Origin of the sequence: Psychrobacter sp. W2-37-MNA-CIBAN-0211, assembly GCF_040309405.1 — a bacterium.
GTDB lineage: Bacteria > Pseudomonadota > Gammaproteobacteria > Pseudomonadales > Moraxellaceae > Psychrobacter > Psychrobacter glaciei.
The window spans coordinates 461371-687525 of record NZ_JBEOOU010000001.1; the positions used below are offsets into that span (position 1 = coordinate 461371).

The 226155-nt window shown below is 43.7% G+C and carries 181 protein-coding genes and 1 pseudogene (1 of these 182 only partly in view); 85 read left to right on the top strand and 97 right to left on the bottom strand.

From position 1 onward, the window contains the following. The 4 genes from murB to AAEY72_RS01955 form a co-directional block, all read left to right on the top strand. Positions 1 to 656 carry the 3' portion of a UDP-N-acetylmuramate dehydrogenase gene (murB, locus tag AAEY72_RS01940; protein ID WP_352309250.1) on the top strand. 493 nt of this gene lie to the left of the window's left edge, so 656 of the gene's 1149 nt are visible here — the last part of the coding sequence; the start codon falls outside the window, past its left edge; its stop codon occupies positions 654 to 656. Between the two features lie 34 nt (positions 657 to 690). Continuing rightward, positions 691 to 1419 carry a YdcF family protein gene (locus AAEY72_RS01945; RefSeq protein ID WP_227500947.1) on the top strand — a complete coding sequence of 243 codons (729 nt, stop codon included), beginning with the start codon at positions 691 to 693 and terminating at the stop codon, positions 1417 to 1419. Between the two features lie 150 nt (positions 1420 to 1569). Beyond that, positions 1570 to 1866: a cbb3-type cytochrome oxidase assembly protein CcoS gene (gene ccoS, locus AAEY72_RS01950; protein WP_352309251.1), complete on the top strand. Its 297-nt coding sequence runs from the start codon at positions 1570 to 1572 to the stop codon at positions 1864 to 1866. A gap of 102 nt (positions 1867 to 1968) precedes the next feature. Beyond that, a complete protein-coding gene (locus AAEY72_RS01955) occupies positions 1969 to 2922 on the top strand; it encodes a sulfite exporter TauE/SafE family protein (protein ID WP_352309253.1) in 954 nt (317 codons plus the stop codon). A 104-nt stretch (positions 2923 to 3026) separates the two neighbouring features. Here AAEY72_RS01955 and AAEY72_RS01960 read toward each other — a convergent pair whose 3' ends face one another. Together AAEY72_RS01960 and AAEY72_RS01965 are read right to left on the bottom strand one after the other, a co-directional pair. Next, the gene (locus AAEY72_RS01960; RefSeq protein WP_240215712.1) at positions 3027 to 4181 is read right to left on the bottom strand and encodes a DEAD/DEAH box helicase; all 1155 of its coding nucleotides are present in this window, start codon (positions 4179 to 4181) and stop codon (positions 3027 to 3029) included. A gap of 260 nt (positions 4182 to 4441) precedes the next feature. Beyond that, the gene (locus AAEY72_RS01965; protein ID WP_010198374.1) at positions 4442 to 4657 is read right to left on the bottom strand and encodes a cold-shock protein; all 216 of its coding nucleotides are present in this window, start codon (positions 4655 to 4657) and stop codon (positions 4442 to 4444) included. Positions 4658 to 5185: 528 nt separating this feature from the next. On the opposite strand from AAEY72_RS01965, the gene aroQ reads away from it, so the two are divergent. Both aroQ and AAEY72_RS01975 read left to right on the top strand, forming a co-directional pair. Continuing rightward, positions 5186 to 5722, top strand: a complete 537-nt coding sequence (gene aroQ / locus AAEY72_RS01970) for a type II 3-dehydroquinate dehydratase (RefSeq protein ID WP_352309254.1) — start codon at positions 5186 to 5188, stop codon at positions 5720 to 5722. Between the two features lie 177 nt (positions 5723 to 5899). Then, the gene (locus AAEY72_RS01975; protein ID WP_352309255.1) at positions 5900 to 7207 is read left to right on the top strand and encodes an ABC1 kinase family protein; all 1308 of its coding nucleotides are present in this window, start codon (positions 5900 to 5902) and stop codon (positions 7205 to 7207) included. Between the two features lie 28 nt (positions 7208 to 7235). On the opposite strand, the gene AAEY72_RS01980 is transcribed toward AAEY72_RS01975, so the two are convergent. Further along, positions 7236 to 8066: an ion transporter gene (locus AAEY72_RS01980; RefSeq protein ID WP_010198359.1), complete on the bottom strand. Its 831-nt coding sequence runs from the start codon at positions 8064 to 8066 to the stop codon at positions 7236 to 7238. A gap of 359 nt (positions 8067 to 8425) precedes the next feature. Here AAEY72_RS01980 and AAEY72_RS01985 point away from each other — a divergent pair, with 359 nt between their 5' ends. After that, a complete protein-coding gene (locus AAEY72_RS01985; RefSeq protein WP_010198357.1) occupies positions 8426 to 9175 on the top strand; it encodes a YebC/PmpR family DNA-binding transcriptional regulator in 750 nt (249 codons plus the stop codon). A gap of 101 nt (positions 9176 to 9276) precedes the next feature. Here the strand turns inward: AAEY72_RS01985 and AAEY72_RS01990 are convergent, their stop codons facing one another. From AAEY72_RS01990 to AAEY72_RS02000, 3 genes are all read right to left on the bottom strand, one after another. Then, the gene (locus tag AAEY72_RS01990) at positions 9277 to 12270 is read right to left on the bottom strand and encodes a LysM peptidoglycan-binding domain-containing protein (RefSeq protein WP_194618641.1); all 2994 of its coding nucleotides are present in this window, start codon (positions 12268 to 12270) and stop codon (positions 9277 to 9279) included. Positions 12271 to 12537: 267 nt separating this feature from the next. Continuing rightward, positions 12538 to 13032, bottom strand: a complete 495-nt coding sequence (locus tag AAEY72_RS01995) for a hypothetical protein (protein WP_189581670.1) — start codon at positions 13030 to 13032, stop codon at positions 12538 to 12540. 377 nt (positions 13033 to 13409) lie between these two features. Further along, a complete protein-coding gene (locus tag AAEY72_RS02000) occupies positions 13410 to 14720 on the bottom strand; it encodes a CNNM domain-containing protein (RefSeq protein ID WP_194619584.1) in 1311 nt (436 codons plus the stop codon). A gap of 581 nt (positions 14721 to 15301) precedes the next feature. Here AAEY72_RS02000 and yajC point away from each other — a divergent pair. The 7 genes from yajC to AAEY72_RS02035 all read left to right on the top strand — a co-directional run bounded on the left by yajC (position 15302) and on the right by AAEY72_RS02035 (position 22904). Next, positions 15302 to 15628, top strand: coding sequence for a preprotein translocase subunit YajC (yajC, locus tag AAEY72_RS02005; RefSeq protein ID WP_189581667.1), 327 nt, complete (start codon positions 15302 to 15304; stop codon positions 15626 to 15628). 253 nt (positions 15629 to 15881) lie between these two features. Next, entirely contained in the window at positions 15882 to 17759 is a 1878-nt protein-coding gene (secD, locus tag AAEY72_RS02010) for a protein translocase subunit SecD (RefSeq protein WP_352309256.1), read from the top strand. A gap of 9 nt (positions 17760 to 17768) precedes the next feature. After that, positions 17769 to 19028 carry a protein translocase subunit SecF gene (secF, locus tag AAEY72_RS02015; protein WP_010198347.1) on the top strand — a complete coding sequence of 420 codons (1260 nt, stop codon included), beginning with the start codon at positions 17769 to 17771 and terminating at the stop codon, positions 19026 to 19028. Positions 19029 to 19487: 459 nt separating this feature from the next. Beyond that, the gene (locus AAEY72_RS02020) at positions 19488 to 20909 is read left to right on the top strand and encodes an MATE family efflux transporter (protein WP_352309257.1); all 1422 of its coding nucleotides are present in this window, start codon (positions 19488 to 19490) and stop codon (positions 20907 to 20909) included. A gap of 110 nt (positions 20910 to 21019) precedes the next feature. Then, on the top strand, positions 21020 to 21751 hold the full coding sequence (locus AAEY72_RS02025; RefSeq protein WP_240215706.1) for an AzlC family ABC transporter permease: 732 nt from the start codon (positions 21020 to 21022) through the stop codon (positions 21749 to 21751). Then, complete coding sequence (locus AAEY72_RS02030) at positions 21741 to 22097, top strand: AzlD domain-containing protein (RefSeq protein WP_352309258.1); 357 nt, start codon at positions 21741 to 21743, stop codon at positions 22095 to 22097. The genes AAEY72_RS02025 and AAEY72_RS02030 overlap by 11 nt, the downstream gene beginning before the upstream one ends. Before the next feature lie 273 nt (positions 22098 to 22370). Next, positions 22371 to 22904 carry a DUF2058 domain-containing protein gene (locus tag AAEY72_RS02035; protein ID WP_189581649.1) on the top strand — a complete coding sequence of 178 codons (534 nt, stop codon included), beginning with the start codon at positions 22371 to 22373 and terminating at the stop codon, positions 22902 to 22904. 154 nt (positions 22905 to 23058) lie between these two features. Here the strand turns inward: AAEY72_RS02035 and purF are convergent, their stop codons facing one another. The 11 genes from purF to AAEY72_RS02090 all read right to left on the bottom strand — a co-directional run bounded on the left by purF (position 23059) and on the right by AAEY72_RS02090 (position 34588). Further along, on the bottom strand, positions 23059 to 24594 hold the full coding sequence (purF, locus tag AAEY72_RS02040) for an amidophosphoribosyltransferase (protein ID WP_194618648.1): 1536 nt from the start codon (positions 24592 to 24594) through the stop codon (positions 23059 to 23061). 414 nt (positions 24595 to 25008) lie between these two features. Continuing rightward, positions 25009 to 25506, bottom strand: a complete 498-nt coding sequence (locus AAEY72_RS02045) for a CvpA family protein (RefSeq protein ID WP_352309259.1) — start codon at positions 25504 to 25506, stop codon at positions 25009 to 25011. 27 nt (positions 25507 to 25533) lie between these two features. Next, positions 25534 to 26568: a quinone-dependent dihydroorotate dehydrogenase gene (locus AAEY72_RS02050; RefSeq protein WP_189581643.1), complete on the bottom strand. Its 1035-nt coding sequence runs from the start codon at positions 26566 to 26568 to the stop codon at positions 25534 to 25536. 178 nt (positions 26569 to 26746) lie between these two features. Continuing rightward, positions 26747 to 27175 (bottom strand): DUF4870 family protein, encoded by a 429-nt coding sequence (locus AAEY72_RS02055; RefSeq protein ID WP_352309261.1) that lies wholly within the window; start codon positions 27173 to 27175, stop codon positions 26747 to 26749. Positions 27176 to 27520: 345 nt separating this feature from the next. After that, the gene (locus AAEY72_RS02060; RefSeq protein WP_240215704.1) at positions 27521 to 28069 is read right to left on the bottom strand and encodes a type II secretion system protein M; all 549 of its coding nucleotides are present in this window, start codon (positions 28067 to 28069) and stop codon (positions 27521 to 27523) included. Positions 28070 to 28171: 102 nt separating this feature from the next. Continuing rightward, a complete protein-coding gene (gene gspL, locus AAEY72_RS02065) occupies positions 28172 to 29476 on the bottom strand; it encodes a type II secretion system protein GspL (protein WP_352309262.1) in 1305 nt (434 codons plus the stop codon). Positions 29477 to 29802: 326 nt separating this feature from the next. Then, entirely contained in the window at positions 29803 to 30261 is a 459-nt protein-coding gene (gene sixA, locus AAEY72_RS02070; RefSeq protein WP_352309263.1) for a phosphohistidine phosphatase SixA, read from the bottom strand. A 108-nt stretch (positions 30262 to 30369) separates the two neighbouring features. After that, a complete protein-coding gene (locus AAEY72_RS02075) occupies positions 30370 to 31683 on the bottom strand; it encodes an NAD(P)H-dependent glycerol-3-phosphate dehydrogenase (RefSeq protein WP_352309264.1) in 1314 nt (437 codons plus the stop codon). Positions 31684 to 31797: 114 nt separating this feature from the next. After that, entirely contained in the window at positions 31798 to 32472 is a 675-nt protein-coding gene (locus AAEY72_RS02080) for a nitroreductase family protein (RefSeq protein WP_352309265.1), read from the bottom strand. Positions 32473 to 32617: 145 nt separating this feature from the next. Further along, positions 32618 to 33724, bottom strand: coding sequence for a cell division protein ZapE (gene zapE, locus AAEY72_RS02085; RefSeq protein WP_352309266.1), 1107 nt, complete (start codon positions 33722 to 33724; stop codon positions 32618 to 32620). Between the two features lie 207 nt (positions 33725 to 33931). Next, positions 33932 to 34588, bottom strand: coding sequence for an alpha/beta hydrolase (locus AAEY72_RS02090; RefSeq protein WP_352309267.1), 657 nt, complete (start codon positions 34586 to 34588; stop codon positions 33932 to 33934). Between the two features lie 346 nt (positions 34589 to 34934). Between AAEY72_RS02090 and AAEY72_RS02095 the strand changes: the two genes are divergently transcribed. From AAEY72_RS02095 to xseB, 3 genes are all read left to right on the top strand, one after another. After that, complete coding sequence (locus AAEY72_RS02095; protein ID WP_194618661.1) at positions 34935 to 35303, top strand: hypothetical protein; 369 nt, start codon at positions 34935 to 34937, stop codon at positions 35301 to 35303. 323 nt (positions 35304 to 35626) lie between these two features. Then, positions 35627 to 37159 carry an exodeoxyribonuclease VII large subunit gene (gene xseA / locus AAEY72_RS02100; protein WP_352309268.1) on the top strand — a complete coding sequence of 511 codons (1533 nt, stop codon included), beginning with the start codon at positions 35627 to 35629 and terminating at the stop codon, positions 37157 to 37159. A gap of 64 nt (positions 37160 to 37223) precedes the next feature. Further along, positions 37224 to 37469, top strand: coding sequence for an exodeoxyribonuclease VII small subunit (gene xseB / locus AAEY72_RS02105; RefSeq protein WP_352309269.1), 246 nt, complete (start codon positions 37224 to 37226; stop codon positions 37467 to 37469). 7 nt (positions 37470 to 37476) lie between these two features. Here the strand turns inward: xseB and pncB are convergent, their stop codons facing one another. From pncB to AAEY72_RS02125, 4 genes are all read right to left on the bottom strand, one after another. Then, positions 37477 to 38694 (bottom strand): nicotinate phosphoribosyltransferase, encoded by a 1218-nt coding sequence (gene pncB / locus AAEY72_RS02110; protein ID WP_352309270.1) that lies wholly within the window; start codon positions 38692 to 38694, stop codon positions 37477 to 37479. Between the two features lie 277 nt (positions 38695 to 38971). Next, positions 38972 to 39910 carry an ATP-binding cassette domain-containing protein gene (locus tag AAEY72_RS02115; RefSeq protein WP_352309271.1) on the bottom strand — a complete coding sequence of 313 codons (939 nt, stop codon included), beginning with the start codon at positions 39908 to 39910 and terminating at the stop codon, positions 38972 to 38974. 18 nt (positions 39911 to 39928) lie between these two features. After that, on the bottom strand, positions 39929 to 41881 hold the full coding sequence (locus AAEY72_RS02120; RefSeq protein WP_352309272.1) for a glycine betaine ABC transporter substrate-binding protein: 1953 nt from the start codon (positions 41879 to 41881) through the stop codon (positions 39929 to 39931). Between the two features lie 348 nt (positions 41882 to 42229). Beyond that, a complete protein-coding gene (locus AAEY72_RS02125; protein WP_352309273.1) occupies positions 42230 to 43693 on the bottom strand; it encodes a coniferyl aldehyde dehydrogenase in 1464 nt (487 codons plus the stop codon). 473 nt (positions 43694 to 44166) lie between these two features. Between AAEY72_RS02125 and lipB the strand changes: the two genes are divergently transcribed. The 3 genes from lipB to AAEY72_RS02140 all read left to right on the top strand — a co-directional run bounded on the left by lipB (position 44167) and on the right by AAEY72_RS02140 (position 46407). Next, on the top strand, positions 44167 to 45042 hold the full coding sequence (gene lipB / locus AAEY72_RS02130) for a lipoyl(octanoyl) transferase LipB (protein ID WP_352309274.1): 876 nt from the start codon (positions 44167 to 44169) through the stop codon (positions 45040 to 45042). 207 nt (positions 45043 to 45249) lie between these two features. Continuing rightward, on the top strand, positions 45250 to 45780 hold the full coding sequence (locus tag AAEY72_RS02135) for an inorganic diphosphatase (protein WP_110923013.1): 531 nt from the start codon (positions 45250 to 45252) through the stop codon (positions 45778 to 45780). A gap of 162 nt (positions 45781 to 45942) precedes the next feature. Further along, the gene (locus AAEY72_RS02140) at positions 45943 to 46407 is read left to right on the top strand and encodes a hypothetical protein (RefSeq protein WP_189581596.1); all 465 of its coding nucleotides are present in this window, start codon (positions 45943 to 45945) and stop codon (positions 46405 to 46407) included. Positions 46408 to 46494: 87 nt separating this feature from the next. On the opposite strand, the gene AAEY72_RS02145 is transcribed toward AAEY72_RS02140, so the two are convergent. The 5 genes from AAEY72_RS02145 to AAEY72_RS02165 all read right to left on the bottom strand — a co-directional run bounded on the left by AAEY72_RS02145 (position 46495) and on the right by AAEY72_RS02165 (position 51894). Next, positions 46495 to 47310 (bottom strand): sulfite exporter TauE/SafE family protein, encoded by an 816-nt coding sequence (locus AAEY72_RS02145; RefSeq protein ID WP_352309275.1) that lies wholly within the window; start codon positions 47308 to 47310, stop codon positions 46495 to 46497. Positions 47311 to 47544: 234 nt separating this feature from the next. Continuing rightward, on the bottom strand, positions 47545 to 48048 hold the full coding sequence (locus AAEY72_RS02150) for a flavin reductase (RefSeq protein WP_352309378.1): 504 nt from the start codon (positions 48046 to 48048) through the stop codon (positions 47545 to 47547). A 153-nt stretch (positions 48049 to 48201) separates the two neighbouring features. After that, the gene (locus AAEY72_RS02155; RefSeq protein WP_352309276.1) at positions 48202 to 49230 is read right to left on the bottom strand and encodes a methionine synthase; all 1029 of its coding nucleotides are present in this window, start codon (positions 49228 to 49230) and stop codon (positions 48202 to 48204) included. Positions 49231 to 49458: 228 nt separating this feature from the next. Beyond that, a complete protein-coding gene (locus AAEY72_RS02160) occupies positions 49459 to 50511 on the bottom strand; it encodes a DUF1852 domain-containing protein (RefSeq protein WP_352309277.1) in 1053 nt (350 codons plus the stop codon). 495 nt (positions 50512 to 51006) lie between these two features. Further along, the gene (locus AAEY72_RS02165; RefSeq protein ID WP_352309278.1) at positions 51007 to 51894 is read right to left on the bottom strand and encodes an SDR family NAD(P)-dependent oxidoreductase; all 888 of its coding nucleotides are present in this window, start codon (positions 51892 to 51894) and stop codon (positions 51007 to 51009) included. Positions 51895 to 52388: 494 nt separating this feature from the next. Here AAEY72_RS02165 and AAEY72_RS02170 point away from each other — a divergent pair, with 494 nt between their 5' ends. Next, a complete protein-coding gene (locus AAEY72_RS02170; RefSeq protein ID WP_352309279.1) occupies positions 52389 to 52778 on the top strand; it encodes a DUF1622 domain-containing protein in 390 nt (129 codons plus the stop codon). A 32-nt stretch (positions 52779 to 52810) separates the two neighbouring features. On the opposite strand, the gene dusB is transcribed toward AAEY72_RS02170, so the two are convergent. The 3 genes from dusB to AAEY72_RS02185 form a co-directional block, all read right to left on the bottom strand. Continuing rightward, a complete protein-coding gene (dusB, locus tag AAEY72_RS02175; protein ID WP_352309280.1) occupies positions 52811 to 53848 on the bottom strand; it encodes a tRNA dihydrouridine synthase DusB in 1038 nt (345 codons plus the stop codon). A 134-nt stretch (positions 53849 to 53982) separates the two neighbouring features. Beyond that, positions 53983 to 56028 carry a BCCT family transporter gene (locus AAEY72_RS02180; protein WP_189581574.1) on the bottom strand — a complete coding sequence of 682 codons (2046 nt, stop codon included), beginning with the start codon at positions 56026 to 56028 and terminating at the stop codon, positions 53983 to 53985. A 253-nt stretch (positions 56029 to 56281) separates the two neighbouring features. Then, a complete protein-coding gene (locus AAEY72_RS02185) occupies positions 56282 to 56725 on the bottom strand; it encodes an HIT family protein (protein ID WP_352309281.1) in 444 nt (147 codons plus the stop codon). A gap of 349 nt (positions 56726 to 57074) precedes the next feature. Here AAEY72_RS02185 and AAEY72_RS02190 point away from each other — a divergent pair, with 349 nt between their 5' ends. The 3 genes from AAEY72_RS02190 to AAEY72_RS02200 all read left to right on the top strand — a co-directional run bounded on the left by AAEY72_RS02190 (position 57075) and on the right by AAEY72_RS02200 (position 61394). Further along, complete coding sequence (locus tag AAEY72_RS02190; RefSeq protein WP_352309282.1) at positions 57075 to 57851, top strand: hypothetical protein; 777 nt, start codon at positions 57075 to 57077, stop codon at positions 57849 to 57851. Positions 57852 to 58031: 180 nt separating this feature from the next. Beyond that, positions 58032 to 59918, top strand: a complete 1887-nt coding sequence (ilvD, locus tag AAEY72_RS02195) for a dihydroxy-acid dehydratase (RefSeq protein WP_352309283.1) — start codon at positions 58032 to 58034, stop codon at positions 59916 to 59918. A 228-nt stretch (positions 59919 to 60146) separates the two neighbouring features. Continuing rightward, positions 60147 to 61394, top strand: a complete 1248-nt coding sequence (locus AAEY72_RS02200) for a cation:proton antiporter (RefSeq protein ID WP_352309284.1) — start codon at positions 60147 to 60149, stop codon at positions 61392 to 61394. A gap of 13 nt (positions 61395 to 61407) precedes the next feature. Here the strand turns inward: AAEY72_RS02200 and AAEY72_RS02205 are convergent, their stop codons facing one another. From AAEY72_RS02205 to AAEY72_RS02220, 4 genes are all read right to left on the bottom strand, one after another. After that, positions 61408 to 62823, bottom strand: a complete 1416-nt coding sequence (locus tag AAEY72_RS02205; RefSeq protein WP_352309285.1) for a serine hydrolase domain-containing protein — start codon at positions 62821 to 62823, stop codon at positions 61408 to 61410. Positions 62824 to 62993: 170 nt separating this feature from the next. Next, positions 62994 to 63518 (bottom strand): protein tyrosine phosphatase family protein, encoded by a 525-nt coding sequence (locus tag AAEY72_RS02210; RefSeq protein ID WP_352309286.1) that lies wholly within the window; start codon positions 63516 to 63518, stop codon positions 62994 to 62996. Positions 63519 to 63598: 80 nt separating this feature from the next. Then, positions 63599 to 64513 carry a MaoC family dehydratase gene (locus AAEY72_RS02215; protein WP_352309287.1) on the bottom strand — a complete coding sequence of 305 codons (915 nt, stop codon included), beginning with the start codon at positions 64511 to 64513 and terminating at the stop codon, positions 63599 to 63601. 391 nt (positions 64514 to 64904) lie between these two features. Next, entirely contained in the window at positions 64905 to 66305 is a 1401-nt protein-coding gene (locus AAEY72_RS02220; RefSeq protein ID WP_352309288.1) for a 3-oxoacyl-ACP reductase, read from the bottom strand. Between the two features lie 649 nt (positions 66306 to 66954). On the opposite strand from AAEY72_RS02220, the gene AAEY72_RS02225 reads away from it, so the two are divergent. Both AAEY72_RS02225 and ppk2 read left to right on the top strand, forming a co-directional pair. Then, positions 66955 to 68529, top strand: coding sequence for an acetyl-CoA C-acetyltransferase (locus AAEY72_RS02225; protein ID WP_352309289.1), 1575 nt, complete (start codon positions 66955 to 66957; stop codon positions 68527 to 68529). Between the two features lie 236 nt (positions 68530 to 68765). Continuing rightward, positions 68766 to 69779, top strand: coding sequence for a polyphosphate kinase 2 (ppk2, locus tag AAEY72_RS02230; RefSeq protein ID WP_228293107.1), 1014 nt, complete (start codon positions 68766 to 68768; stop codon positions 69777 to 69779). A 156-nt stretch (positions 69780 to 69935) separates the two neighbouring features. On the opposite strand, the gene AAEY72_RS02235 is transcribed toward ppk2, so the two are convergent. From AAEY72_RS02235 to rsmG, 10 genes are all read right to left on the bottom strand, one after another. Further along, entirely contained in the window at positions 69936 to 70283 is a 348-nt protein-coding gene (locus tag AAEY72_RS02235; RefSeq protein ID WP_010198204.1) for a PilZ domain-containing protein, read from the bottom strand. Between the two features lie 156 nt (positions 70284 to 70439). Then, entirely contained in the window at positions 70440 to 71576 is a 1137-nt protein-coding gene (locus AAEY72_RS02240; RefSeq protein ID WP_352309290.1) for a DNA polymerase III delta subunit-related protein, read from the bottom strand. 137 nt (positions 71577 to 71713) lie between these two features. After that, positions 71714 to 72529 (bottom strand): 3-deoxy-manno-octulosonate cytidylyltransferase, encoded by an 816-nt coding sequence (gene kdsB, locus AAEY72_RS02245; RefSeq protein WP_352309291.1) that lies wholly within the window; start codon positions 72527 to 72529, stop codon positions 71714 to 71716. Between the two features lie 35 nt (positions 72530 to 72564). Then, a complete protein-coding gene (lpxK, locus tag AAEY72_RS02250) occupies positions 72565 to 73677 on the bottom strand; it encodes a tetraacyldisaccharide 4'-kinase (RefSeq protein WP_352309292.1) in 1113 nt (370 codons plus the stop codon). A gap of 75 nt (positions 73678 to 73752) precedes the next feature. After that, positions 73753 to 75540: a lipid A export permease/ATP-binding protein MsbA gene (gene msbA, locus AAEY72_RS02255; protein WP_352309293.1), complete on the bottom strand. Its 1788-nt coding sequence runs from the start codon at positions 75538 to 75540 to the stop codon at positions 73753 to 73755. 138 nt (positions 75541 to 75678) lie between these two features. Further along, entirely contained in the window at positions 75679 to 76110 is a 432-nt protein-coding gene (locus AAEY72_RS02260; RefSeq protein WP_010198193.1) for an ExbD/TolR family protein, read from the bottom strand. Positions 76111 to 76196: 86 nt separating this feature from the next. Further along, entirely contained in the window at positions 76197 to 76931 is a 735-nt protein-coding gene (locus tag AAEY72_RS02265) for a MotA/TolQ/ExbB proton channel family protein (protein WP_010198190.1), read from the bottom strand. A 78-nt stretch (positions 76932 to 77009) separates the two neighbouring features. Further along, the gene (locus tag AAEY72_RS02270) at positions 77010 to 78155 is read right to left on the bottom strand and encodes a ParB/RepB/Spo0J family partition protein (protein ID WP_352309294.1); all 1146 of its coding nucleotides are present in this window, start codon (positions 78153 to 78155) and stop codon (positions 77010 to 77012) included. Positions 78156 to 78418: 263 nt separating this feature from the next. After that, on the bottom strand, positions 78419 to 79192 hold the full coding sequence (locus tag AAEY72_RS02275) for a ParA family protein (RefSeq protein WP_189581528.1): 774 nt from the start codon (positions 79190 to 79192) through the stop codon (positions 78419 to 78421). Positions 79193 to 79456: 264 nt separating this feature from the next. Continuing rightward, on the bottom strand, positions 79457 to 80173 hold the full coding sequence (gene rsmG / locus AAEY72_RS02280) for a 16S rRNA (guanine(527)-N(7))-methyltransferase RsmG (protein WP_352309295.1): 717 nt from the start codon (positions 80171 to 80173) through the stop codon (positions 79457 to 79459). A 449-nt stretch (positions 80174 to 80622) separates the two neighbouring features. On the opposite strand from rsmG, the gene AAEY72_RS02285 reads away from it, so the two are divergent. The 3 genes from AAEY72_RS02285 (at position 80623) to AAEY72_RS02295 (ending at position 85469) form a co-directional block, all read left to right on the top strand. Then, a complete protein-coding gene (locus AAEY72_RS02285) occupies positions 80623 to 83391 on the top strand; it encodes an AAA family ATPase (protein WP_502945340.1) in 2769 nt (922 codons plus the stop codon). 210 nt (positions 83392 to 83601) lie between these two features. After that, positions 83602 to 84741, top strand: coding sequence for a helix-turn-helix transcriptional regulator (locus AAEY72_RS02290; protein WP_352309297.1), 1140 nt, complete (start codon positions 83602 to 83604; stop codon positions 84739 to 84741). 80 nt (positions 84742 to 84821) lie between these two features. Next, complete coding sequence (locus AAEY72_RS02295; protein ID WP_010198180.1) at positions 84822 to 85469, top strand: TerD family protein; 648 nt, start codon at positions 84822 to 84824, stop codon at positions 85467 to 85469. Positions 85470 to 85586: 117 nt separating this feature from the next. Here AAEY72_RS02295 and AAEY72_RS02300 read toward each other — a convergent pair whose 3' ends face one another. Further along, positions 85587 to 86570: an ion transporter gene (locus AAEY72_RS02300; RefSeq protein ID WP_194618711.1), complete on the bottom strand. Its 984-nt coding sequence runs from the start codon at positions 86568 to 86570 to the stop codon at positions 85587 to 85589. A gap of 809 nt (positions 86571 to 87379) precedes the next feature. On the opposite strand from AAEY72_RS02300, the gene AAEY72_RS02305 reads away from it, so the two are divergent. Then, on the top strand, positions 87380 to 88009 hold the full coding sequence (locus AAEY72_RS02305) for an OmpW/AlkL family protein (RefSeq protein WP_010198177.1): 630 nt from the start codon (positions 87380 to 87382) through the stop codon (positions 88007 to 88009). 195 nt (positions 88010 to 88204) lie between these two features. Here the strand turns inward: AAEY72_RS02305 and AAEY72_RS02310 are convergent, their stop codons facing one another. Both AAEY72_RS02310 and aceE read right to left on the bottom strand, forming a co-directional pair. Next, complete coding sequence (locus AAEY72_RS02310) at positions 88205 to 89953, bottom strand: 2-oxo acid dehydrogenase subunit E2 (protein ID WP_352309298.1); 1749 nt, start codon at positions 89951 to 89953, stop codon at positions 88205 to 88207. A gap of 25 nt (positions 89954 to 89978) precedes the next feature. Then, positions 89979 to 92792, bottom strand: coding sequence for a pyruvate dehydrogenase (acetyl-transferring), homodimeric type (aceE, locus tag AAEY72_RS02315; protein WP_010198169.1), 2814 nt, complete (start codon positions 92790 to 92792; stop codon positions 89979 to 89981). Between the two features lie 691 nt (positions 92793 to 93483). Between aceE and AAEY72_RS02320 the strand changes: the two genes are divergently transcribed. The 5 genes from AAEY72_RS02320 (at position 93484) to AAEY72_RS02340 (ending at position 104375) form a co-directional block, all read left to right on the top strand. Continuing rightward, complete coding sequence (locus tag AAEY72_RS02320; RefSeq protein ID WP_352309299.1) at positions 93484 to 95124, top strand: hypothetical protein; 1641 nt, start codon at positions 93484 to 93486, stop codon at positions 95122 to 95124. Positions 95125 to 95404: 280 nt separating this feature from the next. Beyond that, positions 95405 to 95869, top strand: a complete 465-nt coding sequence (locus AAEY72_RS02325) for a hypothetical protein (protein WP_352309300.1) — start codon at positions 95405 to 95407, stop codon at positions 95867 to 95869. Between the two features lie 77 nt (positions 95870 to 95946). Further along, positions 95947 to 98016: a DUF7933 domain-containing protein gene (locus AAEY72_RS02330; RefSeq protein WP_352309301.1), complete on the top strand. Its 2070-nt coding sequence runs from the start codon at positions 95947 to 95949 to the stop codon at positions 98014 to 98016. Positions 98017 to 98165: 149 nt separating this feature from the next. Beyond that, positions 98166 to 103499 carry a hypothetical protein gene (locus tag AAEY72_RS02335; protein WP_352309302.1) on the top strand — a complete coding sequence of 1778 codons (5334 nt, stop codon included), beginning with the start codon at positions 98166 to 98168 and terminating at the stop codon, positions 103497 to 103499. 102 nt (positions 103500 to 103601) lie between these two features. Continuing rightward, positions 103602 to 104375: a hypothetical protein gene (locus tag AAEY72_RS02340; protein WP_352309303.1), complete on the top strand. Its 774-nt coding sequence runs from the start codon at positions 103602 to 103604 to the stop codon at positions 104373 to 104375. 113 nt (positions 104376 to 104488) lie between these two features. On the opposite strand, the gene AAEY72_RS02345 is transcribed toward AAEY72_RS02340, so the two are convergent. From AAEY72_RS02345 to glpK, 5 genes are all read right to left on the bottom strand, one after another. After that, positions 104489 to 105181 (bottom strand): TetR/AcrR family transcriptional regulator, encoded by a 693-nt coding sequence (locus tag AAEY72_RS02345; protein WP_010198157.1) that lies wholly within the window; start codon positions 105179 to 105181, stop codon positions 104489 to 104491. A 215-nt stretch (positions 105182 to 105396) separates the two neighbouring features. After that, the gene (locus AAEY72_RS02350; protein WP_240215665.1) at positions 105397 to 106425 is read right to left on the bottom strand and encodes an endonuclease/exonuclease/phosphatase family protein; all 1029 of its coding nucleotides are present in this window, start codon (positions 106423 to 106425) and stop codon (positions 105397 to 105399) included. A gap of 241 nt (positions 106426 to 106666) precedes the next feature. Then, positions 106667 to 107998, bottom strand: coding sequence for a hypothetical protein (locus tag AAEY72_RS02355; RefSeq protein WP_352309304.1), 1332 nt, complete (start codon positions 107996 to 107998; stop codon positions 106667 to 106669). 172 nt (positions 107999 to 108170) lie between these two features. Continuing rightward, positions 108171 to 108683 (bottom strand): hypothetical protein, encoded by a 513-nt coding sequence (locus AAEY72_RS02360; protein ID WP_194618730.1) that lies wholly within the window; start codon positions 108681 to 108683, stop codon positions 108171 to 108173. Positions 108684 to 108946: 263 nt separating this feature from the next. Then, a complete protein-coding gene (gene glpK, locus AAEY72_RS02365) occupies positions 108947 to 110548 on the bottom strand; it encodes a glycerol kinase GlpK (protein ID WP_352309306.1) in 1602 nt (533 codons plus the stop codon). Between the two features lie 594 nt (positions 110549 to 111142). On the opposite strand from glpK, the gene AAEY72_RS02370 reads away from it, so the two are divergent. From AAEY72_RS02370 to AAEY72_RS02390, 5 genes are all read left to right on the top strand, one after another. Beyond that, positions 111143 to 112867, top strand: a complete 1725-nt coding sequence (locus AAEY72_RS02370) for a TolC family protein (RefSeq protein WP_352309307.1) — start codon at positions 111143 to 111145, stop codon at positions 112865 to 112867. Positions 112868 to 112997: 130 nt separating this feature from the next. After that, entirely contained in the window at positions 112998 to 113861 is an 864-nt protein-coding gene (locus AAEY72_RS02375) for a YihY/virulence factor BrkB family protein (protein WP_352309308.1), read from the top strand. An 85-nt stretch (positions 113862 to 113946) separates the two neighbouring features. Beyond that, entirely contained in the window at positions 113947 to 115146 is a 1200-nt protein-coding gene (locus tag AAEY72_RS02380; protein WP_352309309.1) for an HlyD family secretion protein, read from the top strand. A gap of 3 nt (positions 115147 to 115149) precedes the next feature. Further along, positions 115150 to 116460, top strand: a complete 1311-nt coding sequence (locus AAEY72_RS02385) for an ABC transporter permease (RefSeq protein WP_352309310.1) — start codon at positions 115150 to 115152, stop codon at positions 116458 to 116460. Continuing rightward, a complete protein-coding gene (locus AAEY72_RS02390) occupies positions 116460 to 117674 on the top strand; it encodes an ABC transporter permease (RefSeq protein ID WP_352309311.1) in 1215 nt (404 codons plus the stop codon). The genes AAEY72_RS02385 and AAEY72_RS02390 overlap by 1 nt, the downstream gene beginning before the upstream one ends. A gap of 150 nt (positions 117675 to 117824) precedes the next feature. Here the strand turns inward: AAEY72_RS02390 and AAEY72_RS02395 are convergent, their stop codons facing one another. The 3 genes from AAEY72_RS02395 to AAEY72_RS02405 form a co-directional block, all read right to left on the bottom strand. Beyond that, entirely contained in the window at positions 117825 to 118397 is a 573-nt protein-coding gene (locus tag AAEY72_RS02395; protein WP_352309312.1) for a methylated-DNA--[protein]-cysteine S-methyltransferase, read from the bottom strand. Positions 118398 to 118462: 65 nt separating this feature from the next. Continuing rightward, entirely contained in the window at positions 118463 to 119437 is a 975-nt protein-coding gene (gene ftsY, locus AAEY72_RS02400; RefSeq protein ID WP_227500944.1) for a signal recognition particle-docking protein FtsY, read from the bottom strand. Between the two features lie 779 nt (positions 119438 to 120216). Then, entirely contained in the window at positions 120217 to 120411 is a 195-nt protein-coding gene (locus AAEY72_RS02405) for a hypothetical protein (RefSeq protein ID WP_352309313.1), read from the bottom strand. 3 nt (positions 120412 to 120414) lie between these two features. Here AAEY72_RS02405 and AAEY72_RS02410 point away from each other — a divergent pair, with 3 nt between their 5' ends. After that, on the top strand, positions 120415 to 121965 hold the full coding sequence (locus AAEY72_RS02410) for a M16 family metallopeptidase (RefSeq protein WP_352309314.1): 1551 nt from the start codon (positions 120415 to 120417) through the stop codon (positions 121963 to 121965). 222 nt (positions 121966 to 122187) lie between these two features. After that, positions 122188 to 123612 carry a M16 family metallopeptidase gene (locus tag AAEY72_RS02415; RefSeq protein WP_352309315.1) on the top strand — a complete coding sequence of 475 codons (1425 nt, stop codon included), beginning with the start codon at positions 122188 to 122190 and terminating at the stop codon, positions 123610 to 123612. 176 nt (positions 123613 to 123788) lie between these two features. On the opposite strand, the gene AAEY72_RS02420 is transcribed toward AAEY72_RS02415, so the two are convergent. Then, the gene (locus AAEY72_RS02420) at positions 123789 to 124337 is read right to left on the bottom strand and encodes a hypothetical protein (RefSeq protein WP_201592567.1); all 549 of its coding nucleotides are present in this window, start codon (positions 124335 to 124337) and stop codon (positions 123789 to 123791) included. Between the two features lie 128 nt (positions 124338 to 124465). Further along, complete coding sequence (locus AAEY72_RS02425; RefSeq protein WP_201592569.1) at positions 124466 to 125446, bottom strand: D-Ala-D-Ala carboxypeptidase family metallohydrolase; 981 nt, start codon at positions 125444 to 125446, stop codon at positions 124466 to 124468. Between the two features lie 262 nt (positions 125447 to 125708). Here AAEY72_RS02425 and rodA point away from each other — a divergent pair, with 262 nt between their 5' ends. Next, positions 125709 to 126851, top strand: coding sequence for a rod shape-determining protein RodA (rodA, locus tag AAEY72_RS02430; RefSeq protein ID WP_201592572.1), 1143 nt, complete (start codon positions 125709 to 125711; stop codon positions 126849 to 126851). A 1077-nt stretch (positions 126852 to 127928) separates the two neighbouring features. Next, positions 127929 to 128270 (top strand): annotated as a pseudogene (locus AAEY72_RS16655) (septal ring lytic transglycosylase RlpA family protein); the annotation flags it as partial. 110 nt (positions 128271 to 128380) lie between these two features. Here AAEY72_RS16655 and radA read toward each other — a convergent pair. The 11 genes from radA to AAEY72_RS02490 all read right to left on the bottom strand — a co-directional run bounded on the left by radA (position 128381) and on the right by AAEY72_RS02490 (position 139716). Beyond that, the gene (radA, locus tag AAEY72_RS02440; RefSeq protein ID WP_189581451.1) at positions 128381 to 129826 is read right to left on the bottom strand and encodes a DNA repair protein RadA; all 1446 of its coding nucleotides are present in this window, start codon (positions 129824 to 129826) and stop codon (positions 128381 to 128383) included. A 382-nt stretch (positions 129827 to 130208) separates the two neighbouring features. Beyond that, on the bottom strand, positions 130209 to 130919 hold the full coding sequence (gene lptB / locus AAEY72_RS02445; RefSeq protein WP_352309379.1) for an LPS export ABC transporter ATP-binding protein: 711 nt from the start codon (positions 130917 to 130919) through the stop codon (positions 130209 to 130211). Positions 130920 to 131055: 136 nt separating this feature from the next. Beyond that, a complete protein-coding gene (lptA, locus tag AAEY72_RS02450) occupies positions 131056 to 131538 on the bottom strand; it encodes a lipopolysaccharide transport periplasmic protein LptA (protein WP_413191387.1) in 483 nt (160 codons plus the stop codon). 221 nt (positions 131539 to 131759) lie between these two features. Next, positions 131760 to 132347: an LPS export ABC transporter periplasmic protein LptC gene (lptC, locus tag AAEY72_RS02455; protein ID WP_010198114.1), complete on the bottom strand. Its 588-nt coding sequence runs from the start codon at positions 132345 to 132347 to the stop codon at positions 131760 to 131762. Then, positions 132344 to 132910, bottom strand: a complete 567-nt coding sequence (locus AAEY72_RS02460; RefSeq protein WP_352309316.1) for a KdsC family phosphatase — start codon at positions 132908 to 132910, stop codon at positions 132344 to 132346. The genes lptC and AAEY72_RS02460 overlap by 4 nt, the downstream gene beginning before the upstream one ends. Before the next feature lie 150 nt (positions 132911 to 133060). Further along, positions 133061 to 134053 carry a KpsF/GutQ family sugar-phosphate isomerase gene (locus tag AAEY72_RS02465; protein WP_010198112.1) on the bottom strand — a complete coding sequence of 331 codons (993 nt, stop codon included), beginning with the start codon at positions 134051 to 134053 and terminating at the stop codon, positions 133061 to 133063. Between the two features lie 262 nt (positions 134054 to 134315). Further along, positions 134316 to 134843, bottom strand: coding sequence for an RNA chaperone Hfq (gene hfq / locus AAEY72_RS02470; protein ID WP_352309317.1), 528 nt, complete (start codon positions 134841 to 134843; stop codon positions 134316 to 134318). A gap of 454 nt (positions 134844 to 135297) precedes the next feature. Continuing rightward, the gene (gene miaA / locus AAEY72_RS02475) at positions 135298 to 136488 is read right to left on the bottom strand and encodes a tRNA (adenosine(37)-N6)-dimethylallyltransferase MiaA (RefSeq protein ID WP_352309319.1); all 1191 of its coding nucleotides are present in this window, start codon (positions 136486 to 136488) and stop codon (positions 135298 to 135300) included. 50 nt (positions 136489 to 136538) lie between these two features. Then, the gene (gene mutL / locus AAEY72_RS02480) at positions 136539 to 138413 is read right to left on the bottom strand and encodes a DNA mismatch repair endonuclease MutL (protein ID WP_352309320.1); all 1875 of its coding nucleotides are present in this window, start codon (positions 138411 to 138413) and stop codon (positions 136539 to 136541) included. Positions 138414 to 138500: 87 nt separating this feature from the next. Next, positions 138501 to 139100 (bottom strand): tRNA (adenosine(37)-N6)-threonylcarbamoyltransferase complex ATPase subunit type 1 TsaE, encoded by a 600-nt coding sequence (gene tsaE, locus AAEY72_RS02485; RefSeq protein WP_352309322.1) that lies wholly within the window; start codon positions 139098 to 139100, stop codon positions 138501 to 138503. Continuing rightward, entirely contained in the window at positions 139093 to 139716 is a 624-nt protein-coding gene (locus tag AAEY72_RS02490) for a 6-pyruvoyl trahydropterin synthase family protein (protein WP_352309323.1), read from the bottom strand. Before AAEY72_RS02490 ends, tsaE begins: the two co-directional genes overlap by 8 nt. Positions 139717 to 140151: 435 nt before the next feature. On the opposite strand from AAEY72_RS02490, the gene AAEY72_RS02495 reads away from it, so the two are divergent. Further along, the gene (locus tag AAEY72_RS02495) at positions 140152 to 140274 is read left to right on the top strand and encodes a hypothetical protein (protein WP_264623036.1); all 123 of its coding nucleotides are present in this window, start codon (positions 140152 to 140154) and stop codon (positions 140272 to 140274) included. A 261-nt stretch (positions 140275 to 140535) separates the two neighbouring features. On the opposite strand, the gene AAEY72_RS02500 is transcribed toward AAEY72_RS02495, so the two are convergent. The 3 genes from AAEY72_RS02500 to AAEY72_RS02510 form a co-directional block, all read right to left on the bottom strand. Then, the gene (locus AAEY72_RS02500; protein WP_352309324.1) at positions 140536 to 140868 is read right to left on the bottom strand and encodes a YnfA family protein; all 333 of its coding nucleotides are present in this window, start codon (positions 140866 to 140868) and stop codon (positions 140536 to 140538) included. Positions 140869 to 140874: 6 nt separating this feature from the next. Further along, the gene (locus tag AAEY72_RS02505) at positions 140875 to 141696 is read right to left on the bottom strand and encodes a PhzF family phenazine biosynthesis protein (RefSeq protein ID WP_352309325.1); all 822 of its coding nucleotides are present in this window, start codon (positions 141694 to 141696) and stop codon (positions 140875 to 140877) included. 87 nt (positions 141697 to 141783) lie between these two features. Next, complete coding sequence (locus AAEY72_RS02510) at positions 141784 to 142809, bottom strand: zinc-binding alcohol dehydrogenase family protein (RefSeq protein ID WP_352309380.1); 1026 nt, start codon at positions 142807 to 142809, stop codon at positions 141784 to 141786. A 100-nt stretch (positions 142810 to 142909) separates the two neighbouring features. On the opposite strand from AAEY72_RS02510, the gene AAEY72_RS02515 reads away from it, so the two are divergent. From AAEY72_RS02515 to yfaE, 12 genes are all read left to right on the top strand, one after another. Then, complete coding sequence (locus AAEY72_RS02515) at positions 142910 to 143815, top strand: LysR family transcriptional regulator (RefSeq protein ID WP_352309326.1); 906 nt, start codon at positions 142910 to 142912, stop codon at positions 143813 to 143815. A gap of 137 nt (positions 143816 to 143952) precedes the next feature. After that, positions 143953 to 144879, top strand: a complete 927-nt coding sequence (locus AAEY72_RS02520) for a bestrophin family protein (RefSeq protein ID WP_352309327.1) — start codon at positions 143953 to 143955, stop codon at positions 144877 to 144879. 129 nt (positions 144880 to 145008) lie between these two features. Further along, complete coding sequence (gene tenA / locus AAEY72_RS02525; RefSeq protein ID WP_352309328.1) at positions 145009 to 145656, top strand: thiaminase II; 648 nt, start codon at positions 145009 to 145011, stop codon at positions 145654 to 145656. 176 nt (positions 145657 to 145832) lie between these two features. Then, positions 145833 to 146531 (top strand): class I SAM-dependent DNA methyltransferase, encoded by a 699-nt coding sequence (locus AAEY72_RS02530; RefSeq protein WP_352309329.1) that lies wholly within the window; start codon positions 145833 to 145835, stop codon positions 146529 to 146531. A 334-nt stretch (positions 146532 to 146865) separates the two neighbouring features. Then, positions 146866 to 147186 (top strand): YbeD family protein, encoded by a 321-nt coding sequence (locus AAEY72_RS02535; protein ID WP_352309382.1) that lies wholly within the window; start codon positions 146866 to 146868, stop codon positions 147184 to 147186. Positions 147187 to 147698: 512 nt separating this feature from the next. Further along, complete coding sequence (gene nrdA / locus AAEY72_RS02540) at positions 147699 to 149975, top strand: class 1a ribonucleoside-diphosphate reductase subunit alpha (RefSeq protein WP_352309330.1); 2277 nt, start codon at positions 147699 to 147701, stop codon at positions 149973 to 149975. A gap of 137 nt (positions 149976 to 150112) precedes the next feature. After that, positions 150113 to 151360 (top strand): AAA family ATPase, encoded by a 1248-nt coding sequence (locus tag AAEY72_RS02545; protein ID WP_352309331.1) that lies wholly within the window; start codon positions 150113 to 150115, stop codon positions 151358 to 151360. 322 nt (positions 151361 to 151682) lie between these two features. After that, positions 151683 to 151985 (top strand): type II toxin-antitoxin system Phd/YefM family antitoxin, encoded by a 303-nt coding sequence (locus AAEY72_RS02550; RefSeq protein ID WP_352309332.1) that lies wholly within the window; start codon positions 151683 to 151685, stop codon positions 151983 to 151985. Next, positions 151975 to 152262: a type II toxin-antitoxin system RelE family toxin gene (locus AAEY72_RS02555; RefSeq protein WP_352309333.1), complete on the top strand. Its 288-nt coding sequence runs from the start codon at positions 151975 to 151977 to the stop codon at positions 152260 to 152262. The genes AAEY72_RS02550 and AAEY72_RS02555 overlap by 11 nt, the downstream gene beginning before the upstream one ends. A 94-nt stretch (positions 152263 to 152356) precedes the next feature. Next, on the top strand, positions 152357 to 152740 hold the full coding sequence (locus tag AAEY72_RS02560) for a hypothetical protein (RefSeq protein WP_352309334.1): 384 nt from the start codon (positions 152357 to 152359) through the stop codon (positions 152738 to 152740). A gap of 72 nt (positions 152741 to 152812) precedes the next feature. Next, positions 152813 to 153946, top strand: coding sequence for a class Ia ribonucleoside-diphosphate reductase subunit beta (gene nrdB / locus AAEY72_RS02565; RefSeq protein WP_352309335.1), 1134 nt, complete (start codon positions 152813 to 152815; stop codon positions 153944 to 153946). Positions 153947 to 154143: 197 nt separating this feature from the next. Then, the gene (yfaE, locus tag AAEY72_RS02570) at positions 154144 to 154410 is read left to right on the top strand and encodes a class I ribonucleotide reductase maintenance protein YfaE (RefSeq protein WP_010198781.1); all 267 of its coding nucleotides are present in this window, start codon (positions 154144 to 154146) and stop codon (positions 154408 to 154410) included. A 120-nt stretch (positions 154411 to 154530) separates the two neighbouring features. Here yfaE and AAEY72_RS02575 read toward each other — a convergent pair whose 3' ends face one another. After that, complete coding sequence (locus AAEY72_RS02575) at positions 154531 to 155871, bottom strand: S1C family serine protease (RefSeq protein ID WP_352309336.1); 1341 nt, start codon at positions 155869 to 155871, stop codon at positions 154531 to 154533. A 335-nt stretch (positions 155872 to 156206) separates the two neighbouring features. Here AAEY72_RS02575 and AAEY72_RS02580 point away from each other — a divergent pair, with 335 nt between their 5' ends. Then, positions 156207 to 157028, top strand: a complete 822-nt coding sequence (locus AAEY72_RS02580; protein WP_352309337.1) for a Nif3-like dinuclear metal center hexameric protein — start codon at positions 156207 to 156209, stop codon at positions 157026 to 157028. 1010 nt (positions 157029 to 158038) lie between these two features. Continuing rightward, complete coding sequence (locus tag AAEY72_RS02585; protein WP_189581371.1) at positions 158039 to 159247, top strand: transglycosylase SLT domain-containing protein; 1209 nt, start codon at positions 158039 to 158041, stop codon at positions 159245 to 159247. 199 nt (positions 159248 to 159446) lie between these two features. Here the strand turns inward: AAEY72_RS02585 and sthA are convergent, their stop codons facing one another. The 3 genes from sthA to ppsR all read right to left on the bottom strand — a co-directional run bounded on the left by sthA (position 159447) and on the right by ppsR (position 162590). Then, positions 159447 to 161090 (bottom strand): Si-specific NAD(P)(+) transhydrogenase, encoded by a 1644-nt coding sequence (gene sthA, locus AAEY72_RS02590; protein WP_227669838.1) that lies wholly within the window; start codon positions 161088 to 161090, stop codon positions 159447 to 159449. Positions 161091 to 161168: 78 nt separating this feature from the next. Next, positions 161169 to 161576 carry a DUF4377 domain-containing protein gene (locus AAEY72_RS02595; protein WP_010198794.1) on the bottom strand — a complete coding sequence of 136 codons (408 nt, stop codon included), beginning with the start codon at positions 161574 to 161576 and terminating at the stop codon, positions 161169 to 161171. Between the two features lie 117 nt (positions 161577 to 161693). Next, complete coding sequence (ppsR, locus tag AAEY72_RS02600) at positions 161694 to 162590, bottom strand: posphoenolpyruvate synthetase regulatory kinase/phosphorylase PpsR (protein WP_227669839.1); 897 nt, start codon at positions 162588 to 162590, stop codon at positions 161694 to 161696. 564 nt (positions 162591 to 163154) lie between these two features. On the opposite strand from ppsR, the gene ppsA reads away from it, so the two are divergent. The 5 genes from ppsA (at position 163155) to rplI (ending at position 168144) form a co-directional block, all read left to right on the top strand. After that, complete coding sequence (gene ppsA / locus AAEY72_RS02605; protein WP_189581369.1) at positions 163155 to 165539, top strand: phosphoenolpyruvate synthase; 2385 nt, start codon at positions 163155 to 163157, stop codon at positions 165537 to 165539. A gap of 127 nt (positions 165540 to 165666) precedes the next feature. Beyond that, a complete protein-coding gene (locus AAEY72_RS02610; RefSeq protein ID WP_352309339.1) occupies positions 165667 to 166656 on the top strand; it encodes an RDD family protein in 990 nt (329 codons plus the stop codon). Between the two features lie 303 nt (positions 166657 to 166959). Then, positions 166960 to 167364 carry a 30S ribosomal protein S6 gene (gene rpsF / locus AAEY72_RS02615; protein ID WP_010198801.1) on the top strand — a complete coding sequence of 135 codons (405 nt, stop codon included), beginning with the start codon at positions 166960 to 166962 and terminating at the stop codon, positions 167362 to 167364. A 16-nt stretch (positions 167365 to 167380) separates the two neighbouring features. Further along, the gene (rpsR, locus tag AAEY72_RS02620) at positions 167381 to 167611 is read left to right on the top strand and encodes a 30S ribosomal protein S18 (protein WP_010198808.1); all 231 of its coding nucleotides are present in this window, start codon (positions 167381 to 167383) and stop codon (positions 167609 to 167611) included. A 20-nt stretch (positions 167612 to 167631) separates the two neighbouring features. Further along, positions 167632 to 168144 (top strand): 50S ribosomal protein L9, encoded by a 513-nt coding sequence (gene rplI, locus AAEY72_RS02625; protein ID WP_352309340.1) that lies wholly within the window; start codon positions 167632 to 167634, stop codon positions 168142 to 168144. Positions 168145 to 168243: 99 nt separating this feature from the next. On the opposite strand, the gene AAEY72_RS02630 is transcribed toward rplI, so the two are convergent. Continuing rightward, positions 168244 to 169623: an aminotransferase-like domain-containing protein gene (locus AAEY72_RS02630; protein ID WP_352309341.1), complete on the bottom strand. Its 1380-nt coding sequence runs from the start codon at positions 169621 to 169623 to the stop codon at positions 168244 to 168246. A gap of 291 nt (positions 169624 to 169914) precedes the next feature. On the opposite strand from AAEY72_RS02630, the gene AAEY72_RS02635 reads away from it, so the two are divergent. Then, positions 169915 to 170778 carry a DMT family transporter gene (locus tag AAEY72_RS02635; protein WP_352309342.1) on the top strand — a complete coding sequence of 288 codons (864 nt, stop codon included), beginning with the start codon at positions 169915 to 169917 and terminating at the stop codon, positions 170776 to 170778. A 246-nt stretch (positions 170779 to 171024) separates the two neighbouring features. Next, the gene (locus AAEY72_RS02640) at positions 171025 to 171249 is read left to right on the top strand and encodes a hypothetical protein (protein WP_201593412.1); all 225 of its coding nucleotides are present in this window, start codon (positions 171025 to 171027) and stop codon (positions 171247 to 171249) included. A gap of 64 nt (positions 171250 to 171313) precedes the next feature. On the opposite strand, the gene AAEY72_RS02645 is transcribed toward AAEY72_RS02640, so the two are convergent. Next, on the bottom strand, positions 171314 to 172183 hold the full coding sequence (locus AAEY72_RS02645; protein ID WP_352309343.1) for a LysR family transcriptional regulator: 870 nt from the start codon (positions 172181 to 172183) through the stop codon (positions 171314 to 171316). A gap of 107 nt (positions 172184 to 172290) precedes the next feature. Here AAEY72_RS02645 and AAEY72_RS02650 point away from each other — a divergent pair, with 107 nt between their 5' ends. Continuing rightward, positions 172291 to 172791, top strand: a complete 501-nt coding sequence (locus AAEY72_RS02650) for a lactoylglutathione lyase family protein (protein WP_352309344.1) — start codon at positions 172291 to 172293, stop codon at positions 172789 to 172791. Positions 172792 to 173152: 361 nt separating this feature from the next. On the opposite strand, the gene AAEY72_RS02655 is transcribed toward AAEY72_RS02650, so the two are convergent. From AAEY72_RS02655 to AAEY72_RS02690, 8 genes are all read right to left on the bottom strand, one after another. After that, positions 173153 to 174808 (bottom strand): BCCT family transporter, encoded by a 1656-nt coding sequence (locus tag AAEY72_RS02655; RefSeq protein WP_201593414.1) that lies wholly within the window; start codon positions 174806 to 174808, stop codon positions 173153 to 173155. A gap of 233 nt (positions 174809 to 175041) precedes the next feature. Then, positions 175042 to 176685, bottom strand: a complete 1644-nt coding sequence (locus AAEY72_RS02660; RefSeq protein ID WP_189581353.1) for a BCCT family transporter — start codon at positions 176683 to 176685, stop codon at positions 175042 to 175044. A 167-nt stretch (positions 176686 to 176852) separates the two neighbouring features. Further along, positions 176853 to 178118 (bottom strand): PQQ-dependent sugar dehydrogenase, encoded by a 1266-nt coding sequence (locus tag AAEY72_RS02665; protein ID WP_352309345.1) that lies wholly within the window; start codon positions 178116 to 178118, stop codon positions 176853 to 176855. Between the two features lie 459 nt (positions 178119 to 178577). Then, entirely contained in the window at positions 178578 to 181175 is a 2598-nt protein-coding gene (clpB, locus tag AAEY72_RS02670; protein ID WP_352309346.1) for an ATP-dependent chaperone ClpB, read from the bottom strand. 330 nt (positions 181176 to 181505) lie between these two features. Continuing rightward, positions 181506 to 182075: a L,D-transpeptidase family protein gene (locus tag AAEY72_RS02675; RefSeq protein ID WP_352309347.1), complete on the bottom strand. Its 570-nt coding sequence runs from the start codon at positions 182073 to 182075 to the stop codon at positions 181506 to 181508. A 395-nt stretch (positions 182076 to 182470) separates the two neighbouring features. After that, positions 182471 to 183265: an SDR family NAD(P)-dependent oxidoreductase gene (locus tag AAEY72_RS02680; RefSeq protein ID WP_352309348.1), complete on the bottom strand. Its 795-nt coding sequence runs from the start codon at positions 183263 to 183265 to the stop codon at positions 182471 to 182473. Between the two features lie 307 nt (positions 183266 to 183572). Continuing rightward, a complete protein-coding gene (locus AAEY72_RS02685; RefSeq protein WP_352309349.1) occupies positions 183573 to 185288 on the bottom strand; it encodes an AMP-binding protein in 1716 nt (571 codons plus the stop codon). A 177-nt stretch (positions 185289 to 185465) separates the two neighbouring features. Continuing rightward, on the bottom strand, positions 185466 to 186584 hold the full coding sequence (locus AAEY72_RS02690; RefSeq protein WP_352309350.1) for a DNA topoisomerase IB: 1119 nt from the start codon (positions 186582 to 186584) through the stop codon (positions 185466 to 185468). A gap of 181 nt (positions 186585 to 186765) precedes the next feature. On the opposite strand from AAEY72_RS02690, the gene AAEY72_RS02695 reads away from it, so the two are divergent. Next, positions 186766 to 187218, top strand: a complete 453-nt coding sequence (locus AAEY72_RS02695) for a GNAT family N-acetyltransferase (RefSeq protein WP_352309351.1) — start codon at positions 186766 to 186768, stop codon at positions 187216 to 187218. A 146-nt stretch (positions 187219 to 187364) separates the two neighbouring features. Here the strand turns inward: AAEY72_RS02695 and ppnP are convergent, their stop codons facing one another. The 4 genes from ppnP to AAEY72_RS02715 all read right to left on the bottom strand — a co-directional run bounded on the left by ppnP (position 187365) and on the right by AAEY72_RS02715 (position 190283). Continuing rightward, positions 187365 to 187649, bottom strand: coding sequence for a pyrimidine/purine nucleoside phosphorylase (gene ppnP / locus AAEY72_RS02700; protein ID WP_240215622.1), 285 nt, complete (start codon positions 187647 to 187649; stop codon positions 187365 to 187367). 44 nt (positions 187650 to 187693) lie between these two features. After that, positions 187694 to 188789 (bottom strand): peptide chain release factor 2 gene (gene prfB / locus AAEY72_RS02705; RefSeq protein ID WP_352309352.1). Its coding sequence is split into 2 segments (ribosomal slippage): positions 187694 to 188716 and positions 188718 to 188789, totalling 1095 coding nucleotides; the frame shifts between segments, so codons are not numbered across the junction. 116 nt (positions 188790 to 188905) lie between these two features. Further along, complete coding sequence (locus AAEY72_RS02710; protein ID WP_352309353.1) at positions 188906 to 189616, bottom strand: HAD family hydrolase; 711 nt, start codon at positions 189614 to 189616, stop codon at positions 188906 to 188908. A gap of 130 nt (positions 189617 to 189746) precedes the next feature. Continuing rightward, positions 189747 to 190283, bottom strand: a complete 537-nt coding sequence (locus tag AAEY72_RS02715; RefSeq protein ID WP_201593460.1) for a gamma carbonic anhydrase family protein — start codon at positions 190281 to 190283, stop codon at positions 189747 to 189749. Positions 190284 to 190755: 472 nt separating this feature from the next. Here AAEY72_RS02715 and carA point away from each other — a divergent pair, with 472 nt between their 5' ends. The 9 genes from carA (at position 190756) to AAEY72_RS02760 (ending at position 202922) form a co-directional block, all read left to right on the top strand. After that, complete coding sequence (gene carA / locus AAEY72_RS02720) at positions 190756 to 191988, top strand: glutamine-hydrolyzing carbamoyl-phosphate synthase small subunit (protein WP_352309354.1); 1233 nt, start codon at positions 190756 to 190758, stop codon at positions 191986 to 191988. Continuing rightward, positions 191985 to 192665, top strand: a complete 681-nt coding sequence (locus AAEY72_RS02725; protein ID WP_352309356.1) for a hypothetical protein — start codon at positions 191985 to 191987, stop codon at positions 192663 to 192665. Before carA ends, AAEY72_RS02725 begins: the two co-directional genes overlap by 4 nt. A gap of 127 nt (positions 192666 to 192792) precedes the next feature. Next, positions 192793 to 196071 (top strand): carbamoyl-phosphate synthase large subunit, encoded by a 3279-nt coding sequence (gene carB, locus AAEY72_RS02730; RefSeq protein WP_352309357.1) that lies wholly within the window; start codon positions 192793 to 192795, stop codon positions 196069 to 196071. Positions 196072 to 196423: 352 nt separating this feature from the next. Continuing rightward, the gene (gene greA / locus AAEY72_RS02735; protein ID WP_189581294.1) at positions 196424 to 196900 is read left to right on the top strand and encodes a transcription elongation factor GreA; all 477 of its coding nucleotides are present in this window, start codon (positions 196424 to 196426) and stop codon (positions 196898 to 196900) included. A 511-nt stretch (positions 196901 to 197411) separates the two neighbouring features. Next, a complete protein-coding gene (locus AAEY72_RS02740; RefSeq protein WP_352309358.1) occupies positions 197412 to 198326 on the top strand; it encodes a hypothetical protein in 915 nt (304 codons plus the stop codon). 351 nt (positions 198327 to 198677) lie between these two features. Further along, on the top strand, positions 198678 to 199142 hold the full coding sequence (locus tag AAEY72_RS02745; RefSeq protein ID WP_352309359.1) for a hypothetical protein: 465 nt from the start codon (positions 198678 to 198680) through the stop codon (positions 199140 to 199142). 122 nt (positions 199143 to 199264) lie between these two features. Continuing rightward, entirely contained in the window at positions 199265 to 200533 is a 1269-nt protein-coding gene (locus AAEY72_RS02750) for a putative DNA modification/repair radical SAM protein (RefSeq protein ID WP_352309360.1), read from the top strand. A gap of 42 nt (positions 200534 to 200575) precedes the next feature. Beyond that, positions 200576 to 201448 carry a TIGR03915 family putative DNA repair protein gene (locus AAEY72_RS02755; protein ID WP_352309361.1) on the top strand — a complete coding sequence of 291 codons (873 nt, stop codon included), beginning with the start codon at positions 200576 to 200578 and terminating at the stop codon, positions 201446 to 201448. A 151-nt stretch (positions 201449 to 201599) separates the two neighbouring features. Then, positions 201600 to 202922 carry a glycosyltransferase gene (locus AAEY72_RS02760; RefSeq protein ID WP_240215612.1) on the top strand — a complete coding sequence of 441 codons (1323 nt, stop codon included), beginning with the start codon at positions 201600 to 201602 and terminating at the stop codon, positions 202920 to 202922. A 331-nt stretch (positions 202923 to 203253) separates the two neighbouring features. Here the strand turns inward: AAEY72_RS02760 and AAEY72_RS02765 are convergent, their stop codons facing one another. After that, complete coding sequence (locus tag AAEY72_RS02765) at positions 203254 to 203997, bottom strand: cupin domain-containing protein (protein WP_352309362.1); 744 nt, start codon at positions 203995 to 203997, stop codon at positions 203254 to 203256. Then, positions 203972 to 204712, bottom strand: coding sequence for a gamma-glutamyl-gamma-aminobutyrate hydrolase family protein (locus AAEY72_RS02770; RefSeq protein WP_352309363.1), 741 nt, complete (start codon positions 204710 to 204712; stop codon positions 203972 to 203974). The genes AAEY72_RS02765 and AAEY72_RS02770 overlap by 26 nt, the downstream gene beginning before the upstream one ends. A 464-nt stretch (positions 204713 to 205176) precedes the next feature. Here AAEY72_RS02770 and AAEY72_RS02775 point away from each other — a divergent pair, with 464 nt between their 5' ends. The 6 genes from AAEY72_RS02775 (at position 205177) to AAEY72_RS02800 (ending at position 213218) form a co-directional block, all read left to right on the top strand. After that, positions 205177 to 206520, top strand: coding sequence for a glutamine synthetase family protein (locus tag AAEY72_RS02775; RefSeq protein ID WP_010198663.1), 1344 nt, complete (start codon positions 205177 to 205179; stop codon positions 206518 to 206520). Between the two features lies 1 nt (position 206521). Next, a complete protein-coding gene (locus AAEY72_RS02780) occupies positions 206522 to 207898 on the top strand; it encodes an NAD(P)/FAD-dependent oxidoreductase (protein ID WP_352309364.1) in 1377 nt (458 codons plus the stop codon). A 199-nt stretch (positions 207899 to 208097) separates the two neighbouring features. Further along, positions 208098 to 209591, top strand: coding sequence for a Na+/H+ antiporter NhaC family protein (locus tag AAEY72_RS02785; protein ID WP_010198659.1), 1494 nt, complete (start codon positions 208098 to 208100; stop codon positions 209589 to 209591). A gap of 120 nt (positions 209592 to 209711) precedes the next feature. Further along, complete coding sequence (gene aguB, locus AAEY72_RS02790; protein ID WP_194618831.1) at positions 209712 to 210581, top strand: N-carbamoylputrescine amidase; 870 nt, start codon at positions 209712 to 209714, stop codon at positions 210579 to 210581. 52 nt (positions 210582 to 210633) lie between these two features. Continuing rightward, positions 210634 to 211761, top strand: a complete 1128-nt coding sequence (gene aguA, locus AAEY72_RS02795; RefSeq protein ID WP_194618833.1) for an agmatine deiminase — start codon at positions 210634 to 210636, stop codon at positions 211759 to 211761. 83 nt (positions 211762 to 211844) lie between these two features. Then, positions 211845 to 213218: an NAD-dependent succinate-semialdehyde dehydrogenase gene (locus AAEY72_RS02800; protein WP_352309365.1), complete on the top strand. Its 1374-nt coding sequence runs from the start codon at positions 211845 to 211847 to the stop codon at positions 213216 to 213218. Positions 213219 to 213313: 95 nt separating this feature from the next. On the opposite strand, the gene AAEY72_RS02805 is transcribed toward AAEY72_RS02800, so the two are convergent. The 3 genes from AAEY72_RS02805 to AAEY72_RS02815 all read right to left on the bottom strand — a co-directional run bounded on the left by AAEY72_RS02805 (position 213314) and on the right by AAEY72_RS02815 (position 218032). Continuing rightward, positions 213314 to 214756: an APC family permease gene (locus AAEY72_RS02805; RefSeq protein ID WP_010198643.1), complete on the bottom strand. Its 1443-nt coding sequence runs from the start codon at positions 214754 to 214756 to the stop codon at positions 213314 to 213316. 359 nt (positions 214757 to 215115) lie between these two features. Then, a complete protein-coding gene (gene gabT / locus AAEY72_RS02810; protein ID WP_189581264.1) occupies positions 215116 to 216378 on the bottom strand; it encodes a 4-aminobutyrate--2-oxoglutarate transaminase in 1263 nt (420 codons plus the stop codon). Positions 216379 to 216565: 187 nt separating this feature from the next. Beyond that, a complete protein-coding gene (locus AAEY72_RS02815; protein ID WP_010198637.1) occupies positions 216566 to 218032 on the bottom strand; it encodes an NAD-dependent succinate-semialdehyde dehydrogenase in 1467 nt (488 codons plus the stop codon). Positions 218033 to 218361: 329 nt separating this feature from the next. Here AAEY72_RS02815 and AAEY72_RS02820 point away from each other — a divergent pair, with 329 nt between their 5' ends. Beyond that, positions 218362 to 219132: an IclR family transcriptional regulator gene (locus AAEY72_RS02820; protein ID WP_352309366.1), complete on the top strand. Its 771-nt coding sequence runs from the start codon at positions 218362 to 218364 to the stop codon at positions 219130 to 219132. A 68-nt stretch (positions 219133 to 219200) separates the two neighbouring features. Here AAEY72_RS02820 and AAEY72_RS02825 read toward each other — a convergent pair whose 3' ends face one another. Together AAEY72_RS02825 and AAEY72_RS02830 are read right to left on the bottom strand one after the other, a co-directional pair. Beyond that, complete coding sequence (locus AAEY72_RS02825; RefSeq protein ID WP_352309367.1) at positions 219201 to 220409, bottom strand: CaiB/BaiF CoA transferase family protein; 1209 nt, start codon at positions 220407 to 220409, stop codon at positions 219201 to 219203. Positions 220410 to 220605: 196 nt separating this feature from the next. Beyond that, a complete protein-coding gene (locus AAEY72_RS02830; protein ID WP_010198628.1) occupies positions 220606 to 221790 on the bottom strand; it encodes an acyl-CoA dehydrogenase in 1185 nt (394 codons plus the stop codon). Between the two features lie 402 nt (positions 221791 to 222192). Between AAEY72_RS02830 and AAEY72_RS02835 the strand changes: the two genes are divergently transcribed. Continuing rightward, positions 222193 to 222966 carry an IclR family transcriptional regulator gene (locus AAEY72_RS02835; protein WP_352309368.1) on the top strand — a complete coding sequence of 258 codons (774 nt, stop codon included), beginning with the start codon at positions 222193 to 222195 and terminating at the stop codon, positions 222964 to 222966. 166 nt (positions 222967 to 223132) lie between these two features. Here AAEY72_RS02835 and AAEY72_RS02840 read toward each other — a convergent pair whose 3' ends face one another. Beyond that, the gene (locus AAEY72_RS02840; protein ID WP_352309369.1) at positions 223133 to 223846 is read right to left on the bottom strand and encodes a DarT1-associated NADAR antitoxin family protein; all 714 of its coding nucleotides are present in this window, start codon (positions 223844 to 223846) and stop codon (positions 223133 to 223135) included. A gap of 218 nt (positions 223847 to 224064) precedes the next feature. After that, positions 224065 to 226155: VWA domain-containing protein (locus AAEY72_RS02845; RefSeq protein ID WP_352309370.1), on the bottom strand; the 2091-nt coding region annotated here is incomplete at its 5' end.

The following is a 226155-nucleotide window of genomic DNA, read 5'->3' on the forward strand; positions in this document are numbered from 1 at the left end:
ACGTCCGTGCTTATCATTTACCAACTCAAACGTGGCATCGTCTATCGCTAACAGACTGCCAATTTGGTTATCGCGATAGTATTTTTAAGCACACGCCTAATACATGGTTGATCAGCCGCGTTGGCTTTAGATTGCATACCGATGCCAGTAGAATCCTAGCTAATTATGGCGATGTGTACACAGTGGCGCAGCGCTATGCTGAACAGCAACATCGTGAGCAACCCACTCCCGCTGACGTCATGCAAGCCATCATCGATATTCGTCAGCAAAAACTCCCTGATCCTAAGCAGCTGCCTAATTGTGGCAGTTTTTTTCAGAATCCTATTATTCCTCAAGCACAGTTTACTGCCCTACAACAGACTTATCCTGCTATCGTTGGCTACCCTATGCCCGAGGCAATGGTAAAGGTTGCTGCTGGTTGGTTGATTGAACAGGCTGGTTTAAAAGGTGGCGGTATCGCCCCTATTGTCACCCATCAGCAGCAAGCACTGGTGCTGACCAATCACACCCCTTATCGAGCAACCCAAGATGATGTCGCGACAGCTCAGCGCTATATCGCTGCTACCGTATATGAAAAATTTGCCATTCAGTTATCGCGTGAGCCTGTTTGGATAAATGCAGACGGCTCCATTGGGTATGATGAGCATGTGGTCTAAGCGGCTATTATCTAAGCGATTATGGCGATACTATTTGCGATCAGCCGAACGTATGGTGAAGCTGTTTCGCATCATTAACGTCACCTTTTTGCTCGGCTCAACCTCTGTCATTTTAGTGCTCATTAGCTTATTCACCCCGCTATTTTCGCAAGCGGTCGTTTATGTATTTATGCTTTTGCCATTGCCCAGCATGCCATCGGTCGCAAAGAGTTCTCCACCTACCGCTTATGTGGTGCTGGGTGGTGGTCTAACCAACGATCACAATAACCAAATTATCCTCAATAACTACAGTCTCAATCGTGCTCGTACCGCTGCCACTGCTTATCATGATTTACCCTTGCCTATTGTTCTCAGTGGTGCCGAAGCACCTTGGCTCGGTCAATGGCTCATCGAGCATGGCATTGATGGTCTGATAAGCGAAAACGCCAGTATGAATACGTGCGAAAATGCCCGCTTTACGGCTAAGCGCATTCCGCTACATCATGTTTATCTCATTACTGATGGCTACCATATGGCACGTGCCCGCAGACAATTTGCTCTAAATGGTATCAATAGCACGCCCATCGAGGCACCATTACCTGTCAGGCGTGATTGGATGAAACCAGCACAAAACCTGAGTCACTCACGGCGCGCCGTTTACGAAATCGCGGCCTACTTGCGAGATGTGATACGTCCGCAGATAGACTGTCGCCATGCGAATGACGTGACGTCCGAACAGCTATTGACACCCAGAGGTAATGCCGCAAAAACGCCTGTGCAATAACGTCAGTAATTGGTTCATGCCATGGTTGATTTCCGTGCCTTATATTTATTTTCCAATGATTCGCTCCATCACTTTTACCTCTACAAGTCATCCATTACACTGATGACAAGTGTATTATAATGTCAGAAACTGCTATTCAAGAGGTTTGCCATGCTCAGTATATTTTTATTAATTCCACTAAGTTTAATGCTGTTTGTGGTCGCCATCTGGGCAGTGCGTTATGCGGTCAAATCAAACCAATTTGAAGACTTAGACAATGCTTCACAACGCATTATATTAGATGATCGTCAAGAACGTCGACAAACCATGCAAGCTCATGAGCCGTCAGCACTAAGTACGCAAATTGACAGTACCATCCCGGTGGATGATGCTGTCAATGACCAATCAGCTCATACTGATATCACGGCGATTGCGCCTGCTGATATTGATAACACACCCAAAACATAGCTTTAAAAACATTTTGCCTTTGCACGCCTTGCTGTTCATTTTTTTTCAGTGACCAACTATAAAAGTAGGCTCACCTTTCGCCATTTTTAGGAGAAGTACCCCATGACCACAGCTTTACTCGTTGCGGCATTACTAATGGGATTTTTTGGTTCACCGCATTGCTTGGGTATGTGCGGGGGTCTGGTGACAGCGTTTGGTCTATCGATGAAAGACGTTAGCCCCGCCAAACGCCGCGCTCTTGTAGCCACTTATCATTTAGGGCGTCTTAGCAGCTACGCGCTATTGGGTTTAGTCGCAGGTCTGATTGGTACGACAGTATTAGAGCCATTGATGCGAGGCAATAATATGCCGCGTATCTTATTAGGTCTTGTGCTGGTTTTTGTTGGTGTGACCATGCTTGGCGCGCCATTTTTGACCAAACTTGAGCGCTATGGCATGCGTTTTTGGCAGTATCTCAGTCCACTGCGTCAAAAAGTGTTTCCTTTAAACACCTTTCCACGAGCATTAGCCGCTGGTCTGTTGTGGGGGTTTTTGCCTTGCGGTTTGGTTTACGGTGCTCTACTGATTGCAGTGGTTGCCCATGACCCATTAAGCGGTGCAGCATTGATGTTCGTCTTTGGTCTGGGCACAGTACCAATGCTGGTTGCGACACACGAAACCGTTGGCTGGCTACGCGACAAGATTGGACGCTTTCGTCTACGCCAGATTAATGGCGCACTGATGATAGTGTCAGGTATGGCCGTCATTGTCGTGCCCTTAGTCATGGCAAATATGCATGGTGGGCATGATATGTCCAATATGCATGGCGATCATATGCAAATGAATGATTCACAAATGATGGACATGCCCATGGATGGATCGATGAATCATGGCAGCCATTCTGCGACGACGACTGATGCAGATACCAATGCCCATCATGATATGAGCCAAATGAATCATGATATGACACCCCCTATGGATGACACCATGAATCATAGCATGCACGATATGGACAGTATGACCAGCGAAGCAGACATGCAAAATCATCATGAAGCGATGATAGAATCTGCTGAATAAAGAATCAAAAGTCATAATCAAAAAAAGCCCTTAACATCAATCATGACGTTAAAGGCTTTTTTCATTCATACAAAGCTATCAAGATAAAGCCTAAGTTAGGTCAACTACTCCTGCCATTGCTCAAGCGTAAACTTGGTATCTAAGTGCTTCTCTAATGCAGGCAAGTTAAAAGCATCATCTTCGCTAACGAAACTAATACTGATACCAGTCTGTCCAGCACGGCCCGTACGACCAATGCGGTGTACGTAGTCATCTGGCTGATCAGGTAAGGTATAATTGACCACGTGGCTAATATCATCCACATGAATACCACGCCCTGCGACATCGGTGGCGACCAAGATAGAAGCATGACCATCTTTAAAACGCTGCAAGTATTTTTCGCGTTTTTGCTGAATGACATCGCCTGACAACATCACAATTTTATGTCCTTGACGCAACTTGTGATAGAGACGCTTCACTTGGTCTTTGCGATTGGCAAAGACAATGACTTTATCGACAGCGGCATCACTGATAATACGCTGCAAAGCTTCTAATTTTTGATCTTCTGTTAATAGATAAAAGTGTTGATCGACCAATTCACTGGTTTTATGCTCAGGCTCAATTTCGACAAATTGCGGCTCATGTAACCAACGATACGCTAAGTTCATCACATCTTGGTTGAAAGTGGCAGAGAATAATAAACTTTGGCGATCGGTGTTAGAAGGCATCCGACCGACCAAGCGCTTGATATCTGGAATAAAACCCATATCCAGCATGCGATCTGCTTCATCTAGTACCAGCACTTCTACTCGATCCAAATAGACCATGCCTTTATTGGCCAGATCAATCAGACGACCAGGTGTCGCCACTAAAATATCAACATATTGACGGTCAAGCTCGTGCTGCTGGGTTTCATAATTTGTGCCACCCATAATACAAACACTGTGTAGCGAAGTATATTTGGTCAGAGCAATACAATCGTCAAATATCTGCTGTGCAAGCTCACGGGTCGGTGCCATGACCACTGCACGTGGTTCACCTAAATAGCGCTCTTCATCATTGGTAAAAGGACGCTTGAGTAATGCTTCCATAATAGTTAACAAAAACGTTGCCGTCTTACCAGTACCAGTTTGTGCCTGTCCGATAGCATCTTGATTTGCCAAGGTGTGCGGTAATATCTGCGCTTGAATAGGGGTCAATTCAGTAAAACCTAAATCACTTACCGCGCGTAAGGTCGGTGCAGAGAGTGGTAAATCAGTAAACGTTGTGAAGTTACTCAAAAAATCATCCTTTTGTATGAATTGCTTGTATTTTTCAATCAGTGACAAGCTTATGCTAAGCCTTAGCCTCGCTGTATATCGCTACCAATAACGATAAAAATCATGCATTGGTAAGCATAAAAAAAGCCAAACCCGATGCCTACCCTCACCCATAATGATGAATTAAAATCAACATAGGTAAGATAAGACGGGCTTGACTCAGTAGTATATCAGTAGTTTATCCAGACATTGCAACTAAACTGCGCTAATGACTGTCTCGACTACTCTTCTGTTTTTCTGACTTCTTCAGCTTGAAGGCCTTTATCACCTTCGACAACGCTGAATTCAACTTTTTCGCCATCTTTTAGAGAGCGATAACCATCACCTTGGATCGCACGAAAATGGACAAAAATATCTTCTCCGCTATCACGTTGAATGAAACCAAAGCCTTTTGAGTCATTAAACCACTTTACGATACCTTGCTCACGAGCTGACATAATTTACTTCCTAAAAAAGTCGCTTAGCCCCAAATTCCTTTGCAACATTGCATATAAACGGGGTCTAAGATTGTGAAATCAGAATTAAACCTTACTACGTTAAACACTATCGTCTGAATATATACTTAGCTGAACCCTGTAGATTGCAGTGTTTCGCCATTACCTTTTACTAATACCAAAATAGCTTTTATATTCCCTATAACTTACGTTAGACAGCTTATATATAAGCTCGCGTTGATGATATTAGAGTACTAGTAACAAATTCGTAATATAGATTGCTTAAAAAATATCATAGCACGGGTTTTTAGCAACATAAAGACTTTTAGTATGGTTTTTAAAACTTAGATTGATTTTTCATGTAATTTTTTTATAACCTTACTGGCAAGCTGTTATCATAATGAAATAAGATTGGTTTTAGCGCGTCATTTCTTGATTTTTTAACCCTACTACTGATCTTGATTTTTTAACCCTACTACTGATTAATAACTTATCAATTATCCATACCATCCAATATCGATAGAGAGCATTATGACGACCTCTTCTCAGTCAGCAGTGACATTAGAACCTGCTAGTCAATCAACAGAAATAATGTTAACCCATAAATTATTATTGGTTAATGGGATCAATCTCAATTTACTGGGCAAGCGTGAGCCGGATATTTATGGTCATATGACGCTGGCTGATATTGAGCAGCACTTAATTGACCGCGCGGCCAATTATGGTGTTAAGCTGATTTGCATACAATCAAATCACGAAGGTAAGCTCGTTGATGATATTCAGCATCACGGATTGCTGGCAGATAGAGCGGCACAAGTAGACGCCATCATTATCAATCCTGCTGCATTCACTCACACTTCGGTTGCCCTACGCGATGCATTATTGGCCACACAAAAACCCTTTATCGAGGTGCATCTGTCTAATGTGCACGCCCGTGAAGCCTTTCGGCAGCATTCTTATTTAAGCGATATTGCAACAGGCGTCATTTGTGGCTTAGGACATAGGGGCTATCAGATGGCATTGGATTATTGGCTGACTAATATGTATGCGATAAACCTGACCGATTAATGCTTTATAGTGGATATTTATAGTAAAGTTGCTCAAATATATTGAGAAAGTCATACAGAAAGAAAAAACTCATTCGCGCAAGACAACCTTATCTTTAGCACACGAGTCAAACAGCAATTGCTTACTCAAAATAATAAAATTATGGTTTGATAAATAAACCCCTGCATGGTGATATGAATGGCAAAATCGTCCGGAAAACGCTTTATGAAACTGGCTGGTATGACAGCCAGTATTGCTGGAAAAGCAGCTAAAAACTCATTAAGGCACCTCTCAAGTGACGAAGAAAAACGTCTGCAGGCACGCTCAGAATTGATGCAAGATGTGGGTATTCAAATAGCCGAAACGCTTGGTGAGATGAAAGGTGCGGTGATGAAAGTGGGACAAATCGCCTCACAGTATAAAGACGTGTTTCCCCCTGAAGTGGCGACCGCTTTAGAGAAGTTGCAAAAAGATGCACCGCCCATGCCCTATGCGCAAATACGGGCACAAATCGAACGTGAGCTCGAAGCCCCTGTCGATCAGCTATTTACCATGTTTGAAGAAACACCATTTGCCGCGGCTTCCATTGGACAAGTGCACAAGGCTATTTTACCTTCTGGGCAAAAAGTCGTCGTCAAAGTACAGTACCCCGACGTGGATGAAAACTGTGATAGCGATCTCAAGCAAGTCCGCATGGCACTGAAAATCGCTGGCGTTCTAAACATGAGCAAGCAATTACAAGAGCAACTCTTTAACGAGATTCGCCAAAGCTTGCACGATGAATTGGACTACGTCAAAGAAGCCCACAACCTACAGGTCTTTGGTGCTTTTCATGCTGAGGACGAAGGGCTTATTATCCCTAAAGTCGTCAATAGCCATTCTACTAGGCGAATTTTAACATTGACGGAAGAGATGGGTGAAACGTTGACAGTCGCCGCAACGTGGGATAATGAGATTAAACAGAAAATCGCGGAACGTCTATTTCATTTTACTGCCGGCCAACTGTTTGGCTTATACCGCATGCACTGTGATCCCCACCCCGGTAACTTTGCGTTTCGTCATGACGGCAGTGTCGTGGCTTACGACTTTGGCGGCATTCGCAGCTATAGCCATAGTGAGGTTCAATTGTTTCGCCGCTTTGCGCAGCATGCTGTCAAAGGTGATGTCACCGCACTCGAGCAAGACTTAATCGCTCTTGATATTCGCCGTGAGGATGACAAAAATGTGCCAGGTGAATTCTATGAAAAGTGGCTGGCTATTGGGATGAAGCCGCTCTCCATTTCACCTTATCAAGAAGGGGCTTTTGATTTTGGCAGCAGCCAAGTTCATCACGAAGCAATCAGCCAAATGCGCACCTCATTAAAATACTTTGGGCAATTTCAACCTTCAGCCACGACGATGATGCTGGATCGCACCGTATCAGGACAATATTGGAACTTGGTCAATTTGTGTGTCGAGATCGATCTGTCACCGCTGGTCGCTCAATATATAACCAATTACAATTAGTTGACCTAATTAGAAAAACGAGTGTGCATTACACGTGCAATGCATGGCCGCAGCGATCACAAAAAGTGGCACTAACTGCATGCCCAAATTTTCCGCAATTCGGACAAGTGATCGGATTAAGTTGTGGGCGCATATTCCGAGCCAGCTCAGAGGTAAAAATACCCGTTGGTACCGCAATGATCGAATAACCCGTAATCATGACCATGCTAGCAATTGCTTGACCTAACGGTGTTTTAGGTGACATATCACCATAACCGACCGTGGTCATGGTAACGACCGCCCAATAGATAGAAAGCGGAATACTGGTAAAGCCGTTTTCGGGACCTTCTACCACATAAATAATCGAGCCAAAAATCGTTACCAATAAAACCAGTGATAAGAAAAACACGGTGATTTTTTGCTGACTGGTTCTAAGTGCAGAGGCCAAGAAGCCCGCTTGTTGCATATAGGCTTTAAGCTTAAGTACGCGAAATATACGCAAAATACGTAAAATACGTATGACCAATAAGTACTGTACGCCCACGAACAATAGACTTAAATAACTGGGTAAAACGGATAATAAATCTACTATCCCAAAAAAACTAAAGGCATAACGAAAACGATTGGGTGCTGAAAACCAGCGTAACGCATACTCAATGGTAAATAAAATGGTAAAAAACCATTCCGCATAAAAAAACAGCGTACCATATTGCAAACGCATATATAACACACTATCCAGCATCACAACACCAACACTGGTCAAAATCGCTATCAATAATACGACATCGAAAAGCTTACCCATACGGGTATCTGTGCCTTCGACAATGATATGAATGCGGTTACGCAAGTGAGTAATAGCTTCGTTATTTGGTTGCTTCATAGAGTCAATAGAGTCACAAGATCAATGGTTTTAAAAAACCGAACGATTTAGGCTAGCAGGAACAAGCTAAGATTGGTCAAAATGCGCAAAAGTGGTTTATAATACGCGACAGCTTATGAGTACCAATAGCTATTATCAGGTTTGATAGACAGTTATATAGGTAGCCATAATACAAAGAATAATAGTGTAGCAAAAAAGCACTGCGAACGACATACAAATTGTTAACTTGTAAGTAAGCCAATTACCTTAGAAAAACAGGTCAATCATATAATAAAAATAGCTCGTTAAGTGTCAAAAACCATCATTTATACTCTTTTTATTCACACCATAAATACCACGTAAAAATTTAAGGATGTCATATGGCAGGCCATTCAAAATGGGCAAATATTAAACACCGTAAAGCCCGTCAAGATGCGGTAAAAGGTAAAGTATTTACCAAGATTATTCGTGAAATTGTTTCTGCTGCCAAGCAAGGTGACCCCGACCCTGACAAAAACCCACGCTTGCGTGCCGTTATTGAAAAAGCATTATCGGTCAATATGACCCGCGACACGATCAACCGTGCTGTCGATCGCGGTACGGGCGGCGGTGATAACGAAAACATGGAAGAAGTCAGCTACGAAGGCTATGGCGTTGGCGGTGTGGCGGTGCTGGTCGAAACCATGACTGACAACCTCAACCGTACCGTCAGCGAAGTACGCCACGCGTTTACCAAACATGAGGGTAATCTTGGCACCTCAGGCTCAGTTGCCTATCTGTTTACTAAGCGCGGTGAAATCACTTTTAATGATACAAGCTTAGAAGACGAAGTGATGTTGGTCGCCCTAGATGCTGGTGCGCTTGATATCGAAAATGATGGTGACAGCTTGCTGGTCATCACCGAATGGGAAACTTTCGGTCAAGTCAAAGATGCACTTAATGCTGCAGGTCTCATCTCTGACAATGCGGAAGTGACCATGTCACCCTCAACCACTGCTGAGATAGACAATGTGGATGATGCCGAAAAAGTTATGAAAATGATTGATATGCTAGAAGACATCGATGACGTACAAGAAGTTTATAGCAATGTGAATTTCTCTGCTGACGTCATGGCACAACTTGAGCAATAGTTTTATCCCTGAACCATTTATGCTCATTGTCCCATTCTAAAATAGACAAAAAAAATCTGCTCTTATATAGAGCAGATTTTTTAGTTAAAGCTTCTTTAAAATCAACGGTTGGGGACGGTCAAACGCTGACCGCGCTGTAGCATCGTGTCGGCTTTTATTTTATTCATATCAGCCAGCTCTTGCGTTGATACGCCATATTTACGAGCCAAACCAATCAAGCTATCCCCTGAACCAACCGTATAGCTGACTGTTACTTTAGGCACTTTGATGGTTTGTCCACGTTGTAGCTGAGCATTGGTCGCAAGATCATTGGTCGCCGCCAAATCTTCGACTGAAACGCCAAACTGACGCGCCAGCGCGATTAAACCATCACCTGATTTCACTTTATAGCTCTCAGTGTCGCCCAGTTTTTTGCCATTACTACTTACTGTACCAGCCGTAGTACTGGCAGAACTGCTGCTGCTTTGATTGCTGCTAGTAGCAGGAGCGCTACCGCTAGCAGGAATGGTAATGGTGCGACCCAATATCAAATTGGAGTTGGTTTTTAAATTATTGGCTGCTGCCAAATCACCCAAACCGATATTGTAACGTTGAGCGACACCCGTTAAGGTATCCCCTGATTTCACTTTATAACTGACCGACTTATCATTCAACTGACGATCAACCAACTCTTTAGACGCTGGGACTTTAATTGTTTGACCGCGTTGTAGACGTGCCTTAGCATCAAAACTGCTATTGACCGCAGCCAACTCTGCCGCACTGACCCCCACACTGTTCGCAATGCCAATCAAGGTATCACCTGATTTTACTTTATAGTTGGTCGTTGATACTGAAGAGCTTGCGCGGCTAGTCGAACTACTGGCACTAGTGCTATTACTAGTAGAATTAAACTCAACGCTGGCCGGTACTTTCAGTGTCTGACCCACATACAATGAATCAGTCGTACCAATGTTATTAAGGCTCGCCAAGGTTTCAGTTGAGATGTTAAATTGGCGTGCTAAGGCAATTAGCCCATCACCTGCTTTCACTTTATAATTTTTGGTCGCAGTCGACGACTTACTTGGTTTAGTCGATGGCGCAGCAGGTGTACTTGCTGGAGCGGTCACCTTACCTGGTATCAACCACAGCTTTTGACCTCTAAGTAAGTCAGCACGGCTGCTTAGGTTGTTGTAACTTGCTAACTGTGTCACAGACAAACCAAAGCGGTTGGCCGTACCAATTAGGGTGTCGCCACCTTGTACCACATAACTCTCAGGCTGGCTTGCGACGGTGGCGCTACTGCTGCTTAATGGCTCAATAGTTTTGGCACTATACAAGTATAACGTACTGCCAGACAATAGCTTAGCGCTGGCATCTATTTGGTTCCATTCAGCGATATCGCGCCAGCTTACATCAGCACGACTGGCGATATTTGATAAAGTATCGCCACGTTTTACGGTATAAGTGGTACGTGTGCCTTGTGGTTTTGGCTTACTGACTGATGTCTTTGGAAAACTCAGCTTTTTCTCTTCACCGCGTGCTTCTAAAATAGACTGCTGTGTCTGTACTGCGGAAAGGTTGATATTACCATCCGCATTGATGACGTTGGTCTCAGCGGTATTGCTTCGAATTTGATTGGCAATAAAGTCACGCTCTTCTTTGCTTAGCGGCGGCTCTTGGACGATAGTGTTGTTTTGGGTAATCTGTGCAGAAGTAGTCGGTAAACTGTTGCTGCTTTTGAGCTCTGCATTGATTTTGTTAGTTTCTGCCGTAGTCAAAGGCGGCTCAGTACGCACAGCATTGTTGCTATAGACAGAGCTGCTCGTCGGCGTGACTGATGGTGAAATATAACTGGTCGTTTGCTGAGGCACACTGGCACTCGCCGCATAATCCGCAAGCGCACTGCCTGTAGAAGGCAATGACGTTCCGGTATAGGGCTTGCTATTGTAGCTTGGTGTCGTTGGTGCGTTAGGATTCGTGTTGCTGGTAGCGATGACATTGCTACTACCGTTGCCTCTTAACGAGCTTAATTTTGCGTCAGTATTGAGACTCACATCATTCGGAATGATAATACGCTGCGGGCCTGAAGAATCAACACGGGCTGACGTCAGTGCGGTATTCAGCCTTTCTAGTTCATCATAACTAACGCCTGTCACTTGTGACACTTCGGCTAAGCTAACGCCATAGTTCACTGGCACACTACGGAAATGCTGGCGGTTGGCGATAGCGGGCAGATAAACGCCATATTGCTCAGGTTTTGCCACAATTTCAGCCACTGCCAAAAAGCGCGGTACATAGTTCATGGTCTCAGTCGGTAATCTGAGTGACCAATAGTCAGTTGGTAAACCGCGAGCCGCATTGGCATCGATTGCTTTTTGCACACGACCAGGGCCAGCATTATAAGCGGCTAATGCCAGCTCCCAACTACCAAATTGATTGTGTAGAGCTGTTAAAAAGTCATAAGCAGCGCGCGTTGATTCGATGACATCACGGCGGCCATCATAACTACTGCTTTGATTGAGACCATAAATACGACCCGTACTCGGAATGAACTGCCATAGACCTGCGGCAGCAGCACTACTGGTACCACTTGGATCATAGGAGCTCTCAATCACGGGCAGTAACGCAAGTTCAGTGGGAATATTACGACGCTCAGCTTCTCGCACGGTATGGTATAGATAGCGACTGGCACGCGCCGTTAAGCGATTTAGATAGTCCTGTCTGCTGGTAAACCAACCCTTCTGCCCTTCGATACGCTGATTATAAACAGGCTGACCACCATTCATGCGATAGCCCGCACGTAGGCGATTCCATAAGTCCCCGTATTGTTGAATAGCAAGCTTATTGCCTTCAACCATCGTCATATCGGTCGCTTCTAGCAAATCCGCAAGCTCATCTAAGCTTTCAGCATCCAAAAATGCCGTTGAATAATCAGCATTAGTGCTTGGGTTAGCGACTTGATTGGTAGGACGTTTGGTAACCACAGCTGAGCTGTTGGTCATGCCCTTATTTTTTACCGCTGACGTATTACTACAAGCACTGATAAGTAAAGTCGTTACCGCAAGCGTCAATGGTAAGGCAATAAATGAGCGAGAGTTTGAGAGCACAGTAGACATGGTATTGGAAGTTTCCTAACGACAAGAATTGATAAGGTAATATTGATGGCTAGTATAGTATGCAATGTTAAGCAAAGACTAGCCTAATATAAAAGATAATAATCAGCCGATACTCTAAAAGTTACGACGACATGCATAAAAATTGCACGTTCGAACTAGTAGCTAATATAACTTTGAGTAATTATCATCTTTTTTATAGCTCAGCGCTGAACATGCACGCTAAGCCATAACTACTGGTTATAAGCACTAACTATAAGTACTAAATTCTTAATTAATAGCCACTTGTGATACAGCGCGTAGCAGAACTGCATTGCCAGTAGACAACGTCAAAGTCACTCGCGAGGTAGTGACAAACGACACATTGCGACCGTCTTTTACCCAGCTTTCATTGGTCGTAACATTAGCTTTGGCCTGATTACCAGTGATGACAACGTTATCTACAGAAATATCGTAACGATAATTGGACGTGTCATTCCAACTGTTTTGCAGTAGTTTCAAGTAGGCATCTTTGTCTAAGCTGGTAGACTTACCTTTTCTTGACAATGAAATCAGCGCATCGTCAGAGACAAGACCGGCGACTTGATTGATGCTTTTATTATTCGCTGATGACTTCATGGCTGCTGCATAGCTTTGTACCAAATCTTCGGTCATGGTCGCGGCTTGCGCAGTGATGCTTACGGTGCTTGCCACAGCAACCACTGCTGTTGCGCCAGCACTTTTTAGCAGTAGAGCCAACAGCCCTTTTCCCCATAGTCGTTTCATGATAATCCTTAACGATACCGTTTTCGTTGTTGTCGTTGGCATTAATTGACGTTTAGCACCTGTTTACTATTTAATGATAGATGGCTATAGTCAGTTCAATATAAAAAGATATGATAAATATAACGCCCCGCTGGACGCTAACCTTTTATTAACGCGTTTGCTTAAAACTTTTAACAGCATACTTTGTTAGTGATTTTAGCCTATCACTCAATTCTCACAGCCATGTGACACCCTGTGTAATTCTTGCGAATATCACTTTACTATGAACGCCTTACACCTTTATTACCCTACAGCACTTATTGCTCTAAAGCACTGACCATACGTCAACTGCACTGTCATGACTCAGAAGCCCAATGTATGGCGCATCAATGACAACGCTATAACTTACTCTCTGTATTACTGTCTTCATACTGCTCATCATCGCTCAGTTTCATGCCCAAACGCTCTACGCGTCTGTCCATCATTTGCCGTGCTAACGCCTGCATGTCTTCAACGCGATCTATCTCATCCACAATTTCAAGACCCAATAACGTTTCAAACACGTCTTCTAAGGTGACCAAGCCTTTTACTTCACCGTACTCACCCACGGTAATGGCGATATGAATACGATTTTTTAGCATGAGCTCCAATAAATCAAACAACTTCATCTTTGAAAATACAAAGGTGATATCGCGTTTGAATTGAGTCAGCGGCTTATGCATCGCATGATTGACTTTCGCCAACAACATATCTGTTTTTAAGACAAAACCCGTAATATTGTCCAAGTCGCCATCATAAATTGGCAATCGTGAAAAAGTCAGTTTAGGACGATCAACCAGCAATTCAGCCACGGTTTTGTTTTCTTCAAACGCCAGCATCACCGAGCGCGGCGTCATGATATCTTCGACTTTAATAGCACCAAATGCGAGTAAATTGCGAATAATTCGAGATTCTAGTGGGTCGATTTGCCCAGACTCTTCACCAATACTAGCAAGCGCGGCAAACTCACGACGGCTAAATGCTTGTGGTTCTTTGCCACGTACCAGCAGTTTCGTTAGCCGCTCCGAAATCCAAATAAGCGGATAAAGCAGTAAAATGATACCGCGCACAAAGTAAGCGACCATGCCACTTAACTGACGCCAATATACCGTTCCAAGTGTCTTTGGGATAATTTCAGATAAAAACAAAATAGCCAACGTCATAATGGCAGAAAATAGCCCAAACCAAGCACTACCAAACACGATCGTAGCCTGAGCACCCGCTCCGATAGAACCTAACGTATGAGCCACTGTATTCAAGGTCAAAATAGCGGCCAACGACTGATCGATATTATCGACCTTTAATCGTCTTAGCATATTTGCTTTTTTTGGATTGCGTTCTTGAACATCCGCAATATAGGATGGTGTCATGCTCAGCAAAACAGATTCAGCCAGAGAGCAAATAAATGAGATACCAATAGCGATCAGCACAAACAATATGAGCAGCAGTACACTGGCAGCAGTCGGTTCTGCTACTAGACTTTCTGTTACTACGCCCCCCGCTGCAAAAGCGGAATGAGGCAATAAGAACATCAGCATTGCTAGTAGTGCCGACAGCCTAGAGACTGATTTAGTAAGACTAAGACGCTGTAAATAGCGCATCGTCGGGGGAGGTTCAGCAGAGACGTCTTTACGACAAGCGCGTGGACGACACAAACGAGGTATAAACATAAAAGTGGTGGACAAGTTAGGTAACCTAAACATAAAAGAGAAAAAAGGAATCGAAAAAGATAATTAGCAGACTACATCAGACAGCAAACCATCTATGATAAAAAACTGGATCGTGCTAAATGGTCAAGTAATGCTGCTCTCATACCTTCTATTAGATACAATTATAGCCTAATAGTAGAGCGCACTAAATACAGGCAATCATTGTCTTTTGATAGTAGCACTGATGATGTGAATGCACAATAAGTCGCTATTTGTTTTTAAGCGGATAGTTTTAATGTAACTGGGTGCTTAAAATGGATATTTTTAATAGTATTGTCTTGACCATACTTATTATGTTGCATAATTCTGATGGTGTTGAGGCATAGTTTGCATGAATTTAACCCTTAGATATTCCAAGTCAGTCTCCACTTCACAACACCCTATTTTATACACCAAAGAGATTGTAGGGATAAATATTGACTGCTAGTATGCCAGTACGTTAAGAAAAACATCCTCAGCCTATGATTAACAGTTACCAAGTCTAGGATTTTTTGTTACTATGCGTTTAATTTATTATTATCTATGACTCACTGAGAGAGATTATGTTGTTATTTATCCAAGCGGCCCATGCTGCCGAAACTGCCGGTGCTGCATCACTATTTGGTCAAATCTTATTACCTGTTGCTTTTTTTGCAATTTTTTACTTCTTAGTGATCCGTCCTCAATCTAAGCGCACGAAAGAACATCGTGCTATGGTCAATGCGTTGACAGTCGGTAGTGAAATCATCTTTGCTGGTGGACTAATGGGTCGTATCAAAGCATTAGAAGGCGATTATGCAGTCGTTAGCTTAAACAATAATACAGATATCAAAGTACAGCGTGCTTCTGTTATTTCAGTATTGCCAGCTGGCACTATCGAAAGCGTCTAATTATTGTCAATGGCTTTGATAATAATTAATGAATAGTTGTCATAGCTATAAAAGCAACCGCTATAAAAGTGACCGTATCTGATTTACGGTCACTTTTCGCTTTACCTTTTTACGTTTTATTATCATCGCGGATGATCGCAATGGTGCATCATGACGGCTGCTAAATAAGCACTCAACCATTGCTCTCACTAACTTCCCATATGCTAACTTGTGGCCTGCGTCGCCAATAGTTTATCAACTTAAAGAAGTGATTATGCAATATCCCGCTTGGAAATACTTACTTATTACCGTCGTGCTAATCATTGCCGGTCTGTATGCTGCTCCTAACCTCTATCCTGATGAACCTGCGGTACAGATTACTAGTGCAGCAGCAGGTACGCAGCTGTCTGATGGTATCTTGACCCAGTCTCAAAGCTTACTCGAAGACGCTGGTTTGAACAATCATGACGGCACCTTTGAGGGCAACAGCGCGCTGGTACGTCTTGATAACCCGGTCGATCAGCTCAAAGCACAGGAAGTACTGCGTCAGAACTTGGGCGAGGACTATGTGGTCGCGCTCAACTTAGCGCAGACAACCCCGCAATGGCTACGTGATATCGGTGCTAGACCGATGAAGCTCGGTCTTGATTTACGTGGTGGTGTGCGTTTTGTGCTAGAAGTTGACATGGATAAGGCTCTCGATCAACGCCTGACCAGTGCCAGCCGTGATGTACGCCATGATCTGCGGGCTGAACGTATTGCGATCAAAGGCATCAAAACTGAAAACCAAGGCATCGTGCTACATTTCGCCGATACAGACACCCGTAATCGTGCACAAAATGTCTTGCAAGGCTCGATGAGCAATACTTTTAGTTTACAGTCTTCTATTGATGACCAAGGCCCTGCCCTGATTTTGGTGTACAACGATGCAACGCTAGACGAAATCAATAGCTATGCGGTTAATCAAAACTTAACAACCCTACGCAATCGTATTGCTGAACTTGGCGTCACGGAGGCCTTGGTACAATCACAAGGCGCGAGTCGTATCGTCGTTGAATTACCTGGTGTACAAGATACCGCGGAAGCAAAACGAGTCCTTGGACGCACAGCGAACCTTGAGTTCCGTATGGTGGCTGAGGACAGTGAAAACTACACGGGTGGCATTCCTCCTGCTGGTACCGAAGCATTCCCGTTTGAGACGCTTGATGGTCCACCGGTATTGCTAGAGCGTCAATCTATCGTCACAGGTGATAAAGTCACTAACGCACAGACGGGTATTGATGAGAGCGGCTCACCTGAAGTAAGTATTACGCTGGATAGTGCTGGCGGTAAGCTGATGCAAAACGCCACACGTACTGCTGTTGGCAAGCAAATGGCCGTCTTATTCATTGAAAATAAGCAAAGAATCACTTACGAAGAAGACCCAGCGACTGGCGAAACGGTCGAAGTACGTACGCCTTATGCTGAAACCAAAGTCATCAATCGCGCCAATATCCAAGCCGTACTAGGCTCCTCTTTCCGCATTACTGGTCTTGATAGTAGTGCAGAAGCAGCAGAACTTGCACTACTCCTACGTTCAGGCGCATTAGCCGCACCGATGTACTTTGTAGAAGAACGCACCATTGGTCCTTCGCTGGGTCAAGAAAATATCGATAAAGGTCTCTTCTCTACGCAAGTTGGTTACTTGTTAGTCTTTGCGTTCATGATTATTTTCTATCGTCTGTTTGGGGTTATTGCCAACGTGGCACTAGCAATTAACGTCATTATCATCATCGCTATTATGTCAATTTTAGGCTCATCACTGACCCTACCCGGTATTGCCGGTATCGTCTTAACCATCGGTATGGCGGTCGATGCCAACGTGCTGATTTTTGAGCGGATACGTGAGGAGCTGGCAAATGGCGTCCGGCCAAAATCTGCCATTGTGGCGGGTTTTGATCGCGCCTTTAGTAGTATCTTCGATGCCAACATCACTACCTTATTGGTCGCCTTTATATTATTTGCGATTGGTACAGGTCCGATTAAAGGCTTTGCGATCACCTTAGCGATTGGTATTGTCAGCTCGCTATTTACCGCGATTTTGGTAACGCGTGCGCTGGTACAAATTGCTTACGGTAAACGTAAATCTATCAAACGTCTGAGCATCGGTTAGGAGAAACATATGGCGATCGATAAGAATAATCCTCTAGAACAGCAAAATAATCCAGATCGAAATGGCTCAAACGGCGATTCAAACAGTAACAGTACGCGCCGCCGTAACAAACCGCGTCGTGATGGTAAAGGTAGTAATACTAAAACCAACAATCCTACGACGGCGAAATCAGACAAAAGCAAAACGCGTCGTGGCGGTCAAAATGCTCAAGAATTGACAACACAGACAAGTACGCCTGTCGACCAGACTCAATTGATGAGTGATGCCGCTGAGGATGCTGCTGCACAAGCTGAAGGCGGTATCAAAGCCGTTGGTAATCAACGTATCATTCCCTTTATGAAGATAGAAAAGCCGATGGCTATTTTATCGTTACTCATGGTGATTGGTAGTATTATCGCGATTGCCGTTAATGGTCTAAATCTAGGTCTAGACTTTACCGGTGGTGTTTCAGCAGATGTACGTTATGAGCAGCCTGCTGAGCAAGTAGAAGTGGTCAAAGCCTTGGCTGATAATGGCTTTGATGATGCTGTCGTACAATATCTTGGCACACGTCAAGAGTTACTGGTACGTTTGCCACCTCAGTCTGACAATATTGACGGACTCAATGCCAGTCTTAGTGCCGCGTTAGCATTGCCTAATAACACGGTTGAAATCAGTAATGTGAATATCATTGGTAGCCAAGTAGGTAATGAAGTCTACTTAAACTCTGTTATGTCACTGGTTTTAGCCTTGGTCTGTATGCTTGGTTATGTCGCGCTACGTTTCCAGTTCAAGCTGTCTCTGGGTGCGGTGCTTTCCCTCTTCCACGACGCTATCGTGACCATTGGTGTCTTTGCCCTATTTGGCTTTCCGTTTGACTTAACTGTTTTGGCGGCTATCTTAGCCTTGATCGGTTATTCATTGAACGATACAATCGTTGTCTATGACCGTATTCGTGAAAACTTCCGCCGCGTCCGTGGTATTACACCTCGTCAAACGATTGATTTGTCATTAACAGAAACGTTACGCCGTACCATCATGACTATCTCAACTGTGTTACTGGTTGTTTTAGCCATGCTGTTCTTGGGCGGTGATGGTCTCTATTGGTTCTCGGTTGCGCTATTCATTGGTTTGCTGGCTGGTACTTATTCGTCAACGTATATCGCAAGCTCGATTCCACTACGTATGGGGCTATCTCGTGATGATTTCGTGGTCAAGGTTAAGCCTGAATTTGAAGAAGAAATCGTCACTTTTAATGACCCAAAAATGTTTGAACAAGACAATATTTAAAGCAACTTAGTTAGAGTCCGTTGAGTATTCAAATGTGGAACTGGCAGTGGCTATTTTTTAGACAATACGCAGTGAAATTTTTGACGCCTAGTCGTTCTAGGTTAGACAATTTCGCCATGTATTGGCAAAAAATAGCTTTGCCCTGAAAGGCTGATGCTAAAATCACCCCAAACGTTGTTGTAAACCTAGCTAAGGTCTCGACACTATCGTCGGTTTACGCCTGATTTGATAAAACGTTTGATGCGATTTTAGCGATCAGCAGTTCTAATATTTGAATATTCAATAGACCCTAAGTTAACCTTTAAATAAAAGAGTATTCAAACAAGCTCATAATCCGTTTTTCACTGTACGGAAGTGAGCTACAAATAAAAGCACCTGACTCATAACTAATTGAGTGTTGGGTGCTTTTATCTTTATATACTGCTACAACCATAGCCATTAAGTATAAACGAGCCACCAATGCCAACTGTTACGCCATCACGATCCATACCACCGATTGATACTCGTTATAGGCGTATTATCGCCATCGCATTACCGGTATTGTTGGCCAATTTGGCAATGCCACTTCAGAGCGTAATTGATACTGCCATTGTCGGTAACATGAATGACACCGCTAAGCTTGCTGGTATGGGGTTGGCCATACAGTTATTGTCTTTATTACTCGTCAGTTTTAACTTCTTACAGTACGCTTCATCTGGACTATCAGCTCAAGCGTTGGGACAATCAGTCAGCCATGCTGATAGTGCTAAAAACACGACGACAAAACAGTCAAGTCTGCTTGCTTCACCACTGCTGTCTATTTTGCAACGTGCTTTATTATTAGCATTCATCATCGGCACACTATTACTGCTGGCAAAGCCATGGTTGATTGATTTTGGCTTAAGAGTCTTATCTGCCAACCCTAACAGTGGCCTTGCTGCCAAAACTTATTTGGACGTACGTTTTTGGGGCGTCATCGCTGAGCTAATGAATTTTGCATTTATCGGCTGGTTTGCGGGTCAAGGTAAGACACGTTACATGCTCTACCAACAATGCTTTATCGCATTACTTAATATCATTCTCACTCTATTCTTTGTCTACGGACTACAAATGGGGTTGGTCGGTGTGGCGCTAGGTACTACTATTGCCTTTTGGTCTGGCGTGTTACTGGCCTTATGGTTGAGCCGTCAACATCTGCAGATATCTTGGACGGCGCTGTTTACAGCTGATCCTAAGCATTTTGCGAAAGAAAAAATGCTTAGGCTATTTTCGCTTAATAAAGATATCTTTATCCGCACGTTGATTTTAACGTTAAGCTTTGCTTGGATCACTCGTCTATCTGCGCAAAGTGGTGATGTAATTTTGGCTGCTAATGCTATTTTATTGCAAGTATTGAGCATTTCAGCCTTCGCCCTTGATGGCGTAGCAGTATCCGCTGAGACCTTGAGCGGTCAAGCATCAGGACGACTTGATTGGCCACGGTTTCGTATTATCGTCAAACGTACTGGCGTAGTCAGCTATGGGCTTGCCATCATGCTAAGTGCCCTATGGTGGCTTGCCATGCCAACTTATTTGCAGCTTATGACCAATATTGAACCAGTCTTTGCCCTTGCCTATGACTACCATCTTTATGCAGTGCTATTACCGCTGGTCGGCGTTGGCGCTTATTGGTTAGACGGCATATTCTTTGGCTTAACGGCGGGTAATGTCATTCGTAACGCCGCCCTTATATTGGCAGTGGTCTTTTTCCCACTGAGTTGGCTACTCTATCAGCAGTGGGATATGACTGGTATCTGGCTTAGCGTCTGGTGTTTGTTGCTGCTAAGACTTATTATTCTTAGCGGATTTTTATACCGTGCATATCGAACCGGTAGCTATGAAAAATTACAGCCCAATGTTTAGCGTCGACTGCCTAAAGATTTATTTACCTAAAAAATAGGACTTTCTTAGTCTTATCAAATAAAGACCGACCATCAATTATAAAAATACAGTCAGAAAAATCAGGATGTCATGTGACTACTCATTCAAATGAACTAAATCATCAACAAGCGGCTCACTATGATTGGACAGAAGGCTTTAAGAAGAGCCTGCCAGTCGCGATGGGCTATCTGCCTGCGGGCATCGCCTTTGGTGTGCTGGCGCAAGTTGCTGGCATCCCTGTGTGGGCGACGATTATGCTCAGTATTGTCTTGTATGCTGGCGCGGCGCAATACGCCTGTTTGCCCATGCTAAGTGCCGGTCTACCGATTGGTAATATTGCGACAAATATTGCCGCTATTAACTTGCGTCACGTATTTTATGGCATGCCATTGCTACAGTACTTACCGAAACAAAAATTGGCCAAAACATACTGCTTATTTGCCCTGACTGATGAGACTTTTTCGGTCATGACCAGTTTACCCAATGAATCGAGACAAGCCCTGATCCTACCTATTAGTTTGTTTAATCAAAGCTGGTGGGTGCTAGCGAGTACGCTTGGTGTGATGATAGGTAGCACGCTCAGTGACTTGATACCACATTTGGATTTTGCCTTAGTATGTCTATTTGTCATTTTAGCTTATGAGCAATTTCAGAGTATCAAGCGCTATTTTCCAATCGGTATTGCCGTAATTGCTTTAGCCGTTGCCTCCTTATTTACTAGCAATTGGCTGTTATTGGTTGCGATTAGCATTTGTATGCTGATGATTTTGGCACGCGGGTTTTGGACCAAACGCAGCCTAACAGGAGGAAGTCATGACCAGTAGTTATCTAATTTTTGCTACCTTTGCCATGGCTGCTGTCACTTTTATCACTCGTGCCCTTCCCGCCTTGATACCCAAAAATCTGCTGGATACGCCATGGTTACATCGCCTAAATGAAAGCTTGCCGTTATCCGTGATGATACTGCTTGTTTTGACCAGCCTCTCTTACCAAGATTTATCAGCGCGCACTGGCCTGCAAAGTGCAGAGCTGCATTTACTAATGGCACAAATCGGCGCTTTACTTCTGGTATTATTGGTCTATCATTTGAGCCGTCAATTATTGGTCAGCATGGTTGTCGGCATTGCTGCGATTAATGGTTTGCTTTGGTTGTTTACCCAACTGACTTAGTCACTAATAACTACTTATAGTCAGGTCAATATAAAAAAGAGACAGCGTGACTGGTATAAATTTTTTGCAGCTTCTGCCTGCGTAGACACAGTAAGCAAGAAAAATTTGTGCCAGTCACGCATCATAATGTCGTGTACCTATTTTACTTAGTATCGACTATGTTATGTTTCATACAGCAATGCGCACTTTTACTGTCTGCAATGAATTAACGGCACACTGCCGCAAAATTTGCTACTATTTAGTTTTTATTTTTATCATCTAGGTAATAAAATTATGGCCAAGAATGCCCTACAAGCTCAACTTTTAAAAGCGGGATTGGTTGATAGCAAAAAAGCCAAAAAGATAAGTAAGCAATCTGAACATGCAAAGCGCACTGGTGATGTGTCCAATGTGGAAGCTAAAAAAGCGTTGGCAGCAGCCCAAGCGAAAAAGCTGGAGAAGGATCAGAAGCTCAATCAAGAAAAACAGCAGCTTTTAGAAGAGAAAATGCTAAAGGCCAATATCGTCCAAATGATTAGACAGCATCAAATCACCGATACACAGGGTGAGGTCAATTATCAATTCGTTGATCATGCTAAAGTCAAAAAAATCTCTATTACGCAAAAATTATATGATCAAATTGTGGCGGGTCATGTGGTCATTGCACGCTTGGAAGAAAGCTATGCCCTGCTTCCTCGCCCTTTAGCCGATCGTATAGATACAAAATTGGAAGGCTTTATGGTGGTGTCTAACGATACCTCAGACAATGCGTTAGCGGATGACGATCCTTATGCCGCCTATGTGATTCCAGATGATTTAATGTGGTAATCCTACCAATAAAGCGCTATATATATTCCCAAGATCACCTCTTACCATAAATAGCGGTTTTTCAAAGAATATCTCTTATTTTAAGCAATAAAAAAGGCTGGATTCTATCAAGAATCCAGCCTTTTTATATACAGAAATTTAAGTATTTAGAGGCTTAAAGCTCTTCTACACCCATCATATCTACGGGTGTATCAGCCACTATTTGTACGCCTTTTTTGCCAGTCTTAGCGGTATCACTGCGCTGCTCTTGCAGATGCTCAAGATAGGCTTCATTGATTTGCCCAGTAATATAGCAACCATTAAATACCGCACAGTCAAACCCTTCGACTTTGCTGTGTTTGGTGTCTTTTACCGCTTCGATCAAATCGTCTAAGTCTTGGAAAATCAAGCGATCAGCACCAATGATTTTACGCACTTCTTCAACGCTATGCCCTGAAGCAATAAGCTCGCTGCGCACTGGCATATCGATGCCATACACGTTTGGATATTTTACGGGTGGCGCTGCACTGGCAAAGAATACTTTACGTGCACCTGCATCACGCGCCATTTGGATGATTTCATGGCAAGTAGTGCCGCGAACGATTGAATCATCGACCAGTAAAACGTTTTTACCTTTAAATTCTAACGGTACAGCGCTAAGTTTTTGACGTACTGATTTTTTGCGTTGCTGCTGGCCTGGCATAATAAAGGTACGACCGATATAACGGTTTTTCATAAACCCTTCACGGTACTTGATATTCATCTTAAGCGCCAGCTCCATCGCTGAGGTACGCGAAGTATCCGGAATAGGAATGACCACATCGATGTCGTGATCTTCACCCCATTCTGCAAGAATTTTATCACCAAGCTTCTCACCCATACGCAGACGCGATTTATAGACTGAGATATTGTCCATAATAGAATCTGGACGAGCAAAATAGACGTATTCAAAAATACAAGGCGTATACTCTTGCTGCTCAACGCACTGATACGTATGCAGCTGATGGTCTAAATCAATAAAAATGGCTTCACCAGGTCTAACATCACGAATGATGGTAAAGCCAGAGCCAGTCAATGCAACTGATTCTGAGGCAACCATATATTCTGTGCCGCCATTGGCTGCCAAACGCTCACCAAAGATGAGCGGACGAATACCGTTTGGATCACGAAAAGCAAGCAAGCCATGACCAGTAATCAAGGCAACGACACCATAAGCGCCTTCGCAGCGGCTGTAGACCGCTTTTACCGCTTCAAAAATATCATCAGCCGTTGGGTGTGTTTTGCCCAAATTCTGCATCTCATGCGCAAGTACGTTTAACAATACTTCTGAATCTGAGTCTGTATTCAGATGACGACGGTCTTCTTTGTACAAGGCTTTAGCCAAGCTTTCAGCATTGGTTAAATTACCATTATGTGCCAGCGTAATACCATAGGGTGAGTTGACATAAAACGGCTGAGCTTCTGCACTGCTTGAGCTGCCTGCCGTCGGATAGCGCACATGACCGATACCAAATTTACCAACCAGCTTCATCATGTGGCGATTCATAAAAACGTCACGTACCATGCCGTTTTCTTTACGCAAATAAAGCCGACCATCTTGCAAAGTCACGATACCTGCCGCGTCTTGCCCACGATGCTGTAGCATTGTTAAGCCATCATAAAGAATCTGATTAACTGGCTCATGAGCTGCAACTCCAATGACTCCACACATAGTTATATCCTATTTTGAACCACACATTAGTAAAACAATAACGACATAATCTTGACAGTGTTTTATAAAAAACAACTATCTAACCCTTGCCGCTGACCTGATGATGTTGCTTAAGCTTAAAATATTGATGATAACTTCCTTGCTGATGTATAGTCGGCAAAGTCATCAATCATTCATAAATCGAAATTTATGAACCCTAAATGCTGTCAAATAACTTTTTATCAAGGATGAATTACAAAGACTCAGTCATGATTTTTGGCATCGCATTGTTTAAAAAATAATGCTTTAAAAACACAAGCTTTAAAATGACAGTCTTTGAAATTTTAATTGGTAATATCAAAATATATGTAAGTTTGGCATGTTAGAAACGCAGGCCTTAGGAACAAAGAATAAGTCCAAGGCAAGTTCTAAGCATTAAGACTGGTTGACTTGATCCCAAGCCATACCGAGCACATCTGAGACCAAAGCTTTGCCCATCGGTGCATAAGGCAGTAGTTCAGGCGCGAGCACCGAGGTTTGCCATTGCGGCATTTGTACCAATAGTGGTGCGCTAACACTAAGAACAACCAACACCATCAATACATTTTTGGCTGCCCCAAGGACACCACCTGCCATTTTGTCCACTACGCCCAAACGCAAGGTTTTTAGCATGCCTGAGAATACAAAAGCCACTAGATGCATAATCGCTAATATAACAATCACAACGATTAAAAAGGCCATTGCCATTTGTAAGACAGGAGCTTGTACAACACCTGATAACTGCGGAGCAACTGAGCCTGCTAAGCGCGTGGCAGCAATGAGAGCAATAAACCAGCCTACCAGACCTACTGCCGTCTTAATGAGTCCTACCTGAAAGCCACGCCATAAGCCAATCAAGACCACAATAGCAATCACGATGTCTAGACCACTCATATATAACGCCTCATTTTTAGTGGTTGTCTAACCTTCCATGGCATCGTAATAGCCACCAATCGCTTGAAGGCACGACTGTACCAGCCCAGGACCTCGATAAATCAGCCCAGTATAAAGCTGTACCATATCGGCACCTGCTTCAATCTTTTTAACCGCTTTGGCACCGCTATCAATACCACCCACGCCAATCAAAGCCACTTTACCATCCAGCTGATCAGAGAATTGTTGTAAAATTTGGGTGCTAATGTGGCTCACTGGACGACCAGATAGGCCACCGGCTTGGTCACCATCTTGCAAGTCTTCGACACCGACGCGGCTCAATGTAGTATTGGTAGCTATCAAACCATCAATCTCAAAATCTAACAACTGCTGTGCAATATAATCCACTTGTAGCGGCTCTAAATCAGGGGCTACTTTTAAGACCAATGGCACATAAAAGCCATACTCTGTTGCCAATTGATTATGACGATTTTTAATCGTATCAAGTAGCTGAGTCAACGCTTCACCACTCTGCAAATCACGTAAGTTTTTGGTATTTGGCGATGAGATATTGACAGTAATATAGGAAGCGTGTGGATAAACTCGCTCTAAGCAATAGACGTAATCATCAGCGGCTTGTTCCACTGGCGTACTGGCATTTTTACCGATATTGATGCCGATATTACCTTTGTATTTGCAGCGCTTGACGTTTTCAATCAGATAATCAACGCCCTGATTGTTAAAACCCATACGATTGATAATAGCATCGGCTTGCTTGATTCTAAATAGTCGTGGCTTATCATTGCCAATCTGCGGCTTTGGCGTGACCGTGCCCACTTCTATAAAGCCAAAGCCAAGCTCGGACAGTGCGTCGATATAATCGCCGTTTTTATCCAACCCTGCTGCAAGACCGACTGGATTATCGAATTGTAATCCCATACAGTCTGTGGGTTGCATCGACTGACCATATACCAAACCTAAAGCACGCGCTTTATGAGCTTTATCTAATAAAGATAAAGTCATCTCATGGGCGTGTTCAGGATCCATCTTAAATAAAAAAGGGCGAAGTAAGGCATAAGACATAGTAACGACAGACCCTGCTCGAAAAGCAATGATGAATGAGAAAAACGAAAGAGGTTAAGCGCAGCGATTATATCAGCTTAACAGAAATAAGACCAAAGTTTCATACAGCAAATTTCTATTCCAAAAAGTCAATAAGCGCTGCTAAACACCGTATCAAACTGATATGAGATTGCCCATATTATGGCACAGGTCGCCCATCTGTTAAGGCAATCCAACCTCGTATAATACGATAAAGATGCCAAATAAAGGTCAGTCCCATAATAATAAAACCAACACTGACCAATAAAAATGAACCGATGGCTATATTGCTGCTATCAGCAAGCATGCTGACACCAAAACCGCCTAAAGCAAACGTGATGATAAGAATGCCTATGATAAACCAGACGATACTGTACCAAAATGTCTTAATTTGCCAATCAAAATGCGTGGCGAGCCATGAGCCGTCCGCATCGTGGCGCTTAGCATAATTCATGATAATCGGCACAATCCACAATAGACCAGCCGTAAAATAACTGATCACATACAATAGATAGGTGATGTGATTATAAGTGGTCAAAGAACGGCGTTTACTGTCACTAATGTTGCCGCTTATATTATCGTTTATCATGTGTCTTGATCCTTAACAGGTCATATTATAATCAGACGTCTTAATTTTCACATTAGTCTGTTGACGCAGATGCTTATCCATTCAAGCTCAGAAAAACATTTTATAGAAATACTTTATAGAAAACGCCTATCACTAAAGCGTGCCACAAAACTTTAATTGTGTCGGATAGGATATTTTTCAATGAAGTTCAATTCAAAATATGAAGCAGTAACAGTGGGTGAAAGTAATGTTAATAAAACACGGTTTACGCTGTGACTTTTCTTATGCAGAAAATCCTAAGCGTATCATCGGTTCAATATAATTTGGATATAAAGAAGTCTGATTTACATAGAATTGACTACGATTTTAAGAAGTGACAGTCGCTTGCACCTCAATGGCTTTGGTGGTCACGTCCTGTTGCATCGAGAGTTGAGTAAATTGCCAACCTTGCTGTTTGAGTTTACCAAGTGCCGCACTCACAACCGCCTGACTGGCATTGGTAAAGCTCAGTTGAATTGCATCGCCAGCCGCGACTACTTGCGCATCTGTAATACCCGAAGTATTTAACAGCGCGCTGACAGTACTGGCAGGTGGCATAGCGGCTGCCCCATCTACAGTATTGACCGTATTACTATCAATATTACCCGCTTGCGCGCGCAGCCAAAAATAGTCAGCAACCTGCTCTTGATACTCACTTTTGCTATCGCTTGCAGCTTGATGAACCGTATAACCGCCGTAGCCACCCACAAATAACAGCAGAAAAGCAGACAATATGGCCAATGCTAATTGATCGCGTGGAGACAATGCCTGCCAGCGTGATGATAGGACATTTTGATAACTATTCACCCGCTCTGAAAAAGCGCTTGCTTTAGGTGCGGTGGTGCTACGTTTGGCACGGCGCTGTAATCGTTTCATTCTCTAACCTTTATTGCCAATAGTTTGCGATCAAGTGACTACTATAATGCTTATTGTCATCAAAAATATATCAGTCATGAGAAGTTGAAGTTCTCAGCGAGCTTAAGATGCTGCTACCTTATCTGCACCAATGCTTTCTGGCGTAGTACCTTCTTCATTTATACTCACAGTAATTTGCCCACTAAACTGCCCTTGCTCATTACTATTTACCCGTTCTAACTTGGCTGTTAATCCTTGGGTGAACAGGGTATTGGCAAATTTATCAAGGCTATCTCGGTCAGGCGCAATCAAGGTAAAACTGAGCGCGGACGGTTGCATAACCAGAGACTGTGCCTTTAAGGAGGATTGCTTAATCAGTGGTGATATGCGTGATAGCACGGCTATATGTGGGGATGCTTGACCATTGGTACTCAGTTTTGGCGCCATTTGCGTGGTTAAATTGGTTCGGGGGTTTAGACGTTCATCAGGAAACCAAGACTGATATTGATTAGTAATCGCTGTTTTTGTTGCCGCAGTCGCTTGATTATATTGATAAAACTGCACCCCATCTGTCGCTATTTGCAGCACTAGGGCTGACAACGCTACCATCATTGCTACACGTAGGTAAGGCGATAATTGCGAATCGGTTGATTTGATAAAGAAATTAAGCGCATGACGTTCAGGGCTATCAATCGGCTTTGGCGTACTGGTTAACATACTCAATAGCAGCTGATGATCTGCGATAAGCGCGGCTGTTTGTGCCGAAAAATCGGTGGTCGTTACTGGGTTTTGCAAATCGATACTAGGATCAGATCTTGTAGCATCAAGGTCTGAAAAATTTGTATTATCAAAAGCTTCAATGCTTGGCACCACCATCACTTCACTCAACTGCGGAAAGCGCTCAAAAATCAACGGTAAATAGCTGACCGCCATCCCTTGATATAATGATTGGCGTAGCAGCATTGTCTGGTCATCTTGATATAGAGTGATTTGCTGCCCCGCGCCTTCTTCTGGCACTGGTAATAATAAAAAGTCAGGCAGTAATGCCGCGATACTCATACCGACAAGTTTGGCACTTTGCTGCCATGCCTCAATATCACTCTGCGCGAGCGCATATAAATACTGGCTATCAGCAAGACTGGTTTGCCGTATTGCCAATTGCTCAACAGGGGTTAAGGACGTCTCTTCAAATAGATACTGCTTACCGGTATTACCCAATTGCTTTAGCTGAGCACCATTAAGCTCGGTATCCACTTGTAATACGTGGCTTGACGGAAAGTACAAACAGACTGTTTTATGGCTATTGGATTTATAGCTGCTATAAATATCATGCAACTGTTGCCAGCCAGCAACTGACTGCCATTGTTGTACGTCTTCATGCCAGACAGCTAGCGGACTGTGCTGCGCTCTTAACCAAACATGTAACACTAAGTGTGTCCTTAATTATCAAAGCCGTAAAATAACAAACTTATACGTTCTGTAAGCGCCCATGACCATGTTTATGTTTAAAACATCTCAATATTTTTAAACAAGGTCATGATGAATAATATCACTAGGGCGTGTCCTCATTTTAAAAATGGTCATAAAAATGAGATAAATTGCAGTCAAATGAGGAAAATATCGCAAATAATATCGAGATATTAATCAGCTATTTGACGATATTTGGCAAAATTTAGCCATTTTTAGCCCATTTAGATAAAATCGCTTGAATTGAGGACACGCCCTAATACCAAATAGTCGATTGAAAAGTGATATCAATACGGTTGCTCAGGTACAAAACGATCGACCTCAGTTGCCATTCCAGACATGATGAAATCCATCTCAAACACTCGTGCTTCTGCCAAAGAAAACGACTCCGGATAATCACCCGTTAGTAAGCCAGCGAGATTGGCGACGATAGACATATGACACACCACCACGAGACACTGCGCCTCAATCTTTGCTATATCGGTCAACGCACTATGGGCATCGTCAGAAGGTGTAATATTATCTTGTACTGTCGCTGGTATTGTAGGCACACGCGCTTGCAGCTCTGCTAACGTTTGCTGCGCCCTATCATAAGGACTCACGATAAAACGATCGGGCTTATAATTGGTCGTGATATATTCTGCAGTTTGCGCGGCTTGCTGCTGCCCAAAATTGGTCAGCTGACGAGCGCTATCTGGACGCGTTTCGTCTTCTGCTTGACCGTGACGCACTAGTATAATTTTCATAACTTTCCTTGTCTATAGCTTGCCTTTTTATCAGTTGCCTTTCTATAACCTGCTTTGCCACTGCCTGACCTTACACATTTTCAGCAATACACATTTCTAGCAATCATTTTACTTAGAGTCGCTGTCTTTACCGCTACTCTCGTTTTTAGAAGTACTATTGGCAGCTTTCATTTGCGCAGTAAGGGCAGCATTGCTATGGTCGTGAGCCATCACGAACTCGACGTCACTACGAAATCCCGCTTCCATCAAATGAAGCGCCACACCTAATGCGGCTTTATCTTCATAAATAACTGCATAAAGCGCATGGGTAATCGGCATATAAATACCGTCTTTGGTCGCTTTTTCGTGGACTTGCTGGATAGTATTAACGCCTTCAGCAGTCTGACCCAGCTTTTTGACGGCGGCATCAATACTCATGCCACGACCAAGCATATTACCGATGCGGTAGTTACGGCTTAATTCTGAGCTACAGGTTGCGTATAAGTCACCAACACCTGATAACCCTAAAAACGTCAGTGGATTGGCACCGGCTTCGACACCAAAACGACTCATCTCTGCCAGCGCGCGAGTTAATATCATGGCTTTGGTGTTCTCACCTACTTCGTAGGCAGCAGCCATACCCATCGCAATAGCATAGATGTTTTTGAGCGCCCCGCCCAGCTCAACACCGCGAATATCATCGCTGGCGAACACTCTAAAGAAGGCACTATGCAGTGCTGCTTGTACAGCATGACGTAGTGGTTCAGACTCACTCGCAATCACTGTAGCAGACGGCATATTTTTCATAATTTCTATAGCAAGATTGGGCCCTGACATAACGCCAAAATTCACTTCAGGCAACACCTCTTTGATAATATCACTCATCATGGCAAAAGTGTCTTTTTCCATGCCTTTCGTTAGCGACACAATAGACTGCCCACTGATAAAGGGAGCGATGTTTTTCAGCGTTTCACGAAAAGCCAAGCCTGGCACTGCAATAAAGATAATGTCGGTATCTTTGACTGCTGACGCTAGATCATGACTGTACTTCAGGCGGTCATCAAGCTTGTGACCGGGCAGGTATTTCTTGTTCATCTGCGTTTTTTGCATCGCCTTGACGGTACGCTTGTTACGAACCCACAGCGTGGTATCACAACCATTACGCGCGGCTAGGTTCGCCATCGCTGTACCAAAACTACCACCGCCCAAAAATGCCAAACGCAGCTTGGTAGGATTATTATGAATCTCTGCCATGTTTTTTGCCACCGCAGACTCTACCGCACTAGGATCTAGCTTCTTACGGCCAATACCAGATTTACTAGCTCGTCCAATGATACCCGACAACAGACTGTTTTGTTTGTCAGCTGTTTTATTACTCTCGTTGCTACTATTTTCATTGGTATCTTTGTTGGCATTGGTATTGCTGTCATTAGCGCTTGTCATATGCATTTATCCGTATTGACTGACTTATTATTAATAATATCTTTAGTGGACAGCTACTGAGACCAGTTATGTTTAATAAGTAACCAATCTTAGCTCGGTAGCACTCAAATATGTTTATGGCTCAAAGCGGACCAGCGGCTCGATATCAATAGCTTTGCGTGTGGGTTCGTCTTTAGGGCTGGTGCCAGTATAAACAAAAGCCGTGACATAATCATCTGCACTTACGCCAAAATATGCTTTTATAGCAGGTTCGTTACACAGTAAGCCTGTGCGCCATACTGTGCTAAAGCCTTGCGCTTTTAAAGCCAGAATAAGATTTTGAACCGCAGCGCCTGCACTTAACATTTGCTCAAAATGCGGTACTTTTTTGTGTTCTTGCATTTGAGTAACCACGGTAATCACAACTGGTGCACGCAGCGGCATCGTCTGCGTTTTTTGCACTGTTTTCTCAGAGAGCACCTCGCCCTCTTCTGTCGCCTTTGCTTTTGCTGCTTCGACAAGGGCACGCCCTAAATCATGACGAGCATCGCCCGCAGTCACGATAAAACGCCATGGACGCAGTTTTTTGTGGTCAGGCGCGGTCGCGGCACACCCAATCGCTTCTTCAATCTGAGCGCGCGTTGGTGCAGGAAGATCTAAGTTACCCACGCTACGTCTTGAATTGATCCAGTGAATCAGCTCGTCGCTAGTAAATGGCGTACTCTCAGTCATTAGTGCTTTAATCGATATTTTTTCATTTTTCTTTACTTGATTGTCTTTTGTAGAATTAGTTTCGTCAGACTTATTCATTATTCACCCTTATTTATTATTGATATTGACTGCTACTGTTTATGTCAGCAGATTATCCCGTTATAAATATGATTAGACAATCGTAAAACCGTAAACGAAACATCAAGCAGCCTTTACCCTCTCACTTTAAATAGTGATCATACCATCAAGCCGCATCTGCATTTTCGACACGGTGCTCCATTTTTAAATAATCTTCTGATTGCATCTCAAGCAAGCGCGAACGCGTCCGTTCAATCTCAAACGCCAGTTTTTCGCCTTGATACAGCTCAAGAATTGATTGCTCTGCTCGAATCAGTAATTTTACGCGGCGATCGTAAAACTCATCGACCAGATAAACAAAACGCCGTGTCGGATCACGCAGGTCATCATCCAATGATGGTACTGAATCGACTAAGACCGTACTAAACTGTTTCGCGAGTTCAATAAAATCAGCAGCCGAACGTGGCTCCATACATAAATGACGGAAGTCGCAAAATAAAACATCTTCAGTACGAGCATTAATCTTAATTTGACGACCATTAATAGTAATCGGCTCATTACTGATTTTTTGATTATTAGATAAACTGGCAAAACGGTTGGCCAACCAATGGTGGTTGGCTTTGGTCATGGGCGATTCATACAGCTCTGCTTGCTGCAACACGCGCAAACGATAATCGATACCGGAGTCAATATTCATCACGGCGGTATGGTGCTCAACTTCAGCGATCGCGGGCATAAAACGATCGCGGTGTAAACCGTCTTTATAGAGTCCTGCTGGCTCAATATTTGAGGTAGCGACCAATGTAATACCACGATTGAATAGCATGGTAAAGAGATCGCCCAAAATCATCGCATCAGAGACGTTAGAGACAAAGAATTCATCAAAGCAGATAATGACTGCTTCTTTATAAATGATGTCAGCCACTTTCTCTAGTGGGTTACTTTCGCCTTGTATGGCGTTTAGCTCACGATGAACGCGCTGCATAAAATGATGGAAATGAAGGCGCATCTTGCGATCAATCGTCAAAGAATCATAAAACATGTCCATCATCCATGTCTTACCACGTCCAACACCGCCCCACATATACAGACCTTTTGGGGCAGCCGGCTTAGATTTTAAAAAACTAAAAATGCCTTTTTTTTGTTCCACGCGACTGGTGAGCTGGTGATGTAGCTCATCAAGATAGCTCATGGCCTGATATTGCTGCTCATCTCGAGTAAACTCATCGGTACTGACGGCTTGCTCGTAACGTTGCAATGGAGATAAACTCATAATACGACTCATCATTTAAAAAGGTAAATATTAGGGCGTGTTTGATCCTTCGACCATGACACTAACTATTTTCAGGCAATTCGACATTAGAAACAGTAGGGCAATATTTCTAAGCGCCTATTTTCAACAAAGAAGCGGCATAAAAGAGTGCTGTTCCTACGGACTGATACTATCTCAGGTGGTGAAACTTATGAGGTGACTTGATCTTCAATGCTCATCAAAACTATGCTGTTGCAACAGCTTTTTTAACTCAGACAAGCGACCGTGAAAAAAATGTCCAGCACCGTCCACGACACTGACTGCTAGACCTAAGCGTTCTGCAAATTTCTGCATATTATCAGGGTCAATGACTGTATCAGCATTACCATAGATCTCAAAAGTTTTGTCAGCTGGCAAGCTTAAGTCACTGGTATTGTTTTTTTCTACTGAGGGAGCAATCAGCGCGATTTTAGAAACTTCAAAATCACTCAAGCCCCACACATGCGGTGCTTCTATGACTTGCTCAGCCGCACGCGCAATCACGTAACCACCAAAAGAAAAGCCGCCAAGCCATAACTTACGTGCATTGGTTTGTTCTGCAATCCATTGTAGCACGGTCATTGCATCCACCACCTCACCTTCCGCATAATCATGCTCGCCAGTCGACTGACCGACACCGCGAAAGTTAAAACGGACCACGTGCATACCATTATCACGCGCAAAACGGTACATTGTGGTGACCACTTTATTGTTCATCGTGCCATCAAACAGTGGGTTGGGATGACAAAGCAGCGCCACCGTGTCGGTATTCGGATCGTTAGGATTGTCTTGTTGCCATAGCGCGTCAACTTCGAGCACGCCAGCAGGAGCAGGAATTAATGGCATAAAATTACTTAATAATTGAAAATGAATACCTCAATTATCCTCGATATGATTTTTATTTCAAGTGATTTGCTGTGTACGCCTCAGGTTTGTGGCAGGTGCACATGGTTTTATCATAAATAATAGCTTGGAACACTTAGGGCGTGTCATCAATTAGCACATGGATACATTTAGTGGTCTTAAAATGGCTAAATTGCAGCATGTAATACAAGCGCAATACCGAACACAATAACTGCCTAGACACCCCAGACTGCAATAGGTTAGATTTAGTCTGTCTTTTAATAAACAAAATACTTGCCCTACTTGTCTTTAGTTTTTATGATTAATTTATAGAAAAGAGGAATAATTTATGAATACTGTTAATAAAACTGCCACCATCACTGCTACTTTGGCGACTGCGCTTGTTTTGAGTGCTTGCCAGAGCACGCCTTCCTCACCAGTCATTCAACGTGCCAATTCCATTTACGAGACTACTGGGATAGCGGATAGCAAAGTAAAAGCTCAGCAAAATGCGCTTGATAGCGCGAAGGATACTTGTCGCAGCAAACAAGTGATCATCGTTGATGACAAAGTTGCTTATAATGGTATTTTAGATGAGCGCACGGGTCGTATGGTCGGACAAGCGAGTGCGGTTATTGGTTCTATCTTTGGCACTGGCTCACCCAATTTGTCACGCGATGATGATTATGAGTATACGATCAACTTCCGATGCCAATAAAAGAACCATTATCAACTGACAAAGCTAAAGCATTCTACTAAATTTTTAAGCTGACTGAATAAGCTGATAAACACGTGAGTAGCCCTAGCTTTGCCTTGTACTCAATAAAAATAACGGTATTTGGTGTAAAATATAATAGGGTTTGGCCAGTAAGTCAGCGATGAAAATAATATATTGATCGCTGACTTACTGGCTTTACTTTTTGTAGCTACACTTTTAAGGTAAACTACCCTGTTTAATCTTCTACACCCCCTATTCAGTTTCTTAGTTTTCAGAATCCTTGTTTTTAGAATCTTTGTTTTCAAAACCCTTGGTCTACTATTATGCGCAAACCCAATCTTTCAAATACCAAACCAGCAAAAGTGTTAGCGCCTGCCAAAGATTTAGCGACGCTAGAAGCCGAACTGGCTGAGCAGGAAGATCATTTAGAAGATACGGTCTTGCGTTTGAGTGACTATTTATCAGCGGTTGAGATGGTCATCAAACAAACCTTTGACCACCGCGTATGGGTGAAGGCTGAAATTCGTAATCTGTCTAGCAAAGGCGGGCATTATTACTTTGAGTTGGCTGAAAAAGATGAGGAAGGCAAAGTAGTCGCCAGCTGCCGTGGCAATCTCTGGCGCTTTAAAGCTGCACGCGTATTGGCAAAGTTTGAGCGGGCAACCGGCATGCCTCTTGAGCGCGACTTGACCGTGTTACTCAAAGTATCCGCAGGTTTTCACGCACAATATGGCTTCTCTATTACGATTGAAGACATTGATCCTAGCTATACCTTAGGGGATTTGGCACGGCAATATGCGGAGATGGCCGATCGCTTGACTGGTGAAGGCTTATTGCAGCTTAATCAACAGTTACCTGTGCCCTTTGATATCGAGCATGTCCTAGTGATTGCTCCCGAAAAGGCCGCAGGTTTAGGTGATTTTCAAGCCGATGCGGATCGCTTAGCGAGTACAGGCGCTTGTCAATTTCACTACCATCACGCGACCTTTCAAGGCAATCATGCCCCAAGCGAGATTCGCCAAGCCATCGTCAGTGCCCAGCAACAATTCCAAGATACTTATCAGCGTCTGCCTGACTTATTAGTGATTATTCGTGGTGGCGGCGCGGTGGGAGATTTGGCTTACCTCAATGATTACGAGCTTGCCGCATTGGTCGCTGAACAGCCTGTCCCCGTCTGGGTTGGTATTGGTCACGAGCGCGATAAAGTGATTTTAGATGAAGTGGCGCACAGCAGCTTTGACACGCCATCCAAAGTGATCGCGGCGATTAGTAGCCATTTAGCGCAACTGGTCACGCAGACTTTGCATTATCAAACACAAATTAAACAAGCCGCTCAGCGTCAACTCAATATCGCGGAGCAACAAACGGCGCGACAATTGAGCCAAATGCAGTCGCGTACCATCGGTCAGCTAACCGCGCTGCAAAAAGACAGCGACTATGCGTGGCGTAGTATTCAGCAGAGTGCGCAGCGGCAAGTAAAGCAAACGGCGAGACTGACAACTGCGTTACACACACAGACGCAAACCCTTGCATATCAGCAATTAGCCAGCGCCCATAACTACAGTGGTATCTATCAAAAAACCATTATGCAGAGCGCTCAGCAGCAAGTGATACAAGCACAACGTGATAGCGCCCATCTTCGTGATATCGTACTTTTGCACCGACCGTCTCGCGTGCTCAAGCAAGGCTATGCGATGCTGACTGATGATAAAGACAAACAGATATTGACCAGCAGTACGCAACTCTCTCCTGAGCAAACTATTCATATCGTCTTAAAAGACGGCAAGGCTAAAGCTCAGATTGTTGATGTTAATACTGAGAAAAAAACGACAAAAACCTCAGACATCCCCAGTTAACCACCTAATAATATCTAACGATTACTCATCTACTTACTTCTACTTTAAAAATTAGGAAATACTTATGGTAACCCATACTCGCAAACGTAAAAAAGCCGCCCCGAAAACCTTTAAGGCGGCCTACGATATTCTAAAAACCAATGCGGCTGAATTGCAGCAACAAGATGAGCCTGATATCGATAATTTGATGACAACGGTGGAAGAGTCGATTGCCGCTTACCGTGTTTGTGAGACGCGTATCAATGCGGTACAGCAAGCGTTAGATGCAGCCTTTGCCGAAGAAGATAAAACAGAGCATAGCGACAGCTAAGCCATTTCTATTCGGGTTCATCAACTTCGAAGACTTGGCGCAAATAGGCAAGATACGTATCATTATTGATCATGGTTTTGCCTGGGCTATCAGACAGTTTAGCAACAGGTTGTCCATTACATTCAACCAATTTAAGTACGATATTAATCGGGGTGATGCCCATGTCATTGGTGAGATTGGTGCCAATGCCAAAGCTGGTTCTGATGCGCTCTTTGAAGTATTGATGCAACTCCCATGCCTTTTCAAGCGTCAAGCCATCACTAAAGGTTAGAATCTTTGTCTTAGGGTCTATCTTTAGCTTTTGATAATGAGCGATGGCTTTATCACCCCAAACATACGGATCGCCGCTGTCATGGCGCAGACCGTCGAAAAGCTTGGCAAAATACAGATCAAAATCACGCAGGAATGCGTCCATGCCAACGACATCGGTCAACGCAATACCCAAATCCCCACGATATTCATGCACCCAAGATTCGAGTGCTGCTTTTTGTGAGTCACGCAAGCGTACATCTAATGCCTGAAAAGCTTGCATAAACTCATGCGCCATCGTCCCTATTGGTGTCATCCCAAGCTGCTTTGCCAAATACACGTTAGAGGTGCCGCTAACAATTTTTGGCTCAGCTTTGTGCAGGGTTTCTACCACATGCGCTTGCCAGCTTTTGCTAAAGCGTCGACGTGTGCCAAAGTCTGCAACGATGAAAGGTGGCTTATCTGTACGTTGTTGCTTTGCATACTGATGCAACAGCGCAACCTTGTCATCCAAGCGCCTTTGCCCCTCTTCTATCACGCTAGGGTTGGATAAGGCATTGAAATAAAGCTCGTTGACAATGGCCAGCACGAATACTTCAAAGAACATCGCCTGAATCATTGGCCCTTCGATATCGATCAACAAGCGCCCTTTGCTGTCTGTACTGACGGTAATAAAACGGCGCTTAAGTTTAAACAACTCTAAATAATCCACAAAATCAGAACGGATAAAACGTAATCCACGCAGATAATCCAATTCATCTTCTAAGAAGCGCAATTCACACAGCATATCTAATTGCTGCTCTAACGACTCTTTAATATCGGCTAGTGGATAAACCGCTTCACTATTATTGCGGCAGCGAAATCGATAGACACCGTGGGTCTGCGGGAACTGGTGTAACATGGCTTGTAGCATGGTAAATTTGTACAAATCGTTATCAAGTAACGAGGTAATAATAGGTGCAGAAGTGACCGTCATGTTACAACCTTAAACGCAAAAGTAAAAAATCTATATTGCCCAATAGCTAAGCGATACTGACTAAAAGATATCTTGGGGCTTCTAATAATAAATGCTCATGAGCCTTTAAAAGACCGTTCAGTATAACGATATTTGTTGTTTTTTGCAGGCGTGACTACCCCTAGCAGCAAAAATCATACGATAATCAAAAACGTCTATAAAAACTGCTGCTTAGCTTGGTATAAAAATAAGTATAACAAAGACGTTCAGAGCAACCTCAACGTGAATAAATCCATTATTAGGCTTTAGCACGCATAAATTGAGCGACATAGTCATCGGCAGGATTGTCTCTTAATTCACTAGGCGTGCCCGTTTGCACCAAGCGACCACCATTTAAAATACTAATACGCTGACCCACTTTGACCGCTTCATCGATATCATGAGTAATAAAGACAATGGTCTTATTGAGACGGTCTTGTAGCTCAAGCAGCTGATCCTGTAGTTGGGCGCGGATAAGTGGATCAAGTGCAGAGAACGCTTCATCCATCAGCAAAATCGGATTGTCAGTCGCTAAGGCTCGCGCCAGCCCTACGCGCTGCTGCATACCACCTGACAGCTCATCAGGGTAGCTGTGCTCTAGATTGGGTAGCCCTACCTCGTTAAGCCAATGACGCGCGACTTCATGACGTGCTTCCACGCTCATCTTGCGGACACGTAAGCCATAAGCCACATTTTGTATGACTGTCATATGCGGCATCAAGCCAAAATGCTGGAACACCATGCTGACGGTATTCTGACGATATTGCTGTAACGCCTTATCATCCAATTCCAGAATATTAATAGAGTCGCTTGAGTTGGTATTGTTTATCCCGTCTGTATTAGCGGTTACTGGTGCAGCAGCAGTCGATGCCTTTTCTTTTGCTATGCCTTGTGCTTTTGATGACAGGGTTTTAGAGTTAATAGTGGTGTCGACCCATATCTTGCCGCTGGTCGGATCAATTAAACGGTTAAGATGACGTATCAAGGTCGATTTACCTGAGCCTGAGAGTCCCATGATGCAATGCAGCTCCCCCGCTTTAATCGCCAAATTAACATCATAAAGCCCGACTGAATAGCCAGTCTGCTTTTTGACAGCGATACTATCCATACCATCTGCTAGTAGTTTCAACGCTGATTGTGCTTGCGACTCATTAGCATTATAAATTTTGCTGATATTCTCTAACTGGATATGATTCATAGCTATTCTCATTATTGTTTAACCGATAGGACGTTTGCCAGCTTCAATGGTTTTTTGCCGCGCGCGTTTTCCTTGACCAAAGGCTTGGCTAATACGGTCAATGATAATCGCGACAATGACAATTGCCGTACCCGCCTGTAGTCCTTGACCGATATTGAGCGTCTGAATAGATTGCAAGACGTCTTCTCCCAGACCCGGCGCACCAATCATAGACGCCAGTACGACCATGGCAAGCGACATCATCACTGCCTGATTGATCCCCGCCATAATACTGGGCAACGCTTGTGGTAATTTGATCCAAATGAGTAGCTGAAAGTGGGTGCTACCGAACGAGCGCCCCGCTTCGATCATTTCGTGATTGACTTGCGTGATTCCCAATGTCGTCAAACGAATAAGCGGTGGCAAGGCATAAATAATCGTGGCAAATAATGCTGGCACTTTACCAATACCGAATAACATGAGCACGGGGATTAAATAGACAAAGCTTGGCATGGTTTGCATCACATCCAATATCGGCGTGACAATTTTTCGCAGCAGACGGCTACCCGACATAGCAATACCGATGGGAATCCCGATAACCACTGTTACCAAAACGGAGACGATCAATAACGCTAAAGTATCGATTAAAGCGCCCCACAGTCCAAACGCGCCGATTAAAAAAAGTCCTGCCCCGCAAGCAATGGCAAACCATACTTTGCGCACCCCGAACCATGCCAATACGGTCACCAGACCAATAATTAACCATGCTGGAATTACCGTTAATAGGCGCTCAATAGGCAACAACAAATAGGTCAAAGTGACGCTACTGATACTCCGAAACACATCACCATAATCTCTAACCACAGTCGCTAAGGCTTTATTAAGGGGCGTCTCAAGGGACCATGACGGAAAGCTGGAGGTTAGTGCTAGGAAGGCGTTACTTGAGGTGGCGTCATTCAATGGTGTATTGACACTGCTATTGCCTGTGCCATCGTTCGTTAAATTAATACCTAAATTGGCAGCAAGATTTTCAGCGACGTCTTTGGGTAGCCACGCTTGCCAAACGTTTGGATTGGCACGTAAAAACTCAAGCGCCTGTTCATCACCACTGCGCTTGCTTTCACTCATCTCTAAAATCGCACTGTTTAGTTGGTCCGGCGTGAACTGAACTTTTTCAAAGGCGCTTGCCAATTCAGGATTATTATCGATAAAAGGCGTCGATGCAGCAATTTTAAGCGGGGACACAGGAAAGCCAGAGACACAATCCAAGGTGCCATCAGCCAGCAATAAGTCTTGCCAACACTCATCCTTATGGGCAGGGAATGCTAGCGGTGCAAAGTCATATTTGGCGATGAGCCCCGTTGGCTGCCAATAGTAAAATAGTAGCGGTTTTTTTTGTTCAAATGCGGAGGCAATCTCAGCATCGAGTGCTGCACCCGTACCCGGATGGGCATTATTAAAAACAGCATCTAAGCCAGTATTTTTGAGCAGTCGGGTGTTAAAAATCTCACACGCCCAGCCTGACGGACAGTTCATAAACCGTGATTTACTAGGATCTTCTGGATCTTTGAATAGCTCTGCGTACTTAGGCAAATCCTGATAACGGCGCAGTCCCGGATTGTCATCCATGACGTATTGCGGCACGTACCAACCTTGGGTAGCACCGCCCTGCAGCGTATCGCCAATGACCGCAACTTTGTTGTCATTGATGGCCTGCTCCATAATCGGTGAGCGCCCAATCCATTGTTCGCCGATGATTTGGATATCGTTTTGCGACAATGCGGTCTCGAGTGCAGGTCCTGCCCCAGGTACTTCTTCGATCGTGCAGTCGTAACCACTCTCAGCAATATATTTGAGTATCCCAGTCGTAAACTGACCACTCTCCCAAGTAAGCGCGCCAAATTTGATCGGTGATGCGCAAGCGGCTGACGCTGAGACCGGTAGTAACAATACGCTCATACACAGTAAACTTAACGCAATCCATTGGCGCATGGGATGTCCTATATGTCGTTATTAAAATGAGTTATTTCGATGTCAAAGTTAGGTATCAATATCAAGTTATGAAGCACTTGGCTGATAGCGAATGTAGAATCAATCTTTATTTCTCATTAGAAATATAAACTTACCATAACTAACGTCTAGTAATATTAAGAAATGTAGCAACATATAAGAATAATTATAAATAACTATTGGCTAGGTTCAGCTTTTCTTTTATGTATAAAAAATATTATAAAGCCAGCAAAAATAAATACTATAATCATCAAAAAAAAATTTTGGACAAAAAAAATAGCACCTACTTGCGTAGATGCTATCGTTATTAAACAGGTAATCTCATCACACTTACTTCATCATAAATGCCATGGCTTTGTTAAATAACCCACCATATGGTGGCAATAGTAAATTCATACCGTTGAGCTTGTTTTGGACAAAGACCGGTTTCATGTGACTTAAACGCTCAAAGCCAGCTTTGCCATGGTACGCGCCTGTCCCTGAGTGCCCAACCCCACCAAATGGTAAGTCGTGCTGCACCACATGCAAGATAACTTCATTAATAGCCAAGCCGCCTGATACCGTGTTGTCACGAACTTTTTCTATGTCGCTGTTACGCTCCCCAAACACATAAAGCGCTAATGGACGCGGACGAGCATTGACGAAATCGATCGCATCATCGAGCGTATCATAGTGCATTAACGGCAGAATCGGTGCAAACAGCTCGTTTTGCATCACATCACTATCGGGTGCAGGCTCACTGATAATAACTGGTGGCATCAACCGCGTTTCGATATCATAGTCTGCGTCAGTTATCTTATGAATGTTTTCGCTAGAGACGCCATCTAGATAACCTTTGATACGCTTAAACTGCTCACCATTGATAATACGCGAGTAATCTGGGTTCTCGCTGATGTTCGGATAATGATTTTGCATCCACTCTTTTGCTAAGCCAATGAACGCTTCGTGATCTTTGCGCTGGATTAGGACATAGTCAGGGGCAATACAAGTTTGACCGGCATTCAGCGTTTTACCCATCATCACGCGATTGACAGCCGCTTCTAGATTGGCACCGTCCAATACGATAACGGGTGACTTACCACCAAGCTCCAACGTGACCGGGGTCAAATTAGGCGCAGCAGCAGCCATGACCTTTTTGCCTACTTCAGTAGAACCAGTATACAATAGATGATCGAAAGGCAGCTTACTGAAAGCGGCAGCGATCTCTACTTCACCCAGTACAACACAAACCATATCTGGCGAAAAGTAATGAGCGATGAGATCTGCAAACACTTGCGCGAACTGCGGTGCTGACTCACTCATCTTAACCATGATTCGATTGCCTGCTGTGAGCGCATCGATGATTGGCCCGACGGCTAAGAACAATGGATAGTTCCATGGCACCATGATACCAACCACACCTAACGGCTGCGGCTGAATCTCGTTATGAGCTGGCATGTATAATGCTGAAATAGAAGCGCGACGTGTTTTCATCCATTTTTTGCCATGCTTTTTGGCATGGCTGATACCCGTAAAACTGGGAACAAGCTCCGCAAATTGGGTTTCAGACTCGCTGCGATAGCCAAAATCTGCGCTAATCGCTTGAGCAAGGTTATGTTGGTTATCGCTAAGCATCATCTCTAAGTTGTCTAATTGAGTCTCCCGCGTCGCCCAATCATTTATTGGTTGAGCACGGCTCAATGCTTGCAATCTAGAGAACTGCGCTTGCATCTCATCGATAGTAGTCATAATACTAAGCGCTTTATCGGTACTGGTATGCGCCTGATTAGTGGTGTTCTGATTATTGTCTGTCATATATCTTCCTTGTCATAAGCGTTAGAGTCAGTACGCTGTATTTGATTGATAACTCTATATTTGTCTTTAAGCGCTAGCGGAAATAGCCGCACGCGCGCATATCATTATAAGAACTAACAAGATTCCATTCGTTGCTGTTTAATGTAGCGCATTGACTAAGCAATGAACAGTGTCTTTGATTGACTGCTGGGTTTGTATAAAATACGTGTCGGTCACAGGGACAATAGCTGCACTGAATCATCATTTAAAGGATATATCGCCTTTTATAGTCTCTTTAATTATATTCTCTTTAATTATAGTCTCTTTAATATTTAGGCTTTATGGTAGGTATCGATTAAAATTGTAGGTATCTATTAAAATTTGGGCGGCAATCACAAAAACTGCTACACTCAGCATTGGGGCGTGTTGAACTTTCGCCACCAGTCAAAATTCGCCAATACTTTACACCAGACAACAATAAGACAGTCACGCTTATGCAAAATGTCACGCAGCAGACTCACAATACCTCTCCTCACGACACCCTTCTTACAAAATCGCTGTCGGCCGCCGATTATGTCTCTACCCATGATGCTATGCTAGCGCGTACCTTGGAGCGTATCGCACTCAAAAAAGAGCAAGGCTTACGCACGCCTGATGAGCTATGGATTGTCGATCATAATGACGTTTACACGCTTGGGCAAGCAGGTAAAGAAGAGCATATCCTGCAACGAACTGACACCCCGATTATCAAGACGGATCGCGGTGGACAGGTGACCTGGCATGGTCATGGACAGCTGGTGGTATACTGGCTATTTGATCTGGACAGTATAGGCTGGAGTGTACGCAATCTTGTATCGCATGCAGAGCAAGCGATTGAGGACGTGGTAAATGACTGTCTACAGAACTCATCGTCATCTATCAGCGATAATATCAGCGCCCACGCTCGCCGTGATGCGCCCGGTGTTTATTTATATGCAGATACTGATACTGATACTGATACTGATACTGATACTGATACTGATACTGACAATGATGCGCAAGTCCAAAATACTTCTTTGGATGACAAAATCATGCTTGGCAAGATAGCCTCATTGGGTTTTAAGATTAAGCATGGTTTTAGCTATCATGGCATTGCACTCAATATCAATTGTGATTTATCGGCTTTTAACGCCATCAATCCTTGCGGCTACGCTGGCATGCAAATGCTACGCTTGGCTGATTTTTTGACCATACAAAAAGAGCCAGAGGCGCAAACAGCTCAGCACATGCATAATTCTTTGAGCTATGAGCAAGTGACCCAAAAGCTTATTGATAATATTGCCAAACGTCATGCTGGACTGATTGAGCTACGAGCAATTGCACCCAAGTGATTTTCTGAGGCCATTTTGCATAATCTTTTTTTGCATAATATCTTGCCCGCTTAGACTTAAGCATTATGAGAAAATTCAGACCAAACTTGCTATAATTGCATGCAGCACAAATCGGGCACAGTAATAATCTTACTGCTTGTCCAGCTCAATCCTTTGACTATCATTGATTATTCAAACACTTAAAACAAAAGAAAATTGGAGCATTTTATGGCAGATTTTAACAAAATTTTGGACGCCGGCGACGTAGATGGCGGCATTATCAACGTAGTAGTAGAAATCCCTGCTGGTAGCAGCCATAAAATTGAGTGGAATCGCGAATTGGCCGTATTTGAGCTTGATCGTATTGATCCACAGATTTTTGCTAAACCTTGTAACTATGGCTTTATCCCGCAAACGCTAGACGAAGATGGCGATGAGCTAGATGTGTTATTGCTTACTGAGCAGCCATTACCAACAGGTATTTTCTTAAAAGCCAAAGTAATCGGCGTCATGAAGTTTGTTGATGATGGCGAAGTGGATGACAAAATCGTTGTCGTACCTGCTGATGACCGTGACACAGGCAATGCTTACAACAGCCTAGCGGATCTACCAAAGCAGCTAATCAACCAGTTAGAGTACCACTTCAGCCATTACAAAGACCTGAAAAAACCAGGTAGCACAGTGGTTGAATCTTGGGATGATGTTGCAGAAGCTAAAGAAGTGATCAAAAAGTCTATTCAACGCTGGAAAGATCTATAATTTATCGAAGATTGGCAGAAGTGCTGATAAAGATAACTATTAAAATACCGCAGTCATTATTATGATTGCGGTATTTTTTTGCTTGAATCTTGCTGATAGAAAATGGTTATAATGAACCACCGTACGACCTATTCACACTCTCATGTTGTAATAAGGACAATCATGTTTAATCCTGATCCTAGCGCAAAACCAGTCAATACAAAGTTGCCAAAAGCGATCATCATGATGATTGAAAAAAACAATTTGGTGATGGCGATCAAAACATTGGCAGCCGATGAAAACATCAGTATGGATGAAGCAAAGAGTAGAATCGATGCTTATGAGACGGCATTAAAGGTAAAACAACAGCAGAAATTAAATACTATTGCCAATAAGCAAGGTATTCCTAATCAGGCGATCAGTTTTGATAGAGAGCAAGCAGAGGAAGAACCAGATCGTTTAATAAAAAACCGTGTGAAAACCACTCAAACAGATCAAGGATTCAAAAGCCTACAGCGAGGTGTCGACAGCCAGTTGAATGATTTGGGCTATAAAAAACCGCTTTTACCGTATTGGGCAAAGCGGTTGTTAATCATTATCTTCATCATGACAGGATTGTTCTGGATATTGTGGCAAGTATTTGGCTAAATAAAAAATATTGGATTGTCATACCTTCCATAGAATTTTGTATTAATGCATGGCAGCTGCTTAACTATTTTTCTTTATAAGCGGCACTTAGAGCAAGCCTTTATAAAGGAAATAAAACCCTACCACGGTTAATAAAATGGCAAAGCATTTCTTTAATAGTTGCGGTGATAGTATATGCGCGACTTTCGCGCCTACTTTTGCGGTAAAAAAGCTCATGATACTAATGCCTAAAAAGGCATAAATATGGACAAAGCCAATAGTGTTAGGCACATCAACTTGCTGCTGCATGCCAAAAATCATAAAGCCTAACGCACCAGCAATGGCAATCGGTAAACCACACGCTGCTGAGGTGCCGACGGCTTTTTGCATGACCACGCCATAACGCGTGAGATAAGGGACGGTTAAGCTGCCACCGCCGATACCAAAAATGGCAGAAGCGACACCGATAACTCCGCCTGCTGCTAATTGCTTAGGCTTAGACGGCAGTTCTGGATTAACATCATTAGAATGACTAGCGACCTGCTTTTTACCACCAAAAAACATCTTATAGGCGACCCAAAGCAAAAATACGCCAACAATAAGCTGGAGATATAGCCCAGATATTTGCCCTGCAATCCCCGCACCCAAAAAGCAACCAATCGCTAGACCTGGTGCGAGATTTTTAAAGACCGGCCACATGACCGCGCCCTTTTTATTATGCGCCATGAGCGAGCTAATAGAGGTGACAATAATGGTCGCTAATGATGTCCCTAACGCCAAATGCATGATATTGTCAGGACTGTAGCCCATTTGGGTAAAGACGATAAATAATAGTGGTACGATGATGGTGCCACCGCCCACGCCAAATAGCCCTGCAGCAAATCCTGCTAGCGCACCAATTATTAAAAAAATGAGTATTTCCACGGGATAGTTACTTCTCGGTTAAAGGATAGTTTTATAGTCGATGCTAAATAGAATGGATACGTTATCTGACAACGTAAAACTGATACAAATTTTTCTAGCTTGCTGTGCCTACGCCGACAGAGGCTACAAAAAATTCATTACAGTTTTACTGTATTTTCTTTATATTGAGCTGACTTTTATATTGAGCTGACTATAGTTAGATGACCATTAAATAATCAATGTCAGAAAGTCAGCTTAAGCAATTTCTATTTGACCCACTTGATGATAGGCACGATTAAAATACACCAAACTTTCATCAGTGCCACCTTGTGATACGGCTTGCTTGATGGCAACCACACGACACATAAACACGCTATGCGTGCCGACTTCTTGAATATCTTGAATTTCACAATCAAAACTGACCAGCGCATCCTCTAAAACAGGCGCACCTGTCGCTAATTGCGTCCAAACGCCCTGTTTAAATCGTTCTTCCGAACTTAATTTGGAGGCAAAGGCATTAGATATTGGCTCATGATGTGCGCCTAATACATTGACACTCAACGTTTTGTTTTCAAGGAAGTGGGCATGTGAGCGAGAGGTCTGATTCATACAAACCAACAAGGTAGGCGGTGTGTCTGTGACGCTACATACCGCAGATGCCGTAAACCCATGAATACCAGAGCTACCTTTTGTGGTAACCACATTAACGGCAGTCGTCAATAGCGACATGGCATCTCTAAAGTCGGTGGCTTCAATCATATCTTTACTCATCGCTGAACTCCTAAATTTGGCTATGACTTATTTCTAAATGGCATTAAGACTACTTGATGGCCTACCCACAGTATTTCAATCAAACCGAATAAACAAACTTGATTAGACCTATCCCACCTATTGATAAGTGCGAGCCAGTAACTAAGCGCTCAGCTCTTGACGAATGATTGCCGCGCCCTCACTCAACGCTTTTAACTTGCCTTGCGCTACTTGGCGAGGCAAAGGTGCCATGCCGCAGTTGGTCGAAGGATAGAGCTTGTCTGCATCGACGAATTGTAGAACTTTGCGTAGGGTATCTGCCACTTCTTCAGGGGTTTCAATAGTATTGGTTGCCACATCGATAGCACCGACCATTACTTTTTTACCGCGAATCAATTCAATCAAATCCATCGGCACGTGCGAGTTTTGGCACTCAAGCGAGACGATATCAATGCTTGACTGCTGCAATTTTGGAAACGCTTGCTCATATTGACGCCACTCTGAACCCAGTGTCTTTTTCCAATCATTATTGGCTTTGATACCATAGCCGTAGCAAATATGCACCGCTGTTTCGCACTTTAGACCTTCGATAGCGCGCTCTAACGTGGCGATACCCCAGTCATTGACGTCATCAAAGAACACATTAAACGCAGGCTCATCAAACTGGATAATATCCACGCCAGCCGCCTCAAGCTCTCTCGCCTCTTGATTCAGAATTTTGGCAAATTCCCAAGCCAATTTTTCACGGCTTTTATAATGACCATCATACAGTGTATCAATCATCGTCATAGGCCCTGGCAGCGCCCATTTGATTGGCTGATCGGTTTGCGCCCGTAAAAACTTAGCGTCGTCTACAAACACTGGCTTTTGACGGCTCACCGCCCCAACGACTGACGGCACACTGGCCTCATAACGATCACGAATCTTAACGGTTTTACGATTCTCAAAATCGACGCCATCCAAATGCTCAATAAAAGTAGTCACAAAATGCTGACGGGTCTGCTCGCCATCACTGAAGATATCAATCCCAGCATGCTGCTGTTCTTGCAATGTCAAACGTAAGGCATCTTGTTTGGCTTCAAGCAGTTGCTCCCCTTCTAATGCCCAAGGTGACCAAATTTTTTCAGGTTCTGCGAGCCAAGACGGTTTTGGTAAGCTACCCGCTGTCGATGTCGGTAATAATAGTTTCATAATTTTTAATCTTCTATAATGTTTATTTTTTTATTTTGGTGTCCAGTGAGGTTATGCTAGGGCGTGTCCTCATTTTAAAAATGAGGATAAAAGTGAGGTAAATGGCAGCCAAACAAGGAAAATAGCGCAGATAATATCGAGATATTACCTAGCTAGTTGACGATGTTTGGCAAGATTTAACCACTTTTAGCCCATTTAGATCGCTATCGGTTGAATTGAGGACACGCCCTAGGCAGCTTGTTTATCATCAGCGCGTTTTTGCACCGCTTCTTTTTGAAAAGTCTCGTTTGTCACCACATAGTTTGCCGCCCACTCATCAAGGATAGCTTGATACGGTGTGATGAATTCATCTTCCGTAAACTTACCTTGCGTCACTGCCATCTGACTGCGCTCTTCGCGGTCATAGACAATTTGCGTCAGTGAGTAATCTTGGTACTTTAAGCTTGGTTGATACACTTGAGCAGCGGTCGAGTTGGCATTGTAAATTTCAGGTCGATAAATCTTTTGAAAAGTCTCCATGGTACTGATGGCACTGATTAGCTCAAGGTCAGTGTAATCACCCAACAAGTCACCCGCGAAATAAAATGCTAAAGGCGCCACACTACCAGCAGGCATAAAATAGCGCACTGCTAAGCCCATTTTGGAAAAGTACTCATCAGTTAATGACCCCTTGTTCAGAGAGCCGCCATCTTGTCTGTATTCAGCCCCCAATACAGGATGCTGATTGCCAGTACGCTGATAGGTTTTACTGCTTGACACACTCAGACAAATCACTGGTTGTTTATCAAAGTTGGCTTGGTAGGCCTCTGAGTTCAATAAATGTTGAAACAGTTTGCCATGTAAATCGCCAAACTCTTCTGGCGGCGCGGATTTTGGATGGTTTACAAAGTGTTCTGGTAACACAATACTAAAGTCATAATCGCGCACATAAGAGGAGAAGCTATTGCCAATCATACCGTCAATACGCTTGTTTTCCTTATGATCCACAATCGTTGTTTTTAAGGTCTCAATGACTGGGAAGGTATGACCATTGCCTTCGATATCCAAGTCGGCAGAAATGATATCAACTTCAACAGAATAGCGGTCGGCGGTCGGATTATCCCAATGTGCTAGATCGTTAAAACGATTGTTTATCATGGTTAAAGTCTTGCGCAAATTCTCTTGACGACTCTCGCCACGTGCCAAATTTGCAAAATTCGTCGTCAGACGGGTGCTGTCTGCAGGTTGATAGTTTTCATCAAAACGAATGCTTGAGATGGAATATGTAAATTGTTTATTCATGGTAATCCCCTACCCTAATCTCATTAACTAAGATAAAAATGAATTTCTGTATGGGGTGAATCATACCTAAAACATTACATGAATAAAAACGATACTATTTAAATATAACATGAATAAAATTCATGTTAATAATTCTAGAAGCATGAAATAAATTTGGATAGCGGAGGTTTTGATGGCTTAATCAGTAAAAAATTAAGCCTATCAAATCATTTAAATATATCAACTACGAGTGTCTAAAACGTGACTTGATGTATGTGTAGAAGCGATTTAAATTGACTAGAGTAAAGAAATAAATATACTGAATTTAAAGCTCCATAAGCTGTAATAAAAAGCATGTGGCGACAAATAATGATTTTATCTCATCTTAATAGTAGGAAGCATCAACATAGAGATGCTAAAAAATACCCCTACTTTGTCTACTATTATTTTCAAGACATTAAAAAAGGATACCGCAGTATCCTTTTCATATTATTCAGAGCTAATAAAAGTTCTATTCTAGTGATGCTCACCAGGAAGAATTCTGGCAAAGGCACGCTGAGCAAGGTTTGGTTTTTTATCGGTAGTCAGTCCTGCACGGGTACTTGGGAAAATACGATAACCCATCGATTGAATACCAACGTTGATTGCTGGTGCTAACGAATAAGTCGCCGACGCAAATTTACCCATGTTGCTGGCAATACTATTTGGTTTATGAACAATCGCTTTTGCGACCATCATCGCCGCTTCATCCGGCATCAGCGCAGGCATGTAACGATATAGCTTGGTTGGCTCAATCATCGGTGTGCGTACCAATGGCATAAAGATATTGGTAATCGTGACATTATCGCCTTTCACTTCAGCAGCCAAGCAGCGACTAAAGGCATCCAGTGCCGATTTTGAGGCGACATAGGCGGCAAAACGCGGACTGTTTGCGAGTACGCCAATAGATGAGATATTAACAATTTGACCGGCTTGGCGTTCAATCATCGTCGGCAAAAATCCGAGAACTATTTTGACAGCGCCAAAGTAATTGATATCCATGGTACGCTCAAAATCATGGAAACGATCAATAGATTCGTGCACCGAACGTCGAATTGAACGACCAGCGTTATTGACCAATACATCAACATGACCAAAATCAGCCAAAATTTGCTCGCTGACTTTTTCAATCTCATCCATATTGGTCAAGTCACAAGGATAATAACTGGCCTTACCGCCAAGTTCCTCAATATTTTCTTTTACTATTTTTAACTTCTCTTCGGTACGTGCTAATAAAATGACATGAGCGCCGCATTCACTAAGCAAAAAGGCTGTACGTTCACCGATACCGCTTGAAGCACCAGTAATGATGATATATTTGTCTTTAACCGCTTTGCTAATTGCCTTTTTTGAGGGAGTAGCCATAAAAAATCCTTTTTGTTTATTATATTCCCAATAGTGTGCAGCTCTAGAATACCAAAATTACATTGTAATTACTCGAAAAAGTACCAGTAAAATTTGATAAAAATAATTTTGCGAATTACTAAAGCTTGTCCTCATTTTGAAAATGGTGATAAAAATGAGATAAATGGCAGCCAAACAAGGAAATTAGCGTAGATAATATCGAGATATCCATCAGCTATAGTCAGTGAAAATTAATATCGATACATCACGTACTGCTGACATCAATTTTGCTTGCTGTGCCTGCGCAGACAGAGGCTACAAAAAATTGATATCAGCAATACCGACGTGTTTTTAGGATACTTTGACTATGTTTAGCTATTTTTAACCCATTTAGGCGTTTTCGTTTAGATTGAGTACACTCCCCAGTAAAAGGGCTGCAAATTTAACATCCCATTTTTCCCAGCTTTTTGGCTATAATTGTTTTTGCAATTTACGCATCATAAGGAGAACACACCTTGGTAGAAATACTGGCTCATTATATTGATTTCATTGCCAAAATCGTTGAAGTCATTGGTGTCCTTATTATGTTCTTTGGGCTGCTTTATGCTTTTTATAGAGGCGTTCGTTCAACAGGTCGTTTCACCCATGGCACCTATGTCGAGATTAGACAGACGGTTGGCAAGTCCATTTTGTTAGGGCTTGAAGTGCTCATTGCTGCTGACATTATGGCTACAGTCGTTACAGAGCCTACGCTGCGTAGTGTTTTGGTACTGGGGTTTATTGTGCTCATTCGAACTTTTTTAAGCTTATCTTTACAAGTCGAGCTAGAAGGTCGCTTTCCTTGGCAACACCCCAAGTCTGTGCCTGAAAAGACATCAAAGACTGAGCATGCTGATGAGTTGTAATCAGTGATTCATAGCCAATAGCTATTTATACCTTACTCATGAGCCTGTAAAAAAGCCTCGACCACACGAAACTGCCCAACGGTGCTCTCTTCGCCATACATTGCTTGACGAAAAGCATTAGAGTTTGGAATGCCCGTCGTATACCAAGCAATGTGCTTACGGGCGATTCGGCAGCCGGAGTATTCACCATAAAAGTCATATAGCTCTTGTAAATGCGCCAGTACAATTTCTTTGATTTCGCCAACATTTGGTGCATCAAGACGCTCACCAGTACGCAAAAAATGCTCAATATCGCGAAATATCCACGGCTGACCTTGTGCCGCTCGTCCAATCATTACGGCATCACAACCCGTCAAGTCATAAACACGCTGCGCTTTTTGCGCACTATCGATATCACCATTGGCAATGACCGGAATGCTAATGCTTTCTTTGACTTCCCGTATCAGCTCATAACGCGCTTCACCCGTATACATATCCTCACGCGTACGCCCATGAATGGCAATGGCGGCAATGCCTGCTTGCTCTGCTCGCTTTGCAACGCGCAAAATGTTTTCACGCCCATTTTCATAGCCCAATCGTGTTTTTAAGGTGACGGGCGCATCGACAGCATTTACCGCAGCATCCAGCAAACGTGCCACCAAATCTTCGTCTTGAAGCAAGGCAGAACCGGCCAGCTTGCGACAGACTTTTTTGGCGGGACAGCCCATATTAATATCGATGATTTGTGCGCCATTATCGATCTGATAGCGAGCCGCTTCCGCCAGTTTGTTTGGCTCCGCCCCCGCTATCTGTGCAGAGATAGGTGCGATCTCATTATCGAAATTGGCACGGTATAGCGATTTTTTGCGTGCATAAAGCGCGGTATCAGCGATAATCATCTCACTGACGGCATGACCTGCGCCAAATGACTTACACAAACGGCGAAACGGGTTGTCTGTGACTCCTGCCATTGGTGCAACTATCAGACGGTTTTCAATCGTCAAGCCGCCGATATTCAGCGGCTGCAATAAGGGATGATCGCTTACAATCTGCGTTTGCGGAGTCTCAGAGACTGAAATATCTATAGACATAAATAACGGCTTACTTATTAATAAAAACAGGTCAATGAAATCAAGCCGTTATTCTAAGGGTTCATACGCATATTGCAAGCGATTCACTCGAATAACTTGCACCCATAAACATCAGTTTTTAAGCGCCAAACCAACTATTTATCAAACACGCTGCCCTGCTCCAACGTAATGTCATCATCGTGCTCTTGCATACGCCACGGCAAACTGTCCGGTGACACATTTAGGAAGTGCAAATATTTCTCAAACTGATCAATGATATCGTTGATGACGGACTCTGTCTCATAGCCATACAAATCATAGGTCTGACCACCACGGCGCAGATAAACCTCAGCACGATGATGATGTTCTTGTGGCAACTCACCTGCTGTACTTTCAGTATGGTAATCCGGCGCATCATGTTCAGATAGGCGCACTTCATACCAAAACTCGACATCATCACCGCGATGCAGCTCAAGCACGGCACGATTATTGACCGCATCATAATTGACATCAGTCGTCCAGCCTGTCTCTGCAAATTTGGCTGACACCTCTACCATTGAGGGCATAATCACCTCTTTGATATAGTTTAAAACCTTATCACGGGTTGGTTGATCAGTGATGTAATCGATACGATCGCGCCATGCTGATGGCTTAAGCAGGTGCGGCGGTAGTTTGCTGTCATTACCCAAGCTCTGGTTACGATGTCCTTCGATACGTAGCGCACGCCACATGCCAAACATCGATATCAATATAATAATCGCGAAAGGTAAGGCACTAACGATAGAAGCCGTTTGGAGTGCTGTTAGGCCACCGGCAAGCAATAACGCAGCTGCCACCGCCCCTTCGGTCACTACCCAAAACGTACGCTGCCACCATGGCGTATCACTTCGACCACCTGCTGCTAATGAATCAATCACCAATGAACCTGAATCTGACGACGTCACAAAAAAGGTAATGATTAATAGTATGGTTAATGAAGACACAAACTCAGTGAAAGGCAGGTTTTCTAGCAGTTTAAACAAGGCAATCGCTTGGTTGTTTTGTACCTCAGTAATTAACGAGGTATAACCATCTACCATAATCATGTGCAATGCGGTATCACCAAATACGGCAAACCAAAAGAAAGTGAAGAACGTTGGCACTAGCATGACACCAAGTACAAACTCACGAATGGTACGACCACGGCTAATTTTGGCAATAAACAAACCAACAAAAGGTGCCCATGCGATTGTCCAAGCAAAAATAAACAACGTCCAACTACCGATCCAATCGCTGTTTTCATACGCTTGCAAGCTAAAAGTACGCTCGACAATATTACCCAAATAGCTGCCCGTATTTTCCATAAAGGCATTTAGAATAAAGACCGTTGGCCCTACGACAAACACAAAAATCATCAGCGCAGTCGCCAGTACCATATTCAATATAGACAGCCGCTTGACGCCTTTATCCATACCTGCCAGCACTGAGACCAGTGCAGCAGCGGTAATCAATGCAATAGCAATGACCTGTACGGTAGTATTAACTGGAATGAGATCCGGTAACAGATAGTTGAGGCCAGCGTTAATTTGCGATACTGACAACCCTAAGCTGGTGGCGATACCAAACAACGTACCTACAATTGCAAACACATCGACAGTATGACCAATAGGACCGTAAATCTTGTCGCCAATTAAAGGATATAACGTGGAGCGCATCGACAACGGTAAACCATGACGAAAAGAGAAATACGCCAGCGATAGCCCTACCACTCCGTAAATAGCCCAAATATGAAAACCCCAGTGAAAATAAGCAATCTGCATCGCTTCTTTTGCCGCCTCAATGGTCTGCGGATCAGACAATGGCGGGCTGGCAAAATGCATGACTGGCTCGGCCACACCAAAGAACAATAAGGCAATGCCGTAACCTGCCGAAAACAGCATGGCAAACCATTCAAGGAATTTATATTCAGCCTCAGCATGATCAGGCCCAAGCTTGATAGTGCCATAAGATGAAAATGCCAGTGCGATAATAAACATTAAAAACAGCGCGACTGCCAACATATAAAACCAACCAAAGGTATTGGTGGTGAATGTCAAAACAGTACTAAATAGTGCGCCCGCCGCTTCAGGATTTGCAGCAGTGCCAACCACCAATAAAATCATGATGACAGCAGCCGGTACAAACACTGGCAGTAAGATAGTAGAGCGAGGTAATTTACTCATAAAAAGTGATATCCTCAAATTAATACAGCTTTATTTTATGAAAAGGTTATTCGTAGAAGCAATATGAAACAGATGTGCCTAACAAAATATAATTTGTATCACACTCTTTGCCTGAACCCCAGATAAGCCCTTATCTTGTAACATTACTTTAAAGATTGTTACATGACTATTACCAAGCAACAAAAAAGGCCGCTTGCTAGCGACCTTTTTATCTATCTTGGGAATCTCAAAACTTCTTCGTTAAAGACATATATTATTGAGCAGCAATCACTGCCGCAAGTTGCTTGGCAATTTCCGCCAGTTTTTCATGATCTGCTTGCGTCACTGCATGGCGACCCAACTCATGAATGCTCGATGGAATCAGGTGCACATGATAATGAAACACCGTTTGACCTGCTTGTGATCCATTCAACTGCATCTGAATAACGCCCTCACGCTCAAACACTTGGCGCTGCGCTTGCATGACCTTTTTGGATGTCATTAGTATTGCAGCGGCATAATCAGGTTCAAGATCAGCCAAATCAACCGCTTTTTGCTTAGGGATGACCAATACATGCCCTTCTGCTTGCGGCATGATATCCATAAAAGCGAGGGTTTTATCATCTTCATAAACCTTGTGGTACGGGATATCACCGTTTAGCATTTTGGCAAAAATGTTGTTATCGTCATAATCAGCTTGTTGTTTAACTTCAGTCATTATCATTCCTTTTGGTTATTTTATGATTTTGAATAGTGAATATGCCATCTGCAACATAGTGGACGAAATGCGGGTTAAGTACAAGCAGCAGATATAGTCAAAATACCCCAAAAACGCGACGATACTGCTGATATTAATTTTTTGTCGCCTCTGTCTGCACAGGCACAGCAAGCAAGCAAGAAAAATTGATATCAGCAGTGCGTCATGCATCGATATTACTTTTCACTGACTATAAGTGAAAAAATCAAATTTATTTTTGTACTGACAGACCATTCAAACACGCTAATTTATTGGCGAGCATCCCCTATTAAATGTTATATTAACCCCCTATTTTGCTAACGCTGGAGTTATGAATTTGACTGCCTTGCCGACTCAATTATCAGACAATACCACCACATCGCATGACACAGATGCGCCTACATCTGCGAACGATGAACAAGTTGCTGTTGTCAGTAGCGATCAAAGTGACACTCAAAATAATAACCTCCTAAAGATAAATCCAAATACGATTGTCTTGGCAGAGGCTTTAACAGATACCACCATTAGCTGGCGTATTCATAATTGCAAAATTAGCAAAAAGACGGTCACGCAAGACTTGCCATTGCCGTTCTTATATCACTATGATAGCTTGGATGACGCTATTAAACAGACGCATCCGCTGACACCTACCTTACTCGCTCAATTTAACACACCCATGACTGCTGCTGAGGCCGCGACTCTCTTAGATATTTCTAATGATTTATTGTCCAGTCCTTGGCATGTCAAAGTAATTGGCTCGTTGGTGGTCTTTAGTGAGGCACTGCAGTTAGCCGTACGTCTACATTGGACCAATACGGGCAAAGAGACGCAGCAAATATATACCAAGGATGCAGAAGACGCGATGACGGCCGCTTTTAAAGACTGGCAGTTTTTTGGTCGCGTTGATGTTCTATATAAAAACGACAAGCAAACTTTAATGAGTATCGATGAGCAAGGCAACACTGAAGAGCCACTACTGACTATTGAAGCTAGCGCTGACTATCAACAACTACTAGCCTCTCATGCATTAACTATCATTGCCAAATTAGAAGCGGATAAAGCCGAGCTACCATGGTTTGACACGGCAATTTTAGAACGCCTTGAGTAGTGTTTTAACCACAACTCCTTTATGATTGTCTATGCATTATTTTCAGTTATTCATAGCTAATGGTATGGTAACGAATTAGTATTATTCACTAGTACTCACTCTGCATAAAAAGCACACTATCCGCATCAAAGCTGATGCTGCACACGTTAATAAATCTCGCTTATTTGTAAGGAATATCACATGGATTATCGCTCAAAAACCTCTACTGGTGGTCGTAATATGGCAGGTGCACGTGCCCTATGGCGTGCAACAGGTATGACTGATGGCGATTTTGGCAAGCCAATTATTGCCATTGCCAACTCCTTCACCCAGTTTGTACCTGGTCATGTGCATCTAAAAGACTTGGGGCAAATGGTCGCTCGCGAGATTGAGCAAGCAGGCGGCGTGGCAAAAGAGTTCAATACTATTGCCGTTGATGACGGTATTGCGATGGGTCATAGCGGTATGTTGTATTCACTGCCGAGTCGCGACTTGATTGCGGATTCTGTTGAATACATGGTCAATGCTCACTGCGCAGATGCCTTGGTATGTATCTCTAACTGCGACAAAATCACTCCGGGTATGTTGATGGCTGCCATGCGCCTTAATATACCTGTGGTGTTTATTTCAGGTGGCCCGATGGAAGCGGGCAAAATTCTAGCCAGTACGGTTGGTAAAAGTCACAATAATGAAGACAGGAACGGCAGTGCGGTTCGTAAGCTTGATCTTGTCGATGCCATGATGGATGCCGCTGATGACAGCATTAGTGATGAAGATGTCGCCGCGATTGAAGCCTCAGCTTGCCCAACTTGTGGCTCATGCTCTGGTATGTTCACTGCAAACTCGATGAACTGTTTGACCGAAGCGTTAGGCTTGGCATTGCCAGGTAATGGCTCACTACTGGCAACTCACTCGCTACGTCGTGAGCTGTTCTTAGAAGCGGGTCGCACCATTGTCTCGCTTGCCAAGCGCCGTTATGAGCAAGATGATGATTCCGTATTGCCGCGCTCAATCGCCAGCAAAGCCGCGTTCGAAAATGCGATGACCTTGGATATCGCCATGGGCGGTTCGACCAATACTATTTTGCATCTGTTAGCTGCTGCTAATGAAGCAGAAATTGACTTTAAAATGCATGATATTGACCGCCTAAGCCGCGGTGTGCCTTGTCTTGCAAAAGTCGCTCCTGCCTCACAAAAATACCATATGGAAGATGTGCATCGTGCTGGCGGTGTCTTTGCGTTGTTAGCCGAGCTTGATCGTGCAGGGTTACTGAAAACTGACTTGCCGACTATTCATAGTGCGACGATGAAAGAAGCGATTGATAAATGGGATATTATGAATCCTGACAATCTTGAGGCACGCGCACGCTATATAGCAGCACCTGGTGGCGTACGCACCACTGAAGCCTTCTCACAATCAAAAGAATGGTCAAACCTTGACGTCAACCGTGAGTCAGGCTGTATCCGCAGTGCCCAACATGCCTATTCAGCAGATGGCGGCCTTGCGGTACTGTACGGTAATATCGCTGAGCGTGGCTGTGTGGTCAAGACCGCTGGTGTCGATGACAGTATTTTAGTGTTTACTGGTCGCGCGCGCCTATTTGAATCACAAGATGATGCCGTCGCTGCGGTATTGGCTGACGATATCGTTGCAGGCGATGTGGTCATCATTCGATACGAAGGTCCAAAAGGTGGCCCTGGTATGCAAGAAATGCTCTATCCAACGACTTATCTTAAGTCTAAAGGCTTGGGTAAAGAGTGTGCGCTACTGACTGACGGTCGTTTCTCTGGTGGAACATCAGGCCTTTCGATCGGTCATGCCAGCCCTGAAGCAGCTGAAGGCGGTGCAATTGGTCTGGTTGAAGAAGGCGATACTATCCATATTGACATCCCTAACCGTACTATCAATATGCAGGTAAGCGATGCAGAATTGGCCGCTCGCCGTGAAATCATGGAAGCTCGTGGCCGCGATGCATGGAAACCCGTCAGTCGTGAGCGCCATGTTTCTCCTGCCCTACGTGCTTATGCGGCAATGACCACCAGTGCCGATACTGGCGCGGTACGTGATGTGAGTCAAGTTGAGCGTTAAGCCAAAAATTTTAGTAGCCTGTTTTTAAGACATATTTATTAGCATTATCCTAAGCCTGCGCGATGCAGGCTTTTTTTTCACCAAAAAACAACGTAGCAGACGTTTCAATAACGTTTTTTTGCGGTAATAAAAAAATTTTAACGTCATGATAAGGCTTGGTGATGGCGACTCTGTTTATCATTCATACAGGTCGTTTTAGATCAAGATAATTGGGACGTATTGAACGTTATGATTGAAAACTACAACTTATTTTTATTGGTCTGCGGCATCGCCTTTTTATTAGGGGCGCTGTTTCCTATTATTTTTAAGCGGACACCCATCTCTTTACCTATGCTACAGGTCAGCTTTGGCCTGCTCATGGGGTATTCGTGGACGACATTGTCATTCTTGAACCCACTTGATAACGGTTTAATCGTCGAAAAATTAACTGAAATTGTGATATTGGTTTCTTTGGTTGGTGCCGGTATTAAGATTGATACTGAGCTGTCTTGGAAACTATGGCGCCCTACCGTACGCTTGTTACTTATCACCATGCCGATTGGCATCTTTGCTATGGCAGTGTTGGGGTATTATGCATTTGGTCTAAGTATGGGCGCGGCAATATTGCTAGGCGCTGTATTGGCACCCACCGATCCCGTGCTGGCCTCTAGTATTCAAGTGGGGCCACCAAATACGGGCGGTGAAGATACGCCGCGCTTTACCTTGACCTCAGAGGCCGGATTGAATGATGGATTGGCATTTCCATTCGTTTATTTGGCCATTAAAATAGCAGAGGCTTTTAGCGAAGGGCAGCGTTTTACGGGTGAGATGCTCTGGTCGTGGTTTACTCATGATGTGCTGTGGAAAATTGGCGCAGGCTTGGTGGTTGGTATTGTTGTCGGTAAACTATTGGCAAAATTGGTGTTTTCAAAGCACAGTCACGAAACGACCATTTCTCAAGGTTATGTGGTCATTGCCCTAACACTAGTGGCATATGGGTCAGCAGAATTTATACATAGTTATGGTTTTATTGCTGTATTTGTCGCGGCTTTTGCCTTCCGGCGTTCAGAGCATAAACACAGTTATCACCACAAGCTCCATGATTTTGCAGAACAGTCAGAAGGTTTGCTCATGTCGCTAGTGCTGGTTGCTTTCGGTATGTTTCTTGGTCAAGGATTGCAGTCAGGTGTTGAGCTGACATGGCGCGTTTACATTGTTAGCTTCACTTTTTTATTGTTGATACGACCCATCGGTGGGTTTATTGCGTTGTCAGGTCTGAACCTCCCACACGCCGAAAAGTATGCTATTTCTGCATTGGGGATTCGTGGTATTGGCACATTATATTATTTGTCTTACGCGCTCAATCAAGGTTTTTTCGGCAAGGAAGATGCGCTCAAATTATGGGTCGTCTGTTCGATTGTGATTTTGGCTTCAATTTTTATCCATGGTCTTAGCGCCACAAGACTTCTCAAAATAGCGCCCAATAAATCACATTAACCTTAGGGTCTATCTAGCGCTGTGAAAGCTTCGAATCGACTAAGCTAAGCACGGCTTCCGTTAGAGCAAACTGACGCACATCATTGAGCATCGTGGTATCAAAGTTATGAATAAAAGCAAAGGACAATTGCTGTTCAGGGTCACACCAAGCCACTGAACCGTTATAACCCATATGCCCAAATCCTTGCTGGTTTGCCTTTAGCATCTCATTGTCTACATTTTGGCAAATGCTAAACAGTCGATGATAACCCAAGCGCCAATCCATATTCGCTGGCATGACGGCATCTAGTCCTGTGACTTGCGGTGTCGATAGTTGCTCGAAAGTGGCACTATCAATAAGCGTGCGGCCCTGCCATTTCCCTCCATTAGCCAACATCGCATAGATGGTGGCCAGTGCCTGCGCTGAGGCAACACCATTGGCTGCTGGAATGGCTGCCTGTAGTGTCTCGCGCTGGTAATAGTCGATAGGTTGTTTATTGGCGGGTATGAGTGCCGATTTATAATTTCTTAGATTAAGCTTGCTCGTATTGAAATATAAACCATTAATACGAGCGGTGTCTAATGTAGGTAGGTTGTTTTTCTCATCATCCTGACTTGTGTTTGCCATTTCTTTATTTGCTAATGTTTGCTGCTGCCAACACCCATAACTGGGCAGATTTGCATAAGTTTGTAGCGTCTCTGGTGAGTCTGCTTTTATCGTAGGTTTATGACGCCTATTACCTAGCTGTGAGCTGTCCTCATTTGACCCAGCAAAGTTTTTGGCCAGCATCGCCACTTGATCGACTTTGCTAGCGGGCACGCCGAAATAACAACTGTCGGCTATACCCAATGGTTCAGTCAGATAATGACGCAGCGCCTCAGCCAATGACATCTCAGTGACGGCTTCTATGAGGCCGCCTAATACCCAGCCATAAACTAAAGCACTGTAAGCGCTGTCATATAACTCCGCGTCTTCAGGTGCAGTGACTGACATTGCGGCAATTTTGCTGAGCATCAATTGCCAATCGAGCAACGCTTCGCTGTCCGCGTCAACACTCTGAATAGAAAACAAATTGGCTTGATGCGACATAACATTGCGTAGCGTAACAGCACTTTTATGCTGGGCAGCAAAGGCTGGCCAATAGCTGGCAATCGGCTCTTCATAAGCAAGCAACTGCTGCGAAACCAACACATGCACTAGCGTTGCCAATACGCCTTTACCAGTAGAAAAGTTAATCGCCAAGGTATCAGGCTGCCATGACATGTCCGGACGAGCCATGCCCACGCACGCCTCAGCGATACATTTACCGTCCTGATAAACAACCACAGCACCGCCAGCGGGCGCGTCGTCAAGCTGTAAATCAGACAATAATTGCTGCATGCGTTTCTGAAACTCGCCATCGATTTGCTTATCAAGATTCTGGTTGGTTTTTTTATTGTTGTCAGTCATGGTTTTCCTGCTCCATTTTTTATAATTGCTAAGTGTCAAAAAAACGCCAAAGTCTTAAAAATCCCTCAGTGCCTTAATATTGAGCATCTATTTGCTCATAAAAAAGGCCACCTATTGGTCGCCTTTTTGTTACTCAGTGCTGCTCAATAATACTTTATCACCTTAATGTCTTAGCGCGGTACTAGCAAACGCTTATAAACTTCGTCTTCAAGCTTCGTCAAGCCATGGCTGCGACCACGCTCCATGGCAGTGTCCATCTTACGACCACGAAGCCATCCTGCACGCAGAGCAATGGCTGCCCCTACTCGATTGCCAGAGCCACAATGCATGGCTATTTTTTTGCCATGATGTTGGCGTAAAATATTATCAAATGCCAATATTTTAAGCTGCTTTAAGTCTGCAACGCCGTTGATAGGCAGATGCTCATAATACATGCCAGCTTGCGCGACTGCTGCGGCTTCATCAAAGCTCAACTCGTCGTCGGGCTGTAAGTTAATAACCAGCTCGACCCCAGCTTCGGCCAAAGCCGCTACTTTTTCCTCATCGAGCGCACCGCACACAATGGTGTTTGCATCAGGACGAAAGTAAGGGTCAAACATAGTGGTGAGATCGATACCATTATCTAGAACGTTATTGTCAGTAACTGCTGGGCTATTAGGTTGATCTGTATTTATTGCTGCTGTATGTGAAGTCATAATTATAAATTTGTTCGTTAGATTGGGCTATTGAGATAAAAGCTGTTTAGGTCACTGATAGTCATTTTACCAACGGTTCATTAATGGTTATTGTGCAATTTAACGACACCAGCCAAATGCGGCTTGTCATTTTTAGAGCTATATAAACCAAATTCACAAGTCTCGTCTGCATTGTCAAGCTGCGCTACTGGCTCAGCGATAAGCTCTACTTCAGCGGGTAAAAAGATAGGCAATTTAAATGACACGTCAACCGTACAAGCATCAGGTAGCTCGTCCATCATGGCAAGGCACTTGGCCTTTGACCACATACCATGAGCGATCGCTTTAGGAAAGCCAAACGCGCGCGCGGATAGCGGATGCAAATGGATAAGATTAAAGTCACCTGAAACAAAGGCATAACGACGACCGATATCTTCTGGCACTTCAAAGATGCTGTGCACACCGTCTGCGTTCACTTCTGGCTTCACCGTTACTGGACGCGGGGTACTTTTTTTATCTTTGCTGCTGTCTGATTTTTTACTACGGGACAGATACGTTGACGTCCCTTCCCAAATGACTTCGTCCTCTGACTTGATCGTCGTCACGAAGTCAAACTGTTGACCTTGTGCATGGTCACGCAAGTTATCAAAGGCGACCGACATAGCGACAGTCTCACGCTCACCAATAGGACGATACTGAGTCACGCTATTATCCACGTGGACCAGACCTAGCATAGCAAACGGAAATGGCTCTTTGACCATCATGTTCATTTGCAGCGACTGTGACAGCACTGAAAAATAAGTAATGGGCACTTTACCATTATCAGAAAAACCGCAAATCTTACGATAATCGTTTAGATTGCCCTGATCAATGTGCAGGTCATCCACATAATAGGTCGCTTGCGGCAGTTGATCTTTACTGATTTTGTCACTATTGCCAATAGGCAATAGGCTTTTCACAATATTGGCGTAAGTCGTATGCGCTTTTGGCAACGCATCATAATGTTTGTCTGACATAATAAATCCTAAGTGTGGCTCAAGCTGATTTTTTAATGCATATTAAAATGCTATGAAGTCGTTGATTAAGCCTATTATTGAACGATGTTTTTTATAAGTACTGGAGTTATAAGTATTGGAGCCTGTCATCAATTAGCACATTGATACATTAATACATTGATAGCCAGTCTCATAGCTATTCTCATGAACAGTATAGGCACTTATCACTACGAAAAACAATTTGGCTTATGGTTCCTGTGTTTTTATCATAAAAAAGCCACCCTTGGGCAGCTTTATTACAATTTATCAGCAATTTTTTCGTAAGCATATGTGAGGTAAATAAAAAGTAATACGTTATATCATATATTTACTGTAAGCAACTTTATCACTTATACCCACAAATAAACTAGGGCTAGGCACCCAGCAAGCTTTGACCACAAACGCGTACAATGTTGCCATTTAGACCGCCAGAAGCAGGAGATGCAAACCATGCGATAGTTTCAGCAACGTCAACTGGTAAGCCGCCTTGGCTCATTGAGTTCATACGGCGACCCGCTTCACGAATAGCAAATGGGATGGCTTCTGTCATTTGAGTTTCGATAAATCCTGGGGCAACAGCATTGATAGTCATGCCTTTTGCATTGTCTTCTAGTTGCTTAGCAGTGGCATCAACCAAACCAATCACACCTGCTTTCGAAGTCGCGTAGTTGGTCTGACCCATGTTACCAGCGATACCTGAAATTGATGAGACGCAAACGATGCGCGCATTGTCTTTTAGGACATCATTATCAAGTAAATAGCGGTTCAGCTTAGCGATACTACCTAAGTTGATATTGATGACCATGTCCCACTTTTTCTCATCCATTTTTGCCAAGGTCTTATCACGCGTCACGCCAGCATTATGGATGATTGAATCTAGACCGCCACGATTTTGCGCCGCTTCTGCGATTTCTTTGCCTGCATCAGCACTGGTGATGTCAACGGTCAATACAGAACCACTGATTTCGCTAGCGACTTTTTGCAAGTCAGCTTGCTGCTGCGGGACATCAAGACAGATAACATGAGCGCCTTCACGAGCCAATACACGCGCGATGGCTTCGCCAATACCGCGGCTTGCACCAGTGACTAGCATGGTCTTGCCGCCTAGAGGCTGTGTCCAATCGACATCAACGTTATCGCCTGTGCTGACACGTACCACTTGTCCCGACACATAAGCTGAGCGAGCTGACGTGAAAAAGCGCAAGGTTGAGTCTAAGTTTTGCTCTGCGCCTTCTTCAACGTAGATAAGTTGTGCGGTAACGCCGCGCTTAAACTCTTTACCAACCGACTTTACAAAGCCTTCAAGCGCACGTTGTGCCAATGCTGCTTCGATGTCAGTCAAGTTTTCTGGCGTACGGCCAACGATGATTACTCGACCTGATTGTTCTACGCGGCGAGCCACCGTATGGAAAAACTCATAAACTTCTTTGAGCTGATCGGCGTTGCTGATATTACTGGCATCAAAAAGCAATACTTTAAACTTATCATCGCCGCCCGTGTTGGCTTTAGCTTCAACACCCGCATCAGAAAGCGCATCTTTGATGTCATCACTGCTGTTTACATACACATCAGCATGTACATCTGACAAGATACGTGCAACAGAAGCACTCACACTTTTATCATCGCCATTAGCACGACCAACCAAGACGCTACCGCGTACCAAAGGCTGGCCACTATCAAAACGGTCAAGCTCTACTGGCATAGGCAAGCCTAAATTTTTTGCCACTTTTTTACCAATAGAAGACTGAACAAAATCACCATAACGGTCTGACATAATATAATTCCTATAACGAAAGGTTAAGATAAGAGTAAATGAAAAATGAAATTTGTCTTTTATAATCACTCATACAAACACCAACAAGTATAAAGACTCATTAGCATCATGATTATTTATATTTAGTAAATGGGTACAAAACTGCCTTAACTATACACTCACATGGTAAACAAGTCCAAAAGCCAAAAATGTCTATAACAATCTGTAAACAAGCCAGTATACAAGACAGTCTCTTTTTTTAGATTTAAAAATCGCCATGTTGTGCTAAAATCAGACCTATAAGTTATGGCAAATGCATTTATCGATAACAATATATTATCAAACGTGCCGTTATGCAATGCTAATAATCAATACTAGCCAGTCTACGAAAGTTATCATTCTAAGAAATATCATGGCTGCTTTTATAGCTATCAGTGGACTGAGAGATTACTGAGCTTAAATAAGTGTCACATAGTTTGCTAAAGACATACAGTAAGGCAGCAAAAACGTCTTATGATACACAGCTAGATGGCATAATAAATGATAACATTTGCTCACTGCATTAAATCATTAAGTAATACCTGCAAGCAACTTAAGCAATACATTTTAATTAGTAACCCTTTTTAAGGGCTACCTTCTTTTTTTCTGCCAATATTTTAAGGATAATATTATGAGTAATAAAAATAATCACCCTGAGAGTCCTGTTGTTGAAAGCACTGTTGTAAAGTCTACCGATAACAAATCAAGCAGTACCAAATCAGATAGCACTAAGCCAACAGATAGTGCTAAGCCAGAGAGCAACAAGAAAGAAGCGACGGCTAAGAAAACCAACAGCACCGACACTAAGGCAAGTGCCGCTAAAGACACTACCAGCAAAAAAGCCGCTGATGATAAAGTCGATACTCCTGCTGCCAAAAAGACCGCTACCTCTGCTAAAAAATCAAGCGCTACGAAGCTTGCTTCTGGTCTAAACCGCGTCGCAATTTTAGGTGGTAACCGTATCCCATTTGCACGCTCAAATGGCTCATATGCAGACGTCAGCAACACAGATATGCTAACCGCTGCATTGAATGGCTTGGTTGAGCGCTTTAATTTGCAAGACGAAAAAATCGGTGAAGTCGTCGCTGGTGCCGTTATGAAACTAAGCCGCGATATCAACCTAACTCGTGAAGCCACACTGAACACCGATCTGAACCCACATACCCCAACTTATGACATCTCACAAGCTTGCGGTACTGGCTTGCAAGCGACCTTTGCTTCTGCTAACAAAATCGCCCTTGGTCTTATCGATTCAGCCATTACTGGTGGCGTAGATACTACATCTGATGCCCCTATCGCAGTTGGCGATGGACTACGTAAAGTCCTTATCAAATTGGGTGCTGCTAAAGACAACAAACAACGTCTAAAAGCATTAATGGGCTTAAATCCAAAAGACTTACTCGATGCACCAAAAAATGGTGAGCCACGTACTGGTTTATCGATGGGTGATCATCAAGCCATCACTGCACTTGAATGGAATATCAGCCGTGAAGCACAAGATGAGCTTGCTTTTAATAGCCATCAAAACCTAGCGCGCGCTTATGATGAAGGTTTCTTTGATGACCTAATCACTCCATATAAAGGTCTAACGCGCGACAATAACTTGCGTCCGGATACCACTTTAGAAAAACTGGGTAAACTAAAGCCAGTATTTGGCAGAAAGAATGCTAACCCGACGATGACGGCTGCTAACTCTACGCCGCTAACTGATGGTGCTTCTTGTGTACTACTGGGTACGGATGAATGGGCAAAAGAGCATGGTCTGAAGCCATTGGCTTATATCGTCCATCAAGAAACAGCTGCTGTGGATTTCATCGGTAAATCTGGCACGACAGAAGGCTTATTAATGGCACCTGCATATGCCGTACCGCGTATGCTTGAGCGTGCTGGTCTAACGTTGCAAGATTTTGATTTCTACGAAATTCATGAAGCTTTTGCTTCACAAGTGTTATCAACATTAACTGCTTGGGAAGATGAGAAGTTCTGTGAAGAGCGTCTAGGTCTTGACGCGCCACTAGGCTCTATCGACCGTAGCAAGCTCAATGTGAATGGTTCATCACTTGCGGCAGGGCATCCTTTCGCTGCCACTGGTGGTCGTATCTTAGCAACGGCTGCTAAATTACTGGATCAAAAAGGCTCAGGACGTGTACTTATCTCTATCTGCGCCGCAGGTGGTCAAGGCGTGACTTGCATCCTAGAGAAGTAAATTTCTAGCTGAGGTAACTCGGCAATAAATAGCTGAAAGTTTTAAAACACCCTTTAATCAATGGATTAGAGGGTGTTTTTTTATGCCTATCTTCTGTCCATCAATAATTGTAAATTTGGTCAGAAACCGTCAGACAACACAATAATGAAACGTAGCCAATGCATAGCACTGCTAGCAGATATGATAAAGTAAGAACAATCAATAATAACCATGACATCATTTATCTGGAGCTTGATATGAGCAAAATACCCTCAGCGATTGAACCCAATTCATTGACCGCGCAAGAGCGTAATGAGCTCACCTCATCTGAGCAGGCCAATTTTATTGGTCGCATGGATAAGGAAGTCTTTGATGATGAGCTGCGCCGTAAGATGCATCAAGACTTGATTGATACCTATGACGAAGAGCTTGAGAACGAAATCGATGATTACATGCGAGACTTTCGGTTTGATGGTCGGGAAATGAGCGAGCAAGAAAGATTAGATCGCCGTATGTATTTTCAAGAGTTAGTGCGACTGCAGCGAGAACTTATCAAGTTACAAGACTGGGTAGTGGCTCGTGGTGAGCGTATTGTGGTGATATTTGAGGGTCGTGATTCTGCAGGTAAAGGTGGTGCCATCAAGCGTATCACTCAGCGCTTAAACCCGCGCGTTTGTAGGGTCGCTGCCCTGCCTGCACCAACGGAACGTGAGCAATCACAATGGTATTTTCAGCGTTATGTGGCGCACTTGCCAGCCGCTGGTGAGATTGTACTTTTTGATCGTAGTTGGTATAACCGTGTCGGTGTCGAGCGCGTCATGGGGTTTTGTACAGATGCGCAGTATGAAGAGTTTTTTCAGTCGGTGCCCGAATTTGAGCGCATGCTAGTACGCTCTGGTATTCGCTTGGTCAAATACTGGTTTTCGATTACTGATGATGAGCAGCATTCACGCTTTATGAGCCGCATTCATGATCCTCTTAAACAGTGGAAGCTTTCAGCGATGGATCTGCAATCACGGCGGCGTTGGGAGGACTATACCAAGGCAAAAGAGACCATGTTTGAGCGTACTCATATCCCTGAAGCACCGTGGTGGGTGGTCGAAGGTAATAATAAGAAGCGCGCGAGGCTAAATTGTGTTGCGCATCTACTGGAGCAAATTCCTTATAAAGAAGTGCCACGCGATGAGGTAGAGTTACCCGAGCGCAAGCGTGATGATGAATACTATCGTGAGCCGATTCCAGACGATATGTATGTGCCGCCGCGTTACTAAAACACACTCCTGCTTTGTTTAGCCTCACTTAGCCCAGTCACATTTTGCTTAAAAAAACACCACCTTATACATATATAAGGTGGTGTTTTTTATCTTACTATCTATCTTGAAACCCATCGTTATTTCAGTAGATAAGCGCACGGATAGACAGACACGCTACATGGTATAAGTAGACTGCAAACTGTCTATTTTACCAGCCAATAAGCGCTCGACTTCATTTTTGATTCTTTGCCCTGCGATATCAGTACCAATCTGCACCGCAAAACCTGCAGGACGGCCGCTTTGGGCTTTATAGTTAATCCACACCACCTTACCATTCATCGGTAAGCGCTCGCTAGAGTTGGGTAAAGTCACCGCAATAAACACCTCATCGCCTAGCTTTTGCACGCGATCAGAGGAAATAAACAAGGCACCATTATTTACAAAGGATAAATAGCTGGCGTATAACGTTTCGATATCTTCCATATGACAGGTTAAAATCCCGCCACGCCCTGGCATTGCCATAGTCAGCTTCCTTTATAAATGAGTTTTGAGGTATTTTATAAATGATAAATCATAGCTAGACCAACGCATTAATAAATCATCAAATAATAAGTGAGCATCTTAATCTTGGTCTTAATTTTCTTAGTCCTGCTGCACTTAATTTCTACAGTGAATTGACTATAGATAGGCCAATTCTTGCATTAGCTTATCATAGGCGAATTTTTCTTGCACATTTTGTTGTAGGGCAATTTTGGTCTGCTGTAGGCTAGTCGCAAAACCTTCTAAACCACTGTCAGTAGGTTGATAAGCGTCTAATGCTACTGAGAGACTGATGTCTTTTTGCAGTTCGCTCAGTCCTAAGCAAACACGGCGCATATCAAGCAGCATCAGCTCAGACAGCTGGATAAACTCTATGATACTAATCTGGGTTTGCCAATAATCGCTGGCTGCTATGCTACTTCGTTTGCCACTACGTAACGCTTGCCACGTCGTCAGCCACAATGCACGCTTACTATACCAAGGTGCCTGCGCCAGCGCTATCGCCGCTAAAGGCGCACCATTTGCCAGTTGGATAAGTTGCTCAATTGCCGCTGTACCGACCGCTTCACGATTGACCGTAGATCCAAGCGCCTGCGTCACATATTCAACGGCAGTAGCAGGCTCAATGGTCTGAAGTGGCAGCTGTTGAACCCGACTTTTAATGGTCGGTAAAAGCTGCGCTGGCGTATCGCTGAGTAAAAATAAATGAACTTGTGCTTGCGGCTCTTCCAAAGTCTTAAGCAGCGCGTTGGCAGCAGCAACTGTCATTTTTTCGGCATGATCTAACACGCAGATGCGCATACCTTGCCCACCTTGGTAAATAAAAGGCTGCAACGCACGAATATCATCAACTTTTATTTTAAGAGCACTATTGCTAGCGGCTTTGGCAGATTTTTTGTCTTTAGCACTACTACTGGCAGTTTCTTTATTATTCGTATTTTCCACACTGACTGGCATGCTGACAATAGGAAGCACTTGTAAGCTTGGATGCGTACCGGATCTGAGCCATTGGCAGCTTTCACACTCGGCGCAAGCACCAAATGGATGAGTATCACGCTGACGACACAACAACCAAGCGACCAAACGCCATACAAAAGCACGCTTGCCCATACCTTGCATCCCTGCTGCGAGCATTGCATGAGGCAAAGACTGTTGCGACGTTGATACTCGCTTGGTCAACTGCGACCACAGAGTTTTCTGCCACGGCAGTAACGGTGCAAAATAAATGCCATCTGATGTATCTAATGCACCTGTAATTTCTGTGAGGTCACTCATAAATTTTGCTCTATAGCTTTGCTTGATGACTGTACTTGACGACTATTATGCTTGATAAATGTGCTTGATAAATTAGTAGGTAGTGCGATTAAGTAGTGTAATAGTGTCACTTAGCAAGAAGTGTGTTTTCACTTAGGCTATTCAGAGACAGGGTTTTGAAAATCAGCCAAGCTCATGCTATTTAAACGATCCAAATCTTCTTGAGTATCGACACCTGCTGGTAGCTGGCAAGCGGCTGTGGCAATAGCAATATGACCACCATTCTCTAAAACACGTAATTGCTCTAAGCTTTCAAGTATTTCAAGCGGTGTTTGCGGCCAATGCACAAACTGCTGCAATAGGCTAACGCGATAAGCATATAGTCCTAAATGACGATAAGCGTTTTTGGGTGGCTGCTTATGGCTCTCATTAGCCAATACGACATCTCGATCGCAAGGAATCGGTGCTCGGCTGAAATATAGCGCCCGTTGCAAATCATTAGCGTGCTGACTAACAACCTTTACCACTGATGGACGCATAAAAGTCTCGTGGTCATCAATAGGCTCACACAAGGTAGCCATCACGCTGTCATTGTCTGCTACCAGAAGCGCCTTTACCTGCTCTAATAATAGCGGCGGTACCAACGGTTCATCACCTTGCATATTGACCACAATATCATGCTCAGCCCAGCCTTTAATCGCAGCGACTTCCGCCAAACGGTCAGTCCCTGAAGCGTGCTCTGCGCTGGTCATCACCACATCAAAACCTGCATCCATACACACTTTTGCAATACGCTCATCATCGGTCGCAATACACATATCATCAGCGAAGTGTGCTGCCTGCGCCTTTTCGGCGACCCAAAGAATCATTGGCTTGCCATGAATATTTAACAAAGGCTTACCGGGTAGTCGGGTACTCTTAAAGCGAGCAGGAACGACAATATGCGTTTTGGCGGGCGTAATGATGGGCGACATAGTTTATTCCTACAAAATCATTTAAATTCTAAGATTTACAGCTTTTCACTATTAGACATATCAATATTTAAAACGGTTAACTGCTGCTGTAAATTGTCATAACAACTATCCGATAACACCGCTGTTACTGGCAATATCCAGAGTCTACTTACAAGCTCTATATGGTCATTGCTCAACGTTTGCGCCGCAGTTGCTTTCAATAGCAAAGCTCGTATTTTTACCGCATCTTTAGTGGTTATCACGACGGGGTATTCGCGATATTGCAACAAGTCAGCCAAGCTAAAATCATAATGGTCAGGATAAGGGTGACTTATAACCTCAAAACCAAGCGAGTGTAAGGTATCAAAAAACCGCTGCGGATAGCCAATACCGCTCACCGCATGGACTCTACTGCCTTTTTTAGGCGCATCAATTTGAGCGTCAGCTAATACAGGTTGCCATAATAATTGCATGTCGTCCGCTTGCAGGTGCATGGACAGATGCTCAGCTTGTGACTGCTGCTCGGTGTTTTTATTATGAGGCGCTGCACTGTTATTTGGCCCTTCATGATAAATAACAGTAGCACCTTTTAACCTCGACATTGGCTCACGTAAAAACCCAGTTGGGAGTAATTGCTTATTACCAAAGCCCCGTGCTGAATCGACTACAATCCATTCAATATCACGTTGCAATGCATAGTGCTGTAAGCCATCGTCGGCAATAATGAACTGTAAGTCAGGATGAGCATCTAATAAAGTAGTAATTGCCTGCTCACGATTGGGACATACCGCCATGGGCGCATCTGTCATATTGACAATCAAACAAGGCTCATCCCCTACCACATTGGGTAAACTGGCGACATCGACCAAAGCTGGCATTTGACTACTATCGCCACCGTAACCGCGACTGATAACACCTACTTTTACGCCTTGCTCTTGTAGGTAATCAACCAAGGCAATAATTAATGGCGTCTTGCCACTGCCACCCACGCTGATATTACCAATCACCATCACAGGAACTGGGGCGCGGTAACTGGATAGTAAGCCCATCTTATAAGCTTGACGACGCAGCATGGTAATGAGCCCATACAACCAGCTAATCGGCAATAATAGCCACAACCAAGCGGCTTGACGTTGCCATGCACGCGTCACTGTCGTCTCAATGCTCACTATGATTTGCCATCCATTACCTTGATCTCATACTTTTAGTCGTCAAAAATATTGCAAATCATTTATCAAACACAGCTATTCAAAATCGCGCTCATACATTTGCGCATAATGACCTTGCAGCTGCATCAACTCGTCATGTGTCCCTAGCTCAACGATCTGACCGCCATCCATTACAGCGATACGATCGGCTGACTCAATCGTGGTTAATCGATGTGCAATAACCAGCGTAGTACGATCTTTCATTACGTTATCAAGCGCTTGCTGAATGTAATATTCTGACTCATTATCAAGCGCACTGGTCGCCTCATCTAAGATTAGAATCGGGGCGTCTTTTAACAAGGCGCGAGCAATCGATAAGCGTTGACGTTGACCACCAGACAGTTGCAAGCCTTCAGCACCGACCTCACTTTGATAACCGTTTGGCATCTTCATAATAAAATCATGAGCAAAGGCATCTTTTGCGGCACGTTCCACTTCAGCTTGGGTCTTATGAGCTAAGCTGCCATAAGCAATGTTGTTGAAAACTGTGGTATTAAATAGGACTACTTGCTGATTCACCATGGCAATTTGGGCGCGCAAACTCTCTAACTTAATACTTTCAATGGGCATACCATCTAACGTAATCTGCCCTGAAGAGGCTTCTAGAGTGCGCGTCAATAAATTAACTAATGATGACTTACCTGCACCGCTTCGTCCCACGAGTGCAACCGTCTCACCTGCTTTTATATTCAATGTAAAGTCATGCAGAGCGACCGTCGAATCAGGATAAATCAAACTGATATTCTCTAACGACATCTCACCTGACAGTGCTTTGTTTATTGTACCTGTGTCTTCTTCTTCTGGCTCATCAAGTAGCGCAAAAATAGACTCACCAGCGGCAATGCCTTTTTGCAATTTTTGATTGATATCGGTGAGCGACCTGACTGGTTTGCTCAGCAAGCCTGCTGCTGCAATGTATGAGATAAACTCACCAGCTGAAATGTTATCTATTACCGCAGGTCTCAATGCGAGCCACACCACAACTGACATCGCCATCGCCATCAATAGCTGTACCGCAGGCGTATTGATGCTGTTGGTAACAACAACTTTCATGCCTTGGCGCAAGTTCTTTTTTGATGTTTTATCAAAGCGTTCAGCTTCGTACGCTTGCCCGCCGTAGTTTTTTACGACTTGATAGCCACCGATGACTTCATTGGTGATATGACTGACGTTGCCCATCGTCTTTTGAATGCCTTTAGAAAGCTTGAGATAACGCTTGGAGGCGATGCGAATGAGCCATAGTATGGGCGGCAATACGACAAATAGAATCAAGGTCAAACGCCAATTGCTATACAGCAAAAAACCTATCAATGCCACGACGGTCAAACCATCACGCAGTAAGGTTTTCATCGAGTCTGTACTGGCAGCCGTCACCTGTTCAACATCGAATATCAGCTTTGATGAAATGGTGCCAGCTGGATTCGCCAAATAAAACGAGCTTGGCAAGCGCAGTAGCTTATTAAACACCTCTACTCGCAACTCATAGACCAAATTTCGCGAGACCAACGCAGAGTAGTAATTACCCAAAAAACTACCCACACCGCGTACAAAGAACAGTCCGATGATCAATAGGGGAAATAAGGCTTTCTTGCTTTGATCATTTTGGTTGATGGCATCAGTGATATATTGTAGTAACTTAGCAATCCAAATCTCTGTCCCCGCATTAATCGCAAAGCCCACGACCGTCAATAGCAATGCCCACCAATATGGCTTTAGGTAGCTGAGTAGACGCAGTAATGTTTTATGCTTAGGCGGGCTTTCTGAAGACACTGATATTTTCTTAATAGAAGTTTTTGCAGAGTCCGGTTGATAAGCTTGGCTCATAAAAGCCTCAATTTGAGTGTCATGACATGAATGGACTGTGCTAGTAGCACAGTTTTATAGTGGTATTGATGTGATAATACAGCGCTTAAACGTTTAAATAGTACAATTAAAAATCACAGCGCAAACAGGATCAAAATACTATTGTGGTAAAGGCTGACCAAGTGGTACAACAGTACTAATATTTAAGTTCAAAAACCCCAGTTTGCCAGCGATATCCATGACTCTTACCACCGATTGATGGGTAGCGTTGGCATCTGCTGCAATAACGAATAGCATATCACGATTACTGCCCGCTTCTTGCTGTAACATACTGGTCAACTCAGCCTCATTACTACTGGCAAGCGTAATGCCATTGACTAAATAACTACCATCTTCTTGCACGGCGACTTCGATGCTGTTTTTCTGCTCGGTCAGTGCCACGCCTTCCGCTTCAGGCAGAATGATATTCAAGCGACTAAAATGATTAAACGACGTTGCCAGCAGCAAGAATACAATTAAAAATAATAGACAATCGATCATTGGCGTTAAATTGATTTCAAGCGGCTCGACGGTTGGTTTTCTAAAGCGCATATCACCCTCTTTAAATGCTTAATACTCAGTTTTTCGATGAATGACTATCCATATCTTGATGCGTAGTACCAATGAAATTATTCATACTACGACGTCATTGCAATACCATTATCTGAGCTTAAAACACTGGTTGAATGTTCATTACCTACAGTCTCATCCGATGATGCACGATGTGCTGAGGTCTTTGAACTAGGGTTGTAAGTATTTTCAAACAGTTGATAATCATACAGCTCTTGAATCATTAGTCCTGCTTGGGTCTCAAACTGGGCATTGATATCAATGATACGGCGCTGAAAATAGCGATAGGCAACCAGTGCTGGGATAGCCACAATCATACCAGCAGCAGTCGTAATCAAGGCTTGTGACACGCCAGCAGCAAGCATCGTTGGATCCTGCATCGCGCCATCAGTAATCGCTAAGAACGACGAGATAATCCCCAGTACCGTCCCTAATAGTCCGAGCAACGGTGCAATCGCACCTATAGTACCGAGCATATTGATGTTTTTTTCTAATTGATGCACTTGCACACTTGCACGGTTTTGCATATGCATCGTCATCGACTCTAATCCATACTGACGATAAAGCAGCCCTGTCGCTAAAATATCACCAAGAGCGGTTTTTTCTTTGACATTCATCAACTGGGTACGCCCGATATCGCCATTTTCACGTAAACGGGTAATCAGCTGTTCGCGTAATCTACTCGGGGCAACTTTATTAAATTGCAAGGTATGGCTACGCTCAATAATGATAACCAACGCCAATATTGAACACACCACAATTGGTGTCATCAGCCATCCACCCGCCTTTACCAACTCCCACATACTGACTCTCTTTTATATTTTTAAAAAATATGTTTTATAAAGATGGTTTGAACCGTTGTTATAACCTGACGGAAACTATCAAACCTGCGCTTCTATATGTTTAATCAAAGCGGCTAGCTGATCTTGGCTGTGAAAGAATATCTCGACACTGCCCTGTCCGTCTTTTTTATGCTTAAGCTTAACTTCAGCACCAAGCATGTCGGTCAGTCTTTGCGTTAGACGTTCAGCGTCACGAGACTGTGCTTTTTCCGTACGGTTGGTTTTGGGGGCGGGCTGCAAAATTGACTTAACCAGCTTTTCAGCTTCTCGCACCGTCATGCCGCCATCAATGATTTTTTGCGCAATGATAGGTTGCTGCTCAGAGGACAATGCCAAAAGCGTGCGGGCATGACCCATATCTAGGGCGCTGTTTGCTAAATGGTCTTTTACTGTGTCATGTAATTGGTTCAAACGTAGTAGGTTCGATACGGTCGTACGCGCCTTGCCAACAACTTCAGCAATCATCGCATGACTCATACCAAACTCTGTATGAAAACGCTGTAATGCGGCGGCTTGGTCAATCACTGACAGGTCTTCACGCTGGATATTTTCAATCAATGCCAGTGCAATAGCCAGCTCATCTGACAATGCACGCTCAATCGCCGGTATCACGGCTTTACCTGCCATTTTTGCGGCACGCCAGCGGCGCTCACCAGCGATGATTTCGTGGGTAACGAATGCTTCGCTTTTGTCTTCGTTAGCCAGTAATGGACGAATAACGATGGGCTGCATCACACCATGCTGTTCAATAGAGGACGCCAATTCCATCAGCGCAGTTTCACTCATGTCACGGCGTGGCTGGTATTTACCCGCTTGTAGACGCATGACATCAATTTGTACCAAGCTAATTTGGTCTTCTGTTCCATTATTGTCTGTGCCAGCAGTACGGGACTTATTGGCAGCTGTTTTACTAGCCATCCGCGGTGACCGCGTTGTACGATTACGGTTAATCGTGCCAGATCCTGTGGCGTTTGCCATCGGTTTTGCATTGGCTTTTGTGCCTACAGTTTTGGCGGGCACACTGGTGTTGAGCATATCAGTATTTGATGTTTCAGCTGGCAAAGTGTTGTCACGCGCAGCCATATCGTCTTGCAAGGCAGAGGCGGTAATTTGCTTTTCTTTTTTGATTGACCCTAACAAGGCATCCAAGCCTCGATTAGCAGCCAACCCTCTTTTCTTCGCCATGATTACCTATCCTCTAACGCTAAAATAAAAGCCAAATAATTGTGAATGCGGCTTACTCATTACTATAGCCTACCCACTATAAAATCACTACGTCGTCAACCTCGCTGACCATACTAATGTATCGCTAGCACTCGGTTTCCTGGTATTGATATTATTTTAAATTGACTATAATAAATACGATGTTTAATACTATTTTTCTGTTTGTTCATTTTCCATTATGGTCAGTTTTTGCGCTTAGACAAAAAAAACTAGCGGCTTTTTTATCACTGTTTCATCACTTCAGCAGCCAGTTTTTGATAAGCGCGCGCCCCTTTTGACCAGCGCTCGTAGGCGATAACTGGCAGGCCGTGCGCTGGCGCTTCTGCCAAACGGATATTTCTTGGAATGTGCGTCTTGTACATGATATCGCCAAAGTGCGCTTCTAATTCAGCAGAGACATCGCGAGCCAGTGTGTTACGTGAATCGAATAAGGTTCTGACGACGCCGCGAATATAAAGCTTCGGATTGAGCTCAGTCAAACGCTCAATCGTTTGCGACAAGTCCGCTAGGCCCTCTAGTGCGTAATACTCACACTGCATAGGAATAATCACCCCGTCAGTAGCGACCAAGGCATTAATCGTTAGCAAGTTCAAACTAGGGGCACAGTCTATAATGACATAGTCGTATGGGGGTTTATTCGTAGCGACTTGATCATTGACCAACGCTGCCATCGCCGTCTTAAAGAGCTCATGACTGTTGGTTTTACTCATCAAGGTGATATCCATACCAGCCAAATCACGATTGGCACCGATCACATCAAACCCTGCTGGACTGGCAACAATGGTATCAGACAACGAGACGCCATCTAGCAACACATCAGCGATGGTCAGCTCTAATGCGTTTTTGTCCACACCAGTCCCACTGGTCGCATTGCCTTGTGGGTCTAAGTCAATCAGCAGTACGTGCTTGCGCTTAGCAGCCAAGCTGGCGGTCAAATTTACCGCCGTCGTGGTTTTACCCACGCCGCCTTTTTGATTCGCAATTGCTATGATTTCCATACACTCACTCAATTTAATTAGGGTCTTTACTTACTGTATTTTACCGACTGTCTGTACTATGTATCTGTGACCGCCAGATTTTACTGGTTGCCTGTTATTAATAGTCATTTTAGCAATCGCAATGCTTGGCGTTCAGCTTCTTATCACTATAATACAAATGATACTTACAATATAAATAACTCGCTTTGCATCCAGATTTTTTAGATATTATGCTATTTAGATACCAAGGTAAACGATGTTTCACGACTACAAGGTGCTCATAGCTTAGACATTTTTAGCAGACATTTCAATTAAATGCCGACTGTCATCCAGACGTGGCACTTTAAGCTTAATCGTCTCAATATGCCAGTCGTTATCTAGCGCTTGTAGCTCTTCATCACTTGGCGCTTTACCCTTCATCGCACACAGATAGCCGTTATCCGCCAGTCTTGGCTGCGCGACTTCAACAAAATCGATCAAACTGGCAAATGCTCTAGAAGTAACCACGTCATAGCTGGCCTCATGCGCTTCAATACGAGAGGCAATAGGCTGCATATTGCTCAAGCCAAGCTCGCTACTGATTTGCTTAATAAAGCGAATCTTTTTTTGATTGCTATCAAGCGCCGTACACTGCCGCTCAGGCTGACAAATCGCAATAATAACGGCGGGCAAGCCAGCCCCTGTGCCGATATCCAGCAGCGAGCCTGACGGTAAATGCGTTATAATAGACAAACAATCAATCACATGCTTAATCAACGCTTCTTCTGGATCGGTGATGGCGGTCAGATTATACGCTTTATTCCACAATAAAAGCTGGTCTAAGTACAATAATAACGTGCGCTGCTGCGTCTCACTTAAGGGTAGACTTAGCTCGTTTATCGCTTGTGCCAATATATTGGCCAACGCTGGCAATTGCGCACCAAGCTTAACAAAGCCCGTAGGATCAATAGAAATATTTCCCGTACGAGCAGACGATGACGTGGTTTTAGCGGAAGCTGACATACAACGAGTTATCCAGTTTTAACATGTGAACCGACTATTTTATCATGCAGCCTGCCTATTGAATAGTTGCAGATTGCGCCAATGTGAGACATCTTATACTATCTGCGCTGCTATTGAGGCGTTATTCTGCTTTGATGTCATTAAACTAACCATCCATCTGCTGCTCTTTTATTCATTATTTTCAGTGACGCATCCAATTATGATACAAAACTGCGTTTAATGACTTATTTAAAACACCGCTATATCTTGTAAGATGTCTTTAATTAATAATAAAAAATTAAGCATGAAGACAAAATTAAGCATAAAGACATTGTGTAAAAAAATAACCACTCTACCCTCTAAAAACAATCCACTTTTTTAAGACGACACACCATACGCCTATGACCGAACAAAAACATGCCCCCACGTCTAAAATATCAAATTACGCTAATAAAAAAGACACGATTAATATGGTAACACCTATTGCTGAATTGACTGACGCGCCGAAAGACGGCAAGCAAGCAACACCGGATACGCCGCACCCACTCTTTACTGAGGTTAAGCAGCGCTGCCTTGTCAGCGCTGAGCAACTAAAGCGGTATAGCGAACCAAATAAGCTGCCGACGGACACACGCACGGCACCAGACTTGGACGTTGGCTTTGGTCAGCAGCGCGCGCTAAAAGCCTTGCAGACGGCTTTAGATATCAAAGCCAGTGGCTATCATGTGTTTGCGGCTGGTGAAAATGGTTTGGGCAAGCGTACCATCATTAGTCGTTTGCTGACGCGTATCGCCGCCGATGCACCCACACCGGATGACTGGGTCTATGTGCATAATTTTACCGATCCACGCACCCCACTAGCCTTGCACCTACCTGCTAGTCAAGCCTCACTGTTGCAACAGCAAGTCAATCACTTATGGCAGCAAGCAAAAAAACGACTGAGCCAACGCTTTCGTAGCGACCAATATCAGAGCAAAATCGAGGCCATCAAAAACGACACGCATCAAAAAGAAAGTCAGGCCTATGAGGTGCTCAATGCGGAAGGTAAGCAATACGACTTGGCGTTGACGTTTCGCTCCTTTGATAACAAAGCGGTGTTTGTCCATCCAAGCAAATTGGCAACAGAAACCGATCAAACCGCGACTCAAAGTAATAATACTGATAATAAAGATGATAAAACGTCTATTAACAGTCAAAACCCATCAGTAATAGGAGAAAGTAAGAAAGCCACCACTTCTAGCAACGATGCTGCTGACGATAACGAATATGGCAATAGTGAATACGAAGCTGAGCTAAGTAACTTTGTGCAAAAGAACCATATGCAAAAACGCCTAAGTCAGCTGACCATCGCCCTAGAACAGTTAGAGGACGAAGCCAATGACGCCATAGAAGCATTACATCGCAATATTGCACGTCGTGCCCTACAGCCTTTGTTTACCCCTATTTATGAGCAGTTTGCCAGTCATCCGCTAATCGTTGATTATCTTAAAGCCGTATTTACCGACATGGTTACGCATGTCGAGCGCATCGTCAATGGCGATGATGAAGAGTTTGTGACGGCAGTTCTGGCGACGACTCCAAGCCGCTATGCGGTCAATGTCATTGTCAGTCACACCCCAGACAGCGGCGCCCCTGTTGTCTTTGAAGATTTGCCGACGCATTTAAACTTATTGGGTCATGTTGAGCAAATCACCCAATTAGGCACGGTGACCACCGATGTCAGTATGATTCGAGCCGGTGCGTTACATCGTGCCAATGGTGGTTATCTACTGTTAGAAGCCAGTCATTTACTTGAGCATCCTTATGCATGGCAGGGTCTTAAGCGCGCACTACAATCGCGCAAAATCAAACTCTCGAGCCTTGAGCAAATGCTGACCTTAACGGGCAGTTTATCACTAGCGCCTGCGCCCATTGACCTTGATATTAAGGTGATTTTGCTTGGCGAAGCAGACCTGTATTATGAGCTATTAGAGCTTGAGCCTGAGTTTGATGCGGTGTTTAAAGTACGCGCTGATTTCCATGATGATGTGGTTCGCAGCAGTGAGCATGAATTGGCACTCGTCGCAAAAATGGCTGACATCATTGATTATGCCAACCTCTACCCGTTTGATCGTAGTGCACAAGCCGCCCTACTAGAGCATTTAAGCTTACAAGCTGAAGACCAAGATCGACTAAGTTTGCACAGCGATTTATTGATTAAGCTGTTGCACGAGTCTAACCGTCATGCGCGTTTAGGCGGACAGGAAGTGGTCAGTGCAAAGCATGTGGTCCAAGCCATCGAAGATATGGACGAGCGCTCAGGATACCTGCGTGACCTCTATTGGGATGAGCTCAAAAACGGTCAGCAGCTTATCCAAACCACAGGCAGTGCGGTTGGACAAGTAAACGCCCTCACCGTGGTCAGCTATGCCGATAGTGAGTTTGGCATGCCAGCCCGCCTGACTGCCGTCATTCAACCTAATATCGGTACGGGTGAGATTCTCGATATCGAGCGCGACGTAGACTTGGGTGGTAGCTTGCACGCTAAGGGCATGCTGATTATGACCAGCTATTTGCGTGCATTATTTAGCCAACATCATGCGCTCAACTTCAGTGCTTCGCTCGCTTTTGAGCAAAGTTATGCCCATATCGATGGCGATAGTGCCACCGTCAGCGAAGGCTGTGCGCTATTGTCTGCCTTAGCAAACGTACCGATTGATCAGTCATTCGCCATTACCGGCTCTATGAACCAACTGGGCGAAGTGCAAGCAGTCGGTGGTATCAACTCCAAAATCGCAGGATTCTTTGATGCATGCCGCGAGCAAGAGCTAACGGGTCAGCAAGGCGTAGTCATTCCAATGGCTAATGTCAAACAGCTCATGCTACGCGACGATATCATTGCCGCTGTCAAAGCAGGCGAATTTCATATTTATGGGGTTCATACCCTAAGTGAAGCATTGACGTTAATGACTGGTCTACCTATCGATACCATGAACAAAAAAGGTCGGTATCGTAAAGAAACATTGTTTGGCAAAGTCTTAAGCCGTTTGATGCTATGGGATGAGAACCAAGATAACAATGACGATGATATTGATGATAAGAAGTCCAAAAAGAAAGATAAAAAAAAGCAGAAAGCAAAACGTCAGAAAAAACAAGATAAGAGAAAAAAAGAGAAACGTAAAGACAAGAAAGAAGAGAACGAAATCGCGATAAATGACGATCAAGGTGTTAATCAAAGCATCAATCAAGGCATCGATTAAGAGGTCAATAATAATGATACTAAAATGTCCATCAATACCGTACAAGCGGATTGATAGAAAAATTTAGCCGTTTAAAACCATTCAATGACTCAATAGGCTAAATGATGAGACGCCCTAGACGCTACGATGCTTTCCTGCGATGATAAACGGCTATTGACTCGATAAAACTATCTAAAAACTGATTCGTGACTTCATAAAGGTTATCGCTTAATGACTGTACATTCTACTGACGCCGGCCTTCTCCAAGATCAAACAGATTCTATTGAGACTGCCAATACCGTATCGGCTACGGACAATAATGTTTCAGGAAATAGCAGTGATAATCGCCACGGGGCAGCGACAACTGCACGCCAATGGCAAGTGCTATCACAGCTACAGCGCAATCGTTGGGTGGGCACAACCCACATCTACGAGCAGCTGATGATGGCGGGCTTTGACATCAGCCTACGCACTGTTCAGCGCGACTTAAATGCGCTCGCCAAACGCTTTCCCATTGAAAAAAACAATGCCAATCCGCAAGGCTGGCGTTGGTGCGATGATGCCCCATTACAAAGCTTACCGCATATGAATTTGTCGCAAGCGGTTGCCTTTAATATGGTTGAAGCCAACCTAACCCAGCTATTACCGCCTGTTATTTTAGATGAGTTATTTCCGTGGTTTGACCTAGCACGGCGGCAGCTAAAAAACAGCAAAGTCACTCATTCATGGATAGACAGAGTGCGCATCGAGCCTGCCACTCAGCCGTTAATCGCGCCGCATATCGACTTGGATAGCAAAGACAACATCTACCATGCGCTCTTTTATCAATTACAAATCAAAGCCTGCTATACCCGTAGCAATAAATCGCAAGCCGGTGAATACATCCTAAACCCCATCGCTATCATTCAACGCGGCGTCATCATTTACCTACTGGCAACTCGCACGGATGATCCAGAGACTGTCATTCGCACCTTTGCCTTGCATCGGTTTGCCAGCGTCGAGATTCTTGAGAGTTCGGCGAAAACGCCCGACGAATTCCAACTAGACACCTATCTAGATGCTGGTGGCATGGGCTTTAGCCATCCATTATTTCGTGAGCTAGCCGATCATGGCAAAAATACGCCTATTGAGCTACAATTCACCAAACAAGCAGGCAAGAGCCTAACCGAAAGCAAGCTTAGCGATGATCAAACGGTCACGTTAAATGACGATGACACACTGACCATTCAAGCAACAGTGAATTTGACCTCGCAGCTGGTCTGGTGGTTGCGCGGTTTTGGCAGTGGTCTCTTAAATGCCAAGCCTGAACTGCTTTATCAAGCCGTCTTGGATAAAACTGTCTTGGATAAAACACTGGATAATCAATCGTGATGATTGAGTACCATGCTTAACTCAAACGATATACAATTAAAATAAAGTCACTTAAAACATCAAAAGTAACAAGGAATACTATGTCGACCACTTCCCCGTCACCATTACTATCGGACAGCTTAAAAGGATTAGGGTTGGATGCGGGAACGTTATTTTTTGCGCTCAATTACGAGTTTACCAAGACTGAACCAAAAGGTATGCTAAAGCGTTTTAAAAAAAATGAAGGCGCGATTGATATTGATTTAGCTTGTGTACTATACGACGAGCATTGCACTATTAGCGACATTGTCTGGTTCAAGAAGCTGCGTGATAAAGCTGAATCAGTAAAACATCAAGGTGACAGTCTCAATGGAAAAGATCGCGGCGATCAAGCCATGTATTTGGCACCCCTTGACCAAGAACAAATCAGACTCTATTTGGATAAGATTCCAGCACATATCACCCATATTGCTATGATTGCCAACTCTTACCATGGTCATCCGTTTTCGAGAGTCAAAAAAGGCGAAATTCATCTGAGCGATGACGAGGGCAATCATTGTTTTGAAGTCAATCTAAAACAATTGCCCCGTGATTGCACCACACTTTGGGTGGCACATTTGCGCCGAGAAGTAGATGATTGGCATCTCACGCTGCAAAATTTACCGCTTCCAGCCGAAGATTTGGCCATTGCAGCGCAGCAAGTCGCCCATGAATTGGCACGCGCACTCCCTATTCCGCAAGGGATTTAATGTCAGTGACTTAGCAATCTATCCCTACAAAAAAAAGGGTGCGACGTATTAATAACGTCGCACTCTTTTTTTAAACTTTAATTTTTGCAAATTCCAAATAACTACTACAAATATTACTTACAACGCCTCACCGCAATGCGGACAAAAGTTCTTTTGGCGTAACTCCACCTCTCTTTCGCGACGTTCCAGCTCTTGCTCTCGCAGTACCTGTAATACGATGTTTTGTGCCTGTTCCTTATCTAGCCCAAGCTCACGGCGTATTTTTTCCACCATCATCTGATTCTGTACCAAATCAAAATCACTATCGACCAGCTGTTCACGAAAGTGCTGCTCTAGTTCTTCACGGCGTTGGTTTAGCTCATTTGCCAAACCCGTGGCGAGAATACCTGCAGGCAAGGCTGCTAGACCCACACCCAGTATCGTAATAATTGCACCCAATATTTTACCAGCGTTGGTAATGGGTATCACATCACCATAACCCACTGTCGTCAGTGTCACCACAGCCCACCACATCGCTTTGGGTATAGATTCAAACTCTTCTGGCTGTGCATGGTTCTCCACCAGATAAATACCACTAGAAGCGGTCACAATCATGATAATTAGAATGAAGATAACGGCTTGAAATGAGCCTTTCTCTTTACTGATTACCACCAATAAAATACGCATCGACGCAAAATAGCGCGTCAATTTAAGAATACGGAAAAGCCGCAAAATACGTAAGAAGCGTAAATCAATCGTGACAAAGAAGTTCAAGAAGGCCGGCACAATGGCGACCAAATCAATCAATGCAGAAGGGCTTTTTAACCACTGCCAACGCTGACGCCAAGTCGTATTATCCGGCTTCGCTTCGGCAACGCTCCATAAGCGTAGCAAGTATTCGATAGAGAACACCACAATAGAGAAGTTTTCAAACCATGTAAAATAGTTTTGGTAAGGGTAATACCACCGATCGACAGACTCCGCAATCACGGCTGCTACGTTAGTCATGATTAGAAATATCAGAAAATAATCGACATAGCGGCTAAAGAGCGTGTCATGCTCATCATTTTGCAAAATATTATAAACGAAAATACGCAAGCGCCGTATATGTTGGAATTGCATGCGGTCCCTATACGGTGTAACACCGATCTTATGATAATGAAGTAAAAATATTAAAGCCTGACTATCGCGCTCAACAACAGTACAAAGAGCACTCTATGTCAGTAACCAATCTTCTACTTATCCTGATTTTCAAGCATTTATTACCGTATGTTGGATAGAAGTTTTTGAAAAGAGATTTTTATTAACAGCCCTCTAAGCCAGTAATGGTGAAAACAGCCTACTTATTAACACGAGAGGTTTCACTATAAATCATAATTATGCAAAATTTAGATAATAAAGGTAGACACAAGCCAGCAACACAAGTCCTGTTATAAGAAAGGTGTACTGTAAAAATCGCTCGTCGGCACGTAATTGCCGACTGAGATTTTGAGCAGGTAGTAGAAACAAACCACATTCTGGGCAATAAGTATCCACTTGATTTAACAGGATCATCGAACGTGCTTTCTGACAACGCAATGGCGAATTACTACAGTAACCCAGCATAATATACCTTTACCTTGTTATTTATTATTCGTTATTCATTTGGCGCGGTTTATGTCCTGAACATAAACCTGACTACTAACTTACAACAATGAGAACTGTTTAACAAATATGTTTTTACGGACATTAAGTTTCTGTTCTACATTGTCATTCCCTTAAAAATAGTAAGGTTTTTCAATTAAAACCTTACTAACAAAATGGTTTTAGTGTTAAAATAGCGTAACAATGTTACAGATCAATCAATAAAGATAACATTGTATATCAGCATTTAATGTCATCCCTCATTAAGTGCTTATCGATAATCTATTTTTGCACCAAGGAACCAAACGATGAAACTACAATCCCTAGTTTTAGTGGCTGCCGCATTTACCATGACGACTGCTTTTGCCGTACCTGCAGGTACATGGTCTGTGGCTGCTGGCGCTCATATGGTCAACCCTAAAAGTGATAACGGCACACTTGCAGATGGTACACTTTCCGTAGAAGTTGATGATGATATCCGTCCGACTATCAGCGGTGAGTACTTTTTTGCTGACAACGTCGGTGTCGAACTGCTAGCGGCGATTCCGTTCCATCACGACATCACTCTAACCGATGCTGATGGCAATAAAATTGATGCAAAAACTCAGCATCTCCCACCTACGCTATCTCTACAATATCACTTCGATGGCTATGACCTGCCAATGAACGTCAAGCCATTTGTTGGTGTGGGGATCAATTATACAACTTTCTTTAAAGAAAGAATTTATCTTGGAAATGGTAATGACTTAGAGCTTGATGATAGCGTCGGCGTAGCCGGTCATGTCGGTCTTGACATACCTTTTGCCCCGACTGAGGCTTTCCGTATTGATGCGCGCTATATGGATATCAAGACAGACGCTAGCCTAAATGGTAATGACATCGGTGAAGTCGATATCAGCCCTTGGGTATACGGCGTAGCATTCGTTAAACAGTTCTAAGATAGCAAAAATAGTATGTATACAAAAAGCCAGCGATTATGCTGGCTTTTTTGTGCCTATTTATTACGATCATTACTGTCTACCCTAACTACTGAGCATTTATTTATAAAAGCAGATAACGACTTATAAAAACAAATCATGACACATAAAAAAAGACCACCCATAGGCAGTCTCTTTCTTAATTGCTGATCAATTCTAGATCAGGATACGGCGCGGATCAGCCAGTAACGTGGCGATATAGCGGGTAAACACTGCGGCATCTGCCCCATTGATCACACGGTGATCATAAGACAGTGACAACGGCAACATCAAACGCGGCTCAAAGCTTTGGGTTTTAGCATCCCAACGTGGCTGCATGCTTGCCTCAGACACACCCAAGATACCCACTTGTGGCCAGTTGACCAATGGCGTAAAGGCAGTGCCTCCTAAATTACCTTGGCTTGATATGGTAAAGCTTGCACCTTGCAAATCTTTGGTCGTGAGTTTTTTATCACGTGCTTTGACTGCTAGCTCGCCAATCTCAATGGCGATTTGCTTAAGACCTTTATCTTGCACATTTTTGATGACAGGGACAATAAGTCCATCATCAGTCGCCACTGCGATACCCATATTAACGCTCTTACGCAAGATAACTTGAGTATTCTCATCGCTTAAATGACTATTAAAGCGTGGATGCTGGGTCAAGGCGTAGGCCGTTGCTTTAACCACAAAGGCCAAAATAGTGAAACCAATACCTTCCGCTTTCATGCTACCTTTTAGCTCACCGCGTAGCTTTTCTGTCTCAGTAATATCAGACAGATCAAACTGTGTGACTTGTGGCAGTAAGGTATTATAGTTAAGCTGCGGTATCGAGACTTTTTGCAGACGGCTAAGGTCTTGTGTGTCTGTCTCACCCCAAATCTCAGTATTGCTCATATCTGGCAGTTTTGGCAGTCCTGAACTGATAGTACCACTACTTGCAGGTGCTGCTTTCTGTGTGGTCAAGCTTTCTTTGACGTGAGCAAACAAGTCTTCTTTTAAGATACGTTCATTGACTGCAGAACCCGTCACTTGGCTAATATCGACACCCAGCTGCCGTGCCAGCTTACGCACTGCGGGACCAGCATAAACATCGACCAACTTCTCATTCACCTGAGTTTCGGTCAACTTGCTATCTGTTTTGCTAGCGGCTGTATCAGTCTGGGCAGGTTTGGCAGCTTGCTTCGGCTCACCAGTGGTTTTCTGCTCAGCAGCGCTATCGTCTTTATGAGCACTATTTTTGCTAACGCTGTCTTTACTTACATTGTCGTCTGACTTGGCTGGTGCTGAGTCTTGTGACTCAGAAGTATCTGAATCGCTGACAATAACGATGAAGTCTTGACCATTAGCGACCATATCACCTGTCTGGACTAAGATTTTTTCAATCTTGCCGGCTTCTGGCGCTGGTACTTCGACAGATGCTTTGTCAGATTCAATCAATAGAATTGATTGCTCAGCACTGACGATATCACCAACGCTCACCATAATCTCAGAAACTTGCGCCTCATCGACACCTAGATCAGGTAATGCATGAGTCGTGGCTTTGCCAGCGTTAGACGCAGGCTTTGCACTAGACTCCGTTGCCGCAGGTTTGGCTTCAGCGGCAGATTCTGTCTCTGGTGCAACATTAGTATCTTTTTCGTCATCAGCTTTTTGATCGGCATCAGATGCGCTATCGCTACTCTCTTCTGCGCTGTCCGCTTCACTTTCAAGCTCAATCAGTACCATACCTTCACTGACTTGATCACCAACCGCAACGCTGATTTTGGTCACTTTACCAGCAGCAGAGCTAGGCACTTCGACCGAGGCTTTGTCAGATTCTAATAAAATGATGTTGTCGTCTTTTTCGATGACGTCGCCAACTTCTACCATAATTTCGCTAACTTCGGCGCTATCAACACCCAAATCGGGGGCTTTAATGTCCATGATTTATCTCCTTGTCTTATGGTTATTATTCTTTGACATCGCCGTCATTGAGTAAAGTCGAATCTGCTTGATCTTCAGAACGACCCTCATTACTGATTTCGTCATCGTCTTCAGCAACGAATTCAGGCACAGGATTTGGATTGACGTTACCTGGTGCTGGCGCATCTGGAGAATGATCCGAATAAGACTGCTGTTGCCATGCAGGTGGCTGATCGACATCGATACCTAAGCTTGAAATCGCATCTTTTACCAGACGCATCTCAACTTCACCTTCATCTGCCAAACGCTTAAGCGTGGCAACGACGATGTGAGCAGCATCAACATTGAAGAAGCTGCGTAGGTTTTCACGAGTGTCAGAACGGCCATAGCCATCAGTGCCCAGCGTCGTATAAGGACGATTGTCTGGTAACCAAGCACGAATCTGCTCTGAATAGTTACGCATATAGTCAGTTGCAGCAACTACGATACCTTCGTGCGGTGCCAATTGCTCAGTGACCCAAGGCACTTTTTCTTCATCCATTGGATGCAAGCGATTGTAATCATCACACTCCATACCATCACGCGTCAACTCGTTAAAGCTGGTGACACTCCAGACGTTAGAGGTAATATTAAACTCATCTTTTAGAATCTGTGCCGCTTTTTGTACTTCACGTAAAATCACGCCTGAACCCAATAGTTGTACTTGTGCTGAGCCATTGTCTTCAAGCAAGTACATGCCGCGCTTGATACCTTCCTCACTACCTTCTGGCATGGCAGGTTGCTCGTAGTTTTCATTCATTAGCGTTAGGTAGTAATAAACGCGCTCGCCTTCACCATACATACGGCGCAGGCCATCATGCATTACAACTGCTAGCTCATAACCAAAGCAAGGATCATAGCTGACGCAGTTTGGTACTACGTTGAACAATATCTGCGAATGTCCATCTTGATGCTGCAAACCTTCGCCATTAAGCGTGGTACGACCAGCGGTAGCACCCAACAAGAAGCCCTGCGCTTGACAATCACCTGCTGCCCAAGCCAAATCACCCACACGTTGGAAACCAAACATTGAGTAGTAGATATACATCGGAATCATTGGTAACGCGTTCACAGAGTAACTGGTCGCGAGTGCAATCCACGTACTCATTGCGCCTGCTTCGTTGATACCCTCTTCTAACATGTGACCATCGATAGCTTCTTTATAGCCCATCAATGCTTCGCTATCTTCTGGCGTATATTTTTGACCAACTGCAGAGTAAATACCCAGTTGACGGAACATACCTTCTAAACCAAAAGTACGCGCTTCATCTGGTACGATTGGTACCACACGATCTTGGATGTCTTTGTTTTTTAGCATAGCTGACAACAGGCGTACGAATACCATCGTCGTCGACTGCTCTTTACCATTGCTGCCTTTTAGCACTCGGTCAAAAATAGACAATTCAGGAATATTCAATGGAATATGTCCACTGCGGCGGTTTGGTAAATGACCACCCAATGCCTCACGACGACCTTTGAGATATTTCATCTCTGCCGACCCTTCTTCAGGACGGTAAAACGGTAGAGTCTCTAGCTGCTCATCGGTAAATGGCAAGTCAAAACGATCACGGAAATAGACCAGTGCGTCTTGATCAAGCTTTTTCACCTGATGCGATTTATTGACTGCTTGGGTTTGGGCAGATAAGCCGTAACCTTTGACGGTTTTGACCAAAATAACCGTTGGCTGACCTTTGGTTTTCATGGCTTCACTAAAGGCTGCATACACCTTCACTGGATCATGACCACCACGGTTTAAGCGTGCGATATCATCATCCGTCAAGGCATCTGCCATCTCTTCTAGCTCTGGGTATTTACCAAAGAATTCTTTACGAGTAAACTCAGCTGTACGGGCCTCGTATAACTGGTATTCACCATCGACCACTTCTTCCATACGATGCTTTAGCACACCCGTTTTGTCATTGGCCAGTAGACTGTCCCAGTTACCACCCCAAATAACTTTAATCACGCGCCAACCTGCGCCGCGGAATACAGACTCAAGCTCTTGAATGATTTTACCGTTACCACGGACTGGACCATCCAGACGCTGCAAGTTACAGTTGACTACCCATATTAGGTTATCCAGTTTCTCACGACCCGCGAGAGAAATTGCACCCAAACTCTCTGGCTCATCAGTTTCGCCATCGCCCAAGAACGTCCAAATCTTACGACCTTCTTTTTCGAGCAAGCCACGGTTTTCCATATAACGATGCACGTGAGCATGATAGATCGACATGATCGGACCTAAGCCCATCGATACGGTTGGGAACTGCCAGTAGTCCGGCATTAGATAAGGATGCGGATAGCTTGATAAGCCTTTACCACCGACTTCACGGCGGAAATTATCGAGCTGATCTTCCGTCAAACGACCTTCTAGAAATGAGCGAGCATAAATACCTGGAGCAGAGTGACCTTGGTAGTAGATCATATCACCACCAAAGTGATCACTTGCCGCACGGAAAAAGTGGTTAAAGCCAGTTTCATATAGTGTGGCACTAGAAGCGAATGTCGCTAAGTGACCACCTAAGTCATCATCGTTCTTATTGGCGCGCATGACCATTGCTAAAGCGTTATAGCGAATCAAGGCACGAATTTTACGCTCCATACCCAAATCACCTGGGTACATTGGCTCATCTTCGACCGCAATACTATTAACATAGGCAGTATCTAGTCTATTAAATGGCAATCCCTCTTGTACCGCCATGTTGTATAAGGCTTTTAGCAAAAATTGCGCGCGATCCTTGTCCGCATGTTTGATGACAGACTCAAAGGCGTCCAGCCATTCTTGGGTTTCGGTGCTATCAGCATCCTTATAATAACTCATCTTTACTCATCCTTTTTTATCAGTCAGCCCTGTACTATGACAGGGTATTGTTAAATCAACGTGTTATTTAATATAGTAATGTGCTAACGCTTTGCTGAATGACTTCCTTGTTACAGGTAGCAGGCGACAGGCCGCCGCTCCATCATGTGTTGCAGTCATATAAAGCTCAGGTGACAATATAACGCAACGACCCTTTAGCATCTTGAAGAAAAAGAAGCATAACAAAATCAAAACTCGTGCTATATATCTAATTATTAAACGATAATCACTCTATATTATAGGCGTTTATTGATAGGTTGTTTATGGCTGTAAAGAAATGGTGAAATGACAAGTATTTTTTAAATAAATAACGATTAGTTATTAAGTAAATATTTGATGGCTTTTTAAGAGAATGTGCAGAATGTAACAATTTGAATGACAAGGAAAAATTCAAATAATTTGAGATAATCGCGATGTGTAAATATAAGATGTACAGAAAATAAGAAGTACAAAATATGAATAACTGTCCTACAAGTCAGAAATTTGGCATCTGGTCACAAAAAACCTGCCACCTATCGACTCTTTAAGACATTTTTTACAATTATTCTATAAAATAGTAAGTTACATGATTTATACATTCATCTGTTAAACTGGTCACAGATATGTTCGGTACGAATTCTAATCGTCAGTGTGAGTTTATAGGAATATTACTATGTACATCGATAAATACTTTGCAGGATCTAAGAGTATAGATTTGTTCCAGAAATATAAATTCATACTACTGACCTTAGTAGGGTTTATAGCGTCATTTTTAATCAGCCACTCATCCTATGCGCTTGCACCAAACCCTGGCGCGGTTTGTCCTGCTAATCTAGCTCAGGGCAGCTTAACTAATAACGACTATATAGACTTGGTATCAGCGACTAACAGTAATAACTATGTAAATGTAGCGGGCAATGCATCAGGGAAAATTCCTTTACAAATAAAAACAAGTACCATAGAATCCAGTACGGCCACGACTCAAAGCAATTTTGGCGTCATTACTACATCTGGTATTAGCGCCATTAATATTAGACGTACTTTCCCTAATGTATCATCGTTTACAGACATTACTCTTGATTTTCGTAATAGTATAACCACGCAACCTATCTACCTGACCAATGTCGGTCTTAGTGCATTCGATATTGATTATGCGAATAGCAACGGTAATACTTTTGACGATTTCGTACAAATTACAGGAATTAATGAAGCAGGTACTACAATTACTGGTACCTTTCAGCCAATAAATGGTTCAAATATTGCTTTCAGTCAAAGCTTACAAGGCTTACTGACTAGAACTATTAATGATCCTAATTGCCCAGCCAAAGATTTGGGTACACAGTGTCAAGGGTCAATACAATTTTCTCAGCCAGTAGCCTCAGTAAAAATTCGTTATAAGAATACTGGTTACCTTGCAACTGCGACTAATCAAGAAATTGATTTTAGACTAGATAATTACTGTTATGAGCCTCAGTACATATTCTCAGGTACTGTATTTGATGATAATGGTGGTATAACTGGTACTCGTGCCAACGCTACAAATGCTGATATTACCACCAGTACCAGTCCTTATACGAATAACGTTAACTACTTTAACGGTATATTTAACCCTTCTGCTCCTAATGCAGAAACTGGTATTACTGGTAGCACTGTCAAGTTAGTTAATTGTACAAATACTTCTACGATTTATAACACTCAATCAGTCATCAGAGATAATGCGCCTATAGGCGCATATCAAATCAGTATACCTACTACCATTTTAGGTAATAACACAAATATCTGTTTATTAGAAAGTCGTACTGGCACTACTTATCCTATCCGTACTAGTAATGATAGTAGAAAGATTGGATTTTCGGCGACCACCTATGACTATCCAAATAATAACTTTGGTAGAGTGATTGCTGAAAATGTGGCGTTAGTACTAAAAAAATATCAATATATAAACATCTGTCCCCCTACTCTCAACTACACCAATATCAACGAATCAACCAGTCCTGACACAGGCTTCAGTACGGCAAGTATTAAAGACATTGACCCAGGAAAATGTATTGCTTACAAGATTACAGCAACTAACCGCGCCCATGTCAATATCGACAATTTTGTTATGCGAGACGTTTTACAGAAAAAAGGGGTCAATAGCGCTTTGGTAACATCAGTACTTGCCAATCCAGCATCTGCATCGGCTGACTACGCTTCTGACAGTGTGGCTATCGGTCAAAATGGCACAGTAAAAACCAAGCCCTTTACTTTGACGCCAAGAGCCAAACGCGATTTTTATTTCAATACTAAGTACGGTTCGGCTACTGACAAATAGTATTACTTGCCGCTTGCAACTTTAGCTATCTGTAACAAAGCCTGCTTATATCAAATTGAAACCCTGTCTTTTAGATAGGGCTTTCACCATTCAGCCCCACAGGTTCGCCCTTTGTCGCATTTACAGTGACTTTTTGTAATTCTTTTGCGATAATTACATTAAGACAAAGTTTTTTCCGTCAGCGTTACCCACAAGCAATGAAATGAATTGCATATCCTGATGCTACATAGCAAAAATTTGAGGTCGCACTGACAGTTATAGTTTAAGCAAGGAATACGATATGAAAGGTTTTAATGCTTTACGCAGTGCTTTATTAGCTACCGTAGCGTCTGTATTTTTGTTGGGTACGGCTCATGCTGATGACGCTCTAAAAATGGAGTTGACAGCTAACAAAGTCGTTAAAGATGCCGAGGGCAAAGTTACCTACGTACCAGTTCGTACTGCTCCAGCGGGTACCGTTATTCAGTACAAAGCAATTTATACTAATGCGGTCAATAAAAATATCAATGACTTAGCCGTGACCCTACCCATCCCTGCCAACATGGCATTCACTGGTGAAGCATTTCCTGCTAGCGCTCAAGCAAGTATCGATGGCAAGAACTATGCTGACATGCCGTTGATGCGTAAGGTTGATGGCAAGCTAGTTAAAGTACCCTTATCTGAATACCGTACCTTACGTTGGGATATCAAGCTATTACCAGCGAACAAGTCCGCAGCCGTAGCTCTTAATACCACCGTTGACTAACTCGGTAACTGATTAAAGCCTGCCAGTTACAATAATTGAATCCCAACCTCTAATTTTTTTCAACTTCGGAGTTATACATGAAATCAAACACTTTCAATTACAGTTTGTTAGCCGTAGGCGTCGCTGCTGTGCTAGGTATCAGTACCACTGCTAACGCAGCCAAAAGTGGCTCAACAACCACAGGCGTAGAAATCACCAACAAAGCAAGCGCTAGCTACAATGTTAGCGGTCAGACGCAGCCTGTCGTTGAATCCAATGAAGTCAAAATCACCGTATCAGAACAGGTATCATTTTCATTGGTTGCTGAAAATGACGATACCGCTGCGGGCGGTAAAATAGGCGATGACGCAAATATTAAAGAAGCAGTGGCTCCTAACGGGTTTGCAGCATTCAAGCATACTTTGACCAACACTGGTAACCGCGAAGATACTTATACTATCACTCTGACTGGAAATGACCCGAAGTATGATCCAGCTAATTCCACTGTCTCATATAAGATATATGACGCGGCTGGCGTCGAAGATACAACTCGTGCTGTAGACAACGCGCCCTATACTATAGCTAATGGCAAGTCATTTCCTCTAGAAAAAGGGCACTACATTAAGTTTACTATTAATGCCAAAACCATTAACAATAAAGGCGGGGATAGTCAACAACTAACGATATCTGCCGAGAGTACAGTTTTAGCTGCTAATCCTGCGGCTCCAACATCAAGTCTTACTAATACGAACAACTCATTCACGAGGTTACCTACCTTTGGTATCGTTAAGACGATTACTAATGCCTTAGACCTTAATGATGATAAGGATACCGCCACTTATCAAATCGTAGTCAACAACGATGGTAATACTGCGTTTAGTGCTGATGCCACTGATATTGCTATCACAGACAATCTACCAGCTGGCCTAGTACTTGCAGAACCACTAACAGCCACTAATATCGGTGTTACTGGTCTGGCAACCAAAGGTACTATTGATACCAGCAATGCGGGTGATAATGGCTTCAATATTACTGGTGTCAATATCCCAACAGGTCAAAGCTTAACCATCACCTTTAAAGTGAAAAAAGGTGGCACAGGTACGCTTGTTCCTACAACCGCCATCAACCATGTTAAAGTCACTGATGACTTGGATGACAATACTGCGACTAATAATACGCTTGTCGATAGTACAGACAGTACTGTTGAAAACGTTGCTGCATTCTATCCTACTGACGATGTTGATAACGTCAATGGTGAGACTCCAGCTTCTGCAGGCGATGACTCAACTGTACCATTACTGACCATCGAACGTGCTCTAACTCTAACTGGTGTAACTACTAGAGAAATTGCTCCTACCTCAGGTACTGCTGGTCAAGTTACTCATCAAACGGTTATTACCAACAATGGTCAAGACCGCGAGGGCGATACTGCAGGCGAGTTGACTTTCACTATCAACGATAATGACGGCAACACGCCAGATGCAGTTAATATCGTATTTGATACCGTAACAATTACCTATGATGCAGACGGTGCTGGCAGTGGTGCGCCAGGACAACCGATCACTATTTCCCCTACTCTCGTAGGTGGTATCAACGTATATGATATAAAGACCGCACTACCTAATGGCATAGCACCTACTGGCACCGTTACGATTAACTATAAAGTGTCATCGACCAATGCACCATTCTTCACACCAATAAATTCTACTACTCCTACAACAGAAAACACCGTAGTTACCTTAAAGCCGGCTAATGAAGGCGCCCCTGCATCAGCTACAGTAACAGACTCTACGACTGTCCGCGGCTTACTCTTAGTCAAAAAGCAAGCGATAGATGCTGATTGTACTGGTACTTCAGTAGGAACATTCGTTACGACTGATATTACTGGTGCATCTCCTGGTGAATGCATTATCTACCGAATCGAAGCCCAAAACACGTCTACTGCGGCATTGGGTTTTAATATTACTGATTTAGTCGTCTCGGATCTATTGGCTAAATTTTCGGCCGAAGCTGACTATGTAGATGGTAGTGCAACGACTACTGCCAGTGCTGGCGGACCCTATACAGCGACTAACAATGGAACCGCGATTACGACCACTGTTGATACGTTGGCGCCTCAAGGAACAGCAACCATGCAGTTTAAAGTCAAAATCAAAACCGCTCGTTAAATTGTAGATTTAATTTTGACATCTAATTTCAATAACTAATTTAAATGTCTATAAGTATCTACAGGTGCTTATAGACTTCCTCTAGCCTCAATTTATCTAGGCTAAGAGTATCTAGACCACCCATTCTTGTTTTATTGGATAAGCGATATATGACAGCTCATTTAATGACACCGTCTAAACACATGCCATCACGCACCGCTAAGGTCTCTGCGTTGACGCTGGCTATGTTGCTTATGCAATCAAATACGGCATTTGCTGCACCTGATTCATTGATAAAGTTAATTAATAACACTGCTCAAGCTAGTTATAATGCCAATGATCAAACTGAGATAACCCTTAGTACTGCCTCTAATAAAGTACAAGTCAAAGCTTCAGATTTTCCTGAATACGGTATCAATTTAACTCAACAGCCCTTGCTGACTGTCCTGCCAAATACTTTGGTGAACTGGGTCAACGTCCTGAGCAATACCAGCTATAGCAATCAAACGGTTGAGCTTACTTTAAATGTATCGCCAACGCTTTCTAGTTTAAAAGTCTATCAAGATTTAAATAAAAACGGCATCATTGACGGTGCTGACAGCGAAATTATCTTTGATAATCTAAGTGCTCAAATCAAGCTTGGCTATAGCGAAAGCATTCAGCTTATCGTGCAAGCACTGTCAGATCCTAATGGTAAAACTGACGATATTGCCGAGATTCAGATTGGTGCTATTGTTCTAGAAGATCCCTCAATAACTGCTAACGTTACTGACAAGCTCGTTATCGTTGAGCCTGAAATAAAATTTACTACGCCTAAGTTTGATGCAAATAAAACCACCTCTCAAGTCGATGAAAATATCTATATTGATGCCAGCTACGCGCAATGTAATGTTCAGCTAGACAAGCCCGATCAAGTATGGGTCACGATCACTTCTTTGCTAACGGGTGATAAGTATTCTCTAAAAGGGATTGAGACTGGCAACAGCACAGGCAAGTATCAATTATCAGCACCAACTCAAAATAACGCTAATCCTATTAATGACAAGATCATCCAAACGTTGGCAAATGATACTTTAACGGCTAGTTTGGATGCTTGTATTAATCCATCTGTCGGTACTGGTACTGAGCAACTGCCAAGCGAAGGCGATCTCACAGTACGTATCGACAACCTAAATACACAAATCAATATCATTGATGATAACCCAAGCTTAGTTGTGACAAAAGAGAGCGAAACTAAGAGCGCTGAGCTTGGTGATTATGTCAATTACACCATCAATGTGACCAACAATGGTAACTCCACTGCCTATGATGTCCAGCTAAAAGATGCGCTACCACGCGGTTTTGACATGGTCGCAAGCAGCGTTCGTATCGACGAAAACAAAACTGGCAACGGTGTCGATATCAACCAAGCACAAACCACTGAATTCAAAGCTGATGGCAAATACCAAGTATTAAGCTTAGGTAATATGGCAAACGGCGCAAGTAAAAAGATCACTTACCGTGTATTGATCGGCGCTTCATCATTGGGTGGTGATGGCACCAATCGCGCGACTGCTGTTGCTAGTAACGAACAAGGTCAAAGCTTAGTCTCAAGAGAAGCACAGTGGAAGATTGAAGTGGAGCGCGGTGTCATGAATACAGATGGCATCATCATCGGTAAGGTTTATCACGACATCAACCGTGATGGTATCCAACAAAAAGAAGATGGCGAGCTTGGCGTCGCAGGCGTGCGCATTTATATGGAAAACGGTAACTTTATCGTGACCGATCCTGAAGGTAAGTATAATTTTTATGGCGTTAGTGCCAAGACTCACGTGCTAAAAGTTGATCGCACTACCATACCTAGAGAAACCGAACTGGTTACCCAAAGCAATCGTAATGCGGGTGATGCGGGTAGCCGTTTCGTTGACTTAAAATATGGCGAATTACATCGTGCCGATTTTGCTATCGTTGGTGGTATGGGCGATAGCACGGAACGCTTGAACGCAGAGCTTATTGCTCGTAGCAAATCTGTGAGCGCTAAGAATGACACCCTTGAGCAAGCCGTAAAAACTGAGCTAACCCTAGACCCTGATTACAATCGTGACTACGATGACAATGTGGAAGCCAGTGGCTGTAACGTCAATGGCGACTTAGACCTTGGTAATAATTGTGACTCTGCTATCATCAATGAAATGGTCAATCCAGCAGCCAATCGTGTCGATATGGCTGTCACCACGGTAGCACCGCCAGTAGAAAAAGAGCTAGAAGAATACTTAAAAGAAGTGGCTAATAATGATGTCGCCTTTATCAACCTAAGCGAAGGTCAGCAGCTCAGTACTTATAAGCAAATGGTACAGGTCCAAGCGCCTTTAGGCTCTATTTTTACCCTTTATGCTAATGGTAAAGCGGTCTCAGAGCAGCAAATCGGCAAAACGGCTGAGCAAGAAAAGCAAAATGTGACTGCTTTTGATTACTATGCTGTTGACTTACAACGCGGAAACAATACCCTGCGCGGTGTTGCTACTGACGTGAATGGCAAAGTCATCTCTGAGCAAACTATCAAAGTATTGACACCTGATAGTTTGCAAGCGATCACATATCGTACTCAAGAACAGCTAGTGCCTGCTGATGGCGTGAGCGAATACCAGATAGTCATTAGTCTAAAAGATCGCGACAATCGCCCCTATATTGGTACTACTTCTCTCACGCTTGATACTAATATCGGTCGTATCAATTTGAAAGACAGCAGCAAAGACCAAGCCGGTACTCAGGTTATCATTGATGGTGGCGAGCTGTTGGTTTCAGTCATCGCCCCGAGTGTACCGGGTAAGGGTGAGCTGATTATTGATACCGGTAGTAGCAAACAAATCATTCCGCTACAGTTCACTGCTAAGCTACGTCCTCTCATTGCTGTTGGTATCGTAGAAGGCGCTATTTCACTCAAAGATTTTGATGGCGGCAGTATTACTGATGCTCAAGGTGCATTTGAGCAAGAGCTTAATGATTTTGCTGGTAACGATGACTATACGGCATCTGGTCGTGCTGCGATGTTCCTCAAAGGCAAAGTACGCGGCGACTATCTGCTAACCCTCGCTTATGACAGTGATAAAAAAGGCGAACGTTTATTCCGTGATATCGAGCCTGGCGAGTACTATCCAGTATATGGCGATTCATCAGCCAAAGGTTTTGACGCTCAATCTACCAGCAAGCTTTATGTTCGAGTAGATAAAGGCCGCTCATTTGCCATGTATGGTGATTTGAAAACTCAAATCGATAACGATGAAGGCATCAAACTTGGTCAGTACAACCGTACGTTGACGGGTGTAAAAGCACAGTATGAAGACAACAATACTCGTGTTACTGCCTTCATAGCCGAGACCAGCACCAGTCAGCGCGTTAATGAAACTCGTGGTTTGGGTATCTCAGGTCCTTATCCATTGGCTGAAAACTTTGACGCCGTATTAGAGAACTCAGAAACGATCGAGGTCATTACTCGCGATGCGAACAACCCAGGTTTAATCGTCAACCGTGAAACCCTTACCCGCTTTGCAGATTATGAAATTGATCCTATTAGCCGCAGCCTATTCTTGAAAGCCCCTATCGCTAGCCAAGATATCGATGGCAACCCTATTTATCTACGAGTCACTGTAGAAGTCGATGAAGGCGGTGAAGAATACTTGGTCGGCGGTATCGCTGCCAAGCAACAACTGAATGCTAAAGTGGCTATCGGTGGTAGCTATGTCAACAGTGACGATCCACTTAATAAAGAAGAGCTGGCCAGTGTCAACAGCGTTATCAAATTTAGCGATAAGCTAAAGTTGGTTGCCGAATACGCGATGAACAAAGCTGAAAACCCAAACTTTCAACCAAGCAATCAGATTAATGCCGATCTTTTAGAAGGTAACGATGTCGAAGGCAACGCACTACGTATCGAGCTTGACTTTGATAACAAGAAAAACACCCGTGCCAAAGCTTATTATAACGACACAGACGAAGGCTTTGTCACTGGCGCCTCTCCGCAGACAGCTGGTCGCACTGAATCTGGCGTTGAGGTCACTCATACATTAAACAACAAGCAAACGGCACTTAAATTTGAAGGCGTGCGCACTGAAGATCATACAACCGAAGCCAATCGCGAAGGTGTAGAAGCAAGCATTGAACAGCGTCTAAGTCAGAATATCGTTGGCGAGATTGGGGTGCGCTACTACAAGCAAGATGCAACTGCCGCCTCACGTAATACCCAAGCAGCCACTGACGTGCTAGATGTCACCGATGACACAATATTCAACGATGACATCATCAATCAATCAGCACTCAATGGCGTCAGTAACGCTGACAAAGATATCGAAGGGATGACTGCCCGCGCCCGTCTGACAGCACGTTTGCCGAAGCTGAACAACTCGTTAGTGTTTGCCGAATATGAGCAAGATATTGACAATAGCGAACGTAATGCCACCTCTATCGGCGGCGAGACGCCACTGGGTAGCTTAGGTCGCTTATACGCCCGCCATGACTTAATTAATAGTTTGTCAGGTAGCTACGGTCTAGATGATTCTGATGAGCGTCAGCGTACAGTCGTGGGATTCGATGCCACTTATATGAAAGACGGTAAGGTTTACAGCGAATACCGTATGCGTGATGCGATTAGTGCGCGTGAGGCAGAAGCAGCTATCGGTCTAAAAAACAAATGGTATGTCCAAGAAGGTCTGACCTTAAGCACACTATTTGAGCGTGTCGAGTCTTTAGAAGGTGACGAAGATAGCACGGCAACCGCAGCGGGTGTCGGTGTTGAGTACCTAGCCAAAGAAAACTACAAAGCTTCAGGGCGTTTAGAAAAACGTTGGGGCGACACCAGTGATACCCTTCTCGGCAGCGCGGGCATCGCTTATCGTTACACCGATGATATTACCTTGTTAGCAAAAGATATCTATTCACAAGTAGATTACAACGATGGTCATCGCACCATCAACCGTTTCCAGCTTGGCGCTGCATATCGTGATTATGATAGCAATCAACTCGATATGCTTGCCAAGCTTGAGTATCGTCTAGATGACAACGCTACTGGTGACGATCCTTATCAAAAAGATGCGATTGTTTGGTCATGGAGCGGCAATTACCATCCGACTCGCCCATTAACGCTATCAGGTCGTTATGCGGGTAAATATACAGAATATGATGCTGACGATATCGTAAGCGATAACACAGCTCATGCTGTCTACGCACGTGGCTTATATGACATTAGCGAGCGCTGGGATATTGGTTTACAAGCAGGTACTTATTGGAATAAACAAGCGGATGATATGTCTTATATGCTGGGTGCTGAAGTGGGCTATAGCCCAATGACCAACCTTTGGTTATCACTCGGCTACAACTTTATGGGTTTTGAAGATGAAGACATCGCTTATGATGATAGCACTCAAGAAGGTGCTTACTTTAGACTTCGCTTTAAGTTTGATGAAGACTTATTCAAACGTGAAGACCCACGCAAAAACAAACGTTTGACCAGTAATTCTACGTTATAATTTAAACGTTACTTTGCTATTATTCATCGGTTAGTCACTCATAAAGTCAGTCTTGATAAGAGTAAATATCCACACTTATTACCTTAATATAAGGTCAGTATTATGTTGTACTCTGCGATTAAAGCAATAACTTACAAACAGCTTATCAATACTGCGCTCTCAGCAGTATTACTACTGGCAACTGCGTCATCAGCAGTGGCAGCAGACAGCCATACTCAAGCTACCACTCTACAAGCCAATGACTATTGTGATAGTGAATTGCAAAGCAAAACTCCTGCTCATAAATACCAAAGCACACATCAACATGCTATGCAGTGTATGCTGACACAATTAAAAGAGTATCAGCAAAAAAGTATGAGCGCACGTCAGCAATACTTTGCTTATAAAGCGCAAGCTTGGCTGACCTATGCCATCCATCAAGACAGCATGAATAGTCGCTCAACTGCTGGGCTACAAGCAGCACAGTTTGCAGAAACCATACTACACGCGCTAAAGAATGATACGATACAAAACATTAGCCTGCATCAAGATATTCCCTCCAACTCAGCCTTGATGCGACCTGATCTGTGGGCAACCTTGAGTGCCCTAAAAGATAGTGGCGGTATCACTTCAGCACCACGTGAACTGGCGTTCAGTGAGGTTTCTCTCATCTGGGCAGCGACCAATCAATGCGAGCGAGGCTGGCGCGAGTCAGGCAGCCACTTTCGCATGGCAGAACGTTGGCTAGAGCAAGCGCGTGAAGCCTATGTGAATGCCCATGATTCGCAAACCAACGTTGCTTTGCAGAATCTAATCGTCAGCTATTATGAGCAATATGCGCCTTTAGATACAAGTACTGATATTTGCCGTGGGCAAGTATTAACACCGATTCGTTAAACCTATCATAACCACAATGAGCAAAGACAGTAGACACAAAAAATCCGACATATGATGTCGGATTTTTTTATTTACTTAGGGCGTGTCATCAAAATGGCTAAATTGCAGAAAGACTAGCGATTCTTACGTGGTAGTTTTTCTGGTAGGTAGCAACGCAAGTAAGCAATAAATGCTGTGTTCGCTTCTTGAATATACTCATTGGTAATGCTTTGATGACGGCGATAAGATAAGGTAAAGATAGCATTTACAATACTATAGGCGATCAATAGCGTGTCTTGAATGTCGTGGAAACTCGGCATCTCATAACGCTCTGACAAACGCTTATAAACCAAATCAACGATTTGATGATCGATATCTTCACCAAAACTATCGCCTTCAAAATCAGGCGTATTAGTGTCATAAACGAGCTTGGCTTTGGTTTTATCGTTATGGAATATCGTCACACACTTATCGATAAGTGCCGTCAAATAACCCTGCCATCTGTCATAATTACCGATATCGACCGTTTCTACTATTTCTAATATTTCGATTGCATTCAAAAAGCGCAATGCTAAAAATATTGCTTCGATATTAGGGAAGAAATGATAAGCAGAGGCTCTTGGAATGCCGGCTTCTTCACATACAGCAGCCAAAGTAATGTCATTAATAGCTTGTGTTTCGCTCAACTTTTTGGCACCAGCCAAAAGTTTCTGACGGCGTGCACGGCCTTGCTGACTGGTGAACTTGAATTTATTCGGTACCAGTTTTTTTGCCAGTTCCGAGTCTACCAACACATCTTCAATCTTTTCGTCTTTGTTTTCGCTCATTATAAATCTCTTAATGTTGTGCCCTATCTTTATAAATATGGTCTTCATTGGACAGTATTCATTCTAAATCTAAGAAAGACTGTTCGTTAGTTGGTAATACGGGCTAATATTACCGCTCTATACTCAATGAAGAGGCATCATAAACGCTTGTACACTATCAAGCAAGGGACATGCATGGGTTAAAAAAGAATGTATCAATTAACAACATAATAGGGTTAATCATGAAGTTTTATTTTCGCCCTTATAATACCATGATCGATGACTCTATCGGAATAATCCCACTTTAAATGGTCATTAAAATAGTCAACTCGTTCAACTTGACCAAGCGCAAACTTGCTATCAGGCAAGAATTCTTCTGAAACAAACAACTGATCAATCACTTCTGGCATACCTTGATAGATATGGGTATACGCTACATCTTTCATCCAGCCATAACGCGCTTGGACACGAGCGGCATCAAACAAGGCAACATCACGCATGCTTTTGTCGTAATTCACTTCGCCAGTTTCAGTCATCAATTGCGTGGTCACACTACCCGTGACATCGTTCATATCACCGAGTAAGATTAAGGGCTCGCGAGTATGCTTTAAGCGTTCGATAATAAACATACGGATGGAGGCCGCTTCTGCTGCCCGCATACATAAGCTACGAAGTTTGGCACGAATACGAATATTAGGGTCATCCATATCTTCTAGCAAATTGCCAGCTTCATCACGTAAGAAAAAAGCGCGCTTGCTTTTAAGATGAGCCGTAATAATAGTAATCGGTTGCCCGAATGCATTGACTCGCAATACCAGCGGTGGGCGATTAAAGCGTTTATAAGGACCGATATCAGGAATATCAATCATTGCCTTTGGTGCCACCTCTTCTAATAAAGTTGTCTCTAGCTGCTCAAAGCGACTAATAATTCCCACTGCAGGCGTATTTTGCGCCCCTCTACCTTGAGTATAAGGGCTCGCACTATCATTGCTTGCCAGCGGAATAACCACATGTTCAGGCTTAAATCCTAACGATACCGCCAGCGCTTCTAACGCCTCACTGTCCCATACTTCTTGTACGGCAATGATGTCGGCATGGGCTTTCGCTAATAAATCGCTGATACCGCGCAGTTTATTTTCATACGCTTTATTGCTATATGGCTCAGCATTTTCATAGTAAGTACGATTGGGATTGGCAAAATTTAGTAAATTAGCAGTGGCGATATAAAATTGTTTATCAATACCTTTATGGGCAGAGTAAGTCATAAAAATCCTAATGCTATTTGAATAGTATGCATTATTATGAATAAACAACGCAACTTGTTCATGATAATAGACCGCCCGTACTAAATCTGTAGTGTTTCGTATTGCTTTATCCTGCTACTTAAAACTCAAAAAATCGATCAACTGATAATGTAGCGAACACTCGCTCCATCAAAGTCATAACACTAAATATTTATATGTATGTTACATCTGTACGTAGTTAGCTGTTTAACAGATTGGCTAATCACATTCTTTTGCGAGCCAATACAAAGGCGATACTACCAATCATAGAAGCCATGACACATAATATCAACAGCTGCACGTATTTGTGCTCTGCGCCAAATACTGGTGCCATCACTGTAATATAGCCACCGTTTTCTAACATATAGACAATACCAGCCATGAGCGCTGATACAAAGCTCACTATAATGGCCCAAGGTTTGACTTCCCAACTTGACCAAATACTAAAAAACACGACAGGTGCTAAAAACAAGGAAGCCGTACCACTAATAGCCACCGCATCAAACAGGTCTTTGCTACCAGTTGCAATGAAGGCCAAGCCTGCCAGCAAAAATCCTAGCATAATCAGCCTACCATTTCTAACAGTTGGTTTTACCAGTTTCATATCAATGGCTATCAACTTTGCGGCACTGGCATACGTAGAATCTAATGTTGATATGGCTGAAATAATTAAGGCGAAACTAAACAACATCATTACCGCTGGCGAGAATAGCGTATTGAGCGTTTGCGTCACTTCAGTGGCACCGCCTGCATTGTTCAGCTGTGCGAATACACCTAGCAAACCAAACAGAAGGATACAAGCCATCGAAATAGGAGCGGCATAGTAAAATGACTTTTTGGTAGTGGCCCTGTCTGCTAAAAATCCTCTGTCAGTCATAACAGGATCATGAGCGGGATAACTCCATATTTGGATAAATGCAACTATCAATAATATCCATCCCTTGTTGTCAGCGGTATTGGAGGAGCTGATAATGTCATCGAAAGAAAACAAGGGATGTGCAAACATAGCAACCGACAGAACAGCAATGGCGACGATCGTCAATAACGCTTGGGCAACATCTGTCTTTAACGCCGTGTGCAGCCCACCAATCGAAGAATAAATTAAGGTAGCAACCGCTATAATCAGTATTAGATAATTCTCATTAAAGCCTACGAACAAGGTGGTGATAAACCCAAATACCAGTAAGTTGCTGAACACCTCGCTCACTAATCGAAAACCAATCACTGCATTATAAAGATGCTCACCAGTTGCCCCAAACTTGACTTGCATAAATGTCTGTATGTTATTGAAACCATGTTTGAATCGTAAGCTATCGACAATATGCGCGCCAGTGATAAAACTAAAATAATACATCCCATAAGCCAAAGTACCAGCGATACCATAGAAAAAGCCCAAAACGGCCGCATTCATGAGCGACCGTGCAAATATCCAAGTAGTGACTTGAGACAACACCAACGTCCAAAGACTGGGTGGCTGACCTTGTAAAGACTTACCTTGATAAAATCTGGCGATATCAGGGGCAAGCTCACACGTTTCAGAAGAAGAGTCAGTCATAGTAGCTCTATAGGTTGTTAAGACATCATTAAGATTACCACAACTACCAAGGTTGCAACATGCAAAAAAGCCTCTAGAGCATGCTCTAGAGGCTTTAATATAACTACGATTGCTAAAGGTAAAAACTCAGCTATAAAAATACGGAAATGCCGAGGTTTCCTATTTGCTAATGTTACGACACACGATTCCATGCATCCTGTGATGCTCTACGCGCCTCATTCCATTCCATGCGTGACTCACCTTTCACTTCATGCCATGAACGTTCCAAATCTGCTTCATGATCTTCAAAGCGAGCGTCCGCAGGATAGCGAGCGCGGTTAGCATACCCTACCGCATAAGCTGGGTGTAAATCACGGTCAAAGTCATGCTCTTCTGTATAATAGTCAGCGTTTGCATGTTCTGCACGCCAGTAAGCTTCTTCATGGGTTGGATCAATTGCTTCAGCTGCTGCATGACCTGCACCGCCACCAACGATAGCGCCAATAGCACCGCCGATTAACGTACCGAGTGGTCCTGCCATCGTACCGATTGCTGCACCTGCAGCTGCTCCACCTAAGCCGCCAATACCAGTACCTACTGGATGTGAGCCTGGCTCACCTGTGATGATGTCAGCATTCAAGTCTTGCTTGGCTTCTTTTGACATATGTTTTACTTCACTGCGATCAATTTCGTCATGGTTACTCATAATATTATCCTTAAATTATTTGTTATATTTTAGAGTTATTAAGTGCTAAAAATTAGCGGTATTGCTTGAGTCATTTTTTATTTGATTCATCTAAAGTATAGAAATTTATGTACAAGAACAGATAGATAGATTATGTAAACTGTGTCCATATTACGATTGTCTTCCGTTACAATCTGTATCTTTCTCAAGGTTTTGTATGATTGATTTATGCTTTGAGTAATCACAAACACATGATGCCGCTAGTTTCAACAAAAAAAACCTGTCTACATCTGCATTAACGACCTTGCGATGGCTCGTTGCCATTTATAGAGGTGCTGCTCGCGTTCATCAGCAGACATACTCGGCTCAAATACTCGATCGACTTGCCATGATGATTGCATCGTTGCTTCATCGTACAATCCCGTCTTTAGACCAGCAAGGAGCGCAGCACCTTTGGCAGTAATTTCCGTGTCTCTGGGACGCAGTACGGGGACGTCTAATAAGTCTGCCTGAAACTGCATGAGCAAATCATTATTGGCGGCACCGCCATCGACTCTCAGTTCGGTTAAGGGATGCGGGCTATCTTTTTGCATAGCGATTAACACGTCATACGTTTGGTAAGCAACTGCCTCCAACGCGGCACGGGCAATATGCGCTTTGGTCGTGCCGCGGCTCATACCTGTAATACTGGCACTAATGTCCGAGCGCCAATAAGGTGCGCCAAGCCCTGTGAATGCAGGGAGCAGCACTACATCTCCACTACTATCGACCTGCCGCGCTAAGTTTTCGACCTCACCACTTTGCTGAATCATACCCAGATTATCACGTAGCCACTGGACGATTGCCCCTGCCATAAACACACTGCCTTCTAGCGCGTAAGTGACTTCTTTTTTGGGCGGCTGTAGCATACGCTTACCAGACTGCACGATTTGATCAAAGGATAAATTGTCGGGGCGCAGCGTTGTCGTCTTTCGTTGCCACGCTATCGTCGTCAATAGCTTATGCTCGCTCAACTTTGGCTGTTGACCGATATTCATCAGCATAAAACAGCCCGTCCCATAGGTATTTTTGGCCATGCCAGCATCGAGGCAGCCTTGGCCAAAAAGTGCTGCTTGCTGATCGCCTAATACTGCTTGAATAGGGATTTGCTTGGCAAATAAGCCTTTTTTTGTTTTGCCAAAATCACCATCGGATGGCAGGACTTTGGGTAAAATATTCATGGGAATAGCAAAACGTGCACACAACTCCTCCGACCATGCCAGTTTATGAATATCATACAACAGCGTCCGTGAAGCATTGGTCACATCAATAACATGTTCACCACCTGTCAATTTATAAATCAGCCAGCTATCAATAGTACCGACTGCCACCTCGCCTTTGTGTGCTCGTACGCTAAGCTTGGGGTCATTTTCGAGCAGCCAAGCGATTTTACTGGCACTAAAATAAGGGTCTAAGCGTAAACCGGTGATTCGCTGCACTTCGTGTGCCATGTCATCGTCTTCATCCGTGCTACCGCTATGAGCACCACCCGCGCTTTCAGCGGCAAGCGTTTTGCAATAGCTTGCAGTACGGCGGTCTTGCCAAATAATCGCAGGTGCCAAGGGTTTGCCCGTTTGCTTGTCCCACATGACAATAGACTCACGCTGATTGGTGATGGCGATGCTAGTGACATCGGTAGCGAGCAGCCCTGCTTGGTTAATGACGTCATGCGCACAACTAATTTGAGTTTGCCAAATCTGCTGGGCATCTTGCTCCACAAAGCCCGCTTTGGGTGTCTGTAATGTGGTTGGCTGTTGCACCATTTTGATGGGACGCGCATGATCATCGTATAATATCGCGCGACTCGAAGTGGTGCCTTGATCTAAAGCCAAAATATATCCTGCCATTACTCATATCCTTTACTGGTCTTATTTATTCTATAATTGATAGTTTATATCATTCTCATATTTTTATATTCAGCGGTTTTCATAAATAAATTAACCTACTTAAATAGCCACCCCTTCATAATATTAATAGTCGAAACATAACCTTCATTATTAATAATTAGCAGTAAAACCAAAGTAATGAAATGAAAAAATCATTTAATTATCAACTGGTTAATAGATTAAAATTCATGATCTGATCACGGTTATGTTCTGATAGTTTAATCAATAATAATGCTATTATAAAAGCCAAAATCATTTCTTTATCACATCAGCACTGATTATACAATAGACGCCGGCAAGATACTGAGGCTTGACCCGTCACGGTTGTGTGTCTAGAGTGTACCCGAATTATGCATGACAAAACTTTAGTTATGTTTTTTGTATTTTGTTTTCCCTTATATTTGCAAAGCGAGAGAAAGTAAGACAAAACATCCTGCTTTTATAGAACTGACTATAATAAGAGCATAACGACGCTAATATGTGGTCGGCTAAAGTGATGAGTATCGCGCGTTGTTTTAAAAAATCTTGCATTCTAATTAATGGCTTATGTGACTTATGAAATTTGCATTATCAACTCTGTCTACTGCTGTGATGACGGTTATGCTCATGGGGATGTCCGTCGCTACCTCAGCAAACGCTAATATGGATAACGTTGAGTCACAGAATGACGTGCCACCAGTAACGATAACCCAGATCGTTGACGCTGATGAACGACAAACTGGCGCTGCGACGGCTGTTCAGACGGATACAACGTTGTCAGTGGACGATAATACTGCCATCAATAGCTCTGCATCCACCATGCATAGCCAAGGCATTGAGCAAAAAGGCATTGAGCAACAGAGCCGCCTAGCCACGCTTATCGATCCTATCACGCACAAAGCGGTTGATAATAGCTATCCATTAGAAGTCTCTAGCTTTTTGAGTCTTGAGCAGGCGCAAAACATTTTATTGCAAGTCTCGCCAAAGCTTGCGGCCAATGAAGCCGCCATTGCCGCGAGTCAATATCAGACCGATGCCCTAAAAACCATAGACAATCCATTGGTGTTTGCCCGCGTATCAGCCAGTGCCTATCATGTGGAAGAAGACATTGATTTATCATCGCTCAAAAACGGCATCGTTAATGAGATAAATAATAGCGTAGATGAGGTTATCCCTCCTATTCCACCAACCACAGATTTGCCAAATTTTGGTGAATTGGTCGGTGAGCGTCTCCCAGAGTCTTATGATTTTAATCGTTCAGGCTCAACGACGGGCGCAGGTATTGGCGTTGTTTGGCCTATTTACACTGCTGGGCGGACAACAGCGTTAACAGGCGCGTCCGATGCCCGCACCCAAGAAGCGGTCGCGGACAGCCTATTAGACAAAAACGAGCTTTATAACACCCTAATTGAGCGCTATTTTAAGGCGCAGTTGGCCATTATCGCAGCCTACTTGCGTGAAGACGCTTATGATACCTTGCAGCAGACCGATCATATGGCGCAGCGCCTGTTCGAAGAAGGCTTTATTTCACGCGTCGACAGACTAGAAGCACAGTCTGCCTTAGCAGATGCTAAAAGCGAATCGGTCAATGCCAATAATGATGCACGCCTTGCGATGATTGCTTTGCAGCGGCTATTACGTACCGATTATCGTATCAAACCGACCACGCCTTTGTTTGTCTCCAGTCGTCCGCTACCTGATGTGAGTTATTTCCAAGACTTGGCACTTGCCAATCATCCAGGGTTACAGAAAGTCGCCGCCAAACGCGCGCAGGCTCAGCAACTTCATGCGTTATCAGATACCGGTTACAAGCCTACGGTTATGCTGTACGGCTACGGACAAGTCGAAAAAGACCCCAGTTGGGTCGCTGGTATCTCTGCCACTTGGAAGCTATGGGGTGGACTCGATAAAACAGCATCACTGGCATCAAGCAACGCGCAAATACGCCAAGCGGATCTCTCTGAGATTGAAGTCAGTGACAATCTATTGTTATTGGTCGAAAAAAATTGGCACGATATAAATAATGCCCAGTCACGTTATCAAGCATTACAGAGCAATGTTGACTTGGCAGCAGAAGTATTGCGCTTGCGTCAGTTGGGTCTCCAAGAAGGTGTCAATACGACGGTCGACGTGGTACAAGCCCAAACGCAGTCTCTCAAAGCACGAACTGAACAAGCGCAAGCAGCCAATAATTATGTGCAAGCGCTTGCCGCCCTCATGCAAAGTTGCGGGACGCCACTGGCTTTTAACACCTATCTTAATGCGGCAGATATTCAGCTACCTATCTTGTATAGTGAATGATGATCTCGTGTGAAGAGTAATAGAGCGTGTTGATAAGCGCTTATATTGATGATAATTAAATGGCTAATGGCTATATTATTACTGACCTTACGATACTACTAACCCTAGCTCTACTGCGAATAAGCGTTTTATGAAAAAATTAATTTCTAAAGTAATCAATTGGCTGCCGCACCTGCTTCAGACATGGCGTATAGCAAATAGCCCTAATGTTTGGGCACATTGCGCGAGCGTAGGCTTTTTTGGTTTTTTATCTATTTTTCCAGCAATGGCCGTGTTTGTACTGATTTATGGTCTCGCTTTTTCACCTGTTGAAATGCAAGAGCAGATTTCACTTTTACGTTCGTTTATCCCTGAGTCTGTATATGAGGTTCTTAATTCACGCTTAAGCGATCTGGCTTCTAACACTGCATCCAAACTGACTTTTGGTTTGATTGTATCGACGCTACTAGCCCTTTATGCTGGTTCTAAAGGCATAAAATCCTTAATTATTTTGGTTAATCTTGCCTTTCATATCACCCAAGAGCGCAGCTTTATACAAGGCACCATTCGAGCACTTAGTTTAACTTTTGCTGCCGTTGTGGTCTTAATTATAGCCATCTCCTCTATCGCTATTATTCCTTTGGCAGCGGCTTATTTTCCTTTTCCGCAAATAGCTAAGACCATTGCGCTTTGGAGTGGATGGCCGATATTGGCTGGCATTATATTTTTAAGCTTCTTAAGCCTATATCGTTTTGCGCCAAACCGTGAGGCCGTAGCGCTAAAAAAACTGGTGCCAGGCGCTGCCTTAGCTACCGTTCTCTGGATTCTATTGTCCGTGGTATTTTCGATTTATGTGCAAAACTTTAATAACTATAGCGCTGAGTTTGGTGCGCTTTCAGCCGCGGTAGTCATTATGCTGTGGCTTTATTACTCAGCATTTATTGTCGCTTTTGGTGCTATTTTTAATTTTGAAACTTTAGAAAACTCTAAACCTTATGCTATTCGAGTGTACTAATAAACGGATAACGATATTACTGGTTAAAGCACTTGTACTATAAGCCTTTCACTCTCAACTTTATTGCTTTAGGAATCTCACTGTCATGACTGAATTTCCAAACGAATCAGACGACTCACGCAAATCAACTGATTCGACTGATGAGTCAACGCTGTCTCATAATGATCAGCCGTCAGTCGATTCTGTAGAAGACATACCTGACGTGGAACCAGAACAGGCAACGCCTACTTATCGTGATAATCCTAAATCTGACAAGTCTGCCATGATAAAAAAGGCGCTGCTTGTCTTATTCGTGCTAATTGCCTTGGGCGTTATCGCTTATGGCTTGTATACAAGCAATCAAAGCAGCGAACCTGACGTCATTACCCTACAAGGGCAAATGCAAATGCAGCAAACCTCTATCGCCGCAAAAGTACCGGGGCGTATTGCTCAGATTATGGTCACTGAAGGGGATGAGGTGACGGCTGGTCAGCAATTGATTGAGATGGATTCGCCTGAGATTAACGCAAAGATTAATCAAGCGCAGGCTGGCAAGCAAATGGCACAAAGTCAGCTTGATAAAGCCGAAAATGGTGCTCGTCCGCAAGAGATTGCCCAAGCAAAGGCTGCATGGCAAGCCAACAAAGCGGCCTCGGATTTGGCAGAAAACACCTATCAACGTGTCAATCGACTCTATGAAGAGGGTCTCATGGCGCGGCAAAAACGCGATGAAGCTTATGCGCAGTATCTTGCAACCCAAGATCAAACTGAAGCGGCACGCTTGCAATACGATTTGGCGATGGAAGGCACGCGTAGTGAAGACAAGTCCGCAGCTACCGCACAAGTGGCGCAAGTCGATGCTCAACTAGATGAGGCACTGGCTGCAAAAGAGGAAGCCAACTTAAAAAGCCCTATTGCTGGTATCGTAGATAATGTAATAGTCAGTGCTGGTGAAGTCATCGGTCAAGGTGTGCCGCTATTAACGTTGGTTAATACCAATGATCAATGGGTAGTACTGAATGTCACCGAAACCTATTTGAACCAGTTTGCCATTGGTCAGCAGTTTACTGGTACTATTCCGGCGTTATCATCAGCAGACAAACCCTATAGCAAGCAGTTTACTGTCTACGCAACCTCTACATTGTCTGACTTTGCGACGTGGCGACCCACCAATAATGATGATGGCTTTGATGTGCGTACCTTTGAAGTCAAGGCGCGACCAAGTAAACCTGATGCGCGGATTCGTTCGGGAATGAGTGTCATCGTCCGTATCAATCCAACCCTTGCTAATCAGAGCCAAGAATAAGCCATGCGCCTAACTCAGCTTAGCGAAGCTTTTATACGTAGTGCCGCCTATGAGCGGCGTTTTTTGGCCAAAAACTCTTGGGATTTTGCCATGGTGGTTTGGATACCCTTGGCGACAGTACTGCTGATTTGGTGGATTTTTTCGCAAACGCAAATTACCAATTTGCCTATTGGGGTGATTGATCAAGACAATAGCCCTGTTGCCAATACCGTGGTGCGCTATCTAGAGGCCAGTCCTGATATTACCGTCAGACAGCTTTATCGCTCGCCAGCCGCTGCTGAAGCGGCAATCCTGCAACGAGATATTTATGCAGTCGTGATTATCCCTGAGGATTTTTCTCGCAATATTTTATCCAATAAGTCAGCGCCACTGATTTTACAAGTAAATGCTCAGTATGGTACACACTCTGGGATTATCCAAAAAAGCGTCCAGTCCGTCGCTGCCACCTTATCCGCAGGTGTTGAGATACAGCGCTTGGTCAAGCAAGGCATGGCACCATCACAAGCAGCGATTGCTTACTCACCGATCAGTATTCAGCGCATCAGTTTGTTTAATGCGGCAACCGACTATCAGCAGTTTTTGGCCTCCACTGTTATCCCTGCACTGTTGCATATTTTGGCAATGGTCATTGGGGCAACGACGATTGGACGTGAGTTGCGGGATAAACGAATCGGTCACTGGTACGCTTTTATTGATACTGGTCGTCCCGATTTAACGGCACTCATAAATAGTGAAGCACTGTCTACGCTCGACAATAAGCAAACACGTAGCGATAACCCTGAAACATCGACAAGTCTCAAAAAAAATAAGCAAGTAAGTATTGCCGTCTTAATCTTTGGCTTATTGGGTAAATATTTTTGGCCAATGCTTGCCTATAGTATATGGTCTGCATTGGCACTATGGCTTGCCACACCGCAACAAACGGTCGCTCTCGCCTCAATGGTTGTCACTTACATCGGGCTGATACTATTGATGATGCTGTCGTTTTGGCTAGGAGCCATCTTTACTTTGAATTCATTTTCATTGCGTATGGGCTTATCCGCTACCGGTTTCATTTCTGCGCCTTCTTACGCTTTTGCAGGTGTCACTTTTCCTTATATCGCTATTAGTGATAGCGCGCAGCATTGGTCGAACATCCTACCGCTTACCCATTATCTAAAACTACATATCGCGCAATTACAGATGCACGCACCCGTTGCCATATCTTTGCCAATCATTTATGGCCTGACGCTAGCGACCTTGATTGCTATGGGCTTGACTGCCGTATTAAGCAAGCGCGCATTGGCGCGTCCTGAACGTTGGGGAGCACGCTAATGTCGCCATTATCAAAAAACAAGCCACAAAAAAAACCTAAGCAATCAACCACTTCGTCATCGTCACAGAGCTTCTTAGGCAGTTTTTTACAGACTCTCAAAGATATCTTTACCGATAAAGGCGTGGTTTTGCTGTTAATTATGGCGCCTATCATTTATGGTTTCTTTTATCCATGGCCGTATTCTACTGAAGTCGTTAATCACGTACCCGTTGGCATTATCGATAAAGATAATAGCAACTTATCCCGTACCATTGTCCGTTATGCTAGTGCCAGCCCGCAGCTGAACACACAGCGATTTGTTAATGAGCAAGATGCCATCGAGGCCATGTGGTCGGATCAAATCGCTGGCTATATGGTCATCCCAAGTGGTCTTGAGCAGCAAGTGTTGTCTGGTAAAGCAGCTAGCGTGAGTGTGCTCGGCAATGGTGGCTACTTTATCTTGAATAAAAACGTACAGCTGGGATTTTTAAAAGCGGTCAGTACGGTATCGGCTGGTATTGAAGTGAAAAAAAGCGTGGCACAAGGCGCATATTCGCCTACCGCTGCCAAAAACACCCAAGCCATACCGCTACAGATTATTCCTTTATACAACCAAACTGAAGGTTATGGTGCCTACGTGGTGCCAGCGGTATCCATTATTATCTTACAGCAGACGTTACTCATGGCCACCGCAATGCTGATCGGTACTTGGTATGAGCAGCGCCGCCACATGACTACGATACGCGGCTGGCTAGGACGTATTGGTGCACTCAGCATGTTGAGCTTTATCATCGGCTGCTTTTATTATGGCTGGGCGTTTGAGCTCCATCATTATCCGCGCGGACAAAACATGGCTGGCAGTTTGTTATTCTTGCTGCTATTTTGTCCTACCGTCGCCACCCTTGGTTGCTTGCTGGGACTATGGTTCCGGCAACGTGAGCGCAGTATGCAAATTTTAATCTTTAGCTCGTTACCATTATTTTTTATCAGTGGCTATCCTTGGCCTGCCGACCAACTCCCTGAGATACTACAGTTGGTACGTTGGCTGGTACCGACTACCCCTGCTATCAATACCTCTGTGCAGCTAAATCAAATGGGGGCCAGTGTCGCTCAAGTCGCTATGGGCTTTTATGCGCTCGCAGGCTTGTGGGCATTTTACTTTGCATTACTGCTGCTGTTTCGCTGGCGTACCTCACAAAAACAATTGCCTCATAAAGTTTCGATAAAGATATAACAAGTCAGGCGATTGTCAATTTTCCCATCCATAAATGAAATAGTTTTTCCTAAACTCATTCTAGGACGGGATATATTCGTAAAAAAGGCCAAACACTTAAAATGTTTGGCCTTTTTTGGGTTTATTTGTGTGATAGGCATTTGCTTTAAACTAAACTTTGCAAGTGACGCCTTCAAGCGCTAATAAATATTCTTTCTTATCCAGCCCGCCCGTATAACCACCAAGCTTACCATCGCTAGCAATGACGCGATGACAAGGAACGATAATACTAAAAGGATTTTTGCTATTGGCATTGGCCACCGCGCGAAACCCTTTAGGATTATCCACATTTTGCGCCAGCGTTGCATAGCTGATTGTCTCGCCATACCCAATATCTTGTAATGCTTGCCAAACTCGTTGCTGAAAATGGGTTCCTAAGCTTGCATCTATAGGCAAATCGAAATTCTGACGATCCCCTTTAAAATAAGCCTTTAATTGTTCAATAGCATTTATGAGTAATGATTGGGCAGGCTCACTTTCGCTTAAGCTATCGTTATTAATGAACGTAAAATTCTGATCGACAAGGCCGTAGTGCTTTTTAAGTTTGGGAATAGATTTTGAGCGGTGCCAAGAGTTACCTGCCAGCAGCCAATTGACTTCAACCAGTTTAGGGCTACTATGCTCATTGACACTCGCAATCAACGTTAATTGATGTGATCCAAAAGCTGCTGTAGTAACTATCATGACTATTCCTTTCAAATGATTATGTTCCCAAGACTCGTTTGTTGACTAAAACGACCTATCGAGTGCTATTCTTTATCGTCGGTTTCGAACAAGGCAGCGACAAATTGTTTTGGACTAAAGGCGCGTAAATCATCAATCGACTCGCCAACACCAATATAACGGATAGGCACGTCTGTAGTTTCGGCAATATTAAAGACCACACCACCTTTGGCAGTACCGTCTAACTTAGTAATTGTAATACCCGTTAATGGCACGACTTTGTTAAAGAGTTCTACTTGGTTAATGGCATTTTGACCCGTGCCAGCATCGAGGACAATCATACCTTCGTGCGGTGCGCTTGGATCGGCTTTACGCATGACGCGTACGACTTTTTCTAGCTCCGCCATGAGATGCGTTTTGTTTTGCAAGCGCCCAGCGGTATCCGCTATCAGCACATCAATGTTTTTTGCTTTGGCAGACTGCATGGCATCAAAAATGACAGAGGCACTATCTGAGCCATGACCTTGCGCCACGACTGGAATGTTATTACGCTCACCCCAGATTTGCAGCTGTTCGGTTGCGGCAGCTCGGAACGTATCACCAGCAGCCAGCATGACAGATTTGCCCTCGCCTTGTAAGCGCTTAGCAAGTTTACCAATCGTGGTGGTTTTACCGACCCCATTGACGCCCACGACTAAAATCACAAAAGGTTTTTTGCTGGTATCAACCACCAACGGTGCTACTTTTGGCGTTAAGATATCAACCAGTTCCGTTTGCAATGCTTTATACAATGAATGCGAATAAATCAAATCCCCACGAGCTGTCTGCTCAGTCAAGCTTTTGATAATACGGTTGGTCGCGTTGACACCAATATCAGCAACCAGTAGCTGATCTTCAACTTCTTCTAACAACTCATCATCGATTTCTTTGCCACCGATCAGGATACTGACCATACCTTCAGCTAGATTTTTACGTGATTTACTCAGCCCTGTTTTCATCCGATTAAACCAGCTGCCTTTTTTCTGACTTTCTTGAGTCTCTGCTACTGGCTCTTTTGGCATTGCAACTTGCCCATCGCTATTAACAACGGGGGTCACGCTTGGACTATCTCCCAATTGCTCCTGTAATGGCATGGTTGGAATCGTTGAAGCCGTATTGGTCTTGCTGCTAGCTTCTGTTTCTTTGGCACGCGAAAAGCTTTCAGAGGAACTTTTAGGTACGTTATGCTCTTCTGTCATGACAATCGGCGTGGCTAAAGCGATACTTTCAGCAGCATGGGCGCTTGAGACGTCTTTGTTTGTCGTCGTCTCCTGATTTGTCGTATCGTCATTATTTGTCACATTATCATGATGCTTATCAGTCACCCTAGCATCGTCTAACGGTTTGGTAGGTACACTATCCTCATCAACGATGGGCATAGATTGCACCGGTAGACTGGGTAAGGTAATATCATCGTCATCTAAGTCATCGAGACCACCGTCAAGGTTAATGACTACACGATTGCTATTATTTGGGTTATTCATAAGCTTGCCCTAAAAGTTATCATTATTAGTAAGATGTTTATTTTAAAATTGATCGGTATATTGTCAGTTTTCTGCCATTTGAATGGTAGATTATTTTTAGCCTAGTTTAGCATAATTCAAGTTGCGCTCAGCCTTTACCCTACCAGACCAACGCTAAATAGTAAGAAGTGATCAGACAGGCCAAACGGTTGAGAAAGTTTAGCTTAAGGTTTGGACACAAAAATCTGACCCTTAGCAGGTGCAACTTCGCCTACTCTTAGCGAACTTTATTCAATAACTTTCTACTAGGAACCACCTATGCTATCGTCACTAAGTTGCTATAAAAAAATAACCTCTATCAGCGCAGCTCTGCTAATAGCTGCCATCGCGTTGTCAGCGACTGGCTGTAACACAACATCAGAGTTCAAACCAACGGCTAGCGTAATGGTTGGCGCACACAAATCGCTATAACGCTGGCGATTATTATAGTTAGCAGGCACACATTCAGTCATCTTTTTATATAAGCAGAACATACCATGTCCTCGACTTTACCACTACACGTTTTACGCGTTGCTGGCGCTTTGGCTATAGCAACTACTCTTGCAGCCTGTCAAACCAATACTGTTGGTACTCCTTCGTCAGCGGATGGAAACGCGCTTGTCCAAAATCCAGCCGTGCAAGGTGCAGTGCAGAACAAGGTAAATCAAAATCCAGACAGTAAGGACGATCAGCAGTCGTCAGCGTTGTCCATGGATATGTCAGGTCGGCATGAGTATCAGTTAGAAAACGGTCTAAAAATCGTGGTAAAAGAAGACCACCGCGCACCCGTCGCCATGACCCAGATATGGTATCGAGTGGGGTCGACAGACGAGCCGCTTGATAAAGGCGGACTCTCGCATTTGCTAGAGCATATGATGTTCAAAGGCACCTCTAATGTATCGAGTGACGATTATGAACGCTTAATTGCCAAATTTGGAGGCGTTAACAATGCCTTTACCAGTTATGACTATACGGGTTACTACGAGCTATTCCCAGCCAACCGCATGCCGCTAGCGCTAGAGCTCGAAGCCGATCGAATGAAAAACTTAATCTTCGATGACAAAGAATTTACTAAAGAGCACCAAGTGGTCATGGAGGAGCGACGCCAACGTACCGATGACAACCCACTTGCCAAAGCTTATGAATCATTCCGATTGTTGGCGCTGCCTGATAGCCCAAAAGGTGAATCTGTCATTGGCCCTATGAGTGAGCTTGAATCGATTACGCTGCCCGAACTAAAAGAGTGGTACAAGACTTGGTACGCACCCAACAATGCGACCTTGGTGATTGTCGGTGATGTCGACCCAACAGAAGTATTGGCGCAAGTCAAACGCTACTTCGGTGATCTCAAACCAAGCAATCTGCCCAAACGCCCTGCTGTCAGCCAAAAAGGCTTTCGTGGTTATCAGCAAGTTGAGTCTGAACAAGCGGTACAAGTACCTGTTTTGCTGATGGGTTATAACGTGCCCAGTCTCGTCACTGCCGGCACAGCCAATGAAAAACAAGCTTACGCGTTATCGCTGGCACAAGACGTATTGGATGGTGGTCTGTCTGCTCGCTTAGAGAGCCGACTGATACGCGAACAAGGCCTGCTCACCACAGTTGGCACCTCTTATGACTTGCTTGATCGCGGCGATGGACTGTTTTTAATTCAAGCGACACCGCGTGAAGGTGTTAGCTTAGAACAAGCGCAGCAAGCCATACTCTCTGAAATAGAAAAGCTCAAAACTGATCCTATTGCTGCTGACGAAATCAGTCGTGCCAAAACCAATACGGTCACTGGATTGATCTATGCGCAAGACAGCATGGAGGGTCAGGCACGCATGATTGGCTCGCTACAGTCTATCGGTCTCGATGACAGGCTGCTTGCCGAATTACCAGCCAAGCTCGATGGTGTCAAAATCTCTGATATTCAAGCGGCCAGTAAAAAGTACTTGGTCAAAGATAATTTGACCGTCATGCATGTGGTACCGCCTACTGAGCAAGCGTCTAAAGAAAAAGCATCTACAAAGCAAATAAGTCGAAAAACGGTAAGCAAAAATCAATAATAACAACGTGCTGTCAATATTTTTCACTGATAAGCCAATGCTAAAGACCTTATTAATAAGAAGAAAGCCATGACTCAGACTCCTTTTCTCATGAATACAAAAAAAAGCCCTTTATTGCCGTTAGTAAATCGCAAATTTAAATCTCATTTCGAACCTCGTTTCGAACTTAGGTTTAAGCAGCGTTCCTACTTGAGCCTAAGTATATTGTTAGGTTTGACGATATTGACGACCACCGCTCAGGCAGATAATGCTGGTAGCGAAGACTTTCGTACGCCATCAGCTGCCGTTGATATAAATGCACCAATAGCCGCACTATCAACACTCACAAGTGTCGCTGATGCCAAGCCATTAAAAGTCACAGTGCCAACCATTCAACAGTTCGAAACCAAAGCTGGCGTTCCTGTACTCTTTGTACGCACCACCGCCCTGCCCATTGTTGATATTGATTTACGCTTTAATGCAGGCAGTGCTCGTGATGGCAGCATACGCAAAGCCGGTTTTGGCATCGCCAATATGACTGCTACGATGTTGGAACAAGGCTCTAAAAGCTTAAATGAAAATGAGTTCACCCGCGCTGTTGAAACCTTGGGAGTGAATTTGAGCAGTAGCGCCTATAAAGATATGTTCATCGTCTCGCTACGCAGCTTATCCGATGACAAACATCTACTGCCTGCCGTCGACTTGATGACTCAAATGCTGAATGAACCGGCGTTTGATGCAGATATCCTAGCACGTAACAAAGCGCGATTATTAGTCGGTTTGCAGCAGCAAAAACAAGACCCCAATAGCCTTGCAAGTATTGCCTTCAACGAAGCCTTGTATGGCGACCACCCTTACGCGCACCCTTCTGTAGGTACGCTCGACAGTGTACCGAGTATTGAAAGAAAAGAATTGCTCGACTTCAAAAATCGCTATTTGGTGGCGGCAAATGCTTCTATCGCGATGACGGGTAATTTGACTTTAACCCAAGCCAAAAAACTTGCTGACGATATCACGGCTGATTTGCCAGTCGGTCAAGCAGCGACAACGCTACCTGAGCCCAAACCACTGACAAAAGCGCAGCATATTCACATTCCTTTTCCGAGCACCCAAACGACCGTACTTATGGGGCAACTGGGCGATAAGCGCGCCACCGATGCTATCGCACAACAGAAGCAAACTAACTTTGCCGTGGGTAACGAAGTGCTGGCGGGCGGTGATTTCAATGCGCGGCTGATGACCGAAATCAGACAAAACCTTGGCTATACCTATGGTATTTCAGGCTCAATGAGTCCGATGCTGGCGCGCGGCCCTTATCAGATTGGGTTTTCGACACGTAATGATAAAGCCCGTGCTGCTATTGATGCCAGCTTAGACGTCATCAATGATACTTTGGATAACGGTATTACTAGCACTGAGATGCGTTTGACGACTGACAATCTAAAGAACAGTTTTCCGATGGGTTTTGCCAGCAATGCCGGTATCAATAGTTTATTGGGAATGATGAATTTTTATCAGTTGCCCAAGAATTATCTGACCAATTATGTGAGTCGTATTGACCAAGTACGATTACCAGAGGTCAATGAAACCATGCGCGATACGCTCAAGCCGGATGATTTTTTGATTGTCACGGTTGGACAAGATGATCCTTGGAAGACTAATAAATAATACTTATCAATAATAATGAGGATCAAAAAAAGCACTTATAAAAGTGCTTTTAGGAAAATCATTGAGAATTGTCTAGGGTGTGTCCTCCTTTTTAAAATGAGGACACACCCTAATAAAAAATAATGAATAACGTTATAAATTCCAGCTATTATGTGAAGTAATCAGCTTCAGTCAAGTTAGCTAGTGATGGTGATGTTTACGTCATAGCTTAAACGCTCGGGTTTATGAGTCACCCCGACATAATTTAAACGAATCACATGCTTATCATAAGATTCGACTTGATAAGAACCATTGGCAAAGTTATGCATGGTTGGCACAATTAGCAATGTCTCGATTTGATCGGTATTGATATCGATGTTTATGCTTTGACCCCTCTCTAGGTATAAGTAATAATCACAATAATTCGATATCATGACCTCCGCAGTACGGACAATAGTGTCATCGTCGACGTTTTTTTGTAGTAGTTTTGGGCATACATCAGGACGTTTGGCAGCGAGACGCGCATAAGAGTTTTTAATGTTTTCTTCGATGTCTTTTGCATCCGAGGCATTTACGTTAGGCAAACTATTTTCAGAAGCAGTGTTCGGGCTACAGGCGCTAATAAACAGAAGAGACAGAATCACCGAGCAACATAGCCCTGCATACATCTGAGTTGAGCGCAAAGTGCTTTTTTTCGGTTTTTCTGATTGATTTGATCTTTCTACTCTTAAGTACCACTTTTTCATAAATTTCACTTACTATAAACTAGGCTATATTTTTTTGACATAATACAGCATAGTTTACTGAGATAAAAAGTGATTTGTATAAGTATAATAGGATAACTATAGTCGTTTTGACCATGCGGATAAAATTATCAATAACGACATGATGAACTGCTGCTAGCATGATTAAAGCCCCACTTGCGATAACCCTCAGTATCCAAATGAATAGCACCCGTGGAGTACAGTCCTAGCCCAAAGTTATGAGACTGACCCTGATATTGCCAAAACTGACATAGGCCATCTTGCATGGTACTAAGCAGCCATGAATTATCTTCGTACTCCGGCACCCAAATATCTATAGCACCCGCAGTCATATGTTTGCTGCTATCTGCCCCGCCAGCACAGTCATTGAGTCCAGGACTACGGTAAACTGAGCGTATCTCACTACTGGCAGGTAAGATACCTTGATTCTTTAGCTCACTATACAGTCGTAGTGTGGGAACTATATTGGCCCATAATTCTTGCGGTGGCAGCTGATAAGGCTCATAGCCACATTTATCCCAACTACGTGCCGTCGTAAGCAGCTGAGACAAGGGTGGTACATTATGCGCACCCACTCGTGCATTCAAATAGCGTTGATAATCAGCGACTTGGCTAGCACGGTAGCTATTGCTGTTTAGCCAGCCATTAAAGTCGATACTGGTAAAATTGTTATAAGTATTATTACTGGTGCTGTAAGTGGAAGGATAAGTTGTATTATAGCTAGGCGTACGTCTGTTGACATTGACGCGTTTGTTTTCTTCGATGGATAAGCTGGCGTCAAAATCGAAATCACGTTGTTTTTGCTGAATTAGCCCTTGCATGCTATCGCCCGCTATCGCATTTGTTCCACTTAACCTTGTTGCTCCACTTAACATAGTAACGCCTGAGTTATAGCTTGTCGCGTTCGTGGAAGGCCTGATATAAGCATTACTGCTGCTATTGCCAGTACTGCCTCCTTGACGGACTTCGATACGACGCTCACTATTATCGCTCACGATAGCCGCATGAACGCTAATACTACTGGCACAAACCAATAGAGCGATAATAGGCTTATGAATCTGCCGATAGGCATGGTTTTTTTTATTGATCATTGCAAGAAGCTACCGCTAAAAACGTTTTATCGATACTATCAAATTTTTGGCAAGCAGGCTAAACTATCGCTTCTAATTCGTAGCCACCTATTCGTAATTAACACTTATCCTCATAATTTTCATAGTTACGTGACTTTATTACTGATGTGTTACTTTATCTGCTGGCACCTATTGGAATGAACCTCTTGTAATCACTGATTTATCACACATTTATGTCAAATTCGACATCTCTTTTACGCCAATTGCCAGTCACACTTTGCCTATGTCTTCTAATCCGCAATATCGTTTTTCACGTCAGAGCCACCATTTCGGTCAAGGTCATGCGCCGACGCTATGGCAACGTATCCATATCGATCCATGGTTGACCCTGCTTCTATTAACAGTTTGCTGCATTGGCTTAACGATTCTATATAGCGCCTCGACCCAAGACAATAGCATGGTCATACGCCAAATGGTCAGCTATGGCGTGGCATTTACCGTGATGTTTACCATGGCACAAATACCGCCAAGTATTTATCGTACCTTTACGCCTGTTTTTTATGTACTTGGACTCGTACTACTGGTACTGGTAGACATCATTGGTGAGGTGCGCATGGGGGCACAGCGCTGGATTAACCTGCCAGGATTTGGCAGCGTGCAGCCTTCAGAGTTTATGAAACTTGGTATGCCGATGATGTGTGCCTGGTTTTTGTCTAAGCGCGATCTACCTCCATCAGCATCAAGTATCGCCATCACTTTAGCCTTGATCATCGTTCCGGTGTTATTGATTGCTAAAGAACCTGATTTAGGTACTTCACTGTTAGTTGCAGCCAGTGGCATCTTCGTGCTTTTTTTAGCAGGTCTGTCATGGCGGGTGATTTCGGGCGCGGCCGTCTTAGCGATACCCCTCATCGCCGTCGCTTGGAATTTTTTGTTACACGATTATCAGCGTACCCGAGTATTGACATTACTCAATCCTGAAGCAGATGTACAAGGAGCTGGCTGGAACATCATTCAGTCCAAAACAGCCATTGGCGCAGGTGGACTGACGGGCAAAGGCTATTTAGAGGGCACGCAGTCGCATCTACACTTCTTACCGGAAGGCCATACCGACTTTATCATCGCGGCTTTCTCTGAGGAATTTGGTCTGTTGGGCGTGATGTTGTTGATGTTCGTTTATGCCTGTTTACTCACCCGTGCCTTATATATCGCTTTCACCCATCCCGATGTGTATAGCAGGTTATTAGCAGGCGCGGTCGCCATGTCATTTTTTGTTTATGTGTTCGTCAATGTCGGTATGGTCGGCGGCATTTTACCTGTCGTTGGTGTACCCCTGCCTTTCATTAGCTATGGCGGCACCGCAATCGTCACTTTAATGGCGGGATTTGGGCTGCTGATGTCCATTCATACTCATAAATCTAACTAACCGCCATCATCTAATAACTCTGACGGTAAAAATGAAAAAATAGAATATAGGTCAGTTTTAACGACAAAAAACTGGCTTTATTTGTAATTAATACTACAGATATTCTTGATATCATCCATTTTCCTCTAAAGCATTTATCCATCATAAGATTTTGATATCATTGAATTATTAAAAATAAAATCACTGTCTTTCTTCGTCAAAAGCGTGCTTATTGTCAATCTACACTGATAGGTTTTAATCCTTGTTTTTTACAAATAATTGCGTTAACCTCGTTTTACTGTGTTTTGCTACATAACCCGTACAGAGCTACTAACAAACTTAGCATTTAATTATATTTTAGTTATAGCTCATCCGTATAGTTAGCAAATCCGAGATTTCAGGCTTTCAAATCGACTACTTAATTAACGCTTTAATAACAAAGTAATACGTAATACACTTCAAAACGTTTATTAATTTAGCAATACATGGAAGTTTGTTTATCGGATATGATAAATGTCGGTACTGACCATTTAAACTTTAGTTGTTCAACTATTGAAGTCAGTACTTAATTAATATTGTTAACTATCATTTGAGCACATCATAAGCATTTCAGTCATTTACTACTGCAACGCATTTATGATAACAAAATGAAAATTATCATATGTTAGACCCTATAAAAGCCGTCTTTTGCATCAATCCTGATTAGAATGACCGATTGATACATAGGCTTTAGAGCTTGCGACACGATTAGATTGGTCTAAGTCTGTCACACTCGATCTAAGATTTTTAGAGTTAGGTTTTAATGTATAAGTTATAGAGGTATTTATGAATAAGCGTTTATCTGGTTTACTTACAATGTCAGTATGTCTATTTGCTGGCTCTGCAGTCGCATCTAATGCCAATGCAGTAGAAGCAAAAACCACCCTTGCAATGATTTCGCAAGATAACGCCTCCCATATCGACCGTGTACTCGGTGAACTTAGTCGTCAACATGATGGTGCTTCAAGCTTGGTTAAGTCTGCCCGTCAGCCTACCTCATTAGCACTTAGCAGCTCATTATTAGCGAGCGATACCGCCCAAGTAAGCAATGACGAAGATGTGTTAGAGCGCTTAACAGCAGTCGCGTCTAACTCAGTAAGCAAATTTAAGCAAACCGGTCTGGCATCTTGGTACGGCCGTAAGTTTCATGGTCGCAAAACGGCCAGCGGTGATACTTTTGATATGAATGCCCTAACAGCGGCTCATCGTTCACTACCATTAAATTGCTATGTGAAAGTCACTAATAAAACCAATGGCAAAAGCGTCGTGGTAAAAGTTAATGATCGCGGTCCATTCCACGGTAATCGGGTAATGGATTTGTCTTATGGTGCTGCCAAGCAATTAGGTATCACGAGCAAAGGGGTTGGTAACGTCTCGATTGAGCGTGTTTCAGGACCTTAGTTCTAAAACAACAGCCTTCTTAATTAGAATAAAAAAACGCCTAACCATGATGAGTTAGGCGTTTTTTGTTTGAGTTTATCTTTTTTAGTCGAACACCGAAGAGTATCTGTTTATAACTCAAACGCGCTTTCAATAGCATCATCGAGACGTTCAACGGCAATTACATTGATGCCTTTAAACTGAGGAGCATCCTTTGCAGGCGCATTGCCCTTAGGAATAATGGCATGTTTAAAACCATGCTTCATCGCTTCTTTCAATCGCTCTTGACCATTAGGGACAGGGCGTATTTCCCCAGACAAGCCCACTTCACCAAACACGGCCAATGATGAAGGTAAAGGCTTTTCTTTAATACTAGAAGCGCAAGCCAATAATACAGCCAAATCAGAGCCTGTCTCTATGACCTTGACACCACCGACTACGTTGACATACACATCTTGTCCGCTGGTATGAATGCCACCGTGTCGATGCATGACGGCCAGCAGCATGGATAAGCGTTGAAAATCTAGCCCCAGCGCCATACGTCTAGGTTGACCTTGCGAATCATCAACCAACGCCTGTACCTCGACCAATAGCGGTCTCGTACCCTCACGACTGACCATAACTACCGATCCAGCCACGGGCTTATCATAGCGGCTCAAAAATATCGCTGACGGATTGGCGACTTCTTTCAGTCCCATATCGGTCATACCAAAAATACCGAGCTCGTTAACCGCACCAAAACGATTTTTAACCGCGCGAATCATCCGAAAGCGGGAGTCCGACTGTCCCTCAAAATACAATACCGTATCAACCATATGCTCAAGCACGCGTGGCCCTGCGAGCGTACCTTCTTTGGTCACATGCCCCACTAAAAATAGCGCAGTGCCCGTCTGCTTGGCATAGCGTGTCAAAATAGCCGCAGATTCTCGAATTTGACTGACGCCGCCCGGCGCAGAATTGATGGCATCTGTATAAATAGTCTGAATAGAATCAATAATAGCGATGGCTGGCTGTTCTTGAGTTAAAGCCGCACAAATAGTTTCGACGTTGGTTTCGGCCAATACCCGCAGCCTGTCCGCTGGCAAATCTAAACGTTTGGCACGCATAGCAACCTGAGCCAGTGACTCCTCACCGGTCACGTAAAGCGCACTACCTGCCAGCGAATCAGCACGAGCCATATTAGTCGCTGTTTGTAATAAAATAGTGGATTTACCAATACCGGGGTCGCCACCTATCAGTACAACAGAACCGGCGACTAATCCACCGCCGAGCACACGATCAAACTCACTAATGCCAGTGGGCAAGCGCGTATCTAGGCCGACGCTGACAGCATTAAGCGGCATGACCGCACTATGGGTACCAGAATAGTTCCCTGTAGGTGTGCCACTGCTGCCTGTGTTACGAGGCGCTGCTCGACCAGCATTAGGCTTAGCAGTACTTTTATTATGATGCGGCATACTGACATTAGGCGCTTCGACCAAACTGTTCCATTCCCCGCAATCCGTACACTGTCCTGCCCATTTGCCAAAATGCGCACCGCAATGTTGACAGACATAGCTGCTTTTATTTTTTGCCATAACGTATGAGCCTTATTCAGACAATCAATCAATAATAAAATATCAGAATGCTTTTGTATAAGTGTTTATATAAGAATAGTTTTATAAGGAAGAAGCCGCTTAGATGATATAGTCGATACTAAATAAAATGGATACAAGACATTATCATGCGTGACGGGTACAAATTTTTCTTGCTTGCTTGCTGTGCCTGCGCAGACAGAGGCTACAAAAAATTTATACCAGTCACGCTGTCTCTTTTTTATATTGACCTGACTATAGGCTGTGTAGCAGAAATGATAATGAATACGATATAAATGATGGTCGTTGGCATAAAAAATAGCAGAAACTTTATGCCAACCTATGAATAGTATAAACGAACGAAAACAGCGATTAACTGACCGGTTTATACCTGAAAATCTTTACCTAAATAAACAGATTTTACCAACTCATTATCTAAGACTTCAGACGCTGTGCCTTCAGCAATAATAGCGCCTTCTGAGACGATATAAGCTTTTTCACAAATAGCGAGCGTGTCGCGAACATTATGATCCGTGATTAACACGCCAATACCACGATTTTTTAGCGTTAATATCACATCTTTAATGTCACCAACAGAGATAGGATCAACGCCCGCAAAAGGCTCATCGAGCAGGATAAACTTCGGATCAGCGGCCAAGGCACGAGCAATCTCGCAACGGCGACGCTCACCGCCTGACACACTCATCCCTAAAGATTTGCGCACGTGTCCTAAATTGAATTCACCAATCAATTTTTCAAGCTCTTGGCGCTGCTCACTAGCAGTCAATTCTGTACGAGTTTGCAAAATAGCCAAGATATTGTCTTCGATAGATAATTTACGAAAGATTGAGGCTTCTTGCGGTAAATAGCCAATGCCAGCACGAGCGCGTTCATGCATGGCATATTTGGATAAATCCATGTTGCCTAAGCTGACGCTGCCTCTGTCCATGTTGACCAGACCTACTACCATATAAAAACTGGTGGTTTTACCCGCACCGTTTGGTCCTAACAAGCCAACCACTTGACCTTGATCAACAGAAAATGAGACATCTTTGACGACCCAACGTTTGCCATAACGCTTACCTAAGTTTTTCATACTCAAGCGCTCGACAGGCTTAGCATTGTTAGTGGGGGCTAAAGCGTCAAAACTTTGGTTATCACTCATAATTTACTCATAACTTACGCATAGTGTTGTCGAAATTTAGGTGCTGCTACGCAATTGTTGTTATCACTTAGCGTACGCCGCTCTGGCTGTTATTGCTGCTAGGTGGGAAGACTAGCTCCACGCGCTGGTTGCCACCAGCTGTCGCTTCTACATCACCCGCCTTTAAGCTATAACGAATGACATTGCCCGCAAAACTGGCGCCATTTTGTACCAGCTTTGCATTACCCGTCAAAGTAATAATACCAGTGATCGCATTGTAGTCGATCTTATTGGCCTGACCTTTTGCCAGACCTTTCTCTTGCGTGACCACTTGCTGCATGGTGGCTGGTCGCCCAGTCGCTACTGCAGAGTTGATACTACGACCCTGTGATAAATTGACCGTGATATTATCAGCGGTCATCTTAAACGTACCTTGAGTAATAACCACACCACCCGAATAACTGGTGACACCGGTACGCTCACTATAAGTCGCTTTATCTGCCAACAGTTTAATCTGCTGATTGGCGTCTGATGGCAGCGCATGACTATATAGTGGTAACGCTAGCAACATGACGACTGGTAGCGTGCGCAGGCTAGAAGAGACTTGCATCGAGCGAGTCGATAATGAGCGCAGAGTAGGCAAAAACTTAGATTTCATAAACATTACTCGTTTTATTATTAGTAGTAGGATTTGCAAACTTCATGCTAGCTATAGTCAATCCCATAGGGCGTCAGACTAACTTTCACTGACTATATGGTTTTGAATATCTCCTTGGGCAAAGATCATTTCAACTAGAATAATGCCTTGTCTTTACGATCAGCAGGAGAAAAATTAACCGCCACTTGACCGAACTCATACTCACCAGTCTCCAGATTGGCTTTCATACTCGATGCTTCAAATCGATTCATCCCTTGCTCAATCTTGACCATTTCATCACTATATACTTGGCCTGACTTGGTGTTACCTTTGAGCGTGCTGCCCGTCACTTTAATGGGTTCAATATCTGATGCGCCATCGGCTTTGTCTTCACTAACTAAGGTAAAACCACCAGACAAGCTCAATTCACCAGTCTGCTGGCTGATGGCAGCGCTACCCGCTTCGATACGATAGCGCTGCTCATCTGAGGGCTCCCAATTCATCGTGATGCCTGACATCTCATCTTCGTTAGTTGCCGGATTGTGCGTCAATGATTCAGCAGTAAGCTCATATTCAGTGTCGCCTTGCTCATTGGTTTGCACCGCCTTAATATCAGTCGCTTCATAATCAACATCGGTCGCTTCCATGCTAACTGGCGGTGATATGTCTCCTTGCTGCTGAAAAAACCAGCCAGCAATACCAGCAATAATCAATGCTAAAACGATTAAAACACGAGTATTCACGATAAGGTATCCTGAGTTGGTGCCTCATCAAGCGTATAATGCGCGATAAAGTCTTTATAATGGCCATGACCTTTTAAGATAAGATCACATATTTCACGTACGGCGCCAGTACCGCCTGCACGTGTAGTCACCATATCGCTGCGCTTAATTACTTCGGCATGGGCATTGGGCACTGTTGCCGAAAATCCCACAGTTTGCATTGCCTTAATATCTGGCAAATCATCACCCATATAAGCACAATCAGCCGCTGTGATATTGAGCGCAGGATCAAGGGTAGATAGCAGCTCATTCAAGGCAATCAGCTTGTCATCACGACCTTGCACCACATAATCCACACCTATTTCGATGGCGCGCTTATCCACCATGGGGCTGCTGCGACCCGTAATAATAGCAGTCAAAATTCCATAACATGCTAACGACTTAATACCAACACCATCGTGCACTGAAAACTCTTTCGTCTCAACACCATTGGCGTCATAGATGATTTGACCATTTGACAAAATACCATCAACATCTAATACCAATAGCTTAACTTGTCCGGCTTTTTTTATTAAGTCTTGCATGAGTTATCCTTTCTTAAAGACTTTTTGGCTCTATAATGCGTGACTGGTACAAATTTTTCTTGCTTGCTGTGCCTACGCAGACAGAGGCTACAAAAAATTTATATCAGGCACGCTGTGTCTTTTTTATATTGACCTGACTATAGATAATGCTTACTTAACACCCGCTTGTAGTAAATCATGAACCGTAATAATCGCTTCTAATCGATCTTTCTCATCGATAATCAACAGCTGACTGATACCATTTTCATTCATGACACTCAGAGCGTCTGATGCTCGCATGGTTTTGCTGATTCGGCGTGGATCGTGCACCATCACATCGCGCATCGGGGTTTGTAGATCGATGCCTTTTTCTAAACCGCGGCGTAAGTCGCCGTCTGTAAATACCCCAACAACCTTATCATTATCGTCAGTGACCACTGTCATCCCTAAGCGCCCAGCAGACATGGTAAAGAGCGCCTCTTGCAATGGTGCTTGTTGATTGATAAGTGGCAAATCTTCTGACTTGGTATGCATCAAATCTTCGACGCGAGTGAGCAGTTGACGACCTAACGCTCCGGCTGGATGCGATAGAGCAAAATCTTCTGAAGTGAAATTACGCGCATGTACTAAAGCCACTGCTAACGCATCACCTAGCGCCAATGTAGCCGTGGTGCTAGAGGTAGGCGCAAGATTCAGCGGACACGCCTCTTGCGATTTGCCTAGGGTCAATACAATATCAGCTGCACGGGGTAACATGCCACGCTTATCACGACTGATACTAATCAATGGAATGTTTAAATGCTTAACCACGGGCAATAGCATTTTAATCTCATCGGACTCACCAGAGTTAGAGATGGCAAGCAGTACATCACCTTTCACCAGCATACCTAGGTCGCCATGCCCAGCCTCACCAGGATGCATAAAAAAAGCAGGCGTGCCAGTAGAAGCAAAGGTCGCAGCGATTTTGCGACCTATCAATCCTGACTTGCCCATACCAGTGACCACTACTCGACCCTTACAAGCCAAAATAATATCGCAAGCCTGCGCAAATCTGTCGTCTATCTGTTCTGTAAGTAGTGCTAACGCCGATATCTCGGTGTTAATCGCTTCGATAGCGGTACTAATATATTGCTCATGGGTCAGATTGCTTTGGCTATTACTCATGCATCAGCTCTATGTTTATAATGAATCAATAAGATATTTTACTATACTCTGGGCGATATTAGTAATGCCCTGCAAAACCCAGCATTAACGTCAAATCGATATCAATGCTAGGTAGTTATTATACGTCTATTTATACAAAAAAAACCCACTATAGCAGCAGGTCTTAATTAAATATATCAAGTCGAGATAACGCATCTATCTATAGGTAAATAGGCAAAATACTTCTTGTCTATTTATCTATGATTGGTTATTGATTATCAACTTAGTTGTTATCATCAGATTCGTCACTTGGCTTGTTTTGAAAGTTCGCATTCTCTGCTGGTGGCTCAAATCCACGGTCTTGACCAAATCCGCCACGTTCAAACCCGCGCTCTTGACCTTGGCCAAAACTACCACGCTCAAAGCCACGATCTTGACCTTGGCTAAAACCGCCACGGTTAAAGCCACTACGGTTCGAGGCAAAACCACGCTCTTCAAAACCGCCGGTGCTAGCAGGGTTGCTACCACGTTCAAAACCACCACCTTGATAAGCGGCTGGCGCTGCACTTTGAGGCTGGGCACTGGTCGTTGTCGTTGTGCTGCTACGTGGATTACGTGCTGGCACAACCGTCGAGATGGCATGTTTGTATACCATTTGACTCACTGTGTTTTTGAGCAATACGACATACTGATCGAATGACTCGATCTGACCTTGCAACTTGATACCATTGACTAAAAAAATAGAGACAGGAATGCGATCTTTGCGCAGCGAGTTCAAGAACGGATCTTGTAAAGTTTGTCCTTTTGACATGAAATCTCTCCTAAATATTATATAATTATGTTTTAAGCGCCAATTATTTTAAGTGTTGCTTGAATTATAATGGCAAAGAGTAGATACAATAATAATTTTTCTTTATAAAACGTATCTAAATAAACATCGGTTCTTCTTAAGTGATTCCACTTTATCGCGAATACATTATTATTGTAAAAAAATTAAGTAACCACTTGTTTCATAAACTGTTTTTACCAACAAACGTTAGACAATAATTATTGGCAAAGTCATGGTGATTCTACAAAGTTCACCACATTTCTGGTATTAAATTATAGCAGTTATTCACGTTATACTTTGAAACTAATTGTCATTACTTTCTCATGTACTTATGAAGCGTTACTACTGTGTTGTGTTTCTAAGAAGATAGTGTAAAAACAAGCCAATAAATTTAATAGGCCATATCCTCAATTCAATCGATGGTCATCTACATAGGCTAAAACAAATAGTCTCTTGCCTGTGCCATCGTTGTAAATACCTTCATCTCTAATGCATGGTTTGTATGGTCATTCGCATCGTTAAATGAGTCAGATTTTGTTGCCGTGTCTATTGCATTATCAGGCAATTGTATTACTTTACGCAGCCAAGTATATTGGCGCTTTGCCAACTGCCTTGTCGCATATAATGCCTTATTTTGCATTTGCTGACAAGCAAGCACCTCGGTTTGGCTATCGGACAAACTTGATGCAATCAAAGGCTGAGACAGTTTGACCTGCTTTGTTTTTTGATTTATCGACTCATCTAATCCACCAAAAGCCTCATAGAAAAGCGCTTTATCTAAATGCGGTTGCTCAAATATTGGGTGATTGGTATGTACAAGGTACTCTAGTACTTGCCGATAACCAACGCAGCGCATAGAAGGTAAGTTCGGTGTCAATGGATACTCCTCAAGCAGTCCGATTACTTCAGCCACCAGACCCTCACTCCACATGATGTCTAGACGCTGGGCGATACGCTCATGCAACCACGGACGATCAGGCATCACTGCCAATACGTGCCAATTTTGATTGGGGTTATTTGCTAATGCTTGTTTGGGTTTGCGTTGCCACTCACTTATAGAAATATCCGTTTGTAGATATACCTCAATAGCGCGAGTAATACGCTGAGTATCAGTGGCATTAAGACGCTGGTGACTTATCGGATCAACCTTACCCAAATACTCATATAGCGCGCTAATACCCTCATCCTGTCGCCATTGCTCTACTTGCGCGCGAATGCCGTCATCACTATCAGGTACAGGGGATAGTCCATCCAGCAACGCCATGTAATACATCATGGTACCGCCCACTAGCAACGGTATCTTACCGTTCTGGTGACAGCTATCAATTAAACGGGCGACATCGCTGACGAACTCAGCAACGCTATAACTCTGCATAGGGTCAATCATATCCACTAAGTGATGAGGATAACGCGCCAGCTCATCAGACGTAGGCTTTGCCGTACCGATATTCATATCACGATATATCAGCGCCGAGTCTACTGAGATAAGCTCATAACGACCTGTATCGTATAGCTCATAGGCCAGTGCTGTCTTACCACTCGCGGTTGGCGCCATCAAGCAAACCACGCTATTATCCGCTAAATTGGGACTCAAGCTATAAGATAAGCTGTCAGACGAATGTCGCATAGGATTGCCTCTACTAATGAGATGGTGGGTAGCAAAAATATAATTTGGCGCTATCGTTTGTTCAAAGGTGAGAACATTGACGCTACTAATTGATAACTGTCTATGATTTTGATTGCATTATCAGTGATTAAAGAATCAATATCTTCTATGAAAACGATCAAGTCTTGCGCAGACATTTGCGAGCTTACGGTAGCGAGTTGTTGGTTGATATATGCTGGGCTCTTTAGCAACTCGTCTTTTTTGGATACGTTATTACTCAGTACCTGCGATTCAAATAACACACTTAGCTTTGACTGCCAATCTACCGCACTAATCAGCAGACATTGTGCTTGGTGGTAAAATAGTAGCCAAGGCAGCGATTTACTATCCATGTCCTTAGCATTAGCAGATTCGGTTGCTATGTCGTTTAAGTGGGTAATTATATCTAAGCAGACGGGCAAAGGCTTACTTTCTATTGATGAACTATTTAAAGTCTCAGCACTATTGGTAATTGACATTGTGCTGCGCGATTTGAGGCTCTGTGCTGACGATTCATCACGATAAGACATTTCTGAATCAGACTGTTTTGAGCGTTGCAAAAAAGGATTGCTTAGAATAGGACCACTTACCGACAGTTGGTATGACTGTTTAGGCGCTTGTACTTGCTGGCTTTGTCTTGAATGGGTCGTAGGCGATGCGTTGCGCGGTGTCGTAGCAAAAGACTGGCTTGGAGAATTGTTATAGTCTAGCGCCTGTCTATTATAACTGGTGGATGTGACCGTATCCATCGTAGTAATGGTTTTCAGTTTTGCATGAATGGCATGGCTTAAATGTGCCATAACATTATTTAATGGACTGATCTTAATACGCTGTTTGGACGGATGGACATTGATATTAAGCCATTGAGTCGGCAAATCAAAATAAAGGGCATAACCGATGCCATCTAAATGAGCACTCTGCGCGAGTTGACGAAGCTGATTGCTGATTATTGGCTCTTTGACCAAGCGACCATTGATGTACAGTAGCTTTGGTAAGCTGTCCTGCTGTTGCGCCTGCTTATTAATAGGCCACAACCAACCATAGATACCTGCCTGACTACTAGAGCTTGTACTATCCGTGTATTCTGTAGACGGCTGCCACAAACTGGACAAATCAATCATTATTTCAAGTGCGTTCACTGTGAGCTCTGCACTCGTGGCTTGCTCCAGCCGTGACAATGGTAAAGGATTGACACTGTTGCCTGCATTAGCACTGATAGATCCGTCGCTTGCAGGCATCGCATTTGCCGATAGTACACGTGCATTTGAAGACAGTGACAGCCGTTTTTTATTGTCATGAAAGAGACTAAGCGCTACATCTGCTCGCGCCAAAGCCACTTCGCGCACGATCGTTTCGATATGACCAAACTCGGTCGCAATAGATTTCAAATTGCCGCGACGGGCTGGTACGTTAAAGTATAAATCCTTAACCGTAATGGTCGTGCCACGATGATGCACAACTGGTATCATTTTTGGTATGTCATCTAACACACCCGCGACCTGTAACTGGCGACCGATACCACTGTCATCATGGCTACTGGTTAGCGTCAGCCGAGAAACTGCTGCTGTTGCAGCCAATGCTTCCCCGCGAAAACCCAACGTCGTAATGCCATGCAAGTTAGCCACATCCGCGACTTTGCTGGTCGCATGACGGGTAATCGCCATGGCCATATCATCAGGATGAATTCCAACGCCATTGTCGATCACCTCAATCATACCCATGCCGCCTTGGGTAATATGTATCTCAACATTGGTGGCATCAGCGTCAATCGCGTTTTCAAGCAGCTCTTTGACCACCGCAGCGGGACGCGTCACCACCTCACCAGCTGCCAATTGATTGATAAGCAGCGGCGATAATTTTTTGATGCGGGTATTAAAATGATTGTCTGGCATTTGCGGCATTAGCATTAAGAGGTATCTTTATTTTGCGTAGTGATAATTTGCGTAGTGATGAGTAATGCTGGCGAATATTGATGACTTATATTGAAGGTATAACTAAATCTTAAAGGATGATAGATCCAAACCTTGCGCTTGTCCTGCCTTCGATAGTCGCAGCTCAACGTGACGAGACTCTTGATTTTTATCACCGCTGTTAGCCTGCGTCATATCGATAAACAAAATCGGCGGTGGTAAATAGCTGTCCGCACGGCTTGCCCATTCAATAATGACCAGCGCATTTGGCTCATCCAGATACTCATCGAAGCCTATAAAGGACAATTCTTCTGGGTCTTGCAGACGATACAAATCCGCATGGTAGACGGGCTTGATTGAGCCGTCTTTTTGCTCGATACTGTTTTTCTCGATACTGTTTTTCTCGATACTGTTTTGCTCGATACTGCTTTGCTCGATACTGCTTTGCTCGATGCTATAAGGCTCGACCAAGGTATAAGTTGGGCTTTTGACGGCACCTGTATGCCCTAGCGCCTGTAACCAGTAGCGAGTCAGAGTAGTTTTACCCGCGCCCAAATCACCCGCCAACCATACACTACCCGTCAATGGCAACGCTGCTAATTGCGCAGCCAAACGCTGAGTGTCGTCTTCAGAGTGCAGTGTCAATGTTTTAACGTTTTTGTCTTCTGTTGTACTGTTAGGCATCAGGCTCACCTGCCTGTACTTGCGTCTGTACCTGCATAGTTACCGTTGGATTAGTAAAGCTTTCGCCGCGAATCAATTTGGCATACAGATCGGTGTCATGCCATTCGGCACTGACTTGGTCACTGAATTCAAACGCTTCTAAATTAAGCTGACCCATTTGCTCATTGGCCACATCATCAGCAAAACACTGGGCGTAACCCGTTGCGGTTTCATGTGCAATCACCGAGTAAACGCTAACATCAGACTCACCGTTTTGCATTTGGGTTTGCTTGAGAATTTCTTGCGCCCAAAAGAAGATGACTCTAGAGAACTGCTCTGCTGATGGCGATACCGGCAAGCTTATCCAGCGCGCACTGAATTTTTTGCAAGCAGCAATATATTCAGGGTCGTCTTTATTCCAAAAGCAAATCGCATGATCAAAGCTGTCGATAATATCCTTGATAGACGACTTTAATAGTCCAAAATCATAGACCATTTGCCCATGATCCAAGCGCTTAGCCTCAAGAATCAATTCAATCTGATAGCTATGACCATGGATAGAGTGTTTGCAGCGCTCAGAGCTGCAATTACGCACAATATGTGCATTTTCAAATTTAAAAAGTTTACGGATACGCATAACAATCAACCAAAACAGTAAGCATCTTTGTGCTAAATAGGAATATTATAAAAGTTTGCCGCGACGACTCATCGGCTTGTGGCTCATTATAGCAAATCGTGATGACTCCGTAAGTAAGCACTTACGAATACTAATATTGATACTGGTATTGATTAAAGGCATCGTTTGAACATATCTTTAGCCGACAATCTGACTGAGATATTCTGAATTTTAATATAAAAGAGGCGTTGAATAATAAAGGAGGCGTTGAATAATATTTAGCCAAATAGAATGACCGCATTGAAGCGTAGGGAAATTGTGCTATCGCTATCTATTGCGCAGTCTTAGAGCTATACTCAATCTAGTACGCAGCATCTGCGTCAATTGTAGCCATTCCGCCCGCTAGTCAGCCAATCTGGCTTATGGCTGTATAAGCTACCTAAAGAGGAAAAAATCATGAGTAAAGGTCAAGATAGTAAGAAAAATGTGAAAAAGAAACCACTATTGACGGCAAAAGAAAAGAAAGCCGCCAAGCAATCTAAGAAAGATGACAGTGGCAGTATCTTAGGTAAACATTAATATTGCATGCATCACTACGCTAATTAAAGCTATGCCAATTGAACCTCACGGTTTGATTGGCATTTTTTGTGTTAGGCGCTGCATTGATATTAGGGCGTGTCCTCATTTTAAAAATGAGGATAAAAGTGAGGTAAATGGCAGTCAAACAAGGAAAATAGCTCAGATAATATCGAGATATTACCTAGCTAATTGACGATGTTTGGCAAGATTTAACCACTTTTAGCCCATTTAGATCGCTATCGGTTGAATTGAGGACACGCCCTAGCCACTGCGCGGTGCAAACATAATAATTGCCATGCCTAACAATGCAACCGCAGACCCTACGATATCCCATGTGGTCGGCCTGATACCGTTCACCGTCCACAACCATAAAATCGCCATCGCAACATACACGCCACCGTAAGCTGCATAGACTCTGCCTACAGCCGTTGGATGTAATGTCAGCAACCAAACAAAGGCTGCCAGACTCAGCACGCTGGGAACAAGCAGCCAAATGGACTTACCTTCTCGCAGCCATAAATAAGGCAGGTAACAACCAATAATCTCTGCTAATGCAGTCAGTGCAAAAAGTCCAACTGTCTTTAATTCTGTCAAAACCTGCTACTCCTCGACCGTGATAAATCCTGTCAAATACTGCACGGCATTGCCGGAAACAAGCACCCTATCTTTTGCAACAACACAGTCTAGCACCCCGCCTCTATTTGATGCCTGATAAGCGACCAATTCATTTTTACCCAAACGCTCAGCCCATAATGGCGCAAGACCAGTATGCACTGAGCCAGTTACTGGGTCTTCATCACCACCATTGGCTGGCCAAAAATAACGTGACATAAAATCGTAGTCTTTAAACTCAGCAGACTTAGCTTGGCATGTCACCACCACATCTAAAGGTGCGAGCTGTTTTAGCTGCTCGTTATCACGCTCTACGTTTAATACATCGCTTTCAGAATTATAAATCACGAAATAGGCTTGGGTATTTTTATAGACTTCAACTGGCGCAATAGACAATCCTGCCAGCAAACTATCAGGGATATTTTCGACTTTTTCAGGTTTAGTATTGGGAAAGTCCATTTGTATCTTACCAGCGTCTGTTTGCACGATGGGCAATATCCCAACGGCGTCGGCTGAAAATTTAATAAAGGCTAAATTAGGATTTTTCTTAAATAACACAAAAGCAGATGCCAAGGTTGCATGACCGCAAAAGGCAATCTCAGTAAGCGGTGAAAACCAGCGGATATGATAGACATCTTTACCATCACTCTCATCTAAAACCAAAAATGCCGTCTCAGACAAATTATTTTCAAAAGCAATCGATTGCATTAGATCATCAGCGAGCCAGCTATCGGTGATAATAACGGCTGCTGAGTTACCTTTAAAAACAGTATCAGTAAAAGCATCGATAACATTGATTTCTAGTTGCATATCTGTCTCTTATTTTTGATTGGGCTATGTCCTCATTTTAAAATGGTGATAAAAATGAGGACATGCTTTATTAGGCTCTGTTGAATATTAAAAACCTTCCAATACTATTTTACCAATCGTTGTGCCAGACTCTAGCGCTTGATGAGCCGCTCGTAGATTAGTCGAATTGATGACACCCATGTTTTCGCCAACCGTGGTCTGGATATAACCCTGATCAATCAAGTCAGCGACACGGTTTAATAACTGACCTTGTGCTGCCATGTCCGAGGCTTTGAACAGTGAGCGGGCAAACATAAACTCCCAATGAAATGAGAGGCTTTTAAACTTAATTTTGGTGATGTCTAACTGCTCAGGATCATCGATTATCGCTATTTTCCCAAAAGGCGTCAAGATATCTATATAAGTATCGAAGTAGCTTTCAGTACTCTGAAGGCCTGCGATATGGGTCACAGGGCCAATGCCCAACGCTTCGATTTGTGCCGCTAATGGCTGGCTATGATCAATCACATAATCTGCCCCAAGTGTCTGCACCCACTGCTTTGAGCGCTCACGTGAGGCTGTCGCGATAATGGTAGCCCCCGTTAATGTCGCTGCCAGTTGTAGCAAAATAGAACCCACCCCACCTGCAGCGCCCACGACTAAGATAACCTCATTAGACTTGCTATTATCAGTGATTGGCTGCTGTTTAATGGTTAAATGCTCAAACAATATCTCCCATGCCGTGATAGTGGTCAACGGCAATGCTGCCGCTTCATTATTCGACAGACTTTTTGGTTTCATACCAACGATACGCTCATCCACCAATTGATACTCTGCATTACTGCCTTGGCGATCGAGCTCGCCTGCATAGTAAACTCTATCGCCAACTGCAAAGCGTGTCGCCTTCTCACCGATGGCGACCACTTCACCGACTGCGTCCCAACCAATGACTTTGTGGCTACCGTCCTCGGATGGCATGTTTTGGCGGACTTTATAATCGACAGGATTGACCGCGATAGAGCTGATTTTGACCAATAAATCAAAGCCTTCTGCGATAGGCTGTGGCAACTCGATATCTTGCAATGAGTCCGTGTGAGTAATGGGTAAAGACTGTATAAATCCAATGGCTTTCATCATGCTGCTCCAGTTCGTTAAGTGGCTGCCATCATAACGCTGGCTTATGACAAGATAAACAGGGTAATATTTGATACATTATCAAATAAGAATTGAGAATATGCTGTTATCTGATCTCGAAGTTATTCTAAAAATCGCTGAACATCGCAATATCACGGCAGCGGCAGCACATCTAGACATGCGTGTGGCAACTGCCAGTGCTGCGCTCAAACGGGTAGAAAAAACATTGGGCGCTGAAATATTCATTCGTACCACGCGTCAATTACGTCTATCGAGTGCCGGAGAGCGCTACATTCCAGAATGTGAAAAAGCACTCTTATTGCTTGAGCAAGCTAGGCAAAACATCAAAGAAGATCTCGATATTGTCGATGGTGAGCTGCGCATTGCACTGCCTTCTGATTTGGGGCGTAACATCGTTACACCATGGCTTGATGAGCTATTAGATCATCACCCAAACATGAGCTTGAGAACCGATCTAAGCGATAGTCATATAGACTTTTATCGTGACTCTGTAGACATGGCATTACGCTATGGTTCGCCAAAAGATGCCAGTCTTTACGGCTTTAAGATTTGTGATGTCCCAGGGTTGCTTTGTGCATCGCCAGCGTATATAACACGTCACGGTATACCTCAGCATCCGCATGAGCTACCGACGCACAATGGGTTGTTTTATCAGCTGTACGATATCACTCACGATGTGTGGGAATTCACCAAGAACAAGCAAGTTTATAAAATAAAAATGAGTGGCAATCGAGCCTCTAACGATGGTGATCTGGTCAGGCGCTGGTGTGTCGAAGGAAAAGGACTTGCTGTAAAATCCTGCTTGGATGTTTCGAGTGACATATCAAAAGGCAAGCTGATTCATATCATGACCGACTATCAAACAAAGCCAAGCGAGCTTTGGCTCATCTGCCCAAGTAGGCAATCGATAACCCCTGCGGTCAGACTGCTCAGAGACACCTTAAGAGAAAAATGCAAGGAGCTGTTAAGTCGTTTAGCCATATAGTTTGCACGCTATGTTTCACTTTTTTTGCACAGTGTCCGATGGGCAATCAAAAACAAAAATGCTCAAATTTTAATAACGCTATTGTATAATACACGGCTTCAATACTTAACAGCATACCCCATCGCTAGGAAGCTGACATGATTGTCCGCCAAACCCCCAATGCCCTCAAGATATTTTTTACCCTGCGCGGCTCCATCATTCCAAAAGTCTATCGGCAAATTCTGCTGATTACTATTCTTAGTACACTCATAACGATTATTCAGCACTGGCTTCCTGACTCTTTTCCTTATTATGGTATGGCGATGTTTACCTTGCTCGGAATCGCGTTATCGTTGTTTCTTGGGTTTCGGAACAATGCCAGCTATCAACGCTGGTGGGAAGCTCGGGGACTGTGGGGTCAGCTGGTATATGATTCCCGCAGCTTAACGCGTCAAGTGCTGTCTTTTATAGATGATGACACCGATGCTGGGCGTGATACTCAGCGAACGATGATTCACTTGACGATCGCTTTTGCTCATGCTGTGCGCCACAGGCTACGTGGTACGTCACCTTGGGAAGATATCGAGCCATTTGTCGCATTAACGCATCATAACAATATGCGCCAAGCGAAAAACGTACCTGATTATATAATGCGCCTCATGGGTAAGCAGCTCGGTGACATTCGGCGGCAAGGACTGGTATCTGAGCAAGTCATCCAAAACATGGACGAGCGCCTGACATCTATGACGATTGTATTGGCGGCTTGCGAGCGCATTCATAATACGCCGCTGCCATTTGCTTATATGCTGTTGGTACATCGCACGACCTATCTGTATTGCATCCTGTTGCCTTTTGGCTTGGTGGCCTCACTCGGTTGGGCCACTCCGTTGATTTCTGCTGTGATCGCTTACACCTTCTTTGGTTTGGATGCCCTTAGCGAAGAGCTAGAAGAGCCTTTTGGCTTGGCAGCTAACCAACTACCCTTGACTGCCTTATCACGCACAATCGAAATCAATCTGCGAGAAGCATTAGGAGACACGGATATCCCGCCTGATATCGCGCCTATCAATGGCTACTTACCGTAAGTCGCATCAGCAATTGAAAACTTAGCTGTCCAAATGTATGATGCCACTATACTTGGTGCATCCCTTGCTAATAATGCATGAGTTCGTCTACCATCTGCTTACTCGCATTGATAAAAGTAAGTGAACACTATGAATTACCAAACGCTACGTCACCATTGCCCAACTTGGGATGATTATATTAAGCACGACTTTGTCAAGCAGCTAGCAGCAGGTACGCTTGCCCCTGACAGCTTCCGCCATTACCTCGTCCAAGACTACTTGTATTTGATTCACTATACCCGCGTGATGGCGCTGAGCGTGTATAAAAGCGACACTCTGGCGCAAATGCGCGTCGGTCAAGCGGGTATCAATGTCATGCTCGATATGGAAATTGGCATGTATTTGGACTTCTGCCACCAATGGGGCATAGCGCTTGAAACCGTCGAGAATGCGCCTGAATCTACTGTAACTATTGCCTATAGCCGCTATATATTAGACGCTGCCCTGTCAGGCTCACTGGCTGAGCTTTATGCTGCTATTGCCCCTTGCTTGATGGGTTATGGTGAAATTGGCAAACGCATCAAAGCCGAAGGGTTTATCACGGGCAATCCCTATCAACCATGGATTGATGTATTTGCTAGTGATGCGTTTCAAGCGATTACCGCACAGAACGAAGCGCAGATCAATGAACTACTGGCACAGGCTAGCCCCGCTCAAGCAGACAAGTTCCAACAGTTATTTAATACTGCTTCACGGATGGAAGTGAATTTTTGGCAGCAAGCATTAGATCTGTCATAACTCGTGTTTTTATAGCAAGTTTAACTTCACGTACTATTCAATATAGTTGATTCAATTTAAAAGAGTGACAAGGCAACCGAGTGCAGATGTATGAGTAATACTTTAAGCGAGGTTAACGCTGTCACTCTTTTATAGTGGATTAGCGATACAATAAAAAATACTCAAGGAGAGATATCATGGCAGCATTTGATGAACACGCAAGCGCGTACGATAGCTGGTTTTTTGACAATCAAAACTTACTGACTAGTGAGCTAAAATTAGTTGCCCATTTCTTAGATAAAAACAGTGAGATATTGTCTATCGGTTGTGGTAGCGGATTATTTGAGTCACTACTAGCAAAAGATTATGATATTCATATCAAATATGGCATTGAGCCTTCTAAGGACATGGCAGCCGTCGCCGAAAAGCGCGGATTGCAAGTAGATATTAGCCCTGCTGAAACTTGCGAGATTGAGCCCAATAAGTTTGATATCATTATGTTTAACGGCAGTGTCAGCTATATCAGTGATTTGGATACCTGTATTAAAAGAGCCTTTAACGCTCTAAAAACTGGCGGCAAGCTTATCCTCATCGATGTACCAAAAGAGAGTGGCTTTGCCAGCTTATACAATTTGGCCAGCTCGTTAGGCACTTGGGAGCATCCGCTACTTGCGCACATCTCCCCTGCTGACCCTTATCCTATTGAACTGGTAAAGTCAGCCAATTGGCGCACCTCAGATGAAAAAATCGCGCTGATGCAAGCCAATGGTTTTGTCGATTTTGAGTATGCGCAGACCTTATTGACCCATCCAATGTATGCCAATGATAAGGCACAAGAGGTCATCGAAGGTTATGACCGTGGGGATTATGTGGCGGTTTGTGGTTATAAAAGATAAGCGGTCGCTGTCCGTAACGTAGCCGAAGGTTCGACATACCCTAATGTACTGTCGTCGCTATCACAGGACTTGAATAATAGGCTTAGTGCCACTATAAATGGGCAATAAAGCTCTTATCCAAATATAGTCAAATCCATATAAATTCGCTACATCGTCATCCGCGCTAAGCATACTAATGTATAACTTGCGCTCGGTTTCCTTGTATCGAAATTATTTGAATTCAACTATAGCTCATATTTAAAAAAACGAGGCAAACATCATGAGTGATGATTCAAAAGATACTGATAATCAAAACACTAATCAAAGCAGCAACCAAAACACCAAAGACGTCACCATGACGGATCTGACACCCAATGAAGGTGTCTTAAAAGGCAAAAAAACCGACATTCAAAACCCAGAGCTGTGGGATTTTCCAATGAACTACCCTTTGAGTATCATTGGTCATGAAGGCGAGCATGAAAGCTTGCTTAATGAAGTGAAGCTGATCCTCGGTAGCCAGTTCCCTGATTTTGATTTGGCCTCTATAGAAGTCAAACCGTCGAAAACGGGTCGCTTTCATTCAGCGCGTGTCAATTTATACCTCACAGCAGCCGATCAAGTGAATACGCTTTATGCGTCATTGGACAATGCCAAAACAGTTCGCATGGTTGTATAAACCGGTAATGGGTGTTTAGAAAAAAACAATCCCTTTTCCGTCCAAATCGTCACTCACTATTGATAACATACGGGTGGCGATTTTTTATGGTTTGGTGTACAATTTGCGCCCGCATTATTGCCGCTCTGATCACTATTATCAGTCGACAATAACCGATAAAATAAAAATCAAATCGTCACGATATTTTTACAAAAAATTTATGATGAGCGCATTTGCGTCTAACCCTTATCCCATCGTCCTTTGCCCAAATCTGGACCGTCTATAACCTCGCAGCAACATAGTTTTAGTCTAAAATCAATATAGTATTTTCAAAATTTTCCCGCTATATTGTGCCTACCAATTAACAAACACGCTATATGTAGTACTCAGTGATTTTAATCATCATTATGAGTAGCGGTAGTTTTTTGCCTAAAAAAACTGGCTATCGCAACCCAGCATCGTAGCGTTATAAAGAATGTCTGCCGCCGATTCAGCGCGCAGCATCACAATAAGCAATCAAAATAGAGGCCAGCATGACACATATTGACAAAATCCAAGTAACCAAACGTGATGGACGTTTAGAACTTATTGATTTGGATAAAATCCATAAGGTAATCGAATGGGCCGCTCACGGCTTGGACAATGTGTCTGTATCACAAGTTGAGCTAAAGTCGCACATCCAGTTTTATGAAGGTATCAAGACTCGTGACATTCACGAAACCATCATCAAGTCTGCCGCCGACCTTATCTCTGAAACGACGCCTGATTATCAATATCTAGCGGCGCGTTTGGCTATCTTCCATCTGCGTAAGATTGCTTACAATAGATTCACGCCGCCACATCTATTCGATCACGTTACAACGCTGACCAATGCTGGCAAATATGATGAGCATATCCTAGCTGACTATAGCCGTGCTGAATTTGATGAGCTAGAAGCGTATCTCGATCACTGGCGCGATATGAACCTTGCGTATGCTGCTGTTGAGCAAATGGCAGGTAAATACCTCGTTCAAGATCGCGTGAGCAAAACTGTTTTCGAGAGCCCGCAGTTCTTGTACATGCTGGTCGGTATGTGCTTGTTTAGCCGTTACGAAAAATCAGAGCGTATGAACTACGTGAAGCGTTTCTATGATGCGACTTCAGAATTCAAAATCTCACTACCAACGCCTATCATGTCTGGTGTGCGTACGCCATCGCGTCAGTTTAGCTCGTGCGTATTGATCGAATGTGGTGATAGCCTAGACTCTATCAACGCGACCACCAGCGCCATCGTACGCTATGTGTCACAGCGTGCTGGTATCGGCATCAACGCAGGTCGTATCCGCGCCCTTGGTAGCCCTATCCGTGGCGGCGAAGCACAGCACACTGGCTGTATCCCATTCTACAAACTGTTTCAGACAGCCGTTAAATGCTGCTCACAAGGTGGCGTCCGTGGCGGTGCTGCGACATTATTCTACCCATTATGGCATTTAGAAGTTGAGTCATTACTGGTACTCAAAAACAACCGCGGCGTCGAAGACAACCGTGTCCGTCATATGGATTATGGCGTCCAGTTAAACAAAACGATGTACACTCGCCTCATCAAAGGTCAAGACATCTCGCTATTCTCACCAGGTGACACGCCTGGCTTGTATGACGCATTCTTTGAAGATCAAGACAAATTCGAAGAGTTATACACCAAGTATGAAAATGATCCTGCTATTCGTAGCCGTCAAATCCCAGCAGCAGACTTGTTTAGCCTAATGATGCAAGAGCGTGCCAGTACGGGTCGTATCTATATCCAAAACGTCGATCATTGCAACACGCATAGCCCATTTGACGCGACGGTTGCCCCGATTCGCCAGTCAAACCTATGTATGGAAATCGCGCTACCGACTAAGCCACTTGATAACATCAATGACGAAGAAGGCGAAATCGCCCTTTGTACGCTATCAGCGGTCAACTTGGGTAAAGTCGAAAACGTCAGCGATATCGAAGAGCCAGCTGAGCTAATCGTCCGTGCGCTTGATGCCCTGCTCGACTATCAAGACTATCCAGTGAAAGCGGCTCAAAACGGCAGCATGCGTCGCCGTACGTTAGGTGTGGGCGTGATTAACTATGCTTATTACTTGGCTAAAAATGGCGTACGCTACTCAGACGACTCAGCATTGGGTCTAACGCATCAAACGTTTGAAGCATTGCAATTCTATCTCTTGAAAGCGTCAAACAAATTGGCAAAAGAGCAAGGCGCTTGCCCTGCGTTCAATGAGACCACGTACTCACAAGGTATCTTGCCAATTGATACGTACAAGGCCGACTTGGACAAAATCTGCCAAGAGCCGCTACATCTCGATTGGGAAACGCTACGTGGCGAGATCACTGAGCACGGTCTACGCAACTCTACCCTAACCGCCTTGATGCCGTCTGAGACCTCTAGTCAGATCGCCAACGCGACCAACGGTATCGAGCCACCACGCGGTCTGGTCTCTATCAAGGCGTCAAAAGACGGTATTCTAAAGCAAGTCGTGCCTGAGATTACGACGCTAAAAGATCAGTACGAGCTACTATGGCAAATGCCAAACAATGACGGTTACCTAAAGCTGGTCGCTGTCATGCAGAAGTTCGTCGATCAAAGTATCTCTGCCAATACCAACTACGATCCAGTTCGTTATGCTGGTGGCCGTGTACCGATGAAGATATTGCTAAAAGACTTGCTAAACGCTTATAAAATGGGTGTGAAGACGTTGTACTACCATAACACTCGTGATGGTGCGAATGATGCCCAAGCGGATATGGAAGATGATTGTGCTGGCGGTGCTTGTAAGATTTAGGTTTGATGAATGGCGGGTTTGGCTTTTGGTTAGGCTCGCTGTTTTGTAACGAACTATACAAGACTAAAGCGAATTACAGAGCGGCTATAGCATTGAAAGTTGAGCCAAAAAATGGAATTTTAATATAGGCGCTAACTATGTCATCTGATTTATTTGGATTAGACAGTGTATTAAAAATTAAAAAAAGTGGAGTCAGAAACGTTTTTACTCCTCATACCCCTATTAACAGATTTGATCATTTTTTCGGTAGAGAAAAAGATGTAAAGAGAATGATTAGTCTAATTGATAGTCCAGGTCAACACATATTGCTTTATGGTGATAGAGGAGTAGGAAAAACCTCTTTAGCGAAAACAACATGTTCCTTCATTCTTAATAAGATTAATAAAGGTCTATTTTTTACTAAAAGTTGTGACAGTGAAGATGTGTTTAGCTCTTTGTTTCTTGAACCTTTGCAACATATAGGTTGTGATACCTCTATTCAAAGTATAACCAAATCCTTGAAGCAAACAGGTGACGCATCATTAAATGTAGTAGCAGCTAAGGCTGGATTACAGAGTGAAAGGCAATCAAGTACAGTCTTTAAAAATCCTGCGAATTTGAACTCACCGTTTTGGATTGCAAACCAATTAAAAGGCCTAGACTGTATTTTCCTTTTGGATGAAGTGGATACTCTTGTCAATGTAGAAGATAAGCATAAATTAGCAGAGCTTATTAAAGCACTTAGCGACTTAGACTCATCGTTCAAGATTATACTAGTAGGAATTGCAAAAACTGCTAGTGACTTAACAGCAGGTCATCAATCAGTTCAAAGATGTTTGAAGGAAATTCGTCTTGAAAGAATGGACGATGAAGACATTAGAAAAATCATTCTAAATGGCATGAGACAAATTGAAAAACGCCCAATTGATGATGTTGTAGACAAGATTGTTAATATAAGTTCAGGCTTTCCTCACTTTGCACATTTAATATGTTTGAAATGTGCTGAAATAGCTATTGAGACCAATAAAACGCATATAGAAAGCGAAATTCTAGACAGAGCACTTGATTATGCAGCAACAGACTCAGAAGGCACATTAACTGAATCAGTAGATGCTATATTAAGAACTATAAATAAGCCTCAAGATTACAAATTGCTTCTATTAGCAGCAGCTAACTGTCAAAAAAGAGACTTTAGAAGTAGTGAAGTAACTTCGAAATTTAAAGAGCTATTTAATATTGATATCACATCTGCAAAACTTAGTAAAAGATTATCGAAGTTGACCAATGAAGATGTTAGTAATTCTATCCTTATAAAAACTGGTAGAGGTTGCTTTTCTTTTCAAGATCCAAGAATGCCTAGCTTTATTAAAATTTCTTTTAATAACTCTAGAATTATACCTGCTTAGTTGTAGGGTGAGCCCAGCGCATCGATGATATAAAAACTGTATTTAAAGGTGCGCGAGGCGCACCCTACAGAACATGTATAAATAGTAGAGTCTTTATAGAAGTATAAGCCCCGCCCTAACAAGGCTTTTTAGCCCCGACTATAGCGGTATCCTGCTGACGTCGATGGCGTGCAGGCTGTGGCTGGACGTAGTATCGAGAAAACAGGAATGCGACCAGACACGATAGACTGCACGCCAGCGGCAAGGCAGATACAAGCGGTAGGCGGGATTGGCTACTGAAAATATTTAAGTTTAGTACTATAACAAATAAGACCTAATTTTCATGCTAAAATTAGCCCTATATTTAGAGCGTAATATTAGCGGAGAAAGAGTCATGCAACCAATATTTGCCACACAGACAGCCAGTATCTCAGAGCTAAAAAACAATCCTTCTGCATTGATCAAACAGTCAGATGGTGAGTCCATTGCTATTTTAAACCACAATAAACCCGTGGCTTACTTAGTCTCAACAGACGTCTTTGAGCGCATGATGGAAGCGATGGACGACATGGCATTGAGCCAAACGGTTAGCGCACGGTTAAATGACGGGCAGATACCGATAAAGGTAACGTTGGATGACTTATAATCTTGAGTTTCATCCTTTGGCATTAAAAGAGTGGAAAAAGATAGCGCCAAATATTCAGCAGCAGTTTAAGAAAAAATTACAGCAGCGATTGTCAAACCCTCATGTGCCTGCGTCAAAACTATCGGGACATACCGATACTTATAAAATTAAGTTACGCACTGTAGGGTATCGTTTGGTATATACCGTAAAAGATGATTTGGTGGTGGTTTATGTATTGGCAGTTGGCAAAAGAGAAAACAACAAAGTATATGACAATCTTGCGACGCGCCAGCCATGATGAAGCTAAGAGATTGACACATTTATCATAAAAGGCGTCCAGCGCTATCATAGAAATATAGAAACACACAAACAATAAAAACGACGGAGGTCATGTGCAATATACCGCAATCATCAAAGACGGTGGTTTGTTTATCCCAAACGTATTTTCAGACCTAAACGATGGTGGCTCGCATATCGTACAAGTAGAAGTCGACATCGCAGACGTCCGTGAGCAATTAGGCGAAGGCACAGTAGCAAAACCAGAAGCATTAAAGAAAGTCGCCACAAAAGTACCGAAAAAACCAGTAAAGAGAGCGACCAAAAAAGACGTACAGAAAGAAATACAGCAACTATCAGATGATGATGGCTTGAGTGCGCTGCGTAAGAGTGCGATCGATGAATTGGAAGGTTTGGATGATGTGGAGCTGAGTGAGATGTTTAAAGCGTATATGAATGACGGACAGACGCCAGAACAGATATCTTTAGAGCACTTGTAATATAATCCAATCAAACCAAATCTAGTCAAAACCCTATAACTTAACAACCCTATCAATGATAAAGGCAGTCCCATGACTTATTCGATTTTTTCCCAAACGCCAAACAATGCGCTAAAAGAGCCGATGTTTTTTGGTAATCCGGTCAACGTGGCGCGTTACGATCAACAAAAGCACCCAATCTTTGAGCAATTGATTGAAAAGCAACTGTCGTTCTTTTGGCGTCCAGAAGAAGTTGATGTTTCAAAAGACCGTATGGACTTTGGCAACCTGTCATCGCATGAGCAGCATATCTTTTTAAGTAACCTCAAATACCAGACCCTACTCGACTCTATCCAAGGTCGTAGCCCAAACGTAGTGCTACTACCGTTAGTTTCAATTCCTGAGCTAGAGACGTGGATCGAGACATGGTCATTCTCTGAGACCATTCACTCACGCAGCTACACCCATATCATTCGTAATATCGTCAATGATCCAAACATCATATTTGATGACATTATGCAAAACGAGCACATCTTAGAGCGTGCTTCTGATATTGCCCAATACTATGATGAGCTGTACCGCAACTCGCAGCTATATAGCTTGTACGGTGCTGGTACGCACAACGTTAATGGCGAGGAAGTGACTGTCGACTTGAGATCACTGAAAAAGCAGATGTATCTGTGTATCGTCGCGGTCAACGTCTTAGAAGCCATTCGCTTTTATGTCTCATTTGCCTGCTCGTTTGCCTTTGCTGAGCGTAAGCTCATGGAAGGTAATGCCAAAATCATCAAGCTCATTGCTCGTGATGAAGCGCTGCATTTGACGGGTACGCAGCATATGCTTAACCTCATGCGCAATGGTCGTGACGATCCTGAGATGGTCGAGATTGCCGCAGAGTGTTATGAAGAAAGCATCGAGATCTTCCGCAAAGCTGCCGAGCAAGAAAAAGAATGGGCAGGCTATCTGTTCAAAGATGGCTCAATGATTGGTCTGAATAAAGACATTCTTTGCCAATATATCGAATTCATCACCAACTTGCGTATGGAAGCCGTTGGCTTACCATCAGTATTCCCGAACTCTAAATCAAACCCTATTCCATGGATCAATACATGGTTGTCGTCTGACAATGTGCAAGTTGCGCCGCAAGAGACAGAAATCAGCTCGTACTTGGTCGGTCAGATTGACTCTGACTTATCAGACAGTGATTTTGATGACTTTGAGTTGTAGAAGATAGTTTTTCAAGATTGAGCTTTTAATATAGTCGATTCATCATAGAATAAGTGTAGTGCTGCTGGGATAAGTTTTGCGCAGCCTCTGTCTGCGTAGGCACAGCAAGCAAGTAAAATTTATCCCAGTAGCACGTTATAATAATTGTACTTATTTTATTTAGGATTGACCATATTATAAAAAGATAGGATAAAACTATGACTTGGGTAATGACCAGTAAGAAGCAATTTTACTTGCATGATGATGAAAGTCTGCTCGATGGACTGCTGCGCACTGGACATGACGTCAATTATCAATGTAAGGAAGGCTACTGTGGCAGCTGCCGGATAAAACGTATCGCCAGCTCACACGTCATTGACTATCCATTCGAACCACTCGCCATGATTGACGAAGATGAAATCCTGCCCTGCTGCTGCCGTGTGCAAGGCGTCATCTATATCAATCATGACCCGATTGAGAAATAGAGCAAAACAAACATAAAAAAGCGCGCTATCTTATGTAGATAGCGCGCTTTTTTATGCTATAAATTAAATGAATGTGCTGTCTCATAAACACATTATGAATCAGCACATGGTTATGACAGATTACTGTGCTGCGGTGTCTTGTTCAAACAGTTTCATCAGCTCTTCACGCATACGATCACGCTCAGCCTTTGACATCATGGGCGCTTCTTCATCGTTCTGAATGCTTCGCTCGGGCATCTCGCCCTCTTCCATTCCGCCTATGCTTCCCTCTTGTAGGACGACAGGACGTTCGACAGGCTCTTGTGCTGGGCGCTCTTCTAGCATTATTTTTACTTGTGCATTTTTACCTTGGCGTAGTATCTGTGCATCAAGCTCAGTATCTGGCGCTTTGCGAGCAACGTACTGGATCAAAGTATTGGCATCGGTCATTTCCACACCATCGATTGTTAGGACGATATCGCCGACACGTAGACCACTCTTCGCCGCTGGACTTTGATCGATGACGTTTAGCACTTCTACGCCTGTTGAGGTCTCAAGCTGCGTTGGATCACGTAGCTGCGATTGGATCTCGATACCTAGCCAGCCGCGACTGACCTTGCCGTCTTTAATCAAGGCATTCATTACTTGCTCAACCAGCGCTGTTGGAATGGCAAAACCAATGCCCATCGAGCCACCAGAGCGTGAGAATATAACCGTATTGATACCGACCAACTCGCCGCGAGCATCGACCAGCGCACCACCTGAATTACCTGGGTTAATCGCGGCATCGGTTTGAATGAAATCTTCGAACTTATTGACACCCAACCCCGTACGTCCAGTCGCTGAGATAATGCCTTGGGTCACGGTCTGACCGACACCAAATGGGTTACCAATCGCCAGTGCCAAATCACCCACGCGAATAGGATCTTCGCGGAAGCCAAGTGGGGTCAATCCTGTCATATCGACCTTGATCACTGCCAAATCGCTATCAGGGTCGGTACCGATGACTCTGGCACGGCTCTTACGACCATCGTTAAATGCGACTGTAATCTCATCTGCCTTTTCGATCACATGAGCATTGGTCACGATATAACCATCTTCTGATACGATCACGCCTGAACCTAAGTTGGTTGACCCTTGATCTTGGGAAGGCCCACTATGATCTTCAAAGAACCGACGCAGTATAGGGTCATCCATATACGGATGCTCTGCCATCGTCTGGGTGGTATAGATATTGACCACGGATTGCGAGGCACGGGCAACCGCATTATGATAAGAAGAAATAGGCGCTGGCGTATCTGCAACTGGTTCTGACGCTTGCTGCTCCGCAGGCGGGGTTCTTGGTGGCTCCCACGTGGCCTCCGACGTCGACTTCATACTCGTGAACAACCAGATAAACGCTGCCAAAACTAGCAGCAATAAGACCCAAGGTAACCATTTTAATAAAGACGCCTTGTTATTGGTGTTCCGGGATGACGACATATAAAACCTCTATAAATTTAATGCACACAGACAGTGAAAAACGAAGTGAGCCAATGGTAACTACTGGGCTGCTATTGACCCATTAATCGTGTGATCAATTGCTCCATCAGCTAGGCAGACTCACATGTATAAATTATAACCGCAATACTATTAAATAGTAACGTATCGTGTACCATTTCAGTTATCCAGCTTATCTGTTTGCTTACACCAGCATGCTAAAATAACTCTGATAAAGGATTAAACTAAAAAACAGCCCTTACAAATAACTCATAATTTTTGCTCACTTGATCGACTGCACTTTACTGCACATATTTCATTGACGATAGGAAAACATAATGACTGCAAATCATACGACAGCTGAATCGAATAATCAAAACATCAGCGTCCAGACATTGACACAGTTCTGTGACGACTACTTATCCGCTAGTGTGTTTAAAGACTATGCGCCAAATGGCCTACAAGTCGATGGTGGACGTCCGATCCAGCGTATCGTAACCGGTGTAACAGCTTGTGAGGCCTTGATTGACGCTGCCATCGCTGACAATGCCGATGCCATCATGGTACATCATGGTTATTTTTGGAAAGATGAGCCTGCCCCACTGACTGGTATGAAAGGTCGACGCGTTCGCAAATTGATGCAGCACGGTATCTCTATGATTGGCTATCATTTGCCCCTTGATGCGCATCCTGTCACTGGCAACAACGCAAAACTCGCTGACATGTTGGATATGACGATCACTGGTGCGCTCTATCCTGCTGAGTCACATCCTGTTGGCAATATCGCTACTTGTACACCGCAAAGTGCCGATGACCTAATAGCAAAGATTAAGCAAGCATTATGGCGTACACCGCTACATATCGCCGCCGAGTATAATTCTAGTAAAGAGGCAGAGAATAAAAGGCTTATCAAACGTGTCGGTATTTGTACGGGCGGCGCGCAAGATATGATTGAGCAAGCTGCCACGATGGGCTGCGATGCGTTTATCTCTGGTGAGATATCAGAACGTACCACGCATATCGCGCGCGAGCTTGGTATTGATTACTTTGCCTGTGGTCATCACGCAACCGAACGTGGCGGCATTCAAGCGCTAGGTGAGATAGTTGCCCAGAAATTTGGTTTGCCCGTGACTTTTATCGACATCGATAACCCAGCCTAACCATTAAATTAGTTATTAAACTTAGTCATCATAAAGCCACCTCAGTAGTAACTGAAACATATAGTGTAAGAAAGCCCATAATATGAGTAGGTTAACCAAGTTTTGACCAATGTAGCAATAATGAGGGCATTTCTTACCGTCTATAGTCCAATTGTTAAGTTTTATCGCTCTTTTCTTAACTTAACTTGAATAATCCACTATATAACCGCATATTAGTACTTGAAGAAAGAACGTTTTGTCATGAAACTTCCCATTTATTACAGCTTCCGGTTATGGCACTAAAATAATGCTGGTAGTCATTTAAGACTTTATCATGCTACAAGTGATAAGCCTTTAAACTGCTATCTATTGAAATACTATGTTTGCACTATATATTTTAGCAACATGGTATTTTTTTACTTTTAGTGTCGCGATGATGGTATTGAATCACCTGTTTGATAAAAAGCGACACAAACTATCAAGCTTGATTATTTTACTTACCCTTATTGCTGGACAAAAAACTTTAACAGCCAGCTATCCTATTACTAGTGAGTCAAGGCATAACCAGCTATTAAAGTTAGCATCGTAAAAACAGATGAATGTATTTGCTTAATTAGCAAATGATTACATCAAGATTTTGCACGATGTCTTTGTCTCAATGACTTAATCATGACCTTACCTGTGTTTGACATATAGTTGTTTGGCCACTAGCCATATTTAGTTATCGATGAAGGAATCATCTGATTTATATCCTTCGCGTCGTTGTGCGTCCAGTTTTTAAAATTAATATAAAAACATTATTTTAGAACGCTTTGATAACGCACCGATAGCTGGCTGACGACAAACTACCCCACTAACTCTTAGAGAAAGAGTACGCTAGTGGCGCTATAGTCAAACAAGATAGAGTGGCATTTTTCCTATTAAAAGGTGCGACTTTATTTAAGATATGATATCGATATATGTAAATATTATGGTCATATATTTGTACGTGTTTTTGCGGTAAGAAGGATGGCTAAAACTAGGAGACATCCATGCAGCGTATTACTTATCGTGTAAAAGTATCTGCGCAAGGGGCCAAACGCCGTATTTCATATTTACTGCGTCCATCTAAACGCCTACTGAACACTAAAAGTAACCTCGTTACATCCGTTAACCCTGTTACTTCAAGTCGTTTTGCCAGAACCAAAAAACTGGCACAAGTTTCTAGTATTGCCCTGCTCTCTTTACCAGCTGAGAGTTTTACTACCATGGATTCACAAGTGCCAACTTATGATCATGTCATGCTGGAGAATACCTTAACCATCGCCGCTGTCCCTGGAGATAGCACTTATTTTGCGACGGACGGTTTTCAGCACGGCTTCGGTTACGATCTGGTACGTACCTATGCTGATGAGCTAGGCGTAGACGTCAATCTAAAAGCCTATGCCAGTGAAAAAGCTGCTCTCAGAGCGGTGAAATCAGGTAATGCTGACATGGCGTTGACGACAGCCAGCACCCAACTCAAAAGCCAGCTAAATTTGTCTTCTGTCAATGTCAGCTGCGGTTATGATGCCAGCTTGACCAAAAATGGTCTACATCCCAAGGTCAGCTGGACTTTCAATTCAGCCAATGATCCGCTATCGCAAAAAGCCAGTTACTTCTTGTGCGACAGTATCAAGCTTGAAAACACCCAGAAGCTAGCGGCCTTTTATAATCAGAACTTGCTAAAAGATGCTTATAGTCAGGATCACTTCCAAAGAACGCTTACGGAAAAATTGCCTGATTATCAATCTTCGTTTGAAGAGCAAGCGCGCAACTACAATCACGACTGGGAATTGCTGGTGGCCATGGGTTATCAAGAGTCACATTTGGACGCCAATGCGGTATCGCCAACAGGTGTACGCGGGCTAATGATGCTGACCAACAATACAGCAAAAGCCATGGGCGTCTCAGATCGCGTCGACCCTTATCAAAGCATTGGTGGTGGCGCACGTTACTTAGAGCAAATGAAGTCAGACTTTGCCGATGTACCCAAAACTGACCGTATTTGGTTTGCCCTTGCTGGCTATAATATGGGGCCGAATGCGGTAAAAAGCATTCAACGTAAACTGAGAGCTCAAGGTATTGATGACAAAAGCTGGGCAAATATCTATGCTTACCTTGCTGAAAACAGAGCGTCCAACAGCCGTTATGGGCAAGCGATGCACTACGTTAGCAACATCAGAAGCTATCTTGAGACTATTAAAACTCAGACTGTTTAAGTGATTGTTTTCTGAGTGATTTTTTAAGTGATTGTTTTTTAGTCTCGTTTTGTCAGCCTTATTGTGTGAGTCTCGTTCTAAGATAGAGTTAAAAAAACCTTTTTGGTGAATTTATTTTAGGATGGAATACACAATAAAAAAAGCGCCTAACGATATCGTTAGGCGCTTTTTTTATTGTTATTTCAATCTTTACAACCGTTTAAAATACGCGGTTAAGACCATTTAGCGCCGCGACGCGATAGGCTTCTGCCATCGTTGGATAATTAAAGGTCGTATTTACGAAGTACTCAAGCGTATTGTTACACTTCATGACCGCTTGTCCAATATGGATGATCTCTGAGGCATGGTTACCGTAGCAATGAATCCCCAATATCTCAAGGGTCTCACGGTGGAATAATATCTTTAATACGCCTGTACGCTCACCGATGATCTGGGCGCGAGCGAGATGCTTAAAGAAGGCTTGTCCCACTTCATAAGGTACTTGCTCATCCGTTAGCTCCTGCTCGGTCTTACCGATACTGGAGATTTCTGGAATGGTATAAATACCAGTAGGAACACTCGATACTGGCTCTGCGTCGCTATCACCAACCATAAAGGCTGCCGCACAGCGACCTTGGTCATAAGCAGCAGAAGCCAGAGATGGCCAGCCAATTACATCACCAGCTGCATAGATATTTTCGATATCAGTACGGTAGGTATCATCCACTTTCAGTTGACCACGACTATTGGCCTCTAAGCCGATAGCCTCCAAGTTTAAGCCTTCCGTATTACCTGAGCGACCATTAGACCAAAGAATCGCATCAGACTTGATTTTTTTACCACTCTTTAAGTGCAAAATCACACAGTCATCGTGAGTCTCAAGATGATCAATCTCTTCGTTATTGCGGATAAGGACGCCAAATTGTCTAAAATCATGCGCTAGCGCATCACTGATTTCACTATCTAAGTAGCTGAGCAGCTTACCCTGATTGTTGATCAAGTCGACTTTATAGCCCAGACCGGTAAAGATAGAGGCGTACTCGCAGCCAATCACCCCAGCACCATAAATGATGATTTTTTTGACCACATAATCCATTTGCAGGATTTTATCCGAATCAAAAACGCGCGGATGATTGAAATCTAAAATCTCAGGACGATAAGGGCGGCTACCAACAGTGATGATGGCTTTGTTAAAGGTAACGGTTTCAAAGACATTTTCATCAAGCTCAACACGAATGGTATGCGCATCGGTAAAGCTTGCCCAGCCATGAATCACTTCAATCTGATTGCGCTCATAAAAGCGAGTATGGGTGCTAACTTGATTGCGTATCACTTTACGAGCGTTCGCAAGCACCTTGTTTAGTGGTACTTGGTGATACTCCATCGCCTTGGTAAACATTGGATCACGGCGAAAGTTAATCAAGTTAAATACCGATTGGCGTAACGCTTTACTCGGAATCGTGCCGACATGAGTAGAGTTGCCCCCGACTTGCTCACGCGGATCGATAACCACGACTTTCTTGCCTGATTTAGCAAGCTTCATGGCGGCCGCTTCACCAGCGGGACCCGCGCCCAACACCACCGCATCATATTCAAACTGATGCTTGTCGCCCTTGATACGCTCAGAGTCTCTAGTAAATCCTGACTTTACATCAATACGGGTATCGTCTAGCGGATTGACCAAGTCAGGGTGGTGCATGATGTCATCGGTGACTTGCTCATGTGTTTGTTCGATTTTTTCTTTTTTATTTTTGTCTTCCGTATGTTCAGGATTTGGCGCGGCGCCGCTTTTTTTATTAGATACTTCGGTATGAATGTCTTCACCAGTGTCATTGGTAGCATCGCTAGTATTTTTGCTTCCCATTGTGTCCTCTTTATTTCTTTGTTTGTCTGTCTTTAGGCTATGAATGAATCAATGCAAAGATGCTTCAGGGTCATGCTGCTAAGGAGTGCCCACCATACGTTGTGATAGTATGTTTTGCAATGTCCAATGCCCTGTCAAGCTTTGTTTGCCTTCATCTATTTGTGGACGTGCACTAATTATATACTCGGTGCCAAGGCTCGGTTTAAAATCATCGATCCAATCATAAGGAATCTGAAACACGCTGCCATCTTTGCTCGATTTGGCCAACAAGCACTGCATCGGTAACGCTGAAGCGCACGCCACACGATTTGGCATGACAGTAAGCGTTTGCGCTTCACCCAACACAATCGTTGGAACATAACGGGGCTCAGGTACTGGCTCACGTGCAAATGGCGAGGTTTGACAAGCACTAAGCAAAGTCGCCGCGCTTAATAACAGGCTAGTAAGTAATAATGGTGTCTTTCTAGACTTATAAGATGAACTCATAATATTCTCTATATGGTAAAGGCATTGTTTTAAGTGAAATTATTTTAAATGAGACTGTTTTATACAAAATGGTACAAATTATTTTTGTCAACACTAGCGTCTTATTAGCCGCCAGCATTAACCAATACGGCGTTTAAGACCCGTCATCTGCAAGATACGTGTGGCAATTTCTTCAACCGACATCTCTGAGACGTCTAAGCTAGGAATACCATGAGTGATATAAATACCTTGTATCGCCCGCTGCTCTTGCTGACACTGCTGATAGCTTGAATAACGACTGCCTGCACGGCGTTCTTGACGAATTTTGACCAAGCGATCGGTATCAATGAGCAAGCCAAACAATTTGTCTTTGTGCTCACGCAACGCTTTTGGTAATTGATTGTCGTACAAATCATCTTCGGTCAAAGGATAGTTGGCCGCACGGATACCGAATTGTAAGGCTAGATATAATGACGTTGGGGTTTTGCCCGAGCGTGAGACTCCAACCAGAATAATATCGGCCGCGTCATAATGACGTGTGCGTGCGCCATCGTCATTGTCCAAGGCAAAATGAACCGCGTCGATACGTTCCTTGTAGGTTTCGGAATCGACATCATCGTGTGCATGACCTGAGTGTCCGTCTGGCTCCACCCCAGTCTCTTCGGCAACACGACCAATCAAACCCTCGTACATATCTAAGTTACAGCTGGTCGCTGAGTTGATTTTTTCGCGAATTTCAGAGTTAACAATGGTATCGAATACCAAAGGCAACACACCATCGCGTTGATAAGCCATGTTAATTTGCTCAACAGCGTCTTCGGCGCGCTCTAAACTATCGACATAAGGCAGTACGCGCGTCTCAAAAGGAACGGAAGCAAACTGACTTAAAATAGCACGTCCAAGAGTCTCAGCCGTAATAGCCGTACCATCAGAGATAAAAAATGCACTTCTTATGGTTTGCGAATTGTCTAAGTTCAACGCATCATGATTTTGTATCGTCGGCTTATTTTGTTCAGATAGATTGCTTGAGTACATAACTTTGATACCTCGGTTGAAACCCTAATATTGGCCTGTGACTGGCTTATTTTTTTGACTGTCTTTTGATCAGTCATCATATTTTAATGATTGATTCAATTATTCGCGCAGGGCGTTTCACTTTTCATTATACGCATAATAGAAGCTCAATAGAAATCAATGTTGTCGGCAAGCGACGACAAACACCTCACTCTTTCTTTCGATATTGTCCTGCACAATTTCCTTTTATTGACTATACAAGTACCCATAATAAGTCCCCAATATAAGTCCCAATATTATGTTCTATATATAGTAGTAAAATTCTAAGAGTACTTTTGGATATATTTTACTCATTTTTAGGGGTTTTGATGACAATTATGGCACCCTGTTATTTTGGTAGCGTTGACATTTTGGCTCGGCCTTAAAAGTAAAACCGTCAGGCAGCTGACGTAAATTATGTAGCAAACCCGACAATTTGTATCTTTTTGACGAATTTTTTGGTTCTAGGTCTCGAAATTATCCAAATATAGGGGTATAATTGACCGTTATAATCTTTACTAAATAACCTTATTTTCTGGAGTTATCATGGCAGCGCAATCTACAGCACTTGTAATCAATCTTGATCAGCTAGGAAAAGACGACATTGAGATGGTCGGCGGTAAGAACGCCTCATTAGGTGAAATGATCAGCCATTTGTCTGATTTGGGTGTTAGTGTTCCAGGCGGATTTGCCACCACTTCAAATGCATTTAACCGTTTTTTGAACGAAACTGGCTTGCTTGACAAAATCAACAGCGAGCTAAAAACATTAGATGTTAATGATGTAAAAAAACTTGCAGAAACGGGTAAAAAAATTCGTACGTGGATTATTGAGCAAGAGCTGCCAAGCGATCTAGAGCAAGAAGTGCGTCAGTCATTTGAAACCATGAGTGGCGGTGATGACATCGCGGTTGCTGTCCGTTCTTCTGCGACTGCCGAAGATTTGCCAGATGCCTCATTTGCCGGTCAGCAAGAGACTTTCCTAAACATTCGCGGTATTGATAACGTTCTGATTGCCATTAAAGAAGTATTTGCGTCTCTTTATAACGACCGCGCAATCTCTTATCGTGTACACAAAGGTTTTGAGCACGAAGGCGTTGCATTGTCTGCTGCTGTACAGCGCATGGTACGCTCAGAGACGGGTGCTGCTGGTGTGATGTTCACGCTAGATACAGAGAGTGGTTTTGATCAAGTGGTCTTTATCACCTCAAGCTATGGCCTAGGTGAAATGGTCGTACAGGGTGCGGTTAACCCAGATGAATTCTATATCTCTAAGCAGTTGCTAGCCAATGGCAAGCCTTCGGTTATTCGCCGTAACCTAGGCAGCAAGCATAAGAAAATGATCTACGGTGATGAAGGCAGCACGACTAAGTCTGTTAAAACCGTTGATGTTGAAAAACAAGATCGCATGCAGTTCTCGCTATCTACCGAAGAGCTGACCTCACTTGCCAAGCAAGCGATGACCATTGAAAAGCATTACGGTCAAGCGATGGATATCGAATGGGCAAAAGACGGCGATACCAATGAAATCTTTATCGTTCAAGCCCGTCCAGAAACCGTAAAAAGCCGCCAAGACAGCAATGTCATGGAACGTTATATCATCAATACAACTGATGCAAAAATCTTGTGCGAAGGCCGCTCAATTGGTCAACGCATTGGTGCGGGTAAAGTACGTATCGTTAGCAACCTAAACGAGATGGACAAAGTACAAGACGGCGACGTCCTCGTATCAGACATGACCGATCCAGATTGGGAACCAGTCATGAAGCGTGCCTCTGCCATCATCACTAACCGTGGTGGTCGTACCTGTCATGCAGCTATTATCGCCCGTGAGCTTGGCGTACCGGCTATCGTCGGTTGTGGTAATGCCACTGAGCTGTTGGTTGATGGTCAAGATGTCACTGTTTCTTGTGCCGAGGGTGATACTGGTTTCATTTATGAAAGCCAAATTGACTTTGAAATACAGACCAACTCTGTTGAATCTATGCCAGATCTTGCCTTCAAGATTATGATGAACGTTGGTAATCCAGATCGCGCCTTCTCTTTCACCCAAATGCCGAACGAAGGTATTGGTCTTGCGCGTCTTGAATTCATCATCAACCGTATGATCGGTGTGCATCCAAAAGCTTTGCTAAACATGAACAGCTTGCCACGTGAGATATCACAAGCAATCCAAGAGCGTATCGCTGGTTATGCTTCACCTGTTGACTTTTATGTTGATAAATTGGTCGAAGGCATCTCAACACTAGCGGTTGCCTTTATGGATCAGCCAGTTATCGTTCGTATGTCAGATTTTAAATCAAACGAATACGCTAACTTGCTTGGTGGTAAGTTATACGAGCCGTCAGAAGAAAACCCAATGTTGGGCTTCCGTGGTGCCAGTCGTTATGTCTCTGATAACTTCCGTGATTGCTTTGAGCTTGAGTGTAAAGCCCTAAAGCGCGTACGTGATGAGATGGGTCTGACCAACGTCGAAATTATGATTCCATTCGTCCGTACCGTTGACGAAGCCGCCCAAGTTATTGAGTTACTCGAGAAAAACGGTCTAAAACGTGGTGAGAACGGCCTACGCATCATTATGATGTGTGAGCTACCAACCAACGCGTTATTAGCAGAAGAGTTCTTAGAACACTTCGATGGCTTCTCTATCGGCTCTAACGATTTGACTCAGCTAACGCTTGGTCTTGACCGTGACTCAGGTATCGTCTCGCATCTATTTGATGAGCGTGACCCTGCTGTTAAGAAGTTACTGTCTATGGCGATTGATGCTTGCCGCAAAGCGGGTAAGTATGTCGGTATCTGTGGTCAAGGTCCATCAGACCATCCAGATCTTGCGTTCTGGCTCATGGAGCAAGGTATCAGCTCAGTGTCATTGAACCCTGATTCAGTACTAGATACTTGGTTCTTCTTAGCTGGTGAAGAAGCAAAGTAAGCCGTAATTTAAGTCACAGCGGTAATTCACACAGTCATTGAAGATACAACCATTAGGGTCTATTTGAAAAATCTTGAATAGACCCTAATACTATGTCTTACAGTAGCGACTTAATATATGACTAACTATGCAGGCAATTATGCAGATTTTCTTAGCTCGAAATAACGTACAAGCCGGTCCATATAATTTGGATCAGCTCAATATTATGCTGACGTCTGGTGAAGTTTTACTGGATGATTTGATCTGGCACGAAGGCTTAGACCAATGGCAGCGAGTTGGTAACTTGACAAACAATCAAGGGGTTTATCGACCTACTAGCATCAGCAGCCCTGAAGTTAATGACTCTATTGTCAATAATGTCACCGTGTTTCCCGAAGATACTGAAACCAGTGGCGCTAAAGACGGAAAAAGCGTGTCCTTAGACCGACTATATGGTAAGCCTGAACGTCCAAAAGACAATGCCAAAACAGATATGACCAGCAACCGTCATCACACACCGCATAATAATGTGTCATTAAATAAAACGGCTGCTAATAAGAATATCACAGCCAAAGATAAGGTCGTTGGCGATGTAGTACTAGCCCCGATCATGTCACGCATATTGGCAACTGCGCTCAATGGCTTATTGTACTTGCTAGCCATCTTTCCACTTGGATTAGCATTAACCAAAATGGATGTAGACTATAGCAAGTTTCAAAATATCCAAGACATGGATGCCGCTTATCAATATTCAATGACGCTGATGGAGAGCCTTCCTAGCAGCACATTGATGATATCGCAAGTCATGGTTTTTGGCTTGTTTGCGTTACAGTTAGTATTTATCACCATGCGTGGTCAATCACTGGGCAAGCTGATTACAGGTATTCGCGTCGTGGATCAAACCACGCATCGTCTGCCTTCTTTTATCAAGCTTATCGGCACACGTACTTTGCTATTGTTCATTATTTACAACTTACTGTTTTCATTCACCAGCTTTTTAGGTTTTGTGATTGTCGCCATTCATTATTATATGGCCTCAAAAAGCCCGCAAAATATCGGCTGGCATGACAAGCTTGCCAAAACGTTGGTGGTAAAAGCAGATAGCAGTCAATTGGTAAAACAGCCCAAAGTAAAATAGCAACGTTTTGAGCGTTTTATCAAAAATAAGTCTTAGATGATGTCAAAAAAGTAGCTTTTTATCGTGGCTTTTTATTGATACAGATCATTGATACAGAAAAATTTATTGTTTTCATGTTTTTATTGGCAGCTACGCAACGATTAACCTTTGTGTTAATCGTTGCGTACTGTTATAATACGGCGCTTTATAAACTAAGCTTTTTTCCTATTATATTTTGTTATATTTGATGGGAATACAGCTTACCTTATAAATCTCCTTGCTATTAACATAGGGTTAATAGCTACTAATCCGTAAGGAGTCATAATGCGACATTACGAACTGGTGTTAATTGTACACCCAGACCAAAGCGACCAAGTGGTCGGCATGGTTGAACGCTATATCAAGTTAGTTCAAGACAACAACGGTGTTATCCATCGTTTAGAAGATTGGGGCCGTCGTCAACTGGCTTACCCAATCAACAAGATTCACAAAGCTCATTACGTTCTTTTCAACATTGAAACTGACGGTGAGACTTTAGCTGAACTTGAAGAATTATTCCGTTATAACGACGCGATCATTCGTAGTCTAGTTATGCGCCGTGACGACGCTGTCACTGAAGAGTCGCAGTTAGCCAAGAATGCCGATGAAAAACGCGCACGCAAAGCAACTACTCGTCGTCCAGACAGTCGTGAAAACGATAATGACGACAACGACAACAGTGAAGACTAATTAAAGGAGAATACTCATGGCACGTTTCTATCGCCGTCGCAAATTCTGCCGTTTCACTGCTGAAGGCATCACTCACATCGATTATAAAGATGTTGAATTGCTAAAACAGTATATCAGTGATAATGGTAAAATCGTACCAAGCCGCATTACCGGTACATCTACTAAATATCAGCGTCAACTAGCTACTGCTATCAAGCAAGCTCGTTATTTATCGCTACTTCCATACACTGATAACCATCAGGGTTAACCGTTAACTAGGAATGACTCATGCAAATTATTTTGTTACAGCGTATCGTCAACCTTGGTAAACTCGGTGAAACTGTCGATGTAAAACCAGGTTACGGACGTAACTTTCTTATCCCATTGGGCAAAGCTCTACCTGCTAATAAAGCTAACATTGAAAAGTTCGAAACACGTCGTGCCGAACTCGAAGCTGAAGAAGCGAAAGAAGTAGCTGTTGCTCAAGAACGTGCTGATGCATTGACTGACGTTAATGTTATCATGCGTGCTAAATCAGGTGACGAAGGCAAGCTATTCGGCTCTATCGGTACTCGCGATATCGCTGAAGCATTGACTAACTCAGGTCTAGAAGTAGACCGTGCTGAAATCAAGCTACCTGAAGGTACACTACGTCAAGTGGGCGAATATAATGTTGATATTCAACTACATCATGACGTTACTGCTAGCATCTTAGTCACTATCCTATCTGAAGATGGCGATGACCAAGATACAGCTGAAGAAGAAGCTACAGACGAGAATGAAGACTATTCTGAAGAGTAATCTTTGAAATAGTTAGACTCAGTCTATAAAAAGCCAGCAACCTTGTGTTGCTGGCTTTTTTTATGTCAATTCATTCAGCGCACACATCGGCTCAATCTCTTAATCCAATGACTCAGCCAACACTTCATAGATCCTAGCGTCTGATGCTTGTGCGACATTGAAACGCATAAAATGCTCAGCGTTCTGAGCTTGACTAAAGACATTACCCGGAGCCAATAACACGCCCTTTGCTAAGCAAGCGTTTGCTAATTCAGCCGCGTTGTTGCCATCAGGTAGCTGACACCAAAGAAACATGCCAGCTTGTGGTAATAGACAGGGCGCTATACCCAATTTAGCCAAGCGTGGTAACGTTTGCGAGCGTGCTTTTGCCAAGCGTAGATGCATAGCATTCATATGTTTGCGGTAACCACTATCTGTCAATGCAGATAAAACCACTGCTGCCGCCAGCTGCCCACCACCAAAACCTGTGGCTATTTTTAAGTCTAATAGACTCTCTACCCAAGCAGTTGGTGCCGCAATATAACCGCAGCGCAATGATGCAGATAAGGTTTTAGAAAAGCTACCGATATAGAATACTTGCGATAAACCATCTAATGCTGCCAACCTAGTTGCTGGAGTAATCTCAAAGTCAGCAAAAATGTCATCTTCAATGATATATAACCCAGCGGATTGTGCCAGTTGCAACACTTTATAGGCTGTGGCTGGTGACAATGTAGCGCCCGTAGGGTTATGTATCGCGGCATTGGTTATATAAAGGCGCGGCTTATGCTCATCTAATACTGCAGCGAATACATCAACATCCGGCCCAGTAGAGGTGTAAGGTACTCCTACCACCTTTACCCGATGTGCTTTTAATAACGCATGAAAATTAAAGTAACAAGGATCATCTACGACTACGGTATCACCTGGTGTCAATAAAAAACGACAAATCAAATCTATGGCCTGTGTACCAGACTCAGTCAACATGACCTGCGACGGTTCCGCGTTTACCCCCAAACCTACCATACGCCTAGTAAGTAGTTGGCGCAATTCTAATAATCCCAATGGCGTGGCATACTCGCTCATCACACTCGCACTGCCCTTTGCCACACTACGCAATCCGCGACGCATACCTTCTTCATATAGCCAGTCAGGCGGTAACCAGCCACATCCTGGCTTTAAAGCATTATCAGAAGTTTCAAGCGATTGCCTCGACACCCATAACGGATCTACGGCTCGATCAAGCTTTGGAGCAATATCTGCCAAGGATAGTGGTGGTGTAGACTCGGCAACGTAAAATCCAGCACCCGGACGCGAGTATATAACCCCATCAGCTTGCAGCCGCTCATAAGCTTCTACGACTGTCGACGGTGAAAACCCGTGATCTTTAGCGGCGGCGCGTACTGAGGGCAAACGTGTACCGGGCATGTAGATGACAGTAGCAATCTTTGCTTTTACATCCGCTATTACCATCTCAATACGAGTCGATCCAATTTTCATAATTCTCTATTCTCTACCATGCCATTATTTATGCTTTACCAAGTCATGCTTCGCCGAAAAAGTTATTATGCTTGGCTACCATGAGTTGGCTCAAAGTCAGATAAATCTAAAATAGCATTTATCTGGTTTCAATGATCAAACATAGTAATACCAGCCTACCTTTAGTAAATACGCTTCATACTGTATGGGCCATTGACACCAAACAGTTCGGTATAATTGTACTGTATTGTACGTAGATAACCTACCAAACATTTGCTTTAATCAACGTATAAAAAATACAGTGGTAGGTTTATGAAAAACACAACTCAAGGTTGGATGAATGGGTTTATCGGCGTCGTTATCTTTGCAGGCTCTTTACCAGCTACCCGCTTAGCAGTAATGGGTTTTGACCCTCTATTTTTGACTGGAACGCGTGCGACGTTAGCCGCGTTGCTCGCTATCACCGTCTTAGCAATATTCAAACAGCACCCACCAACCAAGGCTGACCTACACGCTCTAAGTGTTGTCGCTCTAGGTGTGGTCATTGGCTTTCCTTTATTAAGCGCGTTGGCTTTACAGCATGTCACCTCGGCACACGCCATTGTATTTTTAGGAATATTACCGCTATTTACTGCTATATTTGCCGTTTGGCGCGGTGATGAACGCCCACCCGCTTTATTTTGGTTATTTGCCCTGTTAGGTAGCACCTTTGTCGCTGGTTACGCGGCTATGAACAGTAGTCATACGCCTTTGTTGGGAGGCTTACTAATGCTAGGCGCTGTCATCGCTTGTGCTCTAGGTTATGCAGAAGGCGCACGGTTATCACGCACCCTTGGCAGCTGGCAGGTGATTAGTTGGGCTTTGGTTTTGTCATTACCAATTTTACTTCCCGTCACGTGGCTAACGTGGCCAAAGACATTCACAGACATCAACATTGCCGCTTGGGCAGGATTACTCTACGTGTCTTTGTTCAGTATGTTCATCGGATTTTTGTTTTGGTATCGTGGATTGGCATTAGGGGGTATTGCTGCTGTTGGGCAATTACAGTTGCTACAGCCTTTTATGGGTCTTATGCTAGCGGCAGGATTACTACATGAGACCGTTAGTCTTGGCATGGTAATAAGTACATTGGGAGCATTAGCTTGTGTGCTCGGCGCGAAAAAATTTGCGGTGTAGACAACTTTTATTTATGAAAACCAATCGTTTACTATTAAAAATCAGACAACATAGAGACCCCTATATGCTTAAGTTTGTATGCTCAATCACTTACTATTGCACCCAATTTTATAATGATATGTTTCAGCAACAAATAAGCTAAAAAACATATACTTAACAATAAGATACTCCTTATCAAAGCCTCTTTATTATTACTAGTTAAGTTGCTATTATCATTTTATCTTTTCATGAATGAGATAGAACTATATGATAAGCACTGACGATAAATTAATCTGCACACAAGGTAATGACTTTTATTTAGAAGGCGAAGTCTATACTGTAGGTAGAATCGTTAACAATAAGTATTTTCAGTTGCTAACCGGTAGCAACGATGATCATTGGTATGCCACTTTAGGTGACCAAGGGATTTATGTGAGCTTCGATTCTATGACTGCTCAAAGCAGCAAGGCTTGGTTTGATAAAATAGCTTAGTAAAATCCTCATTCCCGTATTTATATATTTTGCCTAAGAAAATTTGTATACGCCTGTCATACTTTTATAGCCATTTTTTTACTTCCTCAATGACTGTATTCACTCTGTTAGAGAGCGCATGCTGCCGTCTTAGCGCAAGGTATAGCGTCTCGCTAACGGCAACTGGCAGATAATGACTGTTGATAAGCTCAGGCTTTGGATAAGCTGCCATTGCATGCGCTGGTAAAACAGTAAAGCCAATTCCCTTACTGACCGGCTCTAAAATTAGACCAATTTGATTAGAAAAGCCTTTTTTCTCAAAATCATTGATATGCTGGAATTGCTCATAATTGGCAGTCAGTAGCATGCCTGCATGATGGGCACCGTCTGGATGATCGATAAAGCCAAGCTCAGTGAGCTGCTCCCAGCTCGGCTTTACCGTGCTCGCTGGTGTCACCAGTATCAACGCTTCTTGCGCCATAGGCTGGCAACTGACTGTCTCATCATCTGAGATATCCGTCATAAAACCAATATCAATCTCGTGATTGGCAAGTGCTCGTTCGATATCAGAATTGGGTGCAAAGCGATAATCAATCACCAATTTTGGATGCTGCTGCTGTAGCGTCAACAGCTTTGGGTATAGCTTAAGTCCGACACTTCCCGGTGACATCAACCGTACCAATCCTTCATAAGGTGGATCTTCGCCAATTCGCTGCTCCAGATTGGATAAGCGCTGCAATATATCTCCTGCCTCCTTATAGAGCTGCTCACCTGCATTGGTCAATGAGAATTGCTTTCCTTGTCGAATCAGTAAATTCGTATCTAGTTGCTCCTCTAACTTACTTATATGTTGACTCACACCAGACTGCGTCATATATAGACGTTCAGCCGTACGCGTAAAGTGACCAACTTCCGCGAGCGTACAGAAAGTTCGTAGCCATGTGATATTCATCATTACGTTTCATACTTATTTATATAATATTTGATAATTTTACATAATGTATATGCATTTGTATACTGGCCTCACGTTAAACAAGAGTACAGCAAACAGGAGCACAAGCTATGAACAACGTTTATCCAAGAAGCTTTTCGCACATCGGTCTGTCAGTCCCTGATTTGGACGCTGCCGTAAAATTCTATACTGAAGTGATGGGTTGGTACACCATCATGGAACCAACTGAGATTGTTGGAGATGACAGTCCGATTGGTGAAATGTGTACTGAAGTATTCCGTTCTGGTTGGGGTAGCTTCCGTATTGCGCACCTATCTACTGGTGACCGTATCGGTGTTGAGATTTTTGAATTTAAAAATCAAGAAGATCCTGAAAACAACTTTGAATACTGGAAAACAGGTATCTTTCACTTCTGTGTTCAAGATCCAAATGTTGAAGAGCTGGCTGAGCGTATGGTTGCAGCAGGTGGCAAAAAGCGTATGGAAAAACCACGCTACTATTACCCTGGTGAAAAGCCATATCGTATGATTTATATGGAAGACCCGTTCGGCAACATCGTTGAGATATACAGCCATAGCTACGAGCTTATCTATAGCGAAGGCGCATACTAAGTTCAGTATAAATTTGGCTCAGTATAGTTTTAGCTTATATCTGATTGAAAAACCAATAGCGTACTCATGACCTGAGTGCGCTATTTTTATTTGCGTGCGTTGTCTATCAGTAATCTACTTGTGCTCAGTTGCCTTGTACTCACTTTAAACTATAGTCAAAATACCTCAAAAACGCTACGATACTGCTGATGTATCGATATTACTTTTCACTGACTATACTTTAACTGTGTAGCACTGAAGCAATCGTTTACGCAAAAAATGAATGCAGATGATGGCTTTCCACTTATTGAAAATATAAAAATATATCGGCATAAAAAATCCCAGCACAAGGCTGGGATTTTTAGCAAATATCTAAAGCGTGTTAATCATTAGAGTCTATGATTTTTGGTGGACCTGTAAGTAGGTCTTCATCACGGAATTCATTAGCAGAATTGTGCTCTGCTGACTCCTCAGTGGTGAACCATTGCTGATTACGATACAGTATCAAACGATCTCGGCTCAATCCACGTAGCAATGAATACATCATCACGACGATCACAATAGCAAAAGGAAAGCCCGAAACAATAGAGGCCGCTTGCAGTGCGCTTAAACCACCTGCTGCCAATAATACAGCGGCGATAACGCCTTCAGCACCTGCCCAAAACAAACGCTGAATCTTTGGTGGATTGGTATCGCCACCTGAGGTCAGCATGTCGATGACAAAGCTGGCTGAATCTGATGAGGTCACAAACCACAGTACAATCATGACTACAATGAGTAGGTTGACCGCCTCTGTTAGTGGATAAGACTCCATCAATTTAAAGATGGCACTCCCGGTATCTGCTTTAACGGCTTCGATAAGACCCGGACTGACAAGGTTAGGATCTGCCGCTGCCATCAGCTCCATATTCACCGCAGAACCACCAAAGGCGGTAAACCACAAGAATAGAATAGTGATAGGAATTAATAAAACCCCTAATATGAACTCACGGATGGTGCGACCTCGAGAGATACGGGCAACAAACACTCCAACGAATGGTGACCAACTAATCCACCATGCCCAATAGAATATTGTCCATGAGGATTGCCAGTTTTCCTCTCCACTATAAGACTCTGTCCACAGACCTAATGGCACAATTTCATGCAAATAGTTGCCGATATTTTCTACAAAACTATTAAAGATAAACTGAGTAGGCCCAAAGATAATCACAAAACTGAGCAATATCACCGTGAAGAATATATTGGTATCACTAAGACGCTTAATGCCTTTATCTAGTCCCATGAACAAGGATAACCCTGCTAGCATAGTGATAAAGCCGATCAAAATAATCTGCACCGTAATATTATTGGGCACACCAAACAGTGTCTCAAGACCAGAGTTAATCTGTAAAACACCAAGACCTAACGTGGTCACTACCCCAAACATCGTACCAAATACGGCAAGCGTATCGACCGTATGACCCCAACCACCGTAGATTTTTTTACCCAATATTGGATACAAGGTGGAGCGGATAGCCAATGGCAACCCTACTCGATAATGAAAATAAGCCAAGGATAGCGCGACCATGCCATAGAGCGCCCATACATGTAGACCATAATGCAGGAACGAGATGTTCATCGCCTGCTTAGCAGCGGCGACTGTTTCCGCCTCTCCTAATGGTGGAGCCATGAAATGATACAGCGGCTCGGCTGTGCCCCAATAAAGCAGTCCAATACCGATACCTGCTGAAAACAGCATACCAATCCAAGAAACCAGATTGTACTCTGGTCTCTCATTCTGATGACCAAGCCTGATATCGCCATAGCGGCTAAATATCATATAAATACTCATGACTAACGTTAAATTGACCACCACAATAAAGAACCAGCCAAAGCGTAAAGAGACAAATGCTTTTGCTTGGTTAAATACCACTTCTGCTTGTTCGTTGAATAATGCCCCAAAGATAATGAAGGCAAGTATCAAAATCGCTGAAGTCAAAAATACAGGTTTACTTACCCGCGGAAAAGGGCCTAATCGGCCAACTTTTACATGATCCATAGGTATATCCCCAAAAAAAGTGCGTAACCATACCAAGGTATGAACGAATTATCAAATATAACGTTTTGTAAACACTGCCAAATGTATAGAAATGGTGGTAACACTTCGGTACTAATTTTCAACAATTCGAATTTAGACTGAATAAATTTAAATATCTTTATCCAATAAAGAAGCCCCAATTTACGAATAAATTAGGGCTCCTATTAAAACAGCTCAAATGACTATTTTACTTATTAGTCACCTTTCACTATCTTGGGTGGCCCTTTTAGCAAATGCTCATCAACGAATTCGTTCGCTGAATTATGGTCTGCTGATTCATCTGTGATGAATTGCTGCTGCGCTCGATATAGAATCAAGCGATCGCGACTAAGACCACGTAACAATGCATACATCATAACGAAAATCACTAAGGCAAATGGCAGTCCTGCTACGATAGCCGCCGCTTGTAAGGCAGACAGTCCACCAGCCGCCAGCAAGATAGCTGCGATAACGCCTTCTGTGGTTGCCCAAAACAAGCGCTGTATTTTTGGTGGATTGGTATCGCCACCAGCAGTCAACATGTCAATGACAAAACTGGCTGAGTCTGATGAGGTTACGAACCACAGCATAATCATCACTACAATCAGTAGCGTAATCGGTTTTGCCAATGGATAGTACTCAACCAATTTAAAGATCGCACTACCAGTATCCGCTTGTACCGCTTCAACCAATCCTGGGCTGATACCGGACACAGCAGAGGCAAGCTCCATGTGAACAGCAACGCCGCCAAAGGTCGTAAACCAGAAAAACAAAATCATCATAGGAATGAGTAGTACACCAAGTACAAACTCTCTAATCGTACGACCACGAGAGATACGGGCAATAAAGATACCAACAAATGGTGCCCAACTAACCCACCATGCCCAATAAAATATCGTCCAACCACTCTGCCAATCTGTTCCACTATAAGACTCGCCCCACGTACCTAAAGGAACAATCACTGTCAGATAGTTGCCGATGTTTTCAATAAAGCTATCAAAGATGAAAAGTGTCGGCCCTAAAATAACCATAAACGCCAATAAGACGATGGTGAAACCAATATTGATATCACTAAGTCGCTTAATACCTTTATCTAGACCCATCAAGACCGAAGCCGCTGCAAGCGCTGTAATGAAAGCGATCAAGCCAAACTGAACCGTAAGACTATTAGGCGTACCAAACAGCTTTTCGAGTCCAGAATTGATCTGCATCACCCCAAGCCCGAGCGAGGTGACCACACCAAACATCGTACCAAACACGGCCAAGATATCGACAGTATGTCCCCATCGGCCGTAAATTCTTTTGCCGAGCAAAGGATACAAGGTTGATCGAATCGATAATGGCAAGCCACGACGGAAATGGAAATAGGCTAAAGACAGCGCCACAATCGTATAAATGGCCCAAGCGTGTAATCCCCAATGCATAAATGAGATATTCATCGCTTGCTTTGCAGCTGCTACCGTTTCGGCCTCGCCCATTGGTGGTGCCATAAAGTGATACAACGGCTCCGCTGTACCCCAGTAGACTAGACCAATACCAATACCTGCAGAAAACAACATACCAATCCACGAAAACAGATTGTATTGTGGTCGCTCCGTTTGATTGCCTAGCCGAATATCACCATAGCGACTCATTGCTAAGTAAATACAGAGGGCAAGCGCTGTATTGACTAGGATAATAAATAGCCAACCGAACTTGTCAGTAATAAAATTTTGTAAAAAACTAAAGAGCGCCCCTGCCGTTTCCGTAAACAAAGCGCCAAAAATAATAAATCCGACAATTAACAACGTCGATGTTATAAACACAGGTTTACTCACCCGTGGAAAAGGTCCTAATCTGCCTACTTTTACTTCTTCCATGTGCAAGTCTCAAAATTCAAGGAACATTACCTTAACAAAATAGGCCTTAACTATCAATCAATTACAAAATAAAACTTGATAAAACCTTTAATTTACTCTAAAAGACTTAACAATTTTTTTTAGAATAACTACATAAATATAAAATCAAAATTGGTTTTATTACGATATTACTTAGGCAGTAGTCTAAGTAATTGCCCCCCATTACCATCTTGCAATGCCCACACTTGCCCATCTACTGCCAGCACACTGCGGATACGTTCGCCCATATCGTAGCGATAGCGATCAGCAGCGGTGTTGCCTTCATTGAAGCTGACTACGATAAGTGCTTTAGAAGATAAGCCACTAATAAGCGCATTGCCTTGCCAACTAGGAAAGTCATTATGACTACCCGCCGCGTATATGCTGATGGAAGATGGAGATATGACTGGCGTCCAAGTGATTTTGGGTGCAGCAAACTCAGGCTTTGTGTCATGATCAGGGATATCAATACCTGAGTAATTGCGTCCATTGGACACAACTGGCCAGCCATAATTATTACCTTTTTCGATGAGATTGAATTCATCGCCGCCTCTTGGCCCCATTTCATGTGCCCAAAGCTGTCCACTGTCATCAAATGTCATGCCAAGCACATTACGATGACCTATCGTCCAAAACTGCTTGGCGATGTCATTCGTATTGTCCAAAAATGGATTGTCTGCTGGGATAGAGCCGTCAGCATTTAGGCGTATAATTTTACCCAAGTTGACACTCATATCTTGGGCTGGGGTTTTTTCTTGGCGCTCGCCTGAGCTGATATATAGATAGCGTCCATCAGGTGAAAACAGCAATCGATGGCTATAGTGTCCTTGCCCTTTTACTTTTGGAGATTGCTCCCAGATTGGCGTAATGGCTTGTAACGTTGGCGTATCTGTCTCTAGTCCTGAGAGCGTTGCCTTGATGACTTTAGCACCAAATGTATTGCTGTCATCTCCGCTTCCTGCTTCCACATAGCTGAGATACACTGTATTAGACGTAGCAAAATTTGGTGCTACTATGATGTCTCCCAATCCACCTTGGCCACCATAAGCGACTTCGGGAACACCCTCGACCCTCGTTTTGGCACCCGTCGCGGTATCTACAATGAACAGCTCGCCTGTTTTTTGTGTCACCAGTAGCTTCGGTGGTTGGTTATCTGCACTGGGTAATGCAGCCATAGCCCAAGGCTCATCAAAGGTTGCAATCTCGGCCTTAGAAAAGTCAGGCTTGTCTACGCTGACTTGAGCATCACTAACTTTTACATCGGCTTCAGAGGTTTGCGTCTCTTTGGATTCTGCCGCATCGGGGCTGGTATTTACCGATGAAGGATTGGAACAAGCCGAGGTGCTGAACAATAAAGCTACGATGATTAATGGTGATGTCAAAGGTTTGCCTAGACGTTCAATATTGGTTGTCATCACTTTTCCTCTTTATCCAATTTGCACTTATATTATTAGGGTCTGTTGAACATTCAAACATGGAACTGGCAGTGGCTATTTTTTAGACAATACGCAGTGAAATTTTTGATGCCTAGTCGTTCTAGGTTAGACAATTTCGCCATGTATTGGCAAAAAATAGACCTGCCCTGAAAGGCTGATGCTAAAATCACCCCAAATGTTGTTGCAAACCTAGCTAAGGTCTCGACATTATCATCGGTTTACGCCTAGTTTGGGGCAATTTTAGCGATCAGCAGTCCTAATATTTGAATGTTCAACAGACCCTAGTCACTTATTTATAGCATAGTCCTGATATTTAAATAGTAAAAGAATAGTAGCGCAAAACGCGCCCCTAAACGTAAAAGCCCCCTATCTACGCTCGCAGATAAGGGGTGATTTTAAGAGTATAGCTAGCTCATAAAAACTTCAATGCTAGATTGATTAGCTCATTCTTAGCTTATCAAAGGTCAGCTTGTCATCAGAGCCAACATCGACTTTGATGATATCACCAGCGACAAAGTCACCCGATAATAATTTCAATGACAATGGATTTTCAATCTCTTGCTGAATGGCACGTTTGAGCGGACGCGCACCATACACAGGATCATAACCGACCGCGACCAATTTATTCATCGCATCCGCTGATAGCTCGATATCCATCTCACGCTCATGCAAACGCTGACGCAAACGATCCAGTTGGATAGTAGCAATACCTGCCATTTGTGACATACCAAGCGGATGGAAGACCACAATCTCATCGATACGGTTGACGAACTCTGGGCGGAAATGCTGACCAACTGAGTCCATCACCTCAGCTTTGATATCCTCGTAGCTTTCACCGACCATTTCTTGGATTTTATGCGAACCCAAGTTGCTGGTCATGATAATCACGGTATTTTTGAAATCCACCACACGACCTTGTGAATCCGTCAAACGCCCATCGTCCAATACTTGTAGCAAGATATTGAACACATCAGGATGCGCTTTTTCGACTTCATCGAACAATATGACACTATAAGGCTTACGGCGAACAGCTTCAGTCAACGCACCGCCTTCTTCGTAGCCAACGTAACCTGGAGGCGCACCAACCAATCGACTGACACTGTGTTTCTCCATGTATTCACTCATGTCGATACGCACTATCGAATCTTCACTGTCAAACAAGAAGTTTGCCAATGATTTGGTCAGCTCAGTCTTACCGACACCCGTAGGTCCAAGGAATAAGAACGAGCCTGAAGGACGATTGGGATCAGACAAGCCAGCTCGGCTACGGCGTACTGCATTTGCTACCGCTTCAACTGCTTCATCTTGACCAATCACGCGCTCATGGAGTTTTTCTTCCATTGCCAGCATTTTCTCACGCTCGCCCTGCATCATTTTGTTGACTGGAATACCAGTCGCAGCGGCAACCACTTCTGCAATCTCGTTGTCGGTCACCTTGTTACGTAGCAGTTTTACCCCACTACCTTCACCTGTCTGCTCTTTTTGTTCTGCCAAGTCAGACTCAGTGATACGGCGCTCTAGCTGCGGAATGGTTTCGTATTGCAGCTTGCTCATGGTCTCATAATCGCCTTCACGACTGGCTTTGTCATACGCAATTCGGGCTTTATCCAGCTCGTCTTTTAGCTGCTGACTGCCTTTGACCAATGCTTTTTCTGCTTGCCAAATTTCATTGAGATCAGCGTACTCTTTTTCTAGCTCTTCAATTTGCGCATTGAGTGCTTTACGCTCTGCTTGCGCACCTGCATCTTCTTCGTTTTTGAGCACTTCACGCTGCATTTTTAGCTGAATCAAACGGCTATCAAGCTTACCTAACGATTCAGGCTTGCTGTCCATCTCCATCCGCAAGCGACTCGCGGCTTCGTCGATTAAGTCAATCGCCTTATCTGGCAACTTGCGATCAGTAATATAACGGTGACTCATCCGCGCAGCAGCAATAATGGCGCTGTCTTGAATATCAACCCCGTGATGCAGCTCGTAACGCTCTTTAAGACCTCGCAAAATCGCAATGGTGTCTTCGACCGTTGGCTCATCGACCAACACTTTTTGGAACCGACGCTCAAGTGCCGCATCTTTTTCGATGTACTTGCGATACTCATCTAGTGTCGTCGCTCCGACACAATGTAGCTCACCGCGTGCCAATGCTGGTTTTAGCATGTTGCCTGCGTCCATCGCACCTTCAGATTTACCGGCACCGACCATGGTATGCAGCTCATCGATAAATAAGATGACGTTGCCTTCTTGCTTGGCCAAATCGCTCAATACGCTTTTGAGGCGCTCCTCAAATTCACCACGGAATTTTGCACCAGCGATTAGCGCGCCTAAGTCTAATGACAGTACTTCTTTGCGGCGTAAACCTTCTGGCACATCACCATTGATAATTTTTTGCGCCAAGCCTTCGACGATAGCCGTCTTACCTACACCTGGCTCACCAATGAGTACAGGGTTGTTTTTAGTACGGCGTGAGAGCACCTGAATAGTACGGCGAATTTCTTCGTCACGACCAATCACCGGATCCAGCTTGCCAAGCTCTGCTTGTTCAGTCAGATTGATTGTATATTTATTGAGTGCATCACGCTGATCTTCAGCGTTTTGATTATTGACGGTGTCATCACCGCGCAGCTGCTCGATCACCACTTTTAACTTGCTAGCCGTCACGCCAGCACTTTCAAATATCTTTTTGGTTTCACCTTGTTCAGCAAGTGCCAACATCACCCATTCAGTGGCGATAAAATCATCACCTTCTTTTTGGGCTTGGCGATCTGCTAAATTTAAAATCTTAACCGAGTTTGGATTCAGATTGACATCACCTGTCGGCTCCGAAATGGTCGCTTGATTGTCCAATGCCTTTGCGACACCGTTCTTTAACGCTGGAATAGACGCACCTGCTTGTTGGCAGATAGACAAATTAGATTCATCTTGTAGCAATATGGCAAGCAGATGCACAGGATCGATACCTGTATGATCGCGACCTAGGGCTAGGCTTTGTGCTTCTTGAATAGCAGATTGCAGTTTTTGGGTAAATTTCTCAAATCTCATATTCACATCCTTTTATAATTAGTATTTACAGCAGATGCTTTATAGTCTAGCGACTACTGTTATCTGTCATTTATATAAGGTATATATGTACTTATTTCAAGCCAATTATCAAATAAAACCTTACTATAAGCAATGATATTTAGCTTTGACTATTGATTAATATCATTTAAGTGTATTTTTAAGAGAAATTAAAAGGTATGAAGAGGAAAACAGTGCTATAAAAAAACGAGCAGAAGGCGAGTAAAAGTACAACAAAGAACAGAATAAGCGAGTCTGACACCCTATCTGATTGATATAGAATTAAGCCGTATCATTGGAAATTCAATCGCTCTACTCTACGATTTCAATCGTGGTGCCTACTTTGACTGCAGCCATGATTTCATCCATCTCATCATCGGTCACGGCGATACAACCATCTGTCCAGTCGCGTTTTTGATTGAGCCATGCTAAATGACCAAAGCCATTCATCTGACCATGAATCATAATATCACCGCCCGGATTGACACCAAGTGATTTGGCTTGCGCTTTATCAGCCGCATTTGGATAACTAATATGAATGGAGCGATGGGCAATAGAGTTTTCATTTTTATAATCTAAAGTATAGTTGCCTATAGGTGTACGTTCATCGCCTTGTTGCTGCTTGTGACCTATCGGACTGTCGCCCAATGCAATATGATAAGATTTGACGATGGTGCCTTCGCTTAATAGGTTTAAAATGCGTTCAGATTTATCGACAAAGACTTTATCGATAATAACGTTATTAGCAATGGGTTGCTTTTTTTCTACAATATGCTTAACCGCAGCAATGGCACTAGTGCTAATAATAGCAGCAAGGCTAATTCCTATTGCAATCAGTAACCAATTTGCACGCTCGCTAGCATGTGGTAGAAAAAATGACATAGGCTTCAATCCTTATAACCAACGCTCAATAACAGTGAGTCATAATATATCAAAGCACCATGCCAATTTTTGTGAAAACTTCGTGAATCACATCACGAAAATCTTATTTTTTATAAGAAACTAGGGTCTGTTGAACATTCACATATTAGGACTGCTGATCGCTAAAATCGCTCCAAACTAGGCGTAAACCGACGATAATGTCGAGACCTTAGCTAGGTTTACAACAACGTTTGGGGTGATTTTAGCATCAGCCTTTCAGGGCAGGGCTATTTTTTAGACAATACGCAGTGAAATTTTTGACGCCTAGTCATTCTAGGGTAGACAATTTCGCCATGTATTGGCAAAAAATAGCCCTGCCAGCTCCACATTTGAATGTTCAATAGACCCTAATATCATTACACCATACGAATCGCACCATCGAGACGAATGACTTCACCATTTAGGTAGGCATTATCAATAATATGGGTGACCAATTTGGCAAATTCATTAGGATCACCCAAACGTTTAGGATAAGGCACGCCAGACTCTAATTGCTCACGCGCCTTTTCGGGAATCGAATCCATCATTGGTGTGGCAAAAATACCGGGCGCAATAGTCATCACTCGAATGCCGTGACGTGCCAGCTCACGAGCCAGTGGCAACATCATACCGACGACGCCAGCTTTGGACGATGCATAACTCGCCTGCCCCATTTGCCCGTCAAAGGCCGCAATAGACGCAGTATTAATAATAATACCTTGATCTATATTCTTTTCTCTATTGCTTTTTTCTACGTCACTGGCATTAGCCACTCTCTTGGCGATACTAGACGCGACTAAGCGCGCTACGTTAAATGAACCGACCAGATTAATATTAACCCCGCGGCTAAAAGCCTCAAGATCTGCTGGATTGTTTTCGCGATCTAGTAGCTTTTGTACGACAGCGATACCTGCGCAATTGATCGAGCCGTGGAGACCGCCGAACGCTTCTTCAGCAACGGCAATAGCCGCTTGCACCTCCTCACCACTGGTGACATCACAACGCACAAAACGTGCGTTATCTCCCAGCTCGTTGACCAGTGCTTGCCCAGCTGATTCATTCAAGTCAGCAATGATAACGTTGCCACCTTGAGCGACTAACGCGCGAACCACTGCTTCACCCAATCCTGATGCACCACCTGTGACCAAAAAGCTGTTTTTTTGAATTTGCATGAATGTTCCTTAACTATTTATTATTTGATATTTTCATTGTCAGTCTATGTTAATCAGCTTATGTTAAATAGCTTCATCATAAAGAATCTCTATTTTAACGAAATACTATCTAGGGCGTGTCATCATTTAGATTGTGAGGCTTAAAATGAGGAAAATTGCAGCCAAACAAGGAAGAAATTGCCGTAAATATGAACATATTGACAAGATTTCTGACGATGTTTGGCTAAATTTAGCCATTTTAAGACCACTAAATGTGTTCATGTGCTAATTGATGACGCGCCCTAATACTATATATTGCAAAACGCCCTTATCCGGCAGATAGACTGCGCAGCAAGAAGCGTTGAATCTTACCACTTGGGGTTTTTGGTAGTTCGCTTACAAACTCGACCTCACGCGGATAAGCATGAGTCGATAGACGCTTGCGTACCAAATCTTTAATTTGCTGAGCGATTTCTTCAGAGCCTTCGACGCCATCTTTTAACACCACATAAGATTTGATTGTATGTCCACGCACTTCATCTGGCACGCCAACTGCTGCTGATTCTGCAACCGCTTCATGCTCTAATACGGTATTTTCGACATCGGTAGGCCCTACACGATAACCTGCGGTAATAATGATGTCATCATCACGTCCTGAGAACCAATAGCTACCGTCACTATGACGCTCAACCACATCGCCTGTTAAGTAATAATCATCTGCAAAGGCCTGCTTCTCATGCCAGCTGTACCCTTGGAAATAAAACGCGGGTGACTGACTGACCACAACGGCTAGCTGCCCTTGCTCGCCATCGGGCAGTACATTCATATCATCATCTAATACAACGAGCGTATGCCCTGGTAACGCCATACCCATAGAGCCAACTGGACACTCATGCGCCAGTGCATGATGAGCACAGCACGTCATGCCTGTCTCTGTTTGCCCATATTGGTCTTTCACTTGACACGTCAGATAGGTTTCTACCCAGCTTACGACTTCGGTATTGAGCGTTTCCCCTGCTGAGTTGGCACAGCGTAGAGATAACTTGGCATTGGTATCCTTATGAGCGTCTTCATCAACATTGTCGAAAATGCCACTAGATTTCATCATTCGGAAGGCGGTTGGTGAGGAGGCCAAATTGGTGATCTGATGGCGCACCATAAAATCACGTGTATTGGCAGCATCAAAGCCCGCTTCATTAAAATACGTGGTAACGCCAAGTAATAGAGGCCCTGTGATTGCGTAGTATAGACCGTACGCCCAGCCTGGATCCGCCATGTTCCAATAATGATCATCTTCACATAGATCAATGGCATAACGCATATACAAGTAAAAGGCAGGTAACGCTGCTAACGGGACGCTCACACCTTTTGATTTACCAACCGTACCTGAGGTGAACATCTGCAAAAATGGTGCATCCGTATCTAGCGTGACTGGCTCTATCGTTTGCGACTGTGCTTCCATAGACTGGCTATAGTGATCATCACCCCATGTCTGGGCGTCTTCTACGTTGCCGACCAGTACCATTTTGGTTTGCTCAGCCAAATCTTCAAACTTGCTGCGGTTATCTAGATTGGTAAATACAACCTTGGTGTCGGCCTTGTCCATCCGATATTTGATCGAATCATAGCCAAAAGCGGTAAATAGTGGCTGGTATACAGCCCCGATGCGCCATGTTGCTAATACAACGGTAAGCAGCTCAGGCGTACGCGGTAGCATAGTCGCTACCTTATCACCCGCTTTTACGCCATACGACTGTAGCAAGTTAGCGATTTGGGCACTTGCTTTATCAAGCTCACCAAAGCTCATGCGCGTTATATTGCCTGCAGTATCTTCGTGTACTAGCGCGGCATTGTCAGCGCGGCCATCACGTACATGACGACCACAGCAAGCCATATAGGCATTTAAACGATCATCTACATGCTCGCCAAAGATTTCTGACAGCAGTGTATTCATGTCGAAGTTATTATAATAATCGGTATAATTTTTTGGCGTAACTGAGGCGTCTGTATCAGCGATCGTAGCGGTTTGGGAGGCAGTGTTCATAAGCTAATCCTTTAGCAATAGCAGGTAACGGGTAAAATGGTGTTTATGATTGTAAAACGGCCACATCCTATAGACCGTTTAATATGTTCGTATTTATCAGACTCTATTAGTAACGCATTTTTACACTTATTTCAATACACAACGTATCATTTTTATTTTTATGTATAGATTATTAATTTAATTTAGTGTGCTTAAAAATCCAATCAAGGCCTTTTCTTCACAACTTTGATATTTTTTCGTCCTTCCACGGCGCGCTTGTTTGTAAGGCTCAAAAAACTGCCCTGCCAAAAAACATTCAATGACAATGGGATGAATATACGAGGCACGGCATACGGTCGGTGTATTACCCAGCTCTGCTGCCACGCTTTTTACCATATCAGTGACCAGCTGTTGACGCTCAGCGCTTTCTGGTGCACTGGCAAGTATGCTAGCGCCTGCTATCGTTTGTAGCTCGTCATGTAGATAGCTTGCTGCGAGCACACTTGCCATCCATGTGCGAAAATCCTTTGCACTATATAGCTTGCTTTCGCAGTCCATACCGCTAGTATGCATTCGCAAATAATCATTGATATCGGCACTGTCGACGATTTGCTTATGTCCATCGTCATCTAAGTATTTGAATATCTGATAGCCCGGTAGCTCAGAACATGCCTGCACAATATCTATCAAACGCTCGTCTTGCAGCTCAATATGATGCTCCTTTGCGCTTTTTCCGACAAAATCAAATGCCAATCCATTGTCCGTTTCGCTCACGTGTTTGCTACGTAATGTGCTCAGCCCATAACTTTTATTTTGCTTGGCATAGCGACTATTGCCAATACGAATCAAGGTGGTCTCAAGTAACTTAACCACTGCAGCGAGCACATTGGTACGAGACAATGATTCTGCCTCTAAGTCTTTTTCAACCTGCGCTCGTAGATTGGGTAACGCCTCTGCGAAGCCTATCATCGCATCGAATTTGGCTTGATCACGAATGTTATTCCATGACGGATGATACAAATACTGCTTACGGGATTTTTCATCTCGTCCTGTCGATTGTAGATGGCCTTTTTCATCTTGGCAGATCCAAACCTCTGACCACATTGGTGGTATCACCAGCGCATCAAAACGCTGGCGCAATGCTTTGTCTTTGACGGTTTTACCAGTGGTGTCTTTGTAAGTAAAACCACGACCCCAACGTCTGCGCGCATAACCGGGCTCATCGTCACTCACATAGCGCAGATTAGCGCGGCTGGCAAGATACTCATAATCATGGCGCACATCTCTTATCATTGTTTGCTCGCCTGCCTTAGTCATAGAGTCGTACACCTTTGAAAAGTAATTGTTTTAGAATAATTAATTGCTTTTATTTTTGCTGTTTGTTTGGCACAGATAAAGTGTAATGCTGTGTAAAAAATGCACCATAAAAAGCTTATCAATTATGATTTTCTAAGTTATAATTAAACATATGTCCATCAATAAAACTAAGTAAAAACCTATGGAAAATCCTTCTATAAAAATCACGCCATTATCTAATGCAGATTACGACCTTTGGTTAGTGTTGTGGCAATGCTATCTAACATTTTATGAAACCCATTTGCCAATGAGCACAACTGATACAACATGGCGCAATTTGCTAGATAGTAATGTACCTATTTATGGATTTGGGGCATGGCAGGATGATACGCTGGTAGGTATTACCCATGTGGTGCTGCATCCCAATACTTGGAATAGTACCGAATGTTGCTACTTGGAGGACTTGTACGTTAATGAATCTGTACGTGGGCAAGGCGTAGGACGCGCATTGATTGAACAGGTCTATGACTTTGCCAATAAGAAAGACTGCAACCGTGTCTATTGGACCACTCAAGAAGGTAACATTGCAGCGCGGAAACTCTATGATGCAATCGCCACCCAAACGGATATGGTGCAATACCGTAAAAACTTATAACCTTGATTAGGACGTGTCTTCAATTCACTCGATAGTCACCTAAATGGGCTAAAGATAACTAAATTTCTCTCAAAAAATACTCACAAAAAAACGCCAAGCATAAAATACTTGGCGTTGATTGTTCTGATAGAAAGACTTAGAGACTATTATTTACCATACACACATAAATAAGCGGTTTCGACTTCTACTTTAACATTGAACTTTTTATCGGCTTCAACGGTAAATTGCTCGCCAGCATTAAAGGTTTGCCACTCGTCACTCTCTGGTAGCTTGACGGTCAGTGCACCGCTGACCACACTCATGGTCTCAAATTCGCTGGTGCCAAACTCATACTCACCAATGGACATGACGCCGACAGTCGCAGGCTTAGTCGCTGTCTGAAAAGCAATAGAAGTTACTTTATCATCAAAATAATTATTAACGCTTGGCATAATTTTTCCTTAAGTAAATTTTGATTAATATTTTAAAACGCTCTTTATAGTCCCGCTTTTAGACTTGCTTCAATAAACTGATCAAGGTCGCCATCTAGTACCGCACCGGTGTTAAAGGTTTCGACGCCAGTACGCAAATCTTTAATACGCGAGTCATCGAGCACATAAGAGCGGATTTGACTGCCCCAACCGACGTCGGACTTGCCATCTTCAACCGCTTGCTGGGATTCCATACGCTTTTGCATCTCTAGCTCATAGAGCTTAGCACGCAACATTTTCATCGCGGTGGCTTTGTTACCATGTTGGCTACGCTCGTTCTGACAAGTGACCACCACGCCACTTGGCTCGTGGGTGATACGTACCGCAGAATCGGTGGTGTTTACGTGCTGACCACCCGCACCCGATGAGCGATAAGTATCGATACGCAAATCCGCTGGATTGATGTCAATTTCGATATTATCATCAATTTCAGGTGAGACAAAAACGGCAGCAAATGAGGTATGACGACCATTATTGCTATCAAATGGTGACTTACGTACCAAGCGATGCACGCCAATTTCGGTACGCAACCAACCAAACGCATAGTCGCCTTTGATCTCAATCGTTGCCGACTTAATACCAGCCACGCTACCAGACGACACTTCAATCACGTCTACTTTGAAGCCATGTGCTTCTGCCCAGCGTGTATACATGCGAAGTAGCATCTCTGCCCAATCTTGCGCTTCAGTACCACCACTACCCGACTGAATATCTAGGTAGCAGTTATTCGGATCCATCTCACCGCTGAACATCCGGCGGAACTCTAAATCAGCAACGCGTTTTTCAGCATTATCCAGCTCGCTTTGCACGTCAGCAAGCAACGACTCATCTTCTGCTTCTACCGCCAGCTCTAGCATAGCGGACGCATCTTCTAATGTGCTCTCAAGCGAAACGACGACATCGATGACCCCATCAAGATGACTTTTTTCTTTATTAATTTTGGTCGCACGCTCTGGATCGTTCCAAATATCGGGGTTTTCTAATTCTAAATTGACCTCTTCTAAGCGTTCTTGCTTACCATCGAAGTCAAAGATACCTCCGCAAATCCTGCCCACGCTCTGATAAATCTTTAATTTGTTCTTGATACGGATTGATTTCCATAAAGGTTCCTGTTTTTTTAAATAAGTGTCTAACGAATCTGCCGCTATTTTAAATGAGATTGATGCTAAACGCTTGGCTAATTACGACTGCCTCTACGTTAACGCGCTTTAAATTGCCTAAATTGACCAATCTTCCACTGCCCAGCGATGCGCTAACGCATGTGCATGTAGGGCATCATCAGGTGACACACAAATCGCCACATCTGCCCATTCGAGCAACGGAATGTCGTTTTTAGAGTCTGAGTAGGCATAGGTTTTATCAAAGCTCACGCCTACTGATTTTTGCTTATCAAGCCATTTATTAAGGTGATAAATCTTACCTTCTTTAAAGTTGGGCTGGTCTGTTAATTTACCCGTATAGCGTTCGTTTTTTATTTCGAGCGGGGTCGATAACACATTGGCAGCTTCAATACCGAAACGTTTGGCAATGGCAGAAACCACAAAGTCATTGGTCGCAGAAATAATCACCACATCATGCCCTTGCTCAACATGCTGACACAGTACTTCAATCGCTTTTGGGCGAATATGCGGCTCGATTTCGCTTTTGATATAGTCTTCACGCAGCTCATGCAACCGTGCTAATGGCAATGTGGTCAAAAACTGGGCGACAAATTCATTGTATTCTGTGGCATCTAGCGTACCTTCGATATACTGCTCATAAAATGCTTGGTTAGCCGTGCGATATTGCGCCTCATCTACCAGCCCATTATTGACGATATACTCACCCCATAGATAGTCGCTGTCGACATCGAGTAGTGTGTGATCTAAATCAAATAGTGCCAGTTGTTTTTGTGGCTTTGGTTGGTTTTGTGCTGGATTTGCCTGCATGGTGAGACCTTATCGTTGTTTGCTAAAAAATACCAAGAACTGAAGAAAAAATATAAATAGTTTAGGACACGCCCTAACAAGACCGTCAATTAAATCACGGCTCAAATCGAACCAGAACCATCTTATCCCGTTAATCCGGCATCGCTATTTCAGTCAGACCTTCCTTATAAGTCTCACAGAGTTGAGCATAGTGGTGTGCTGACATTTTTAGCATGGCGGCTTGTTCATCGGTCAGCGTCTTGACGACTTTTGCAGGCGCGCCCATCACCAGTGAATTGTCTGGAATAATCTGACCTTCAGTGATCAAGGCTTTGGCCCCAATGAGACAGTTTTTGCCGATTTTGGCATTATTAAGTATCACAGCACCAATGCCAATCAAACTGTTATCACCGATCTCGCAACCATGTAGCATAGCTAGGTGACCAACAGTGACATAATCACCAATGTTGGCTGCGATACCTAAATCAGTATGAATAACGCTGTTTTCTTGCACATTGCTATAATCACCAATATGAATGTGACCAACATCGCCGCGTATCACTGCACCAAACCAAACGCTGGCTTTATGCCCTAAATATACATCACCGATCACTTGTGCTGAGTCTGCCACCCAACCGTTGAATGGCACTGCAAACTTAGGGGTTTTGTCTAAATATTGATAAATCATAACGATTCCTTGTCATCTTCATTATAGTTATAAAAACTGGGTTTATCGCTGCGCTGTCCATTGTGGCAAAGCCCACTGCTAAAATCCAGCGCTATTAATGGACGCTTGATTTCGAATTTGATAAAAGAAGAAATAATTTATGGCTACTTAGGCTATTTTCTGATTTATTGTTATTGCCTATATAATGACTATTAATCCAAGGAATCGGCTAGCCATAGCACCCTATTTTGTATATAATACGCAAAATCTGTGCCTAAGCGAGCGGACATGATGCAAGTTACCTATTCACTATCTAGTGGGTTTTGTAGTTTTCATCAATAATGTCTTCTCGCTTTTTTGTGGAAAAATTTTGTATATCGCCCTTTTATTACCTTTATATGGCAATAGTCAGATACCGTAAATAAAGGGATACGGAGCAATATTTCGACCAGCAAAACATGATGGCACTCACCAATAATAGCGGAGGCAACCCTTGAATTCATCGGCAGAAATACAAGCAATTTTGGCATTAGCAGACGGTACGATTTTTCGTGGTATCAGTATCGGCAGTCTCGGTCATCGTGTCGGTGAGGTGGTTTTTAATACAGCCATGACAGGGTATCAAGAAATCCTAACTGACCCAAGTTATGCGCGTCAGCTAGTCACCCTCACCTATCCGCACATTGGCAATACTGGTACTAATAGCGAGGACACAGAGTCTGGCAATGGTCACAAAGTTTGGGCAGATGGTCTTATTATCCGTGATGCCACCATGGTTACTTCAAATTTTCGTAACTCAGAGTCATTAAGCGACTATTTGCAGAGTCATAATACCGTCGCTATCGCTGAAATTGATACGCGTCAATTGACTCGCCTACTACGTGATAAAGGCGCTCAAAACGGCTGTATCATGACCGCCTCTAACGGCGAGACTATCAGCACAGATGACGAGCAGCAAGCCATTAAACTGGCGCAAGCGTTTGCTGGTATCGAAGGCATGGACTTGGCAAAAGAATGCTGCACTAAAGAGAACTTCGAATGGACAGCGGGTTCATGGGACTTATCAGATACCCTACTCAACCGTGATGCTGTTGGCAGCCACGATAGTGGTACAGGTGGTTTCTTTAAGCAATTAAACACGCACGTTGAGCACAAATTCAATGTAGTCGCTTATGACTTTGGTACCAAAACCAATATCCTACGTATGCTGGTTGATCGCGGCTGCCATGTGACCGTTGTACCAGCACAAACGCCTATCGCAGACGTGCTAGCGATGAATCCAGACGGTATCTTCTTATCAAACGGTCCTGGTGACCCTGCTGCTTGTGATTATGCCATCGATGCGGTGCGTCACATCATTGAGCAAACTGACGTGCCAACCTTTGGTATCTGTTTAGGTCATCAGCTGGTCGGTCTTGCCAGCGGTGCAAACACCATCAAGATGAAAACAGGACATCATGGCGCTAACCATCCAGTACAAGACTTGGCAACTGGCACGGTTATGATTACCAGTCAAAACCATGGTTTCGCGGTTGATGAAGACACGCTACCAGACAACGTTAAATCTACCCATCGCTCATTATTCGATGGTACCAACCAAGGGATTGAGCTGACCAACAAGCCAGTATTTAGTTTCCAAGGTCACCCAGAAGCCAGCCCTGGCCCGCATGATTGCGCGCCATTGTTTGATAAGTTTGCAGAGATGATGGCAACTGCTAAATCATGAGAAACTTTATCAAAAATGGCTTTTTGATTGGAATATTAGCAATTAGTTTGTCGGCATGCACTACCACCAAACCAATTGTTGACCATCTTAACCTACAAGATCAGCAGAAATTGACTGTGCCTAATGCTGAGGCAACAAGCAAGCCAGAACTGAGCTTTGAAAACAAAAAAGAGTTATTAGCAGAAAAAATTAGGCTTGCTGATTTTTCTATTAGAGCAATAAGCGATCCTAAGTTTGTTAATGCTCTATTATCTGATGATATTAGCCTGAAAGAAGAAAAACAGTGCGTTTTCAATAATATCGATAGAGAAGCTTTCTATGATCTCTCTAGTAGTATGATTGAAGAGTTAGTAGCTAAGAACCCTGAACATATTGATTTATATTTAGGCAAACTAGATTTACTCATCTCTATCGCTGATACTTTCTATAGTTCTCCAAATGCTATTGAGTTTGATGAGAAGGATTTATCGGCTTCTCCTGCACTGAGTCTTCTCCCAGAGAAAGAGGCTTCAGTGTTCAAAGAAATGATTGTAGATGAACGCTATAAAGACTTATTAGTTTCAGTAGGTCAGCCAGTCAAAGAAGATGGTTCTATTTTTGATTCCGCCTCTATGAAATTTTTTCTTTTAGGAGTTTTTGTAGGAGACTCTGAAAATAAGTGCAAGCTTGCACGCTGAATATTTTTAGAGAAAGCATCTTTGAAGATATTATGATTTTGGGTTAAAAAACACAGCACCGTAAAAACTAGGCTTATTACTAAATACTTTGTAAATCTAAACCGCCAAAATAGGACTTAAAAATATTATGCCAAAACGTACCGACATAAAAAGCATTCTTATCATTGGCGCCGGCCCCATCGTCATCGGTCAAGCTTGTGAGTTTGACTATTCAGGCGCGCAGGCGTGTAAAGCACTAAAAGAAGAAGGTTACCGCGTCATCTTGGTCAATTCAAACCCTGCGACCATCATGACTGACCCTGCCATGGCGGATGCCACCTATATTGAGCCAATTACTTGGCAAACGGTTGAGCAAATCATCGCCAAAGAACGTCCTGATGCTATTTTGCCAACGATGGGTGGTCAGACCGCTCTAAACTGTGCACTAGAGTTGGACAAGCATGGCGTATTAACCAAGTACAACTGCGAGTTGATTGGCGCGACCAAAGACTCAATCGAGATGGCAGAAGATCGCAACTTATTTGATAAAGCCATGAAACGTATCGGCCTTGAGTGTCCACGCGCTGAAACTGCCGAAACCATGGAAGAAGCATTTGCGACCCAAGAAAAAATGGGCTATCCGTGTATCATTCGCCCTTCATTCACGATGGGTGGTTCAGGTGGTGGTATCGCGTATAACCGCGATGAGTTCATCGAGATTTGCGAGCGCGGCTTTGACTTATCACCAAACCATCAGCTACTTATCGATGAGTCACTAATCGGTTGGAAAGAGTACGAGATGGAAGTGGTTCGTGACAAAAACGACAACTGCATCATCATCTGTGCGATTGAGAACTTTGACCCAATGGGTGTGCACACAGGCGACTCTATCACAGTTGCACCAGCACAAACCTTGACGGACAAAGAATACCAAATCATGCGTAATGCGTCATTAGCCGTACTGCGTGAGATCGGTGTGGAAACAGGCGGCTCAAACGTCCAGTTCGGTATCAACCCTGATACGGGTCGCATGGTCGTCATCGAAATGAACCCACGTGTATCACGCTCATCTGCCCTAGCCTCAAAAGCCACTGGCTTCCCGATTGCGAAAATCGCGGCCAAATTAGCCGTTGGTTATACGCTAGATGAATTGCAAAACGACATTACTGGTGGCAAAACGCCAGCCAGCTTTGAGCCTGCGCTTGATTATGTTGTGACCAAAATCCCACGTTTTAACTTTGAGAAATTCCCACAAGCCGATAGTGTTTTATCAACGCAGATGAAATCAGTCGGTGAAGTCATGGCGATTGGTCGTAACTTCCAAGAATCGATGCAAAAAGCATTACGTGGTATGGAAACTGGCAATGATGGTTTTGATGAGCAAATCGACTTTGCCGCTATCAAAGACGGTAGCCTTAGTACTGATAAAGCTCGTAGCGAGATTCATAATCGCTTAACCATTCCAACCCCTGAACGCATTTATTACATTGCGGATGCTTTCCGTATCGGTATGAGCGTCGATGAGGTCTTTAACTTAACCAAAATCGACCCATGGTTCTTGGTACAAATCGAAGACATCGTGAAAACCGAAGCGCAAGTTAAAGCGTTAGGCTTTGGCGGCTTAAATGAGAAAAACCTACGTAGCTTTAAACGTAAAGGTTTGTCAGATTTACGTTTGGCTAAATTGCTGGGTGTCTCACAAAAGCAGCTACGCAAAAAGCGTTGGGATCTAAACGTCTATCCAGTCTATAAGCGCGTCGATACCTGCGCGGCAGAGTTTGCCACCAGCACCGCTTATATGTACTCAACGTACGATAGTGAATGTGAAGCCAATCCAACCAATAACAAGAAAATTATGGTCATCGGTGGTGGTCCAAACCGTATCGGTCAAGGCATCGAGTTTGACTATTGCTGTGTACACGCAGCCCTTGCCATGCGCGAAGACGGCTACGAGACCATCATGGTCAACTGTAACCCTGAAACCGTTTCAACCGATTATGACACCTCTGACCGTCTCTACTTTGAGCCAATCACGCTTGAAGACGTGCTTGAAATCGTCCGTATCGAAAATCCTGATGGTGTTATCGTACAGTTCGGCGGTCAAACACCTTTGAAACTGGCCCGTGCTCTTGAAGCTGCTGGCGTCAAAATCATTGGTACGAGTCCTGATGCGATTGACCGCGCAGAAGATCGCGAACGCTTCCAGCACATGATTCAGCAACTGAATCTTATTCAACCAACCAATGCCTTGGCGACTAGCTTAGAAGATGGTTTGGTCAAAGCAAAAGACGTTGGCTATCCATTGGTTGTACGCCCATCATATGTACTTGGTGGTCGCGCGATGGAAATCGTCTACAACGAAGATGAGCTAAGACATTACCTACGTACTGCGGTACAAGCATCAAACGAAGCGCCAGTATTGCTCGATCGCTTTTTGGATGATGCCATCGAAGTTGATGTTGACTGTGTCAGCGACGGCACCGATGTGGTGATTGGCGGTATCATGCAGCATATCGAACAAGCGGGTGTTCACTCTGGTGACTCAGCCTGTTCATTGCCGCCTTACTCGTTATCTAAAGAGTTATGCGATGTCATGCGCGCGCAAACCGTTGCCATGGCAAAAGAGCTTGGTGTCATCGGTCTGATGAACGTACAGTTTGCGGTAAAAGGTGAAACGGTTTATATCTTAGAAGTAAACCCACGTGCTGCCCGTACCGTACCGTTTGTCTCTAAATGTATCGGTACGTCGTTAGCACAGATTGCTGCTCGCTGTATGGCTGGCACCTCGCTAAAAGACCAAGGATTTACCACTGAGATTGTTCCGGCATTCTTTGCGGTCAAAGAAGCGGTATTCCCGTTTGCTAAATTCCCTGGTGTTGATCCAATCTTGAGCCCTGAGATGAAATCAACCGGTGAAGTCATGGGTGTGGGCAAAACCTTTGGAGAAGCATTCTACAAAGCGGTCATCGGTAGTAATGAGCGTCTGCCAGGCTTGCCGACTGAAGGCGAAACCAAAACCGTCTTTATCTCGGTGCGTGATAGCGACAAAGCGCAAATCGCTCCAATCGCTCGTCAGCTCGCAGGCTTTGGTTTTAACATCGTCTCAACCACGGGTACGCAAAAGATATTGAGCGACGCCGGTATTGAGTGCAAGCAAATTAACAAAGTCACTGAAGGCCGCCCGCATATCGTTGACGCCTTGAAAAATGGCAAGATCGACCTTATCATCAACACGACTGAAGGTAAGCAGGCACAAGAGGATTCATTCTCTATTCGCCGTAGCGCGCTACAGGGCAAAGTATTCTATGTCACCACCTTGGGTGCGGCAGATGCGGTTTGTAAATCTTATACGATTGACTTGCCATTTGAAGTTTACAAACTGCAAGATTTGCATGAGCAAGCAAAGACTATTGACGTGGCTGAATAATTTCAGTAGATTAAGCATAACCGTTAGGCTTACTCAATCGCTTATTCGAGACTGATTAATCGTTTTAACATGACAACAGTGCTTAAAGACGATACCTTTGACATGGTAGAACCAAAAAGCAACATGATAGACCCAAAAGCATAGTGGCTAAACTGCGACTATGCTTTTTATTACGTAAGCTTAAGTGCGTATGGTATTGAAATTAATGACTTATAATTGACAGATAATGTATTTGTCAAACACGCTCAACATCACCCTTTTATATTTTATACCCATTGCAATGATCCCAACACCATCTCACTATTCACTAGGAGTAGGAGGTGGTGTGGTGTTATTGGTTTAAGGAAAAAACATGCAACGTTATCCCATGACTCCGCAAGGACACGCGGCTTTAGAAGCCGAATTGAAACAGTTAAAAAGCATCGACCGTCCACGCATTACCGCTTCTATTGCTGAAGCACGTGAACACGGCGATCTCAAAGAAAATGCTGAATATCACGCCGCTCGCGAGCAGCAAGGATTTTGTGAAGCCCGTATTCGTGATATCGAAGCCAAACTTGGCGGTGCTCAAGTCATCGACCCAGCGACTTTAACGCAAGAAGGTCGTGTGGTGTTCGGTGTGACCGTGGTGATTGAAAACATGGACACCGAAGAAGAAAAGCAATACAAAATCGTTGGTGATGATGAAGCCGACTTTAAAGCGGGCAAGATTTCGGTCAACTCACCGATTGCTCGTGGTCTGATCGGTAAGTTTGAAGGCGATGAAGTGCGTATCGAAACGCCTAAAGGTGTGGTCGAGTACGAATTGATGAAAGTTATCTACGACTAATAGCAGTCGTGATGATAAAAGTCTATTGCTACTTTTATTAACCGTCACTTTTAGACAGCAGCCCTTTTTATAACGACTGAGATAACCACTGAAATAATTATTAAAATAATCACCAACTGAATAGATCCATCGACTCGCCAAAAACGATACGACTCATACAATGCCGGTTACACAATGCCACTTTTCTAGTCTATTCGTTTTAGCGCATAATTGTTTAAGTTTGCAGTGTGGTGCATTTTTGCTGCACTTTTTCTAAAAATAATGATGGATTGATAGTTAATATTGACTATCGTCAGTACTGATACCCTCGTTATTTGGCATACTTTATGGTGTCATTTAACGGGGGTTTTTTATTTAGATGTGATTTATTGTTGTCTTGTAGTTGATTCAATTTAAAAGTAGTACAAGACAACCGAGTGTAGAGGTATATTTAATGCTTCAAGCGAGGTTAACGCAGTAATACTTTTATAGTGAAGTGACTATACTTACTGTTATTTTTGAGGAGTCTATTATGACCATGAAATCTTATACACCAATAGCAATAACCCCTACTGTATCGGCACTATTAGCAGGTATAGTACTTGCTGCATCTTCAGCCCATGCCGCACCTGAATTGACTATTAACGCATCTGCTGGCGGTAGCACCACTGTGGTCGAGCAATACTCTGATGGCAAAACAGCCACTATCACTGCGACACCGAACGGTATCACGATGCAGGATGGCATGCCTTATGCGGTGACTCAAGTAACGACTGTACCACGCTATGTGGTTCGCCAAGGTGTTAGTAATGGTATAAACAATACGGTCATTACTCAGGGCAGCACAACCGTCACTAGCGTACCTGTGACCAATCGAGCGACCAATACCGTCTCCAATGTCGACGTTATCACTACGCCCATCAGTACCGTGACCCAAGTATTACCTGTTGCAACTGCTACTCAATTGCCTGTTCTTAATGCACCAGCGACGACAGTTATCACCAATCAACCGGTAAGTAATCAAATAACAATGACTACTTTAGACACTTTACAGCTGACACCAACGTTTAGTACACCAGATGTCGTTAATGCACAAACCAAAGTCATGAAGATATTAAAAAATAAAGACGGTCGTGAAATGGCCGTGCCTGCCAATCATATCGCCCCCGGTGACGTCATCGAATACCACACTACTTATACCAACACCACCGCGCAACCAGTCAATGACATCAATGCGATGGTGTCATTACCAAATGGTGTGCAGCTGGTGTCATTAAACAGCCCACTACCAACGCTTGCGACAACGGGTGGCGACAGCTATCAAACCATTCAACAAGTGGGCAATACTGTCGTTATCAAAGAAAACTACTCTGGACTAAAATGGAACTTGGTCAACCTTGGTTCTAATGCAGCCCAAACTGTCGTTATACGTGCGAAGGTTCAGTAAAAGTATGCCATAAAAATCACCATCAATAACGCATTGATAATATTGTGGTACAGCATCATAAAAGTTAAGAATTAATAAAAGGTCTTACGCGCTATTTTTCTAGCCTGTGAGGCTTTTTTTATATCCGTACCTTATTCATTAACAACCGACCTTTTGCTATAGTGCTATTAATTCAAAACAAATATCTGGTAATTATTTGCATGTATAAACTTACTCCTCTCTATTCATTGGCTTTTATCATTTACGGCTGTATTTTGAGTTCTATATCTTGGGCTGAAGCTACCGAACCAAAATTTGACACTAGCTTTTATATGTCGAAAATTTGTACTGCATATATGAGTAAAGACGATCATGAATATTGCGATGATGGTTATATCGCTTAAAAGCGAAACCTTTGAAGACGGTCAAGTAAAAGAAACGATGCTTATGGATGGAATGGGTGGCTACGGTTGGAATCATACTTCACTTAAAAAAATCGATAAAGATACTTATCATGTTTATGTTGGCTGCGGCAATCCGTGCGGTGCTAATATGCTATTTGGTCGTGGCGGTGAGGAACAATACTTTGATTTGTATTTTGATATCGATGCAAAAAGCAGATGTACTGTTGAATATGATAATGACAAGAACCTATGGGTTGCCCGTCATTTTTTCTCCGATAAAGAAGTAGCTTTACCTTCAACTCATGGCAATAGTGAATCTGCGATTTATCCCAAGTACGATGTTGAGTTTGATAAAAAAGGACGTCTGATTGTTAAAAAAAACTTCTCAGAGGAAGTGGTTCAAACGTTGCCTAACCCCTGCTCCTCTAATTAAAAACCTCATGGATAGCACGACAACAGTTGTCGTATTAAATCTATATTTCTCTAATAATTACAGTGACTTACCTTTAGTTTTGATAAAATAGTCTTTCATTATTGCATTGGTAAATAGCGCTTATGGCAACCATCAATTACGAACGACTGCAAGGCAAGCTTAATATTTTAGCGGACGCTGCTAAGTATGACGTTTCTTGTTCCTCTTCCGCTGGTACGCGTAAAAACCAAGGCGGCGGTCTTGGTGATGCCTCAGCAACGGGTATTTGTCACAGCTACACCGAAGATGGGCGCTGCGTCAGCCTGCTAAAAATTCTGCTGACCAATCACTGTATTTATGACTGCGCTTATTGCACCTCGCGCAAAAGCAATGACACCCCACGCGCGGCCTTTAGTGTTGAGGAAGTCGTTGATTTAACCATGCAGTTTTATCGCCGTAATTATATCGAAGGGTTGTTTCTTAGCTCAGGCATCTTTAAAAGCGGCGATTATACGATGGAGCGCTTGGTCGAGGTCGCCAAGATATTACGTACTCGTGAGCGTTTTAACGGCTATATCCATCTAAAAACCATTCCGGGCGCGTCAAAAGAATTGCTGTTAGAAGCAGGGCTTTATGCTGATCGTTTAAGTGTTAATATCGAAATTCCGACTAAATCGGGCTTAGCTTTACTCGCACCAGAGAAGTCACATGATGAATTAAAAGCGCCAATGGAAACGGTCAAAGAAGAAATCATTACTATTCGTGAGAGCCGTAAAGCGCATAAAAAAGCACCGAAGTTTGTGCCAGCAGGTCAGACCAGTCAGATGATCGTCGGTGCGAGTAATGAGACTGACTTGCAGGTCATTCAGCTATCGAGTCATTTTTATAAGCAATATGATCTCAAGCGTGTTTATTATTCCGGCTATGTACCGATGCTGTCTGACAGCCGTTTGCCAGCGATTGGGACACCAGTGCCGATGGTGCGAGAGAATCGTCTCTATCAAGCCGATTGGCTGATGCGTTTCTATGGTTTTGGCGCGCATGAAATTGTTGAACCAGAATCGCCATTTTTGGACTTAGATTGCGATCCAAAATTGGCTTGGGCAATCCGCCATCGTGAGCATTTTCCGGTTAATATTCAAACCGCGACTTATGAGATGATTGTGCGCATCCCCGGTATCGGTACCAAGACGGCTAAAAAGATAGTGAAAGCACGCAAGTTTAATCAATTGACGCTATATCATTTAAAAAAGATGGGCGCGGCGGTCAACCGTGCCAAATACTTTATTGCCACCACCGGTAAAAATGAACATCTCGCCCACTTAACCCGCGATAACTTCCGTCAGTACGTACTGGCACAAACGCAGACTAAGTATAAAGATCAGCGCAGCGGCCAGTTGGCGCTGTTTTAATGAGTACGGTTTTGATTGCCACTATTTTAAATAGGAACATAAATGTCACAACTGATGCAAAGCCATGACTATATTGTCGGTCACTTAACGCCCGGTATTGTGCTTTATGAGCCAAGTTTTGAAGGTTGGCTCAGTGCCGTTTTTTATGTCTATGCCAATCGGTTACAAGAAGATCAATCTCTACAGTTAATTGCTCAGGATTCTTATGTGCCCTCATTGATTTCTGAAGCGAGCAGTGTTGCTACAGATGAAGACCATGCTGAACGCGTATTAACCAAGCTACATAAGCTATTGGGGCGTTCAGGTATGCGCAATATTCTGTGGGGATTTTTATCAGAAAAAGACAATATCGGTACGACATTGTTTCAGGTGATTAAATACGCTATTGACTACCCTAGCCGCCACATTATGGAAGACCTCGGTAACCTGAGTGTTTTGGAGTTAGTACAAACTGTCAAATCCGTCGGTCGTGAGAAGCATCGCATGGAAGCGTTTGTGCGTTTTGAGCATACGACCGATGATATTTATTTTGCCCGTGTTGAGCCTGACTTTAATGTGTTGCCTCTAATCGGAGAGCATTTTCGTCAGCGTTATCAAGACCAGCATTGGGCGATTTATGACCTGACTCGTAACTATGGCATCTATTATGATAAAAGTAATAGTACGCCCAAACGCCCCGCTGCCCTGCAAACGATCACTGACCTTGATGATGCGGTACTACGCAATCCTGCCAGCATCCATAGTCCTGACGAGCAGCGCTATCAAAGATTTTGGCAAGGTTACTTTACCAACGTCAATATCAAAGAGCGCAAAAACCCTAAGTTGCATAAACAGTATCTACCGCAGCGCTATTGGAAATACTTGAGTGAAAAGCAAGTACTGCCCAATGCTGAGCACCTGCAAAAACGACGCTAACGGCTCCTATAGGCTTTTAATCCCAGCATTTATACTTATATATTTTAAAAACCAGCTGTCTGTCATCATCTTTTTATCTTGATGGTTGAGTTTTTAGCGCTTTTAACTGACAATAGCAAATTGATATTACTAACCGGTGACCCACGCTATTATGAAAGTTATGCGCTTACTGTCGTCTTTGAAGCATGATGAATCCGAGCGCGGCATTTTTCATCTTGGGCGTGCATTGGTCAAAAATGAGCACACGTCTATCATTGTCTCAAGTGCTGATGAAGACAATGATTTGGTTAGGCGTCTCAAACGTGATGGCAATATATACCATCAGCTACACATGAATAAAAAATCTTGGCTGTCGTTGCTGCAAGTCTCATCGCTTCGACATCTGATTGAAAAGTACGAGCCTGATGTGATTCATGTACATTCGCGTACACCGGCATGGATATTACATTTGGCACTGCGCCGCGCACGAGTCAGGCGTTTGCCAAAGTTGGTCTCGACCATGTATGGTTTTTATCCTATTAATAAATACTCACAAGCGTTGCTCGATGTCGACACGATTATTACGGTGTCTGATAGTGTCACCAACTATCTAAAAAAGGGATTGCGCCGCGAAGATGTCGATCCTACGATCATTAAGCGCATCTACCGCGGTATCGACACCCGTCGCTATCCTTATCGGCACAATCCATCTGTCTATTGGCTACGGCACACTTTCGCTGAATATCCTGAGCTTGAGCATAAAAAGTGGCTGGTGTTTCCGACAGTGATTGGTAACGAATACGGTCAAGAATGGCTCATCGATATATTGGGCAATCTGCAAGAACAGTTTCCTAATATTCATGCCATCATTATGGACGATGATTTTAGAGATGGTGATGTCGCGCATGAAGATTTTCGCCAACGTAGCAATACATTGGAGCTGGCTGAGCGCATTACTTATGTGGGTAGTAAGCGTAATGATATGCGGGAATGGCTATCGGCGGCCAACATCGTTATGGCGCTTGCAAATGAGCCTGAATCTATTGGTATTAATGCCCTACAAGCCATCCATTTAGGCACGCCCGTTATTGGCTGGGATCAGGCAGCATTTAGTGAAATTCTACAGCCACTCTACCCGCAAGGCTTGGTAAAAAAATACAATGCCAATGCCCTATGCAAAGCCGTTAGGAACCAGCTAGAAAGTGTAACGCGTCCAGAGATGACCAACAAATTTACCATGCGCGAGATGATCGAAGAAACACTGGCGGTATATCAAGGTCTGTATGATGATGCACTTGCAGAAGAACAAGCGAAAGCCGATGCTATCGCAGTACGACGAATCAAAAAAAGTCTCAAAAAACCTGCTAAGCCTATTCTTAGTGTCGCCGTCAAAAACGTCGAACCCGTCAATAAAAATGCAACAGTAAAACTGAGCAAAGAAACGTCTAAAATAGTGGACACAGCAGAGATAGCCGAAGACCATCAAGAGCCATAGACGCCATGTATCATTCAATACGTGTAAAAGTGGACATGCACTTTTTGACAGTACATTTTAATTAAAAAAGGCCACTTCAAAAATAGAAGTAGCCTTATCAATACCAATCTGCTCTGAACCAACCTCAACATTATCGTCGGTTTACGCCTGACTTGATAAAATTTTTGGTGCGATTTTAGCAATCAGCAGCCCTAATAGTTGAATGTTCAACACGCCTTAGTCAAAGAAGTCTAAAACGGGTACAAGGCAGCCGACTGCAGATTGTACAATTAGTACATCTAAGGAGGGTAACGCCGTAGCCGTTTAGCAGTTCTCTGACTATAGCATGGGTTTAATACGTCGTTGGTGTATGTGCGCTGACAATGCGGGTCACGCTATCGGTGGGATTAATAAAGGTATGCGGCTGAGTGGTATCAATCACGTAGCTGTCGCCCTGATTTAACAAATAAGTGCTTTCTTCGATACGGATAATAATCTTACCTTCGATCACCGTACCAATCTCCTCCCCTTCGTGAGCAATTTTTTCTTCAGTTGAGCTATTGGGTTGATAGGTCTCAATCAAAAACCCTAGGTTTCTTGTCGTACTGCAGTTATATACTTGTTTTAACGACACTCTGCTATTGGGTTCATTGAGCTCTAACAAATCCTTTGGCGTCACAATGACTCTAGCCCTAGGCTCCTTCCACTCGTCGCTAAAAAACGTGGTCAGATCAGAACCTAGTACTGTCAAGATAGCCTTTAACGTATTGACCGCTGGACTGACCTTATTGCGTTCAATAGAGCTAATAGATGTGTTCGTCAATCCAGACATTTTGGCCAATTTACGTTGCGAGTAACCTTTCGCTAGACGCAGCTGGTTAATCTTTTTGCCAATGTCTTCCTTCAACGACTCATCTGCTTCAGAAGATGACGCCGTGTCAGAATCCATCAGTTCATCATCGATATCATCTATCTCGATATCAACTATATCTTTGTCATCGACACTATTAACATCGCTCTCAATACTATCAATATCAGTGACGGCAGTTTCTGCCTTACTTTTAGTCGTGCTATTCAGTTTGTGGTTCTCTGGCATGGTGAATAAATTCCGTGAATAGAAATTTGGACAAGTTATCTTGCACATAATTTAACTCAGGATGCCATTGTACACCAATCATAAATGGATGTTGCAATAAGCTGATCGCTTCGACCAAGCCATCAGGCGCTGACGCCTCAACCAATAAACGCGCGCCTACTTTATTGATTGCTTGTTTGTGTAATGAATTGACGTGCCATTTTTTACCAAATGCAGCCAGTCTCCCCTCAGGATGAATGATCACATCATGTACTGGCTGATATTGCACCTCAAGCGGTTGGGTGTTGTCTTCTAAATGTGGTTCATAAAACCCATCGACTTCACGCCAGTCAGGATGTAGCGTGCCATTAAAATGAACATTCATCTCTTGTAAACCTCGGCAAACTGCCAACAGAGGCATGTTTCTTTCATCTGCATAAGCCAACAATTTGAAACTCAGCTCATCACGGCCTAAGTCTTGTTTTGCCTCGACGTGCGTCGCGCCATAACGAGTTGGCGCGACATTGCTATAACTGCCCGTCAATAAAATTCCGTCTACCACTGCGAGCAACGCATCGAAGTTTTCGCTATCGGCAGCCGTATTTGGCAGCAGTATGGGATTGCCACCGTAGAAGTTTACTGCATCGATGTATTTTTGATATACCGCCTGTGCTGGCTGTCCATCAACCATCTTATGACAGGACACAATAGCAATAATAGGTCTGGAATTTTTCATATTATCTTCCCTAGTTATAATGAATAGACTTAATCCATCCATATTATTCATATCCTTTATTTATCTAAAATTTAACACAATGCCTCACAAAATGTAAACTATAAACTTCATTAATATCGATATTAGTATTAAAAAGGCCTTTTTGGGTTATTTTAAGATAATTTTAAATAAAAATTGACAACTATAGTTTTCATCCATATATTGGAAGTCATTACCGATATTACTAAACAGAGATTAACTTTTAGTTTTAATAATACTATTAAAAAAATTATCTCTAAGTGGCTAATACCATTGATAAAAAATGTCGGCTTTGGTGAAAACGTATCATATTCAGTTGACCATTTATCAAACGCTTATTTATTAAGTATTCGTTATAAATGTCACTAACAGCGCATTCAGACCTAATAGCAAAGATGTAGCAGCAACAAACCCAGCAATTCTAAAAATTCATAGGAAGAATAGACATGATGACAACCAATGGAATGGTCAAATCTGCACACAACACAGAATACGTCTATGTTGCAGCAGGTGATATCAATGGCTTGCTTCGTGGTAAGCGCATCCCTTTTGATCAAATGGAAAAAGCAGAAAACGGGGCAATCCGATTACCTCTGTCAATCTTGGGTGTCGATATATGGGGCGCGGATGTTATCGAGTCTTCCCAATGTAATGGCGATATCGATGCCATTGCCCGTCCAACTGGCCGTGCTGCCTATCCCCTTCTCAATACCAGTGCACCCTCATCGCTGCTACCTATTTGGTTATATACCGAAGACAATGAGCCTTACTACGGTGATGCCCGCCATGTTTTGGACTATATCAGCAAAAAATTCAAAGCATTGGGACTGACGCCAGTGATGGCAACCGAGCTAGAGTTTTATTTGGTTGACTATACCGAGGGAGAGACACCTAAGCCTCCCATTCGCCCCAAAAGTGGATTAAGACTGAATAAAACTTCTATTTTAAGTATCAATGACTTATTGCAATTTGATGAATTCTTAGATGAAGTCTATGAGCAATGTAATAAACTCGATATTCCTGCTGATGCAGCACTGGCCGAAAATGGTTGTGGTCAATTTGAAATCAATTTATTACATGTGGACGACCCATTAAAAGCTGCTGACGATGCGATTTTATTTAAACAAGTGGTCAAGGCCGTGGCAGCTCGTCACAAGCTCACCGCGACATTCATGGCGAAACCTTTTGGTCTACAATCTGGTAATGGCTTTCATGTGCATTGCAGCTTATTAGACAAAGACGGCAATAATGTCTTCGATGATGGATCAGAGGAAGGCTCAGATATGTTGCGTCACGCGGTCGCTGGTCTGCTAAAGACCATGTCAGATTGCACTTTATTATTTGCCCCACATGTGAATTCTTATCGCCGCTTTACACCCGGTACGCTAGCGCCAAACAATGTGTCATGGGGTTATGAAAACCGTACCGCAGCCGTGCGTATCCCTGGCGGTGACTCAAAAGCGCGCCGTATCGAGCACCGTGTCTCTGGGGCAGATGCCAATCCTTATTTGGTCTGTAGCGCGGTACTGGCAGGCATGTTGTATGGCATCGAAAACAAGCTGGAAGCGCCTGAGCCCATTAATAGCATTACTTACGACGCAGCAGAACTTAAGACCTTGCCACTAGACTGGCTCTCAGCCATCCGTCAGTTTGAAAGCAGTGATATCATTGATTCGCTGTTCCCAAGCGAGATGATTGAGCTATTGATCGCGGTCAAAAAGCAAGAAGCCAAACGCTTTGCTCAGCAAGTGACCAACCTTGAATACCTCACCTATTTACAGGATGTTTGATATGTCAAATAGCAGCTCGAATAGCAACCCAAATAGCAACATGGCAACGAACCAAAACCCACCTTCTAATAACACACGCAACATCCCGCATTATTCAGACAAAGGGCAATATCCTGATAGCTATTATGCGGCCAGTCGTAATCCAAAGCCCGATAGACCGACGCTAAAAAATGACATTCAAGTAGAAATATGTGTGGTGGGTGGCGGCTACAGTGGCCTATCAACTGCCCTGCATCTCATTGAAACCGACCACGAAGTCGTCGTGCTTGAAGGTGCGCAGATTGGTTGGGGCGCATCAGGTCGCAATGGTGGTCAAATCGTCAACGGTCTAAATGCTAGCCTGCAAAAGATCAAAAAATCTTACGGGCAAGAAAATGCAGATTTCGTCGGTCAGCTCGTGACTCGCGGAGGCAAAATCATTCGCCGTTTTGTCCGCGACTACGATATCAGCTGCGATCTCAAAGAAAAAAATATCTTTGCAGCATTGAATAACGGTCAGCTAAAAGATTTACAAGAAACGCATGCACTGTGGGAAAGCCACGGTATGCATGACCGAGAAATGCTAGACAAAAATGGCATTCAAGAGCATATAAAATCAGATGCTTATGTAGGCGGCGTCATCGATCACTCCGGTGGACACTTTCATCCACTAAACCTTGCATTGGGTGAAGCAGCAGCTATCGAACAAAATGGCGGCACGATTTATGAGAATACTTTAGTGGTGGATATTGAGTATGCTGACGATGCTATCAAAGTCATCACCGAGTTTGGCACCGTCACTTGTAAGCAAGCGGTGCTGTGCGGCAATGCCTATCTCAATAAAGTCATCCCTAAACTGACTGACCGTGTCATGCCCGTATCGACTCAGATTATCGCCACCGAGCCGCTGGGTGATTTAGCAGACCAGTTACTGCCAACCGATGTTTGTGTCGAAGATGTTCGCTATATTCTTGATTACTATCGTCTCTCAGCAGACAAGCGCATGTTATTTGGCGGTGGTACAGTCTACGGTGGTCAAGACCCCGCTGACATCACAGCTAAAATCAGACCAAATATGAATAAGATATTCCCAGAGCTACGTGATGTCAAAATCGACTATGCGTGGAGTGGGAACTTTGCTTTGTCTTTTTCTCGCGTACCACAAATGGGCAAACTACATGAGCGAGTATATTTCGCCCATGGTTATAGTGGTCATGGCGTGACAGGTTCGCACTTATTTGGGCAAATCTTGGCTGATGCCATCAATGGTAAAACCAAAGAGTTCGATGCTTTTGCACAAATTCCTTGGATTCCGTTCCCAGGTGGTCGAGCGCTGCGAGTCCCTTACTCGGTCATGGGCTCATGGTGGTATGCGCTAAAAGATACCACTGGCATGTAAATACATGACCAACCGTGCATAAAAGCGGTCGACATAGACAACGCTTTTATCATGAAAAATACTGTTGCCTTGACCTATCATAGTAATGGATTGCTGTGATGGGGCGCGATAGAAAGTTGATTCCCTACTGTCTATCGCGCGTCAACCATAGAATAGAGCTTGTTTAAAAAAACAATGAGGTTTTACAGGGAGCGTAAATATGAACATGAAGCTCAATGATGCTGTCGAAGGACAGTATCATAATAAGCGAGTATTTCTCACCGTCATAGTAGCCGTCGTTATCTATCTGGCTTTTGCTTGGCTATCTACCAGCCGTGCCCCAGACCAATCTTGGGGTGCCTTATCTTTACTACCAACCTTATTGGTATTAGTCACTGCTATTGTCTCTAGGCGACCATTTGAATCCATGATCGCAGGCTGTGTCGCTGGCCTCGTGATGCTCAATCCTTTTGATTTGGTCTCCCCTTTTGCAGACAACATGTCGATGGTGCTAGGTAATGAGACCATTATTTGGATTGTTCTCGTCTGCGGTCTAATGGGCGGTCTCATTCAGCTGCTTGAGATTAGTGGGTGTCTAGATGGCTTTAGTGAATGGCTACAAAAAATCATTAAGTCGCGCCGTCAGTCATTATTGGCCACCTTTGCTTTGGGTGTGGTGGTTTTTATTGATGATTATTTAAACTGTCTAGCCGTATCTACCTCCGTCAAAAAACTCACTGATGTCTATAACGTTTCTCGTGAGAAGCTTGCTTATATCGTCGATTCAACCGCCGCACCGATGTGTATTATCGTGCCTATTTCTACTTGGGCAGTCTACTTTGCAGGTCTTTTAGAAGAAAACGGCGTGGCTGGCGATGGTGAAGGTATTGGGCTTTATATCAGCGCGATTCCTTATATGGCGTATGCTTGGTTTGCACTTTTGATTGTATTCTTAGTGGCGTATGGCATTTTGGGTGACTGGGGTCCGATGAAAAAGGCCGAGGCACGCGCCAAAGCCGGTAATCCTGTTCCGGAAGCTTTTGTCGAGGAGCAACTGATCTCAAACGTCCAAGCCAAACGTAAGCTATCGTTCAAAGCCAATATCGCAAACTTTGCTTTCCCAATGATCTTACTGATTGTCTCTACGGTCTACTTCGAAGTCGATCTATTACGCGGTGCATTACTGACCTGTTTTGTGACCGTCGTTGTCTATTGGATGCAAGGAATTTTAAGTTTTGAGACGCAAGTTGAAGCCATTTTTAAAGGCTTTAAAGTCATGCTCTATCCACTCTCAACTGTTATTGGTGGTTTTTTCTTAAAAGCCATTAATGATGAGCTTGGTATGACCTCATATGTGATTGAGGCTATCACGCCTTATATGACCATTATTATTTTCCCTGCCGTCATCTTTGCCGTCATGGCTTTCTTAACTTTTGCCACATCATCAAGCTGGGGTCTGTATGTCCTTGCGATGCCCATCGTATTCCCGATATCGCTCGCCCTAGGCGTTAGCACTCCCCTTATGATTGGCGCATTGTTATCTGCTTCTTCATTTGGTAGTCATGCTTGTTTCTTTAGTGATTCATCGCTACTTGCCGCGCAAGGTGCTGGCTGCTCCCCCATGCAGCACGCTTTTACCCAGTTCCCCTATGCCATGCTCGGTGCGGGCTTATCCGTCGTCACCTTCTTAGGCTTGGGTTATATGATGGCTTAAGCCAACCTTAACGCTATTATTTTAATCATTGATTAGCGGGCAATGAGAGATGGTTCGTTAATCAGTCAAAACAAGCCTTTTATATGGTACTCACTAATAAATACGATAAGGATTTAGATCATGCGAAATGTTACCGTTGCCACGACTCAAATGGCATGTGGTTGGGATATACAACAAAATATTGCCACTGCAACTGATTTGGTCACCAAAGCCGCCAAAGCGGGTGCCAATATCATCTTGCTACAAGAGTTATTTGAGACGCCCTACTTCTGCCAAGTTCATGACTTTGATTACTTTAAGCTGGCGACTTCAGTTGAGGATAATGCGGCTATCAATCACTTCAAACAGTTGGCTAAAGAGCTGCAAGTGGTATTGCCGATTAGCTTCTATGAAAAATCAGGCAATACCTTTTTTAATAGCGTGACCGTGATTGATGCCGATGGCGAGATAATTGGCACTTATCGTAAAACGCATATACCAGATGGCATTCCTTATGCCGAAAAATTCTACTTTACCCCCGGCGATACTGGATTCAAGGTTTGGCAAACCAAGTATGCCAAAATCGGTGTCGGTATTTGCTGGGATCAATGGTTCCCTGAGTGTGCTCGTAGCATGGCATTAATGGGTGCAGAAATACTGTTTTATCCGACTGCGATTGGTGATGAGCCAACATTGGACATCGACTCAAAAGGCCATTGGCAACGCTGTATGCAAGGTCATGCTGCCGCTAATCTCATGCCAGTCGTAGCAGCCAATCGTATTGGCACTGAGACGATTACTCAAAACGGAAATGACAGTACCATGCAGTTTTATGGTAGCTCGTTTATCACGGATGGTCGCGGTGAGATCATCCAAGAAGCATCTAAAGATAAAGAACAGATACTTAGTACGACTTTTGACTTAGATCAACTGGCTATCGAACGTCAGCAATGGGGCATTTTCCGTGATCGTCGTCCATCGATGTATAGCACGTTGCTAACTCATGGATAAGGTTTGTTAACAAGCAAGCTCACTCGCGCTATCGTCAAATAAGGTGCTCTATATGTCATTATTACCGAACCAATCAATCACTGGCTCAACACCACAACAAAACGGCTTTTACATGCCAGCAGAATTTGAGCCTATACAAAAAATATGGATGGTATGGCCATACCGTGCTGATAACTGGCGACAACAAGCCACTCCTGCTCAGAAAGCTTATGCTGATGTCGCATTGGCAATCAACAGATTTTGTGAGGTTGGCGTACTGGTCAATCCTGATGATTATCAATCATGCCGCGATAGTCTACCTGCTGACATCGACGTCATATCCATGCCCAGCAACGATGCTTGGGCGCGTGATACTGTCCCGACATTTTTAATCAATGAAGCAGGTGAGCTACGCGCTTGTGATTGGACATTCAATGCATGGGGCGGCGACTATGACGGGCTATACTCGCCGTGGGATGACGATGATAAGCTGGCTGAACGCTTATGTGACCATTTAGATATCAAACGCTATCGAACGGATGACTTTGTGATGGAAGGCGGTGCATTTCATGTCGATGGTGAAGGCACGGTTCTGACTACACGCATGTGTCTGCTAAGCCCAGGGCGCAACCCGCACCTAACCGAAGCTCAAATTGAAGACAAGCTAAAAGCCTATCTCAATGTACAAAAAGTGCTGTGGATTGATGACGGTATTGATCCTGATGAGACTACAGGTCACATTGACGATATCGCTTGCTTTGCGCGCCCTGGTGAAGTGGTTTGCTTGTTTACTGACGACCCTAAGCATCCGTTTTATGAAGCCACGCAAAAAGCCTATGAGCAGCTCTCAAATATGACTGATGCAAAAGGCAGACGTTTAAAAGTCCATAAGCTTTGCTGTACCAAAAACTCTGTCACCTTGCCTGAACATTATGATATTGAACAATCTGATGATGCCAAGGCGCGCTTAACGGGTGACGTCTGTATTGCCTCATATGCCAATTTTTTAATTTGTAATGACGCTGTCATCGTACCGCAATATGATGATATAAATGATGCACTCGCTATCGAGCAGCTTGAAAAAGTCTTTCCTCAACATCAGGTAGTGGGAGTACGAACGAAAGAGATTGTGTTTGGTGGCGGCAATATTCATTGCATTACGCAGCAGCAACCAAAATCATCAATTAAAAGCAGCAACTAAAAGTATTAACTAAAAGCAGCCGCATAAAAATATAGACCCAAATGGATTTTGAACCCAATAATATTTTAAAAAAGGACATAACTATGAGCGATTATCAAGTTAATAACCCAGCCACTGGTGAAGTAGAAGCCACTTACCCTACCGCCACTGAACAAGATATCCAAAACGCTATTGAGCAAGCAAATAATGCTTATCAAGACTGGCAAAAGACCTCGCTTAGCGAACGTAGTGCATTATTAAATAAAATAGCTGACATCTATATTGAGCGCCAAGATGAGCTAGCACGTATCGTTGCCAACGAAATGGGCAAGCCTCTCGCACAAGCAAAGGGTGAGCTCCAACTGGTTGCTCAAATTTATCGCTATTATGCAGATAACGGTGAGCAACTATTAGCACCAAATACCATTGATGTGGATCAAGGTTCTGCCTCAGTAGAAAAGCTCCCAGTTGGCGTTTTACTTGGCATCATGCCATGGAACTACCCGCATTATCAGGTAGCTCGTTTTGTGGCACCAAACGTGATGGCAGGTAACACCATTATCTTAAAACATGCGCCGCAGTGCCCTAACACCGCAGAAGTTATCGTTGATATTCTAAAAGACGCCGGCTTACCTAATGGCGTGTATAACAATGTCTTCGCTACCAACGATCAAGCAGCGACTATTATTGAAGACACCAGAGTGCAAGGCGTCTCGTTGACAGGTTCTGAACGTGCAGGACAAGCGGTTGCAAAAGTAGCTGGTGGCGCTCTCAAAAAGGTCGTTTTAGAGCTTGGTGGCTCCGATGCCTATATCGTCGCAGCGGATGCTGACATCGAGCAGGCCGTACAAGGTGCAATCGTAGGTCGTTTTGGTAACACTGGGCAGGCTTGTAATGCTGCTAAACGCTTAATCATCGTCGAAAGCGTGTACGACCAGTTTGTTAAAGGCTTTACCGACGCCGTACGTGGCATGACCCTAGCTGATCCACAAAATGAAGATACTTTCATTGGCCCGATGTCTTCGAAGGCGGCAGCAAACAATTTGCAAGAGCAGTTAGACAGTGCTGTCAAAGCCGGTGCAACGGTATTAGTCGAGGGTGGCATCGTTAAAGACAAGCCAGGTGCTTGGTTTGCCCCTGCGGTATTGGCAGATGTTGATGACTCAATGGATGTCTATCGTCAGGAGCTATTTGGTCCTGTCGCCGTTATCTACAAAGCGAATGACATTGCGCATGCTATCAAAATTGCCAATGACGTACCATTTGGTCTAGGTGCCTCCATTCAAACTCAAGACGCAGCATTGGCAGCAGAGATTGCTGAGCAATTAGATGTCGGTATGGTGACTATCAACGCGCCTTCTGGTAGTGAGGCCAATACCCCATTCGGCGGCGTTAAACGCTCTGGATTTGGTCGCGAGCTTGGTACCCTTGGTATCACTGAATTTTTAAACTATAAGTTGATTCGTGATAAATCGTAATCGATAGCGTTTTCTTAGATAAACAAAAAGCCTAACATTTAATGTTAGGCTTTTTGTTGAGTGATCATTGATGAAAAAATATCTTATCGAAAATCTTAGCGCTTAGGTGGGTTATCTTTTAACCACAATTGATTGACGATTTTTAATTCACGCAGCTCTTCTGCCATAATCGACTCACTAATGCCTGGATATTTCACTCTTGCATAGCCATATAATGCAATACCTAAAACAGTCCAACCAAAGAAAATCCACCACTCAATGGCGGTTAGTGCCGATGGCATACCTGGCATATACAACATCAACATACCAATGCTAAGCGCAATCGTGACCATACCGACAAGCTTGCCTGCGGGTATTTTGAATGGACGTACCATATCAGGCTCGCGGTAGCGTAGAACTAAGAATGATATCGCCACACAAGTATAAGCAATCACGATACCAAAACCACCGGCATCTACGATCCACACCAGCATTTTACGACCAAACAATGGCGCTAGTGTCGCCAAACCACCGATTAATAAGATTGCATTTGATGGCGTATTATATTTTGGATGCAGCTTGCTTAAAAAGGCTGGCAACATACGTGCTTTTGACATGGCATAAAGCAGACGACTACCACCGATCAAGAAAGCATTCCAGCTTGACAAGATACCCAGTACACCGCCAATAACCAACAAGATACCTGCCCATTTTCCTTGCCACGCATTGGTCATCGCATCAGCAGTAGCGAGGGTTGAGTTTTCTGCTTGTACAAGTGGCAAAGTCGTGCCCACACTCCAAGCGATACCCACATACCACATCACCGCAACAACGATAGAGAGAATCAAAAACTTGCCAATATTAGGACGAGTCAAATCAATCTCTTCTGCTGCTTGTGGAATAACATCAAAGCCCACAAACATAAAGGGTACCATCACGATAACAGCCATGACGCCTGCGGCACCGCCAATAAAGGCTGGCGCTTGTATCGAATTTGAACTCTCAGGATTGAATAAGACAGCACCGATGAACAGTAACGTACCAACGAATAAAATGCCCAATACCGCCGTTTTTTGGAACCACGCACTGACTTCCATACCACGAATATTGAGCCAAGTCACAATGATTGAACCCAACATCCCGACGCCCACCCAAGTAGCATAGACGTCCCAACCTGCAATCGTCCAGAGATAGCCTTGGTTATAATTGGGAATAAAATACTCTACGACTGTCGGCAAGGCAACCGCCTCAAAGGCGACCACTGAGAAATACCCGAATAGAATACTCCATGAGCAAATAAAGGACACATTCACCCCCAGCGCTCGATGGGTATAAGTATGCTCACCGCCCGTAATCGGCATGGAGGCCGCCAGCTCAGCATAAGTCACACCAATCAGTATCACTGCCAAACCACCGATAAAGAACGCCAGCATTGCGCCCCACGTACCGGCAGATAAAATCCAGCCGCCAGCTAAAACCACCCAGCCCCAGCCAACCATAGCACCAAATGCTAAGGCGATAATATCTAGCGTCCCTAACGTTTTTTTTAATTCAGACATAACTTGCTCCTTGTCTGTGTGTCATCCGTGTTAACCCTTTACGGCCACACTATGTTTTGTTTAGTGGGATAGCACCCATCATAATTATCATATATACCTTTTGATCCAAGCTGTTACGTATAGTCAGAGCACTTTTAAACCGCTACTGTGTTACCCGCCCTAGATGTACTCAGTGTAATATCTGCGGTCGGTCGCCTTGTAGCGATTTAAAATTCCTTGACTACACTATTTGTTCGATATTCAAATAGCAGAGACAGCAACGGCGTCTTGACTTGCAAGGCGCCGTTGTAAAAAATGTACTCAAAGCGAGTGCCATAGGGGCAATCTTGCTGCTCTATCAACTATTGGCTCGATACTTATTAAGCCGTTAAGATGCCTTTAATGATATCAAGACCTTCTTGTAGCACTTCATCTTCGACCGTCAGTGGCACCATCACACGAATGGCATTGCCATACATACCACAAGACGCTAGTAGCAAACCTTGCTCGAATGATTTTGCTTTCAGATTGTTTGCGGCTGCGGCATCAGGCTTGCCTTCGCTATCGATCAATTCAAACGCTAGCATTGCACCTTTATGACGAATATGACCGATACTGCTTAAGTTTAAGTCCTTTAAGAAAGCTTCGATTTTGTCACCAATCTCAATGCTTCGCTCAAGCAAGTTTTCTTCTTCGATGACTTCCATGACCGCAAGCGCTGCCACACAAGCAAGTGGATTACCAGAATAAGTACCGCCCAAGCCGCCTACTTGCGGGGCATCCATGATGTCAGCACGACCGATGACCGCAGAGATAGGATATCCACCTGCCAAACTCTTGGCAGCAGTCATCAAATCAGGCTCAACGCCTAGTTGCTCAGTGGCAAACAACGTACCCGTACGCGCAAAACCACACTGTACTTCATCAAAAATCAAGACGATGCCATGCTCGTCACAGATATCACGCAAAGATTTGGCAAATGATGGTGTCACTTGATGGAAACCACCCTCACCTTGTACTGGCTCGATAATCATCGCTGCCACTTCACTAGGATCGATATCCGCTTGAAAAATCATCTCAAGACTATGCAATGCTTGTGCTTCGGTGACGTTCAACTCTTCTGCTGGAAATAACGCATGAAACACAGGACCTGGCATCGGGCCAAAGTTCTTTTTGTATGGCAAGACTTTACCAGTCAAGCTCATACACATCATGGTGCGGCCATGCCAACCACCAACGAAAGAGATGATGCCTGGACGACGGGTTTTAGCACGAGCAATCTTGATACAGTTTTCAACCGCTTCTGCGCCAGTGGTCAAAAAGAATGCTTTGGTATCACCGCTGATAGGGGCTTTTTCGCACAGCTTTTCAGCCAAATCAACATAGCACTCATAGTTAATCATTTGTGCAGCAGTATGGGTAAATTTGTCGAGCTGCTCATGGACACGCTGGGTGATTTTTGGATGGCTGTGACCGGTGTTCAATACTGAAATACCACCAACAAAATCGATATAACGATTGCCTTCCACGTCCCAAACTTCTGAGTTCTTTGCTCTTTCTGCAAAGATAGGAAAGGCAACACCCAACCCTGTTGGTAAAACAGCTTTGCGGCGCTCAAGTAATGATTGATTGGTAGTCGTCATAGAAATGTCCTTTTCTTTGTTCGTAACATAAGTGCCATCTAGTGATTGGCGGTTTATTTGATGTTTGTCTTTGTACTCAGTAGATATCGAATGGTGTTTATTTGACATAAAACACCACAGATATCTAAAAACTTTTGCTAGTTTTTGCTTTTCTGACTAGGTAGCCAACTAATTACGTTATGGGCTATTAGCTGATATCAGAACACCAGTATTTGGTCGTGACATAGTCTTCGATACCGTATTTTGAACCTTCGCGGCCAAATCCAGACTGCTTGACGCCGCCAAATGGGGCAACTTCGGTAGAAATCAAACCAGTATTGTGACCGATGATGCCGTACTCCAGACCTTCGGTAACGCGCCATGAGCGTGCATAGTCGCTACTGTAAAAGTAAGCGGCCAAGCCATAAATAGTATCGTTAGCAGCACGAATAACTTCTGCTTCATCCTTGAACGTAAAGATGGTCGCAATCGGTCCAAAGATTTCTTCAGAGGCGATATCCATATCACTGCTAATATCTGTAATAACCGTTGGGTTATAAGTCAGTTCTGAAGCAGCGTTGACACTACCGCCAGTGACCAGTTTTGCCCCTTTATCTAGCGCATCTTTGAGCAAGGCTTGTACTTTATCTAACGCTTTTTTGTTGATAAGAGGGCCTATATCGACGCCTTCTTCTAAACCGTTACCGACCTTCAACTCAGCGACTTTTTTGACAAAGACGTCTAAAAATTTATCTTTGATGCTGTCTTGCACGTATACGCGGTTGGCGCAGACACAGGTCTGACCAGCATTACGATATTTGGAAGCGATTAAGCCGGTAGCGGCTTTTTCGAGATCGGCATCATCAAAGACGATAAATGGTGCGTTGCCACCTAACTCTAACGATAGCTTTTTGATAGTCGGCGCACATTGTGCCATCAGCGTACGGCCTACTTCTGTAGAGCCTGTAAATGACAATTTATGAATGCGGGCATCACCCGTTAAGATCTCACCAATGACCGAAGATTTGCCAGTCACTACTTGAATGACGCCAGCTGGAATACCCGCTTGCTCAGCCAATACGCCTAGCGCCAATGCAGAATACGGTGTCTCAGTAGCAGGTTTGACGATAATCGTACAGCCTGCTGCTAGTGCAGGAGCAACTTTGCGCGTGATCATCGCAGCTGGGAAGTTCCAAGGCGTGATAGCGGCACAAACACCGACTGGCTGCTTAAGGACGACGTGGCGTAGCTGTGTGCTATTGGCAGGAATCACATCACCGTAAACGCGCTTGCCTTCTTCGGCAAACCAACGGATAAAGCTATTGGCGTAGCCTACTTCACCGCGTGACTCAGTCAGCGGCTTGCCTTGCTCAGCGGTCATGATGATGGCCAAATCTTCTTTATTGGCATCGATCAGATCAGCCCACTTTTGCAATAACTCTGCACGTTCTTTGGCTGTTTTTGCTGCCCAATCCGCTTGGACGTCATGAGCATAAGCAACGGCTTCGTTGACATCTTCTGTGGTGAGACTTGGTACGGTACCGATGAGGTCGCCATTAAAAGGATTGTTTACATCAAGCACAGCGTCATCACTAGCAGCATGCCAGCCGTCTTTAATGAAGCAAGATTGTTTGAGTAAATCTGGATTTGATAGGGTTAGCGTATTTTTTGGCATCGTAACACTCCATGTTGGTCGTGATTTGCGCATTTATTATGAGTAAGCTATTGAACAATGTGGCAATTCAAAATGGCAACTAAAAACGATGCCATTTAAAAAAAACGGCAACACCATCCATTGTTGAATAGCTCATTACAAGAGAATAAAATCAAAACGGTCAGTCAGTAATAATTATTGCTCATCTGTAATTTGTTCAATATACTGAACGTTAATTCTATATATGAGACATCATTATAAGAATGATGCACCACTCTTTGCAACCTTTATTAAGATTATTTTGAATATTATCTTCACTATTTTTATTTTTACTTTCTGATAGGCAACTTATGAGCACAACAGCCGTTCCAGCATTGGACAAAACTTTTCAAATCTTAGATTTAATTACGGCAAGTCAACAACCCTTGACTGCCGCTCATATCGCCAAGCAATTAAAACTGCCGCGTAGCTCAACCCATAATATATTGCAAAGCTTATTGGGCAAGCATGTCATCTATAAAGATAGTGACAGCCGCTTTCACTTAGGCTCCTACTTGATGTATTGGGCTGGCAAGTATGAGCAGCAGCAAGGGGTCATACAGTTATTTAAAGACCTCATCGTCCAACACCCTGTCTTGCTACAACATACTGTAACCTTGTCTAAATTGGACTTGGGCGAAGTTGTTTTTTTAGCCTGTCACGAAACGCCTGCCCCGCTTGGTTTTACTTTCCGTGCTGGTGTGCGCGTACCGGCAGTATTTTCAGCGACTGGTAAAGCGCTGTTGTCTACGCTCTCAATGCAAACCATCGAATCTTTGTACGAAGGTATCTTTCCTCAGCCGCTCACACCAAATGGTGTCGATAACTTTGTAAGCTTATCTGCTGAGCTAAGCGCCATTCATGACAGTCGTATTTCACTCGATGACGGGCAATTACGCGAAGGTATGTACTGTTTGGGTACTTATATCCGCAATGCTTCAGGCAATGCCGTTGCAGGTATGGCGGTTAGCTTTTTGCAGGCAGAATACGAGTCTAAGTATGCTGAGGTGAGTGCTGTGCTGATTGAATTGGCTGAACAAATTGAACAGCGTTTGGGTTTTAAGGCGGAGAATTTGGCTTAGCTTTTTGAGCAAAAAATCAAAAAGCTAACTTGGCATTTGATCGATGCCGTTTAAATTGAGGATATGCCCTAAACAATCCCATCCGCTTTTAGCTTAGCAATCATCTCACTGTCATAGCCCAAATCAGCAAGCGTACTATCGGTATGCTCGCTCAATTGTGGTGGTGGCGTACGATAAGTGACCGGCGATGCGGATAGTTTGATAGGATTGCCCAGTGCGCGCACAGGACTGCCTTGCGTGGTGAAATCAACTATCATTTCACGTGCCAGTGCTTGCGGCATGGCCAAAGCTTCAGCCACGTTATGAATCGCACCGCATGGAATGCCTGCTTGATCTAATACCTCTAGCCAATAGTTGCGTGGTTGCTCAGCAAACTTATTAACCAGCTCGCCACATAGCAGCGTACGATTGGCAACGCGTTGTGGATTGGTCGCAAAACGGCTGTCGGTATGCCAATTAACTTCTAATACCTCACACAATTTGGCAAACTGGCTGTCATTACCACACGCTAAAATGAAATGTGCTTCACCCTGACCAGCAAACACTTGATAAGGGACGATATTGGGATGCTGATTACCCAATCTCGGTGGTATCTTATCTGAGGCCAAATGATTCATACCGACATTAGCTAACATCGCCAGAGCACTGTCAAGCAGTGCTACATCAACGTGTTGACCAAGTCCAGTATTTTGACGCGCCAATAATGCTGCTTGAATGCCAATCGTCAGCTGTAAGCCTGCAAACAAATCGACGACTGCCACACCAACCTTATGCGGTTCGCCATCACTCGGACCTGTAATGCTCATTAGCCCTGATAATCCTTGGACAATATAGTCGTAACCTGGGCGTTTGGCATCTGGTCCTGTCTGCCCAAAACCCGTCAATGACGCATAAATCAGACGCGGATTGTCTTGCTTTAGGCTGTCGTAATCCAAGCCGTATTTTTTCAGACCGCCGACTTTAAAATTCTCGACCAAAATATCACTGTCAGCGATCAGCTGCTTGATAATGGTCTGCCCTGCTGGCATGGTAATATCTACCGTAAGAGATTTTTTATTGCGGTTAATAGTGGCGTAGTAAGCGGACGTATCATCGCTGAATGTTGGCGGTGCCCAATGGCGCGTTTCATCACCGATATGAGGACGCTCAACTTTAATGACTTCGGCACCAAGATCAGCAAGCACTTGGGTACAAGAAGGCCCCGCCAGCACTCTCGATAAATCGAGCACCTTAATACCATGCAATGCGCCCTCTGGCATATTAGCCATATCAATCATAATCATCCCTTATTGTGTCGTGTGTTCTTTGATTTTTTGATCATAAAATTGTTCTTCATCATTTAGCTGCTTAACGGTTGAATCATGAAGAACAACTGAAAAACGTACGCTACTGCCTATAAATGCTTCGTAAAAAGCAAAACAATAACGTACGTCACAGAATACGGTTGTACCAAACACTATTAGCTAAAAGCGCTTAAAAGAATGCTTGAATGCCCGTCTGTGCTCGGCCTAGGATAAGCGCATGGATGTCATGCGTGCCCTCATAAGTGTTGACAGCTTCCAAGTTCATCACGTGGCGGATGATATGGAACTCATCAGAGATACCGTTACCGCCATGCATATCACGCGCGATACGAGCGATATCAAGTGCCTTGCCGCAGTTATTACGCTTAATGAGTGAAATCATCTCAGGCGCTGCGTTGTCTTCATCCATCAAACGGCCAACACGTAATGCCGCTTGTAGACCTAAGGTGATCTCAGTCTGCATATTAGCCAGCTTTAGCTGTACCAACTGCGTTGCTGCCAATGGACGACCAAACTGCTTACGATCTAGCGTGTATTGACGAGCCGCTTTCCAGCAGAATTCAGCGGCACCCATTGAACCCCAAGCGATACCATAACGGGCTTTATTTAAGCAGCCAAATGGCCCTTTTAGGCCACGGATATCTGGAAAAGCATTGGCTTCAGGGACGAATACTTTGTCCATGACAATCTCACCCGTGACTGAGGCACGTAATGAGAATTTGCCTTCAATTTTCGGTGCTGATAACCCTTTCATACCTTTGTCTAAAACAAAACCGCGAATCTCGCCAGCATCATCTTTTGCCCACACGACAAACACGTCAGCGATAGGACTGTTGGTAATCCACATTTTATTACCCGTCAACTCATAACCGCCATCGACTGCGCGCGCACGAGTAGACATTGATGACGGATCAGAACCCGAATCTGGCTCAGTCAGACCGAAGCAACCGACATATTCGCCTGAAGCAAGCTTAGGCAAATAACGCTCTCTTTGTTCTTCGGTGCCATATGCCCAAATAGGATGCATAACCAAGCTTGACTGTACGCTCATTGCAGAGCGGTATCCAGAGTCAACTGCTTCCACTTCCTTGGCAATCAGACCATAGGCAACACTGGATAAACCAGCACAGCCGTAACCTTCGATAGTCACGCCAAGTAAGCCCATTTCACCCATTTGACGCATGATATTACGATCGAAATTTTCATTGCGATTGGCCTCAACGATGCCCGGCATCAGCTCTTTTTGAAAAAACTGACGGGCGCTGTCCGTGACCATGCGCTCTTCTTCAGTGAGCTGGTCGCGTAATAAAAAAGGATCTTCCCAATCAAAGCGTGGGCTGGTAGATGTTGCCATGTGGATCTCCTTGGTATCAGTCATCCTGACTGACGAGTAGTGATTGATACATCGTTTGGTCTAACTAGGGCATCTCTTCAATTCAAGCGATAGACATCTAAATAAATTAAAAATGGCTAAATATTGTCAAACCGCGTCAAATAGTTGGTCAATACCACAGTATTATCTGCACTATTTTCCTTGTTTGACGGCCATTTATCTCATTTTTATAATCATTTTTGAAATAAAGACACGCCCTAATCATTGACTTAGTAATTCCGCTGTGCGAAACTTAGTTTCATAATTTAAAACCATTTAAGCAAAATTTAGCCCCGCTGTAAACCTTTATAAAAAAAAGATGAGTATAAAATGACAACACCCTTATCGACAGCTACCCCGCTACTGAGACGAATGCATGGAATAATGAGCCAAAGCAAGGAGGATAATGACCGACAATTTGTGACGGCACTGGGTCGCGGATTGATATTGCTGGCCGCTTTTGAGCATCATGAGCGGCTCACCCATCAGCAATTGTGTCAGATGACAAATCTGCCAAAAGCGACCGTTACTCGCCTTATCCATACGTTGACCACGCTTGGGTTTTTACGTACGAATGAATACGGACAGTATCAATTGGGCAGTAGTGCTGTACGGCTAAGCGCCATCGCGTGGAGTCGCCATGATATGGTCTCGTATGCTGAGCCACTATTACGGCAATTCGCCAGCAGCAATGAAGTATCGGTGAATTTGGCAACCGAAGTCGAAGGAGAGATGCGCTATCACGCCTGCTGTCGTAGCCCTGCACGCTTATCGGTCAATTTACAAGTTGGCTCAGCCGTACCCGTCGCACGCACTGCCATTGGACGTGCTTTTTATGCGGCAAGCTCGCAAGCAAGACAGGCGGTTATCATTAGCAATCTAAAAGAGCATTTGTCTATAGAGGATTATAACCATGCGCAAACCGCCCTAGCCAGCGCAGCAGAGCATTATGAAAAATACGGCTATACCGTATCAGATGGGGAGTTTTCTACAGACATATTGGCAGTCGCTGTTGGGGTGTATGATGTCGCAACAGGACAATACGCTTATTCGCTCAATGCCAGTGTGCCAAGCGCCAACTGGGAAAGCGCCGACTATGCGGCGATGATTGTGCCAAAGTTGCAGGCATTGGCTGAGCGGATTGGGAGTGGTGTTTAAACATTTGAACTATAGTCAGTGAAAAATAATATCGATACATCATGCATTGCTGATATCAATTTTTTGTAGCCTCTGTCTGCGCAAGCAAGAAAAACTGAGATCAGCAGTGCCGTAGCGTTTTTAGGGTGTTTTGACTATGCGTATTAAAGCATATTCTGTCTAGCCATTAGACCCAACCCTCTTCCAAAAGCTGCTCAGTATTACTGACTTTGAACTCATCACATAAATTATAAAACGCTATTGGGTCTTCAATATTATCGAGCAACTCTCGTTTATTGAGCGCCACAAACAGAGCCAATGCATAGGCCGCGCAATGGATGGATTTTTTGGGATTAAAGGTGATATCAGTAAAGGCCTGATATTGCATCACTTCCTCGTTCAGCTGAGGATTTTGCTTTAGGGCATTTACATACAACCAATCATAAAACACGGTTAACGGCTCTACACCCCACTCCATACCAAAATAATTATAGCCAGTGAGTTCTCCTGAGGTAGTTAATCGCTCGTCCTTTCTGGCTTGTCTTGGCGGTACTGTCAGCAAGTCAAGGTAAGGCCCACCGTCCTCAAAAACCATGCTGGCTTGAAAGGCATTTTCGACACTGTATTGATTACCATCATGCTCATCAGTGATCTTTAAGCTGAACGGGCTTAGTGGAAAACTCAACTTATTGCCAGATTTGCTCGACAGCTCTAACACTTGCTTAAATCCATATTTTTTACGAATGACTTGTTGCAGGTCATTGATGGACTTTTTCTTCTGTCTAGTTGCAAATCCCACATGCCGCTCAAACCTAACCATATCCGTTTTTACCAAATTGTCACTGTTGACTTTGGGCATGAATACAGGTCTGTGTTCTACAGCGTTTTGTGCTTGTTCCATAGCGATGTGCCTTATTGATGATTTTGTATTAGGGCTTAATGGTTTTGTATTAGGGCGTGTTTGATCTTTTGATCATGGCGCTAACCGTGAGTATTTGTAATATGTTTAACACACCATAAATTTTTGAATTGCCTCAACTATAGCCTGAATAACACTGGTTTTATGTATCAAAAAGCGCCCCCTTTAGGAGCGCTTTTATCATTAATTATACCTTATTATTAGACAACGTTATCATCTATAGAGTTCTGAATATATAACTTTGCCAGATTACCACTGTCTTGGTACAAATCATAACCAACTTGATCGGAAGTACCAGACTTAGTCATACCTGATATATTGACAGTATCAACACTATCACCTTTGATAAACAGCTGATTATTAGCATCAGTCATACTGATAACATCACTCAATCCTAGATTTAGCGTTTGAGCAGTATTATTGGTCATATTAATGCTTTCAAAGTTAGTGACATTAGTCAAATCAAGATTAGCGACAATACTCGGATCGTTAATTATTAAAGTATCAATATCTTGACCGCCATCGATTAACACATCATCTCTATCAAATATCAAAATATCATTACCATCACCACCTAATAGGGTATCTGCACCGCTCAGACCAATTAAAGTATCATCTCCTAAACCGCCACTTAACGTTTCAGCTTGGTTAGTACCTACTAGATAGTCATTATCAACGTTACGAGTAATATTTAATACCTGTGTAGCAGACACGATATCGCCATCGTTATCTTGTACTGAAAAGGCAATATTCTCTTGGTAGCCGATATCTGTGGCCCTAGCTTGATACTCAAAAATACCCGTTTCAAAGTTCAGTAATACAACACCTCCAGTAAGCGTACTGATAGTTACTGTCGTTGTTGCTTGATCGTAAGTGGAACGATTATCACCTTGTACAGTTATGCTACCGTCAGTAGAACTATATACGTAGGTGGTGCCATCTATCGTAATATTTAAGACATTGCCGCCATCTGCTCCATACCCATATTCAGATACAGTGTCTGATGAGAGACTTCCTCTAATCAAGTCCCTACTAACTTTAGGTTGGCGATCACTAAGCGAATCAATTAAAACATTACCCAACTCACTTATATCATTTACTTTATCGGCAAGACCATCATTATCTACTCCTTGCTGTCCATCATAAGCAATGGGTAATACAGCATCAATCGGAAAGTCCGATCCAAACGTATAGGCATACGACTTAATGCTGTTAGCTGTTAAAAAATCTGTCCAAATAATCTCTTCATTCGGTTGAATACCAAAATCGTTAGGGTCAGCTACAGAAGCATTACCCGATAGTGAATCGACCCCACCTTGTGCTGCAGACGGCTCGCCATCTGTCAAGAAGTAAGAATAATTCTGAGCACCAACAATTTTACCAGGATTATTAAAGCCTTCCATACCGATATCGAGGGCTGCATCATAGTTGGTAACACCACCGGTACCCGGAATACTGTTAACGTATATTTTTGCATCATCGACAGTCATCCATAAATCTTGGGTTTCAGCCGTAGATGAAAATAGAGTTATCTGTACCATCGTATCACCAAACTCAGCATAACCATCAATCAACCTAATCATCGCGGCTTTAGCAACATCTAAGCGGGTACCACTATTTGGATCATTAGCATCTGCAAGTGCATTCATACTACCCGATACATCTAAGATAATAGATAAATTTGAACTGACAGTATTCAAGCTGACATCGATAGGTCCTTCAGCCAACAAAGAACGATCGTCTTCAACGGTAACCACCAGATCCGCAATTAGTGAGTCATCATTACCATCATTGACAACTACGCCGAATGTCACATCAAGCTCGTCTTCAGTATTATTGGTTGGATGATCAATAGCATGCAATAGCGTTACATCGTAAGATGCAACAAAATCAGAGCCGTTAGCTGTAATGTCATTGACTTGTATAGTCATCACATCAATTGCGGGTTCACCTGCAGCCAACACGGCCTGACCGGTTAGAGTGTCTGTAGCATCATTCCACGTCCATGTAACAGCATTACCCTGAACGGTGATACCACTTGGTCCTGTCAACTCAATGTTAAAGTCAGCAATAGACACGTTATCAACATCAGTGAATGTGATCTCACCTGTTGAAGTCGCATTGTCTGTAGTGTCGTTACTTCCTGCTGTATCGACAATACCTCCTTGAGAAATGAGACCTTCTTCCGAGACTCGGGTTGAAGCTGCCGAAACGACTGGGGCATCGTTCACAGGCGTGACGGTGATCGTCTCTGTTGCCGTGGCCGTGCCGCCGTTGCCATCGCTGATGGT

Bases quoted from the DNA above. Each gene is read 5' to 3' on its own strand.
- ccoS (WP_352309251.1), top strand. From the start codon at position 1,570: ATGCTCAGTATATTTTTATTAATTCCACTAAGTTTAATGCTGTTTGTG.
- AAEY72_RS01955 (WP_352309253.1), top strand. From the start codon at position 1,969: ATGACCACAGCTTTACTCGTTGCGGCATTACTAATGGGATTTTTTGGT.
- AAEY72_RS01965 (WP_010198374.1), bottom strand. From the start codon at position 4,657: ATGTCAGCTCGTGAGCAAGGTATCGTAAAGTGGTTTAATGACTCAAAA.
- aroQ (WP_352309254.1), top strand. From the start codon at position 5,186: ATGACGACCTCTTCTCAGTCAGCAGTGACATTAGAACCTGCTAGTCAA.
- AAEY72_RS01975 (WP_352309255.1), top strand. From the start codon at position 5,900: ATGGCAAAATCGTCCGGAAAACGCTTTATGAAACTGGCTGGTATGACA.
- AAEY72_RS01980 (WP_010198359.1), bottom strand. From the start codon at position 8,066: ATGAAGCAACCAAATAACGAAGCTATTACTCACTTGCGTAACCGCATT.
- AAEY72_RS01985 (WP_010198357.1), top strand. From the start codon at position 8,426: ATGGCAGGCCATTCAAAATGGGCAAATATTAAACACCGTAAAGCCCGT.
- AAEY72_RS01990 (WP_194618641.1), bottom strand. From the start codon at position 12,270: ATGTCTACTGTGCTCTCAAACTCTCGCTCATTTATTGCCTTACCATTG.
- AAEY72_RS01995 (WP_189581670.1), bottom strand. From the start codon at position 13,032: ATGAAACGACTATGGGGAAAAGGGCTGTTGGCTCTACTGCTAAAAAGT.
- AAEY72_RS02000 (WP_194619584.1), bottom strand. From the start codon at position 14,720: ATGTTTATACCTCGTTTGTGTCGTCCACGCGCTTGTCGTAAAGACGTC.
- yajC (WP_189581667.1), top strand. From the start codon at position 15,302: ATGTTGTTATTTATCCAAGCGGCCCATGCTGCCGAAACTGCCGGTGCT.
- secD (WP_352309256.1), top strand. From the start codon at position 15,882: ATGCAATATCCCGCTTGGAAATACTTACTTATTACCGTCGTGCTAATC.
- secF (WP_010198347.1), top strand. From the start codon at position 17,769: ATGGCGATCGATAAGAATAATCCTCTAGAACAGCAAAATAATCCAGAT.
- AAEY72_RS02020 (WP_352309257.1), top strand. From the start codon at position 19,488: ATGCCAACTGTTACGCCATCACGATCCATACCACCGATTGATACTCGT.
- AAEY72_RS02030 (WP_352309258.1), top strand. From the start codon at position 21,741: ATGACCAGTAGTTATCTAATTTTTGCTACCTTTGCCATGGCTGCTGTC.
- AAEY72_RS02035 (WP_189581649.1), top strand. From the start codon at position 22,371: ATGGCCAAGAATGCCCTACAAGCTCAACTTTTAAAAGCGGGATTGGTT.
- purF (WP_194618648.1), bottom strand. From the start codon at position 24,594: ATGTGTGGAGTCATTGGAGTTGCAGCTCATGAGCCAGTTAATCAGATT.
- AAEY72_RS02045 (WP_352309259.1), bottom strand. From the start codon at position 25,506: ATGAGTGGTCTAGACATCGTGATTGCTATTGTGGTCTTGATTGGCTTA.
- AAEY72_RS02050 (WP_189581643.1), bottom strand. From the start codon at position 26,568: ATGTCTTATGCCTTACTTCGCCCTTTTTTATTTAAGATGGATCCTGAA.
- AAEY72_RS02055 (WP_352309261.1), bottom strand. From the start codon at position 27,175: ATGATAAACGATAATATAAGCGGCAACATTAGTGACAGTAAACGCCGT.
- AAEY72_RS02060 (WP_240215704.1), bottom strand. From the start codon at position 28,069: ATGAAACGATTACAGCGCCGTGCCAAACGTAGCACCACCGCACCTAAA.
- sixA (WP_352309263.1), bottom strand. From the start codon at position 30,261: ATGAAAATTATACTAGTGCGTCACGGTCAAGCAGAAGACGAAACGCGT.
- AAEY72_RS02075 (WP_352309264.1), bottom strand. From the start codon at position 31,683: ATGACAAGCGCTAATGACAGCAATACCAATGCCAACAAAGATACCAAT.
- AAEY72_RS02080 (WP_352309265.1), bottom strand. From the start codon at position 32,472: ATGAATAAGTCTGACGAAACTAATTCTACAAAAGACAATCAAGTAAAG.
- zapE (WP_352309266.1), bottom strand. From the start codon at position 33,724: ATGAGTTTATCTCCATTGCAACGTTACGAGCAAGCCGTCAGTACCGAT.
- AAEY72_RS02090 (WP_352309267.1), bottom strand. From the start codon at position 34,588: ATGCCATTAATTCCTGCTCCTGCTGGCGTGCTCGAAGTTGACGCGCTA.
- AAEY72_RS02095 (WP_194618661.1), top strand. From the start codon at position 34,935: ATGAATACTGTTAATAAAACTGCCACCATCACTGCTACTTTGGCGACT.
- xseA (WP_352309268.1), top strand. From the start codon at position 35,627: ATGCGCAAACCCAATCTTTCAAATACCAAACCAGCAAAAGTGTTAGCG.
- xseB (WP_352309269.1), top strand. From the start codon at position 37,224: ATGGTAACCCATACTCGCAAACGTAAAAAAGCCGCCCCGAAAACCTTT.
- pncB (WP_352309270.1), bottom strand. From the start codon at position 38,694: ATGACGGTCACTTCTGCACCTATTATTACCTCGTTACTTGATAACGAT.
- AAEY72_RS02115 (WP_352309271.1), bottom strand. From the start codon at position 39,910: ATGAATCATATCCAGTTAGAGAATATCAGCAAAATTTATAATGCTAAT.
- AAEY72_RS02120 (WP_352309272.1), bottom strand. From the start codon at position 41,881: ATGCGCCAATGGATTGCGTTAAGTTTACTGTGTATGAGCGTATTGTTA.
- AAEY72_RS02125 (WP_352309273.1), bottom strand. From the start codon at position 43,693: ATGACAGACAATAATCAGAACACCACTAATCAGGCGCATACCAGTACC.
- lipB (WP_352309274.1), top strand. From the start codon at position 44,167: ATGCAAAATGTCACGCAGCAGACTCACAATACCTCTCCTCACGACACC.
- AAEY72_RS02135 (WP_110923013.1), top strand. From the start codon at position 45,250: ATGGCAGATTTTAACAAAATTTTGGACGCCGGCGACGTAGATGGCGGC.
- AAEY72_RS02140 (WP_189581596.1), top strand. From the start codon at position 45,943: ATGTTTAATCCTGATCCTAGCGCAAAACCAGTCAATACAAAGTTGCCA.
- AAEY72_RS02150 (WP_352309378.1), bottom strand. From the start codon at position 48,048: ATGATTGAAGCCACCGACTTTAGAGATGCCATGTCGCTATTGACGACT.
- AAEY72_RS02155 (WP_352309276.1), bottom strand. From the start codon at position 49,230: ATGAAACTATTATTACCGACATCGACAGCGGGTAGCTTACCAAAACCG.
- AAEY72_RS02160 (WP_352309277.1), bottom strand. From the start codon at position 50,511: ATGAATAAACAATTTACATATTCCATCTCAAGCATTCGTTTTGATGAA.
- AAEY72_RS02165 (WP_352309278.1), bottom strand. From the start codon at position 51,894: ATGGCTACTCCCTCAAAAAAGGCAATTAGCAAAGCGGTTAAAGACAAA.
- dusB (WP_352309280.1), bottom strand. From the start codon at position 53,848: ATGTCTATAGATATTTCAGTCTCTGAGACTCCGCAAACGCAGATTGTA.
- AAEY72_RS02180 (WP_189581574.1), bottom strand. From the start codon at position 56,028: ATGAGTAAATTACCTCGCTCTACTATCTTACTGCCAGTGTTTGTACCG.
- AAEY72_RS02185 (WP_352309281.1), bottom strand. From the start codon at position 56,725: ATGACTGAAGTTAAACAACAAGCTGATTATGACGATAACAACATTTTT.
- AAEY72_RS02190 (WP_352309282.1), top strand. From the start codon at position 57,075: ATGAATTTGACTGCCTTGCCGACTCAATTATCAGACAATACCACCACA.
- ilvD (WP_352309283.1), top strand. From the start codon at position 58,032: ATGGATTATCGCTCAAAAACCTCTACTGGTGGTCGTAATATGGCAGGT.
- AAEY72_RS02200 (WP_352309284.1), top strand. From the start codon at position 60,147: ATGATTGAAAACTACAACTTATTTTTATTGGTCTGCGGCATCGCCTTT.
- AAEY72_RS02205 (WP_352309285.1), bottom strand. From the start codon at position 62,823: ATGACTGACAACAATAAAAAAACCAACCAGAATCTTGATAAGCAAATC.
- AAEY72_RS02210 (WP_352309286.1), bottom strand. From the start codon at position 63,518: ATGACTTCACATACAGCAGCAATAAATACAGATCAACCTAATAGCCCA.
- AAEY72_RS02215 (WP_352309287.1), bottom strand. From the start codon at position 64,513: ATGTCAGACAAACATTATGATGCGTTGCCAAAAGCGCATACGACTTAC.
- AAEY72_RS02220 (WP_352309288.1), bottom strand. From the start codon at position 66,305: ATGTCAGACCGTTATGGTGATTTTGTTCAGTCTTCTATTGGTAAAAAA.
- AAEY72_RS02225 (WP_352309289.1), top strand. From the start codon at position 66,955: ATGAGTAATAAAAATAATCACCCTGAGAGTCCTGTTGTTGAAAGCACT.
- ppk2 (WP_228293107.1), top strand. From the start codon at position 68,766: ATGAGCAAAATACCCTCAGCGATTGAACCCAATTCATTGACCGCGCAA.
- AAEY72_RS02235 (WP_010198204.1), bottom strand. From the start codon at position 70,283: ATGGCAATGCCAGGGCGTGGCGGGATTTTAACCTGTCATATGGAAGAT.
- AAEY72_RS02240 (WP_352309290.1), bottom strand. From the start codon at position 71,576: ATGAGTGACCTCACAGAAATTACAGGTGCATTAGATACATCAGATGGC.
- kdsB (WP_352309291.1), bottom strand. From the start codon at position 72,529: ATGTCGCCCATCATTACGCCCGCCAAAACGCATATTGTCGTTCCTGCT.
- msbA (WP_352309293.1), bottom strand. From the start codon at position 75,540: ATGAGCCAAGCTTATCAACCGGACTCTGCAAAAACTTCTATTAAGAAA.
- AAEY72_RS02260 (WP_010198193.1), bottom strand. From the start codon at position 76,110: ATGCGCTTTAGAAAACCAACCGTCGAGCCGCTTGAAATCAATTTAACG.
- AAEY72_RS02265 (WP_010198190.1), bottom strand. From the start codon at position 76,931: ATGTGGGAGTTGGTAAAGGCGGGTGGATGGCTGATGACACCAATTGTG.
- AAEY72_RS02270 (WP_352309294.1), bottom strand. From the start codon at position 78,155: ATGGCGAAGAAAAGAGGGTTGGCTGCTAATCGAGGCTTGGATGCCTTG.
- AAEY72_RS02275 (WP_189581528.1), bottom strand. From the start codon at position 79,192: ATGGAAATCATAGCAATTGCGAATCAAAAAGGCGGCGTGGGTAAAACC.
- rsmG (WP_352309295.1), bottom strand. From the start codon at position 80,173: ATGTCAGCTTCCGCTAAAACCACGTCATCGTCTGCTCGTACGGGAAAT.
- AAEY72_RS02285 (WP_502945340.1), top strand. From the start codon at position 80,623: ATGGTAACACCTATTGCTGAATTGACTGACGCGCCGAAAGACGGCAAG.
- AAEY72_RS02290 (WP_352309297.1), top strand. From the start codon at position 83,602: ATGACTGTACATTCTACTGACGCCGGCCTTCTCCAAGATCAAACAGAT.
- AAEY72_RS02295 (WP_010198180.1), top strand. From the start codon at position 84,822: ATGTCGACCACTTCCCCGTCACCATTACTATCGGACAGCTTAAAAGGA.
- AAEY72_RS02300 (WP_194618711.1), bottom strand. From the start codon at position 86,570: ATGCAATTCCAACATATACGGCGCTTGCGTATTTTCGTTTATAATATT.
- AAEY72_RS02305 (WP_010198177.1), top strand. From the start codon at position 87,380: ATGAAACTACAATCCCTAGTTTTAGTGGCTGCCGCATTTACCATGACG.
- AAEY72_RS02310 (WP_352309298.1), bottom strand. From the start codon at position 89,953: ATGGACATTAAAGCCCCCGATTTGGGTGTTGATAGCGCCGAAGTTAGC.
- aceE (WP_010198169.1), bottom strand. From the start codon at position 92,792: ATGAGTTATTATAAGGATGCTGATAGCACCGAAACCCAAGAATGGCTG.
- AAEY72_RS02320 (WP_352309299.1), top strand. From the start codon at position 93,484: ATGTACATCGATAAATACTTTGCAGGATCTAAGAGTATAGATTTGTTC.
- AAEY72_RS02325 (WP_352309300.1), top strand. From the start codon at position 95,405: ATGAAAGGTTTTAATGCTTTACGCAGTGCTTTATTAGCTACCGTAGCG.
- AAEY72_RS02330 (WP_352309301.1), top strand. From the start codon at position 95,947: ATGAAATCAAACACTTTCAATTACAGTTTGTTAGCCGTAGGCGTCGCT.
- AAEY72_RS02335 (WP_352309302.1), top strand. From the start codon at position 98,166: ATGACAGCTCATTTAATGACACCGTCTAAACACATGCCATCACGCACC.
- AAEY72_RS02340 (WP_352309303.1), top strand. From the start codon at position 103,602: ATGTTGTACTCTGCGATTAAAGCAATAACTTACAAACAGCTTATCAAT.
- AAEY72_RS02345 (WP_010198157.1), bottom strand. From the start codon at position 105,181: ATGAGCGAAAACAAAGACGAAAAGATTGAAGATGTGTTGGTAGACTCG.
- AAEY72_RS02350 (WP_240215665.1), bottom strand. From the start codon at position 106,425: ATGACTTACTCTGCCCATAAAGGTATTGATAAACAATTTTATATCGCC.
- AAEY72_RS02355 (WP_352309304.1), bottom strand. From the start codon at position 107,998: ATGACTGACTCTTCTTCTGAAACGTGTGAGCTTGCCCCTGATATCGCC.
- AAEY72_RS02360 (WP_194618730.1), bottom strand. From the start codon at position 108,683: ATGAGTAACCATGACGAAATTGATCGCAGTGAAGTAAAACATATGTCA.
- glpK (WP_352309306.1), bottom strand. From the start codon at position 110,548: ATGGCAGGATATATTTTGGCTTTAGATCAAGGCACCACTTCGAGTCGC.
- AAEY72_RS02370 (WP_352309307.1), top strand. From the start codon at position 111,143: ATGAAATTTGCATTATCAACTCTGTCTACTGCTGTGATGACGGTTATG.
- AAEY72_RS02375 (WP_352309308.1), top strand. From the start codon at position 112,998: ATGAAAAAATTAATTTCTAAAGTAATCAATTGGCTGCCGCACCTGCTT.
- AAEY72_RS02380 (WP_352309309.1), top strand. From the start codon at position 113,947: ATGACTGAATTTCCAAACGAATCAGACGACTCACGCAAATCAACTGAT.
- AAEY72_RS02385 (WP_352309310.1), top strand. From the start codon at position 115,150: ATGCGCCTAACTCAGCTTAGCGAAGCTTTTATACGTAGTGCCGCCTAT.
- AAEY72_RS02390 (WP_352309311.1), top strand. From the start codon at position 116,460: ATGTCGCCATTATCAAAAAACAAGCCACAAAAAAAACCTAAGCAATCA.
- AAEY72_RS02395 (WP_352309312.1), bottom strand. From the start codon at position 118,397: ATGATAGTTACTACAGCAGCTTTTGGATCACATCAATTAACGTTGATT.
- ftsY (WP_227500944.1), bottom strand. From the start codon at position 119,437: ATGCCAAAAGAGCCAGTAGCAGAGACTCAAGAAAGTCAGAAAAAAGGC.
- AAEY72_RS02405 (WP_352309313.1), bottom strand. From the start codon at position 120,411: ATGTTCTGCTTATATAAAAAGATGACTGAATGTGTGCCTGCTAACTAT.
- AAEY72_RS02410 (WP_352309314.1), top strand. From the start codon at position 120,415: ATGTCCTCGACTTTACCACTACACGTTTTACGCGTTGCTGGCGCTTTG.
- AAEY72_RS02420 (WP_201592567.1), bottom strand. From the start codon at position 124,337: ATGAAAAAGTGGTACTTAAGAGTAGAAAGATCAAATCAATCAGAAAAA.
- AAEY72_RS02425 (WP_201592569.1), bottom strand. From the start codon at position 125,446: ATGATCAATAAAAAAAACCATGCCTATCGGCAGATTCATAAGCCTATT.
- rodA (WP_201592572.1), top strand. From the start codon at position 125,709: ATGTCTTCTAATCCGCAATATCGTTTTTCACGTCAGAGCCACCATTTC.
- radA (WP_189581451.1), bottom strand. From the start codon at position 129,826: ATGGCAAAAAATAAAAGCAGCTATGTCTGTCAACATTGCGGTGCGCAT.
- lptB (WP_352309379.1), bottom strand. From the start codon at position 130,919: ATGAAAAACTTAGGTAAGCGTTATGGCAAACGTTGGGTCGTCAAAGAT.
- lptA (WP_413191387.1), bottom strand. From the start codon at position 131,538: ATGTTGCTAGCGTTACCACTATATAGTCATGCGCTGCCATCAGACGCC.
- AAEY72_RS02460 (WP_352309316.1), bottom strand. From the start codon at position 132,910: ATGCAAGACTTAATAAAAAAAGCCGGACAAGTTAAGCTATTGGTATTA.
- AAEY72_RS02465 (WP_010198112.1), bottom strand. From the start codon at position 134,053: ATGAGTAATAGCCAAAGCAATCTGACCCATGAGCAATATATTAGTACC.
- hfq (WP_352309317.1), bottom strand. From the start codon at position 134,843: ATGTCAAAAGGACAAACTTTACAAGATCCGTTCTTGAACTCGCTGCGC.
- miaA (WP_352309319.1), bottom strand. From the start codon at position 136,488: ATGCGACATTCGTCTGACAGCTTATCTTATAGCTTGAGTCCCAATTTA.
- mutL (WP_352309320.1), bottom strand. From the start codon at position 138,413: ATGCTAATGCCGCAAATGCCAGACAATCATTTTAATACCCGCATCAAA.
- tsaE (WP_352309322.1), bottom strand. From the start codon at position 139,100: ATGCCTAACAGTACAACAGAAGACAAAAACGTTAAAACATTGACACTG.
- AAEY72_RS02490 (WP_352309323.1), bottom strand. From the start codon at position 139,716: ATGCGTATCCGTAAACTTTTTAAATTTGAAAATGCACATATTGTGCGT.
- AAEY72_RS02495 (WP_264623036.1), top strand. From the start codon at position 140,152: ATGAGTAAAGGTCAAGATAGTAAGAAAAATGTGAAAAAGAAACCACTA.
- AAEY72_RS02505 (WP_352309325.1), bottom strand. From the start codon at position 141,696: ATGCAACTAGAAATCAATGTTATCGATGCTTTTACTGATACTGTTTTT.
- AAEY72_RS02510 (WP_352309380.1), bottom strand. From the start codon at position 142,809: ATGAAAGCCATTGGATTTATACAGTCTTTACCCATTACTCACACGGAC.
- AAEY72_RS02515 (WP_352309326.1), top strand. From the start codon at position 142,910: ATGCTGTTATCTGATCTCGAAGTTATTCTAAAAATCGCTGAACATCGC.
- AAEY72_RS02520 (WP_352309327.1), top strand. From the start codon at position 143,953: ATGATTGTCCGCCAAACCCCCAATGCCCTCAAGATATTTTTTACCCTG.
- tenA (WP_352309328.1), top strand. From the start codon at position 145,009: ATGAATTACCAAACGCTACGTCACCATTGCCCAACTTGGGATGATTAT.
- AAEY72_RS02530 (WP_352309329.1), top strand. From the start codon at position 145,833: ATGGCAGCATTTGATGAACACGCAAGCGCGTACGATAGCTGGTTTTTT.
- AAEY72_RS02535 (WP_352309382.1), top strand. From the start codon at position 146,866: ATGACGGATCTGACACCCAATGAAGGTGTCTTAAAAGGCAAAAAAACC.
- nrdA (WP_352309330.1), top strand. From the start codon at position 147,699: ATGACACATATTGACAAAATCCAAGTAACCAAACGTGATGGACGTTTA.
- AAEY72_RS02545 (WP_352309331.1), top strand. From the start codon at position 150,113: ATGTCATCTGATTTATTTGGATTAGACAGTGTATTAAAAATTAAAAAA.
- AAEY72_RS02550 (WP_352309332.1), top strand. From the start codon at position 151,683: ATGCTAAAATTAGCCCTATATTTAGAGCGTAATATTAGCGGAGAAAGA.
- AAEY72_RS02555 (WP_352309333.1), top strand. From the start codon at position 151,975: ATGACTTATAATCTTGAGTTTCATCCTTTGGCATTAAAAGAGTGGAAA.
- nrdB (WP_352309335.1), top strand. From the start codon at position 152,813: ATGACTTATTCGATTTTTTCCCAAACGCCAAACAATGCGCTAAAAGAG.
- yfaE (WP_010198781.1), top strand. From the start codon at position 154,144: ATGACTTGGGTAATGACCAGTAAGAAGCAATTTTACTTGCATGATGAT.
- AAEY72_RS02575 (WP_352309336.1), bottom strand. From the start codon at position 155,871: ATGTCGTCATCCCGGAACACCAATAACAAGGCGTCTTTATTAAAATGG.
- AAEY72_RS02580 (WP_352309337.1), top strand. From the start codon at position 156,207: ATGACTGCAAATCATACGACAGCTGAATCGAATAATCAAAACATCAGC.
- AAEY72_RS02585 (WP_189581371.1), top strand. From the start codon at position 158,039: ATGCAGCGTATTACTTATCGTGTAAAAGTATCTGCGCAAGGGGCCAAA.
- sthA (WP_227669838.1), bottom strand. From the start codon at position 161,090: ATGGGAAGCAAAAATACTAGCGATGCTACCAATGACACTGGTGAAGAC.
- AAEY72_RS02595 (WP_010198794.1), bottom strand. From the start codon at position 161,576: ATGAGTTCATCTTATAAGTCTAGAAAGACACCATTATTACTTACTAGC.
- ppsR (WP_227669839.1), bottom strand. From the start codon at position 162,590: ATGTACTCAAGCAATCTATCTGAACAAAATAAGCCGACGATACAAAAT.
- ppsA (WP_189581369.1), top strand. From the start codon at position 163,155: ATGGCAGCGCAATCTACAGCACTTGTAATCAATCTTGATCAGCTAGGA.
- AAEY72_RS02610 (WP_352309339.1), top strand. From the start codon at position 165,667: ATGCAGGCAATTATGCAGATTTTCTTAGCTCGAAATAACGTACAAGCC.
- rpsF (WP_010198801.1), top strand. From the start codon at position 166,960: ATGCGACATTACGAACTGGTGTTAATTGTACACCCAGACCAAAGCGAC.
- rpsR (WP_010198808.1), top strand. From the start codon at position 167,381: ATGGCACGTTTCTATCGCCGTCGCAAATTCTGCCGTTTCACTGCTGAA.
- rplI (WP_352309340.1), top strand. From the start codon at position 167,632: ATGCAAATTATTTTGTTACAGCGTATCGTCAACCTTGGTAAACTCGGT.
- AAEY72_RS02630 (WP_352309341.1), bottom strand. From the start codon at position 169,623: ATGAAAATTGGATCGACTCGTATTGAGATGGTAATAGCGGATGTAAAA.
- AAEY72_RS02635 (WP_352309342.1), top strand. From the start codon at position 169,915: ATGAAAAACACAACTCAAGGTTGGATGAATGGGTTTATCGGCGTCGTT.
- AAEY72_RS02640 (WP_201593412.1), top strand. From the start codon at position 171,025: ATGATAAGCACTGACGATAAATTAATCTGCACACAAGGTAATGACTTT.
- AAEY72_RS02645 (WP_352309343.1), bottom strand. From the start codon at position 172,183: ATGATGAATATCACATGGCTACGAACTTTCTGTACGCTCGCGGAAGTT.
- AAEY72_RS02650 (WP_352309344.1), top strand. From the start codon at position 172,291: ATGAACAACGTTTATCCAAGAAGCTTTTCGCACATCGGTCTGTCAGTC.
- AAEY72_RS02655 (WP_201593414.1), bottom strand. From the start codon at position 174,808: ATGGATCATGTAAAAGTTGGCCGATTAGGCCCTTTTCCGCGGGTAAGT.
- AAEY72_RS02660 (WP_189581353.1), bottom strand. From the start codon at position 176,685: ATGGAAGAAGTAAAAGTAGGCAGATTAGGACCTTTTCCACGGGTGAGT.
- AAEY72_RS02665 (WP_352309345.1), bottom strand. From the start codon at position 178,118: ATGACAACCAATATTGAACGTCTAGGCAAACCTTTGACATCACCATTA.
- clpB (WP_352309346.1), bottom strand. From the start codon at position 181,175: ATGAGATTTGAGAAATTTACCCAAAAACTGCAATCTGCTATTCAAGAA.
- AAEY72_RS02675 (WP_352309347.1), bottom strand. From the start codon at position 182,075: ATGTCATTTTTTCTACCACATGCTAGCGAGCGTGCAAATTGGTTACTG.
- AAEY72_RS02680 (WP_352309348.1), bottom strand. From the start codon at position 183,265: ATGCAAATTCAAAAAAACAGCTTTTTGGTCACAGGTGGTGCATCAGGA.
- AAEY72_RS02685 (WP_352309349.1), bottom strand. From the start codon at position 185,288: ATGAACACTGCCTCCCAAACCGCTACGATCGCTGATACAGACGCCTCA.
- AAEY72_RS02690 (WP_352309350.1), bottom strand. From the start codon at position 186,584: ATGACTAAGGCAGGCGAGCAAACAATGATAAGAGATGTGCGCCATGAT.
- AAEY72_RS02695 (WP_352309351.1), top strand. From the start codon at position 186,766: ATGGAAAATCCTTCTATAAAAATCACGCCATTATCTAATGCAGATTAC.
- ppnP (WP_240215622.1), bottom strand. From the start codon at position 187,649: ATGCCAAGCGTTAATAATTATTTTGATGATAAAGTAACTTCTATTGCT.
- AAEY72_RS02710 (WP_352309353.1), bottom strand. From the start codon at position 189,616: ATGCAGGCAAATCCAGCACAAAACCAACCAAAGCCACAAAAACAACTG.
- AAEY72_RS02715 (WP_201593460.1), bottom strand. From the start codon at position 190,283: ATGATTTATCAATATTTAGACAAAACCCCTAAGTTTGCAGTGCCATTC.
- AAEY72_RS02725 (WP_352309356.1), top strand. From the start codon at position 191,985: ATGAGAAACTTTATCAAAAATGGCTTTTTGATTGGAATATTAGCAATT.
- carB (WP_352309357.1), top strand. From the start codon at position 192,793: ATGCCAAAACGTACCGACATAAAAAGCATTCTTATCATTGGCGCCGGC.
- greA (WP_189581294.1), top strand. From the start codon at position 196,424: ATGCAACGTTATCCCATGACTCCGCAAGGACACGCGGCTTTAGAAGCC.
- AAEY72_RS02740 (WP_352309358.1), top strand. From the start codon at position 197,412: ATGACCATGAAATCTTATACACCAATAGCAATAACCCCTACTGTATCG.
- AAEY72_RS02745 (WP_352309359.1), top strand. From the start codon at position 198,678: ATGAATATTGCGATGATGGTTATATCGCTTAAAAGCGAAACCTTTGAA.
- AAEY72_RS02750 (WP_352309360.1), top strand. From the start codon at position 199,265: ATGGCAACCATCAATTACGAACGACTGCAAGGCAAGCTTAATATTTTA.
- AAEY72_RS02755 (WP_352309361.1), top strand. From the start codon at position 200,576: ATGTCACAACTGATGCAAAGCCATGACTATATTGTCGGTCACTTAACG.
- AAEY72_RS02760 (WP_240215612.1), top strand. From the start codon at position 201,600: ATGAAAGTTATGCGCTTACTGTCGTCTTTGAAGCATGATGAATCCGAG.
- AAEY72_RS02765 (WP_352309362.1), bottom strand. From the start codon at position 203,997: ATGCCAGAGAACCACAAACTGAATAGCACGACTAAAAGTAAGGCAGAA.
- AAEY72_RS02770 (WP_352309363.1), bottom strand. From the start codon at position 204,712: ATGAAAAATTCCAGACCTATTATTGCTATTGTGTCCTGTCATAAGATG.
- AAEY72_RS02775 (WP_010198663.1), top strand. From the start codon at position 205,177: ATGATGACAACCAATGGAATGGTCAAATCTGCACACAACACAGAATAC.
- AAEY72_RS02780 (WP_352309364.1), top strand. From the start codon at position 206,522: ATGTCAAATAGCAGCTCGAATAGCAACCCAAATAGCAACATGGCAACG.
- AAEY72_RS02785 (WP_010198659.1), top strand. From the start codon at position 208,098: ATGAACATGAAGCTCAATGATGCTGTCGAAGGACAGTATCATAATAAG.
- aguB (WP_194618831.1), top strand. From the start codon at position 209,712: ATGCGAAATGTTACCGTTGCCACGACTCAAATGGCATGTGGTTGGGAT.
- aguA (WP_194618833.1), top strand. From the start codon at position 210,634: ATGTCATTATTACCGAACCAATCAATCACTGGCTCAACACCACAACAA.
- AAEY72_RS02800 (WP_352309365.1), top strand. From the start codon at position 211,845: ATGAGCGATTATCAAGTTAATAACCCAGCCACTGGTGAAGTAGAAGCC.
- AAEY72_RS02805 (WP_010198643.1), bottom strand. From the start codon at position 214,756: ATGTCTGAATTAAAAAAAACGTTAGGGACGCTAGATATTATCGCCTTA.
- gabT (WP_189581264.1), bottom strand. From the start codon at position 216,378: ATGACGACTACCAATCAATCATTACTTGAGCGCCGCAAAGCTGTTTTA.
- AAEY72_RS02815 (WP_010198637.1), bottom strand. From the start codon at position 218,032: ATGCCAAAAAATACGCTAACCCTATCAAATCCAGATTTACTCAAACAA.
- AAEY72_RS02820 (WP_352309366.1), top strand. From the start codon at position 218,362: ATGAGCACAACAGCCGTTCCAGCATTGGACAAAACTTTTCAAATCTTA.
- AAEY72_RS02825 (WP_352309367.1), bottom strand. From the start codon at position 220,409: ATGATTGATATGGCTAATATGCCAGAGGGCGCATTGCATGGTATTAAG.
- AAEY72_RS02830 (WP_010198628.1), bottom strand. From the start codon at position 221,790: ATGGCAACATCTACCAGCCCACGCTTTGATTGGGAAGATCCTTTTTTA.
- AAEY72_RS02835 (WP_352309368.1), top strand. From the start codon at position 222,193: ATGAGCCAAAGCAAGGAGGATAATGACCGACAATTTGTGACGGCACTG.
- AAEY72_RS02840 (WP_352309369.1), bottom strand. From the start codon at position 223,846: ATGGAACAAGCACAAAACGCTGTAGAACACAGACCTGTATTCATGCCC.